222 protein-coding genes, 5 tRNA genes and 1 riboswitch (2 of these 228 cut by a window edge) are annotated in these 230,159 nt (G+C 67.1%); of the genes, 87 read left to right on the forward strand and 140 right to left on the reverse strand.

The genetic code is table 11. The annotated features are described in order from the left end of the window. From KCTC_RS03525 to KCTC_RS03545, 5 genes are all read left to right on the forward strand, one after another. Positions 1–103: the 3' end of a TetR family transcriptional regulator gene (locus KCTC_RS03525; RefSeq protein ID WP_125566809.1), read on the forward strand. Its footprint begins 458 nt before the window's first position; 103 of the gene's 561 nt are visible here — the last part of the coding sequence; its start codon lies off the left edge, out of view; its stop codon occupies positions 101–103. Between the two features lie 43 nt (positions 104–146). Then, positions 147–422 (forward strand): Dabb family protein, encoded by a 276-nt coding sequence (locus KCTC_RS03530; protein WP_125566812.1) that lies wholly within the window; start codon positions 147–149, stop codon positions 420–422. Positions 423–475: 53 nt separating this feature from the next. Continuing rightward, positions 476–549 (forward strand) — tRNA-Met (locus tag KCTC_RS03535). 72 nt (positions 550–621) lie between these two features. Then, positions 622–972, forward strand: coding sequence for a hypothetical protein (locus KCTC_RS03540; RefSeq protein ID WP_125566814.1), 351 nt, complete (start codon positions 622–624; stop codon positions 970–972). 221 nt (positions 973–1,193) lie between these two features. Next, positions 1,194–1,940: a DUF5131 family protein gene (locus tag KCTC_RS03545; RefSeq protein ID WP_125566816.1), complete on the forward strand. Its 747-nt coding sequence runs from the start codon at positions 1,194–1,196 to the stop codon at positions 1,938–1,940. On the opposite strand, the gene tcmP is transcribed toward KCTC_RS03545, so the two are convergent. The 5 genes from tcmP to KCTC_RS03570 form a co-directional block, all read right to left on the reverse strand. Continuing rightward, positions 1,922–3,067, reverse strand: a complete 1,146-nt coding sequence (gene tcmP, locus KCTC_RS03550) for a three-Cys-motif partner protein TcmP (RefSeq protein ID WP_125566818.1) — start codon at positions 3,065–3,067, stop codon at positions 1,922–1,924. The two genes, KCTC_RS03545 and tcmP, sit on opposite strands and share 19 nt — an antisense overlap. A gap of 140 nt (positions 3,068–3,207) precedes the next feature. Then, positions 3,208–4,197 carry a hypothetical protein gene (locus KCTC_RS03555; protein ID WP_125566820.1) on the reverse strand — a complete coding sequence of 330 codons (990 nt, stop codon included), beginning with the start codon at positions 4,195–4,197 and terminating at the stop codon, positions 3,208–3,210. A 252-nt stretch (positions 4,198–4,449) separates the two neighbouring features. Next, positions 4,450–5,700 carry an AAA family ATPase gene (locus KCTC_RS03560; protein ID WP_125566822.1) on the reverse strand — a complete coding sequence of 417 codons (1,251 nt, stop codon included), beginning with the start codon at positions 5,698–5,700 and terminating at the stop codon, positions 4,450–4,452. Between the two features lie 304 nt (positions 5,701–6,004). After that, on the reverse strand, positions 6,005–6,364 hold the full coding sequence (locus KCTC_RS03565) for an MmcQ/YjbR family DNA-binding protein (RefSeq protein ID WP_231998814.1): 360 nt from the start codon (positions 6,362–6,364) through the stop codon (positions 6,005–6,007). A 127-nt stretch (positions 6,365–6,491) separates the two neighbouring features. Then, positions 6,492–6,917, reverse strand: a complete 426-nt coding sequence (locus KCTC_RS03570) for a YybH family protein (RefSeq protein WP_164512462.1) — start codon at positions 6,915–6,917, stop codon at positions 6,492–6,494. 61 nt (positions 6,918–6,978) lie between these two features. Here KCTC_RS03570 and KCTC_RS03575 point away from each other — a divergent pair, with 61 nt between their 5' ends. Beyond that, positions 6,979–7,623 carry a TetR/AcrR family transcriptional regulator gene (locus KCTC_RS03575; RefSeq protein ID WP_125566827.1) on the forward strand — a complete coding sequence of 215 codons (645 nt, stop codon included), beginning with the start codon at positions 6,979–6,981 and terminating at the stop codon, positions 7,621–7,623. Here KCTC_RS03575 and KCTC_RS03580 read toward each other — a convergent pair. Beyond that, the gene (locus KCTC_RS03580) at positions 7,620–8,765 is read right to left on the reverse strand and encodes a DUF2306 domain-containing protein (RefSeq protein ID WP_125566829.1); all 1,146 of its coding nucleotides are present in this window, start codon (positions 8,763–8,765) and stop codon (positions 7,620–7,622) included. The genes KCTC_RS03575 and KCTC_RS03580 overlap by 4 nt on opposite strands. A gap of 67 nt (positions 8,766–8,832) precedes the next feature. Between KCTC_RS03580 and KCTC_RS03585 the strand changes: the two genes are divergently transcribed. Continuing rightward, the gene (locus KCTC_RS03585) at positions 8,833–9,462 is read left to right on the forward strand and encodes a TetR/AcrR family transcriptional regulator (RefSeq protein ID WP_164512463.1); all 630 of its coding nucleotides are present in this window, start codon (positions 8,833–8,835) and stop codon (positions 9,460–9,462) included. Positions 9,463–9,499: 37 nt separating this feature from the next. Here the strand turns inward: KCTC_RS03585 and KCTC_RS03590 are convergent, their stop codons facing one another. After that, the gene (locus KCTC_RS03590; protein ID WP_164512464.1) at positions 9,500–10,462 is read right to left on the reverse strand and encodes an SGNH/GDSL hydrolase family protein; all 963 of its coding nucleotides are present in this window, start codon (positions 10,460–10,462) and stop codon (positions 9,500–9,502) included. A 425-nt stretch (positions 10,463–10,887) separates the two neighbouring features. On the opposite strand from KCTC_RS03590, the gene KCTC_RS15240 reads away from it, so the two are divergent. Then, the gene (locus KCTC_RS15240; RefSeq protein ID WP_408636114.1) at positions 10,888–11,205 is read left to right on the forward strand and encodes an HNH endonuclease; all 318 of its coding nucleotides are present in this window, start codon (positions 10,888–10,890) and stop codon (positions 11,203–11,205) included. A gap of 714 nt (positions 11,206–11,919) precedes the next feature. Here KCTC_RS15240 and KCTC_RS03600 read toward each other — a convergent pair. Beyond that, positions 11,920–13,572: a nuclease-related domain-containing DEAD/DEAH box helicase gene (locus KCTC_RS03600; protein ID WP_231998815.1), complete on the reverse strand. Its 1,653-nt coding sequence runs from the start codon at positions 13,570–13,572 to the stop codon at positions 11,920–11,922. A gap of 87 nt (positions 13,573–13,659) precedes the next feature. Here KCTC_RS03600 and KCTC_RS03605 point away from each other — a divergent pair, with 87 nt between their 5' ends. Both KCTC_RS03605 and KCTC_RS03610 read left to right on the forward strand, forming a co-directional pair. After that, positions 13,660–13,965, forward strand: a complete 306-nt coding sequence (locus tag KCTC_RS03605) for a hypothetical protein (RefSeq protein WP_125566839.1) — start codon at positions 13,660–13,662, stop codon at positions 13,963–13,965. Next, positions 13,962–14,276, forward strand: a complete 315-nt coding sequence (locus tag KCTC_RS03610) for a type II toxin-antitoxin system PemK/MazF family toxin (protein WP_125566841.1) — start codon at positions 13,962–13,964, stop codon at positions 14,274–14,276. Before KCTC_RS03605 ends, KCTC_RS03610 begins: the two co-directional genes overlap by 4 nt. A gap of 70 nt (positions 14,277–14,346) precedes the next feature. Here the strand turns inward: KCTC_RS03610 and KCTC_RS03615 are convergent, their stop codons facing one another. From KCTC_RS03615 to rnhA, 5 genes are read right to left on the reverse strand one after another with little or no spacing between them, the layout of a single operon-like run. Further along, complete coding sequence (locus KCTC_RS03615) at positions 14,347–15,330, reverse strand: pseudouridine synthase (RefSeq protein ID WP_125566843.1); 984 nt, start codon at positions 15,328–15,330, stop codon at positions 14,347–14,349. A gap of 35 nt (positions 15,331–15,365) precedes the next feature. Beyond that, positions 15,366–16,205, reverse strand: a complete 840-nt coding sequence (locus KCTC_RS03620) for an alpha/beta fold hydrolase (RefSeq protein WP_125566845.1) — start codon at positions 16,203–16,205, stop codon at positions 15,366–15,368. Then, positions 16,202–17,698 carry an FAD-dependent oxidoreductase gene (locus KCTC_RS03625; protein WP_125566847.1) on the reverse strand — a complete coding sequence of 499 codons (1,497 nt, stop codon included), beginning with the start codon at positions 17,696–17,698 and terminating at the stop codon, positions 16,202–16,204. Before KCTC_RS03625 ends, KCTC_RS03620 begins: the two co-directional genes overlap by 4 nt. Positions 17,699–17,753: 55 nt before the next feature. Further along, positions 17,754–18,479 (reverse strand): lysophospholipid acyltransferase family protein, encoded by a 726-nt coding sequence (locus tag KCTC_RS03630; RefSeq protein ID WP_164512466.1) that lies wholly within the window; start codon positions 18,477–18,479, stop codon positions 17,754–17,756. 40 nt (positions 18,480–18,519) lie between these two features. After that, positions 18,520–18,978 (reverse strand): ribonuclease HI, encoded by a 459-nt coding sequence (gene rnhA, locus KCTC_RS03635; RefSeq protein ID WP_125566851.1) that lies wholly within the window; start codon positions 18,976–18,978, stop codon positions 18,520–18,522. 63 nt (positions 18,979–19,041) lie between these two features. Between rnhA and KCTC_RS15245 the strand changes: the two genes are divergently transcribed. The 7 genes from KCTC_RS15245 to KCTC_RS03665 all read left to right on the forward strand — a co-directional run bounded on the left by KCTC_RS15245 (position 19,042) and on the right by KCTC_RS03665 (position 24,568). Further along, positions 19,042–19,119, forward strand: coding sequence for a putative leader peptide (locus tag KCTC_RS15245; RefSeq protein ID WP_408636115.1), 78 nt, complete (start codon positions 19,042–19,044; stop codon positions 19,117–19,119). Between the two features lie 127 nt (positions 19,120–19,246). Next, positions 19,247–19,744, forward strand: a complete 498-nt coding sequence (locus tag KCTC_RS03640) for a flavin reductase family protein (RefSeq protein ID WP_125566853.1) — start codon at positions 19,247–19,249, stop codon at positions 19,742–19,744. Between the two features lie 112 nt (positions 19,745–19,856). After that, on the forward strand, positions 19,857–21,206 hold the full coding sequence (locus tag KCTC_RS03645; protein ID WP_125566855.1) for an LLM class flavin-dependent oxidoreductase: 1,350 nt from the start codon (positions 19,857–19,859) through the stop codon (positions 21,204–21,206). 46 nt (positions 21,207–21,252) lie between these two features. Next, the gene (locus KCTC_RS03650) at positions 21,253–22,290 is read left to right on the forward strand and encodes an ABC transporter substrate-binding protein (protein ID WP_125566857.1); all 1,038 of its coding nucleotides are present in this window, start codon (positions 21,253–21,255) and stop codon (positions 22,288–22,290) included. Beyond that, positions 22,287–23,111 (forward strand): ABC transporter ATP-binding protein, encoded by an 825-nt coding sequence (locus tag KCTC_RS03655; protein WP_125566859.1) that lies wholly within the window; start codon positions 22,287–22,289, stop codon positions 23,109–23,111. The genes KCTC_RS03650 and KCTC_RS03655 overlap by 4 nt, the downstream gene beginning before the upstream one ends. Then, entirely contained in the window at positions 23,101–23,943 is an 843-nt protein-coding gene (locus KCTC_RS03660; protein ID WP_125566861.1) for an ABC transporter permease, read from the forward strand. The genes KCTC_RS03655 and KCTC_RS03660 overlap by 11 nt, the downstream gene beginning before the upstream one ends. 49 nt (positions 23,944–23,992) lie before the next feature. Next, a complete protein-coding gene (locus tag KCTC_RS03665; protein ID WP_125566863.1) occupies positions 23,993–24,568 on the forward strand; it encodes a class I SAM-dependent methyltransferase in 576 nt (191 codons plus the stop codon). On the opposite strand, the gene KCTC_RS03670 is transcribed toward KCTC_RS03665, so the two are convergent. From KCTC_RS03670 to KCTC_RS03690, 5 genes are read right to left on the reverse strand one after another with little or no spacing between them, the layout of a single operon-like run. Further along, complete coding sequence (locus KCTC_RS03670) at positions 24,565–24,993, reverse strand: hypothetical protein (protein WP_125566865.1); 429 nt, start codon at positions 24,991–24,993, stop codon at positions 24,565–24,567. The two genes, KCTC_RS03665 and KCTC_RS03670, sit on opposite strands and share 4 nt — an antisense overlap. Positions 24,994–25,038: 45 nt before the next feature. After that, entirely contained in the window at positions 25,039–27,576 is a 2,538-nt protein-coding gene (locus tag KCTC_RS03675) for a UPF0182 family protein (RefSeq protein WP_164512467.1), read from the reverse strand. Positions 27,577–27,580: 4 nt separating this feature from the next. Next, positions 27,581–28,645, reverse strand: a complete 1,065-nt coding sequence (locus tag KCTC_RS03680) for a YlbL family protein (protein WP_125566870.1) — start codon at positions 28,643–28,645, stop codon at positions 27,581–27,583. A 21-nt stretch (positions 28,646–28,666) separates the two neighbouring features. Beyond that, entirely contained in the window at positions 28,667–28,879 is a 213-nt protein-coding gene (locus KCTC_RS03685; RefSeq protein ID WP_125566872.1) for a hypothetical protein, read from the reverse strand. A gap of 4 nt (positions 28,880–28,883) precedes the next feature. Next, positions 28,884–29,300, reverse strand: coding sequence for a molybdenum cofactor biosynthesis protein MoaE (locus KCTC_RS03690; RefSeq protein ID WP_231998816.1), 417 nt, complete (start codon positions 29,298–29,300; stop codon positions 28,884–28,886). 97 nt (positions 29,301–29,397) lie between these two features. Between KCTC_RS03690 and KCTC_RS03695 the strand changes: the two genes are divergently transcribed. Beyond that, a complete protein-coding gene (locus tag KCTC_RS03695; RefSeq protein WP_231998817.1) occupies positions 29,398–30,657 on the forward strand; it encodes a zinc-dependent metalloprotease in 1,260 nt (419 codons plus the stop codon). A 68-nt stretch (positions 30,658–30,725) separates the two neighbouring features. Beyond that, entirely contained in the window at positions 30,726–31,187 is a 462-nt protein-coding gene (locus KCTC_RS03700; protein ID WP_231998818.1) for an NUDIX hydrolase, read from the forward strand. On the opposite strand, the gene KCTC_RS03705 is transcribed toward KCTC_RS03700, so the two are convergent. Both KCTC_RS03705 and KCTC_RS03710 read right to left on the reverse strand, forming a co-directional pair. Then, entirely contained in the window at positions 31,128–31,661 is a 534-nt protein-coding gene (locus KCTC_RS03705) for a M48 metallopeptidase family protein (protein ID WP_125566878.1), read from the reverse strand. The two genes, KCTC_RS03700 and KCTC_RS03705, sit on opposite strands and share 60 nt — an antisense overlap. A gap of 4 nt (positions 31,662–31,665) precedes the next feature. Then, positions 31,666–32,718, reverse strand: coding sequence for a PHP domain-containing protein (locus tag KCTC_RS03710; RefSeq protein ID WP_231998819.1), 1,053 nt, complete (start codon positions 32,716–32,718; stop codon positions 31,666–31,668). Between the two features lie 364 nt (positions 32,719–33,082). Between KCTC_RS03710 and KCTC_RS14635 the strand changes: the two genes are divergently transcribed. Together KCTC_RS14635 and KCTC_RS03715 are read left to right on the forward strand one after the other, a co-directional pair. Beyond that, complete coding sequence (locus KCTC_RS14635) at positions 33,083–33,241, forward strand: DUF5679 domain-containing protein (protein ID WP_164512468.1); 159 nt, start codon at positions 33,083–33,085, stop codon at positions 33,239–33,241. Between the two features lie 122 nt (positions 33,242–33,363). Further along, on the forward strand, positions 33,364–34,101 hold the full coding sequence (locus tag KCTC_RS03715; RefSeq protein ID WP_125566880.1) for a hypothetical protein: 738 nt from the start codon (positions 33,364–33,366) through the stop codon (positions 34,099–34,101). A 198-nt stretch (positions 34,102–34,299) separates the two neighbouring features. Here the strand turns inward: KCTC_RS03715 and KCTC_RS03720 are convergent, their stop codons facing one another. The 10 genes from KCTC_RS03720 to KCTC_RS03765 form a co-directional block, all read right to left on the reverse strand. Then, the gene (locus KCTC_RS03720) at positions 34,300–34,599 is read right to left on the reverse strand and encodes a WhiB family transcriptional regulator (protein ID WP_125566882.1); all 300 of its coding nucleotides are present in this window, start codon (positions 34,597–34,599) and stop codon (positions 34,300–34,302) included. 152 nt (positions 34,600–34,751) lie between these two features. Continuing rightward, the gene (locus KCTC_RS03725) at positions 34,752–34,943 is read right to left on the reverse strand and encodes a hypothetical protein (protein ID WP_125566884.1); all 192 of its coding nucleotides are present in this window, start codon (positions 34,941–34,943) and stop codon (positions 34,752–34,754) included. An 83-nt stretch (positions 34,944–35,026) separates the two neighbouring features. Further along, entirely contained in the window at positions 35,027–37,084 is a 2,058-nt protein-coding gene (locus KCTC_RS03730) for an ATP-dependent helicase (RefSeq protein WP_231998820.1), read from the reverse strand. Between the two features lie 10 nt (positions 37,085–37,094). Continuing rightward, entirely contained in the window at positions 37,095–40,178 is a 3,084-nt protein-coding gene (locus KCTC_RS03735; RefSeq protein WP_231998821.1) for an ATP-dependent helicase, read from the reverse strand. Then, positions 40,175–43,327 (reverse strand): ATP-dependent helicase, encoded by a 3,153-nt coding sequence (locus KCTC_RS03740; RefSeq protein ID WP_125566886.1) that lies wholly within the window; start codon positions 43,325–43,327, stop codon positions 40,175–40,177. Before KCTC_RS03740 ends, KCTC_RS03735 begins: the two co-directional genes overlap by 4 nt. Positions 43,328–43,444: 117 nt before the next feature. Further along, positions 43,445–44,143, reverse strand: coding sequence for a uracil-DNA glycosylase family protein (locus KCTC_RS03745; RefSeq protein ID WP_125566888.1), 699 nt, complete (start codon positions 44,141–44,143; stop codon positions 43,445–43,447). Positions 44,144–44,198: 55 nt separating this feature from the next. After that, positions 44,199–44,780, reverse strand: coding sequence for a hypothetical protein (locus KCTC_RS03750; protein ID WP_125566890.1), 582 nt, complete (start codon positions 44,778–44,780; stop codon positions 44,199–44,201). Positions 44,781–44,977: 197 nt separating this feature from the next. Then, a complete protein-coding gene (gene moeZ / locus KCTC_RS03755) occupies positions 44,978–46,177 on the reverse strand; it encodes an adenylyltransferase/sulfurtransferase MoeZ (protein ID WP_125566892.1) in 1,200 nt (399 codons plus the stop codon). Positions 46,178–46,283: 106 nt separating this feature from the next. Next, a complete protein-coding gene (locus KCTC_RS03760; RefSeq protein WP_164512469.1) occupies positions 46,284–47,141 on the reverse strand; it encodes a class F sortase in 858 nt (285 codons plus the stop codon). A gap of 88 nt (positions 47,142–47,229) precedes the next feature. Beyond that, positions 47,230–48,261, reverse strand: coding sequence for a hypothetical protein (locus tag KCTC_RS03765; RefSeq protein ID WP_125566897.1), 1,032 nt, complete (start codon positions 48,259–48,261; stop codon positions 47,230–47,232). 270 nt (positions 48,262–48,531) lie between these two features. Here KCTC_RS03765 and KCTC_RS03770 point away from each other — a divergent pair, with 270 nt between their 5' ends. Both KCTC_RS03770 and KCTC_RS03775 read left to right on the forward strand, forming a co-directional pair. Next, positions 48,532–49,161: a TetR/AcrR family transcriptional regulator gene (locus tag KCTC_RS03770; protein WP_231998822.1), complete on the forward strand. Its 630-nt coding sequence runs from the start codon at positions 48,532–48,534 to the stop codon at positions 49,159–49,161. Positions 49,162–49,211: 50 nt separating this feature from the next. Continuing rightward, positions 49,212–49,433 carry a DUF3107 domain-containing protein gene (locus KCTC_RS03775; RefSeq protein WP_125566899.1) on the forward strand — a complete coding sequence of 74 codons (222 nt, stop codon included), beginning with the start codon at positions 49,212–49,214 and terminating at the stop codon, positions 49,431–49,433. A 61-nt stretch (positions 49,434–49,494) separates the two neighbouring features. Here the strand turns inward: KCTC_RS03775 and KCTC_RS03780 are convergent, their stop codons facing one another. Next, positions 49,495–50,175, reverse strand: coding sequence for a ferritin-like fold-containing protein (locus KCTC_RS03780; protein WP_197715241.1), 681 nt, complete (start codon positions 50,173–50,175; stop codon positions 49,495–49,497). 161 nt (positions 50,176–50,336) lie between these two features. On the opposite strand from KCTC_RS03780, the gene KCTC_RS03785 reads away from it, so the two are divergent. Next, positions 50,337–51,806: a DEAD/DEAH box helicase gene (locus KCTC_RS03785; RefSeq protein WP_125566903.1), complete on the forward strand. Its 1,470-nt coding sequence runs from the start codon at positions 50,337–50,339 to the stop codon at positions 51,804–51,806. A gap of 109 nt (positions 51,807–51,915) precedes the next feature. Here KCTC_RS03785 and KCTC_RS03790 read toward each other — a convergent pair whose 3' ends face one another. Continuing rightward, positions 51,916–52,680, reverse strand: a complete 765-nt coding sequence (locus KCTC_RS03790; protein ID WP_125566905.1) for a ParA family protein — start codon at positions 52,678–52,680, stop codon at positions 51,916–51,918. Between the two features lie 37 nt (positions 52,681–52,717). Here KCTC_RS03790 and KCTC_RS03795 point away from each other — a divergent pair, with 37 nt between their 5' ends. Beyond that, on the forward strand, positions 52,718–53,482 hold the full coding sequence (locus KCTC_RS03795; protein WP_125566907.1) for an SDR family NAD(P)-dependent oxidoreductase: 765 nt from the start codon (positions 52,718–52,720) through the stop codon (positions 53,480–53,482). A gap of 359 nt (positions 53,483–53,841) precedes the next feature. Here KCTC_RS03795 and KCTC_RS03800 read toward each other — a convergent pair whose 3' ends face one another. The 11 genes from KCTC_RS03800 to KCTC_RS03850 all read right to left on the reverse strand — a co-directional run bounded on the left by KCTC_RS03800 (position 53,842) and on the right by KCTC_RS03850 (position 63,038). Further along, positions 53,842–54,441, reverse strand: a complete 600-nt coding sequence (locus tag KCTC_RS03800) for a MarC family protein (protein ID WP_231998823.1) — start codon at positions 54,439–54,441, stop codon at positions 53,842–53,844. A 13-nt stretch (positions 54,442–54,454) separates the two neighbouring features. Beyond that, on the reverse strand, positions 54,455–55,333 hold the full coding sequence (locus KCTC_RS03805) for a PHP domain-containing protein (protein WP_125566909.1): 879 nt from the start codon (positions 55,331–55,333) through the stop codon (positions 54,455–54,457). Between the two features lie 22 nt (positions 55,334–55,355). Further along, positions 55,356–55,961 carry a DUF6758 family protein gene (locus KCTC_RS03810; RefSeq protein ID WP_231998824.1) on the reverse strand — a complete coding sequence of 202 codons (606 nt, stop codon included), beginning with the start codon at positions 55,959–55,961 and terminating at the stop codon, positions 55,356–55,358. Positions 55,962–56,021: 60 nt separating this feature from the next. Beyond that, positions 56,022–56,576 (reverse strand): histidine phosphatase family protein, encoded by a 555-nt coding sequence (locus tag KCTC_RS03815; RefSeq protein ID WP_125566911.1) that lies wholly within the window; start codon positions 56,574–56,576, stop codon positions 56,022–56,024. Positions 56,577–56,591: 15 nt separating this feature from the next. Next, entirely contained in the window at positions 56,592–57,245 is a 654-nt protein-coding gene (locus KCTC_RS03820) for an HAD family hydrolase (protein ID WP_125566913.1), read from the reverse strand. A gap of 27 nt (positions 57,246–57,272) precedes the next feature. Further along, complete coding sequence (locus KCTC_RS03825) at positions 57,273–58,352, reverse strand: ABC transporter ATP-binding protein (RefSeq protein WP_125566915.1); 1,080 nt, start codon at positions 58,350–58,352, stop codon at positions 57,273–57,275. Further along, the gene (locus KCTC_RS03830; RefSeq protein WP_125566917.1) at positions 58,352–59,251 is read right to left on the reverse strand and encodes an ABC transporter permease; all 900 of its coding nucleotides are present in this window, start codon (positions 59,249–59,251) and stop codon (positions 58,352–58,354) included. The genes KCTC_RS03825 and KCTC_RS03830 overlap by 1 nt, the downstream gene beginning before the upstream one ends. Continuing rightward, a complete protein-coding gene (locus tag KCTC_RS03835; RefSeq protein ID WP_125566919.1) occupies positions 59,236–60,231 on the reverse strand; it encodes an ABC transporter permease in 996 nt (331 codons plus the stop codon). Before KCTC_RS03835 ends, KCTC_RS03830 begins: the two co-directional genes overlap by 16 nt. A gap of 3 nt (positions 60,232–60,234) precedes the next feature. Next, positions 60,235–61,398: an ABC transporter substrate-binding protein gene (locus tag KCTC_RS03840; RefSeq protein WP_197715242.1), complete on the reverse strand. Its 1,164-nt coding sequence runs from the start codon at positions 61,396–61,398 to the stop codon at positions 60,235–60,237. 210 nt (positions 61,399–61,608) lie between these two features. Next, positions 61,609–62,283: a phosphonatase-like hydrolase gene (locus KCTC_RS03845; RefSeq protein ID WP_231998825.1), complete on the reverse strand. Its 675-nt coding sequence runs from the start codon at positions 62,281–62,283 to the stop codon at positions 61,609–61,611. Next, positions 62,280–63,038 (reverse strand): GntR family transcriptional regulator, encoded by a 759-nt coding sequence (locus tag KCTC_RS03850; protein ID WP_125566923.1) that lies wholly within the window; start codon positions 63,036–63,038, stop codon positions 62,280–62,282. The genes KCTC_RS03845 and KCTC_RS03850 overlap by 4 nt, the downstream gene beginning before the upstream one ends. Positions 63,039–63,205: 167 nt before the next feature. Between KCTC_RS03850 and KCTC_RS03855 the strand changes: the two genes are divergently transcribed. After that, positions 63,206–64,324: a TIGR03364 family FAD-dependent oxidoreductase gene (locus tag KCTC_RS03855; protein WP_231998826.1), complete on the forward strand. Its 1,119-nt coding sequence runs from the start codon at positions 63,206–63,208 to the stop codon at positions 64,322–64,324. A 7-nt stretch (positions 64,325–64,331) separates the two neighbouring features. Here KCTC_RS03855 and KCTC_RS03860 read toward each other — a convergent pair whose 3' ends face one another. The 5 genes from KCTC_RS03860 to KCTC_RS03875 form a co-directional block, all read right to left on the reverse strand. Further along, on the reverse strand, positions 64,332–65,366 hold the full coding sequence (locus KCTC_RS03860) for a MaoC family dehydratase (protein ID WP_125566925.1): 1,035 nt from the start codon (positions 65,364–65,366) through the stop codon (positions 64,332–64,334). A gap of 21 nt (positions 65,367–65,387) precedes the next feature. Further along, positions 65,388–65,549 (reverse strand): DUF5302 domain-containing protein, encoded by a 162-nt coding sequence (locus KCTC_RS14640; protein WP_164512470.1) that lies wholly within the window; start codon positions 65,547–65,549, stop codon positions 65,388–65,390. After that, positions 65,549–66,475 carry an FkbM family methyltransferase gene (locus KCTC_RS03865; protein WP_125566927.1) on the reverse strand — a complete coding sequence of 309 codons (927 nt, stop codon included), beginning with the start codon at positions 66,473–66,475 and terminating at the stop codon, positions 65,549–65,551. The genes KCTC_RS14640 and KCTC_RS03865 overlap by 1 nt, the downstream gene beginning before the upstream one ends. A 207-nt stretch (positions 66,476–66,682) precedes the next feature. Continuing rightward, positions 66,683–67,051 carry a YbjQ family protein gene (locus KCTC_RS03870; protein WP_125566929.1) on the reverse strand — a complete coding sequence of 123 codons (369 nt, stop codon included), beginning with the start codon at positions 67,049–67,051 and terminating at the stop codon, positions 66,683–66,685. A 39-nt stretch (positions 67,052–67,090) separates the two neighbouring features. Continuing rightward, entirely contained in the window at positions 67,091–67,723 is a 633-nt protein-coding gene (locus KCTC_RS03875) for a (4Fe-4S)-binding protein (RefSeq protein WP_125566931.1), read from the reverse strand. A gap of 123 nt (positions 67,724–67,846) precedes the next feature. Here KCTC_RS03875 and KCTC_RS03880 point away from each other — a divergent pair, with 123 nt between their 5' ends. Then, positions 67,847–69,085, forward strand: coding sequence for an HNH endonuclease signature motif containing protein (locus KCTC_RS03880; RefSeq protein WP_164512471.1), 1,239 nt, complete (start codon positions 67,847–67,849; stop codon positions 69,083–69,085). An 18-nt stretch (positions 69,086–69,103) separates the two neighbouring features. On the opposite strand, the gene KCTC_RS03885 is transcribed toward KCTC_RS03880, so the two are convergent. The 3 genes from KCTC_RS03885 to KCTC_RS03890 form a co-directional block, all read right to left on the reverse strand. Continuing rightward, positions 69,104–70,150 (reverse strand): hypothetical protein, encoded by a 1,047-nt coding sequence (locus tag KCTC_RS03885; protein ID WP_125566935.1) that lies wholly within the window; start codon positions 70,148–70,150, stop codon positions 69,104–69,106. After that, positions 70,137–70,310, reverse strand: coding sequence for a hypothetical protein (locus KCTC_RS14645; protein ID WP_164512472.1), 174 nt, complete (start codon positions 70,308–70,310; stop codon positions 70,137–70,139). The genes KCTC_RS03885 and KCTC_RS14645 overlap by 14 nt, the downstream gene beginning before the upstream one ends. Positions 70,311–70,548: 238 nt before the next feature. Next, complete coding sequence (locus tag KCTC_RS03890) at positions 70,549–71,748, reverse strand: acyl-CoA dehydrogenase family protein (RefSeq protein ID WP_125566937.1); 1,200 nt, start codon at positions 71,746–71,748, stop codon at positions 70,549–70,551. A gap of 158 nt (positions 71,749–71,906) precedes the next feature. Between KCTC_RS03890 and KCTC_RS03895 the strand changes: the two genes are divergently transcribed. The 5 genes from KCTC_RS03895 (at position 71,907) to KCTC_RS03915 (ending at position 75,852) form a co-directional block, all read left to right on the forward strand. Next, positions 71,907–73,181, forward strand: coding sequence for a magnesium transporter MgtE N-terminal domain-containing protein (locus KCTC_RS03895; protein WP_125566939.1), 1,275 nt, complete (start codon positions 71,907–71,909; stop codon positions 73,179–73,181). Next, a complete protein-coding gene (locus KCTC_RS03900; RefSeq protein ID WP_125566941.1) occupies positions 73,178–73,714 on the forward strand; it encodes a DUF1003 domain-containing protein in 537 nt (178 codons plus the stop codon). The genes KCTC_RS03895 and KCTC_RS03900 overlap by 4 nt, the downstream gene beginning before the upstream one ends. A gap of 10 nt (positions 73,715–73,724) precedes the next feature. Beyond that, on the forward strand, positions 73,725–74,870 hold the full coding sequence (locus KCTC_RS03905) for an Mrp/NBP35 family ATP-binding protein (protein WP_125566943.1): 1,146 nt from the start codon (positions 73,725–73,727) through the stop codon (positions 74,868–74,870). A 38-nt stretch (positions 74,871–74,908) separates the two neighbouring features. Beyond that, complete coding sequence (locus tag KCTC_RS03910) at positions 74,909–75,244, forward strand: sec-independent translocase (protein WP_125566945.1); 336 nt, start codon at positions 74,909–74,911, stop codon at positions 75,242–75,244. A gap of 95 nt (positions 75,245–75,339) precedes the next feature. Beyond that, entirely contained in the window at positions 75,340–75,852 is a 513-nt protein-coding gene (locus KCTC_RS03915) for an Rv3235 family protein (RefSeq protein WP_125566947.1), read from the forward strand. Here KCTC_RS03915 and secA read toward each other — a convergent pair. The 12 genes from secA to KCTC_RS03970 all read right to left on the reverse strand — a co-directional run bounded on the left by secA (position 75,818) and on the right by KCTC_RS03970 (position 88,432). Next, the gene (gene secA, locus KCTC_RS03920) at positions 75,818–78,796 is read right to left on the reverse strand and encodes a preprotein translocase subunit SecA (protein WP_125566949.1); all 2,979 of its coding nucleotides are present in this window, start codon (positions 78,794–78,796) and stop codon (positions 75,818–75,820) included. The genes KCTC_RS03915 and secA overlap by 35 nt on opposite strands. A 56-nt stretch (positions 78,797–78,852) precedes the next feature. After that, entirely contained in the window at positions 78,853–80,061 is a 1,209-nt protein-coding gene (locus KCTC_RS03925) for a winged helix-turn-helix domain-containing protein (RefSeq protein ID WP_231998827.1), read from the reverse strand. 10 nt (positions 80,062–80,071) lie between these two features. Then, positions 80,072–80,689 (reverse strand): LuxR C-terminal-related transcriptional regulator, encoded by a 618-nt coding sequence (locus tag KCTC_RS03930; RefSeq protein ID WP_164512473.1) that lies wholly within the window; start codon positions 80,687–80,689, stop codon positions 80,072–80,074. Between the two features lie 76 nt (positions 80,690–80,765). After that, positions 80,766–81,386, reverse strand: coding sequence for a ribosome hibernation-promoting factor, HPF/YfiA family (hpf, locus tag KCTC_RS03935; protein ID WP_125566953.1), 621 nt, complete (start codon positions 81,384–81,386; stop codon positions 80,766–80,768). A gap of 117 nt (positions 81,387–81,503) precedes the next feature. Next, positions 81,504–82,232, reverse strand: coding sequence for a ComF family protein (locus KCTC_RS03940; RefSeq protein WP_125566955.1), 729 nt, complete (start codon positions 82,230–82,232; stop codon positions 81,504–81,506). Between the two features lie 98 nt (positions 82,233–82,330). Then, positions 82,331–83,770, reverse strand: a complete 1,440-nt coding sequence (gene ahcY, locus KCTC_RS03945; RefSeq protein WP_125566957.1) for an adenosylhomocysteinase — start codon at positions 83,768–83,770, stop codon at positions 82,331–82,333. A 275-nt stretch (positions 83,771–84,045) separates the two neighbouring features. Further along, positions 84,046–85,134, reverse strand: a complete 1,089-nt coding sequence (locus tag KCTC_RS03950) for an ABC transporter permease (RefSeq protein ID WP_125566959.1) — start codon at positions 85,132–85,134, stop codon at positions 84,046–84,048. Between the two features lie 22 nt (positions 85,135–85,156). Further along, on the reverse strand, positions 85,157–85,291 hold the full coding sequence (locus tag KCTC_RS15135; protein WP_269461442.1) for a hypothetical protein: 135 nt from the start codon (positions 85,289–85,291) through the stop codon (positions 85,157–85,159). Positions 85,292–85,345: 54 nt separating this feature from the next. Next, on the reverse strand, positions 85,346–86,365 hold the full coding sequence (locus KCTC_RS03955) for an SIS domain-containing protein (RefSeq protein WP_125566961.1): 1,020 nt from the start codon (positions 86,363–86,365) through the stop codon (positions 85,346–85,348). Between the two features lie 10 nt (positions 86,366–86,375). Beyond that, positions 86,376–86,573 carry a Trm112 family protein gene (locus KCTC_RS03960; protein WP_125566963.1) on the reverse strand — a complete coding sequence of 66 codons (198 nt, stop codon included), beginning with the start codon at positions 86,571–86,573 and terminating at the stop codon, positions 86,376–86,378. Continuing rightward, positions 86,573–87,964 carry a phosphomannomutase/phosphoglucomutase gene (locus KCTC_RS03965; protein ID WP_125566965.1) on the reverse strand — a complete coding sequence of 464 codons (1,392 nt, stop codon included), beginning with the start codon at positions 87,962–87,964 and terminating at the stop codon, positions 86,573–86,575. Before KCTC_RS03965 ends, KCTC_RS03960 begins: the two co-directional genes overlap by 1 nt. A 111-nt stretch (positions 87,965–88,075) precedes the next feature. Further along, on the reverse strand, positions 88,076–88,432 hold the full coding sequence (locus KCTC_RS03970; protein WP_125566967.1) for a DUF3499 domain-containing protein: 357 nt from the start codon (positions 88,430–88,432) through the stop codon (positions 88,076–88,078). A gap of 49 nt (positions 88,433–88,481) precedes the next feature. Between KCTC_RS03970 and KCTC_RS03975 the strand changes: the two genes are divergently transcribed. Then, positions 88,482–88,898, forward strand: a complete 417-nt coding sequence (locus KCTC_RS03975) for a metallopeptidase family protein (protein WP_231998828.1) — start codon at positions 88,482–88,484, stop codon at positions 88,896–88,898. Between the two features lie 3 nt (positions 88,899–88,901). On the opposite strand, the gene KCTC_RS03980 is transcribed toward KCTC_RS03975, so the two are convergent. From KCTC_RS03980 to KCTC_RS03990, 3 genes are read right to left on the reverse strand one after another with little or no spacing between them, the layout of a single operon-like run. Then, on the reverse strand, positions 88,902–90,284 hold the full coding sequence (locus KCTC_RS03980; RefSeq protein WP_125566971.1) for a DUF5719 family protein: 1,383 nt from the start codon (positions 90,282–90,284) through the stop codon (positions 88,902–88,904). Continuing rightward, a complete protein-coding gene (locus KCTC_RS03985) occupies positions 90,277–93,168 on the reverse strand; it encodes a glycosyltransferase family 2 protein (protein WP_125566973.1) in 2,892 nt (963 codons plus the stop codon). The genes KCTC_RS03980 and KCTC_RS03985 overlap by 8 nt, the downstream gene beginning before the upstream one ends. 48 nt (positions 93,169–93,216) lie before the next feature. Continuing rightward, positions 93,217–93,468, reverse strand: a complete 252-nt coding sequence (locus KCTC_RS03990; RefSeq protein ID WP_125566975.1) for a WhiB family transcriptional regulator — start codon at positions 93,466–93,468, stop codon at positions 93,217–93,219. 222 nt (positions 93,469–93,690) lie between these two features. On the opposite strand from KCTC_RS03990, the gene KCTC_RS03995 reads away from it, so the two are divergent. After that, entirely contained in the window at positions 93,691–94,461 is a 771-nt protein-coding gene (locus tag KCTC_RS03995) for a DUF3105 domain-containing protein (RefSeq protein WP_231998829.1), read from the forward strand. Positions 94,462–94,590: 129 nt separating this feature from the next. Here the strand turns inward: KCTC_RS03995 and KCTC_RS04000 are convergent, their stop codons facing one another. Further along, the gene (locus KCTC_RS04000; RefSeq protein WP_231998830.1) at positions 94,591–95,700 is read right to left on the reverse strand and encodes a mannose-1-phosphate guanylyltransferase; all 1,110 of its coding nucleotides are present in this window, start codon (positions 95,698–95,700) and stop codon (positions 94,591–94,593) included. 45 nt (positions 95,701–95,745) lie between these two features. Between KCTC_RS04000 and KCTC_RS04005 the strand changes: the two genes are divergently transcribed. Beyond that, a complete protein-coding gene (locus KCTC_RS04005; RefSeq protein WP_125566979.1) occupies positions 95,746–96,480 on the forward strand; it encodes a TIGR03089 family protein in 735 nt (244 codons plus the stop codon). Here KCTC_RS04005 and KCTC_RS04010 read toward each other — a convergent pair. The 5 genes from KCTC_RS04010 to glf all read right to left on the reverse strand — a co-directional run bounded on the left by KCTC_RS04010 (position 96,462) and on the right by glf (position 104,852). Further along, entirely contained in the window at positions 96,462–99,329 is a 2,868-nt protein-coding gene (locus KCTC_RS04010; protein WP_125566981.1) for an FG-GAP-like repeat-containing protein, read from the reverse strand. The genes KCTC_RS04005 and KCTC_RS04010 overlap by 19 nt on opposite strands. A gap of 451 nt (positions 99,330–99,780) precedes the next feature. Further along, complete coding sequence (locus KCTC_RS04015; RefSeq protein ID WP_125566983.1) at positions 99,781–100,641, reverse strand: ABC transporter ATP-binding protein; 861 nt, start codon at positions 100,639–100,641, stop codon at positions 99,781–99,783. Next, positions 100,641–101,651 (reverse strand): ABC transporter permease, encoded by a 1,011-nt coding sequence (locus KCTC_RS04020; protein WP_231998831.1) that lies wholly within the window; start codon positions 101,649–101,651, stop codon positions 100,641–100,643. Before KCTC_RS04020 ends, KCTC_RS04015 begins: the two co-directional genes overlap by 1 nt. Next, a complete protein-coding gene (locus tag KCTC_RS04025; protein ID WP_125566985.1) occupies positions 101,644–103,650 on the reverse strand; it encodes a glycosyltransferase in 2,007 nt (668 codons plus the stop codon). The genes KCTC_RS04020 and KCTC_RS04025 overlap by 8 nt, the downstream gene beginning before the upstream one ends. Beyond that, positions 103,647–104,852: a UDP-galactopyranose mutase gene (gene glf, locus KCTC_RS04030; RefSeq protein WP_125566987.1), complete on the reverse strand. Its 1,206-nt coding sequence runs from the start codon at positions 104,850–104,852 to the stop codon at positions 103,647–103,649. The genes KCTC_RS04025 and glf overlap by 4 nt, the downstream gene beginning before the upstream one ends. A 99-nt stretch (positions 104,853–104,951) precedes the next feature. On the opposite strand from glf, the gene KCTC_RS04035 reads away from it, so the two are divergent. Continuing rightward, on the forward strand, positions 104,952–105,893 hold the full coding sequence (locus tag KCTC_RS04035; RefSeq protein ID WP_125566989.1) for a glycosyltransferase: 942 nt from the start codon (positions 104,952–104,954) through the stop codon (positions 105,891–105,893). Between the two features lie 36 nt (positions 105,894–105,929). Here the strand turns inward: KCTC_RS04035 and KCTC_RS04040 are convergent, their stop codons facing one another. From KCTC_RS04040 to KCTC_RS04055, 4 genes are all read right to left on the reverse strand, one after another. Continuing rightward, positions 105,930–107,915: a DUF6541 family protein gene (locus KCTC_RS04040; RefSeq protein WP_125566990.1), complete on the reverse strand. Its 1,986-nt coding sequence runs from the start codon at positions 107,913–107,915 to the stop codon at positions 105,930–105,932. 76 nt (positions 107,916–107,991) lie between these two features. Continuing rightward, positions 107,992–109,842 carry a glycosyltransferase family 2 protein gene (locus KCTC_RS15000; RefSeq protein ID WP_231998832.1) on the reverse strand — a complete coding sequence of 617 codons (1,851 nt, stop codon included), beginning with the start codon at positions 109,840–109,842 and terminating at the stop codon, positions 107,992–107,994. 114 nt (positions 109,843–109,956) lie between these two features. Continuing rightward, the gene (locus KCTC_RS04050; RefSeq protein WP_125566992.1) at positions 109,957–111,438 is read right to left on the reverse strand and encodes an LCP family protein; all 1,482 of its coding nucleotides are present in this window, start codon (positions 111,436–111,438) and stop codon (positions 109,957–109,959) included. A 54-nt stretch (positions 111,439–111,492) separates the two neighbouring features. Then, positions 111,493–112,002 (reverse strand): acyl-CoA thioesterase, encoded by a 510-nt coding sequence (locus tag KCTC_RS04055; RefSeq protein WP_231998833.1) that lies wholly within the window; start codon positions 112,000–112,002, stop codon positions 111,493–111,495. 23 nt (positions 112,003–112,025) lie between these two features. Between KCTC_RS04055 and KCTC_RS04060 the strand changes: the two genes are divergently transcribed. Genes KCTC_RS04060 through KCTC_RS04070 form a run of 3 tightly spaced genes read left to right on the forward strand, consistent with a single transcriptional unit; the run spans position 112,026 to position 114,722 of the window. Beyond that, on the forward strand, positions 112,026–113,387 hold the full coding sequence (locus KCTC_RS04060) for an LCP family protein (protein ID WP_125566994.1): 1,362 nt from the start codon (positions 112,026–112,028) through the stop codon (positions 113,385–113,387). Then, entirely contained in the window at positions 113,384–114,259 is an 876-nt protein-coding gene (locus KCTC_RS04065) for a crotonase/enoyl-CoA hydratase family protein (protein ID WP_125566996.1), read from the forward strand. Before KCTC_RS04060 ends, KCTC_RS04065 begins: the two co-directional genes overlap by 4 nt. A 31-nt stretch (positions 114,260–114,290) precedes the next feature. Beyond that, positions 114,291–114,722: a CoA-binding protein gene (locus KCTC_RS04070; protein ID WP_125566998.1), complete on the forward strand. Its 432-nt coding sequence runs from the start codon at positions 114,291–114,293 to the stop codon at positions 114,720–114,722. Here KCTC_RS04070 and purE read toward each other — a convergent pair. The 4 genes from purE to KCTC_RS04090 all read right to left on the reverse strand — a co-directional run bounded on the left by purE (position 114,719) and on the right by KCTC_RS04090 (position 118,144). Next, complete coding sequence (purE, locus tag KCTC_RS04075; RefSeq protein ID WP_125567001.1) at positions 114,719–115,213, reverse strand: 5-(carboxyamino)imidazole ribonucleotide mutase; 495 nt, start codon at positions 115,211–115,213, stop codon at positions 114,719–114,721. The genes KCTC_RS04070 and purE overlap by 4 nt on opposite strands. After that, complete coding sequence (locus KCTC_RS04080; protein WP_179951407.1) at positions 115,210–116,328, reverse strand: 5-(carboxyamino)imidazole ribonucleotide synthase; 1,119 nt, start codon at positions 116,326–116,328, stop codon at positions 115,210–115,212. Before KCTC_RS04080 ends, purE begins: the two co-directional genes overlap by 4 nt. A 75-nt stretch (positions 116,329–116,403) precedes the next feature. Continuing rightward, positions 116,404–117,372 carry an adenylate/guanylate cyclase domain-containing protein gene (locus tag KCTC_RS04085; protein ID WP_231998834.1) on the reverse strand — a complete coding sequence of 323 codons (969 nt, stop codon included), beginning with the start codon at positions 117,370–117,372 and terminating at the stop codon, positions 116,404–116,406. A 7-nt stretch (positions 117,373–117,379) separates the two neighbouring features. Continuing rightward, positions 117,380–118,144, reverse strand: coding sequence for a biotin--[acetyl-CoA-carboxylase] ligase (locus KCTC_RS04090; RefSeq protein ID WP_125567003.1), 765 nt, complete (start codon positions 118,142–118,144; stop codon positions 117,380–117,382). Positions 118,145–118,230: 86 nt separating this feature from the next. On the opposite strand from KCTC_RS04090, the gene KCTC_RS04095 reads away from it, so the two are divergent. The 7 genes from KCTC_RS04095 (at position 118,231) to KCTC_RS04125 (ending at position 124,341) form a co-directional block, all read left to right on the forward strand. Next, on the forward strand, positions 118,231–119,853 hold the full coding sequence (locus KCTC_RS04095; RefSeq protein WP_125570007.1) for an acyl-CoA carboxylase subunit beta: 1,623 nt from the start codon (positions 118,231–118,233) through the stop codon (positions 119,851–119,853). Continuing rightward, a complete protein-coding gene (locus tag KCTC_RS04100) occupies positions 119,853–120,083 on the forward strand; it encodes an acyl-CoA carboxylase epsilon subunit (RefSeq protein ID WP_125567005.1) in 231 nt (76 codons plus the stop codon). The genes KCTC_RS04095 and KCTC_RS04100 overlap by 1 nt, the downstream gene beginning before the upstream one ends. Positions 120,084–120,088: 5 nt before the next feature. Then, the gene (locus KCTC_RS04105) at positions 120,089–121,267 is read left to right on the forward strand and encodes a glycosyltransferase 87 family protein (protein WP_125567007.1); all 1,179 of its coding nucleotides are present in this window, start codon (positions 120,089–120,091) and stop codon (positions 121,265–121,267) included. Between the two features lie 9 nt (positions 121,268–121,276). Then, positions 121,277–122,944, forward strand: coding sequence for a DUF885 domain-containing protein (locus KCTC_RS04110; protein WP_125567009.1), 1,668 nt, complete (start codon positions 121,277–121,279; stop codon positions 122,942–122,944). Between the two features lie 183 nt (positions 122,945–123,127). Then, positions 123,128–123,379, forward strand: coding sequence for a type II toxin-antitoxin system Phd/YefM family antitoxin (locus KCTC_RS04115; RefSeq protein WP_125567011.1), 252 nt, complete (start codon positions 123,128–123,130; stop codon positions 123,377–123,379). Continuing rightward, entirely contained in the window at positions 123,379–123,759 is a 381-nt protein-coding gene (locus tag KCTC_RS04120) for a type II toxin-antitoxin system VapC family toxin (RefSeq protein ID WP_125567013.1), read from the forward strand. The genes KCTC_RS04115 and KCTC_RS04120 overlap by 1 nt, the downstream gene beginning before the upstream one ends. Before the next feature lie 48 nt (positions 123,760–123,807). Next, the gene (locus KCTC_RS04125) at positions 123,808–124,341 is read left to right on the forward strand and encodes a hypothetical protein (RefSeq protein ID WP_125567016.1); all 534 of its coding nucleotides are present in this window, start codon (positions 123,808–123,810) and stop codon (positions 124,339–124,341) included. A gap of 13 nt (positions 124,342–124,354) precedes the next feature. Here the strand turns inward: KCTC_RS04125 and KCTC_RS04130 are convergent, their stop codons facing one another. From KCTC_RS04130 to KCTC_RS04140, 3 genes are read right to left on the reverse strand one after another with little or no spacing between them, the layout of a single operon-like run. Then, complete coding sequence (locus tag KCTC_RS04130; protein ID WP_125567018.1) at positions 124,355–125,410, reverse strand: hypothetical protein; 1,056 nt, start codon at positions 125,408–125,410, stop codon at positions 124,355–124,357. Between the two features lie 28 nt (positions 125,411–125,438). Continuing rightward, positions 125,439–127,226, reverse strand: a complete 1,788-nt coding sequence (gene metG / locus KCTC_RS04135; protein ID WP_125567020.1) for a methionine--tRNA ligase — start codon at positions 127,224–127,226, stop codon at positions 125,439–125,441. A 57-nt stretch (positions 127,227–127,283) separates the two neighbouring features. Then, entirely contained in the window at positions 127,284–130,004 is a 2,721-nt protein-coding gene (locus KCTC_RS04140) for an Ig-like domain repeat protein (RefSeq protein WP_125567022.1), read from the reverse strand. A 107-nt stretch (positions 130,005–130,111) separates the two neighbouring features. On the opposite strand from KCTC_RS04140, the gene pepN reads away from it, so the two are divergent. Beyond that, entirely contained in the window at positions 130,112–132,673 is a 2,562-nt protein-coding gene (gene pepN / locus KCTC_RS04145; protein ID WP_125567024.1) for an aminopeptidase N, read from the forward strand. 67 nt (positions 132,674–132,740) lie between these two features. Here pepN and KCTC_RS04150 read toward each other — a convergent pair whose 3' ends face one another. Next, positions 132,741–133,031, reverse strand: coding sequence for a hypothetical protein (locus tag KCTC_RS04150; protein ID WP_125567026.1), 291 nt, complete (start codon positions 133,029–133,031; stop codon positions 132,741–132,743). A 54-nt stretch (positions 133,032–133,085) separates the two neighbouring features. Between KCTC_RS04150 and KCTC_RS04155 the strand changes: the two genes are divergently transcribed. Next, a complete protein-coding gene (locus KCTC_RS04155) occupies positions 133,086–133,679 on the forward strand; it encodes a mechanosensitive ion channel family protein (RefSeq protein ID WP_125567029.1) in 594 nt (197 codons plus the stop codon). A gap of 84 nt (positions 133,680–133,763) precedes the next feature. On the opposite strand, the gene KCTC_RS04160 is transcribed toward KCTC_RS04155, so the two are convergent. The 3 genes from KCTC_RS04160 to KCTC_RS04170 form a co-directional block, all read right to left on the reverse strand. Further along, on the reverse strand, positions 133,764–134,150 hold the full coding sequence (locus KCTC_RS04160) for a type II toxin-antitoxin system VapC family toxin (RefSeq protein WP_125567031.1): 387 nt from the start codon (positions 134,148–134,150) through the stop codon (positions 133,764–133,766). Beyond that, positions 134,147–134,377: a type II toxin-antitoxin system Phd/YefM family antitoxin gene (locus KCTC_RS04165; RefSeq protein ID WP_125567033.1), complete on the reverse strand. Its 231-nt coding sequence runs from the start codon at positions 134,375–134,377 to the stop codon at positions 134,147–134,149. The genes KCTC_RS04160 and KCTC_RS04165 overlap by 4 nt, the downstream gene beginning before the upstream one ends. A 61-nt stretch (positions 134,378–134,438) precedes the next feature. Then, on the reverse strand, positions 134,439–134,864 hold the full coding sequence (locus KCTC_RS04170) for an OsmC family peroxiredoxin (protein WP_125567036.1): 426 nt from the start codon (positions 134,862–134,864) through the stop codon (positions 134,439–134,441). Between the two features lie 103 nt (positions 134,865–134,967). Here KCTC_RS04170 and KCTC_RS04175 point away from each other — a divergent pair, with 103 nt between their 5' ends. Further along, entirely contained in the window at positions 134,968–135,336 is a 369-nt protein-coding gene (locus KCTC_RS04175; protein ID WP_231998835.1) for a globin, read from the forward strand. Positions 135,337–135,399: 63 nt separating this feature from the next. Here KCTC_RS04175 and KCTC_RS04180 read toward each other — a convergent pair whose 3' ends face one another. The 9 genes from KCTC_RS04180 to KCTC_RS04215 all read right to left on the reverse strand — a co-directional run bounded on the left by KCTC_RS04180 (position 135,400) and on the right by KCTC_RS04215 (position 148,038). Further along, positions 135,400–137,277 (reverse strand): APC family permease, encoded by a 1,878-nt coding sequence (locus KCTC_RS04180; RefSeq protein ID WP_125567040.1) that lies wholly within the window; start codon positions 137,275–137,277, stop codon positions 135,400–135,402. 141 nt (positions 137,278–137,418) lie between these two features. Continuing rightward, positions 137,419–139,233 carry an APC family permease gene (locus KCTC_RS04185; protein WP_231998887.1) on the reverse strand — a complete coding sequence of 605 codons (1,815 nt, stop codon included), beginning with the start codon at positions 139,231–139,233 and terminating at the stop codon, positions 137,419–137,421. A 153-nt stretch (positions 139,234–139,386) separates the two neighbouring features. Next, entirely contained in the window at positions 139,387–140,067 is a 681-nt protein-coding gene (locus tag KCTC_RS04190) for a response regulator transcription factor (RefSeq protein WP_125567045.1), read from the reverse strand. After that, complete coding sequence (locus KCTC_RS04195; RefSeq protein ID WP_125567047.1) at positions 140,064–142,571, reverse strand: sensor histidine kinase; 2,508 nt, start codon at positions 142,569–142,571, stop codon at positions 140,064–140,066. Before KCTC_RS04195 ends, KCTC_RS04190 begins: the two co-directional genes overlap by 4 nt. Before the next feature lie 16 nt (positions 142,572–142,587). Then, positions 142,588–143,205 carry a potassium-transporting ATPase subunit KdpC gene (gene kdpC, locus KCTC_RS04200; RefSeq protein WP_125567049.1) on the reverse strand — a complete coding sequence of 206 codons (618 nt, stop codon included), beginning with the start codon at positions 143,203–143,205 and terminating at the stop codon, positions 142,588–142,590. A gap of 11 nt (positions 143,206–143,216) precedes the next feature. Continuing rightward, positions 143,217–145,250, reverse strand: a complete 2,034-nt coding sequence (kdpB, locus tag KCTC_RS04205; RefSeq protein WP_197715244.1) for a potassium-transporting ATPase subunit KdpB — start codon at positions 145,248–145,250, stop codon at positions 143,217–143,219. 26 nt (positions 145,251–145,276) lie between these two features. Continuing rightward, positions 145,277–146,941, reverse strand: a complete 1,665-nt coding sequence (kdpA, locus tag KCTC_RS04210; RefSeq protein WP_125567053.1) for a potassium-transporting ATPase subunit KdpA — start codon at positions 146,939–146,941, stop codon at positions 145,277–145,279. Further along, a complete protein-coding gene (locus KCTC_RS14650) occupies positions 146,938–147,099 on the reverse strand; it encodes a hypothetical protein (protein ID WP_164512474.1) in 162 nt (53 codons plus the stop codon). Before KCTC_RS14650 ends, kdpA begins: the two co-directional genes overlap by 4 nt. A gap of 93 nt (positions 147,100–147,192) precedes the next feature. Beyond that, positions 147,193–148,038 carry an acyl-CoA thioesterase gene (locus KCTC_RS04215; protein WP_125567055.1) on the reverse strand — a complete coding sequence of 282 codons (846 nt, stop codon included), beginning with the start codon at positions 148,036–148,038 and terminating at the stop codon, positions 147,193–147,195. An 89-nt stretch (positions 148,039–148,127) separates the two neighbouring features. Between KCTC_RS04215 and KCTC_RS04220 the strand changes: the two genes are divergently transcribed. Next, positions 148,128–149,339: an acetyl-CoA C-acetyltransferase gene (locus KCTC_RS04220; RefSeq protein WP_125567057.1), complete on the forward strand. Its 1,212-nt coding sequence runs from the start codon at positions 148,128–148,130 to the stop codon at positions 149,337–149,339. On the opposite strand, the gene KCTC_RS04225 is transcribed toward KCTC_RS04220, so the two are convergent. After that, a complete protein-coding gene (locus KCTC_RS04225; protein WP_125567059.1) occupies positions 149,320–150,846 on the reverse strand; it encodes an adenylate/guanylate cyclase domain-containing protein in 1,527 nt (508 codons plus the stop codon). The genes KCTC_RS04220 and KCTC_RS04225 overlap by 20 nt on opposite strands. A 78-nt stretch (positions 150,847–150,924) precedes the next feature. Then, positions 150,925–151,446 carry a YceI family protein gene (locus KCTC_RS04230; protein WP_125567061.1) on the reverse strand — a complete coding sequence of 174 codons (522 nt, stop codon included), beginning with the start codon at positions 151,444–151,446 and terminating at the stop codon, positions 150,925–150,927. A 122-nt stretch (positions 151,447–151,568) separates the two neighbouring features. Here KCTC_RS04230 and KCTC_RS04235 point away from each other — a divergent pair, with 122 nt between their 5' ends. Next, positions 151,569–152,054, forward strand: a complete 486-nt coding sequence (locus KCTC_RS04235; protein ID WP_125567063.1) for a MarR family winged helix-turn-helix transcriptional regulator — start codon at positions 151,569–151,571, stop codon at positions 152,052–152,054. Positions 152,055–152,168: 114 nt separating this feature from the next. Here KCTC_RS04235 and ettA read toward each other — a convergent pair whose 3' ends face one another. The 10 genes from ettA to KCTC_RS04285 all read right to left on the reverse strand — a co-directional run bounded on the left by ettA (position 152,169) and on the right by KCTC_RS04285 (position 162,422). Then, the gene (gene ettA / locus KCTC_RS04240) at positions 152,169–153,851 is read right to left on the reverse strand and encodes an energy-dependent translational throttle protein EttA (protein WP_125567065.1); all 1,683 of its coding nucleotides are present in this window, start codon (positions 153,849–153,851) and stop codon (positions 152,169–152,171) included. 65 nt (positions 153,852–153,916) lie between these two features. After that, positions 153,917–154,405, reverse strand: a complete 489-nt coding sequence (locus tag KCTC_RS04245; protein ID WP_125567067.1) for a single-stranded DNA-binding protein — start codon at positions 154,403–154,405, stop codon at positions 153,917–153,919. Between the two features lie 138 nt (positions 154,406–154,543). Continuing rightward, positions 154,544–155,452, reverse strand: coding sequence for a glycine betaine ABC transporter substrate-binding protein (locus KCTC_RS04250; RefSeq protein WP_125567069.1), 909 nt, complete (start codon positions 155,450–155,452; stop codon positions 154,544–154,546). A gap of 11 nt (positions 155,453–155,463) precedes the next feature. Continuing rightward, on the reverse strand, positions 155,464–156,117 hold the full coding sequence (locus KCTC_RS04255; RefSeq protein WP_125567071.1) for an ABC transporter permease: 654 nt from the start codon (positions 156,115–156,117) through the stop codon (positions 155,464–155,466). After that, a complete protein-coding gene (locus KCTC_RS04260) occupies positions 156,114–156,755 on the reverse strand; it encodes an ABC transporter permease (protein ID WP_125567073.1) in 642 nt (213 codons plus the stop codon). Before KCTC_RS04260 ends, KCTC_RS04255 begins: the two co-directional genes overlap by 4 nt. Next, the gene (locus KCTC_RS04265; protein WP_125567075.1) at positions 156,752–157,564 is read right to left on the reverse strand and encodes an ABC transporter ATP-binding protein; all 813 of its coding nucleotides are present in this window, start codon (positions 157,562–157,564) and stop codon (positions 156,752–156,754) included. The genes KCTC_RS04260 and KCTC_RS04265 overlap by 4 nt, the downstream gene beginning before the upstream one ends. Before the next feature lie 3 nt (positions 157,565–157,567). Next, positions 157,568–158,461 carry a rhodanese-like domain-containing protein gene (locus KCTC_RS14875; protein WP_197715245.1) on the reverse strand — a complete coding sequence of 298 codons (894 nt, stop codon included), beginning with the start codon at positions 158,459–158,461 and terminating at the stop codon, positions 157,568–157,570. A gap of 30 nt (positions 158,462–158,491) precedes the next feature. Next, positions 158,492–159,274: a cytochrome c oxidase assembly protein gene (locus KCTC_RS04275; RefSeq protein WP_125567078.1), complete on the reverse strand. Its 783-nt coding sequence runs from the start codon at positions 159,272–159,274 to the stop codon at positions 158,492–158,494. Continuing rightward, positions 159,271–160,806 (reverse strand): GTPase, encoded by a 1,536-nt coding sequence (locus tag KCTC_RS04280; protein WP_125567080.1) that lies wholly within the window; start codon positions 160,804–160,806, stop codon positions 159,271–159,273. The genes KCTC_RS04275 and KCTC_RS04280 overlap by 4 nt, the downstream gene beginning before the upstream one ends. A gap of 11 nt (positions 160,807–160,817) precedes the next feature. Continuing rightward, positions 160,818–162,422 carry a dynamin family protein gene (locus KCTC_RS04285; RefSeq protein WP_231998836.1) on the reverse strand — a complete coding sequence of 535 codons (1,605 nt, stop codon included), beginning with the start codon at positions 162,420–162,422 and terminating at the stop codon, positions 160,818–160,820. A 67-nt stretch (positions 162,423–162,489) separates the two neighbouring features. On the opposite strand from KCTC_RS04285, the gene KCTC_RS04290 reads away from it, so the two are divergent. From KCTC_RS04290 to KCTC_RS04320, 7 genes are all read left to right on the forward strand, one after another. After that, on the forward strand, positions 162,490–163,851 hold the full coding sequence (locus tag KCTC_RS04290; protein WP_125567082.1) for an aminopeptidase P family protein: 1,362 nt from the start codon (positions 162,490–162,492) through the stop codon (positions 163,849–163,851). A 27-nt stretch (positions 163,852–163,878) separates the two neighbouring features. Further along, positions 163,879–163,951 (forward strand) — tRNA-Arg (locus KCTC_RS04295). 73 nt (positions 163,952–164,024) lie between these two features. Beyond that, positions 164,025–164,642: an oligoribonuclease gene (gene orn, locus KCTC_RS04300; protein ID WP_125567084.1), complete on the forward strand. Its 618-nt coding sequence runs from the start codon at positions 164,025–164,027 to the stop codon at positions 164,640–164,642. A 73-nt stretch (positions 164,643–164,715) separates the two neighbouring features. Then, positions 164,716–164,791: transfer RNA gene (locus tag KCTC_RS04305), tRNA-His, on the forward strand. A gap of 78 nt (positions 164,792–164,869) precedes the next feature. Continuing rightward, positions 164,870–164,942 (forward strand) — tRNA-Lys (locus tag KCTC_RS04310). 194 nt (positions 164,943–165,136) lie between these two features. After that, entirely contained in the window at positions 165,137–166,489 is a 1,353-nt protein-coding gene (locus KCTC_RS04315; protein ID WP_125567086.1) for a hypothetical protein, read from the forward strand. An 82-nt stretch (positions 166,490–166,571) separates the two neighbouring features. Beyond that, positions 166,572–167,108, forward strand: a complete 537-nt coding sequence (locus tag KCTC_RS04320; RefSeq protein WP_164512475.1) for a class F sortase — start codon at positions 166,572–166,574, stop codon at positions 167,106–167,108. A gap of 25 nt (positions 167,109–167,133) precedes the next feature. Here KCTC_RS04320 and KCTC_RS04325 read toward each other — a convergent pair whose 3' ends face one another. Continuing rightward, positions 167,134–167,385 (reverse strand): DUF3618 domain-containing protein, encoded by a 252-nt coding sequence (locus tag KCTC_RS04325; protein WP_125567089.1) that lies wholly within the window; start codon positions 167,383–167,385, stop codon positions 167,134–167,136. A gap of 36 nt (positions 167,386–167,421) precedes the next feature. Between KCTC_RS04325 and bcp the strand changes: the two genes are divergently transcribed. Next, on the forward strand, positions 167,422–167,886 hold the full coding sequence (gene bcp / locus KCTC_RS04330) for a thioredoxin-dependent thiol peroxidase (RefSeq protein ID WP_125567091.1): 465 nt from the start codon (positions 167,422–167,424) through the stop codon (positions 167,884–167,886). Between the two features lies 1 nt (position 167,887). On the opposite strand, the gene KCTC_RS04335 is transcribed toward bcp, so the two are convergent. Continuing rightward, positions 167,888–167,969 (reverse strand) — tRNA-Leu (locus tag KCTC_RS04335). 138 nt (positions 167,970–168,107) lie between these two features. Between KCTC_RS04335 and KCTC_RS04340 the strand changes: the two genes are divergently transcribed. Then, the gene (locus KCTC_RS04340) at positions 168,108–168,692 is read left to right on the forward strand and encodes a Maf family protein (RefSeq protein WP_125567093.1); all 585 of its coding nucleotides are present in this window, start codon (positions 168,108–168,110) and stop codon (positions 168,690–168,692) included. Here KCTC_RS04340 and KCTC_RS04345 read toward each other — a convergent pair. Then, positions 168,622–169,161 carry a GtrA family protein gene (locus tag KCTC_RS04345; protein WP_125567095.1) on the reverse strand — a complete coding sequence of 180 codons (540 nt, stop codon included), beginning with the start codon at positions 169,159–169,161 and terminating at the stop codon, positions 168,622–168,624. The genes KCTC_RS04340 and KCTC_RS04345 overlap by 71 nt on opposite strands. Positions 169,162–169,238: 77 nt before the next feature. Between KCTC_RS04345 and KCTC_RS04350 the strand changes: the two genes are divergently transcribed. Next, positions 169,239–171,017, forward strand: a complete 1,779-nt coding sequence (locus tag KCTC_RS04350) for an acetyl/propionyl/methylcrotonyl-CoA carboxylase subunit alpha (protein ID WP_231998837.1) — start codon at positions 169,239–169,241, stop codon at positions 171,015–171,017. 59 nt (positions 171,018–171,076) lie between these two features. Here KCTC_RS04350 and KCTC_RS04355 read toward each other — a convergent pair whose 3' ends face one another. Together KCTC_RS04355 and KCTC_RS04360 are read right to left on the reverse strand one after the other, a co-directional pair. Then, entirely contained in the window at positions 171,077–172,267 is a 1,191-nt protein-coding gene (locus KCTC_RS04355) for a SpoIID/LytB domain-containing protein (protein WP_125567097.1), read from the reverse strand. Continuing rightward, positions 172,264–173,640 (reverse strand): NAD(P)H-quinone dehydrogenase, encoded by a 1,377-nt coding sequence (locus tag KCTC_RS04360; RefSeq protein WP_125567099.1) that lies wholly within the window; start codon positions 173,638–173,640, stop codon positions 172,264–172,266. The genes KCTC_RS04355 and KCTC_RS04360 overlap by 4 nt, the downstream gene beginning before the upstream one ends. Positions 173,641–173,714: 74 nt before the next feature. On the opposite strand from KCTC_RS04360, the gene KCTC_RS04365 reads away from it, so the two are divergent. The 9 genes from KCTC_RS04365 (at position 173,715) to KCTC_RS04405 (ending at position 182,511) form a co-directional block, all read left to right on the forward strand. After that, the gene (locus KCTC_RS04365) at positions 173,715–174,335 is read left to right on the forward strand and encodes a hypothetical protein (RefSeq protein ID WP_125567101.1); all 621 of its coding nucleotides are present in this window, start codon (positions 173,715–173,717) and stop codon (positions 174,333–174,335) included. Between the two features lie 142 nt (positions 174,336–174,477). Next, entirely contained in the window at positions 174,478–177,534 is a 3,057-nt protein-coding gene (locus tag KCTC_RS04370; RefSeq protein ID WP_125567103.1) for an EAL domain-containing protein, read from the forward strand. Positions 177,535–177,605: 71 nt separating this feature from the next. Beyond that, on the forward strand, positions 177,606–178,895 hold the full coding sequence (gene egtB, locus KCTC_RS04375; RefSeq protein ID WP_125567105.1) for an ergothioneine biosynthesis protein EgtB: 1,290 nt from the start codon (positions 177,606–177,608) through the stop codon (positions 178,893–178,895). Further along, positions 178,892–179,344, forward strand: coding sequence for a hypothetical protein (locus KCTC_RS04380; RefSeq protein ID WP_125567106.1), 453 nt, complete (start codon positions 178,892–178,894; stop codon positions 179,342–179,344). The genes egtB and KCTC_RS04380 overlap by 4 nt, the downstream gene beginning before the upstream one ends. Continuing rightward, complete coding sequence (egtD, locus tag KCTC_RS04385; RefSeq protein WP_125567109.1) at positions 179,344–180,321, forward strand: L-histidine N(alpha)-methyltransferase; 978 nt, start codon at positions 179,344–179,346, stop codon at positions 180,319–180,321. The genes KCTC_RS04380 and egtD overlap by 1 nt, the downstream gene beginning before the upstream one ends. Next, the gene (locus KCTC_RS04390) at positions 180,321–181,031 is read left to right on the forward strand and encodes a flavodoxin family protein (protein ID WP_125567111.1); all 711 of its coding nucleotides are present in this window, start codon (positions 180,321–180,323) and stop codon (positions 181,029–181,031) included. The genes egtD and KCTC_RS04390 overlap by 1 nt, the downstream gene beginning before the upstream one ends. A 45-nt stretch (positions 181,032–181,076) precedes the next feature. Continuing rightward, entirely contained in the window at positions 181,077–181,433 is a 357-nt protein-coding gene (locus KCTC_RS04395) for an ArsR/SmtB family transcription factor (RefSeq protein WP_125567113.1), read from the forward strand. Further along, positions 181,430–182,110 (forward strand): aquaporin, encoded by a 681-nt coding sequence (locus KCTC_RS04400; RefSeq protein ID WP_125567115.1) that lies wholly within the window; start codon positions 181,430–181,432, stop codon positions 182,108–182,110. Before KCTC_RS04395 ends, KCTC_RS04400 begins: the two co-directional genes overlap by 4 nt. Next, complete coding sequence (locus KCTC_RS04405; RefSeq protein ID WP_125567117.1) at positions 182,107–182,511, forward strand: arsenate reductase ArsC; 405 nt, start codon at positions 182,107–182,109, stop codon at positions 182,509–182,511. The genes KCTC_RS04400 and KCTC_RS04405 overlap by 4 nt, the downstream gene beginning before the upstream one ends. A 9-nt stretch (positions 182,512–182,520) precedes the next feature. Here KCTC_RS04405 and KCTC_RS04410 read toward each other — a convergent pair whose 3' ends face one another. After that, the gene (locus KCTC_RS04410; RefSeq protein WP_231998838.1) at positions 182,521–183,420 is read right to left on the reverse strand and encodes a diacylglycerol/lipid kinase family protein; all 900 of its coding nucleotides are present in this window, start codon (positions 183,418–183,420) and stop codon (positions 182,521–182,523) included. After that, the gene (locus KCTC_RS04415; protein ID WP_164512476.1) at positions 183,417–184,979 is read right to left on the reverse strand and encodes an FAD-binding oxidoreductase; all 1,563 of its coding nucleotides are present in this window, start codon (positions 184,977–184,979) and stop codon (positions 183,417–183,419) included. Before KCTC_RS04415 ends, KCTC_RS04410 begins: the two co-directional genes overlap by 4 nt. A 17-nt stretch (positions 184,980–184,996) precedes the next feature. On the opposite strand from KCTC_RS04415, the gene KCTC_RS04420 reads away from it, so the two are divergent. Both KCTC_RS04420 and KCTC_RS04425 read left to right on the forward strand, forming a co-directional pair. Beyond that, entirely contained in the window at positions 184,997–185,578 is a 582-nt protein-coding gene (locus KCTC_RS04420) for a TetR/AcrR family transcriptional regulator (RefSeq protein WP_125567121.1), read from the forward strand. Further along, entirely contained in the window at positions 185,575–187,095 is a 1,521-nt protein-coding gene (locus KCTC_RS04425; RefSeq protein WP_125567123.1) for a glycerol-3-phosphate dehydrogenase/oxidase, read from the forward strand. The genes KCTC_RS04420 and KCTC_RS04425 overlap by 4 nt, the downstream gene beginning before the upstream one ends. Before the next feature lie 20 nt (positions 187,096–187,115). Here KCTC_RS04425 and KCTC_RS04430 read toward each other — a convergent pair whose 3' ends face one another. The 3 genes from KCTC_RS04430 to lpdA all read right to left on the reverse strand — a co-directional run bounded on the left by KCTC_RS04430 (position 187,116) and on the right by lpdA (position 192,032). Continuing rightward, the gene (locus KCTC_RS04430) at positions 187,116–189,128 is read right to left on the reverse strand and encodes a fatty acid desaturase (RefSeq protein WP_125567125.1); all 2,013 of its coding nucleotides are present in this window, start codon (positions 189,126–189,128) and stop codon (positions 187,116–187,118) included. A 78-nt stretch (positions 189,129–189,206) separates the two neighbouring features. Beyond that, positions 189,207–190,469 (reverse strand): PucR family transcriptional regulator, encoded by a 1,263-nt coding sequence (locus tag KCTC_RS04435; protein ID WP_197715246.1) that lies wholly within the window; start codon positions 190,467–190,469, stop codon positions 189,207–189,209. A 165-nt stretch (positions 190,470–190,634) separates the two neighbouring features. After that, positions 190,635–192,032: a dihydrolipoyl dehydrogenase gene (gene lpdA, locus KCTC_RS04440; protein WP_125567127.1), complete on the reverse strand. Its 1,398-nt coding sequence runs from the start codon at positions 192,030–192,032 to the stop codon at positions 190,635–190,637. A gap of 328 nt (positions 192,033–192,360) precedes the next feature. Here lpdA and KCTC_RS04445 point away from each other — a divergent pair, with 328 nt between their 5' ends. The 3 genes from KCTC_RS04445 to KCTC_RS04455 are packed head-to-tail and all read left to right on the forward strand — an operon-like array spanning position 192,361 to position 194,027. Then, positions 192,361–192,624: a toxin-antitoxin system antitoxin subunit gene (locus KCTC_RS04445; protein ID WP_125567129.1), complete on the forward strand. Its 264-nt coding sequence runs from the start codon at positions 192,361–192,363 to the stop codon at positions 192,622–192,624. Then, positions 192,594–192,989, forward strand: coding sequence for a PIN domain-containing protein (locus KCTC_RS04450; RefSeq protein ID WP_125567131.1), 396 nt, complete (start codon positions 192,594–192,596; stop codon positions 192,987–192,989). Before KCTC_RS04445 ends, KCTC_RS04450 begins: the two co-directional genes overlap by 31 nt. A 42-nt stretch (positions 192,990–193,031) precedes the next feature. Further along, on the forward strand, positions 193,032–194,027 hold the full coding sequence (locus KCTC_RS04455; RefSeq protein WP_125567133.1) for an aldo/keto reductase: 996 nt from the start codon (positions 193,032–193,034) through the stop codon (positions 194,025–194,027). On the opposite strand, the gene KCTC_RS04460 is transcribed toward KCTC_RS04455, so the two are convergent. The 4 genes from KCTC_RS04460 to KCTC_RS04475 are packed head-to-tail and all read right to left on the reverse strand — an operon-like array spanning position 194,017 to position 196,189. Continuing rightward, a complete protein-coding gene (locus KCTC_RS04460; RefSeq protein ID WP_125567135.1) occupies positions 194,017–194,493 on the reverse strand; it encodes an SRPBCC family protein in 477 nt (158 codons plus the stop codon). The genes KCTC_RS04455 and KCTC_RS04460 overlap by 11 nt on opposite strands. Then, complete coding sequence (locus tag KCTC_RS04465; protein WP_125567136.1) at positions 194,465–194,842, reverse strand: cytidine deaminase; 378 nt, start codon at positions 194,840–194,842, stop codon at positions 194,465–194,467. Before KCTC_RS04465 ends, KCTC_RS04460 begins: the two co-directional genes overlap by 29 nt. Next, complete coding sequence (gene meaB, locus KCTC_RS04470) at positions 194,842–195,852, reverse strand: methylmalonyl Co-A mutase-associated GTPase MeaB (RefSeq protein ID WP_231998839.1); 1,011 nt, start codon at positions 195,850–195,852, stop codon at positions 194,842–194,844. The genes KCTC_RS04465 and meaB overlap by 1 nt, the downstream gene beginning before the upstream one ends. 10 nt (positions 195,853–195,862) lie before the next feature. Next, positions 195,863–196,189 (reverse strand): hypothetical protein, encoded by a 327-nt coding sequence (locus tag KCTC_RS04475; protein WP_125567138.1) that lies wholly within the window; start codon positions 196,187–196,189, stop codon positions 195,863–195,865. Positions 196,190–196,223: 34 nt separating this feature from the next. Here KCTC_RS04475 and KCTC_RS15140 point away from each other — a divergent pair, with 34 nt between their 5' ends. Beyond that, entirely contained in the window at positions 196,224–196,358 is a 135-nt protein-coding gene (locus KCTC_RS15140; protein ID WP_269461443.1) for a hypothetical protein, read from the forward strand. Here KCTC_RS15140 and KCTC_RS04480 read toward each other — a convergent pair whose 3' ends face one another. The 4 genes from KCTC_RS04480 to KCTC_RS04495 all read right to left on the reverse strand — a co-directional run bounded on the left by KCTC_RS04480 (position 196,359) and on the right by KCTC_RS04495 (position 202,347). Next, entirely contained in the window at positions 196,359–197,723 is a 1,365-nt protein-coding gene (locus KCTC_RS04480) for a helix-turn-helix domain-containing protein (RefSeq protein WP_164512477.1), read from the reverse strand. Positions 197,724–197,939: 216 nt separating this feature from the next. Continuing rightward, positions 197,940–200,072: a methylmalonyl-CoA mutase gene (scpA, locus tag KCTC_RS04485; protein ID WP_125567142.1), complete on the reverse strand. Its 2,133-nt coding sequence runs from the start codon at positions 200,070–200,072 to the stop codon at positions 197,940–197,942. Beyond that, positions 200,069–201,805, reverse strand: a complete 1,737-nt coding sequence (locus tag KCTC_RS04490; RefSeq protein ID WP_125567144.1) for a methylmalonyl-CoA mutase family protein — start codon at positions 201,803–201,805, stop codon at positions 200,069–200,071. Before KCTC_RS04490 ends, scpA begins: the two co-directional genes overlap by 4 nt. Positions 201,806–201,897: 92 nt before the next feature. Further along, the gene (locus KCTC_RS04495; RefSeq protein ID WP_125567146.1) at positions 201,898–202,347 is read right to left on the reverse strand and encodes an SRPBCC family protein; all 450 of its coding nucleotides are present in this window, start codon (positions 202,345–202,347) and stop codon (positions 201,898–201,900) included. Between the two features lie 76 nt (positions 202,348–202,423). Here KCTC_RS04495 and KCTC_RS04500 point away from each other — a divergent pair, with 76 nt between their 5' ends. From KCTC_RS04500 to KCTC_RS04520, 5 genes are all read left to right on the forward strand, one after another. Next, positions 202,424–202,849, forward strand: coding sequence for a hypothetical protein (locus KCTC_RS04500; protein WP_125567148.1), 426 nt, complete (start codon positions 202,424–202,426; stop codon positions 202,847–202,849). 66 nt (positions 202,850–202,915) lie between these two features. Next, a complete protein-coding gene (locus tag KCTC_RS04505) occupies positions 202,916–203,974 on the forward strand; it encodes a glycosyltransferase (RefSeq protein WP_125567150.1) in 1,059 nt (352 codons plus the stop codon). A gap of 69 nt (positions 203,975–204,043) precedes the next feature. After that, complete coding sequence (locus KCTC_RS04510) at positions 204,044–204,751, forward strand: succinate dehydrogenase cytochrome b subunit (RefSeq protein WP_125567152.1); 708 nt, start codon at positions 204,044–204,046, stop codon at positions 204,749–204,751. Between the two features lie 10 nt (positions 204,752–204,761). Then, positions 204,762–206,825 carry a fumarate reductase/succinate dehydrogenase flavoprotein subunit gene (locus KCTC_RS04515; protein WP_125567154.1) on the forward strand — a complete coding sequence of 688 codons (2,064 nt, stop codon included), beginning with the start codon at positions 204,762–204,764 and terminating at the stop codon, positions 206,823–206,825. Beyond that, positions 206,825–207,568: a succinate dehydrogenase/fumarate reductase iron-sulfur subunit gene (locus KCTC_RS04520; protein WP_125567156.1), complete on the forward strand. Its 744-nt coding sequence runs from the start codon at positions 206,825–206,827 to the stop codon at positions 207,566–207,568. Before KCTC_RS04515 ends, KCTC_RS04520 begins: the two co-directional genes overlap by 1 nt. Before the next feature lie 104 nt (positions 207,569–207,672). Here the strand turns inward: KCTC_RS04520 and KCTC_RS04525 are convergent, their stop codons facing one another. From KCTC_RS04525 to KCTC_RS04545, 5 genes are all read right to left on the reverse strand, one after another. Then, entirely contained in the window at positions 207,673–208,545 is an 873-nt protein-coding gene (locus KCTC_RS04525) for a YihY/virulence factor BrkB family protein (RefSeq protein WP_125567158.1), read from the reverse strand. Between the two features lie 29 nt (positions 208,546–208,574). Continuing rightward, a complete protein-coding gene (locus KCTC_RS04530) occupies positions 208,575–209,081 on the reverse strand; it encodes a 2'-5' RNA ligase family protein (RefSeq protein ID WP_125567160.1) in 507 nt (168 codons plus the stop codon). Beyond that, complete coding sequence (gene trpS, locus KCTC_RS04535) at positions 209,081–210,112, reverse strand: tryptophan--tRNA ligase (RefSeq protein ID WP_125567162.1); 1,032 nt, start codon at positions 210,110–210,112, stop codon at positions 209,081–209,083. Before trpS ends, KCTC_RS04530 begins: the two co-directional genes overlap by 1 nt. A gap of 113 nt (positions 210,113–210,225) precedes the next feature. Beyond that, a complete protein-coding gene (locus tag KCTC_RS04540; RefSeq protein WP_125567164.1) occupies positions 210,226–210,900 on the reverse strand; it encodes a DNA alkylation repair protein in 675 nt (224 codons plus the stop codon). A 4-nt stretch (positions 210,901–210,904) separates the two neighbouring features. Then, positions 210,905–213,100 carry an NADP-dependent isocitrate dehydrogenase gene (locus KCTC_RS04545; RefSeq protein WP_125567166.1) on the reverse strand — a complete coding sequence of 732 codons (2,196 nt, stop codon included), beginning with the start codon at positions 213,098–213,100 and terminating at the stop codon, positions 210,905–210,907. A gap of 111 nt (positions 213,101–213,211) precedes the next feature. On the opposite strand from KCTC_RS04545, the gene KCTC_RS04550 reads away from it, so the two are divergent. Further along, positions 213,212–214,165, forward strand: a complete 954-nt coding sequence (locus KCTC_RS04550; RefSeq protein WP_125567168.1) for an MIP/aquaporin family protein — start codon at positions 213,212–213,214, stop codon at positions 214,163–214,165. Positions 214,166–214,334: 169 nt separating this feature from the next. Here the strand turns inward: KCTC_RS04550 and KCTC_RS04555 are convergent, their stop codons facing one another. From KCTC_RS04555 to KCTC_RS04575, 5 genes are all read right to left on the reverse strand, one after another. Then, positions 214,335–214,613, reverse strand: a complete 279-nt coding sequence (locus KCTC_RS04555) for a DUF3017 domain-containing protein (RefSeq protein WP_125567170.1) — start codon at positions 214,611–214,613, stop codon at positions 214,335–214,337. 3 nt (positions 214,614–214,616) lie between these two features. After that, positions 214,617–215,465 carry a bifunctional methylenetetrahydrofolate dehydrogenase/methenyltetrahydrofolate cyclohydrolase gene (locus KCTC_RS04560; protein WP_125567172.1) on the reverse strand — a complete coding sequence of 283 codons (849 nt, stop codon included), beginning with the start codon at positions 215,463–215,465 and terminating at the stop codon, positions 214,617–214,619. Between the two features lie 45 nt (positions 215,466–215,510). Further along, entirely contained in the window at positions 215,511–217,091 is a 1,581-nt protein-coding gene (purH, locus tag KCTC_RS04565) for a bifunctional phosphoribosylaminoimidazolecarboxamide formyltransferase/IMP cyclohydrolase (protein ID WP_125567174.1), read from the reverse strand. Positions 217,092–217,124: 33 nt separating this feature from the next. Beyond that, a riboswitch (ZMP/ZTP riboswitch) is annotated at positions 217,125–217,199 on the reverse strand. Positions 217,200–217,201: 2 nt separating this feature from the next. Continuing rightward, entirely contained in the window at positions 217,202–217,810 is a 609-nt protein-coding gene (purN, locus tag KCTC_RS04570) for a phosphoribosylglycinamide formyltransferase (RefSeq protein WP_125567176.1), read from the reverse strand. Positions 217,811–217,846: 36 nt separating this feature from the next. Further along, positions 217,847–219,067: a cell division protein PerM gene (locus KCTC_RS04575; protein WP_125567178.1), complete on the reverse strand. Its 1,221-nt coding sequence runs from the start codon at positions 219,065–219,067 to the stop codon at positions 217,847–217,849. A gap of 90 nt (positions 219,068–219,157) precedes the next feature. Between KCTC_RS04575 and KCTC_RS04580 the strand changes: the two genes are divergently transcribed. Beyond that, a complete protein-coding gene (locus tag KCTC_RS04580; protein ID WP_125567180.1) occupies positions 219,158–221,026 on the forward strand; it encodes a SigE family RNA polymerase sigma factor in 1,869 nt (622 codons plus the stop codon). Positions 221,027–221,138: 112 nt separating this feature from the next. On the opposite strand, the gene sucD is transcribed toward KCTC_RS04580, so the two are convergent. Together sucD and sucC are read right to left on the reverse strand one after the other, a co-directional pair. Next, the gene (gene sucD, locus KCTC_RS04585) at positions 221,139–222,035 is read right to left on the reverse strand and encodes a succinate--CoA ligase subunit alpha (protein ID WP_125567182.1); all 897 of its coding nucleotides are present in this window, start codon (positions 222,033–222,035) and stop codon (positions 221,139–221,141) included. Between the two features lie 15 nt (positions 222,036–222,050). Next, on the reverse strand, positions 222,051–223,217 hold the full coding sequence (gene sucC / locus KCTC_RS04590; RefSeq protein WP_125567184.1) for an ADP-forming succinate--CoA ligase subunit beta: 1,167 nt from the start codon (positions 223,215–223,217) through the stop codon (positions 222,051–222,053). Between the two features lie 221 nt (positions 223,218–223,438). Between sucC and KCTC_RS14880 the strand changes: the two genes are divergently transcribed. Further along, the gene (locus tag KCTC_RS14880; protein WP_197715247.1) at positions 223,439–224,665 is read left to right on the forward strand and encodes a M23 family metallopeptidase; all 1,227 of its coding nucleotides are present in this window, start codon (positions 223,439–223,441) and stop codon (positions 224,663–224,665) included. A 6-nt stretch (positions 224,666–224,671) separates the two neighbouring features. Then, on the forward strand, positions 224,672–225,103 hold the full coding sequence (locus tag KCTC_RS04600) for a DUF309 domain-containing protein (protein ID WP_125567186.1): 432 nt from the start codon (positions 224,672–224,674) through the stop codon (positions 225,101–225,103). Positions 225,104–225,112: 9 nt separating this feature from the next. On the opposite strand, the gene pcrA is transcribed toward KCTC_RS04600, so the two are convergent. After that, positions 225,113–227,449, reverse strand: a complete 2,337-nt coding sequence (gene pcrA, locus KCTC_RS04605; RefSeq protein ID WP_125567188.1) for a DNA helicase PcrA — start codon at positions 227,447–227,449, stop codon at positions 225,113–225,115. A gap of 84 nt (positions 227,450–227,533) precedes the next feature. On the opposite strand from pcrA, the gene KCTC_RS04610 reads away from it, so the two are divergent. Then, the gene (locus KCTC_RS04610; RefSeq protein WP_125567190.1) at positions 227,534–228,553 is read left to right on the forward strand and encodes an LLM class flavin-dependent oxidoreductase; all 1,020 of its coding nucleotides are present in this window, start codon (positions 227,534–227,536) and stop codon (positions 228,551–228,553) included. A gap of 387 nt (positions 228,554–228,940) precedes the next feature. Here KCTC_RS04610 and KCTC_RS04620 read toward each other — a convergent pair whose 3' ends face one another. Continuing rightward, positions 228,941–229,918 (reverse strand): polysaccharide deacetylase family protein, encoded by a 978-nt coding sequence (locus KCTC_RS04620; protein ID WP_125567194.1) that lies wholly within the window; start codon positions 229,916–229,918, stop codon positions 228,941–228,943. 136 nt (positions 229,919–230,054) lie between these two features. On the opposite strand from KCTC_RS04620, the gene KCTC_RS04625 reads away from it, so the two are divergent. Continuing rightward, positions 230,055–230,159, forward strand: partial view of an SRPBCC domain-containing protein gene (locus KCTC_RS04625; protein WP_125567196.1) — the 5' portion only. The gene runs 333 nt beyond the window's last position; only the first 105 of its 438 coding nucleotides appear in the window; the start codon lies at positions 230,055–230,057; the stop codon falls past the right edge of the window.

Here is a 230,159-nt window from a genome sequence, read left to right on the forward strand (position 1 = left end):
CGCCTTCATGGGCTTCCAACTCGACCTGCCCCTCGACCTGGACCCGGAGGCGAGGCTGCGTACCGTCACCGACCTCGCCGATACCCTCGCCGCACTCCCCTGACCCTGGCGGCTGCCCGCCTCACCCGGTCGCTACCGTCTCCCCCATGGCCGCGCTGCGTCACGTCATCCTGTTCCGCCTCCACGAAGGCGCCGATGCCGACCGAGCCGTGGCTCTGTTGCGCTCGTTCCAGCCTCCCGGCACCACGAAGTGGATCATCGAACGCTCCGTCGACGAACGCAAGGGCGTCGTGATCGTGGAGGACGCGACCTTCGAATCGGAGGCGGCACTGGACGCCTTCCGGGTGTCGGAGGACCACGCCGAGGCGGTCGCCTTCATGAAGGAGAACGCCGACTGGCTGGTCGGCGACTGGTGGGAGTGAGTACGCGGCGATTTGGGTCCTGTGTGCCACTCCCGTAGTGTTCATTTCACCGACGCGGGGTGGAGCAGCTCGGTAGCTCGCTGGGCTCATAACCCAGAGGTCGCAGGTTCAAATCCTGTCCCCGCTACAAATCAGAAGGCCCGGATCACCAGATCCGGGCCTTCTGCCTTTCACCCTCGACCGCGAAATGAGGCCCACCATGGTTGCGAGCCGCTCTGCACGCGAGAGGAAGGCCGCCGTCGAGGCGGGAGGCCTGGCCAGGGTCAAGATCGATCTCGGCGCGGACGATCAGTTCGTCTACAAGATCGCCTGCAGCGAGTGCACCGCGCGCGCCGACAAGCCCTGGTCGACATACCGCGCCGGGCAAGACAACGGCTACATGGCAGCCATGGACCGCTGGATCTTCCACCTGCAGGAACGGCATGTCGGGAGCGTCGCGCCATGCCTGGCGTACGCGGCGGCTGCGCTGCAGCGGCTTGAGGAGGCTCGGGGGCGGCGGGCGCATGGGGGTCCTGCGCCGGAGACACGCGCGACAGTCCGCCCAGGATGACGCACGACTCCGCCAGCATCACAGTTCAACGCACCGTGGCCCACCAGCAGCGATGAAGGCCCCTGTCTGCAGAAACACCGCAAGGAGCCGGTCGGGTTCCTCCAGCGCTCCCAATATCTGGCCAGCAACTGCCTCAGCCTCTCGGCCAATACCCCAATTTGGCACTAGGGTGGCTTAAGATCGCAGGTGATTCGAACACGTGTTCGATACAGGAGATACCGATGGCTACGCATAGCGCGATCGAATGGACCGAAGTGACCTGGAACCCGGTCACTGGTTGCGATCGCGTCGCTGCCGGATGCGACAACTGCTACGCCTTGGCGCTTGCGAAGCGCCTCAAGGCGATGGGCGCAGAGAAGTACCAAAACGACGGGAATCTAATCACTTCTGGCCCAGGTTTCGACGTCACTACCCACCCGAAGTCGTTGGGCGAGCCCTACCGCTGGTCCGGGTCCCGAGTTGTCTTCGTTAACTCGATGAGCGATTTGTTCCACGCGCGCGTTCCGCTCGACTTCATCCGGGACGTCTTCGGGGTCATCCGCGAAACGCCACAGCACACATATCAGGTGCTGACTAAGCGCGCTCATCGACTCGAACGCATCGCAGACAAGCTTGAGTGGCCCGACAACCTGTGGATGGGCGTCTCGGTCGAGTCCGCAGACGTTGTGGACCGAATCGACCATCTTCGCCGGACACCGGCCAAGACGCGCTTCCTTTCCTGCGAGCCCCTCCTGACCGCGCTTCCGGGACTAGACCTCAACTCGATCGACTGGGTGATTGCTGGCGGCGAGTCTGGGCCGCGAGCTAGGCCCATGGCATCCAAGTGGGTTGGGGATATCCGGGACCAGTGCGAAGACGCGGGAGTGGCCTTCTTCTTCAAGCAATGGGGAGGCCGCACGCCGAAGGCGAACGGTCGCGAATTCGAGGGCCGCACATACGACGAGATGCCTCAGCTCACTACCGCGTAAGTCCTGAGGTACTGCTTCGCCTCCTTGGACTCCTCGACTAGCCGCCCGTCCTTGACCATGTCACGCAACACCTTGTGAGCGACACGCTCCTCGACAACGCCGTACATCTCTCCAAAGATCTCGCCGCACTTCTTGATCGGTACGAACCGCTTGGTTCCGCTCGCGATCATCGCCTCGATGTTCGCTCGGATGACAGGATCTGCATCCATGCGGTCTTGTTTCTGCTGGTCCGCGACTGAAATCAACGGCTGCTCAGTAGCCTCACTTTCGAGGAACTCGAGCCAGGCGTACCGCGCCTTCGCCGCAGCGTTCCCAAATAGCCAGAAGCCGTGCGCGTTTCGGGTAAGGAAGACGAGGTAGTAGACCGGCTGCTGCCCTTCCTTTCGATAGACAGGAGCGACGACCCAGCCCATGCTCGCGGCATCGCCGAGACGGCGCGCGTACTCCTCCACCACCGCGTCAGCCGCGATCGACCAGTTGGCCTTACCGGACTCTTCGTAGGCGTCGATGGCAACCCTGCGCCACCAGCGACCGCCACACATCGTGTCGACCGCATCAGTGTTTGCCCTATCGCCAAGTTTGTAGACAAGGCCGGCAGACCTCCGGATTGCGTCGGCACTGATGTTCAGTAGGGCTTCGGTAGCAGGGCTCGGATGGCGACGAGGACCGCTCAGGATGCGAACCAGTTCATCCATCGACAAGTTCACGCCGCACGGGTCGAGAAACAAAAACAGGCTGGCCTGTCGACCGAAGTCAACGATTTCGTCGAGGTAGTCGGCGCAGTCGCCCTTGCGAGTCTCGACATTGATCCCTCGGGCACGGTACTCGTCGGCCACGGATTCCAAGCGTGCGAAATCGTCCTTGTCCTTCTCCACTAGAAAGACGTCCACCTGGGACCGGCCCTTAAGTTTCTGCGCCTCGATCATCATGCGTTCCGCTGAGCCAGCCGATCCGTCCTCGTACCGCCCGCGCCCACCAAACCCATCGGTGATGACACAGCGCTTGGGGTTCAGGTAGCTGGCTGTCTTCGCAGCGTAGGGGAGCACGTACTGCATGAGGATCGCGTGCTTGTAGACAGACTGACCCTTCTTTGCTCGTGTCAGGCCAGCGTCAGTTCCCGTCGACATTGTGCGACTCCCGAAATGATCCGGCGCCAAGACTCGGTCAGCGCGCTCTCGCCGGCAGAGCTCGTGCCTCGACACGGTAGACCTTCAGAGGGACCGATCGGCGCCGAAACGCGGGCCGCCCACCGCCACGGCGGGAGTTGTCAGTCGCGACTAACAAGGTTGTGGATGCAGTCCGGACACATGCCGAACTCGCTCGTCGTCCACATACCACAGGACGAGCATCGGTCGATATAACCGTGGGAGCAGTGGAAACCGCAGTTGAAGCACACGAAGTCCGGATCGGAATCGGGCGCGCTCAGCCGTTTCACCTCGCCGTCGACAACCGCAGCCCCTTCAACGAACGCTTGCACCTCGCATTCGGGACACTCGGTGACCGGCCACTCGCCGCCGTCCTTAATCACCTCGTAGGACGAGAGATTTAGAACGCCGACCACGTACTCGGCCGCAGCGGCTTCCGGATCGTCGGGGCTCCACCAACAGAACAGACACTTGGTGCCATCCGGGACCGTTAGACACGCCTGCGAACAGCGCGGGCAGACCAAGAGCAGATCAGACGCGTCGAGTTCAGACTTCAGGGTGGCAAGGCGTTCTGCCACAAAGGCCTTGATCTCACCCAAGACGGACGCGATCTCGGACAGAGCGTCTCGTATCAGGTCAGCCTCACCTGCCGGGGCGTCCGGAAGGATCTGCTTCTCAAGGAACCAGACCACGAAGTCCAGTCCGCGAGCAAGTTCGGTCTTGGTAGCCACAGGGTCGATGGCGACCACGGCGAAGTGAGCGACGCGGTTCCGCAGCCGCCGCACCGCGTCGACGTTCTGGGCTTGCTGCTTGGAGATGGTGATCCCGACGTTGGACTCAAGCCGCTTAAGCCCTTGCATCGCGTCAACCGTCGGTACGTCTCCGGCCTTAAAGCCGCTCAACGTCGCCGCATCGACGTTCTTGCACGCCAGCGTCCAATGCTCCCGAATCAATCGGGCTTTGATCAGGACCTCAATCGCTCCGAACAGGTGGATCGCAGCGTATTTGTTGTCCGCCGGAGACTTTGCCATCTCCTCAACGGCGTGCCCAAGGAAGTCGAGCCCGTTCTCCACGACAGCCCAACTGATGTCCGACGTCCCGCTTGCAGTCACCGAACGAGTATCCCCCAGCCCGTGCGCCGTTCGACGACCTCAGGGCAAGCCGCCGGCATGCGCCATGAACCCAGGCCTACGGCCACTTGGACAAGCGCCCCGGCTGAGTTCGCCGGACCTGACCGCGTTCTCTTGGTCAGTGCAGATCTAGGGCCGCGTCATTTCGCGACCATGTCTTCAGCCCACGACCGACATGGGTCGCCTGACGGTTCCCATGGCTGGGCACTTCCCACGCCCTCGCGAAGGGCCAACTCAGCCGTCGTCGAGCGTTACATCCGCTGGCAGGACCTGAGAACCGAGGGCCAGCGTCTCCGGAGCCATACCGACCCGACTGGCCACATATGTAGCCAGTCCGGCATATGCGAATGCGACTCGCTCGAGGTCGATCACCTCGAGCCAACCGTCGTCATTCAACTTCCGAACGGCGGACTCGGTCTCGCCGAGTTCAAGACCAGCGCTTGTCGCGATACCGGGGTAGGTACCGTTCCCAAGATGCGCAACGGCGCCCAGCACCGCCTTCTCGACGTCCGACGCATCCTCCCAACGCGTCGCGAAAATCCGCCGGATCTCACCACTTGCCTCGCTGATGGCAACCTGGACATCACCGGGGAGGATGCCGGGCTTCAGCGCAGTGGAGGCACCGCTCTCCTCCCAAGCCCAGTAGCCGATCAGTTGGATCAGGTAGGGATGACCGTCAGCCGCAGCGATTGCCTCCTCGACTGCCGTGCCCAACCAATCGACATCGGAGTCCAGCCCCGCTTGCAGCGCAAGCCCAGCGGCTGTTGGATCCAGCCGGTGCAGTTCGAGGTACTCGAATCGTTCAGAAAAGCCGTATGCCCGGGCCAGCGTTCTCGACATCGAGGTCAAGCCTGCGCCGATGAATACGAAGGGAACTGGATCGTGCTCATGGCCGAGTTGCTGCAGCGCAGGCAAAAGCCTCCGCAGGCTGCCCTGGCTAGCCTCTTGGAGTTCGTCCACTGTGAGGACCAGGCCCAGGCCACCCGCGCCGCCTAGCTCCTGAACCAGGCGACTCAACGCGACGCCGAAGGGCTCGTCTGTCGCCGCGTCATCTCGACGCCAGGTTGCCCTTGCCGTTGTTCCACCAAGACCGACGGAGAGGCTTAGTTCGTCAAGCGAACCCCGGATCCGGGACACAAGGCCGGGCCCCATGCGCTCAATCTCGCGCCGAATGGCCACGGCGATCGCGACACAGAGATCTGTTTCTGAATCGGCCGTGACGGATGCCACCACCAACCCCTCGTCGCGGCCGACCGCCTCGACTTCCTTCAGCAGAACCGTCTTCCCTAGCCCGCGGGGAGCCGTAAAGAAGAGCGGTGCAATCCCCCCGCGATTCTCCGCGACAGCCTTCATCCGTTCTTGCGCAGTCTTCATCTGTCGGCTTCGCCCGGCGAGGTAGGGCGGAAGGGTCCCGGGGCGCGGGCCAAACGGGTTGGGGCGGTTCGGGGATGCTGGCGGTTGGCCGGCCGCAGCGGAGAGGCTCATCGAACGCTCCGAGATGATCTCGTGAGGAAGGCGGAGAGCACTTCCGAAACGTACTTCACCGGACCGACATCCGTGCGGCGATCCGACCACTGGGAGCGGGGCGGGGAACGTGAACGGGTGCGCGCCGCAGATGAACCGCCTGCCCTGGCTGACCGTGGGACCCACAGGAGCGAACGGGTCAAAGCGGGTGCTTGCGCTTGACCTCGTAACCGCAACCACGACGGGCGAAGGCACGGCATCGAGGGTCCGCGCGTCATTCCGCCGCGTACGGGAACAGCGAGACGCGCTGCATCCGCACCGGTTCCTAGAACGGCAACTCGTCGGCGCGTGCCTCAAGCAATGCGACCGGGGCAGTCAACCGCCACGCCTCGAAGGTGAGCTCGGCCAGCTCATCGCGCTCAACGCCTTCGAGGCGGACGACCACCCAGCCGAAACCTCCTGAGGTGAACTGCACCTCGAAGACCTTCGGACGCTCGGCCACCAGAGAGAGCTGCTCCACGATCGTCTGCTTCAACCCGACCGTTCGGGTCGCCGGCCAGAGGTAGCCGAACGTCCGGCCATCGACGTCGAACCGGAGCCACCTGTCCCGCTCGGAGTGGCTGACACCGGGGAGCTGGGAAACCAGGTCGAGGAAGTCAGGGATCTCGCAGGGCACGACCGTCATCATGCCGCGGACGGGGCACGGCGACCCGATGGGACGCCGCCGTTCCGCGGCGTGACCGATCGTCCGGACCCGGTCTGCTCCCCGGCATCACGCACCAGTTGTCAGCCTCCCTACGCGAGTTGAGGAGTCAGGACGCTGGCGGCGCGGCGACACCGACGTTGACACCGGCGATCGCAATCCAACCTTCGCTGGCGCGTCGCACGGTGAGCAACAATCGCGTGTCGCCCGGCGGCAGACCTCCGATCGGCGCATCCTCGTGCCGACCACGTCGGATCAGAGCATGTACGGCAGCCACGTCGTCGCCAGCATCGATCACGCTCGCCTCGACGAGAGCCACGGTCGAGTGCCGGAGCGGTCCCGCGAACGCCCATGCGTGCCCGTCGACGATGCCCTGGCGACCGACCATGGGCGTCCCGAGGAGGTTGACGAACACCGCGTCCTCAGCGAACACGGCCCGAAGCGCTTCGGGATCCTTGGCTTCGATCGCAGCAACAAATGCGCTCACCACCCCGGCAGCAGTGCTGGCGACGACTTCTTCAGACGCTGACTTCATGGCAGCCATCTCCTTTTGCTTTACTAATGGTCAATGAATAGGAAGATGGTAAAGTGAGTCCGTGGATGACGTCAAGGAGCGCCCGTACGTATCGCCTCTTCGCGAGGCGCAGGCGGCTCGTACACGACTCGCCGTCATCGATGCAGCCCGCCACCTCTTCCTCGAGCAGGGCTACGCCTCGACCACCGTGGACCAGATCGCCAAGCTCGCGGGCGTCAGCAAGCCAACAGTGTTCAGCTCAGTCGGATCCAAGGCCGCCATCTTCAAAGCGGTCCGTGATGTCGCCATGGCCGGTGATGACGGGCCCGCACCGGTCCTCGATCGGCCATCGGTGGACCGCGCCAGGAAGGCAGCTTCGGCCGAGGAAGCAATACACGCCCTCGCATCCCACATCTCGGCCCTGCAGAAGCGGTACGGCCTGATCGATGCGGTCCTGTCTGGAGCAGCAGCCTGTGGTGACCCCGAGCTTCTGGAGCTCTGGGAGACCGCTGAGGCACAGCGCCGTACGGGCGCGGGGTTCCTCATCGAGATCGTCGCGGCCAAGGGCCGGCTCAGCGTTGACCCAGAGGAGGCAGCGGACCGGCTGAGCACCTTCATGGCGCCGGACAACTACCGGCGACTCGTACGCGCGGGCCGCTGGTCCGATGACGACTATCGGGAATGGCTCGCCCATACGTTGACGCACCAACTGCTGCTGTCGAGCTAGCCGTGGCTGAGCGCTGTGCCGACTCCTGACATGGCTTCGTCCGTGGGCTGGCTGGCGCGTCGCCAGCGGCTTGCCGCGATCAGGAGGAGGCCGAGCGAGATCGAGATGGCCGGACCCGTCAGCAGCGCGCCATAGAACCCCGGTACGGCGCCGAAGGCCACGCCGAAGACGCCCCACAGCACAACGGTCAGCGGGATCCCCAGGAGCACACTGGTGCGGTACGTGATCCAGTCATGGCGCGCCGGTTCTGAACTCGCCGTCCCTGCTGCCCGCGCTGAAGTGGTGAGCGCGACCAACGCAGTCACGGCCCAACAGACGGTGACCCGATCCGCCCCGGAGAAGTGGGCTGCGTACAGCCAGCCGAGGAGTACGGCTCCGCCGATCCCGGCGACCCACGACGCGTTCACCATCGCCGGGGCGAGGTGCCTGACGGGGTGCACGGCCGACCGCGGCGGCGCCACGTACCGGGCCGCCAGCACTGCTGCTGTAGGCGCCAGGAACGCCTCGATGCCAGCGCCGGCGAGATTGCTGACCTCCTGGGTGCTGTGCGGCCACACCAGGCCGAAGACGAGATACCCCAGGCGCAGGAAAGGCGCCGTGCACAACAGCGCAAACGCGTAGGTCATCAAGATCCGATGCGTGGCCATCTGCTGACGTCGAATCGCCACCCAGCCCAGCAACGTGCCGAGCAGCGTTCCCAACGCAAGACCGAAGAGTTGGATGTTGAAGGCAGCGCCGTCGAAGGTCCCCGAAGGACGAACGGACACCAGAAAAACCATCGCAGCGAGCATCCCGACAATCACGCAGACCACCTGGACGCGACCCAACCAGCGATGGATGACGATCCGACGTCGGCTGCGAGCGCTGAGTTGGAACACCGCCAGCAGGATGGCCGTGGCTGACACGGTGGTGTGCATGACCATCACCGCCAGGTTCTGCTGGTAACGCGGCGATTGCACGTCATGGATGGACCCGAGGCCCAATGCTTGCCGATCCCCCACCACGCCCGAGTAGACGTGATCCCACAGCGCCGGTCCGTGGAACAGGAATCGGGACATGTATTCGAAGGCCATCGGCGCGTACAGCACCACCCACGCGGCAACAAGTAACCACGCAATCTTCGCGAACCGACTACCAGCCATCGCAACCTCCGGTATAACAGTAGTTATGGATCAGGGTTTCACGCCGGCTCCTCAGGAACAAGACGGGATGCGTGAGCGTCTCGTCACAGCGGCCGTGGCCGTCATCGCCGAGCACGGAGTGGGCGGGTTTTCCGCTCGCCGGGTCACCCGCGCGGCGAACACCTCGACGATGGCGGTCTACACACAGTTCGGATCCATGGAGTCACTGGTCGAGGCAGTGATCGATGTCGCGTTCAGCCGGATGGAAAGGGCTCTGGCGGAGGCCCCGGCCACCGATGACCCGTTGCGGGACGTGAGCGCCCAGACCTTGGCGTACCTCAACTTCGCCACCCACAACAGAGACCTCTACGGGGTCATGTTCGGAACGATCCCCCTCGGCCCGTACCGGCGCACAACACCCAGCCAACTCCGGACCGGTCGCACCCAGACCCTTGACCGGGTCGGCGCCAATCTTGCGAGAGCCGCTGACGAGGGGCGCATCGCTCCTCGTCCCATCACCGACCTGGCGTTCATGTGGTGGAGCACAATCCACGGGTACGCGCTGTTGGAGACCACCGGACACATCCGCGCCACACCAGGACGCAACCGGATCCTCGCCGCGCTTCTCGAAACGATGTTCATCGGACTCGGGGACCGACCTGCGGAGGCGAATGATTCGGTCACGCGTGGCCTCAACTCCGGCCACGGGCGCGCCTGACTGGCACACCGTCGCCCATTCCGCCGCGACGGGCCCCCTACGGAGTCGCGATCGCGGAGTAGACGGCCTGGGTCTGTGCGTTGGCGCCGCCCTGATTCGGGTGGAACGGGAAGGCGAGCAGAAGCGCGTTCTGAGTCGACAACGGGACCAGCCCCTCGATGTCACGTACATCGGGCGCCTTGCAGACGTCGTGTCCGACCGTGGGCGTGAAGGTGTCGACCAGTTGGGCGTGCGTCAAGGTGGCGACCGTCGCCAGCATGGCGTTCATCTCCCGGAACTTGTCCGCCATGTACGCCATGTCGGCGTCCGGCACCGGCACGACCGGCCAGCACCCCTTGCCGTTCAGCGGAACGCCGTCGAGATAGTTCACCAGCAGGATCCGGGCATGCGGGGAACGCTGGTGGACGCCGGCGATGGCCGCGGCGATCTTGGGAGCGGTGGCCTTGACCGCGGCGCTGATCTGGTCGACACCGTCCGCGGTGAACTTCGCCTTGCAGCCCTGGCCGGGCAGGTCGAACGGCAGCAGGCTCAGGCACGCCTCGATGTCGGTGGCGAGTCCGATGTCGTTGCCGCCGATCCCGAGGGTGACCAGGTCGGTCGTAGGGGTGAGCTTGTCGAACTGCGGCGCAGCAGTGCCGCCCAGGGGCAGTCCGGTCTGCGGATGGGTCATGTCGACCGTCGTCGCGCTGCCGCAGGTGGCGTCGCGGAAGACCGCAACGTGCAGCATTTCGGCGATCTGGTGGGGGTAGTTGCTCGCCGACTGCGCGCAGTCGATCGGGACCGAATCCGTCGTCGGCGGGAAGGCCGTCAGCACGTCGGCGCTCCAAGAGTCGCCGAGCGCGACGTACTCCCGATACCGAGGAACCGCGGCGCCAGCGCTGGAGGGAACCAGGGCGACGAGCGTCGTGCCGACTGCGGCGAGAGCGATGGCGGCCGAGTACGAGCGGGAGCCGAGCATGGGATCCTCCGGAGCAGCCGAGGGGTGGGGGTGGTTGCGCACGGCCTGACGCAGCCTTGTCATCCTCGGTCGCGGCACCTCAGCAAGGGAAACAACAAACCTGTTCAGATTCACAGGCAGACGACGTTCAAACTCTCCGACGCGCACCTCGAGCGACGACACCGCGAGGTTTGATGTCCGAAATGTGCGCGCAATTCCGCCGGGACCGGACCCGAAAGTCCGATGCGCTCGCCGTCGGGAGTCGCTACGTTTCCCGCGTGACCGCCCCGACGCCGACTCATCACGTCGGCCCGGACTGGTCGCGGATGACCAGCACGTTCTGGCATGGGCTTGAGCCACAACTCTCCTGGTTCATCCCACTGGCCGCGGTCATCCTCGTCCTTGTTGCGCCTCACCCCCTGCGCGGACCCAACTCGCGAAAGCGGGATCGGTGGCGCACGTACAAGTTCGACGTCCGTCGGCAGGTCATGGCACGGGCCGGCGGTCGATGTGAAGCAGCTGCGTTCATCTGGTTCGGTCGCTGCAATAGACCAGCGGCTGAAGCCGACCACGTGTACCCCTGGTCCAAGGGCGGGCCGACGACATTCATGAACGGGCAGGCTCTCTGCCGCGGACACAACCGACACAAGGCCGCCATGACTCCGCCATGGTGGTACGTGGTGCTCCTCGAGCGGCGGAGACGGTCATACGTACCGGGCGGCACGCCGATCCGCGTCTCCGCCGCCCTGAGTAACCGCGAGAAGCAGCGAAAGGGCGGCGGAGTTCAGGGCAGAATCGAGGGATGACTCGGACCCGCTTCGCATTCCTCGGAGTTCTTTTGGTCCTGGCCACAAGCCTCTCAGCGTGCGGCCGCGAATCGGACGCGGATCACGCGCGGCACGGGTGCCAGACCGCTGCGCTCCATGCATTCAAGCTTGGCAATGATGCGCGGTTCAGCGAGTTGAAGGTCACCTCCGTTGATCATTCGGCCGTTCGGTCACCTTTCGACTGGCTCGTCACGGGCTACGTCAACGACAAGGAATTCACCGGGTACGCACAGCGCATGACGGACGGGCACTGGACGTGCACCGTTGAGAGGATCGCGGGCTAGTGCATCGATGAGTGCACGTTGATTTGCCACTGTGGGACAGTCGGTGGACCGACATCGCTATGGTCTGGACATGTCATCCGGTCGACCGCCGCGAGTAGCGATCTGGGTTCCCTACATCACGATCGGCGTTCCAATTCTGGTTGGAGTGCTCCTGCACCTGGTCTTGCCCGCGGGGCAGCCAAACTTCTGGATCTCGTTGCTCGGACTCATCGCAAGCTATGTCGTCACTGGCCGCGCACTGAAGTGGCTTTTCACCCGACACGGCCTGGACTAGGCGTCCGCTCTGCCGCGATCAGGTGTGCCAGTCCGCCACAGCTTGAGCCTTCGTAGGGGTGCGGGAAGGCTCGCTGTATCCGGCCTTGATGCGTCCGCGTGCCCGTACGTCTGATCCAGCCTCACCCCGACAGAATCACGCGATCCCCAGCCGCTTCGCGACCTCCGGCCCGCCAACCGCGCGCACGACCTCGGGATCACCGACGACGATCAACAGGTCCGTCGCGCGCGACATCCCGACGTACAGGCGCTCTCGTGCCCGATCCCGAGTACCGTCTTCATTGAGCACGAGTACGACGGCCGACCGTTCCAATCCCTTGCAGCCCAGGACGTGCCCGTAGAAGACCTCGTCCCCGTCGAAGTAGTTCTGCCAGTAGCCGAGTTGGCCGACACGGTCCTGCTCCCCGGCCTGTGCCCAGTGGCGAGTACCGGTGGTGATCAGGGCGATGTGGCCGCGGCCCCAACCGTCTTCGATGAGTCGGTCGATCTCAGCGTCGGCAGTGTCGACCGTGTCGTCGACCGAGGCAGCGACGAACTGGACCGATGGCCCAGTGCCGCCTCGTGAGTACATCCGCGACGGTGCCAGCGGACTGAACGCCTCGTGGATCTCCCTGGTGTTGCGCAGGCAGTGGTCCAGCACCAACGGTACGAGCGCGACGGGAGGGCGTCCGAAACGACCGAAGATCCGCTGGTTCTCGTCGGAGAACACGTACACGCCGCCCTCGTCCTCGTCGCGCAACGAGGTGAGCAACGGGGTCCACCACGTGTCGGCGAAGTCCTGCGCCTCGTCGACCACGAGGGCATCGAATCTCTTGCCGTCGGGGAGTTCGCGCGCCAGCTCCGCCATGGTGAGCGGCAACTCCTCCTCCCAGAAGGACGAAGCCGTACGGTCCCCGAAGTCTGCGACGCCGAGCGTGCGGGCAAAGTCCTCGAATGTCCCGACGAACGCGGGCTGGTCCTTGCGCGGCCACGCCGCGACCTGACGCTTGAGATGCTCACCGAGCCCGATCGAGTAGCAGAGCAACGCCGTACGCTGCGCCTTGCGATCGTGCCGCCCGCGGGTCAACTCCTTCGCCTGCTGGAGCGCCAGAACGGTCTTCCCGCTCCCCGCCCCGCCGCGTACTTCGATCCGGTTCAGAAGCCGGGCGACCGACAGGATCATGCCCTGCTGTTCGGTCAGCCGATCGGCGGTGGCCTGCCGCTCGAGCGCCTCGGCATTCACGTCGTACGAGGTCGCGAGCCGGCCACCGAGGATCTCGCCCAGGGTGGCGGCGTCATCCAACGCCGGGACCCGGTGCCCCGTGTCGAGATCGTGCGCGTTGCGGCGTACGTGGGCGATCAGGCTCTTGACGTCCTCACGGTCATGGAGCGCCAATCGCGGAAGGTCGGGCAGGTCGGCATCCGGGAAGACGCTGTACGGGACGACGACGCCGTGCGCCCATCGGATCCGACCCCGACTCCCCCACCTCGGGTCGGACTCGACGTACTGCCGGATGGCGTACTTCGCGTCGCGCGCCTGATCCACCGGGTGAATCCACTTCGACTCACCGGACACGGTCTGGATCCAGCCGTCCTCGTACCAGATCGACCCGCCCTTGACCTCGAGGACGAGTACGCCGAAGTCGGGCATGACAACGACCAGATCGGCCTCGTGGTCCTTGGTCTCGTCAGTCAGCCGAAAGTTGGCGAGCAGTACGTCATCGGGGCCCAGCGAGGTACGCAACTGCTCCCAGACCTGCTGCTCGGAGCCCGTCGTGAACGCGGGCTCGGCAGGGATCAGATGGACCACGGCGATGATCATGCCCGGTTTTGGCCCGCCTCACACATCGAAGTGCTGCACTTGTTTGATGCAGTTCGGTGATGCACACTGTGAGGCATGAGAACTCTTGACCCGGTAGCAGGGCGCAAGTCGCTTCCGATGTCGGCTCGCGACATCGCAGACGTGGAGGCGCTCAGGGCGTCCGAGGAGCAGCGTGCTGCGCTCGGTCATCTGACAGGCCTTGACGTGGCCGGTGAAGTCAGCGAGTCGCTGGTGCTCCGCACCGTCTTCGAGTTGGGCCTTCAGGCCTTCCACGCGAGCTTGGAAGAGGCCGGGTACGCGGCAATCGCGGAGGGGTACGACTCCGCTGCCGAGAAGCGCGCCGCGCGCCGTCGCCGCCCGGAGTGGGCCGACGAGTCATGACGTCGTTGACGCGCGGACAGGTCGTCCGTGCAGACATCGGACTGGACGAACCGAAGTTGTTCGTGGTCGTGTCGAACAACCGACGCAACCGGGCCCTACCGACGATCCTGGGGGTCCGGCTGACCACCTCGCCGAAGCCACCCATGGCCTCGATCGTGGAGTTCGGCCAAGACGAAGTGTTTGTCGGACGCGCATGCTGCGACGACATCACCGCGTTGTGGGAGGACGAGATCCTCTCCGTCGTCGGGGCGATCTCTCCGCGCGGCATGTCGGCCATCAGGGACGGCCTGGGGGCGGCACTCGGGCTCTGAGCGTGTGGTGACCTTCAGGACGCCTCTTCGGCATTGATCGCCGTAGCGGCGTCCTCAGGCTTGGCCTCCCTCAGAGCGGGACAGCCCGCCCGCTGCGGAACTGCCGCGCCCGACCATCGATCGGATCCACAAACTCCAACTCACTCGCCAGCAGTTGCAGCGGCGTACTGAAGTCGTCGACATCGGTCACCGTCACCTGCGGATACAGCGGGTCGCCCACGATCGGGAGCCCAAGCCCGTTGAGGTGCAGCCGGAGTTGGTGGGTGCGGCCGGTGCGCGGACTGAGGCGATACACCGCCCGGTCAGCACCCACTCGGGCCTCAAGCTCGACCAGCGTCTCAGCGTTCACCGGCGCGTCCGGCACCACCTCCGCCTGCCACTGCCCCGCAGGCTTGCGGATGTGGTTGCGGATCACGACGGGGCCAGCAAACCCGGGGTCGTACGCGGCGAGCGCACGATAGGTCTTGCGGGCCACACCCGTCTCGAAAATCCCCTGGTACGCACGGCGCCACCGGCGCGCCTTCGTCAGCAGAAGGACCCCCGAGGTCACCCGGTCCAGGCGGTGCGCCGGGGCGAGGTCGGGCAGACCGAACTCCTCGCGACCGCGCACCACCACGCTCTGGACGACATGACTCCCGCGCGGGATCGTGGAGAGGAACGCAGGCTTGTCCACGACGACGATCCGCTCGTCCTCATGCAGGACGATCAACTCCCCCGGCACCACCGGCTCGTCCCGCAGGTCACGGTGGAACCAGACAAAGTTGTGGGGCCGGTACGCCTCATCGGCGAGCACCGGACTGCCATCACCCCACACGAAGCGCTGGCTCGCCAGGAACCGGTCGACATCGACGCTCGGCCGCTCGCCCTCAGCCAGACCGGGCACCGCAGCAGCGAGCGCATGGCGCGCACTCGGCTCCACGCTGCGCGGCGGCAGCCGGTGACGCAGCCAGGCACCCATCGTCAGTTCGTGCTCAGGCGCCGTCCCAGTGTGCGGAGTGCGCACCCAGGCCGCTTGCAGGCCGTGCCGCGGCGGGAGGGGCGAACGGGGCGGCACTCGCCGATCCTAGGCACCCAGCGGCCACGGCCTGTCTAAGGCCTCGTGCCGACCCGCTCCAGGATCAACTCCGCCACCAGATCCGGGGCCTCATCCGGCAGCCAGTGCCCCATCCCGTCCAACTGCCTGAACTCGTAGGGGGCCTCGACGAAGTCAGCGCAGCGCATTGCGGCGCCTCGCCCGAAGGCGAAGTCGTGCGTGCCCCACGCGAAGGTGGTCGGCACCTGCACCCGGATGCGGGCTGCGAGCGGGTTCTCCAGCGGCATCGCGCCGTACCACGCCAGGCCGGCGGAGAGGCGGGCACGGTCGCTGCCGACTTCCTCCCAGTACCTCTGATGAACATCCGCCGGCATGCGGGTCCAGCGGCGTACGCGTCCCTGCATCCGCGCGCTTCCCAGGACACGCGCCGGCAGGAACGGGATTCCGAAGACGACCATGTACCAAGCCCGGAACATCTGGCCGCGGAACATCGCGCTGAAGAACGCACCGGGGTGGGGCACCGACAGTGCCGTCCAGGACCGGAAGTGGTGCGGCGCCGTACTCACCGCGAACCAGCCGGCCGCCGCGCCCCAGTCGTGCCCGACGAGGTGGACCGGCTGACCGAGCTCCCCCACCAGCACCTCGATGTCGGCAGCCAGGTTGCTGAGTCGGTAGTGCCACCGCCCCCGCGGACGGGCACCCGGAGAGTAGCCACGCTGGTTGGGCGCGACCGTGCGGTAGCCCGCCTCATGCAGCCGCGGCACGACGTGATCCCACAGCGTGTTCAACTGCGGGAAGCCGTGCAGCAGCACGATGACCTCGCCGTCGAGCGGCCCCTCGTCGTTGACGTCGAAGACCAGATCGCCGTGACGGTACGACGTCAGTCGGCCGGTCATCGCATGACCCCATCGGGCTGGGCGAGCGTCCGCAGGGGCAGGTCGAACCGCTCCGCGAGCGTCTCCAGCGACTTCCGGTAGTGCGCGAGGCGGCGCTTGCGGCCGGCCAGGAACTTGAGCTGCCCGACCATCCTCCTCGGCAGCGGATACCACTTGTCGAAGTCGAGACCACAGTCCTCGAAGACGTGCAGCGGCACGTGCTCGAAGGTGACCAGCAGGTTGTACTGCGCGAGCGTCACAGCAGCCATCGTCGCGGCCACCTTCGAGCGCCCGATCATCTCGTTGCCGTCGGCCTGCAGCAGCGGCGCCGTGGACAGCTTGCCGAGGAACAGCAGGTGGGTGAGGAAATAGCCACCGAACGAGGAGAACCCGAACATCGCCGACGTCCCCACGCTGAGCACCCGCCCCGAGGCAGAGATGTACGGCGCCTCCTGGAGCTGCTCGTGCTTCTTGAAGTAGCCGGTGCAGTTGATCACCCAACTGCCCGGCTCGATCGCAACCCGATCGCCCGTACGGGTCAGCATCGTGACGTCCTCGCCCTCATCGACGATGTCGGTCAGATGGCCCATCACGACGCGGCTCAGCCCGGCGCGGACCCGATCACTTTCGCCCTCGGACAGGATCCCGAGCAGGAAGTGTTTCCCGCCGTCGATCGGCTGGGTCGCGTACGTACTCCGGAACCAGTCCACGACCTCGGCCTCGTTGGTCCCATCGAACCGGTCCGCGAGCCCGGTCAGGATCGCATTGGGGCGGGTGCCGCTCCACCAACGAGACAGGCCCTTCGGATACATCAGGTCCCGGTTGGCGAACACCGTCCCGGTGCCCGCGACGATGTTGACCTCTCGACCCGGGAAGTGCGCGATCAGGGTGTGCGCGGTGTCGATCGCGGTCTTGCCGCTGCCGATGATCCAGACCGGGGCGTTGTCGGCGGCGATCTCGCCGGTCCTGACATCGCACTCATCCGGGGAGACTGAGCGGACGCGCGTACTGCTGAGAGCCAGCGGCGGGTTGGTCTCGATGTCGAGGCCCGACGCGTCGATCACCTGATCGGCGACCACCGTCAGGGTGTCCCCCGCGGTGTTGCGACAACTGACCCGGACGATGGAGTCGATCTCCTCGATCGCGACCGCCTCCCGACCCATCACGTCCACGAGCGTCACGCGCTTGCGGACCTCCTCGACGCAATGCTGCAGGTGGCCGATGACCTCGGCCTTGTCCGCGAGATGCTCGGGCGGCTTGTCGATGGTCCACTTCTCGTTGCCGGCAGTGAAGAACGGGTGCGGCTGGTGGAGGCGTACATAGTCGTACGTGTCGATCCACATGCCGCCCACCTCGTCGCGACGGTCGACCAGCGCCACCCTGGCGCCCGGCTTGAGGTACTGGCTCGCGACCCAGAGCGCGTTGACCCCGCACACGCCGGCGCCGATGACGCAGAGATCGACGATCACCGACGTCTCGGCGTCGCGTACGTCCGTCGCGGTGGTGTGTTCCATGGATCAGCCTTTCGCCGGGGTTCCATCGTAGGGAGCCTGCCAGCGGCAGCGGCCGCTACTTCTTCAACTTCTGCCGTACGACCCAACCACCCAGGCCAACAGCAGCCGCCACAGCAGCAACCGTCGTCGGCCGAGTCATCCAGCGCCCGTACTCATCACTGATCTGCGGCCACACCGCGTTGATCGCCGTGGCGGCATCTTCCGGCGTCGCCTCCAGGCCCGCGACCGACACGGGCGTACCGAACGCGATCCGGACCTTCCGCGGCAACGGCCAGCGGCGCTTCTCGGTGCCAGTGATCGTCGCCGGGATCAGCGGTGCGCCGGCTTCGATCGCGAGTCGGGCGGCGCCGCGCTTCGGAGAGCCGAGGCCCTCGTCGCGTACCCGGGTCCCCTCCGGGAACAGTGCCAGCGCATCACCCCGGGCGAGGATCGCTCGCGCCGTCTCCATTGCCTCAGCGTCCGACTCGCCGCGGCGTACCGGGAACGCTCCGAGGGCCAGGAACAGCCGGGCGTACCAGGTGTCCTCGAAGTAGTCCGCCTTGCCCATGAAGTGCACCGGCCGGCGCAACACGATGGCCACGAAGAACGGGTCCCAGAAGCTCTTGTGGTTCGGCACGATCACGATCGGGCCGGTCTTCGGTACGTTCTCGCGGCCAGTGGCGCTGAAGCCACACAGGATCTTCGTGATCAGCGTCGCCAGCAGCTTCACAGCCCAGTAGAACGGGCCACTGACACCGATCTCGCGGGCAATCCGATGGGCTTCTGCATTGGTCATCGCCATGGACCGATCATGGCCGCGATCGAGCCGGTCAGCCAGCGTTTCAGCCGCGCGCCGCCTCGGCCATCGCTGCCTGCATCCCCCGGGTCGCCAGCTCATCGGCCAGTTCGTTGTCCGCAACCCCGGCATGGCCCTTCACCCAGAACCACTCGACCTCATGCCGCTCACACGCCGCCTCGAGTCGTTGCCACAGATCGACGTTCTTGACCGGCTGCTTCGCCGACGTCTTCCAGCCGTTGCGCTTCCACCCCGCGAGCCAGCCGGTGATGCCACCACGTACGTAGGTGGAATCGGTGTAGATGTGCACCACGCACGGACGCGAGAGGGTCTCCAGCGCCATGATCGGCGCGGTGAGTTCCATCCGGTTGTTCGTGGTCTCCGTCGGCTCGCCTCCGAACAGCTCCCGCGCATGCTCGCCGTAGCGCAGCACCGCCCCCCAACCGCCCGGGCCAGGGTTCGGCGTACACCCGCCGTCGGTGTGGATCACGACGACGTCAGACATGGGCGTCAGCGTACGCATCTCCCTGTGTTGACATTGTCTACTGACTTACTATAGAAATACGTCATGGCCATCACCGCACGTCGCCTCGTGACTCGTCGTCACGTCGATCTCGTGCGCGTCGCCTCCAGTTTGTGTCAGTGACCAGTTCCCCTCACTGAAGCCGCGGCACCAGCCGCCGGCACCGAACTTCCCGTCCTCGTCCCCCCGGCGTGTGACGGGCCATGCCTACGCACGCCCTGCGCCGTGCCACACCCTGGAGCACACCCTCATGACCACGTTCGCCACCAATCAGGACCTCTCCGCCTCCGCCCTTCGCGAGGTCTTCGGAGCCTTCCCCTCCGGTGTCGTCGCCCTCATCGCCGACATCGACGGCGCCCCCGTCGGGCTCGCCGCGAGTTCGTTCACCTCGGTGAGCCTCGACCCGCCGCTGGTCTCGATCTCGATCGCGAACGGCTCGAAGACCTGGCCGGACCTGCGCCGCGCGAGCCGCCTCGGTGTCACCGTCCTCGCCGGGCACCACGCCGAGTTCGCCCGTCAGCTCGCAGGCCCCGTGGAGAAGCGCTTCGACGACATCCCGCTGGCCTCGACCGACACCTCCGCGGTGTACGTACGCGACGGGGTCGCGCATTTCGAGACCAGCATCCACAGCGAACTCCCGGCCGGTGACCACACGATCATCCTGCTCCGGGTGCACAGCCGCTCGGCCCTCGCAAGCGCCGAGCCGCTCCTCTTCCACCGCAGCGGATTCCGGCAGTTCTCCGCATGAGTACGCACCTCACCCGCCGCCTGTCGATCGACCTGATGCGTGCCCGGGCCCAGCGATGTCGCTGCCACCTCGCCCGCACCATCACCCACTTCTCAGACCGCAAGGACCTCCCATGACCCGCCAGCTCTCCCTCAACGCCTTCATCCATGACACCGGCCACCACGAAGCCTCGTGGCGCCACCCCGACAGCGGCGTGGACCGCGTCGGCGACATCGCCTGGTACCAGGACATCGCCCGCAAGGCCGAGGCCGCCAAGCTCGACGCCGTCTTCCTCGCCGACGGACCGGTGTGGTGGGGCACCAGCCACCGCCCGAGCAACCAGTTCGAGCCGATCACCCTCCTGACCGCCCTCGCCACCGTCACCGACCGGATCGGCCTGATCGCCACCGCCTCGACCAGCTACTACGAGCCGTACAACCTCGCTCGCCTGTTCGCGAGCCTCGACCGGATCTCCGGCGGTCGGGCCGGCTGGAACATCGTCACCACCCAGGGTGACGAGGCTGCGGCCAACTTCGGTCAGGTCGTCGCCGCGAGCGCCGAGACGCGGTACGCCCGCGCCCAGGAGTTCCTCGATGCGATCACCCGCCTCTGGGACAGCTGGGAGGACGACGCCGTCGTCGCCGACCGTGAGAGCGGCGTGTACGTCGATGTCGACAAGGTGCACCCGATCGACTTCATCGGTCACTTCCTCAAGGTCAAGGGCCCGTTCAACGCGCCGCGTACGCCCCAGGGCCGACCGGTCTATGTCCAGGCGGGTTCCTCGAACGAAGGCCGGAACTTCGCCGGTCGCAACGCCGAGGCCATCTTCACCGCGCACCAGACCCTCGCCGATGCGCAGGCGTTCTACGCCGACATCAAGGCGAAGGCGCGCGCGTTTGGCCGCAACCCCGACCACGTGAAGGTCCTGCCCGGGATCAGCCCGTTCATCGGGGACACGCCAGCCCAGGCCAAGGAGTTGTACGACGAGTTCAACCGCCTGACGGTGCCTGCGTACGGCCTCCAGCAACTGACCGCCATCGCCGGGGTCGACCTCTCCGACCTGGACCTCGACAAGCCGGTCCCCGCTGGCATCTTCGACGGCGCGGGCGACGTGCTCAACAACAACCGCAGCCGCCTGCAGGTGGTCGCCAACATCGTCGAGCGGGACCGTCCGACGCTGCGCGAACTCCTCCACCGACTTGCCGGCGGCCGTGGCCACAACGTTGTCCACGGCACTCCGGTCCAGATCGCCGACACCATCCAGGAGTGGTTCGAGGGCGGCGCGGCCGACGGCTTCAACGTGCTGCCGCCGTTGTTCCCGCAGCACCTCGAGGCCTTCACCTCGAAGGTCGTCCCGATCCTCCAGGAGCGCGGACTGTTCCGCACCGAGTACGCCGGCAGCACGCTGCGCGAGCACTACGGACTCCCCCGCCCTGACAGCCAGTACGCCACGGATCTTCCCGTCGCCGCCGGCCAGAACTGAACCGCCCGAAACACCCACCGAAGACAACCTCAGAAAGAGATTCACCATGACCATCACTCGCCGCCCCCGTACGCTCGCCGCCGCTGCCGCGGTCGCCGCCGTCGCCCTGGGTTCCCTGACGGCGTGCGGATCGGCCTCGGGCGCCAAGGCCGCCGACGGCAGTACCGTCGTCCGCTACCAGAGCTACTCCGGCGCGGTCGACCCGCTCCAGCTGGCCGCCGCGCTCGGCAAGCTCCCCGGCGTCACCCTCAAGAAGGAAGGCGACGTCACCGGCGGCCCGGCCTCGTTGCAAGCACTGGTGAGCAACCAGATCGACATCTCGTCGTCGGCCTTCTACGGCGCGATCGCCCAGGTCGTCGCGACCGGCGCTCCGATCAAGTCGGTGGTGGCCACGTACGGCACCAACGCGCAGACGAGCTCGGCGATCGTGGCGCTCAAGGACTCGTCCCTGACCGCTGACCCGCACAGCCTGATCGGCAAGAAGGTCGCGGTGAACACCCTCGGTGCCAACGCCGAGGCCGTACTCGACACGTGGTTCGCCAAGTCCGGACTGAGCGCCGATCAGATCAAGCAGATCACCTTGGTCGCGCTGCCTCCGCTCAACACCCTGCAAGCGCTCAAGCAGGGCCAGGTGGACGCGGCGTACATCAGCAGCGGGCAGCTCCGCGCTGCTGGCGCCGCGGTGTCGCTCAAGACGCTGACCACCGACGCGAAGGTGATCGGCTACTACAACGGTGGCGGCGTCTCCTTGCGCAACGACTGGATCCAGAACCACGCGGACGTGTCGAGGACGCTCGCCTCCGGCATCGGGTACGCGATCGACTACATCGCGTCGCACAAGCGCGCCGAGGTCCTCGCGGTCTACGACAAGTGGCTGCGCGACAACGGGTACGCCGACGCGGTGGACGCGGTCGACCAGAACTGGTCCGGCAGCACCGGTGTCTCCACCAAGGGCGGCTCGATCGCTGACAAGGACATCAGCATCTGGCTGGCCTGGCTGTCCAGCCGCGGCGACGTCGACCTGTCGAAGGTGAAGCCGAGCGACGTCTACACCAACGCGCTCAACACCGAGGCCGGGAAATGAGCGCCCGGATCCAGCTCGACGACGTCGGGCAGCGGTTCCTGGTGAAGGGAGACGACGACAAGCGGATCCGTGAATTCGTCGCTCTCGAGGGGCTGCATCTGGACGTCCCGGCGGGAGAGATCCTGACCGTGGTCGGCCCCAGCGGCTGCGGCAAGTCCACGATCATCGACCTGGTCGCCGGACTCGCCGCACCCACGACGGGATCGGTGCTCGTGGACGGTCACCCCGTCCGCGGGCCCGGTCTCGACCGGGGCGTGGTGTTCCAGCAGTACACCCTGCTCCCCTGGCGTACGGCTCAGGGCAACGTCGAGCTGGCACTGGAGGCCCGGGGCGGCTTGTCCCGCTCGGAGCGGCGTTCGAAGGCGCGGGCGTACCTGGATCTCGTCGGACTGGGCGACTTCGCCGGACGGTATCCGCATGAGCTCTCCGGCGGCATGAAGCAGCGGGTCGCGATCGCGCGATCGCTGTCGTACGAGCCGTCGGTGTTGCTCATGGATGAACCGTTCGGCGCGCTGGACGCGCAGACGCGGGAATCCCTCCAGGAGGAGTTGATCGGCATCTGGCAACGCACCGGGACCACGATCGTCTTCATCACCCACGACATCGAGGAGGCCGTCTTCCTCGGCCGTCGGGTCGCGGTGATGAGCGCACGCCCCGGTCGGATCAGTGAGGTGATCGAGGTCGATCTCGACCGCAACGGGGCCGCGTACAACGACATCCGGGCGACCCCGGAGTTCGCTGCCTACCGGCACCGGATCTGGAGTCTGCTGCGGACCGAGCAGGTCAGCCGCGTACGTGAGGAGCAGGCCGATGCCGCCTAGTCTCCTGCTCGAACGGACCCAGGCGGGACCCAACCCGCGTCAGGAGCAGGCCGCCCGCGCCAAGGGCGTCCCCCAGGGACGCTCGCGTACGGTCACCCTGCTGCGTGGCGTCGCCGGCGTCACGGTGCTCGCGGCTCTCTGGGAGTTCCTCCCCCGAGCCGGTGTCGTCGATGCGTACTTCATCCCGCCGCTGCACGTCGTGCTGCAGGCGTGGTGGAAGCTCGCGGAGAGCGGCGTGCTCTGGCAGGACATCCAGTCGAGCCTGGGCCGGTCGGGCGCAGGTTTCGCGATCGCGGTGCTCATCGGGATCCCGCTCGGCGCCACCATCGCGTGGAGTCGGCCGGTGCGCGAGTTCTTCCAGCCGGTGCTGGAGATCTTCCGCAACACCGCGGCTCTCGCCCTGCTGCCGGCGTTCACCCTGGTGCTCGGGATCGGCGAGACGTCGAAGGTCGCGATCGTCACGTACGCGTGCTTCTTCCCGATCCTGCTCAACACCATCTCGGGGGTGGCCAGCGTCGATCCGCAGTTGCTGCGTACGGCACGGGTGCTCGGGCTCTCGCCGGTGACGACATTCCGCAAGGTCGTGCTGCCAGCAGCGCTCCCAACGATCTTCACCGGGGTACGCATCGCCGGGTCGGTCGCCATCCTGGTGCTGATCGCAGCGGAGATGGTTGGCGCGAACTCCGGGATCGGGTACCTGATCAACTACGCGGAGTTCAACTTCCTGATCCCCAAGATGTACGCCGCGATCCTGACCGCCTCGGCGCTCGGCCTCGCGGTCAACTACAGCCTGGTCGCGATCGAGCGAAGGTTCTCCCGCTGGCGTACCTGAGTCGCGCGGGGCGCGGACGCCACCTCCGCGCCCCGCGTACGCTCGTCCCATGCCGGTCATGTCGCCGATCGAGGGCACGTTCTGCCGTACGCACCTGTGGAACGTGATCGCCGCCAAACGGATGCTCCCGTGGGCTCTGGGAGATGAACCGCTGGTCGGCCGCGTCCTCGAGATCGGCGGCGGTGCCGGCGCGATGGCCGAGGCGACACTGGCCGACCACGACGTCGACATGACGATCACCGATCTCGATCCCCGCATGGTCGCGGCTGCTCGGGAACGACTCGGCGGGCGGGCGACCGCGGAGGTCGCGGACGTCACCGCACTCCCCTATGCCGCCGGCAGTTACGACACCGTGGCGAGCTATCTGATGCTGCACCACGTGATCGCCTGGCCCGACGCGATCGCCGAGGCCGCACGTGTCCTGGCGCCCGGCGGCACGTTCCGCGGCTACGACCTCACCGACACCGCGGCGGCGCGCTGGTTCCACCGCGTCGACCGGTCACCGTTCCTGATGGTGGCGCCCGGTGATCTGCACGACCAGCTCGAGGCCGTCGGGTTCCAGGACGTACGCATCGAACAAGCGGCTGCGGGGCATCTGATGCGCTTCAGTGCAACACGACGCTAGGCGTCCTTGTCGCCCTTCTTCTCCCTGCCCCACGGCGCGGTCGGCGACGTCCCGGCGACCATGAAGATCGGGGACGACAGCTTCTCGAGCGCGGCGACAGCCGCCGCGTGCCGCTCGGCAAGCTTGGACACCACGGCGGCGATGTCGGCCTGCGCGTCAGCGAGCACAGCCACGGTGTCGGCGAGTTCGCGCTGCCGCACCAGGACGTCCTGCAGCGGCTGGGCGGTCGCTCCCAGGAGGTTCTGCAGTACCCCAGCCAGGCCCGCGACGCTGCCGGCCAGATCAGCGACCTGTCCGACGAGCTCTGTGGGTTGCGTGACGCCGGTGACCGCGGCACCTGCCACAGCCTTGACAGTGTCGGTCGCCACCTTGATGGCAGCCTGCTGCGACTTGATCAGGATCTCAATCGGGTTCTCGACGCCCACGGACTCAATCTGTCAGAAGATCCGCCCCGCGGCACCGATTGACGGCTATTTCGTCGAGGCGAGCAACGCGGCGGCCGCATCGAGCTTCGCCTTCGCCTGCTGCACGAGCGCATCCCGGTCAGCCGGCGACAACGTCCCGTCGAGCGAGTGGGCCAACAACGCGTTTGCGTCCTTGATCAGCGCCGCGGCGGTCCGGGACCCGTTCGCGCCGTCCTTCGCGGCGGCCGCCAGCGCCTCCTCGATGGTGTGCGCCACACCCACCGAGCCGCGGACATCGACCACCACATCGGCCAGCGGCGGCGGCGTGGTCGGGTCGGTGCCCACCGCGTACAGCGACGCAGCCCAGATCGGACCGGCACTCGTCGGGGTCACCAGCAGGGGACCCCAACGAGGCGTCGCCGAGCTGGCGAACGTTGCGATCTCGGCGCGTACGCGCGGATCTGCCCGCATGATCGCGTTGACGCCTGCTGGGCTGGGGGTCGTCGTGGACGGGGTCAGCCACTGGAGTTGGCCGTAGTCGGGCGAGGTCGCATCGGAATTCGCCACCAGGACGCTGGCCAGGTCGTGGCCGTTGGCGGCCGACATCGGCGACAACACCGACCAGACACCGTTGACGAAAGCCCGTTGGGGTTCGACCCGCGCATTTCCGTCGCCGACCGTCGGGATCTGGGTGTCCTGCATGGCGAGGAGCGAGTCCGGAGTCGCGGTGGCGTACGCCTGCGCCTGGAACCGCTGTACGGCGAAGAGGTCCGTGGGGTACCGCAGATGCGGTTGCAGCTCCGGCGGGATCTCGGCGCGGGTGTGCACGAGCCCGGGGAAGATCCCCTCCCACGCGTGCAGGATCGGGTCCGCGTCCCATTCGTACAACCGGACCGAACCGTCCTGCGCATCGACGGTGATCTTCACGGCGTCGCGGGCGTAGTTGACCGTGTCATAGGCCGAGGAGGATCCGGGCGTGCCGTCCCCGGTCATGCCGGACCACGACTCGACGGAACTCCCGGGGTAGTTCCCGGTCGTGGTGTAGCCGTCGATCACCCAGAGCGCACGGCCACCCACGATCGTCAGATAGGGATGGCGATCCAGTTGCAGCCACGGCGCCACCCGGGCGGCACGCTGCAGCGGGTCGAGCCGGGTTGCGTACGTTCCACGCTCGCTGAGCACCCCCAGGTCGCCGTTCGCCAGCGCGTACGCGACCCGGTTGATCCCGGTCAACGGCACCCCCGGCGAGGTCCCAGCGCGAGCGAGGCCGCCGACCATGTCCGGGCCGACGTACAGCGGCGCAGCCACCGAGGCAGCCAGGTCGTGGGTGAGGTCGTTCTGGGCCCAGGTCGTCAGGACGCGAGCCTTCCCGGCACGGTCGCCGGCATCGGCGTACGCGGCCAGGACGCCGCCGGTGCCGCCGCGCTGCGCCATCGAGACCAGGACCGGCCGAGGCTTCCCGTCGACGACGTAGCGATCCAGTTCCGGCGGCGAGATCGTGCCGGCACCGACCGCCTTCATCTCGAGTCGTACCTGCGCAGGATCCAGGATCGGAAGGCTGGCGGTCGCGGCAGCGTCCCCGCTCAGATGACCGGTCGTCAGTCGATCCAGGCCGTACGCCGCGCGCGTCGCGGCGATCGAGGCGGTGAGGTTGTCGCGTTCGTGAGCGATCGGGTCGGCGCGTACGACCGAACTCTGCAGAATCGCGGGCCAGATCAGGGTGAGAGTCGCTGAGCTGATGAACAGCAGGATCACCGCGACCATGGGCGTACGCCACCGCGGGCGGCGCCACTGCCACAGCAGCAGACCGGCGCAGATCAGCGCCGCGTACGTGAGGATCTCCCGCCCCGGGTCAGTGGCGTGCTGGTCGACATATCCGAGGCCGGTTGCGTACGGCCCACCGGCGTGAACGGCGTCGTACCGCGCCAGCCAGTAGTCGCCGGCCTTGCAGACGAGCGTGACGGCCCCGAAAGCGGCCAGTTGGCGTTGGGCCGCTCGAGTCCACGAAACCGCCGGCGAGATCGTGATCCCGCCGTAGAAGTAGTGCGCCGCAAGGCTCGTCGCGAGCGCCAGAAGTCCGAGCGTCAACCCCAGATCGATCAGGTCATGGAGCCACGGCAGGGTGAAGACGTAGAAGCCGACGTCGTGGTGGAACCACGGATCACGCATGCCGAAGGAGCCGCCCTGCCACCACAGGAGCGCGTCACGCCACCGGCTCGTCTCGGCGACGCCGAGCGCCAAGGCCGCGATCACAGTGATGCAGATCCAGATCCACAAGCGCACCGGTTCGGCGTACGCGCGGTAACGCTCGACCCACGACCCGCCAGCCATCTCGGCCGGGCGATGACGCGAGGCGAGCAGGATCGATCCGCCCATGGCGAGCGCCACCAGGACGGCCGTGCAACCGAAGAGTCCAGCCTTGGTCACCGCAAGCGTGCTGTAGACGTCGCCGTAACCGACCGAGTCGTACCAGGCGGCGTTCGCGTACGTCCCGGCCCAGGCCAGCGCGAACACGAGCAGGATGGCGAAGCCGAGGGCGACGACGGGCCACCGGCGCGTCCTTCGCCAGGTCGGCTGCTCCGGCTCGATGTCGTCGCTGCTCATCGGATCAGCAGGACGGAAGTGGCGCGTTGTGGTCCTTGGCCCAGGTCTGCACGACCTTGAGCGCATCAGCGAAGGTGCTCACCTTCGCCAGTCGCATGGACCCGTGGTCGGCGTTCGCCACATCGGGGCAGTTGCCCGCCGGGACCAGGAACAGCTGCGCACCGTCGTTCTTGGCGCCGGGGATCTTCTGCTGGATCCCGCCGATCTCGCCGACGTTCCCGCTCTGGTCGATCGTGCCGGTGCCCGCCACATCCCCGTTGCCGGTCAGCGAACCGGGCGTCAACTCGTCGTAGATGCTCAGGGTCATCATCAGCCCGGCCGAAGGGCCGGTGATGTCCGATGGGATGTTGACCTGGACGTCGTACGGCAGGGAGACGGCCGACATGAGTTCACCGCCGTTGGGTCCTCCGACACCGATCCTCGTACGCCCGCTGATCTTCTCCGGAGTGACCTGGACGGTGATCGCCTTGCCCGCCCGGGTGACATGGAACTCGATCGCCTTGCCTGCAGGAAGGGACACGATGACGGCCTTCAGCGAGGCCGGTGTCGTCACCGGCCGGCCGCCGATCGCCGTGATCACGTCACCGACCTTGAGGGCGGCCGCCGCCGGCGTCTTGGGCGTGATCGAACCGACGATCACGCCGCGGAAGACCCGGGCACCGCTCACAGCGGCGATGGCCACCTGCTCGGCAATGTCCTGAGCGCTGGTCATCTGCTGTGAGCCAGCCTTGTGGTCGGACTGCGAGGTGCCCTCATCGGGGTACGCGTACGACAGCGGGTAGACCGCGTCGTCGCTGTTCGCCCAGGCAGCCAGCATCTCGAACAACTTCGGGTGGTGGCTCCGAACCGTCACGCTGACGGTGACCATGCGCAGTTTGCCGCCGTCGCGGTAGATCTCCGGACCGCCCTTGCCGACCGTCACGATCGGCTTGCCGCTGTTCATCCCCAGCAGGTCGACCGTCTCACCGGGGCTGTAGATCGTGTACGGCAACGGCAACACGAACGCACAGATCAGAAGCGCAACGATCGTCGGAAGGGCGAGCAGACCCGCAATCGTGCGCTGAGACATGCGGAAGACCCTACCTGCGGGTCATTGGGGCCGGCGCCGGGCAACGCCAGTGCTGCGTTGCGTCGGCTTCGAACGCACCGCGTACGTCTGCGGGCCAGCCGATTGCAGCGCCTTTGCCAACTTGGCCACAGCTGCGTCGTTGTCGACCACGCGGTCACGACCGGCTCGGGCCACCCAGAGCATCGCCACCGACGTCGTCAGCGCCGTCGGCGCCAGCCACCAGAGGATGCTCACCGGATCAGGGTAGGCCGACCCACTCCTCGGCACCGTCGGCAAAACGCTGGTGCTTCCAGATCGGCACCTCGGACTTGAGCGTGTCGATCAGGTCCCGGGTCGCGTCGAACGCCGCGCCCCGGTGCGCTGCCGTGGTGGCGACGATGACGGCGATGTCGCCGATCGCGAGGTCTCCGATGCGGTGGACGGCAGCCACATCGACGCCGTGTCGGTCCGCGATCCTCTCGGCGACCTCGGCGAGCTTGCCCAGCGCCGTCGGGTGGGCGCTGTACCCCAGCCCTGTCACCCCGCGGCCGTGGTCGTGATCGCGCACCATCCCGACGAAGATGTTGAGCCCGCCCGCACTGTTGCTCCCCAACGCGGAGACGACTTCGGCCACATCGAGCGGCGTCTCGCGGATGTCGAGGAGGCGGACAGGCACGGAACAACCGTATGCCCTGCGGCTTACGAGATCTGCCGTGGGCGAACGCACGTCCTCGCCGGGAACTCCCCCACCTCTCCGCGCGTAGATTGGAGATGTGAGCAATGGACCGGGTGACAACAATCCGTTCGAAGGCATGTTCGGCCCAGGCGGGTTCGACATCAACGCGCTGCTGGGTCAACTGCAGTCGCTGATGCAGCCGTACGACGGCGTACTCAACTGGGACGCCGCCATCGACATGGCGCGCAAGGCGTCCTCCGCGGACGGGGCCGACCCGAGCGTGACGTCGCGCGACGCTGACCGGATCGCCGACGCCCTGCGGCTGGCCGACCACTGGCTCGATGACACCACGACGTTCGCCTCCGGAGTGCGTACGCCCGCCGCCTGGTCGCGCGCGGACTGGCTGCTCCAGACCCTCACCACGTGGAAGTCGCTGGTCGAACCCGTCGTCGAGTCCTCCACGAAGACCCTGCAGGGCAACATCCCACCCGAGATGGCAGCCATGGTCGGGCCGATGGTCGGGTTCCTCGGCAAGGCTGTCGGCGCGATGTACGCCACCCAGGCCGGTCAGGGGCTCGGCGCCTTGGCGGGTGAGGTCCTCGCCTCCTCCGACATCGGCATCCCGCTCGCGCCCGCCGGACAAGCCGCGCTGCTGCCGACCAACATCGCAGCGTTCGCGTCCGGCCTCGGCGTCGAGATCGAGGACGTCACCCTCTACCTCGCGCTGCGCGAAGCCGCCCACCAGCGTCTGTTCGCGGGCGTCCCGTGGCTGCGCGAGCACGTCCTGGAAGCCGTACGCGCCCACGCCGCCGGTGTGGAGATCAACATGGAGGCGATCCAGGAGCGGATCCAGGAGCAGATGGGCAGTGTCAACCCGGCCGATCCGGCCGCACTGGAGGATCTTCTGTCCAGCGGCCTCTTCGACATCCCGCAGTCACCCGCCCAGAAGGCCGCGCTGGAGAAGCTCGAGATCGTGCTCGCCCTGATCGAGGGCTGGGTGGACGAGGTCGTTGGCCAGGCCACGGCGTCACGGATGCCGGTCGCAACCCAGTTGCAGGAGGCCGTACGCCGCCGCCGCGCAGCGGGCGGTCCGGCAGAGCAGACGTTCGCCACGCTGGTGGGTCTGGAGATGCGTCCGCGTCGCCTGCGTGACGCCTCCACCCTCTGGGGTTCCCTGCGCTCGCGTCAGGGCGTGGAGGCGCGCGATGGCGTCTGGATGTCGCCTGCGCTCCTGCCGACGTCTGCGGATCTGGACGACCCGCTCGGGTTCCGTGAGGGTGCTTCGCAGCCCGATTCGTTGACGGATGAGGCCTTCGACGCCGAACTCCAGAAGCTCCTCGAGAACCCCGACGCGTGACGGCTCCACTTCTGGCTGACGCCCGACGAGTGTTGGAGGGTTTCGCGTCGCCACACTCAGGCCGTTTCGTGGATCAGGCGATCGATGGGGGGCTGTACCGGTCCGGCCGTCCCGACCACCTGACGGTCTCGTGTCTGGTCATCTCCCACGACCTCTCGCAGGTGTTGTTGACCCTGCACGCCAAGGCTGGCCGCTGGTTCCAGTTCGGCGGTCATCTGGAGGAGGGCGACGCGTCCCTGCTCGACGGCGCCCGCCGCGAGGTCGCGGAGGAGTCCGGCCTGGCCACGTTCGAGCTCGACCCTCGGGTCGCGCAACTCGACGTGCACTGGGTGGAATTCTGCGGCGAGGGCGTCCACCACCTCGACGTGCGTTTCGTCGCGCAGGCAGACAGCGCCGACGCGTACGCGGTCAGCGAGGAATCGCATGACGTCCGCTGGTTCCCACTGACGGACCTGCCGGAACTGGAGGACTCAGTCCTCGACCTCATCGACATCGCCCGAGATCGGTTCGCCGCTGCGCGTACCCGCTGAGAAACCGTCGAGGTACGCCTTCGCCACCTCGGTCTTGGGGTAGGCGCCCACCAGCGCATGGAACCGGGCGTTGTGATGCGCCTCGAGCAGGTGCGCCAACTCGTGCACGATCACGTAGTCGATCACCCACGCAGGCATCGTCTGCAGTCGCGCCGACAACCGGATCGCCCGATCAGCCGGGGTGCAACTCCCCCAGCGACTGCGCTGGTTGGTGACCCAGCGAATCGCCGACGGCTGCGCCTCTCCGCCGAGGTAGGTCTTGTTGAGGTACGTCGCGCGGGCCATCAAGTCGTCGTCAGTGCGTTGTGTACGCCGCTCCCGCGTCTCGATCTTCGCGACCATCCGCTCGACCCAGATCGCCTCGTCGCGCTTGCTGGTCGCCGCGGGGATCAGGACGATGATCTTGTCGCCCTCGCGGTACGCCGAGACCGTACGCCGACGCCGGGGGCTGCGACGCACCTCGACTTCCGGCATGTCCTCAACGTACCGGGTTGGCCCACTCCAACAAGCGCTCCAGCGGCCAGGTGTTCACGATCCGTTCCCGGTCGATGCCGGCGGCCTCCGCGCGCTCGCATCCGAGTTGTGGGAAGTCCAACTGCCCCGGGGCGTGCGCGTCGGAGTCGATCGAGAACAGGCAACCTGCGTCGCGGGCCATCTCGAGGAGACGGGTCGGTGGGTCGCGACGCTCGGGGCGGGAGTTGATCTCGACGGCCACGTTGTTGTCCGCGCAGGCCTCGAACACTGCCTTCGCATCAAAGGTCGACTCCGGCCGCCGACCGCGGCCTCCGCCGACGAGCCGACCGGTGCAGTGTCCGAGGACGTTCATGCGCGTACCCGTGACCGCTGCCAGCATCCGGCGGGTCATCGCGGGTGCGTCCATGGCCAGCTTGGAGTGGACGCTGGCGACGCGTACGTCGAGCCGGTCGAGCATCTCGTCGGTCTGGTCGAGGGAACCGTCGTCGAGGATGTCGACCTCGATGCCCTTGAGCAGGGTGAACCCGTCCATGTGGGTGTTGATGGCTTCCACGATGTCGAGTTGTTTGCGCAACCTCTCGACGGAGAGCCCGTTCGCCACCCGCAGACGCGGGCTGTGATCGGTCAGTGCGAGGTACTCGCGCCCCAGCTCATGGGCGGTGATCGCCATCTCCTGAATGGGTGAACCTCCGTCGGACCAGTCCGAGTGACTGTGCAGGTCGCCCCGCAGAGCAGCCAGCACCGCACCCCCACCGGTCGCCAGCGGTCCGCCGTACTGCGCCTCCGCCGCGACGAGTCGATCCGGCATCTGACCCTCGACAGCCTGGGTCACGACTGCTGCCGTACTCGCTCCGACACCTGCGATCTGGGTGAGGGTTCCGTCCGCGACACGCCGATGAATCTCTTCGATCGACAACGGCAGAATCGCCTGTGCCGCCTTCCGGAACGCCTGCACCTTGTACGTGTCCTCGAGGCGGCGTTCCATCAGAAAAGCGATGCGGCGCAGCGCTGCGACGGGATCTGCGGCGTACACACTGAGGCTGTCGGGCTCAATCACGAAACTTTTTTCTTCCACATCGGATCAGGACCGCGTTTTCGCAGGTCAGAGGCCATATCGCGCCGAAAACATACCGCCGGTTCCCCACATTCGACACCATCGTTCCACCGACTGTCCACCACCATGGGCCCGGCCTCCACAGACTGTCCACACCTTTATCCACAGGTGTGAGATACGACCGTTGACCCGGTCCAAGGCAAGGCATACGGTACTTCGACAGTAGGTACCCCCGGCGCCGCCGGACAACATTGGCAAGGGGAAGGCCAGTGTTGATCCAGGCACCGGGGGTGCCTCGTGTGTATGGTCACTGTGGCCCTACGGCAGACCGCCGAAGGGATAGACGAGATTGACGAAGGAGGCCGTCGTGGCTGAGACCTGGAGCGGCGAGTTCTACTGCGTGAAGTGCAAGGCCAAGCGTGAGGCGACCGGCGAGATCCGCGTCAACGAAAAGGGCACCAAGATGGCGAAGGCTGTCTGCCCCGTGTGCAGCACCAACCTGAACCGCATCCTCGGTAAGGCCTGAGTTAGCTCAGACCTCCGACTTCAACCGGCGACAGTGACCTTCGGGTCCTGTCGCCGGTTGCGTTTTCCACAGGCTCCGATTCAGCCATCGACTCCCACCCTCCGGGGTGCTGAGATCGCTGGGTGATCCTGCGCCTCCGCTCGGGCGAGACGACTGTCCGCCGCGATGACCACCATCTCCAGATCGGCATCGATCCACCTCGCGTCGTGATCTGGCCGGACAGTCCCGTCACGCGCCGGGCCGCGTACGAACTCGAGAAGGGGCGCGGCCTCACCGACGCGGACCTGTCGGTCCCTGCTGTCGCCGCCCTTGTCCGGAAACTCGACGCCGCCGGTCTGCTGGCAACGGGAGCGGCTCCCCTGCCGGCCCGTCTCGTCGGCCCCGCAGACCTGGTCGACGAGGTCGGCTCCCTCGCCGTTCTGGACCCGGGGCACGCCGTCGTGACAGTGGTGATGGCCACCGGTCCGATGCGCCGCGACCTCGTCGACGACCTCATCAGGGACGGGTCGGCGCACCTCGTACTCTCCGGCGGCCCCGACGGCTGGACCGTCGGGCCGTACGTGATCCCCGGCGTCACCGCCTGCCTGCGGTGTGCCGACGCCGAGGTGGGCGTCCGGGACCCGCGGCGCGCGCTGGTGGTGGAGCAGTACGCCGGAAGGACGTCGGGAGATGGGGATCCGGTCGGCCGGGCGCTCGCGGTCGCGTACCTGGTCCGCGAACTGCGGATGATCGCGCGGGGCGAACGACCGACCACCTGGTCCTCGGTGGTGAAGATCGGCACCTCGGGTCCTCTGTCACCACACCACATCCGCCGGCATCCGGCGTGCGGCTGCGCCTGGGACATTGCGCTGGTGCCCTGATGCCGACAGCGTCCTGACATGACAACAGCCCGTCCCCGGGGTACGGGAACGGGCTGTCATCCACCCGCGATCACAGGTGAGTCAGAAGCGGTCAGATGGCGCGCGCCAAGGACACACGGGTCCGGAGCGCGACGTGCTCAGCACGTACGCTCCATCGACGCGCGCGGCGCAGTGTGCTTCTCAACGGCACAGGGCTCATCAGGCAGCCTCCGACTTACGCGGGCGGCCACGAGGACGCTTGCGGGCGATGACGGCTCCCTGAAGGAACAGCTCTCCACCCCACACCCCCCACGGTTCGCGACGGCTGAGGGCTCCGTCGAGGCAGGCCGACTGGAACGGGCAGCTCTGGCAGAGAGCCTTGGCGTATTCCAGGTCTGCCGGTGACTCGGCGAACCACAACTCAGGGTTGTAGCTGCGGCACGGGACTTCGCCCTCGGTGTTCGCCACTGCCCCACACAGGGCACTCAGTGCGATCTCGGGCTCGAGAACAGTTGTCATCTCAACCCCTCCTTCCTATTTCCTGATTGATCGCGGTTGGTGGCCTCGTCGATTCGTGATCGATCTGGCCGGCTTTCTTCTGTTCTGTGAGAAACAGAAAGGCCGCGGATCCCGGGTTTCGGGTTCCGCGGCCTGGTGGCTGCCATGTCTGCTCATGCAGATGGTGGCCCCCAGGCTCGATTGCCCTTCGGGTTGGTCACGTAGGACGTGGTGAACGTCTCGACGACGAACGTCGAAGGCTTGGCGTCCAGCTGCACCTGCCACGCACCGCGGTGACCGTCGGCGAGCATGGCTGCATGGCCTGCGCTGTTGGCGCGGGCGATGTTGATGGCCTTGATCGACATAGGGGTCACCTCCTTCTGGTGGGCATGAGCAGGTTATGCCGATAGTCGTGAAGGGCGCAAATGATTAATCGAACTCGGCAAGTTCACGCCTCGGCGTGCGCCGAAATGATGTCGAGAATCTCTTCGCCGTACGCCTCGAGTTTCTGGCGCCCGACGCCCGGAACTGCGAGCAGATCCTGGAGCGATGCCGGCCTCCGCTCGGCGACCGTCTCCAGGGTGGCATCGGTGAAGACGACGAATGCCGGCTTGGACATCTCGTCGGCCGTCGACTTCCGCCACTGGCGCAGCCGCTCGAACAACGCCTCGTCGTACAACGCCGGACAGTCCTCATGCCGACTCCGGGCCTTCTCCGAACTCGTGGACAACGGTCGACCGCATGTCTTACACAACCGGGCCCGCCCCGGCGAGGACGTACGCCCTCGGGAAGGCGCCGGCTGATCGGGCAGCAGGGGCTTGAGGAATCGACTGGGGATGCGAGTCGCTCGCCCGCCCGGCTGTCGCGCAGCGGCCCAGCTGCAGCTCAACTGTTTGCGGGCACGGGTGATGCCGACGTAGAGCAGCCGACGCTCCTCCTCGATCGCCGTCGGGCTGTCCAGGGAGTACGAGAACGGCACTGTGCCGTCCTGGAGGCCGATCAGGTGGACGCGGTCCCACTCCAGGCCCTTGGCGGCGTGGAAGGTCGCCAGGGTGACCCCGTCCGCGGCCGGGGCGTGCTGCTCCTCGGCGCGACGGTCGAGGTCGGCCACGAAGTCGGACAGACCTCCCTCGAACGACGCCGACTGGTCGACGAGCGCCTGGAGTGACTCCCAACGGTCCCGGGCCTGCCCACGACCTTCCGGCGGACGGCTGGTCCAGCCCATGCCGGCCAGCGTCCCGGACACGATCTCCTGCAACGGGTCGCCGTCCGGATTGCCCCCGCGTGCAGTGCCGCGAAGTCGAGTGACCGCCTCGCGTACCTCGGGACGGTCGAAGAACCTGGCCGCACCACGAACGACGTACGGCACGCGTCGATCGGCAAGCGCCTCCTCGATCGCCTCCGACTGGGCGTTGATCCGGAACAGCACCGCCATCTCGGACCACGGGACGCCCCCCGCGTTGGCGGTGTGCAGGGACTCGGCGACAGCGGCCGCTTCGGCGGTCTCATCGGAGTGCCCTGCCAACTCCACCTCGGCACCCGAGCCGTGCACTGCGCGCAGCTGCACGCCCGCACTCGGCGTACCCGCCAGTGTGCTGTTGGCCGCCGCGATGATCTCGGGAGTCGAGCGGTAGTTGCGCACCAATTCGATCGACGTTGTCCCGGGGTGGACCTCAGGGAAGCGGCGCAGGTAGTCCGGCTGGGCGCCGGCGAACGAATAGATCGTCTGCGCGGGATCGCCGACGACACAGATGTCGTGACGTCCGCCCGTCCACAAGCCGAGCAGCGCTGACTGCAGCGGCGAGACGTCCTGGAACTCATCGACCGTGAACCACTTGTACTGCGCGCGAACCTGGGCGGCAGCGCGCTCCTCCTCCGCTAGAAGCCCAGCGGTCAGCAGCAGCACGTCCTCCATGTCCATCCGCCCATGGCCCCGCTTGACCTCTTCGTACGCCGCGAAGACGTGCCCGACGGTGACCGGATCGACGTTGGAGACGGATCGGCCACGTCGAGGCGCAAGCCGTGCGTAGTCGTCGGCATGGACGTTGCTGACCTTCGACCACTCGATCTCGCTCGCAAGGTCGCGCAAGGTCGCCTGATCGGCTTCCAGACGGACCTGCCGCGCCGCCTGGACGATCATCGGGATCTTGGACTCGGTCAGGGTCGGCAACTCGGTCTTGCGGATGATCGGCCAGAAGTAGCGCAACTGACGCAACGCCGCACTGTGGAAGGTACGAGCCTGGACACCGCCCGCGCCCATGGCTCGGAGTCGATGCCTGAGCTCGCCGGCGGCACGGGTGGTGAAGGTGACGGCCAGGACTTCCTGCTGGGCGTACACGCCAGTGGCCACGCCGTACGCGATGCGGTGCGTGACCGCTCGAGTCTTGCCGGTCCCCGCTCCTGCCAGGATCCTTACCGGCCCGCGCAGCGTCTCCGCAGCCGCACGCTGCTCCGGATCCAAGGCTGCGAGCAACGCCTCCGGGCTGGACCCGTTCACCCCGTGCACACCGACCACCCTAGGACTCCACGGCCGGCTCGAACGAAGCGGCGAGCGCCGCCCGGTCGGGCAGGTCGGACGGCTCGACGATGCGACCCGATCGAACGTGAACGAACGCGGCGCGTACGTCCTCGACAGGGCAGCCTGCCAACTCCGCCCAGGCAATCCGGTACACCGCCAACTGGAGCGGATCGGCCGGCTGCTCCCCGGTCTTCCAGTCGACGACGAGGTAACCGTCGCCGTCTCGATAGACGGCGTCGATGCGACCGCGGACTACGTGGCCGCCCAGCGGCAGGGCGAAAGGCTGCTCCACCGCCTCGGGCGCGCGATCGGCGAACGGTCCGGCCTCGAAGGCCTCGATCAACTCGGCAAGGTCCTCCTCCGAGCCGATCCCGACGTCCGCCCGCCCCGGAAGTTCGTCAGGGCCGAACAGGTCGGTCTGACCGAATCGTTGTTCCACCCATGCGTGGAATCGAGTGCCGAATCTCGCTCTCGGGTTCGGTTGCCGCGGCATCGGACGGACAACGCTTGCCAGATACGACTCCGGTGACCGTTGCCACGTGGCCAGGGCCGTGGCGGACATGGAGGTGACCGCCACATCGATCACCTCCGGCGTCTCGCGCTCGGCGAGGAGTCGCTCCAGGTCCCGATCCCAGCTCTCGACGACAGCGTCGCTGTATCCGTCATCCACAGCCTCACGGACGAGTTCGGCAGCGCGACGCCGAAGTGTCGCCTCGGCCGTGTCGTGGCTGATCGGCCACGGCAGGTCGATGAGCTGTCCGTCATACGGATTGGTCTCAATGTCGTTGTCGACCGCTTCCGCCCACTGCGACGGGATCTGGCCCCACATCGCCATCGCTTCGCGGGTCCGTTCCAGATAGGCCGACGGGCCCAGACCCTTGTCACGGTGCGGTGCCCACCGCCATGCCGAGAGCACCACCCGGTGTCGAGCTCTGGTCCAAGCGACGTACGCGAGCCGCAGTTCCTCATCGGCTGCATGTGCACGGCGGGCATCGTTCCACTCGGCGATCTGCTTGCGGTGGAGCCCGCGGAGCGGCGGCAGGTCCCGCTTGTCACCACGCAATGACAGCGGCAGGACCGCCGGCGCGGACAAGTGACTGCTGCGTGCGCGCGTGATCGGGAAGTGGTCCGTGGTGACACCCGGCACGAAGACCACGTCCCACTCCAGACCCTTGGCACGGTGGACGGTCAGCAACTTCACCGAGTCCGCCTCCGACGGCACGGCCACGTCGAGCCCCTGCTCGAACTCGTCCTCTGCCTCCAGCCAGGCCATCAGCGCCGGCAACGTCACTGCTCCGTCGTACGCCTGGAAGTCCGCCACGGCTTGCACGAACAGGTCGACGTTGTCACGTCGAGCACGGGCGCTCTCGCTGACGGCCGAGGCCAGTTCGACGTCGACTCCGGTGACGTCGATGATGCGGCGCACGAGGTCGAGCACGGGCTCGCCCGCTGCCGCCCGCAGGCGCCGCAATTCGCTGGCGAGCTCACCGAAGCGCTCCTGTGCACCATCGGAGTACGCAGCGAGGCCAGGAGCCTCCAAGGCATCCAACAGTGCTGGGGTCTCCAGGGGGTCAGCGTCCTCCGCAGCACGTGCCAACTGGTCCCGAAGGGACGTCGGCTCGGCGTCGCGACGCGGCGACAACTCGGAGGCCCGCTGACTGAGGAGCGCAAGGTCGCGGGCTCCGATCGACCACCGCGCTCCCGTCAGAAGCGTCAGCAGACTGGCGTTGTCGGTCACGTCCTGGACCAGCGAGAGCGTCGCCAGAACCTCGGCGACCTCGGGCAGCCGGAGCAGGCCTTTCAGGCCGACGATCTCCACCGGAGCACCGGCCGAGAGCAGTGCGTCGTAGACAGCTGCGCCATGGCGGTTGGATCGGACCAGCACCCCGATCTCCTTCCACTCCACGCCGGTGGCGTGGGCCGCGACCACCTCACGGCCGAGCCACTCGAGTTCGTCATCCCAGCGCTCGTGCACCCACACGTCGACCTCGCCGGGCGCAGCGCCGTCCTGGGGCCGCAGCGCCTGAACCATCCCCGAAGACTCGAGCGGAGCCGCGAGGTGGTTCGCGGTCTGCAGGATGCGTACGTCCGATCGACGGTTGGTTGCCAGCGCTAAATTCCTCGCTCCCGGGTAGTCCTCGGCGAAGCCGAGGATGTTGGAGACGGAGGCGCCGCGCCAGCCGTAAATGGCCTGGTTCGGGTCGCCGACAGCCATCACCGCATGCCCGCCGAAGAGCGCCCTCAGCATGCGAGCCTGCGCGATTGAGGTGTCCTGATACTCGTCCAGCAGGACCACTCTGAAAGTCGCTCGCTGCAGCTCACCGACCTCCGGAGCCTCCTCCGCGAGTTGCGCGGTCAGCGCGATCTGGTCGGAGAAGTCGATCAGGCCCAGCCGAGCCTTCAGCGCCCGATAGCCGTCGACCAGACCGAGGAGTTCTGCGCGGCGGTCGATCGCCGACAGCGCCTTCAGATAGTCGCCCTTCGCTGTGTCGGCCGCCATTTCCTCCATGAGCATCGCTCGCTCCCGCGCATCGGCAACGCGGGCGTCCGACACGGTGCTGAGGTGCTCACTGAGTTCGGCGTCAAGCGACAAGAGGTCCTTGACCACCGTCTGCGGATGGTCGCTCAACAAGGCGATGTGGGTGGCGTGTTGTGACACCGCCCGGGCCGCCAACTGATACCTCGTCGCGTCGGCAATCAGCCTTGCGTCCGGTTCGTGGCCGATACGCAATCCATGCTCGGACAGGAGGGCCCCCGCGTAGGCGTGATACGTCGAGATCGTCGGTTCATCCGAGTCGGCGGTCAGCAGATCGGCCTTCGTCAAGGCCTTGCGTACGCGCTGCTGCAACTCCCCCGTCGCCTTGGTGGTGAACGTCAGGCCGAGGATCTGACCCGGCTCGACCAGCCCATTCGCTACCAACCACACGACTCGACCGGCCATCACGCTCGTCTTGCCGGATCCAGCTCCGGCGATCACCACAACCGGTTCCAAGGGCGCGGTGACGGCCGCGAACTGCTCATCGCTGAACATCCACGACTCACCCATCAGCTCCGCGAGCTGCGCCGGTGTCTCGATCCTCACGACAACACACTTCCTGCACTGGTGGACGGACAGATCGGAGAGAACTCACAGAACCTGCAGTGATCACCGGGGCGAGCCACAAAGGACTCCTCCCTGATCGCACGCGACGCCGTGTCCAACTGCTCGACGACGGCCAACGGCCGGCCCGGCTCCGGCGGCGCCTGTCGTTGCACCTTGGCCTTTCCGCGTACTTCCTTGCGCAACTGAACGAGCTCCGCTCCGCCCGACCGTGCCCCCGGTGCCTGCTCAGCAACTGCGCCGTGATCAACGGCGAGCTGGTAGACACCGAGTTGCGCATTCTCGGGGAGGCTCTTGTCGCTTGGCGGGTACTTGCCGGTCTTGAGGTCCACGACGACGACGTCGCCGTCCTCGTCCAGCTCCAGACGATCGGCAGCTCCCTTGAGCTGCACCCGCACGCCGTCAGGCAGCTCCACAACCACGTCGAACTTGTGCTCCAACCCGACGATCGTCCGCGCTCCGGGGCGGCGATGCCACGCAAGGAATCGTTCGAGGACGTCAGCAACGTCGGCACGGCCGCGTGCCGCCGACCACGGCGTACGCCACGACATCCGTCCCCAGACCTCGTCAACGTGCACCATCAGGTCCGCAACGGTCGCGTCGCCCAGCTCGCCGTTGGCCACCCGCTCGGCCAGTGCGTGGACGATCGTGCCGAATCCTTGACTGGAGGTGCTCGGACGACTCCCGCCGGCCTCCCGTTCGAGGAACCACTTCGCGGGGCAGGTCATGATCCCTTCCAACGCGCTGGCGCTGAGGCGGATCGGCTCCTGCTCCGGCCGAAGAGGCACGTCGCTGCACGTCAGCTCACGCACACCCCACCAGGTCCGCGGGTCAGCCGCCGGCGCGACCGCGGACAGCCGTCGCAGGCGGACCGCGGCAGCGCGCCGACGCTGATCCGGCTCAGCAGGGTCGGCTGCAACCCGGCGCAACTCGGAGACCAGACCCACCATGGACAACTGGCGCGGGGGTCGCCCGGAGCGACGCACCGGATCACCGTCAGAGAGGTCCGACAGGAATCGGCTCGGTTGCTCGCCGTCCTCATCGGAACTCGCGACCGCCGTCACGATCAGACGCTGACGGGCTCGGGTGGCGGCGACGTAGAAGAGCCGGCGCTCCTCGGCCAACAACGCCGCGCGAGTCACCGGTGGCAGGAGGCCACCGGACGACAGGCGATCGGACTGCAGCAGCGTGCCGCGTTGACGCAGATCGGGCCACGCGCCCTCCTGGACGTGAGCGACCACGACGACGTCCCACTCAAGGCCCTTGGCTCGATGAGCGGTGAGCAGGCGGACGGCCTCACCGCGGACGCCACGATCAGCCAGCGTGTCCGCCGGGATCTGTTGTGCCTCGAGCAGCGCCTGAAATTCAGCCGGCGAAATGTGCTCCTGCTGACCGTGCAATCGCGCCGCGGTGTCGAACAACGCCACGACAGCGTCCAGATCCCGGTCGGCCCATCGGCCGGCCGAACCCCCGGACGCGGCGGCAGCCGCAAGCCGACGGCTCCACCCGCTGCTCTCCCAGAGCAGCCACAGCAACTGCTCGGCGCTGTCCCCCGATGCCAGCGCGACGGCGGCGGCCTGCACCAGGTCCGCGCATCGTCGAGCCCGCTCCGCGGCGATGCCCGGGACGTCGGCCACGGCCGTCGGGTCCAGGAGCAGCCGGCGCTGGAGGTCCACCAGGGCATCGCCCGGCTGCTCGGCACGAAGGCCTCGCAGCAGGACCCGCAGGTCACTGGCGTCCAGTCCTCCGAGCGGCGACGTCAGCATGGTGACCGCTGCCTCGCCGGTCACGAAACGCGGGTCCTCCCGGTCCTGCACGTCACAGTCGACGACGACACGCAAGGCGTCCAGGAGCGTACGCACGGCCGGCTCCCGGACAAGCGGGACCTCGTCGGCGGCCACCTCGACCGGCACGCCAGCCGCGGTCAGTGCCCGCCGCAGCGTCGGGATCTCGCTGCGCCCCGACCGCACCAGCACCGCCATCCGGGACCACGGCACGCCGTCAATCAGGTGCGCGCGGCGAAGCATGTCGGCGATGTGGTCGACCTCGGCCCGAGGAGTGTCGAAGGTCAGCGCCTCGACAACTCCGTGATCGGTGTCGCCGAGGCACCTGGGATCCCGGAAGATCTCGTACGCCTCACGCGGAATGGACCCGCTCACGGGCAGCGCACGCGCGACCCTGCGTGATGCCTCAAGCAGGCGCGGACCAAACCGTCGGGTCGTGCCGAGTGCGATGGTCGAAGCGGGCTCGCCCGTGGCGGTGCGGAACTGGTCGGGGAAGTCGAGGATCCCGCGGACGTCCGCACCTCGGAAGCCGTAGATCGACTGGTCCGGATCACCCACGACGATCAGGTCGTGGCCGTCACCGGCGAGCTGTTGCAGCAACATGACCTGGCTCGGATCGCTGTCCTGATATTCATCCACCAGCACCAGGTCATACGCCTGGCGCAGCTCAGTGCGATGAAGCGCTGCCTCGATGACCGCACGACCCATCAGGTCGGCGTAGTCGATCGCCGCATGATGGTCGAGCACGTCGAGATATTGCTCGAGGAACTCCCCCGCTGCGACGTACGCCGCGATGCCCTCAGCTTCACCGATCTCCTGCAACCGCTGTCCGTCGACCATGCGCTCACGAGCCCGGGCGAGCAGGGCTTGCACCTCGCGGGCGAACCCTCGAGTGCCGACGGCGGCGCGCAAACGCTCGGGCCACGCGACCGACTCCGGGGCCACCTCGAGCAGATCGCGGATGATGACGTCCTGCTCGGCAGCGCTCAGCAGCCGCAGCGGAGCCGCGTACAACTCCGGAGACGCATAGCGTCGCACGAGCCCGTAGGCGAACGAGTGGAACGTGCTCGCCAACGCGCCCGACGTGGTGATCCCCAGCCGAGCGGTCACCTTCTCCCGCAACTGCTCAGCAGCCTTGCGCGAGAACGTCAGCGCGAGGATGCGATCAGGATCCGTGCCGCGCTCAACGCGCGCGACGATCGCCTCGACCATCGTCGTCGTCTTCCCCGTGCCCGGACCAGCGAGCACGAGCAACGGACCACCCGGGTGATCCACCACGGACTGCTGGCTCGCGTCGAGCACCGGCACGGCCGGCGCCGAGGGCTGAAGCAGGCGGTACGTGGTCATCTGAGAGCGTTTTGCCTTCCAGGGAATGGAATCTCGAACCGGCACGGATCGGGACGATCAGAACCTACGGGACAGCACCGACAGATCTGACCCATGACGTACAGGACGGGCATCGACTCACTCCGAGGCTTCGAGCGCCCGCAGTACGAGGCCAGTCGGGTCTGCCTCAGGCGCGGTCCAGTCGGCCCGACTGGGATGTGACAACTGCACGACCGTTGGCCCGGGTCCAGTGTGGATACGCGACCGCCAGCTACGGTTCTCATAGGTCTCACGGAAGGTGTCGTCCGGGTTGTCGGTCGGCGTGGCACCCAGCTTGCGCGCGACGAAGTCCCCCGCCTGATTGCCGAAGCAGACCACCACCCGAACGCCCAACCGCTCGATCATGCGCGCGTGGAATGGCCAGCACTCCTCGGCCCAGTTCCGCGCCTTCTCGTCTTCAAGATGCGCTGCCTGCGCAGACCGGGCGTAGATGATGTTGGAGGTGGGCACTTCGCCGGGAGCAAGGTTGACGCGGTCGAGCAGGTACCTCACTCGTCGCTGCATCGGGTCCTCCCCGACAGGGTAGAGCGTTCCCTTCGTACTCCTCGGCCACTGCCCGTCGACGTAGTTCGAGAAGTCAGGACTGCGATCCCGCAGCAACGCGATGGCATTCGCGTGAACCGTGTCGTCCCCTGGAGCCCCGCCCGGGTTGTAGCCAAGCAGGTACAACGGCCGGGAGCCGGTCCACGAGCGCAGTCCGGATTCGAAGGCTGTCCCCGACTCCTCCCGCAGGCTTTCGGGGATTGAGTCGAGCAATTCGGTGATGAGGCCATCCATGAGGAGGACCCAATCACCGACCACCGACAGAAACGGATCAAGTCGACCGGCAGGTTCAGTCCTCGACCGCGTCCTTCGACTCGTCCCGCATGTGCGGCGTCCCAGTGACGTACTGCCCGATCAGCCCCAGCGCCCGGTGTGGCCGCACGACCTCCGGCACGAACCGGCCCTCCGCGTGGTCCCACCAACGATCGACCCGGCTCATCGTCCTGCGCATCACGTGGCCCATCGGACCGCGATGCGGGAGGTACGGATGCGGCCGCGAGGGAGCGGTCGTCTCGAGGTGTTCCAGACGATCGGTCAGCGCCTGGAAACTGCCCAGATCTGCCGACTCCATCTCGGTCACCATCGCCTCTTCGGCAGCACGCTCGGCGGCCAGCGCCTCGCCCAGTTCGTCCCAGACCACCGTCCAAGAGACGCCGCGCTCGTACGACGAACCGAACTCATGCGCCTTCGCGTGCGCGACCGAGACTCCCAGCCTCCGCGACGCCCGGCGATAGTCGCGTACGGCCTCGCGCGCATGCGCCAGCCGTGCCGCCGGCACGAGCACCTCGTCCACCGCATGCATGTGGGCGCTGGTCCGCGAGAGTAGTCCGTCGATCGCCGGGCTCCCCCGGCGTACCGTCGTCTTGTCCATGGGTACGCTCCGCGCCTGCTCGAGGCGCTCGACCAATCCGTCGTGCGTACGTTTCACCGACTCTGCCAAGCACGTGTTCGCGCTCATTCGCCCATCACCTCGACCCTTGTGGGGTTCTTCCATCGTGCGCCGGCTGCCCGCAGAAAACAACAGGGCCGCCCCACCCGAAGGTGAGAGCGGCCCTGGTGTTGAAGGCGTCAGTAGGACGGCTGCGACGGGTCGATCTGGTTGACCCACGCGACCACGCCACCGCCGACATGGACCGCGTCCGCGTATCCCGCGCCCTTGACGATCGCCAGGCACTCTGCCGAGCGCACGCCCGACTTGCAGTGCAGCACGACCGGCTTGTCCGACGGGATCTGCTCCAGGGCCGACCCGTTGAGGAAGTCGCCCTTGGGGATCAGCACGGCGCCCGGGATGTGGTTGATCTCGGCCTCGGCGGGCTCACGCACGTCGATGAGTACGAAGTCGCGCTCACCGGCTGTGCGCTCGGCCAGCATCTCCTCGAGCTGCTTCACGGAGATCGTCGAGCCGGCAGCCGCCTCGGCTGCCTCGTCCGACACGGCGCCACAGAAGGAGTCGTAGTCGATCAGGTCGGTGACCGTCGGGTTGTCGCCACACAGGACACACTTGGGGTCCTTGCGCATCTTGACCTTGCGGTACTCCATCTCGAGCGCGTCGTAGATCATCAGCTCGCCGACGATCGGTTCGCCCGCGCCGATGAGCATCTTGATCGCCTCGTTGACCTGGATCGAACCGATCGAGGCGCACAGGACACCGAGCACGCCACCCTCGGCGCAGGACGGGACCATGCCCGGCGGCGGCGGCTCCGGGTAGAGGCAGCGGTAGCACGGCGCGTTCTCGACCTGCTTCGGCGCGAACACCGAGGCCTGGCCGTCAAACCGGTAGATCGAGCCCCACACGTACGGGATGCCGAGGAAGTACGCGGCGTCGTTGACCATGTAGCGCGTCGCGAAGTTGTCCGTACCGTCGACGATCAGGTCGTACCCGGAGAAGATCTGCTTCACGTTGTCGTTGTCGAGGCGCTCGTTGTGGACGATCACGTTGACGTACGGGTTGGCCTCGTTGATCGAGTCACGAGCGGACTCGGCCTTCGGGCGACCGATGTCGGACTGGCCGTGGATGATCTGACGCTGCAGGTTCGACTCGTCGACCTCGTCGAACTCCGCGATGCCGAGCGTGCCGACTCCGGCCGCTGCCAAATAGAGCAGCGCAGGCGAGCCGAGGCCACCGGCCCCGATGACGAGGACGCGCGCGTTCTTCAGACGCTTCTGGCCGGCCATGCCGACATCCGGAATGATCAGGTGGCGGCTGTAACGACGCACCTCGTCGATGGTCAGTTCATCTGCCGGCTCGACCAGCGGGGGGATGGACACCTGGACTCCTTCTCAGCACACAACTTCTCAAGCACACACCGCGTCCGACCGTGCTCTGCTGGCAACGCGTACGCCCGGGTGCTTGTTCCCCGCAATCGTCTCGCGATTACGCAGGAACGCCGGTGACGACCGTGTTTTCGAGATAGATGTGCCCGTTCCACCCGGAGCAGGTCACGAGGAGTACGCGGGGCGGCCCGGTCAGCTGGAACAGGCTGGTGGCGTCACGCGACAGCTCCCCGGTCCCGTACTTGTGCAGGCGGACGACGACGTACCGGATCGACCCACGAGTGGTCCTGATCGTGAAGTGGTTGCCGACCTTGAGATACGAGAGGTGGTCGAACGCGCCGCCGCCGAAGTGCACCGTGTGTCCGGTCAGCACGGCCGCGCCCTCCGATGAACCCGGCCGCGGACCTTGCTTCCACCAGCCGATCATCTGCGGGTCGTCGGGCGGCAGCAACTCGCCAGAATCGCCGCTGATCGGCACCACCGTCGAGTCGACCTGCAGCAGCGGAACCTGCAGGGAGACAGGCACGCCGGGCGTACGATCTGGTGCCGGCGGAGTCGAGTCCGCGGGTTCCGTGGTCAGCACCGCGGGGTCCCGGACGACAGCCGGCCCGGCCGGGATGAACAGATGATGCAGCCCCATCCCGACGTCGTGGACGTAGCCACCGAATCCGGGGAGGTACCACGGCACGGCGAGGACCACGCCGACCACCAGCATCAGGACTGCGGCGACCATTCCGGGCTGACGGTCGCGGCGTCGCTTGGGAATGTGCGGTCGCCGCGCTCGACGCCCCGGGATGGGTTCGGTGCGTCGGCGTTCGGTTGAGCGGATGATCGGCTCGGGCGCGACGGACGGTTCCTGGACCGGCTCGTCGGGTGCCTCGAGCACCTCCTCACGGGCATCGCGGGCCCGGGACGCAAGAACAGTGGCAGCGACAGCGACGGTTGCCGTCGCTGCCATTGCCACCGTCCGCTCGCCTCGCGTGGTCCTGGACGTCTGGCTGGAGCCAGGACCACGCGAGACGGAGTTGGACAAGCGGTCCCTCAGATCAACGCTTGGCCGTCCGGCGGATGAGACCCATCGCGCCGAGCATCAACACTGACCCGACACCGGCCAGGCCGAGCCCGAGGGCACGCATCGCCGAACTGCCTGAGGTGGCTGGCGCCACCGACACCAGACCGGAGTGAACGGTCTTCGGGATGACGACCGTGGGGTGCGAGGTCGGGGTCGGAGTGACGACCACCGGCTTCGAGCACGGCGTGGTGAGTGCGGTGAACGTGTGCGACCAGACCGTGGGGTCACCAGCCTTGATCACGTGGAGAGCCGCGTCGATCGGGGTCGCGGTGACGGTTGCCGTACCTCCCGGTCCCACCGATCCGGTGACCGTGTAGAGCACGTTCAGCACACCGAGCTTGTAACTCGTCGCGGCGAGGCCCGTCTTGGTCAGGAAGCCCTGGCCTGCGAGGTTGATCGCTGAGCCACCTTTGGCTGTACACGACGGGTCAGCGAAGGCCGGAGCGATCGTGTCGACCGAGCCCGGCTGGGTGGGCGGCGGGGCACACGTCGGGGTGACGGCGGCCTGCGGAGCAGCACGCAGAAGGGGCGGCGTCGAGGTGGTGCACGTCGGCGTCGGCGTGGGCGTGGGGGTGATGGTCGGCGGCGGCGGCGAGGTGTCCATGCAGCCAGCAGCAGTGATGTTGCCATCCTCCGGGTGGAACACGCCCTTGGAGTCGGTGAACGAGTGGATCCAGTCACGCTTCGGGTCCCCCGCGTTGTGGTGCATGCCCATCCACCAGCCGGCCGACTTCCACGCCTTCCAGTCCTTGGGATCGTCGCGATGCGCCTGGTGCCCCTTGAGCGTTGTCGAGGAAGCGTCCGGGTAGATGGTGACGTACGGATTCGAGTCGGATCCCGTCCGGTGGCACACCAACACTGCGATGTGCCCGCCTGGGCTGGCGTCAGAGCCGCCCTGGGCCACCAGGCTCAACCCGGTGGAAAAAATCAGCAGACCAAGTACGCCGACAGACGCCGCCGCACTGCGACGACTCCCACCCCGTACGGCATTCGAGCGCTTGCTCATTGAGTGCTCCCCTACCTCAGAAAAACGCGAAAACCAGCGTTCGCCGAGTCGAACAAGGTACCGCCGCCCCGAGCGCAGCACTGATGCCATCGTAGATCTCGGCACGACGGCGCTCAGCCAGTCGGAACCAAATGCGCATCCCCTGAATGGGGTAGTCACGAATGGCCATTTATGACCATTTCCCGCTTGCGGATCCTGCCGATCGTCCTGGGCGTCCGCCGTCAGGTGCGGCAACCGGGTGCGGTCTGCCCCGATCAGTAGGATCAACGCATGAGCGCAGACCCCATGCCATCGGCGAAGTACGCCCGCGGCGCACGTCTGCCCCGCTCGGAGCGACGGGCTCAGCTGATGGAGTCAGCCCTCGAGGTCTTCGTCGCCCAGGGCTACCACGCAGCGGCGATGGACGACATCGCTGTCGCCGCCGGCGTCTCGAAGCCGGTGCTCTACCAGCACTTCCCGAGCAAGCTCGACCTCTACGTCGCCCTTCTGGACGTGGGCGTCGAGACGATCATCGAGGGCGTACGCGTCGCACTGACCTCCACCGACGACAACAAGTTGCGCGTGACGGCCACGATGGCCGCCTTCTACGAGTTCGTCGGTAGCGAGGAAGGTGCGTTCCGGCTCGTCTTCGAGTCCGATCTGACTGCGGAGCCCGCCGTACGCGACCGCGTCGACAAGGTCACCCGCGAATGCGCAGCCATGATCGCCACCGTCATTCACGACGACACCGGTCTGCCCGACGAGGCCTCACACCTGCTGGCGGTGTCGCTGGTGGGAATGGGCCAGGTCAGCGCACGGTTCTGGCTCAACGAGGACAGCGCCGTGCCGCAGGCCGACGCCGCTCGGCTGGTCGGCGCCCTCGCATGGCGCGGCATCGGCGGGTACCCCAAGTCGGAGTGAACCTGCTTTCACTCGCCCCGTTTCACACACAAGTAGTAAGAGGAGTCAGCGTGGAGGTCCGCATCGGCGTTCAGTTCGCCGCACGGGAGTTGGTCGTGGAGTCAGCGGAGGACGCTGCGACTGTCGAGGCGCTGATCGCCACGGCAGTGAGCGAGGGTGGCGTCCTGACCCTCGCCGACATCAAGGGCAAGAAGGTCATCGTGCCGGCAGAGAAGATCGCCTACATCGAGATCGGTACGCCCGTACTCGGTACGGTTGGCTTCCGCAGCTGACCATCCCCATCAGATGAAAAGGGCACCCCTCAGGGTGCCCTTTTCTCGTGCTCGACGGGTCTCAGTGCTCGAGGCCGAGGCGGCTCATCCGCTCGACGTGTCGAGCCGTGATCCGCTCGAACATGGCACTCAGGCCCGCGAAGTCGAGTCCGGCGAAGGTCGACTCACCCGACAGGATCCCGGTGAGCGAGTCGCGGGAGGCAGACACCCGCTGGGTCGCGATCAACGCCTCGCCCATCAGGCGACGGCCCCACAGCGCGAGACGACCGGCCAGGATCGGGTCCGCAGCGATGCCCTTGTTGGCGGCCGCCAGTGCGAAGTCGGCCTGACCCTGGTCCTCCAGGGTCGAGACGACCAGAGTGCGGGTCTCCTCGTCGAGGAACCCGGCGATCTCCCGGTAGAAGTCCTCCGTCAGACCTTCCCCGACGTACGCCTTGATGAGGGACTCCCACCAGTCGTCGGGGGCGGTGCGGTCATGGAACTCGTCGATCCCGTCCTTGAACTCACCCATGGCTGCAAACGGGTCGACGCCGAGCGCGACCAGCCGCTGGCGTACAGGCTCGATCTTGGCGAACTGGGCGCTGGCGACGCCCAGAAGCGCCACCTTGTCCTCCAGGGTCGGCGCCATCTTCGCGTCCTCGGTCATCCGCTCGAACGCGCTGATCTCGCCATACCCGATGGCACTGAGCAAGTCGATGATGGCGGCCTTGTAGATCGGGTCGTCGTACGGCGATGCGGTCACGCTCACACCCTAGCGATACGATCGCGAACGTCGGAACGGTTGCGGTAGTCAACGCACAAGCGGACCGCACCACGATGGATGGTGCGACTGGCCCCGACACAGAGACCGCGGTGTCTCCTGCCTCTGACGAGCCTGGCGCCGCATGAGGAAAGCGATTCACCATGACCACGTTCCGTGACCTGGGCGTCCTGCCCGAAATCTGCGACGCACTCGAACGCAAAGGCATCGTCGAGCCGTTCGCCATCCAGGAGATGACCCTGTCGGTCGCCCTTGGCGGCACCGACCTGATCGGCCAGGCGCGTACCGGCACCGGCAAGACCCTCGCGTTCGGCATTCCGGTCGTGCAGCGCACGGTGTCTCCGAAGGATCGCGACTACGCGGAGATCCCGCAGGGCAAGCCGCAGGCTCTCATCATTGCCCCGACCCGCGAGCTCGCACTCCAGGTCTCCGGCGACATCAGCCTCGCCGCGGAGGACCGCGGCATCCGCGTCCTGACCATCTACGGCGGCGTCGGCTTCGACATCCAGACCGAGGCGTTGGCGACCGGTGTCGAGATCGTCGTCGGTACGCCGGGCCGCCTGCTCGACCTGGCCAACCGCAAGATCCTCGACCTCTCCCACGTGCACGCCCTCGTGCTCGACGAGGCTGACGAGATGCTCGACCTCGGCTTCCTCGAGGACATCCAGAAGCTGGTCCGGCTCACCCCGGAGACCCGCCAGACGATGCTCTTCTCGGCCACGATGCCGGGTCCGATCGTGGCGCTGGCGCGTTCGTACATGCGTACGCCGATGAACATCCGCGCCGAGTCCTCGTACGACCAGCAGACGGTGCCGGCGACGACCCAGTACGTCTACCAGGCCCACGACCTCGACAAGCCGGAGATGATCGGCCGCCTGCTCCAGGGGCCGAACGTCGACAAGGTCGTCGTGTTCTCGCGGACCAAGCGTCAGGCGCAGCGCGTCGCCGACGACCTGACCGAGCGCGGCTTCAACGCCTCGCCGTTGCACGGCGACATGGCGCAGGTGGCCCGCGAGAAGGCGATGCAGCGCTTCCGCGACGGCAAGGTCGACATCCTGGTCTGCACCGATGTCGCTGCCCGCGGCATCGACGTCAGCGGCGTCAGCCACGTCATCAACTACACGACTCCGGACGACCACAAGACCTACGTCCACCGCATCGGTCGTACCGGCCGCGCGGGCGCCTCGGGCATCGCGGTCACGCTGGTCGACTGGGCCGATCTGCACAAGTGGAAGCTCATCAACAAGGAACTGGACCTGCCGTTCCACGAGCTCGTCGAGACCTACTCGGGCTCCGACAACTTCCTGCACGACATGGGTATTCCGCGCGGCACCAAGGGCCGGATCAAGCCCGCCGCGCCGCCAGCCCCGAAGGCCGACCGCCCCGCGAACCGCGAGGGTGGCTCAAGCGCGCCGCGTACGAACAACCGCGACCGGAGTCGTACGCGCTCGCGCGGCGGCGAAGTGGTCGCGGGTGAGACCGGGTCGGCTCCCAAGGCTGAGACCACTGGGCCAGCAGCAGAGGGCGACGCCGCCCCGCGTACGGCCAACCGGAACCGCAACCGCCGTCGTCGCCGCCCCTCGGGCAGTGGCGAGGCTGCCGCTGCCGAGTAGTCGGAGTCGCAGGGGCCGCTTCGGCCCCGCTTCCGACGCCCGACACGCTGACCCGTCGGCGAGTCGCTCCGTCATGGTCGTTCAAAAGGCCCGAGCGCTTCGTTCGCGGCTACTTGAGCATCGAGCGCAGGACGAGGTTGTCCGCGGCCTGACGGTACGCCTCGGCACCCTTGCTGGTGCGCGCGTGCGACATGATCGAACGCCCCGCGGCAGGAGCCTCGGCGAACTTGATCGTCTTGGGGATCGGCGGCTGGATGACGTCCAGCTTGTACGTCTCCGAGATCGTGTCGAGCACAACTCGGGAGTGATTCGTCCGGCCGTCGTAGAGGGTCGGCAGCACGCCCCACACCTGAAGCTTGCGGTTGGTGAAGCGGCGGACGTCATGGACCGTGTCGAGCAACTGGCCGACACCACGGTGCGACAACGTCTCGCACTGAAGCGGGATCAGGACCCCGCGCGCGGCGGTCAGGGCCGCAACGGTCAACACGCCGAGGGACGGCGGGCAGTCCAGGAGGATCCAGTCATAACCCTTGACATCCTCCAACGCCGCCTTGAGCACCTGCTCGCGACCGGTCCGGGTGAGGAGTTCGGCCTCGGCGCGAGCGAGTTCGATCGTCGCCGGCAGGAGGTCGACCCCGTCCTCGGTGGTGACGATGACCTCCTCCGCCTCGGCCGCTCCGGTGAGCACCTGATGCACGCTCACCTCGAGGTCCTCGGGATCGACTCCCAGGGAGAAGGTGAGGCAGGCTTGCGGGTCGAGATCGACCAGCAGCACCTTGTGGCCGAGCTCGGCCAGGGCGACCCCCAGCGAGGCTACGGACGTCGTCTTCGCGACGCCGCCCTTCTGGTTCGCGACGGCAAGGGTGGTGGTCATCGCGCCCATCATGCCAGCGAGTGGTTGACTCGTCCTCATGTCTCAGACTGCACTCGTGACCGGCGCAACCGCCGGCATCGGACTCGCCTTCGCCCAGCAGCTCGCCGACCAGCGATACGACCTTGTACTGGTCGCCCGCGATGCTGTCCGCCTGGAGGAAACCGCGGCCGAGCTGCGTACGCGCGGCGTCCAGGTCGAGGTCCTCGTGGCCGACCTCAACAAGCGCAAGGAACTCGCGAAGGTCGAGGCGCGCGTCGCATCCAAGGACACCCCGATCGACCTGCTGGTCAACAACGCCGGCTACGGCCTGAAGTACCGGTTCATCGAGAACAGCACCGACGATGAGGAAGGCATGCTCAACGTCCTTGTGACTGCGGTCATGCGGCTCTCCCACGCCGCGATCGTGGCGATGAACGAGCGCGGCAGCGGCGGCATCATCAACGTCTCCTCGGTCGCCGGCTTCCTCCCCCGGGGGACGTACAGCGCCGCCAAGGCGTACGTGAACTCCTTCACGGAATGGGCGCACCATGAGTACGCACCTGCGGGCATCACCGTGATGGCACTGTGCCCCGGCTTCACCCGGACGGAGTTCCACGGTCGCATGGGCGTGAGCCAGTCTTCCGCCCCGGACTGGTTGTGGCTGGACGTGAACGACCTGGTCGCGACGGCGCTCAAGGACTTCGCGAAGGGCAAGGCGTTCTCCATCCCGTCGCCGCAGTACAAGGCCATCGTCGGGATCTCCAAGGCCGTGCCGAAGCCGATCCTCCAGCGCTTCCAGAAGCTCGGCCGGGCCGCGAAGTAGCCGCCGAAACCCGGCATCCGTCATGCCGAAACCCGACATCTGGCACCCCGAGACCCGGCATCCGTCATGCCGAAACCCGACATCTGGCGGTCTCAGGTCGCGGGGCCACTGCGAAGGAGCCTCGGATGGCAGACACGTCGACGAGGGAGCGAAGCGCCGAGAAGCGCCTGGATCGCCCGCCGCGACGAGCAGTGTCTCCGCCACCTGAGACCGCCACGTCTCGGCATGACCGTTGCCACGTCTCGGCCTGACGGACGCCGGGTCTCGGCCTGACGGACGCCGGGTCTCGGCCTGACGGACGCCGGGTCTCGGCCTGACGGATGCCGGGTCTCGGCCTGACGGATGCCGGGTCTCGGCAGTCAGGCCTTGATGAAGGCTCGGATCGAGTTGGCGAGCATCTGCACGGCGATCGCCGACAGGAGTACGCCCGAGATCTTGGTGACCAGCAGGACGCCGGACTCACGCAACAAACGCAGGATCGGCAGCGAGAAACGCATCGCGAGCCACACCACCAGATGCACCCCGAGGATGCCGACCGCGACGGCGAGACCATCGCCGACACCGCCGACCCGGCGGGTGAACAGCATCGTGGCGACGATCGCTCCGGGGCCGGCCATCAGCGGCGTGCCCAGAGGTACGAGGGCGACGTTGGCGTCGCCGGTGGCGTTGATGCCACCACCGTCTCCGGTGAGCAGTTCCAGCGCGACGATCAACAGCAGCAGTCCGCCGGCGGCCTGCATTGCCGGGAGCGTGATGCCCAGATAGTCCAGGATCGCCTGACCGAAGAGTGCGAACAGCACGATCACGCCGAGCGACACACTGACCGCCTGCCAGGCGGCTGTCCGCGCTGCGGCACGGGTCCGCCCGCTGACCAGCGACAGGAAGATCGGAACGGTGCCGATCGGGTCCATGATCACCAGCAGGGTGACGAAGACCTCGACGGCCAGTGTGGTGTTCACAGCAGGACCGCGTTCACGGTCGTACGACCTCGGGCACGACCCGTCCGCTCCGGGCGGCGGCCGCCGCTGCCCGCTCCAGCAGGGCCTCGAAAGCCTCGGGGGCGGTGGTGTTCACGCCGAGGTCGTGATCGACCTTGCCGGTGCCGTGATAGTCGCTCGAGCCGGTGACGATGAGGCCGTGGGCCTCAGCCATCGCTCGCAACAGCGCACGCGTCGGTCCGTCGTGGTCCTGATGGTCAACCTCGATCCCCGACAGGCCCGCCTCGATCAGTGCCGGCAGGTCGGACTCCGTGATCCGAGCAGTCTCGGAGCGACCCCAGGGGTGCGCGATCACGGTCGCTCCGCCGGCGGCGTCGATGAGCCTGATCGTGTCGTGCAGATCGGCCGCGTAGCGGCCCACATAGCCGGGAGCACCGCTGGCCAGATACCGGTCGAACGCCTCCTTGCGGTCGCGTACGACGCCCTTGCGCACCAGGGCGTCGGCCACGTGCGGTCGGCCCGAGGCCGTCGCGTCGCCGGACTCGGCATGCACGTCCGCCTCGGTGAGATCGATCCCCAAACTCCGGAGCTTGTCGACCATCAGCGGCAAACGGTTGTCGCGACCGCCGAGGATGCGCGCGAGTTCGTCCTGCAGCGGCTCGTACGTCGCATCCGGAAGATACGCGAGCAGGTGTACGCCGCCGCCGCTGAAGCGCGTACTGATCTCCATGCCGCGGACCAGAGTGATGCCGACCTCGCGGGCGGCCGCCTCGGCTTCGTCCCAACCGTCCGCCGTGTCGTGATCGGTGAGCGCAACGACGTCGAGGCCCGTGGCCTTGGCCGCCCGTACGAGTTCAGCCGGCGAATCCGTGCCGTCGCTCACGCGGGAGTGGGTGTGCAGGTCGACGCGCATGTCCAGAAGGCTATCGGCCCGGTCACCACGCGCCAGCGGGACCGCCGAACGGCAACTCGACCAGCGACATCCCCAACGCAGAAACGTCGCGCAGGTGCCACTCGCGTCCCATTAGCAGCAACGCGGACGCGGGCCGCAGGATCAACCACAACCATCGCCCACCGTGCTCACCGACGAGGACGGTACGGTCCAGTTCGGTGCCTCCGGTGTCGAGGGCCCACAACGAGATCGCCTGGCTCGCAATGCGTACGCGGGCGTGCGCCGGTGCGTACGCGAGGTCATCTGCAGGATCCGGAGTCCCTGCGACCCGCGCACCCAGACCCGTCCCCGGTCGCTCGATGACCAGCGTCACGTCGACCTCGCCGCCGTCACTCGGCCCGCGGACCGCGGTGAGGGTTGCTGCGTCCGGCACCACCGCGAAGTCCCCGACATTCCACGCCGTCCCGAGCGGCCATGGCAACAGGGTCGGCATGTCGCCGGCGAGCTCGAGGTGGTCGACGAAGCCGTCATAGGTGGCGGACTCGGTGCGCCACACCGGGGCGAGGACGCCGTGCTCGGGGCAGGACACCTCCCGGCCGACCTGCGCGACCGGGGTGGGGCAGCGCGGGCAACCGGGTGTGAGGGGCACTCCCCCATGGTCCCGCGCCGGGCTCGGACACGTCTAGGTCGGAGAAGACACGGCTTGCCGTCAGGCGTTCCAGCGCTCGATGACCGGTGCGCCGCGGTCGTCGCCCAGCACTGAGACCGTGGCGGTGTCGAGCTGGAAGTTGCGTCCCAAGGCCACCGGCTGGTCGATCCAGCGCGCCGCCAGTGCCCTCGAGATGTGACCGTGCGCGAACACCAGGACATCGCCGTCGACACCGCGTACGCGGGCCATCAGTCGATCGAGTCGAGCTGTGATCTCGGCTGGGGTCTCACCGTCCGGCGTCGGTCCGTCCCAGACGGTCCAGTGCGGGTCGCGCTCGAGGATCTCGTCACGGGTGAGGCCTTCGTACACGCCGTAGTCCCACTCACGCAGGTCCTCATCGACCTCCGCGTCCGGGAAGCCTGCGAGCTGCGCGGTGCGACGTGCCCGCTGCCGCGGCGAGGTGAGGACGAGGGCGAAGTCCTGGCCTTCGAAGAACCCGCCGAGGTCCGCAGCCTCCTCCTCGCCGTCCGGGAGCAGTGGGATCTCGGTACGCGACGTGTGCTGACCGCTCAGACTCCACTCGGTGGCGCCATGGCGAACGACGAAGAGGCTCATGCGATGACCGTAACGTCAGACTGCTCGTGGCCCGAGGACAGCAGCCAGGACATGCATGTCGATGCCGCGTAGCGACGGCGCCACGGTGCGACGGTGGGCCAACGCGATCGGTACGGCTGACGGGACCGCGAGCACCGCACAGCCGGCCGCTTCGGCGGCAGCGACGCCGAGTGGGGTGTCCTCGACGGCGACGCAGTGCCGCGGATCAACACCGAGGAGCGCCGCTGCGGCCAGGTACGGATCGGGCGCCGGCTTGGACGCCGCGGCCTCCCCTTCGGCGATGCTGCAGGTGAAGAACTCGCGGCCAAGAGCGTCCATGACCATGTCGACGACCCGCCGCTCCGACGCCGACACGATCGCAGTCGGTACGCCGGCCCGCGCCAACTCCCTCAACAGACCGCGTACGCCCGGGAGCGGAGTGATCTCGCGAGCAACGCACTCGGTGAAGCCATCGTCCAGATCCCGGGTGAGGTCCTCCAACGTGCCCGTCGCGCCGGTGGCATGAAGGTACCCGGCCGTGTGTGCGATCGGCCGTCCGAGCACATGCTGCAGATCGTCCTCGGCGAGCGGCCGTTCGGCCTGCGTCGCCACCGTGCGGGCGACCTCGAGCCACAGGTGCTCGGTGTCGACCAACGTCCCATCCATGTCGAACAGCACCGCTGCTGGCATGTCCCCCACCCCGGTCTGCCTTTCGTTCTACTGCGCCAGCAGGACGGGTCGATCGGCGAGCATCAGCGTCACCGGCGACCCCATCGGCAGGTCGGCCGCCTGGTGAACGGTCACGTCGGCGCGTATCGGCGGCTCACCGTCCCGGCTCACCAGGAGCCGGGTGGTGGCGCCGCGGAAGTTGCTTCCAACAACGGTCCAGTCACCGCCGGCGCGTACGGTCACGGCCTCCGGCCGCACCAGTACCTTGACCGGGTCGCCGACCGCCCGGGCGGCGCCGTCGATCTGCAACCGTTGGCCCAGGACGCGTACGAACCCGCCGTCCTCGGCGACGCCGGAGATGTGGTTCATGGTACCGACGAACTCGGCCACGAAGACCGTGGCGGGCCTGGCGTACAACTCCGCAGGCGTCGCGCACTGCTCGAGACGCCCGGCGTTCATGACGGCGACGCGATCGGCCATCGACAGCGCCTCCTCCTGGTCGTGGGTGACGATCACCGTCGTCACGCCGACCTCGGTCTGGATCCGGCGGATCTCATCGCGCAACTGCTCACGGACCTTCGCGTCCAGGGCTGACAGCGGCTCGTCGAGCAGGAGTACGCGGGGCTGGATCGCCAAGGCCCTCGCCAGAGCGACGCGCTGTTGCTGGCCGCCCGACAGCTGGTGCGGGTACTTGTCCGTGTGGGCGCCCAGACCGACCAGTTCGAGCAACTCGCCTGCTGTCTGGCGGCGCTTGGTCGCTGGCTGCTTGCGGAGTTGGAGACCGAAGGCGACGTTGTCGCGTGCGGTCATCGTCGGGAACAGCGAGTAGGACTGGAACACCATCCCCATGTCCCGCTTGTTCACCGGGATCCGGGTGACATCTCCCCCGCCGACGAGCACCGACCCCGTCGTGGGGTTGTCGAAGCCGGCGAGGATCCGCAGCGCGGTGGTCTTGCCGCAGCCCGAAGGACCTAGCAGCGCCAACAACTCCCCGGGCTTGATCTCAAGCGTGAACCCGGCGAGTGCCGTGGTCTTGCCGAAGACGCGGGTGACATCGACGAACTCCACCGACGTACTGGCAGTTGCCACCGTGTTGCCGGGCCTGGTCTCGGTCAGATCCTGTGCCATCACGCGCCGTCCTTGAGGTGCTGGGAGGTGAAGAGAGCAAGAGCCCTCGTACGAAGCAACGACTGCCCGGTCCTCTGCCGGCCGAAGGCCGTGATGACGAGCAGGATGACCCACACGATCATCAACGATTCGATCGACAGCGCCGTGGAGAGCTGCCCGTCCGTCTGGCCGTACTGCAGGATCCACGGCGTGAACGTGACGAAGTTCAAGATGCTCGCCACCGTGAACTCGCCGAACGCCAGGGCAAAGGCCAGGAACGCGGAGTTGAGGATGGAGGTACGCAGCGCTGGCACAGCGATCCTCAGCAGCACCGTCAGCCAACCGGCACCCAGACTGCGAGCAGCCTCGACCAAGGCGGTGATGTTGCTGGTCTTGAGACCTGCGTCCAATGCCCGGTAGGTGAACGGAAGCGCCATCACCATGTAGGCGAACACGAGGATCACCGGCACCGAGCCGATGCCGGGGAACGAACTCAACTGCAACCAGTTCATGAAGGACTGGAACGGCGTGCCCGCGAGAGAGTTGGGCCCCCACTGAAGGACCGTCGAGATGCCGACGACGAGGACGACCGGCGGTACGACCAGAGGAAGCAGGCAAGCGAAGTCGACCGCCTTGCGCATCCTCGGCATCCTGAGATGCAACAGCAACGCCGTCGGCACCATCAGCACCAGGGTGAAGACCACGGTGAACACGGACAGGTACACCGAGAGCATGAACGACTGCGTGAAGTTCGGCATGTGGAACATGCGGGTGAAGACGCTGAGGTCGAACCCGTTCTGGTCGTTGTAGATCGCGTACCAGAGCGCCGCGAACATCGGCAGCAGGAAGTAGACCCCCGCAGCACCGAGGATGGCCCAGCGCGCGTACTGCGCGCGTCGGGCGGTCACTTGTCCAGCCATTTCGCCGTCCTCCGCTCCATGAGTTGGTAGACCACGGTCAGCGGAATGACGACGAGCACCATGATGAGGGCGAGCGCTGCGGCGATGTGCTGGGTGTCGGGACCGGCCAGGACGTTGCCGGACAACTCGTTCTTGATCTGCAGCGGAGTGAGGACCAGAGTCCCTGCCGTGAGCGCGGCCGCGGTGGCGTACGCGGAGAACGCGGAGCAGAAGAGCAGCGCAACCGAGCCGATGAACGAGGGGAACAGGACCGGGCCGGCGACGTAGCGCCAGTAGTGCCACGTCTTGGCGCCCAGACTCTCAGCTGCTTCCTGCCACTGCGGTCGCAGACCTTCGATCGCGGGGGCGATCACCAGCACCATCAACGGCACCATGAAGTAGAGATAGACCAGCTCGACGCCGTGCACCGAGTACAGGTCGAAGTTCAGGTTGATCCCGATCCCGTGCAACCAGTGCGTGAGCATGCCACCACTGCTGTCGAGCGTCGCGATGAAGAGAAATGCCAGCGGCACGCCGCCGAAGTTGGCCAGGACGGCGGAAGCGCTCAGGACCAGCTGCTTGAACCAACCGGAGCCCGACACCACGGCCCAGGCGAGGACGACTCCGGCAATGGCCGCGATGATCGCTGTCACCGCAGACAGCTCCAACGAGTTCATCAGACCGTCGTGGAAGGCGCCGTGCAGAGCCTGGTCGACATAGTGGAGCGTGAAGCCCGCCGACTGTCCGGGTACGCCGGGAACTGCAGGCGACGGGGTGCATCCCAGGATGCCGCCGCATGTCGTGGCCGGGATCGCCGGCGTCCCCTTGATCGCGTCCTGGCGGAAGGCGAGCCAGAGCAACGCGCCGGTCGGCAGGATGAAGAAGACGGCGTAGATGGCCCAGAACGGAACCGTACCGAGCCACGGGCCGCCGACACTTCGGAGCAGCTGTCGGGGAGCGACCGATGACGGCCGCTCCCCGACAGCGTGAGTGATCGCCACAGATCAGCCGAGCGCCTTGGCCCAGCCAGCCGAGACCTGGTTGCCGATCGTGGTGTTCTGAGCCTCGTTCGGCAGCACCGGCGTACCCGTGACCACCGGCAGGGCGGCGAGCAGGGTCTTGTCGATCGTGCCCGCGGCGGTCATCGCAGCCTGCTGGACCGGGTGAGCACCACCCTTGAGGAAACCGTTCTGGCCCTCGACGCTGAAGAGGTACTCCTCCCACAGACGAGCGGCGGCCGGGTGCGGCGCATTCGCGTTGATCGCCTGGGCGTAGTAGCCCGCGAGGACCGGCGAGTCCGACGGAACGGCGACCTTCCACTGAACACCCTTGGCCGCGGTGTCCTTGCCGTACGAGGCGTTGAGGTAGTCCCAGAAGAGCAGGATCGGGGTGGCACCCGTCTCGACGGTCGACTCCGTGGCCTTGATCGGCTTGAAGATGCCGTCCTTCTTCAGCTTGCCGAAGTAGTCGATGCCGGGCTGGATGTTGTCGAGCGTGCCGCCCTTGGCGAGCGCGACGGCGGCGACACCCATGAGCGCCGCGTTGGCCTGGCTCGGGTCGTCCTTGAGTGCGACCATGCCCTTGTACATCGGGTTGTCCAGCTGCTTGAACGACGTCGGGCAGACCGAGACCCGCTTGGCATCACAACCGATGGACATCACGCCGCCGTAGTCGTTGAACCAGTTCCCGTTGGGGTCCTTGGCGGCGGCCGGGATGTCGTTCCAGGTGGCGACCTGGTACGGAGCGAAATCGCCCTCCTTGGTCCCGGAGTAGGCGAACGGCATGCCGACGTCCACGACGTCCGGCGCACGGTCCTGGCCCTTGAGGGTCTTGATCGCCGTGATCTCGTCCGCCGAGCTGCCGTCCGGGTTCGAGTCGTTGATCTTGATGCCGTACTTCTTGGTGAAGTTGTCCATCAGCTCGCCGTAGTTCGCCCAGTTGCGCGGCAGCGTGATGACGTTGAGGGAGCCTTCCTTCTTGGCCGCCGCGATGAGGGCATCCATGCCACCGCCTGCGGTGGCCGAGGTGGCGCTCGCCCACGCGCCGCCGTTCGCAGCGCTGGACGAGTTCGAGGACGAGTTGTTGGTCGAGCCACAGGCGGCAAGCGACACGGCGAGGGTGCCACCGAGGGCCGCGACGCCGATGCGGCGAACGTTGATTACGCGCACTTCATCTCCATTGATTGGGTCCGGAGCGTTGGCGCAAGGGGGCATCCGCGGCGTCCGTACAACTTGGCTAAACAGGTGGGAGCCTGTCGGCCGGAAGTGAACCGCTCGTGAATCACCGAGGCTGCGAACCTGAACAGTCTGGGCGGGATTTGCGACTAAATGCCGCCTGAATACCTGTGCTGGCGACTCTGGAGACGCCCCAACACTTGTTCAGACAAGCATTGGAAGTTCAGCGGTCGAGCCCAGGATGTGCGAGTGCGGGTACGCCCCGAGTTGCTCGGCGCTGAATGCGCCGGTGGTCACACCGACCACGAAACCGGCACCGGCGTTCCACCCGGCACCCAGGTCGTTCGGGGTGTCACCGGCCGTCAGCACCCGGCGTACGTCCTGGACGCCCGTGGCTTCCATCGCCCGGAAGATCATGTACGGTGCAGGACGACTCGCGGCGACGAGGTCGCTGGTCACCAGCACGTCGATCTCGCGACCGACCTTCCAACCGACGGCATCCAGGATCAGGTTCGCGACCTCGACGTCGTACCCGGTCTGCAGTGCGACCTTCACGCCCTTCGATCGCAGCTGTGCCAGAGCCTCCGGCACACCGTCGATCGGGGTCGGCGGCGTCGCGACGTACGCAGCGACGAGCCGGTCATGGAAATCGCCGTACACGGCGGCCACACGGTCGGGCGACACATCCGATCCGACCGCGCGCAGGATGCCGACCAACGCCTCGTCCTTGGCAGTGCCCTTCCAGGCCGCCATCACATCCGCCGGCACCGGGTGCCCGATCGCGGCGGCCGCCGTCTCCTCGAGCATCTTGTAGACGATCTCGTTCTCGTTGATCGTCGTACCGGCCATGTCGAGGGCGACCAGGTCGAAGGCGTTCACGAACTCTCCTTGAGGATGCGCAGGTCGGAGACCATGCCGAGGCTGCTGGGTCGGGTGTTGTCGATGGTGAAGGTGACCCGGTCGGGCCGATAGCGATCGTCCGCATACTCGAGAGGTGCACCTTCGGCCGTGGTCGCACGGCGTCGCTCGCGCAGCAGCGGGACGCCCACCTCGATCTCGAGCAACTCCGAGTCGAGCTCATCCGCCGGGAGCGCATCTATCGTGTGGCGAGCTCCGTGCAGATCGACCCCGCACTTGGTGAGCTGGGCATAGATGGAGCCGCGGTCAGGGTCGAAGTCGAACAGCAGTCGACCGACGGGCTCGATGTACGAAGCACGCTCCAGCATCACCGGCTCGTCGTCGAGGTAGCGCACCCGAAGGACTTCGATCACCGGCTCACCGGGCTCGAGGTCCAACGCCGCCGCCGCATCGGGCGACGCCCCGCGCCGCGCGATCTCGATGGTCCGCTGGCCCGGCCGACGTCCCATCGCCTCGACCCAGGCGCTGAACGACAACAAGCTCTCGAACGGTTGACCGAGCGCGGTCCCCCGTACGACCGGAGGCCGTCCCTGCCCACCCGCGATCAGACCCTCTCGACGCAACGACTGCAGGGCAGCGCGTACGGTCCCCCGCGAAGCGCCGTAACGCTGGACGAGCTGCGCCTCCGACGGCAAGGACTCGCCCTCGGCGAGGCCACCGCTCGCGATCTGATCGCGGAGGTCGGCAGCAACCTGGACATGCAGCGGGACGGACACGCGGCGACTCTAGCAACTTGGTCAGACAGGTTGGGGTGGCGCGGATTCGCCGATGTGGTGAACGGCCGATGAACGGCCATCTGCTCCGGTGAATCCTCCCCGAACTTGTCTATGCAAGTTGCTCCGCACTGTTGACTCCCCCGGGCAGGCGTCACCACGATGTGCCCGTGACCACCCCGGGAAATCCTGATCTGATCATCGTCGGAGCCGGCATCGTCGGCCTCGCCCATGCCTATGAGGCACACCGGCGGGGCATGAAGGTCATGGTCCTGGAACGCGACGAACGCGCCGTCGGCGCCTCGGTCCGCAACTTCGGCCATGTGTGCACGACCGGACAGTCCGGACAGGGCCTTGAATACGCACGCGAAGCTCGCGAACGGTGGCTCGGCCTGAGCGATCCGGCGGGTTTCGCGGTGGTGCAACAGGGCACGGTCGTCGTCGCGCGTACAAGCGACGAACTCGCCGTTCTGGAGGAGTTCGCCGACGTGCGAGGCCGGGACGAAGCCACCCCACTCAGCCTCGCGCAGGTCGAACAGCGGATCGGGTGGCTGCCACCCGGCACGGTCGGCGGCGCCCACCTCCCCCTCGACCTCCGCGTCGATCCTCGGGCAGCTGTTCCGGCCCTCGCCGCCTGGCTGCAGAGCCAAGGAGTCGAGATCCGCTTCGGGGTCAACGCCGGGCAGATCGCCGACGGCACCGTGCTCACGTCGGTCGGCACGTTCGAAGCGCCACTCATCATCCATTGTGTGGGCCACGACGTCGACCGGTTGTTCCCCACCATCGCCGAGAAGTATCAGATCCGTCGGTGCCGGCTGCAGATGTTCGAGGTCGCTCCCCCCGTGGCCGAGCCGATCGGCCCGGCGGTCCTCACCGGCACGTCACTCCTGCGATACGGAGGTTTCACGGGGATGCCGAGCGCGGAACAGGTGCGGGCGGCGTTCACCAACGACCAGCCGGAACTGCTCGAGATCGGTCTCAATCTGATGCTCACCCAGCGTCCGGACGGCTCAGTGGTGCTCGGCGACAGTCACCACTACGAGCGTACGAACCCACCGTTCGACGACGAGTCGGTCGCCTCGATCCTGCTGCGCGAGGGCGAGCGGCTGTTCGGCCGCCCGATCACCGTGCGCAAACGTTGGCGCGGCGTGTACGCGAGCAGCAACCTGACCGACTTCCTGGTCGAGCCCGTGGACGCGCGTACGCACGTCGTGTCGGTCACGTCGGGCATCGGCATGACGACCGCCCTCGGCCTCGCTCCGGCCGCGCTGGACCGGATCCTCGGCTGACCTGCGGTCAGACCGGAATCAACGCCCAGACGTCGAGGTCCAGGAGGATCCCATCGGCGTACTTGCCGTCCTCGCCCCGCAGCGTCATCGACTCGTCGCGGCCCTTGCGCGCGACCAGACGCAGTCGGATCGCGCCGACGCCCGGCGCGGAGGTCTCGGCCTTGTCCAGGACCTCGGACCACGCGTACACGGTGTCACCGGCGAACGCAGGAGCCACGTGAGCTCCGGCGTTGATCGCGGAGATCAGCTGCGCGTTGGCCAGACCGTTGAAAGAGAGTGCGCGGGCCATCGAGATGATGTGGCCGCCGTAGATGAGGCGGTTGCCGTCGGGACGCGCCTCGGTGTTGAAGTGCACCTTGGCGGTGTTCTGCCACAGACGGGTCGCGAGCATGTGCTCGGGGTCGGTGAGCGTGACACCGTCGACGTGATCGATCTTCTCGCCGATCTCGTAGTCCCCGAAGCGGTGCGGCTCACCGGCGGCGGTGAAGTCGTACCCGGTGAAGTTGAGCGTGTCCGGAATGATCAGGTCGCCGGCCGCAACGGTCTTCGCGAGCTCCGGGATGACCTCGGTCGGTGCCGGCGAGCCCGCGTCACGCTTGTGCACCATGACCCAGCGGCACCACTCCAGGGCCGTCTCACCGTGCTGGTTGACGGCGGTGGAGCGTACGTACACGACACCCGACTTGCCGTTGGAGTTCTGCTTGAGCCCGATCACCTCGGAGCTCGTCGACAGGGTGTCGCCCGGGACCACGGGCTGGTGGAACCGGCACTCGGCGTAACCGAGGTTGGCGACCGCATTGAGCGAGATGTCCGGGACGGTCTTGCCGAAGGCGATGTGGAAGGCGATGAGGTCTTCGACCGGCGCCGGCTTCAAGCCGACGTTCGCAGCGAACTCAGCCGACGACGGGATCGAGAAGCGCGACGGGTACAGCGCGGTGTAGAGCGCGCGGTCGCCTTCGGTGACCGTACGCGGGGTCGCGTGCCGGATCACCTGGCCGATGGTGAAGTCCTCGAAGAAGTTGCCCGGGTTCGTCTTGCTCACGGGCCACCATCCTAGGGCGCGTCAGCCGGACTTGCGGCGGTGCATCCGACGCTGCTGGCCGACCACCTCGGAGCCGTGAGCCTTCTCCTTGGCCTCGGCACCCTGATTGGTCGCGCCGCCACCGGACTTCTTCTTGTCCAGCGCTTCGCGCATCTTTGCTTTGAGGTCGTCGTTGTCAGCCATCACGCTCCACCGTAGCCCACCTCGGCGTGCCCTGCCGGGTCACACGCGACGCTGCGCAGCACCTCGAGACCCGTGGCGTCGTCCTTGTGGGCGACTGCCACGTCCCAGAAGTAGGCGGACGACATCGCCTCACTGAGCTGTCCGGACCGGGCGATCAGGTTGGCGACCTTGTCGGGTCCGAGCAGGCGACCACCGTTGTCCCAGAGGACCGCGTCCTCGTAGCCCTGGTCCAGCAGACGCTCCCAGACACTCACGAGCGGCAACTCAGGCGTCGCAAGTGACGTCGCCAGCGCCTCGAACTCGAAGAAGATGACCGGTCGCGAGGCCTTGAACGTCTCCGCCATCGCAGGTACGAGCAGCACGTCGTACCCGTCGGTGTCGGTCTTGATCAGACGTACCTGCTGCAGCCGGGGGTTGCGTTCCAGCAGTTCATCGGTGCTGATCGACGGCGGCCCGGAGCCCTCGGCGGCCGGGACCAGGTTGCTCGAGCCGACGTCGGCGTGGTTGATCTCGAAGCCACCTCGATAGCCCGGCGGCACCAGCGCGTACGGCTCCACGGCGACGTCGTCGCGCCCGGCGACGTTCATGTCGAGGTACTTCTGCCAGGCCGGATCGGCTTCGACGCAGACCACGTACGCAGGTACCGCGGAGAGCACGCCGAGCGCGCTGTCACCAACGTTGCCGCCGACGTCGAGGAGCGTGAGAGTCGATTCCAGGTCGTACAGACCTCTCGCCAACTCCACCAGGTTGAGGTTGTAGACCGAGTCGCCCGACGTCAGGTACGGCAGCAGGTGGTGCCGCGGCATCACGATGTCGACGCCGTGGATCCTTCGCGTGACCGGGACGTCCGGCCGCCGCCGATCGACCTCGAAGCGGGCTCTCGCCGCGATGTGCAGCAGGAAGGACAGGGGTCGATTGTTGCGCATGCTTCTCCCTCCGAAGCACGGCTACGCCAGCAGAGCGAAACCGTCTCCGCACCCCCGAGCGGGCGCGCGTCTCATCCACCCCTCCACAGGTGAATGTGATGCTGTCCGCCCCTCCACAGGCAGACGACCAACCCGGCTAGGCGTTGGCTGAGCGCAACCCTAGTCGGAGGCAATCCGGCCGCACCACCGACACGCGATCAGACGGAGCTACACCCCGCCGTACCCGAGGTCGCGTGCCGTCTGCTTGGCCTCCTCGGTCACCGGGATCGCCACGACCGCCGTGCCGTACGCGCAGATCTCGGTCCAGACGTCGCCCATCTCGGAAGTGTCGAAGCGCATCGCGACGACCGCGTTGCCGCCCTTGGCGCGCGCTTCGTCGAGCATGCGACCCATGACCTCGAGACGCGAGTTGGACAGGTTGGTGGTCATCCCCTTGATCTCGCCGCCGACGAGCGACTTGAAGCCGGCGCCGATCTGGGAGAACGCATTGCGGGAGCGGACGGTGAGCCCGAAGACCTCGCCGCACACCTTCTTGATTTCCCAGCCGGGCAGGTCATTCGTGGTCACTACGAGCATGTCGCCACCGTAGCCGCCGGCGAGGCGGGCGTCGACGGCTCAGACCCGGCGGAACTTGAGGGCTCCGGTCGGGCACTGACCGACCTGTTCCTCGATCCGCTCGGCCGGCGCTGCCTCGGGATGGATCCACGGCCTCTCGGTCGGGTTGAAGACCTTGTTGAGCTGCGTCCAGCACCGGGTGGAGTGCTGGCAGAAATCGGGTCGCCACTCGACCACGAAGCCGTCCCCGGCGTACTCCTTGGCCTCGGCCTCGCCCGTGCGCTCGACGAACGTACGCACGGTGACCTGCCCCTCGAGGAGCCGGGAGATCGGGCAGTTCGCGGCCACCTCTCTCAGGGTCACCTGCTGGTCGGCGGTCAGTGGCGACGTGAACACGATGTCGCGATCCAGGGTCGTCACGGTCTCGCCGTCCTTGAGGGCGGTGAAGTAGTTGACGGCGACCCCGATCGACGGGACGTCCCAGCCGACCTTCTCGATGTGCATCCGCAACGTGATCAGGGTGCAGGTGGCCAGGGAGGACAGCAGCAGCGTGAACGGATCCGGCCCGACGTCGTGGCCGCCGTTCTTCGGCGGCTCGTCCGCGATGAACTCGCCGTTGCGCCAGTGCACGGTGGTGGAGTACGCGGCCTCGCCGATCTCGGCGCGTACGGGTTCGTTCATCCGGTAGTGCATGTCATACCTCCGTCGCCATCGTTGCGGGCGGCTGCTGGGAAGGCAACGAAGTGGTTGGGCAAATCTGCACCAGGTTCGAACACGTGTTCGTTTTTGTCGGTATTGAGCGGTAAAATGTTGGCAATGAAGGAGGTCGACGACATGTCCACACCCGATGCCCACCCGGTGCTCGCGTGCGTGCGCTCTGTCCGAGCCGCTCTGGTCGACGTCGCCGATCTCGACCCGACCTTCATGCCCACGCGCGACAAAGCTGCCGCATTGCTCGCGATCGGTGAGGCACTTGCCGCGGCCAATGCGCTCCAGGCGCGACTACTCGCCTCGGCACACGAGCTGGCCCTCGACGCCGGCACCCGGGACGTCGCAGCCTGGTTGGCCTCGACCGCTCACGCGGACCACGGGTCCCTGAGGCGGACGATGGAGTTGGGACGGCGCCTTGAAGCCGCCCCGATCGTGTCGGCTGCGTTCGCGGAGGGCCGGATCGACGCCCAGAAGGCTGACATCATCCTGCGGACGTTGGAGGAGTTGCCGGAGGAGACCCCCAGGAGCCTGCGCGACCAGGCCGAGGCCGAACTGGTACGCCGCGCCCCGGATTTCTCCCCGAAGGCGCTCGCCCGACTGGCCCGCCACCTTGAGGCCGTCGTCGATCCGGACGGCGCCGATGCGGCTGAAGGCAGAGCCCTGCTCCGCGAGGAACGATCCGCCTGGGACAAGACATCGCTGCGGATCACGCCTCGGTTCGACGGCACCGCGCGGATCAACGGGGTGATCCCGGAGGAAGCTGCACACCGTCTCAGGACGTACCTCGAGGCGTACACCCAACCTCGGAAGCTCGAGGGCGAGGTCGTACGCACCGATCAGCGAATGGGGCGCGCCTTCTGCGACCTGGTGGAGCGCATCGACCCCGCTGGACTCCCCCGGCACGGCGGCGATACGACCACGGTGATGATCACCGTCCCGCTGGACGACCTGCGCGCCGAACTGGGCACCGCCGCGATCGGTGGCCTCGATTCCGAAGGTCGTCTCAGCGCAGCCGAAGCGCGCCGCCTGGCTTGCACCGCCGACATCATCCCGGCCGTCCTCGGTTCCCGGTCCCAGATCCTCGACCTCGGGCGTACGCAACGCCTCTTCTCGCCAGCACAACGAAAGGCCCTGCGGACGCGCTTCACGACCTGCCAGGTCGAAGGCTGCGACGTACCCTCGACCTGGTGCGATGCCCATCACGAGGACCCGTGGTCGTCTGGTGGCCGCACCGATCTCCGGAACGCTCTGCTCGTCTGTGGTCACCACCACCGCCGACTGCACGACAGCCGCTACTCATCGACCAGGTCGGTCGATCAGGTCATCGTGCGGCTGCGTAGGTGAAGCCGTCGCCTGGTCCGATCATTGCGGGGCAAGCAGGTACGGCAGTCGCCGTGTCAGAAAGGCTCTGGGGAACTCGTCGCGAAGCCGCCAGAGGCCGGCGTCGATGACGAAATGCGCCATCACGGCACCGAGGTAGCCACCGAACAACCAGCGGTCGAGGCCGCTCGTTCCGGAGTGGAGGTGGGAGGCCTGATTGAGCACAAGGCCCAGCACCACCGCGATGTTCAAGCAGATCAGGACCCCGACCTGTGCGGGCACCGTCTCCGTCGGTGCACCGGCGATCAGGCCCACCAGCAGGAGGTACTGCATCCCGTGGGCGATGGTCAGGCCGGCAACCGCCGCGTAGGGGGATTCGAACAGGAACGCGGGAAGGAAGAACGCGAGGCTCGTCCCGTAGATGATCAGAAACATCGCCGGTCGATCGCTTCGCGGGCGCCTGACAGCGGCCGTCGCTCCCACCAGAACAGCACTGACAAAGGCACCCGCCCCGCACGCAGCCACCGCCTGCAGCGCCGGGTGCAGCCAGGAGTCGAAGACCCCGTGCCGATCGATCTGGAGCAGCGCCGGGTGTGCGACCAGCCAACCGACGCCACCGATTCCGGCCACGGTCAGAGCCGCTCGTTCGATTCCAGTGAGACGAGCCGCGCCCAGAGATCTGGCTGCTAGCGCCGAAATACCCAGGTTCTGCTTCTGGAAGTGGAAGAACTGCCAGGCGAAGTAGCCGGACAGTACCCACGTCATCGCCTCGGTTGAAGCGATCGCGGCGATCATCGCCGTCACGACGACGAGCGCCAACGGGATCCAGTAGTAGCGCCACGGATGTCCGCGCATGTGGGTTCGCACATCGGCGACGGTGTAGAACCACGCCGTCGCTCCCACATGAACCGACGAACCCACGAACAGCAGCCACACCAACGCCGTCGGCGGCGACGAATGGATCGAAGGGGCCAAGGACACCGCGAGGACCAAGGGTCCGACGGTCAGAAGAAGGGTGGCGAGCAGCCAGATCGTCCGGAGCGACCGGGCTGAGCCCGGGGCGACCGCGTACGGGTCAGCCGCCGCCACATCCACCCGCTGCGCTGGCCGACGATCCCAACACCACGGCCCCGGTCGTGATCGCGACGCCACACGTGACGACGACCCAGACCCAGGTGCGTGACCACCACGGGCGCCTGAACGGGGCGTAGGGGACGTCGTACGACGTTGTGTCCGCTTGCTCCAGCATCGCTGCCCCCGTCTTCGGCGGCGCCTCCGTGGCGCTTCTCCGCGACTCTACAACCGGCGCCGTACCCACGAGCGGGATCACGACCTCGACACTCGCCGGCGGCCCAACAGACGATGCCCCGCCACCACACCGGGTGACGGGGCATCGATCAAGCCGAATTACGGCCGCCCCAAAGGGCGGCGGGACTTCGTCGCTCAGCGCGACCGCCCGCGCAAGCGCGGCCGGTCGACCTCGCTCCTCAGCCCTTGGCTGCGTACTCCTTGAGGAGCGCGCGACCGATGATCATCTTCTGGATGTCGGAGGTGCCCTCACCGATGAGCATGAACTTGACCTCGCGCATCAGGCGCTCGATCTCGTACTCCTTGGAGTAGCCGTAGCCACCGTGGATACGGAACGAGTCCTCGACGACCTCGTTGGCGTACTCCGACGCGAGCATCTTGGCCATGCCGGCCTCGACGTCCATGCGCTTTCCGGTGTCCTTGAGGCGGGCGGCACGGACCATCATCGTGTGGATGGTCTCGACCTTGGTGGCCATCTCCGCGAGGCGGAAGAGTACGGCCTGGTGCTCAGCGATCTGCTTGCCGAAGGTCTTGCGCTGCTGGGCGTACGCGACGCCGAGCTCGAAGCCACGGATCGCCAGGCCGCACGCGCGGGCAGCGACGTTGACCCGACCGACCTCGACGCCATCCATCATCTGGAAGAAGCCCTTGCCGGGGACGCCGCCGAGGATCTGGTCGGCACCCAGGCGGTGGTCCTCGAGGACCAGCTCGGTGGTCTCGACGCCCTTGTAACCCATCTTGTCGATCTTGCCCGGGACGGTGACGCCCTGAGCGGTCTGGCCGAAGCCGGCCTCTTTCTCGACGAGGAAGGTGGTCATGTTCTTGTAGACCGAGTCAGCACCCTCGTCGGTCTTGGTGAGCACGGCGACCAGCGTCGAGGAGGCACCGTTCGTCAGCCACATCTTCTGACCGGTGATCGAGTACGAACCGTCCTCGAGCTTGGTGCCCTTGGTGGAGACGGCCGAGACATCCGAGCCGAGACCCGGCTCCGACATCGAGAAGGCGCCACGGACCTCGCCGGTCGCCATCCGCGGAAGGTACTTCTCCTTCTGCTCCTGGGTGCCGTGCTGCATCAGCAGGTACGCGACGATGAAGTGCGTGTTGATGACGCCGGAGACGCTCATCCAGCCGCGAGCGATCTCCTCGACGACCAGGGCGTACGTCAGCAGTGACTCCCCCAGACCGCCGAACTCCTCCGGGATGGTCAGGCCGAAGACGCCGAGCTCCTTGAGTCCGTCGACGATCTCCTGCGGGTAGGTGTCGGAGTGCTCAAGCTCCTGGGCGACCGGGATGATCTTGTCCTCAACGAACTGGTGGACGGTGTTGAGGATCTCCTGCTGGATGTCAGTCAGGCCATCGGTCTGGGCAAGGCGAGCCATCTGGTTCCCTTCGATCTGTGTCAATCTGGGGGCGGCAGCCCCCTGCGGGCACGGCATGAAGCACTGAGAAAAGTCTGTGCTCACGCGGGCCGCTAGCCGTCTGACCTTACCGCATCACTAGACTCAACCGACGGTTCGGACGAGGCAGGAGGTGCGTAATGAGCACCACACCGACGCGTGTCTACGTAGCGCGACTCATCGGCCTTCCCATCTTTGACCCGCAAGGCGATCAGGTCGCGAAGGTGCGCGATGTCGTCGTCTCGATGCGTACCGGCTCAGCTCCTCCGCGCGTCTTCGGCCTGGTGGCTGAGGTCTTCGGTCGACGCCGGATCTTCGTGCCCATGACGCGGGTGACCAGCATCGACAGCGGTCAGGTGTACACCACCGGCCTGCTCAACATGCGTCGCTTCGAGAAGCGCTCGACGGAGAAGCTGGTCATCGGCCAGATGTTCGACGCCCAGGTCTCGATCCGTGGCACCGAGACGACGGGTGCGGTGTACGACGTCGCGATGGAGCAGGCGCGTACCCGCGACTGGGTGCTCAGCCGAGTCGCCATCCAGGAGGGCTCCAAGGGCCTTCGCCGTCGAGGCCAGTCGCACGTGGTGTCCTGGACCGATGTCGTCGGCTTGACCGGAGTCGACTCCCCGACCCAGGGCACCACGCACCTGCTGCACACGATCGCCGAGATGAAGCCCGCGGACGCCGCCTCGCTGCTCGCCGAGTTGCCGGCCGAGCGACGCCAGCAGGTCGCAGCCGCCCTCGACGACGAGACCCTGGCCGAGGTCCTGGAAGAGCTCCCCGAGGACGACCAGGTCGAGATCCTCGCTCAGCTCGACTCCGAGCGAGCGGCCGACGTGCTCGAGGAGATGTCGCCGGACGACGCTGCCGACCTCATCGCCGACCTACCGCCCGAGAAGGCCGCGGCGCTCCTGGAACTGATGGAGCCCGACGAGGCCGAGGACGTGCGACGCCTGATGTCTTACGCCGAGAACACCGCCGGCGCCATGATGACGCCGGAGCCGGTGATCCTCGGACCGGACGCCACCGTCGCCGACGCGCTCGCGCACGTACGCAACCCCGACCTGACCCCCGCCCAGGCCGCTGCCGTGTACGTCTGCCGTCCTCCGCTCGAGGCACCGACCGGCAAGTTCCTGGGCATGGCGCACATCCAGCGTCTGCTCCGGGAGCCACCGTCCTCCCTGGTCGCCGGGGCGATCGACACATCGACGGACCCGCTGCGCCCGAGCGACTCGATCGACGTCGTCTCCGCACACCTGGCGACCTACAACTTGGTTGCAGCCGCCGTCGTGGACGAGGAAGGTCATCTCGTCGGCGCGGTCACCGTCGACGACCTCCTGGACCACCTGCTTCCGGAGAACTGGCGTGACCAGGCGATGGCGGTACGGGATCAGGCTGGACGGGAGGCGCGATGACCAAGGCACGTGCACGCCTCGACGCTCCCCGCGACCTGCGCCGCAAGGTGATGCGGGCTCCGACGATCGCACCCGACTTCTTCGGCAAGTTCTCCGAGGACTTCGCCCGCTACATGGGTACGGCCAGCTTCCTGCTCTGGATGACGCTCTTTGTGCTCGTGTACGTCGTGTGGAACACGCTGCTGCCCAAGAGCGAGCACTTCGACCCGTACTCCTTCACCTTCCTCACGCTGGTGCTCTCCCTGCAGGCCTCGTACGCGGCCCCCCTGATCCTGTTGGCCCAGAACCGCCAGGAGGCCCGTGACCGAGTGATCGCCGAACAGGATCGGCGCGTCAACGCGCAGGCTCAGGCCGACATGGAATTCCTCTCCCGCGAGATCGCCTCCCTCCGGATGGCGTTGCGCGAAGTGGCCACCCGCGACTTCGTACGCTCCGAGCTTCGGGGGTTGCTGGAGGACCTCGAGGAGCGCACTCCGACGGCCTCTGCGGGCGTGGTCGAGACCGTGAGTGAGGACCCCTCTCCTTCGAAGTAGGCTGGGGATCGTGAGCTCCCCCCTTCTTGAGCGTGTCCAGGCTGCCCTGGCGACCGTGAACGACCCCGAGATCAAGCGCCCGATCACCGATCTGGGCATGGTGCAGGACCTTGCGGTCAGCGAATCCGGCGAGGTCAGCGTCACGGTGTTGCTGACGGTCGCCGGTTGCCCGCTCAAGGACACCATCAACCGCGACGTCACGAACGCGGTCAAGGGCGTCGACGGCGTCACCGACTTCAAGCTCGAACTCGGCGTGATGACCGACGAGCAGCGCCTCGAGATGCGCAACGGCCTGACCGGCGGTGCTGCGCAGCGCGAGATCCCGTTCGCGCAGCCGGGTTCACTGACCAAGGTGTACGCCATCGCCTCCGGCAAGGGCGGCGTCGGCAAGTCCTCCCTCACGGTCAACCTCGCCGTGGCCTTCGCCAAGCAGGGACTCAAGGTCGGCATCGTCGACGCGGACATCTACGGTCACTCGATCCCGGCGATGCTCGGCATCGCGGACTCGCGTCCGACCCAGGTCGAGGACCTGATCATGCCGGTGCCCACCGCCTCAGGAGTCTCGGTCATCTCGATCGGCATGCTCAAGCCGCGGCGCGACCAGGTCGTGGCCTGGCGTGGACCGATGCTCGACCGCGCCCTGCGTCAGATGCTCGCGGACGTCTACTGGGGCGACCTCGACGTCCTCCTGCTCGACCTCCCGCCCGGCACCGGTGACATCGCGATCTCGCTGGGCCAGCACCTGCCGAACGCCGAAGTCGTCGTGGTCACGACCCCGCAGGAAGCTGCGGCGGAGGTCGCCGAGCGCGCCGGCACGATGGCCGAGATGATGCATCAGCGCGTGGCCGGCGTCATCGAGAACATGAGCTGGCTGACCCTTCCTGACGGCACCAGGATGGAGGTCTTCGGCACTGGCGGCGGCGAGCGCGTCGCGAAGACCCTGTCCGAACGGTTCGGCGCCACCATCCCGCTCCTGGGCCAGATCCCGCTCGACACCACCTTGCGCGAGGGCGGCGACGTCGGGAAGCCGATCGTCGAGAACGACCCGACCGCTGTTGCGGCGACGGTGATCACCCAGATCGCGGACAAGCTGTCGGGACGTGGTCGTGGACTCGCTGGACTGCAGCTCGGTCTGACGCCGTCCAACAAGCTCTGAACGCCGCACCCGCCGTCCTCACGCTCTAGTCTTCGGTCATGTTCTTCGGCATCGGCTTCCCCGAGCTGATGATCATTGCCTTCGTGGCGATGGTGGTCTTCGGCCCGGAGAAGCTCCCCGAGGTCGCTCGGCAGGCCGGCAGGGTCGTTCGCCAGTTGCGGACGTACGCGAATTCGGCACGCGACGAGTTGCGAGCCGAGCTGGGCCCGGCGTACGCCGATCTCGAGCTGCGCGACCTCGATCCGCGGGTCATCGCTCGCAAACATCTCGCCGAGGCGATGGCCGAATTGGATGCCGCCGAAGAGGCCGCCAAGTTCGCCGAGAGCAGGTTGAGCACCGGCGAAGTGCCTCCGTACGACGTCGACGCCACCTGACGGACACCCGCCTCCCCCAAGCCCGACACATCGGGCTCCGGCCCGAGAAACCTGTGATTTTCTAAGGCAACTCTTGGCAACCATGGGGGTGGGCAATGGGGTTGGACGAAGCATGGCTCGATGACGAGCCGCTCGACATTTCAGTGGTTCCGCGGACGTCTCCGCCGCTGATCAGCATCGCGGTCGAGGCCGGCGGACGTGGGCCACACACCGAGCTGGAGGTCTGGATCGGTCGGGTCGTGCAGGCGATCGTCGAGATCGTCGGCGGGGACCGACCGTTGACTCAAGCCGTGCGGTGGACGTCGCCGCAGGTCTACAAGCAGCTCGGGCGCAGGACGGCACACCTCGGCCGAGTCGGCGCCTACACGCCCGGTGTCGGCCGGGTGCAGCGCGTACGCCCGCGGGTGAGCGGCGTGCGGAGTTCAGCCAGCGCCGACGGGATCGTCGAAGCGGCGATCACCGTACGGACGGGCCCTCGCGCCAGGGCGGTGGCCGCCCGGTTCGAGCAGGCCGAGGATCGCTGGATCTGTACGGTCCTCGACTTCGGCGAGACGCCCGGACAGGCGCGCCCGATCAGCGCGCCCCAGGCGCTCCGTGACACTGCTTGAACTTCTTGCCTGAGCCGCACGGGCACGGCTGGTTGCGGCCGACGCCGGCGTACGGGTCCTCGACCTTGGTCTGCTTGACCTGAGCCTGGCCGTCCTCGGACGGCCCCGAGTACGACAGAGCCTGCTGCTTCGGCTCGGCGGAGAAACCCTTGGCCTGGGCCTTCGCCGACTGAGCCTTCACTGCCGGCGGCTCGGCGAAGGCACCCTCGTGCATCGGACCGTCGTGGCGCGTGCCATCGGCGTGGAAGTGGAACTCGGGAGCCTGAGCGGCCTCGACCTCGGCGGCCGACGGCGGAGCCGCGAAGGCCCCCTCATGCATCGGACCGTCGTGGCGCGTGCCGTCTGCGTGCCAATGATGTTCAGAAGCCTGGTGCTCGACGTCGCCCTCGGGCTGGCCGATCTGGACCTCGACGTTGAAGAGGAACCCGACGGTCTCCTCCTCGATCGAGTCCATCAGCGCGGAGAACATCTCATAACCCTCGCGCTGGTACTCCACCAGCGGGTCACGCTGGCTGTACGCCCGCAGGCCGATGCCCTCGCGGAGATAGTCCATCTCGTACAGGTGCTCGCGCCACTTCCGGTCAAGCACCGACAGCACGATCTGGCGCTCGAGGTCACGAGTGATCTCCGGGCCGTACTCCTCCTCGCGGCGGTCGTACGCAGCCTGTGCGTCGGCCTGCAGCGCGGTGATGATCTCGGAGCGGTCCAGGTTCGCCTGCTCCCCCGCATCAGCGACGAGATCCTCGTACGCGATGCCGACCGGCCAGAGCTGGCGCAGGTCGGACCACAGCTGCGACAGGTCCCACTCCTCGGCGAAGTCCTGCGTGCGTGCGGTGACCACACCGGCGACGACGCGGTCGATGAACGCCCGCACCTGGTCCTCGAGGTCAGCACCTTCCAGAACCTCGCGACGCTCGCCGTAGATCACCTTGCGCTGGCGGTCCATGACGTCGTCGTACTTGAGGATGTTCTTGCGGGACTCGAAGTTCTGTCCCTCGACCTGGCCCTGGGCCGAAGCGATGGCGCCGGTGACGCGCTTGTGCTCGATCGGGACGTCGTCCGGAACCTTGAGCATCACCAAGATGCGGTCCACCCACTCGGACTTGAACAGCCGCATCAGGTCGTCCTGGAGGGACAGGTAGAAGCGGGACTCGCCCGGGTCTCCCTGACGGCCGGAGCGACCACGCAGCTGGTTGTCGATGCGGCGCGACTCATGACGCTCGGTGCCGACGACGTACAGGCCTCCCAGCGCCTTGACCTCATCGTGCTCGGCGGCGACCTGGGCCTTGATGGCCTCGTGTGTCTCCTCCCACGCGGCGTCGTACGCGTCGGCGGTCTCGCCAGTGGGCTCCAGGCCACGCTTGCGCAGGGCCGCGTCGGCGAGGAACTCGGTCGAGCCACCGAGCATGATGTCGGTGCCTCGACCAGCCATGTTGGTGGCGACGGTGACCGCACCCTTGTGGCCGGCGAGAGCGACGATCTGCGCCTCGTCGGCATGGAACTTGGCGTTCAGGACGGTGTGCGGGATGCCCTTCTTCCGCAGCTGCTGCGAGAGGTACTCCGACTTCTCGACCGACACGGTGCCGACCAGGACCGGCTGGCCGGTGGCGTTCCGCTCGGCGATGTCGTCCACGACCGCGTCGTACTTCGCGACCTCGGTCCGGTAGACGAGGTCGGGCTGGTCATCGCGGACCATCGGCTTGTTCGTCGGGATCGGGACGACTCCGAGGCCGTAGATCTTGTCGAACTCGCTCGCCTCGGTCATGGCCGTACCGGTCATGCCGGACAACTTCTCGTAGAGCCGGAAGTAGTTCTGCAGCGTGACGGTGGCGAGCGTCTGGTACTCCTCGCGGACCTGCACGCCCTCTTTGGCCTCGATGGCCTGGTGCAGACCGTCGTTGTAGCGACGACCCGCCAGCAGACGGCCGGTGTGCTCGTCGACGATCAGGACCTCGCCGTCCTGGACGACGTACTCCTTGTCGCGGCGGAACAGCTCCTTGGCCTTGATGGAGTTGTTCATGAACGAGATCAGCGGCGTGTTGACCGCGTCGTAGAGGTTCTCGATGCCGAGCTGGTCCTCGACCTGGGTGATGCCACTCTCGAGGACCGCGACGGTCCGCTTCTTGTGGTCGACCTCGTAGTCGGCGGCGGCGATCTCGTCAGCGTGCTCACGCCGCTGCGGCTCACCCCAGCCGGTGATGTCGACGCCCTTCATCCGGGCCGCGATCTTGGAGAACTCGTCGTACCACTTGACGTCGTCCTCGGTGGGTCCGCTGATGATCAGCGGCGTACGCGCCTCGTCGATGAGGATCGAGTCGACCTCGTCGACGACGGAGAAGAAGTGTCCGCGCTGGACGCACTGGTCGATGGAGCCGGCCATGTTGTCACGCAGGTAGTCGAAGCCGAGTTCGTTGTTGGTGGCGTACGTGATGTCGCAGGCGTACGCCTCGCGGCGCTGCTCGGGCGTGAGGTCGGGCGTGATGACACCGACCGAGAGGCCGAGGAAGTGGTGGATGCGCCCCATCATCTCGGACTGGTACTTGGCGAGGTAGTCGTTGACGGTGACGACGTGGACGCCCTTGCCGGCGATCGCGTTGAGGTACGCCGGGAGCGTGGAGACGAGCGTCTTGCCCTCACCGGTCTTCATCTCGGCGATGTTGCCCAGGTGCAGTGCGGCGCCACCCATGATCTGGACGTCGTAGTGGCGCTGGCCGATGACCCGCTTGGCCGCCTCGCGGACGGTCGCGAACGCCTCCGGCATCAGGGCGTCGAGGCTCTCGCCGTTGGCGTACCGCTCCTTGAACTCCACGGTCATGTGCTGCAGTTCTTCGTCGGTCATCGCGACGAAGTCGGCCTCAATGGCATTGACGGTGGCGGAGATGCCTTCCAGCTGGCGAAGGATCTTGCCTTCGCCGAGGCGAAGGATCTTGTCGAGGACGGCCACAAGGCACCTTTTCACTGATTGCGCAGACAGAACGCGTTGGAGCGAGCGCGCCCACTCTACCCAGCGCTGGTGAGCGCAGCCGCAAGGTCGCCCTTCATGACCACCTCCACGTCGTGGAGCCCGAGCCAGCCGGCGAGTCGCCGCAACTCCCCCGCCAAGCGCACAGCGGTCTCGGCTGGCGCACCCGGTTCGGCGTACGCACCCTGCACCACCAGCGTCCGGCGTGGGCGGTCCGCCTTGAGGTCGACCCTGGCGACGATCGCGTCGTCCAGGAGGAAGGGCAGGACGTAGTAGCCGTGCTGCCGTTTGTGAGCCGGCGTGTAGATCTCGATGCGGTAGAAGAAGTCAAACAACGCCTCCGCGCGGTCCCGCTCCCACACCACTGGGTCGAACGGGCTCAGCAGCGTCGCGGCCCGGATGCGACGGGGCTGTTTCGCGTCGCGATACAGGTACGCGGTCCGTCGCCACCCCTCGACCTGGACCGGCTGCAACTCCCCGCTGTCTACCAGGTCATCGACCGCCGCCTGCGCATCCTTCAGCAGCGGCAACCGGAAGTAGTCACGGAGGTCCTGGACGGTGGCAACACCGTGACTGATCGCGGCCCGCCGGATCAGCTCCCGCTGCGCCTCAGCCGGCGACAGATGCGGCGCATCGAGGTGGACTGCCGGAATGACCCTCTCCGGCAGGTCGTACAGCACCTCGAACTGCCCGTTGCGTCCGGCGATGGCGAGCTCGCCGGTCATGTAGAGGAAGTCCAGCGCGATGCGGGCCTGGGACCAGTTCCAGCCCCAGTGCTCCTTGACGCGCGGTGTCGCGGCGCCCTCGATGCGCGCGGTCAGGTCGCGAGCCGTGGCGGCGCCGCTGTCGTCGATCTCGCGGATCAGATCGGCCCCGAGGTGGTGCGGCACGTCCTTCCACCACTTGTGCTGCTTGCGGCGATAGAACTCCCGCCGGTGCTCCATCACCGGCCACAGGTCCACCGGCATGTACGCCTGGACGTGGGCCCAGTACTCGACCAGGGTCCGCTGCGGACCACTGCTGGCGCGCGCGAGGAGACCGGTGTCGTACGGGCCGAGCCGGCTGTAGAGCGGCATCAGATGTGCCCGCTGCAGCACGTTGACCGAGTCGACCTGGAGGACACCCGTACGCGCAAGCGCACGCTGGAAGGTACGCATGGTGACCCGTGCGTGCGGTGGGTCGGCGAAACCTTGGGCGGCCAACGCGATCCGTCGGGCCTGCGGAAGGGACAGCGAGTCGAGCCTCACGGCATCTGGACTAGCGCTTCGGATCGACGAGACCAGCCTTGATGGCGTACAGGGTCGCCTCGACACGGGACCGGAGCCCGAGCTTGTCGAGGATGTTGCGGACGTGGTTCTTGACCGTGTTCTCGGCAACCTTGAGTTCGCGGGCGATGTCGCGGTTGGTGAGTCCGCGTGCCACCTCGGCCAGGACTTCGAGTTCACGATCCGTGAGACCCGAACGGTCGGCCTGGCGACCCGTGTCCTGGTTGAGGTCGGCCACCAGCGCCGCCGCGAGACGTGGGGCGACGATCGTCTGGCCGTCGGCCACCAGCGCAATGGCACCGAGCAGGTCCGCCGAGGTGCAGTCCTTCAGCAGATAGCCGGTGGCGCCGGAGCGGATCATCGAATACAGGTCCTCCTGGGAGGACTTCGTGGTCAGGACGAGCATGCGCGGCGTCGGCGAGAGGGCTGCGAGTTCGGCGCACACCCGCGCGGAGTGCGTACCGGGGTCGTAGATGACGACATCGGCAGCAGTACTGCCGGCCATGCTGGCCGCCTGCGATTCACGTGCGGTCTCACCGACCAGCTCGAAACGAGGATCATCGGTCACGATGGCGCGTACGCCCCGGCGAAAGACCTCCTGCGGGTCCACGACAAGGACCCTGATTCGAACGTCAGGGGCGGTCGCTGATGAGTTCACCGACCGCCCCTTTCGTCCTGCTGTAGTCCTAGTGTTCCGCCTCCAGTGCGATCACACCGTAGTCGTATCCACGCCGACGGTAAACGACCGACGGGCGTTCAGTCTCCTTGTCCACGAACAAGAAGAAGTCGTGTCCCACCAACTCCATCTCGTATAGCGCCGAATCAAGCGTCATCGGGATGGTGTGGTGGACCTTCTCCCGCACCACCATCGGGCCGTCACCGAGCACCGTGATGGGGCCGACCTGGCGCTCGATCGGGGCGTCCATCTCGGCGTCTGCCGGGGCGGCGGGGGCGGGGATCGACGCCGTCGCGGCAGCGACGGAGATCGGGGTACGTCGTCCACGGTGGACGCGCTTGCGGTCAGCCGCGCGACGCATCTGGCCGGTCATCTTGTCCAGCGCCAGATCCAGTGCGGCCATCTTGTCCTCGGCGCTGGCCTCGGCGCGAATGACCGGTCCTCGTGAGAATGCGGTGAGCTCTACGTGCACTGCGCCGCGATGCTGCCGCGGATTCGGTTCGGCATCGACTTCGACCTGGACACGGATCAGGTGATGATCGTGTTTTTCCAAGCGGGCGAGCTTGTCCTTGACGTGCTCGCGGTACCGGTCCGAGACATCGCAATTGCGAGCCGTAACCACAATCTCCATGAGGTGACCTCCATCGTGAGGGAACTGCATAAGTTCTTCGGCGGTGGCTTCGTGTCCTCGGCCGGGGGCCGCCGTTCCGGCGGGGCCTCGCATCGACCGGGTCTCCATGAATCGACGTTAGACCCCCAGACAAGGCAAACCAAGGGTTTTCCGTTTCTGCGTGGCGGCGATCGCGGCGATCCCCTTCACCGGCATCCCGACAGCCTCCAAGGCACGCTGCGCTTCCCGCGCAGTGGCCCCCGTAGTGATCACGTCATCGCAGATCAGGACATGCGCCGCTGGCAGGCGAGCGGCCAGCGCACGCACACGATGCGCGGGACAGGTGAAGGCTCGATCGAGGTTCGCGGCGCGTTGCACAGCGGTGAGTCCCGCCTGATCGGCAACTCCTCCGCGCAGGGTCAGCAGCGGTGCGTACGAGGCTGGCAGGCCCGCGCGGCGCAACAGACCGGCGGCGCGGCGAGCGGCCGCAGCCGTGGTGTCGAGGCCGCGTTCGCTGACGGTCACCGCCCGGGAGGGGACGGGGACGAGGACGACCGGTCTGGCCCCTTGATGAGCCGCAGCCGCTGCCGCGACATAGGCAGCCAGAACGGACACCAGCTGATGCTGGCGCCGCTCCTTGGTCGCGAGGACCACGTCCCGGATCAAGCCTTCGTACGCGGCCGAGGCGATCGGTCGGACCAACCCTGCCGGAACTGGTGAGGGCCAGTGTTCAGCCGGCACCGGCGCGAGCGCCTCCGAACACTCGCGACACAGCACGCGGCCCGCGCGACCGCAATGGACGCACGCGCTCCCCCACAGCAGGTCCAGGCACGAGTCGAGCAGCACGTACGCATCGCAACGCAGCACGCGTCAGGTCGCAAGAAACGCCACAGCGGGCTGGGGAGAACAGTGTCTCTCCAGCCCGCTGTGGACAACCGCCGGTCAGACCCGGCGTCGGTACGCGATCAGTACCGGTACAAGTCAGACTTGTACGGGCCTTCGACCGGCACGCCGAGGTAGTCGGCCTGAGCCTGGTTGAGCACGGTCAACTCGACACCGATGGCGTCGAGGTGCAGGCGGGCGACCTCTTCGTCGAGGTGCTTCGGAAGCACGTACACACCGATCGGGTACTCGTCGAGCTTGGTGTAGATCTCGATCTGGGCGAGCACCTGGTTGGTGAACGAGTTGGACATCACGAACGACGGGTGGCCGGTCGCGTTGCCGAGGTTCAGCAGACGACCCTCGGACAGCACGATGACCTTCTTGCCGTCCGGGAAGATCCACTGGTGGACCTGCGGCTTGATCTCGTCCTTGACGATGCCCGGGATCTTGGCCAGACCGGCCATGTCGATCTCGTTGTCGAAGTGACCGATGTTGCCGACGATCGCCTGGTGCTTCATCCGCTCGAAGTGCTCGACACGAATGATGTCGAAGTTGCCCGTCGTGGTGATGAAGATATCGGCGAAGTCGACGACCGACTCGAGGCGCTTGACCTCGTAGCCGTCCATGGCCGCCTGCAGGGCGCAGATCGGGTCGATCTCGGTGATGATCACGCGAGCGCCCTGGCCACGCAGGGACTCAGCCGAGCCCTTGCCGACGTCGCCGTAGCCACAGATGACGGCAGTCTTGCCGGCGATCATGACGTCGGTGCCACGGTTGATGCCGTCGATGAGCGAGTGGCGGCAGCCGTACTTGTTGTCGAACTTGGACTTGGTGACCGAGTCGTTGACGTTGATGGCCGGCCAGAGCAGCGAGCCTTCCTTGAACCGGTCGTACAGACGCAGGACACCGGTCGTGGTCTCCTCGGTGACACCCTTGATGCCAGCGCCGACGTTGGTCCAGTACGTCGGGTCGTTGTCGAGCGAGCGCGCGAGGACCCGGAGGACCTCCTTGTACTCCTCGTTGTCGGTCGAGTCCTGACCGGGAACCGCGCCGGCCTTCTCGAACTCGGTGCCCTTGTGGACCAGCAGCGTGATGTCGCCACCGTCGTCGAGGATCATGTTCGGGCCGATGGCGTTGCCGTCAACGTCCTTGAACTGGAAGACCTTCTCGGCCTCGTCCCAGTACTCCGCGAGGGTCTCGCCCTTCCAGGCAAACACCGGGGTGCCGGCCGGCGCGTCGACCGTGCCGTTGCCGACCACGACGGCAGCCGCCGCGTGGTCCTGGGTCGAGAAGATGTTGCAGGTGGCCCAGCGGACGTCGGCACCCAGTGCCGTGAGCGTCTCGATGAGGACACCGGTCTGGATCGTCATGTGCAGCGAGCCGGCGATGCGTGCGCCCTTGAGCGGCTTGTCCTTGCCGTAGCGACGGCGCATCTCCATCAGGCCGGGCATCTCGTGCTCGGCGAGGGTGAGCTCCTTGCGGCCGAACTCGGCCAGGGAAAGGTCTGCGACCTTGTAGTCCATCGTGTTTCTCCTAGAAACAACTGCTGATCAACAGCATGGTCCGTCAAGCGCCGCGCATCTGCACGCTGTCGGGATCTCCCGCGCTGACCGGTTCAGCCTAACCTGAGTCCGCCGATTCACGCCGTCGCGAGCGTCGTCGGACGGGTGGGTCGGCGAGGCGGAGCTCCGAAGGCGGGCCGGCGGCCCGTCAAGGCGCGACAACGAAGCCGAAGCGCCCGGGCGGCGATGCGCCGCAGGCGCGAATCGGTGGACTCAGATTGCACCTGAGATGCGGCTCACGGAACTTCCCGCGCGGAGTGCGCGCCCCCAGCGGGCTCTGCCGACGCAGCCAGCCCACCTCGCAGGTTGCAGATGATGACGATGAGGAGGCCGACGCCGGCAAAAGCCGACAGCACGATGAGCTCGGTGGTGTCGGAAGCACCGGAAAAATAGAGTCGGTCGCGAACGAACGAGGCCCCGGCGCCCGGCGGCAGGAGTTGACCCACCACGCGGCCGGCCCGCGGCAACATCTCGGGGGCGATCGAGGACCCGGAGATGATCAGGCCGAGGGTGAAGTAGAGACCACCCACCAGGGCACCGGCACGCCCCACGAGGGACACTGCAGCTGCCGTGGAGGCGGTGATCGCCAACGAGACAAGGCCGTACGCCAGGAACAGACCACCGTGATCAGCACTCCGGCCGACTCCGAAGGCGGACATTGCGAGCAGCGCCACTCCGGCCGAGAGCGCGGCGTAGATCACCAGCAGGGCCGCGTGTCCGAGCCCGCGTTGCAGTGACCGGCTCGTCCTGCGGCCGAGCTGACCCAGTGCCATCGAGGCGATCGAGGCACCCAGGCTGAGCGCCTGGATCATGAATCCCAAGGAGCTGCCGGCACTGTCGTCGGCCGGGAGCGCGACCAGATCGACGATCTTCGGCGGCTTCGTGAGAGCTGTCACCGTCGTCGCCGGCACCGGCCGACCACCTGCTGTCGCCTTCGCGACGGACGCAGCGAGCCGGCGGTCGTACTCCTGGACGTAGAGGTTCTTCAACAAGTTGGAGACCGCGGGCGATGCGGCGGAGGCGACGTACAAGGTGGCGCCCTTCTGGTCCAGCACGACGCCGCCGTACGCCTTGCGCTCCTGGATCGCCGACGTGAGCCCCTTCGCGGAGGCGTACACGTGGACGTCGAAGGAACCGCCTGCCTCGAGCGAGGGGACGATCGCCGCCCTCTGCGACGCCGGCGCGACGATCCCGACCGGCAGGTGATGCGGGTGCGGGGCATGTGCCATCGCCAAGTAGTAGACGCCGAGGACCAGCTGGATCAGCGCGCCGGCGAGGACGATGGCAAGGCCGAGGCTCGAGATACGGCGACGTGGCGTGCTCATGTGAGCACGGTAGCGACAAACCTCAGTGGGTCATGTTGAGCGAGGGGTCAGGCGTCGGCGGCGGGGCCGTGTCCTTGTGGATGAAGTCGACCGCGCCGAGGATCCCGAACACGATCAGCGTCCCGATGACGATGAGCCAGCCACGTTCGATCTTCACAGTCTTCCTTCCGATTGACCGCTGCCACGGTACGCGTGGAACCTGTGCGTCCGCTCAGCCCTCCACCAATCCGAGACCGAGGTATTCGGCGACGTAGGCACCCTGCAGCACCAGCGCGGCATAGTGCGCCAGCGACGTCCTGCTGGCGGCGGCCTCCGGAAGCGACACGATGTCGACGCGTACGCCGCGGGCATCCGCGATCTCCAGCAGTCGACGACGGTCGTCGAGGACGATCGGCTCGGGGTCCGGTTCGTCCAGCACGACCAGGCTCGGCCGCACCTCGGCGCCCTCGCCGTCGAAGGGATCGGCGAAGACGTCGCGCAACGGCGCGCGTTCCAACAGCGGGATCAACTGATCGGCGCTCCCTGCCAGCGCCGTACGCCCGGTGGCCCGTCGCAACGACTCCGCGATCCGCCTCGCCGCACGCGCGACAGGAACGCTCCCGCCCCACACCAAGGGGGTGGTGTCGGCATGGGCGATCGCGAGTTCCTTCGCCGGGTTGACGGTCAGTTCGCGGCCGGGCGAGCAGGCGATCGCCACGTCATCCAGCGCGACGGCGACATCTTCCGGCTCGGTGACCGGGCCCAGACCGTACGCTCCGAGCACGTTGAGGGCGAGGACCGCGAGGGCCAACTGGTCATGCGTGTCCACCTCGAGCAGCGTGGTGTCGCGACCGACCGCGTGCTGGGCGACCAGCGACCCGGCGCGCGTCGCGACCAGGACGTGAGCACCGCGGCGTACCGCCTCCGCGACCGCGCTCGCTGTCTGAGGGTCCTCGCCACCGGGGGCCAGGACGACGACCAGGTCCAGTGCTCCGACCCAGCCGGGCAGACCGGCATTGGCCCAGGCAACGAACGGGACCGGGCAGGTCGGTTCGAGCACCGCCCGCAGGAGTCGTGAGTCTGGGCCGGCAGCGACCACCGCTCGTGGCGAGCCGTCCAGGCGACCGGTCTCGCGTTCGGCCAGCGCTGCACGACGTACCCGAGCGCCCGACTCGGCCAGCGCACGGAGTCGCACATCGGCGGCAGCCAGAATGACCTCGTCGTCGAGCCGGGATTCGTCGAAGAAGGTCATGCTGCTGGTTCTACTCGGGCTTCCGCGCCTCGTCCACCAACAGCACCGGGATGCCGTCCTTCACCGGGTACGCGAGGCCGCACTCGCCCTCGCAGACGAGCTCGGAGGCGGCCTCGTCGGCGCGCAGCGCTCCGTGGCACTGCGGGCAGACGATGATCGACAGCAGCACCTTGTCCAGACCGAGCGCGCCCCTACCTGCTTCTGACATCACAGACCCCTGCGGATGATCGCCAGGGCCGCATCGCGGGCCCGCTCCATGGTGGCCTGGTCCTTGCCCTCGGCATTGAGACGCAGGAGTGGTTCGGTGTTGGAGGCGCGTACGTTGAGGGTCCAGTCCGCGTGGGTGACCGACAGGCCGTCGAGCTCATCCGTGGTGACGCCGTCGGCGGCACCGTAGGTCGCTCGCAACTCATCGAGAACCGCGCCCTGATCGGCGACCGTGGTGTTGATCTCCCCCGAGTGCGGGTAGCGGTCGTACGGCGCCAGGACCTCGCTGAGCGTGGCGTCCGACTCAGCGAGCGCCGCGAGGGCGTACAACGCTGCGAGCATGCCTGAGTCCGCACGCCAGAACTCGCGGAAGTAGAAGTGGCCGCTGTGCTCGCCGCCGAAGACCGCGTTCGTCTCGGCCATCGTCGCCTTGATGAACGAGTGGCCCACACGCGTACGCACCGGAGTGCCGCCGTTCTCGGCGATGATCTCGGGGACCGCGCGCGAGGTGATGAGGTTGTGGATGATCTTCGCGCCCGGCTCCTTGACCAGTTCGCGCGCGGCGATCAGGGCGGTCAGCGTCGACGGAGTGACCGCACGACCCTTTTCGTCGACCAGGAAGCACCGGTCGGCGTCGCCGTCGAAGGCCAGACCGATGTCGGCTTTCTCGCTCAGGACCCGCGCCTTGAGGTCGGTGAGCGTCTCCTCATCGATCGGGTTGGCCTCGTGGTTCGGGAACGTGCCGTCCAGCTCGAAGTACATCGGGATCAGGTCCACCACGTCGGCGATCCGACCGAAGACCTCGGGTGCGGTGTGGCCAGCCATGCCGTTGCCCGCGTCGGCGACGACCTTGAGCTTGCGACCGGTGATCGGCGAGAGCTTGAGCAGGTGGGCGGCGTACGCACCGAGCACGTCCTGTTCGCTCACGCTGCCGAGCGTCACGCCCGTCGGTGCCGGCGCGTTGGCGATCACCATGTCACGGATGTCAGCCAGACCGCTCTCGAGGCCGACCGGGACCGCGTACGCACGGCACATCTTGATGCCGTTGTACTGCGCCGGGTTGTGGCTCGCGGTGAACATCGCACCCGGCAGACCGAGGTGTCCGCTGGCGAAGTAGGTCTGGTCGGTCGACGCCAGACCGATCATCACGACGTTGACGCCGTACTCGTTGACGCCCTTCGCGAACGCCGCGGCCATGCCGGGCGAGGACGGGCGCATGTCGTGTCCGACGACCACTGCTTCGGACTTGTCGGCGAGTGCGACGACCTGCGCGAACGCGCGGCCCACGGCGTACGCAACGTCCTCGTCGATCTGGTCCGGGACGGTGCCGCGGACGTCGTACGCCTTGAAAGCAGCGTTGATCTTGGAAGCATCAATCACGGGCTCAGCCATGCCCCGAACCCTAGCGGAGCGCCTGCAGCGTTGCTCTTCGGTCGCGGGCCCTCGAGGCCCGCTTCCCTCCGGCGCCTTGCAGTCGCACGCGCTAGGCCTCGGGATGGACGATCAATCTGTCGCGAGAACTCGCAGATGACCTCGGCGCTGCACTTCCCTCTGGCCGACCTCTGCTGGCGGCATCGGCCGCTCAGTCGGGCGAGCCGCCTCGCGTACCGCGTCGGCGAGTGCGAGCAGATCGGCGTCGGACGGACCGGCAGCAACGGCCTCGCGCGCCAGTCGGAGCACCGACCATCCTCGCGGCGCGCTGAGGCGCTCGGTGTGGAACTCACAGAGGTCGTACGCATGCGGCTCGGGCCGGAGCGACAGCGGCCCGACCACGACCTGCTGGTCGGCATACACATAGGTCAACGTGCACGCCGCCGCGCGGCCGCACGCGGAGCGTGAACAGCGGCGCGACGGGACCATGGGTCGACCGTACCTCGCAGGGACGCGCGTCGCGGCTAGGCTCGCGGATGTGAGTATCACGCGGGATCGGCACGGCCGTGGGTTGCGCGGACCGATCGCGTTCGACTCCCCCGTGCCCCCTGCGCGGCCGCGTACGTCCCGGCAGCGGTTCGACGCCATCACACTGCGCATCGTGCGCGATCTCGACCGGCGCTGGTCCCAGCGACTCGGGTTGGTCGAGTACGCAGTCGAGGACGTCCCACCGGTCAACGACGGCTGGACCGACGCGGTCCCGCTGGCCGCGCTCGTCCGGGGCAGCGGAGCACGGCCGACGCGGTTGATCTTCTACCGTCGCCCGATCGAGCACCGGTGCTCCTCAGGTGACGACGTGGAGGAACTGGTCCTGATGGTGGCCTGCGAGCAGGTCGCCGAATTGCTCGGTGTGGATCCTCACGAGGTGCACCCGAACTACCAGTCCGACCTCTAGGAGTCAGCCGACCCCGGGGCGCACGTACGGCACCGAACTGACCCGGATGACGCGCCCGACTGGCACGACGACAGCTCCGTTGCCAGTCACCACGATCGCAGCGCGCAGGCTGATCCTGTTCGTCTGGATCTGAACGAGCGAAGCGCTGGTCGGCAACGTCACAGACACCGCTCCCATGGTCGTGACCGGGACGGCGCTCCTGAAGACGACCTTGCCCGAGGAGTCGCGCGCAATCACGTTGACCGATCCAGCCACCGCCGCGGCACCGATGACGACGGTCTTGTTGCCGTCCGGTACGACGGTCCCGCCCTCGGCGGTCAACAGCGGGTCTGCGCCGGTGATCGCGAGGTCATTGCCGACGATCGAGGCGAGGCTCGCCGTGATCGGCGACGGCGCGTCGACCTCGATACCGATGACATCCTTCGCCCCGGCCAGGATCGCACTGAGGTCGGCGGTGGCGACACCGTTCCCCGGCACCGGAATGCCGGTGAACTTCGCCGGAGCGAACATCGAACTCTTCGTGACCAGCCGGATGGTGGCGGTGACCTGATCCGCGCCCGGGTTGGCGACCGTCAAGGTGTGGCGGGCGGCGTGCGGCACCCCCAACAGTGTGACCGTGTCGATCGGAGCCGTCTGGGGAATGAGCCAGTCGCTGAGCGCCGACTGTCCGGGCGTCTGGGCCTGATCCAGCACCGATACCGTCGCCTGCCCCTGCACGACGGCGGCATGGATGGCGAAGACCCCGTACTGCGGACTGTCCTTGAAGAGGTCGATGCTCACGCTGCTGTGCGGCGCAAGGACGCGATCATCGACAACTGGCTGGGCCGCAGTCCGCGAGGAGTAGCGGGTGATGACCACTTCGGCCCCGGTGTCGGCCGGGTTGTCGATCTCGATGATCGAATCATGGGTCGAGGCGGCACCGAGCCCGGTGAACCAGTAGTCGCTGCTCGGTTCCAGACAACGGGTGCCCGAGAGCGGCCCGGTGCCGAAGGCACCGACCGCGAGGCCCGCAGCGGCCGGGCCGGTGACCACGACCGCACGCGGCTGGCCGCCAGCGGGGATGTCGGTGGTCTGCGACGGATGGACGACACCGGCCTGGGTCGGTGGCGCGGAGCCCTGACGCGTCAGGATCCCGCCAGTACCGGTGCCCAGCGAGCCCACCCTGATGGACGTACCGGAAGCAGTCGACGGGCATCCGCGCAATGCGCCCGAGAAGGACACGTTGCGTGGACCTTGCATGCGACCCGAGCCCGGATGGGCGAGGGTCACGGCCGCGAAGCCGATCGTGGCCAGCACCAGAAGGGCCGAGATGACGACCAGCGGATCGAGCCCACGCGTGCGCAGCCTGCGCACACTCGACCGGGCGACTGTCTCGAATTCAGACACGAGTGGCCCCCCATTCGCGCGGCAGCGACATCACGACGACGCCAAAGAGTGCGAGGCCCTGGACCATCAGCAGGACGACCCGCATCCAGGAGATGGAACCACTCGGACTCAGTGCCATCACAGGGGTCTTCGCGCATGTCGGAGCCACGATGACGCAGTTCGCCCAGGCCCGGAACGCCGGGTTGCCGGTGCTCGTTCGCTGCAGGCCGTACGCGGCATCCAGGACTGTCGTGACCGCTGGATCAGAACCGGGTGGCTGAGCCACGTACCCGATCCCGTCGGCCGCCAGCGCCGGCATGGTCTGTGCGGTCGGTCGGGTGATCAGCTCCCGGACCAGTTGGGTCACGTCGGAGCGTTCCGGTGTCAGAGCCAGGAGGGCCTGCTGTCCCTCGGTCACGCCTCCGGGTCGCACGATGGTGTACGCGATGCCGTTGGTGGTCGATCCACGCAGCACGAGGACTCCGAGCGGCTGGGCCCGACCTACGTCCATCAGCGTGTCGGGCACGCCCGCATTCGGCGCGGTGCCCAAGCCATCGCCCGCCCTCAGCGCCGACCATCCCAGACCCACGATCACGGGAACGACGCCGGCCACCACGAGGACGCCGGTGAGCCACCGTCGAGCATCGAGCCCCTCGGCCACTGCCCCCTGCGCACCGAGGCTGATCGCCACCAGAAGGCTCCCGTGCAGGGTGAGCAGCACCAACGCGAGGCTCGCATGGGTGGTGCCTGACGGGAGCTGGACCGGGATGACCGAGAGGATCGCGCCGGCCAGCGTGCTGCAGGCAGCCAGGGCCCAGCACGCGAGCACCGGGATCCGCGTACGCACCGGCACCAGGGCGATCACGGCGAGGACGACGAACATCAGTCCGAGACCCCAGCCCAGGCCCGCTCCCGGAAGGGTGCCGGCCAGGAGGTGCCAGCCATTGATGCTCGACGCCGGCACCGTACCCGCCTCGAGGAGCAGTCCGCCGGCAGCTCCGTGCCAGACCGCGGACAGCCACCACGGCGCCAGCAGGCCGACCGGGATGAAGGCGGTCAGCAGCGGTGGACCGTAGACGTCGCGGTCGATCCGTACGCCCTTGAGCGGTCCGCGCACCAGAAGGTAGCCCGCCGATGTCGCCACCAGGCCGAGGACGACGACCGCGAACCAGGCCGCCGGCGAGAACGCCACCACCAGCGTCAACATCAAGCCGCAGCGCCATCCGGCGACCCAACGACGTTCGTGGGTCGGCTCGCTGAAGCCGAGCGCCGCGTGGGCGAGCCACGGCAGGATCGCAGCGATCACCACGAATGCGAGTCGCCCCCCGCCCCAGGCACCCGAGACATACGGCAACAACGCGTAGGCGGTGGCTGCCCAGAGGATGAGCCAGCGCGGCGCTCCGCGGTGACTGATCAGTCGACCGACGACTCGCAGCAAACGCCAGGCGCCCCACAGCGAGACCGGGAACGACGCGATCATCAGCAGGGAGATCGCCAGTGAGGCACTCCCGCCGAGCAGGGTCGCGAGAACAGCCAGCGGGATCAGGTACGGCGGCGCAGGCACGTGAGTGCCCAGGCCGACCGGATGCACCGATTGCAGGTACGTCCGCCACCAGTCCGACGCGCCGCTGGGAGCGGCCCACAGGCCACCGCCGGCCACGTGCCCGAAACCAGCCCGCGCCGCGACCAGGCCGAGAAGCACGACGACACTGAGCGCGACCGCCACCGGGTTCCCGAGGAACCGGACCAACCATCCCGATTCGCTCGGCACGTCGGCGTCCTCGGCATCCCGGATGGCACGTTCACGGGCTGCGAACGAGGCGGGGTCGGCCTCGGCCTTGGCGATCTGACGGCGTTCGGCCACATCGGCAGCTGTTGTCGTGACCGCGGCGTACACATCGGTGACGAAGTCGAGACCGTGTCGGTACGGAAGCCACCAGGGCGCCAGCAGACCGGTCCGGCGAGTACGGGTCCGTCGTCGAGACTTCCGAGCAGCGCGCAGATCACCGAGATGGGTGTAGGTGTGGACGAGTGCGGCGAGTTCGTCAAGGGCGGTCCCGACCTGCCGGACGGTGATGAACCCGAGCACGCGCAACATCGTCCCGACGACGAGCCGCACCATCCGCCACGGAAGGGCCAGAGCGTTGCTGTTGGCGAGCAACGTGAAGAGGGCCGCGCGGCGCTCCTGGAAGTGGATGTGCCGGCCGGTCAGTGGCGTCTGCCGCACGCCGTTGTGGGCCGCCGCGACGTGGAAGACCACCGCGTCGGGCACCACATAGGTGTCGTGGCCGGCGGCGGCCGCCCGCCAGCAGAAGTCGATGTCGTTGCCGAAGATCGGCAGGTGATCGTCGAAGCCGCCGACCTGTTCGAGCACTTCACGACGTACGAGCATGCCTGCCGTGTTCACCGCCAGGACCTTGCGCAGTGCGTCGTGCTGGCCGTGGTCGTACTCGGCCCGTTCAAGACCGGTCTCGCGGCGGCCGGTGCCGGAGATGGTGATGCCGACTTCGAGGAGCCTGCGTAGCGACGGCCACTCGCGAATCTTGGGGCCGAGCACACCGGCGCCGGTCTTGTGGGCGGCGGCCATCAGCGCGGCCAGTGCGGACGGCGCCGGCGTGGAATCGTCGTGGAGGATCCAGACCCATTCGACATCCAGTCCGTCGACCGCAGCTCGTACGGCCTCCGGGAACGTGGTCCCACGTCCCAGCACCTGCACGTCGCCGTACGCCGCTGCGAGCAGCTCGGCGCTCTGGTCCTTGGATCCGGTGTCGACGGCGCGTACGCCCACCAACGGATATGTCTGGGCGGCAATCCCGTCGATCACCGTCGGGAGCCAACCGGCTCCGTCGTGGCTGATCAGGACCAGGGCGACCCCGGACGCCGGAGTCTCATCGGGATACGCCACGGATGGTGAGCCTAAACCCGTGCACGGCTCCGTGTCAGAAGCCGGGCGTCAGACCGCCCGCTTCTTGAGCTTGCGACGCTCACGCTCGGAGAGGCCACCCCAGATCCCGAAACGCTCGTCGTTCATGAGCGCCGACTCCAGGCACTCATTGCGTACATCACACGTGAGGCAGACCTTCTTGGCCTCTCGCGTGGACCCGCCCTTCTCGGGGAAGAAGGCCTCGGGATCCGTCTGCGCACACAGCGCACGGTCCTGCCAGTTCTCATCGGCGATCGGCTCCACCAAGAACAATTCTCGCATTGTCATGCCCTTTCGACCCGGCTCATCTGCGTTGCTTCGGGGGAAGAACAACACTGGTGAAATTACATGCCTGTCGTAGCCGTACGTCAAGCCCGGTTTCTGGTATACGTCCCGTGAGTCACTTCAGTCACATCAGTCACACCCCTCCGGCGGATGCCACGGCGTACCACGACGATCCGTACACTCGTCGAAGTCATTGACACTCCAGCCAAGGGACCACACGTGGCACGAAACAACGCGACTCCGGACCGCCGGGCCGTGATCGCCGACCTCCAGCGCAAGAACAAGCGCCAGGACCTGATCCGCAACTGGGGCATCGTCGGCGCCTGCGTGATCATCTCGATCGCCCTGCTCTGGATCCCGGTGGCCCACCTCTGGAAGGCGAAGAACCCGAGCTACCAGAAGTACGACAACACCGCGCTGCAGAACATCGGGGCCAGCCCCCAGGCTGCCAGTTGTGGCGCGATCACCACCCTTGCGTCCAACGGTCACACCCACGTGACGTACCCGAACCCGGTGCAGTACTCGACCGCCCCGCCGGCCTTCGGCAACCACTGGAACGTGGCCGGTGTCGCGCCGGTCGCGATGCAGCGCAAGTTCTACACGACCGCGGACCGTCCCCCGCTCGAGGCGCTCGTGCACAACCTCGAGCACGGCTACACGATCCTCTGGTACGACGCGACCATCTCTGGTGACGCGCTCGACCAGGTCCACGCCATCGCCAACAAGTTCGCCGGGACGGCCGACTTCCGTGACAAGTTCATCGCCGTCCCGTGGACGAGCGCCGACGAGGCGTCGCTGGCCAAGACCGCGAAGCCGAAGACCTTCCCGACCGGGACGCACATCGCACTCACCCACTGGGAGACCGGCGCCGACGGTACCGGCTGGGGTCCCGGCGTGTTCCAGTACTGCGGTGGGGTCAGCGGTCAGGCAGTGAAGAACTTCATGCAGGCGTACCCCTACACGAATAGCCCAGAACCCCCGAACATGTGAGGCGAACGTGTGTGGACGGAGCGTCCGCGGCGTTGCTCTTCGGTCGCGGGCCCACCAAGGCCCGCTTCCCTCCGGCGCCTTGCGGCCGCACACGTCCGCACACGTTCGACCTGTTGGTTGTGGCCTGTCTCAGGTCAGGTGTGATTGGTTCTTGGCCTTCAGCGCCGCCACCACGTTCTTGACCTGCTGGGCGTGAGCCCGGGTCGTGACGAGGACGGCGTCCGGGGTGTCCACGACGACGATGTCGTCCAGCCCGACGATCGCGATCGTACGCCCGCCGTGCGGCACGACCAGGCCGGTGCTGTCGATGGCGTGCACCAGGTCGGAGTCGCCCAGCACGATGGGGCCGGTTGCCGGCGCAGTCAGCGCCGCATCCAGCAGGGTGGCGAGCGAGTCGAAGTCGCCGACGTCGTCCCAACCGAACAGCGCCGGTACGACCGCGACCCGGCCACGCACGGCGGCCGGCTCGGCCACCGCGTGGTCAATGGCGATCTTGGGCAGGTCCTCCCAGGCCGACTCGAGCGTCTCGGGCGCCGCAGCGATCGCGCGCAGGGCCGCCGCGAACGCCGGATCGGACTCCGCGAGCAGATCGAGCAACACGGTCGGCCGGACCACGAACATGCCGGCGTTCCAGCGGTAGCCACCCTCCTGGAGGTAGCCGCGGGCTACGTCCTCGGAAGGCTTCTCCACGAAGCAGTCGACCGTCTCGACTCCCTCATGCCCGCCCAGCGGGCCGGCTCCACGGATGTATCCGAACGCCGAGGACGGGAACGTCGGCTCCACTCCGATCGTGACCAGCAGACCCTCGTGCGCCACTGCCACGGCACGCCGGATGGCTTCGGCGAATCGCGGCCAGGCTGTGATCACGTGATCGGCTGCGAACGAGCCCATCACGGCATCGGGGTCACGGAGCTCGAGGACCGCCGCAGCCAGGCCGATCGCCGCCATCGAGTCACGAGGGCTGGGCTCGGCGAGGACGCCGTCCGCCGCCAGAGCAGGCAGTTGCTCAACGACGGCCGCCTGGTGCGCGGCACCGGTGACCACGATGAAGCGTTCCTCGACGAGCTCGTTCAGCCGGTCGTACGTCTCCTGGAGGAGCGAACGCCCGGAGCCGGTCAGGTCGCGCAGGAACTTCGGTGCGCTGGCCCGCGACAGCGGCCACAGGCGCGTACCCGCGCCGCCGGCGGGGATCACCGCCCAGAAGTTCTCGATCGGTCCTGCCACATCTAGAGACGCCACGGGAGCACAGCCTAGACATGGATCCGGGCACGCGATGATGGGGAGGTGACCACCTACCCCGCGGCGCTCGCGCGCGCGTTGCGTACGAACCCCGGCCGCCCCTTCGTGACGTTCATCGACGAAGGCACCGGTGAGCGGATCGAGCTGTCGCTCACCACGTACGCGAACTGGATCGCCAAGGCGTCCGGGTTGCTCGTCGACGAGTACGGCCTGGAGCGGGGCCAGAAGATCCGCATCGATCTCCCGCCGCACTGGCTCGGGACCATCTTCGTCGGAGCGGCGCTCAACATCGGTCTGGTGCTGACCGAGGGTGGCGCGGACGTCGTCGTCCTCGGCCCTGAGGCCGTTGCCCCCGTGCCGGGCGCGGTCACCCTGGCCTGCTCCCTGCTGCCCCTTGGCGTCCGGTTCCGTGAGGGTGTACCCGCCGGAGTCCACGACGTCGGTGAGGAGATCTGGGGGCAGCCAGACGCCTTCACGCCGTGGGATCCACCCCAACGCGACGACGTCGCTACCAGTTGGGACAACGCCACCCAGGAGACAGCGTTAGCGGCTGCCGCCCGCTTCCCCACGGACGGCAGCCGCCTGCTGTCGGAGGCGAATCCGGCTTCCCCACCGGGATTCGCCTCCATCTGCATCCCGCTCATGACGAACGGGTCACTGGTCCTCGTCACCGGCGCCGACCCGGAGCGACTGGAGGCGATTGCGGCCTCCGAGCTCGTCACGGATCGCTTCCCCGCCCAGGTGTCGAGGTCGGCTCGGGATCACCCGAGCAGGTTGTAAGCGTTCAAGCCGCTCCCCATGTATCGGTACTGGTTGAGGTTCGTACCGGTGCGCTGGACCAGAGCCCCAGATGCGGTCTCACGGGCGAACAGGTCCGGATGGGTTCCACCGCGACCAGGTGCCTCACCCGCGATCCAGTTGTAGGCCGACACGTTCAGGTTGAGGGCCTTCGAGGCGTAGAGACCACCGGGGCCGTCACCCAGCCAGACCGTGAGACTGCTACCCGACCGGAAGATCGAGTCGGGCGCGCCGTCGCCGTCCCACAGACCTGCCGCGATCTGGGTGCCGGCGAGGGCGGCGTGAGAGACGTACGCCCCGGCGAAGCCGAGTGTGGCGCCGCGGCCCACCACGATGAGCAGCGAGTTCCCGCTCTGGACCTGCAGGTCCGGGTGACCGTCGCCGGTGACGTCACCAGGCGCAGCGATGTTGGTCCAACTGCCGGCGCCGGGGGTCATCAACTGAGCCGGGTAGAACTGGCCGTTGCCCTTGCCGCGGTAGAGGTACAGCTGACCGTTGCTGAGCCGGGCCATGAAGTCGCCGATCCCATTGCCGTCCCAGTCACCCACGTTGAGCAGCAGGTTGGCGTTCGGCAGGAAGATGCCGGTCGCGATCGGGTTGTTGAGGTCCGTACGTCCGGAGTTGGCTGCCATCCAGATCGCACCGTCGTGGACGCCGACCAGGTCCGGGTAGCGGTGCCCGGAGAGGACAGCCGCTCCTGCGATGTTGCCGAGTGAGGCCGTGGCGCCGTACGGACCGACCCAGTGCGAGAAGCCGCCCGCGCCGTTGCCCGGCCAGACGTATCCGGTACCCGAGGCGCTGCGCTCGACGATGTCGGCCCTGCCGTCGCCGGTGAAGTCCCCGATGCCGCTCCACGAGCTGCCACCGGGGTACGAGCCCGGCACCGTGACACCCGAGGCGAATGCACCTGCCCCATTGCCGTGGAACCGTGTCATCACACCCGTCGAGCTGATCGCGAGTAGATCCGGCTTGTGGTCCGAGGTCAGAACGCCGGCGCCCAGGAAGAAGGTCGGGTGGCCGACGACCAACGGCAGGACGTGGACTCCGAAGGCACCACCGCCGTTGCCGTTGAGGAGCACCGCGTGTCCGGCGGCGTTGATGCCGACGAGGTCGTTCTTGCCGTCGCCGGTCACGTCGCCGACTGCGGTGACGTGCGTGAGGTTGGCGAACGCCGTCGTGGCGCGGGTTGCCGTGAGAGCGAAGCCGCCAGCACCGTTGCCGGCGTAGACCGAGAAGCTGGTCGGCCCGTAGCTGATGAGGTCGCCCTTGCCGTCGCCAGTCACGTCCGGCGTCGGCACGGCGGAGGTCTGGCCCGCCGGCAGGCCGGCCACCTTCACCTGCGCCGCGAAGTCGCTGATGCCACCGGTCGGCAGCACCACGATCTGCGAGTCGCTGGCGCGGCGGGCGACGATGCTCGGGTACGGCCCGACGAGGCTGGTGTGCAGGTTCCGCTCGGCCCAACCCGCCTGGTCGGCCGCGGCAATCCTGCGGATCGTCGGGATGGCTGCGTACAGATAGGTGCCCGGGCACTCGGTCTGGTTCAGCGAGTTGACCCGGACCGCGTCGCGGTGGCCCTGGATCGGTGAGTTGAAGACAACGCCGGCGATGTTCGCGCGATCGGCCGAGGCCGAGACGCCGCTGAGTGACAGTTTCCAGGCGAAGAGCGCGCCCTCGGCGTTCAGCAGTGCCTGGCTCGGCCGCACCTCGTTGTAGTTGCCGATGGCCGAGACACCGAAGGCGTAGTCGTTGACCCCGTACGCATGCGCTCCGACGACAGCGCGGTCAACGCCGCCGTACCGGCCCTCCCAGATGCGACCGAACTTGTCGATCAGGAAGTTGTAGCCGATGTCGGACCAGCCGCGGGAGTGCGTGTGGAAGTAGTAGATGCCGCGGATGATCGCGGGGACGTCGGCCGCGGTGTAGTCGTTGCTGTTGACCGTGTGGTGAACGAAGCCGCCGTGGATCTCGAAGTAGTGCAGGGACGTCGGGTCGCGCCACGACTCATCGGCGCCCCACTGCGCGCGGCTGTAGATGACAGGCTTGGCAGTCACGGCTGCACTCAGCGCGTACGTGTCCGCCATCGGCGCGATCGCGCCCTCGCTGGCGCTCTTCGGGCTCGACGGCAGCATCGTGTCCGGGGTCTTGCTGTTCGGGCCCAGACGAGCGGTGTCGATCGCCGGGGCCTCGACGGCGGTCTTCGTAGCCATGCCGGTGTCGATGACGGCGAGCTTCAGGTCGGTCGGCAGGGCGCCCTTGGCGACGGTGAGTCGAGCCTGGACGAAGTCGACCTTGCCGACCAGGGCCTCCCCGAAGCCCGGACGGCTGCGGAGCCCGTCAGGTGACTTCGGGTCCGGGGCGTAGCCGTCGTCGTCGTAGTCCAGCGGCGTCCAGCCACTCCACACGCCGTTGGTCTCCGTACGCACATCGGCGGTGACGTCGTCCTTGGCGAGGTTCTCCCCGTGCGCCCAGGTCAGGCCGACGATGCCGTACCCGGTCACCGGCGTGATGTTGCTGACGACCGTACGAATGCTCGCCTGCGAGTCGTCCTTCTTGACCGGCGCGGCGGTGGTTGCGGCGGTGAGTGCAACGTCGTGGCCGGTGACCTTCACCGTGCCGACCGGGACAACGGAGGACTGCGGCGTCTGCGAGGTCGTGGCCGACGGAGCCGGTGCGGGTGCGCCGATGGCGGTGTGCGCGGGCGTCTGAGCGACCACGTCGAGGTTGATCACGGCACTCGCCGGGATCAGGGCAGCACCGACAGCGCCCAGGACCAGCAACTGCTGGCTGAAGGCCATGAAGTACGCCCGCGAACGCGTCGTCTTGGAAACCATTTGAATCACTCCAGGTGTGGGGGAAGGTCACACGAGGGCTCAACTTTCACATCAGTCACATACGAAACGGAAGGAATCGTGAGTAACTACAATGATGTAATTTCCAGTCGACACGCCGACTGGGGCGAATTAGTTCGACGAATTGGTGCTGGTTCGCGTCGCTTGTCGGACGCCAAGGTGGACCGATGTTGAAGGTGAGTCGCGATCTGGCCACGGCACCACCCCGATCGCAACATCGGTCCACCCCTGCGTACGGTCATCCCACATCCACATGCGATCAGCCTCGGCTTGAACGCTGCGTGCGTTCAGGCCGAGGCTGATCGGTTGTGGAAAAGGTGCGTCGCCGCCTCGCTTGTGGAGGCAGGCGGTCTGACGCGTGCGGCAGCAAGGAGTCCTCGCGCAAGGCGGCCACGTGGGCCGTCGAGCACTGAACGACGCGGCTGACGCGCCGTCAGATGTCGGCGCCCATCTCGCTGTCGTCGGTCTCGTACTGCTCCGTCATGATCTTCTCGATCTCGTCGTCGGTGATGCCCGGCGTCATCTGACGCATCTGGAACTTCACGGCGGCGCGGGGCGAGCCGTCGAAGACCAGCCGGCCCTTCTTGAGCACGAGCGCGCGATCACACATCGTCATGACCGAACCCTCGGAGTGCGAGACGTAGAACATCGTCCGCCCCTCGGAGCGGATCTCGTCCATCTTCTTGATGCACTTCTCGCGGAAGGGTCGGTCACCGACCGCGAGCGTCTCGTCGGCCAGGAAGATGTCCGACTTCACGTGCACCGCGACGGCGAAGCCGAGGCGGGCGAGCATGCCCGAGGAGTACGTGGTGACCGGTGCCGCGAGGAATTCGCCGATGTCGGCGAACGCCACGATGTCGTCGTAGACGGCGCGAGTCTCCTTGTCGGACATGCCCATGATCGCGGCGTTGAGGAAGATGTTCTCATCGCCGCTGATCTGCGGGTGGAAACCGGCACCGGCGCCGATCAGTCCGGCGATCCGGCCACGGGTCAGGATCTCGCCCTCGTCGGGGGCCATCACGCCGGAGATCAGCTTGAGCAGCGTCGACTTGCCGGCACCGTTGAAGCCCATCAGGCCGATGGACTCGCCCTTCTGGACGGTGAACGAGACGTTCTGGATGGCCTGGAACTTCTTGGAGATCGGCTGACCCTTGGCCTTGGCCGCGGTGATCTCCTTGATGGACCGGCTGTACCGGATCGTGAACTGCTTGGAGACGTCATCGATCACGATCGAGGTGTTGTCGTCGATCTTGCCGAACGTCGGCCGGCGAGCAGGGACTGGTGCCGTCGTCATCACAAACGCTCCGGGATCTTGGCCTCGAACTTGTTGAACACCAACTGCGCGATCAGCAACAGAGCAAGACAGGCAGCCAAGGTCTCGAAACCGAGGGCGATCATGTGATCGGGGAACTCGTGCAGCAGCGGTACGCACTCCGTGCCGGGCGCCGCCTTGGTGCAGTCGAGCGGAAGGCCGGTGTGGCCGTTGGTCGCAATGATCACGTCGGTGCCCGGAAGGATCCGGTTCGTGGGCACAGTCCCCCACCAGAACGCCTTCTCCAGGAACTCGATCGCCACCACCACGGGGTTGTGGATGTAGATCCAGTAGATCCAGGGGTGGTTCCTGGTCGACTCGACGACCCGGCTGAACGGGTACATCATCGGCACCGCGAAGCGGATCAGGAACGTGAGGATGCCGACCACACTGCCGAAGTCACGGAAGTAGACGTCCGCGACCGAGAACAGCAGCGACACCGCTGTCCCCAGCACCATGATGATCGCGAACGACATCAGCGTGTATGCGATCGACGGCAGGATCGCGCCGTGCCAGCCGACGATGCCGACACCCACGCTCAGGATCAGGATCTCCGGCAGCACGTGGATCAGCGACACGAGCATCGAGGCGACCGGGAACATCTCCTTCGGGATCGGCATCCGGATCACAAGCGCCTTGTTGTGATGGATGGAAGCCGTACCCGCGGCGAAGGTCTCAGTGAAGAAGTGCGTGATGAGCAGCGCCGTCAGGATGTGCAACGGGTAGCTCGGGATGGCCATGTTCTTCTCGAGCAGGCCACCGACGATCAACCAGTACGCGAGGAACTGGGTGAGCGGGTTGATGTAGGACCACGCGAGACCGAGCAGCGAACCCGAGTAGCGCGCCGTGACCTCACGTCCGACGAGCAGCCGGAGCAGGTACGTACGCCGGAAGACGGACAGCAGGCCGAGGTTGGCTGCCGGGTCGACCAGCGGCGGGTTCGTGTCTGCGGAGCGGCCCAGCAGCCGGGAACTGGCAGCGGCCTCAGTCACGCTGATCCCCTTCCGTCCAAGGCTTGAAAGTCTCTTCCCACGCCTCGGGCGAGGTGATCTCGGACAGGGCCTGACGATAGCGCACGGACAAGGCGTTCCAGTCCCGCCGGAACTGCATGTGCAACGCGAGTGATCGACGCAACATGGAGGCGTACGTGGCTCGGTCACGGCGGTAGAGCGCCGCCGAGGTGCCGTCGTTCATCGACACGATCGCCGAGTCGAAACCGGCCAGCCGGTACCACTTCGCGTCGAGCGCGGGGATCTCGGCCTCGGGGAATTCGCGCGACAGATACCGCTCCGGAAGCAGCTGTCGAAGCGGCGCCAGGCCGGCAGCCTTCAACGTCTGCTTGCGGCTCGGCACCTCAGTGACGCTGACGCCCTTCTTGGTCGGCTTGTCCAGGCGTACGGGCGGCAAGGAGTCGACATCGCGGTGCAGCTGCGCGTCGGCGAATTGCATCCGCAGTTCGTTGATCTCCTTGAGACGCGTCGGCAGCATCGCGTGCAGCTGCTCGGGGCCCTTGAGGATGTCCTCCAACGCCTGGATCCGGAGCTCGGCCGTTGAGTACTGCATCGCGACCAGGTGCGCGATCTGGTTGTTCCGGATCTCGTTGAGCAGCCGGCCACCCTTGGGGTAGGTGCTGTGCAACAGGGCCGCGATGACGCGGTTGCGCAGGTGGAAGTACGACTGCCAGTCGAGGGCATCGTTCTTGTCGGACCACGGTACGTGCCACACGGCCGCACCTGGGAACGAAACCGTCGGGTAGCCGTGCGCCTTCGCACGCAGGCCGTACTCGCTGTCGTCCCACTTGATGAAGACCGGCAGCGAGAGCCCGATCTCGCTGATCACCTTGGTCGGGATCAGGCACGAGAACCAGCCGTTGAAGTCGACATCGGCGCGCTTGTGCAGCCAGCGCGCCGAGCGCAGGTTGCGGGTGGCGAAGTCCCACTGGGTGTGGCCGTCGTCGCGGGTCATCCACAGGAAGCGCCACGGCTGCACGATCTCGCCGTAGCTGTGCAGGCGGGTCCGCGCGTACAGGCTGAACATGTGGCCACCGACGAGCGTCGGGACCTTGCAGAGGTCACCGAAGGTGACCTGACGAACGATGCTCTCGGGCTCGCACTCGACATCGTCGTCCATCATCAGGGCGTACGTCGCCGTGCCCTTGCGGATGGACTCGAGCTGGCCGCGGGCGTACCCGCCGGAACCGCCGAGGTTGCCCTGCTCGAGGATGCGCAGCTTGTCGCCGAGCGCGTCCTTCGCGGCCGGGAACTCCGGGTCGTCCTGGACGAGCTTGGTGCCCTGCTCCATCACGAACACGGTGTCGATGAACGGCGCCAGGTGCTCGTCCTCGCCGATCTGCTGCAGTAGTCGGGAGCAGAAATCGGGGCGGTTCATCGTGGTGATCGCGATGTCGACCGTGCCATGCGCGGCGCGGTCCTCCGGCACGTCAGCCGTCCACTCGGCGCTCACCGTCACCGGCTCGTCACCTGCGACGACGTCGTACCAGTACCAGCCACCGTCGACGAACGGGGTGAGCGGGAGGTCGAAGACGAACTCGCGCGGCCCGATGCTGTCGGAGGTGCCGGTGTCGACGCGCTGACTGTTGCCGTTCGCCAGCGACTTGTTGACCACCACCGTGCTGCCGATGCCGTGCAGAGTCACCGTGAGGCGAACCTTCTCCACGATCGTGTAGCGACGCCAGTAGCCCGCGGGGAAGCCGTTGAAGTAGGTGCCGAAGGAGAGTCGCTGGCCCGCGTCGACGCGCAGGCGCGTGCGGTCGAGGATCTGCTCCGCGTTCAGCTGCCGACCCGTGCCGGTGCTCTTGCGGCGGTCCAGGTTGGCCATCGCCTTCGCGGCGCTGTCCCCACCGATGACGTACTTGTCCTCATCGAGGTTGGCGTCCTCGACGTCGATGTAGAGCGGGAAGACCTCGTAGTCGTGGCCGGCCGGCAGGATCTGCCGCTGCAGCAGGCGCGTCGTCACAGCAGTGCCGCTCACTCGTCCACTCCCCCGCTGGCGAAGGCCGCACCGTCCGCGAAGTGCGGGCGGATCTTGTTCTCGTACATCGACAACGCCGAGGCGATCGCCATGTGCATGTCGAGGTACTTGTAGGTGCCGAGGCGACCACCGAAGAGGACCATCGGCTCCGCCTTGGCGAGGTCGCGGTACTTGAGCAACTTCTCGCGGTCCTCGGCGGTGTTGATCGGGTAGTACGGCTCGTCGCCCTCCTCCGCGAAGCGGCTGTACTCACGGACCACGATCGAGCGGCCCTTCTTGTACGTCGCTGCGCGCTCCGGGTGAAGGTGTTTGAACTCGAGCTCGCGCGTGAACGGGACCTCGGGGTCATTGGCGTTGACCACGCCGGTGCCCTGGTAGTCGTCGACGTCCAGCGTCTCCTGCTTGAGATCGACGGTACGCCAGGACAGCCGACCCTCGACGTTGTGGAAGTATTCATCGACCGGGCCCGTGTAGATGATCGGGACCTTGCCCTTGTAGTCCTCAGCCACGTCGAAGAAGTCCACGCCGACGCGTACCTCGATGTTGGGATGGTCAGCCATCCGGGTCAGCCAGGCGGTGTAACCGTCGGTCGGCAGACCCTCGTACGCGTCGTTGAAGTAGCGGTTGTCGAACGTGTACCGCACCGGGAGGCGGGTGATGATCTCCGCACTCAGCTCGGTCGGGTCCGTCTGCCACTGCTTGGCGGTGTAGCCCTTGATGAATGCCTCGTACAACGGGCGGCCGATCAGGGAGATCGCCTTCTCCTCGAGGTTCCGGGCGTCCTCGGTGTTGATCTCGCTGGCCTGGTCGGCGATCAGCGCGCGCGCCTCGTCCGGAGTGTGCGCCTTGCCGAAGAACTGGTTGATCAGCGCCAGGTTCATCGGCAGCGAGTAAACCTGCCCCTGGTACTTGCCGAACACCTTGTGCTGGTAGTTCGTGAACGTCGTGAAACGGTTGACGTACTCCCAGACCTTCTCGTTCGAGGTGTGGAAGAGATGGGTGCCGTACTTGTGCACCTCGATGCCGGTCTCCGCATCGAACTCGCTGTAGGCGTTGCCGCCAAGGTGAGGACGACGCTCAAGGATGAGGACTCGCTTGCCGAGCTCAGCGGCCACCCGCTCCGCGATGGTCAAGCCGAAGAAGCCGGAGCCGACGACCACAAGGTCAGGCAGGTCAGAGACGGATTGTTCAGAGACTGGCACGGGTTGGAGTTTAGGGGTTCGGGTTGACGAGACACCCTTCCACGCGCCGCCGGTCCGGGCCGCGCGCCCACTACGATGAGCCGACCCTGGAGGAGACCCATGACCGAGCAGTCACCGCGTATCGTCGCGATCGTTCCGTGCTACAACGAGGAGATCGCGATCGCCAAGGTCGTCACCGACCTCCGCAACGCAGTCCCTGAGATGACGGTCTACGTCTACGACAACAACTCGTCCGACCGCACCTCTGAGGTCGCCCGCGCCGCCGGCGCCCTGGTGCGTACCGAGAGCCGCAAGGGCAAGGGCAATGTCGTACGCCGGGCCTTCTCCGACATCGACGCGGACATCTACCTGCTCATCGACGGCGACGACACGTACGACGCCTCGGCAGCACCCGGGATGATCGCCACCCTGATGTCGGGCCCGTACGACCACGTGCTCGGCGTACGCACCGAGGAGACCACCACCTCGGCGTACCGACCCGGTCACGCACTCGGCAATCGGGCGTTCAACCGCCTGACCTCGCGGCTCTTCGGCGAGGACGTGTCCGACATGCTTTCGGGCTACCGGGTCTTCTCGCGACGTTTCGTGAAGTCGTTCCCCGCCCTGTCACGAGAGTTCGAGATCGAGACCGAACTCACCGTGCACTCGGTCAACCTGCGGGTGCCGCAGATCGAGGTCCCGGTGGGCTTCCAGGACCGCCCGGCCGGCTCGGAGTCGAAGCTGCGGACGTACCACGACGGCATGCGGATCCTGCGCCTCCTGGCTGAACTGGTCCAGTACGAGCGGCCGATGGCGTTCTTCGGTTTCATCGCCGGTCTGCTGATGGCGATCGCGCTGATCCTCGGGATCCCGGTCGTGGTGGAGTTCGCGAACACTCACTACGTACGCCGCTTCCCGACGGCCTTCCTGGCGGCGTCGATCATGGTGATGGCAATGCTGTCGTTCGCGGTCGGACTCGTCCTCAACGGCGTCCTCCGTGCCCGCGAGGAAGCCGCTCGGCTGGAATACCTCCGCCACCCGGCCCCGCCGTTCAAAGACTGACGGCGCGCCTTCGGCGTTGCTCTTCAGTCGCGGGCGTCAGCAACCGGTGATCTTGTAGAGGCGGTAGAGCGGTTCGTTGATCACCGGCGTGAAGCCGTTGAACCCGACGACGTTGACGCCTCCCCAGCCCGGGCGCTGGCCGTTGATCCGCGTGTCGAAGTTCACCCCGAAGATGTCGCGACCCGTCCGGCCCATGATCATCACGTACTGGATGTGCTCGCGCTGGAGCGCCGCGCACACGTCGGGCGTGAGGCTGCTCAGGTCATTCCGGATGAGGTCCTGGTCGGGTGACGGGGTGCCCATCCAGTTGCCGATGTAACTCTTGTAGAACGTGTTGAGGCCGACGAGCCCATATCCGTACGCACTGCCGTCGAACGGATCGTTGGCGACCATGTCGGGACCCACGATTGCCTTCACCCGGGTCATGAAGTCGACCTTCGGCTGGTTGACCGCCCACGTCAGCCAGCCGCGCGTCTTCGCCGGCTGCATCGGGCTGACCTTCTGCAACGACTGTTCGTTCTGGTGGACCGCCGGGCTGGCGAGCGCCCCCACCATCACCAGGACACCGATGATCGCCGCGCCGGAGGCCAGCAGCCGGGCCGGAGCCCGATCCTTGGCGAATCGCGCGATGACGTCGCCCAGGCACGTGATCGCCAGCACGGCCAGCGGAATTGCGACCAGGACGATGGTGGCCGAGAGCCGGTAACTGTCGTGGTACCAGTACCCGGTCGCCGCCTTGCGGAACAGACTCAGGTGGCTGGCAAAGAAGAAGCTGGCGGTGACGATGTAACAACCGCAGGCAAGGACGTACGCCCCGACCAGCCAGCGAACCTTGAACCAGGCCACGACGAGCCCGGCGAGCACCAGGGCAGCCACCAGATAGGCCGGGGCCAGGTGCATGGTGCTCTGCCTAAGGACGTCCTTGATCGCGAGGCCGAGGCTCCCGACCGGCGACCAGTCGACGCTGACCGTGCGGTGCATGAAGCTCGTGGCCTCGATTCCGACCCACACGACGCCCACCAGGACGACGAATCCGGTCGTGATCGCCACGGCCCGGAGTGCGTTGCCTTCGTTGCGCTGCCGAGCCCAGGTGTGCACGACACCGATCGCGAGCGGCAGCAACAGCAACGCGGCCGTGAAGATGCCGTTCGGTTGGGCGATCGCGGTGCCGACCAGCGCGGTCCCGAGCAGCAGCAGTCGCGCGAGCATCGTGGTGTCGGTCCTGAGCAGCAGCACCCCGGCTGCGATCAGAGCCGGCAGCAGGGCGTACCCGTACTGGTTCGCGTAGAGGATGCCGTACGTCTCGAAGCGCGCCGGGAAGGCGACGAAAGCACCACTGAGGACGAGGGTGACGAAGGTCGTCGAGGCGTTCGCCCTGAGGACCGTCCTGGTCATCGCCACCAGTGAGAGCGGCCAGGCGACAGCCATCACAGCGAGCACCGTGGCGTTGACCGCGGTCGGGACCGCCGCCGTGGTCCCCTGCGCGGTCAGCGCAACCAGACCGTGCCAGGAAGCTGGGTAGAAGTAGGACCCGACGGTCGGGTCGACGATGCCCGCCTTCAGCGTGGACGCGTTGCCGGTGTCGAGGATGTGCCGAATGATCGAGAGGTGCCACGGTGCGTCATACGTCTTGCTGACGGCGTTCGGGATGACCAGGTAGTGGACGTACTGGACGAGCCAGCTGGCTCCGCCGATGAGGAGTCCGCCAGCGAGTGCGAACCACTCCCACCGCCCCCAAGCGGGGCCCTGAGCCGGCAGCAATGGGCGCAACCAGAGTCGCCGCGCTCCGTACGCCACCGCGACGATCACGGCGACTCCGAGGAGGAACGTGAGGGGGTTGAAATGCAGCCCGACGACGCCGTACGCGATGCCGAGGACAGCGACTGCGGCCGCGGATGCGACCGGCGCGAACACGATCCGATTGCCCCAGGACAGACCCACCGGGCTCAGCAGAGCCACACCGGGGGCGATCATCAACGCAGCGGCCGCGAGGAACGCGAGCCAGAAATCGAACCACGTCACGGCTCGCTACCTCTTCCCGTGCCCGGGCTCGGGATCCGGGCGCCGACAGACTACTGCCGCCGGCTGATCACAGCGCTCAGGCGCGAGGGGTACGCATCGCTCGGGCGTCTCGCAACGCCCGGATGACGGTCGTCGCTCGTCCGACGTTGCCCCGCAGAAGACTCACCCCGGCCATCCCACCCGCGAACACATACGGCTTCGCCCGGACTGCGACGTTCTCGCCGTACCGCAGGTGCACCGCGAACAGATTGCGGTACATGTAGTAGCCCTTCCAGCTGTCCAGGTCGTGCTGCTGACTGAAATCGAGTTGGCGGACCATCAGCGCATCGCGGACCGCGAGGATCCTGAAGCCGGCCCGGCGGGCACGGAGCGCGAAGTCGACGTCGTCGTAGAAGATGAAGAACGAGTCGTCCGGCAGCCCGATCGCGCCGATCACGTCCCGGCGCACCATGAAACCCTCGAACGCGACGTTCTCGACCTCCACGGTTGCGGGCATCGCCGCACGCGTACCGTACGTCGTCTCCACCATCCCGCGCTTGGGACGCAGCACCCACGGCGTGGCCAGGTCGAAGCGGGTCGCAGCCTTCTCGACGAGCGCCCCGGAGAGGTCCTCGCGTACCGATGCCAGGAGAGGCTCATCGTGGCTCAGCAGCACACCGAGGCAGTCCGGTGCGGGGATGACGTCGTCGTCCATCAGCCAGATCCGGTCGAAGCCGGCCTCGTACGCGGTCTGCATACCCAGCCGGAAGCCGCCCGCGCCGCCGAGGTTCTCCTCTGACCGGACGACCTGGAGGCCGCTGAGCGCGCTGGCCGCGAGCACGTCCGACGTGTCGTCCGTGGACGCGTTGTCGATCACGATCACGGCCTGCGGCGCCGGATCGAGCTTTGCCAGACCTTCGAGCATCGGCTGCAGCATCGCGGCGCGGTTGTGGGTGACCACGACGATCGCGGTGGTCTCGCGACCGAACGGGTTGCGGGGCGTGGCCGCCGCATCGTTGGTTGAGGCCGCTTCGTTGGTTGAGCGTGTCGAAACCAGGAAGCGCCGGTGACCGGTGAAGTCGCCGCGCAACGCCGCCCACCAGGCTCCGATCGAGAGCCGGATGCGGCCCATATCCGGGCGGGTGACGGCGTAGAACCACAGCGTCTTGAGGACGAAGGCGAGCGCATGCAGCGGGCTGCGGTACGTCGCCAGGTTGAGCAGGTTGTTGCGCGCCATGCAGTAGTGCTTCAGATCGCTCGGCGTGTGGTTGTACGTACTCCGGCCACCCCACATCGGCGTGCCCAACTCCCCCACTGATGGGTGCGCGAAGCGCGCCTCGACGACGGTGCCGATGCGGGCGCCGGCCTTCTCGGCCCGGAGCCGGAACTCGTGGTCATCGCCCCAGATGAAGAACTCGGCCCGCGGTAGTCCGATCCGGGCGACGAGTTCCTTGGTGACCAGCACGCCGTTGAAGGGGATCACGATGTCCTCGAGCACACCCTCTGTGGCCGCGGCCGTCGCACTGGCCACGTCGCGTACGACCTTGGCCGAGCCCGGCAGGCGGATCGGGAAGACCAACTCCCCTGGCGCGTCCTCGTCGACGACGAGCGGTCCCCAGAAGTCGTACCCCTCGACCGCGAGAAGGTCGCTCAGGGTGGTGACCTCGGGCCGGCCGTCGTCATCCATCAGCCAGGCCAGGTCCGCACCGCGTTCCATCGCCAGGCGGAGACCTTCGTGGAACCCGCCGGCTCCGCCGGTGTTCGTCGGGAGCGTACGGCCAACCACGTCGGCCTGAACCTCGAGCCACTCCCCGGTGCCATCGGTCGAGGCGTTGTCGATCACGAGGATCTCGTCGCACTCCGGGACCTCGCGCAGGCGCTGGACCAGGCCCTCCAGGAGCGTCAGCCGGTTGTAGGTCACGACAACGGCGACGATCCGGCGGCTCACGCGGTCACCCTATCGGCCGCCGAACCGTGAGGTTTGCAGGTGCGAACCGTGAGGAACGGAACTCGGATCCGACCTGAATTCACGGTTCGGGCCAGCAAACCTCACGGTTCGGCGTCAGCAGGACGAGCCAAGGTCCGAGGTGTGGTTGGCCACATACCCCTTCGCCATCGTGCCGAAGGACCCTTCGCTGATGCCGGTGTAGCCGGTCGGACGGCTCGGCGCCTTCTGCGACGGCTTGGCCTGGTCGGGGTGCAGGGCCGCGAAGATCGCGTTGTGGATCACCGTCTCGTCTGGCCGGCTGGTGTTGACCAGCGGCGGGACCAGCGAGACGGTCGCGATCTTCTGCGCCTTCGACTTCAGGGCCAGCGACGCGAAGCGGTCGATCTCACTGCTGGGAATGTCGGTCTGCAGCAGGGAGGCACTCGCCGAGGCGATCTGCGAGAAGTGCTCGATCACGGTGGCCGGACTGATCTGCTGCAGCATCGCGTTCATCACGCACTTCTGCCGCGCCATCCGGGAGTAGTCGTCGGAGGTCGCTCGGGAGCGGACGTACCAGAGAAGGTCGTCACCCTTGAGGGTGCGATAGCCGGGCTGGATGTAGCCGAGGATCTGGCCGGTACGGCCGATCGCGATCGGCTGTCGGACGTTGATCTTGACGCCGCCGACGGCGTTCACCAGATCGCTGAAGGCCGGCATGTTGATCATCGCCCAGTAGCTGATCTTCAGACCGGTGACGCCTTCGATGCCCTCGATGGTGGCCTCGACCCCGGGGTTTTTTTCGTGGGCGAACATCGCGCGGTGATCCCCGGCGTACGTGGCGAGGCTGTTGAGCTCGCAGGTCGAGCAGTTGTATCCGTTCGGCCAGGCCTTGGCGAGCTTCGATCCCCGTGGGAACTTGAAGTTCATCATGTTGCGCGGCACGCCGATCAGGACGGTCTGGCCGGTCTGGGCGTCGATGGAGGCGATGGTCATGGAGTCGGTACGCAGACCCCACCGATCGGTGCCGGAGTCGCCGCCCAGGATGAGCACGTTGTAGCGGCCGCCGGTCGAGCCGGCGACTGTGTCGCCGCCGAACATCGCCATGATCATGCCCCGCTGCGCGCCCACCATGTGCGCTCCGTAGAGCAGCACGCTGGCGACCGTGAACGCCATGGCCAGATGGACGACGGCGGTGGCACTGCGATGCTGTCGCAGCAGATCCATCGGCCGGGCAATCCGCCATGCATCGATGAAGAGCGCAGCCCACCCCAGTCCGACCACGGTGAGCACGATCATCAGGACGAGCAAGTCGTCAGGGTTGGTGAACATCCGCAGCCCCGTGTGCGGCGAGGCGAGAGTGATGCCGACGACCGCGACCAGGGACAGCCACAGCACTGCCCACAGGCGGATCGCCCACCGACCGACTCGCGCGTTGCCCGCGACCAGCTGAGCCGATCCCGGCATGACCAGCGTCATCGCCAGGAACGAGACCGCGCGACGGTAGCGCACCTGGGCGGCACGGTCGGCGACCGTACGGCTGGCGGTGGCGACGCTGTCGTCAGCAGGGGTCGAAGAAGCGCCGTCGACGGAGTCGAGGGAGGTCGTACGTCCTGACATGGGCGCTCCTGCGGGGAAGAACAGATGCCCCGCCAGTATCACCAGTCACAGAGGTCACACAGTGGATCGACGCGCGGCGATCTCCGCTTTGCGGGCAAGACGGTGCGTACGCCGGATCTCAGCCTCGGCATAACGTGAGCGTTCGGCGACGGTCTCGGGCTTCACGGCGGGGACCGGACGCGGCCGGCCCTCGCGGTCGACGGCCACCATCAGGAAGTAGGCCGACCCGACGTGCAGCTTCGTGCCGGTGGTGTCGTCATAGCGCTGGGTCTCGATGCGCACGCCGACCTCGAAGGACGTACGCCCGGTCCAGTTGACCTGGCCCTGCGTGGTGAGGATGTCGCCCACCTGCACGGGCTCCAGGAACGCCATCTCGTCGAGGTATGCGGTGACGACGACCCCTCCCGACCAGCGGTAACCCACCGTCCCAGCGGTGGTGTCGGCCAGCTTGAGGATCTCGCCTCCGTGGATGGTTCCGCGCAGGTTGGCTTCGGTGGGACGCATCAGAACTGAGAGCGTGGCACTCCCGAAGGACGGCGGTTGCATGTGTTCGCTCTCAGTCACAGCACGCACGGTAGCCTCGTCGCGTGTCCGATGGCGATGACTTTCAGTGGCTGTACACGCGGCGGGTGAAGGCCCAGCCGCCGCAGCCGCCGACGACCCCGCCCCCGGGCACTCCCGCGCAGGACAACGACGCCGAGCACACCCAGGTGCTGCCCGTGCAGTCGGGCATCGAACACACCGCCGAACGCCCCACGACGTACGTCGCTCCGCGCAACGACAGCCCGCCGCCGGTGATCGCTCCGCTTCCCAAGGGCGCACTCCCCGGCAGTGAGCGCCCGCGGATCCGGCGGCCGATCAAACTGGTGCTGCTCAGCATTCTGGCCATCATTGCCCTGTGGGCGGGCTTGCTGGTGTGGGCCGGACTGTCGGTCCTCAACGCAGCCCCTCGGGTGAACTACGCACCTCCCGGCGGCCGCCCGGCCGACCAGCCCGGCTCGACGTACCTGCTCGTCGGCAGCGACTCCCGCACCGGACTCACGCCGGCGGAGGAGCTGAAGTACTCCACCGGCGGCGACGCCGGTCAACCGCACACCGACACGATCATGCTGGTGCACACGGGCTCCAACGGGACGATCGTGATGTCGATCCCGCGCGACTCGATCGTGAGCGTGCCGGACGCACCGAGCATCCAGGAGTACGGCTCGTCGCGATGCTTCAACCCGAAGTCGGGTCAGTACTGCACCAAGATCAACGCGGCGTTCGGGGACGGTGCTCCGGGGCGTGACCCGAGCAAGGACAAGAAGGCGCACGATCTGGACGCCCAGGCACTGGTGAAGACCATCGAGCAGGCGACCGGCATCCGGATCGACGGCTATCTCGAGATCGGTCTGGGAGGCCTGCCGAAGATGGTCGACTCAGTCGGCGGGATCACGATCTGCCCCGACAAGAAGGCGTTGCTCCCCGGCCTGACTGCCATGACCGACGTCGACTCCGGCGCCGCCACCGCGGACAACGGACACCCGATCAAGATGGTCTGCCAGCATGCCAACGGCCTCAAGGCGCTGGCCTTCGCCCGCGACCGCCACGACTTCAGCGCCGGCGACTTCCAGCGCGCCGCCGACCAGCGCGAGGTGATGGCTGCCGTGATGCACAAGCTGCAGGGCATCAGCTTCATCCTCAACCCGTTCCGGCTGCACAGTGCCGGGACCAAGGTCATGGGCACGATCTCGCTCGGCAACGGCATGTCCGTCTGGCAGCTCTACAACCTCTTCGGTGCCCTCAAGGATCTGTCGGCCAAGAAGGCGAAATCCTGCCTGGTCCCCCTCAGCGACAGCAGCGGGACCTGGTCCCAGGACCGCGCCCCGAAGATGTTCGACCTCATCAGGACCGACCGGATCAACAAGATCGGTCCGTCACTCTGCACCACGACGGGAATGGCACCGTGACCTACGAGACCCTCACCACCGAGATCGACGCGGACGGCATCTGCACGCTGACCCTGTCGCGCCCGGAGGCGCTCAACGCGTTCAACCTGACCATGGCCGGCGAGCTCGCCGACTTCTGGAACGGACCCGCGACTTCGGACGACATCCGCGCCGTCGTACTCACCGGCGCCGGCCGCGCCTTCTGCGCCGGCATGGACCTCACGCGCGAGGGCAACGCGTTCGGACTGGACGAGTCGATCGACCCGACGCCAGAGTCGCTGCGCGAGCATCTCGAGGACCCGGCCTGGGTGGCCGGCGTACGCGACACGGGCGGCAAGGTCACCCTGCCGATGCTCGCGCTCAACAAGCCGATCATTGCGGCGATCAACGGCTCAGCGGTCGGCATCGGCGCGACGATGACCCTCGCCGCCGACATCCGACTCGCCTCGACCGCGGCGCGGATCGGGTTCGTGTTCGGTCGCCTCGGCATCGTGCCGGAGGCCTGCTCCTCGTACTTCCTCCCCCGCATCGTGGGGATCCAGCAGGCACTGGAATGGGTCTACTCGGCCGACATCCTGACCGCAGACGCAGCTCTCGCTGGTCGCCTGGTCCGATCGGTGCACGAGCCGGACGATCTGGTGCCGGCGGCTCTGGAGCTCGCACGGTCGTTCGTCGTCGGCCGCTCGGCTGTGGCACTCGCACTGGCCAAGCAGCTGCTCTACCGCAACCTGTCGGAGGCCGACCCGTTCCAGGCGCATCTGGCCGACTCACTCGCGATGTTCCACTCCTCGGCCGGGGCGGACGGACACGAGGGCGTGGCGGCGTTCAAGGAGAAGCGGGCGGCCGTCTTCACCTCGAAGCCGTCGGACACACCACGGGTCTTCCCGAACTAGGTCCATCCGTCCTCTGAGTAGCGTGGCAGACATGGACGCATGGTCGGATCCCGCAGCCGTCGACTGGTTCCTCGACGACGCCCAGGTGTGGGCGATCGTCGGCCTGTCCGGCGATCCGTGGCGCTCTGCGTACTCGGTCGCCGCTGAGCTCCAGCATCGCGGCAAGACCATCGTGCCGATCCACCCGAAGGCGGCCACGGAAGAGTTGATCGTGCTCGGCGAGAAGGGCTACGCAACCCTGGCCGAGGTTCCGTTCCCCATCGACGTCGTCGACGTGTTCCGCAGATCGGATGCGGCGGGCGAGTTCGCCGACCAGGCGATCGCGGCCGGCGCGGCCGGGGTGTGGTTCCAGATGGGTGTCATCGATGATGAGGCGTTCGGCCGCGTACGCGCCGCGGGCCTCCGGATGGTGATGGACGACTGTCCGTCGCACCAGTGGCATGCGCGCGGAAGGCGCGGTTAGCTCGAGGCTTCGCGTACTGCTGCGCCCTTGGACTGCGCCTGCGTCTTGAGGTCAGCCTGGAAGGCGACCATCCTCGCTTGCAGGTCGGGGTCAGCCGCGCCGAGGATGCGGGCAGCCAGCAGGCCGGCGTTGCGCGCGTTGCCGATGGCGACCGCAGCGACCGGCACACCAGCCGGCATCTGCACGATCGACAACAACGAGTCCATCCCGTCGAGGTACTTGAGCGGGACCGGCACGCCGATGACCGGCAGCGGTGTGACCGCAGCGAGCATTCCGGGCAGGTGCGCCGCTCCCCCGGCTCCGGCGATGATGACCGAGATCCCACGACCGGCTGCCTCCTGGCCGTACGCGATCATCTCCTCCGGCATCCGGTGCGCCGAGACGACATCTGCCTCGTACGAGATGCCGAACTCAGCGAGGGCCTCAGCCGCCGCCTTCATCGTCGGCCAGTCGGAGTCCGACCCCATCACGATCCCGACACGTGCGCTCATGCGTCACCCTCCATGCCTTCAGTTGTCATCGCGGCGGCCGCGCGACGAGCGCGGGTCAAACAGTCCTCAAGATCATCACCGTAGGTGTTGACGTGACCGACCTTGCGGCCCGGGCGAGCCTCCTTGCCGTACCAGTGAGCCTTCACCGAGGGGTCCGCCAGCGCCTTCTCGTACGCCCCGGCGAGGTCGCTGACGCCTCCGAGGACGTTGACCATCACCACGTACGGTGCCCGTAGGTCGGTGGCGCCGAGCGGCAGTCCGAGCACGGCGCGTACGTGGTTCTCGAACTGCGAGGTGACCGCGCCGTCCTGGGTCCAGTGGCCGGTGTTGTGCGGACGCATCGCAAGTTCGTTGACGAGGATCCGGCCATCGGTCGTCTCGAAGAGTTCGACCGCGAGGATGCCGACGACACCCAGTTCGGTGGCGATCCGGCGGGCCAGCGCCTCGGTCTCGGCCTCGACATCGGCCGCGAGATCCGGCGCGGGAGCGATCACCTCGCGGCAGACGCCGTCCACCTGAAGGGTCTCGACGACTGGGTACGACACCACCTCGCCGGTCGCGGACCGCGCCACGAGGGCCGACAACTCGCGCCGGAAGTCGACGAGTTCTTCGGCGAGGATCGTCGCACCGGACGCGAAGGCATCGGCGCAGTCGGCAGCGGAGCGTACGAACCACACGCCCTTGCCGTCGTAGCCACCACGGGTGGTCTTGATGACGCACGGGATACCGAACGCCTCGACGTCCGCCACCGAGGTCACGATGGCGTTGCGCGGGCACGGAGCGCCCAACTGGCCGAGGCGCGTACGCATCAGGCCCTTGTCCTGCGCGTACACCAGCGCGTCCGGGCCCGGACGTACAGCGACACCCATCGCCTCAAGCGCATGCAGGTGTTCGGTCGGAACGTGTTCGTGGTCGAAGGTCACGGCCTCGCAACCAGCCACGATGGCGGTCAGCGCATCGAGGTCGCGGTAGTCGCCGACCGTGTGGGCGGGAATCACCTGCGCCGCGGAGACGCCGGGGGCCTCGGCCAGGAGGCGCAGGTCGATGCCCAGAGCTGCGGCCGGTTCGGCCATCATCCGCGCGAGCTGGCCGCCACCGATGATCGCCAACGTCATGGGGAAACCCTATCCAACGCCGAACCGTGAGGTTTGCACGCCCGAACCGTGGGGTTTGCTCACGGTTCGGCGGCGTCAGAGGCGGGTGACCGCGACCGGCTCGACGATGCCGAAGCCTCGCACCGGCCGGGCAGCCAGGCGCCGGGTCTCGAACTGGTCCGCCGGGAGGAGCGCGGCGGTCGCGTCGTCGACGATGATCCGGTTCCGCCGCGCGACCGCGGTGAGGCGGGAGGCGAGGTTGACGGGCGGGCCGAAGACATCGCCCTGACGCGCCACCACCGAGCCCGACGCCAGCCCGACACGTACGTCGGGCATCCGGGGATCCCGACCGATCACCTGGATGATCCCCTGGGCGGTGTCGTACGCCGCGATCGGATCGTGGTTCACGAACAGGACCGAGTCGCCGATCGACTTGATCACCCGACCCCGGTTGCTCGAGATGACATCAGCGCACCGCGACTCGAACACCTCCACAAGGTCGCCGATCTCGCCCTCAGCCATCCGGTTCGACAGGGCCGTGAACGAGACGATGTCGGCGAACCCCACGGTCAAGTCGATGGTGTGCAGGTCGTGGTCATCGGCAGCGCCGGCCTCGACACGGGCAATCGCGGCATCCAGATGTCGATGCCAGGCGTAGATCAGCAAGGTCTCGAACGGTTGGACGAAGTCATCGGTCATCCCGATCGCAGCAGCGATCAGGTTCCCCTGCTCCTCGTCGGCTCCCAGCGCCTCGACGCGGTGCAGGATCGCGGTGACCTGCCAGTCCGCCAGTCGGGCCATCGTCTGCCCGAGCCCGCGGGCGAGGTTCACCGCGAGGTCGAGATCGACCAGGCCGGTACGTACGAGTTCAGCCGCTGTACGCAAGGCGTGGATGTCCTGCTCCAGAAACATCGCCTGGCCGCCCGACTCCGGGAAGCCCAGCGCACGCCAGAGGCGCTTGGCGTGCTCCACGGGAAGGCCGACCGCCCGAGCAACCTCATCAGAGGTGTAGCGCCCCGAGACCGGTACGCCGGACAGCGCATCCAGAGGATCGATCTCGCTCACAGAGCGATCATGTCAGGCGGGCGTGGACGACGTCGCCCACGTTGACCGCCTTGCCTGCGACCAGTAGTCGACCATCCCCGTCCACGCCATCCGCGATGCCCTCGACCACCGACCCGTCAGGCATGGAGACCGTCACTGCGTGCCCGATCGTGGCGCTCCGGGCGGCGTAGGCGTGGATGAGCTCCGCCTCGGTGAACGTCGTCAGCTCCGCGATCCGGTGCCTCAGACGCAGCAGCACCGACGTCAGCAGCGTGGTCCTCGACATCGTGATGCCCTCAAGTGCGAGCGAGGTCGCAGTCGGCACAGGCAGCTCGTCGGCGGTCAGGCTGACGTTGATGCCGATGCCGATCACGGCTGCGGTGGCCGACCCGCTCATGACGAGCTCGGACAGGATCCCGGACACCTTCCGCCCGTCGATCAGCACGTCATTGGGCCATTTGACCTTCGCCTCCGGGCCGATGGCCTCGGCGACCGCCAGTCCGGCCACGAGCGAGAGCCAGCCCCACCGGGCGGGCGAGACGTGCCGGCGTACGAGCACGGAGAAGGCCAACCCGGACTGCGCAGGCAGTTCCCAGGACCGATCAAGTCGGCCTCGGCCCGCCGTCTGATGCTCGGCGACGATGACCGTCCACTCCGGTGCGCCCGCCCGCGCCCGCTCGGCGCAGACGGCGTTGGTCGAGGCGGTTTCGTCCAGAACCTCCACGGAGAACCCGGGCAGACCGGCCAGGGCGGAGGGATCGAGGGACGGGCGGGAGTCGGCTGCAGAACTCATAGCCACTAGATTGGCCCAGGATTGCCGCGAGAGATACGTCTCCGCGCCCCGTCATGAACATCAAGCCTGAGGAGTCCGGCACACCGATGAGCACCGCAGCCGCCGACAACGCCCTTTCCAGCGCGCCCAAGCACGACTTGCACACGACCGCGGGCAAGCTCGCTGACTTCGCGGACCGCATCGACCAGGCGGTCCATGCCTCGTCCGCGAAGGCGATCGAGAAGCAGCACGCCAAGGGCCGCAAGACCGCCCGAGAGCGCATCGAGATGCTCTTCGACGAGGGTTCCTTCGTCGAGCTCGACGAACTGGCCAAGCACCGCTCGGTCGCGTTCGGCCTGGAGAAGACCCGTCCGTACGGCGACGGTGTCGTCACCGGGTACGGCACGGTCAACGGTCGTCAGGTGTGCGTGTTCTCCCAGGACTTCACCGTCTTCGGCGGCTCGCTGGGCGAGGTGTACGGCGAGAAGATCTGCAAGATCATGGATCTGGCCATCAAGACCGGCTCCCCGATCGTCGGCATCAACGAGGGCGCCGGCGCACGCATCCAGGAGGGCGTCGTCTCGCTCGGCCTGTACGGCGAGATCTTCAAGCGCAACGTGCACGCCTCCGGCGTGATCCCGCAGATCTCGCTGATCATGGGCAACTGCGCCGGTGGCCACGTGTACTCCCCTGCCGTCACCGACTTCACCGTCATGGTCGACCAGACCTCGGCGATGTTCATCACCGGCCCGGACGTCATCAAGACCGTCACCGGTGAGGAGATCTCGATGGAGGACCTGGGCGGCGCCCGGGCCCACAACACCAAGTCGGGTGCCTCGCACTACATGGCCGCCGACGAAGAGGACGCCATCGAGTACGTCAAGGGCCTGCTGGACCACCTCCCGCAGAACAACCTCGACGAACTGCCGATCTACGACGTCGTCGCGGACCTCGCGCCGACCGATGACGACCTGGCGCTGGACACCTTCATCCCGGACAGCCCGAACGTCCCGTACGACATGCACAACGTCATCGAGAAGGTCCTCGACGACGGCGAGTTCCTCGAGGTGCACCCGCTGTTCGCCCCGAACCTCATCGTCGGCTTCGGCCGCGTCGAGGGTCGGCCGGTCGGCGTGGTCGCCAACCAGCCGATGCAGTTCGCCGGTTGCCTGGACATCGACGCCTCGGAGAAGGCAGCCCGCTTCGTACGTACGTGTGATGCCTTCAACGTGCCGGTCGTGACCTTCGTCGACACCCCGGGCTTCCTCCCGGGTTCGACCCAGGAGCACACCGGCATCATCCGCCGCGGCGCGAAGCTCATCTACGCCTACTGCGAGGCCACCGTCCCGCTGGTCACCGTCATCACCCGCAAGGCCTTCGGCGGCGCGTACGACGTGATGGGCTCCAAGCACCTCGGCGCCGACATCAACCTCGCCTGGCCGACCAGCCAGATCGCGGTCATGGGTTCCCAGGGCGCGGCCAACATCATCCACCGCCGCGAACTCAAGAAGGTCGAGGAGGACGGCGGCGACGTCGAAGCCCGCCGTGCCGTCCTCATCGACGAGTACGAGACCACCCTCGCGAACCCCTACATCGCTGCGGAGCGTGGCTACATCGACGCGGTCATCCGCCCGTCGGAAACCCGCGCCGAGGTCATCAAGGCCCTGCGACTGCTCGCCACCAAGCGCGCGACCCTGCCCGCCAAGAAGCACGGAAACATCCCGCTCTGATGAGTGACGAGCAGCCGACCGAGGTGGCACCGGCCAAGCCGATGCTGCAGGTCATCAACGCCGACGCGACTCCGGAGCAGATCGCAGCGATCGTCGCCGTCTTCGCTGCCCTCGGAGGCGGTAGCGCGCCAGCGTCGAAGCGGCCGCGTTCGCTGTGGGCGACGCCGCAGCCGCGGCTGACGTACGCACATGGCCTGGGCGGCTGGCGCGCGAGCGGTCTGCCCCGCTGATCGGCGTGGGCACCGAGGCTGAGGCGGCTTCGCTGAGCCGGGGCCCTCGCACGTATCTGTGGTGGGTGCTGTCGCGCCTCGCCATGCTGGTGCTGCTCGGTCTCAACACCGGTGTCGAGACCGACGTCAACTACTACCGGCTCTCACTGGGGTCGGGCCACGGGATGGCGCACACCCTCGTGGAGTACCCGGTCGCCGCGTACGGACTCATCGACGCGGTCTGGTCGTGGTTGCCGTCCACGAACGCCTTCCTGCTCGGCTGGCTCGTCCTGATGCTGGTCATCGATCTGGCGTTCTTCGTGCTCCTGGCACGGAGTCCCGGCCACCCTCGCGCAGTGCGGTTCTGGATCCTGGCCGGACCGGCGCTCGGCCCGATCATCTATTTCCGGTTCGATCTGGTGCCGGCCGTCCTGGTCGGGCTCGCCTGCCTGTACGCCGCCCGGCGGCCGCAGGTGGCAGGCGCCGCAGTCGCCATCGCCGCGCTGATCAAATACTGGCCTGCCGTGGTCGTACCAGGGCTCGTCCGGCAGGCGCGCGAGCGCAGCCGGCTCCTGATCGCCGCCGTCGGGACGGCGGTCGTCGGCGCCCTGTGTGCCCTGGCCGTAGCCGGGTGGCACCGGCAGTTCACTCCGCTGATCTGGCAGAAGCAACGTGGACTGGAGTACGAGGCCGTCTGGGCGACGCCGGCGATGATCCTGCGCTGGTTCCGACCGCATGACTACACGATCGGGCTCAGCGCCTACGAGTCGGTCGACGTCACCGGACCGGGCGTCTCGACCCTGATCACGTTGACCACCGTCACCGAGATCGTGGTGGCGGTCTTGATCGGGTACGCCTGGTGGCGTCGTCGTCGGGACGCGACGCCTGCCAACGGAATGTGGCTGGTACTGGCGACGACCTCGGGCTTCATCATCAGCGACAAGGTGTTCAGCACCCAGTACCTGCTCTGGCTGCTCCCGGTCGCCGCGGTCGCTCTGCTGTTCGACACGAGCCGAACCTTCCGCCGCTGGGCGGCTCTGTTGCTCGCCACCAGCGTCCTCACCCAGCTCAGGTACCCCTTCCTTCAGGAAGCCAGTGCCGGGATGGTTCTGCCCACTGTCGTGGTCACGGTCAGGAACGGGCTGATGATCGGCCTGTTCGCGCTGGCGTTGCGAGAGGCCCTGCGTACCCCCGTCGGTGACTAGGCTCGAACCATGAGTCGCCAGATCGATGACCGCAGCAACTCCTACGTCGACGAGTTGTGCGCGCTCGACCCGATCACCGCGACCGAGGTCGGCGTCAAGGGGCACGACGACCGTCTCCCCGACCTGTCCCCGGACGGGTTCGCCGCGATCGAGGAACTCAACCGTCGTGCGCTCGCCGACGTACGCGCGCTGTCCCCGGCGGACGAGTTGGAGGCCGTTGCCCAGGAGTCGTTCCTGGAACGCACCGGGTTGGCGGTGGAGCGTGCCGACGCCGGTGTGAGCCGCAGCGAGTTCTCGGTGATCGTCAGCGGCCTGCACGCGGTCCGGTCGGTGTTCGACGTGATGCCGACCCAGACAGCTGAGGACTGGGACATGATCGCGGCTCGGCTGGCTGCGGTCCCCGACACGCTGTTGGGCTACCGCATCACCCTCCTGGACGAAGCTCAGCACGGCCGCGTGGCGGCCCGTCGGCAGTACGCCGAGGTCGCCTCACAGGTGCGCGGCTGGACCGGCCAGACGACCGGCGGGAACTACTTCACCACCCTGGTCGCGGATACTCCGACCGACCACAACGGACGGCTGGTCGAATTGGCTCGGGCGGCCTCAGCCGCGTACGCCGAGTTCGGCACATTCCTCGAACAGGACATGGCACCCCGCGGACGCGACGCCGACGGTGTCGGGCGAGTGGCGTACGAACTCGCTTCCCGATACTTCCTCGGCGCCACGATCGATCTCGAGGAGACGTACGCCTGGGGCTGGCAGGAACTCAGGCGCATCGAGGACGACATGGCGGCCACCGCCCGCCGGATCGTGTCCGGCGGCACCATCGACGACGCTGTCGCGGCGCTCGACGCTGACCCGAGCCGTGACTGTGGCAGTCGCGCCGCCTTCACGGAGTGGATGCAGAAGACGTCAGACGACATCCTGGCGCGGTTCGACGGCGTGCACTTCGACATCGCCGCGCCGCTGCGAACCCTCGACTGCAAGGTCTCACCGGTCAATGACGGTGGCGCCTGGTACATCCCACCGACCGACGACTTCTCACGCCCGGGCACGATGTGGTTCTCATTCACCGACGACACGCCCCGCTTCTCGACCTGGCGCAACACCACCACGGTCTTCCACGAGGGCGTACCCGGTCATCACCTGCAGTGCGCCCAGGCGGTATATCGCGCCGATACATTGAACCGATGGCAACGACTGCTCTGCTGGGTCAGCGGTCACGGCGAGGGCTGGGCGTTGTACGCCGAGCGCCTGATGGATGACCTCGGCTACTTCACCGACCCGGGTGACCGGATGGGCTTCCTCGACGACCAGGCGTTGCGAGCAGCTCGCGTGATCGTGGACATCGGTGTCCACCTCGGCCTCACCATCCCCCGCGACAACCCGTTCGGCTGGCGCGGCGGGGAGACTTGGGACGCCGACAAGGTCTTCGAATTCATGCGAGCGCACACCCGGATGGACGACGGCTGGCTGCGTTTCGAAGTGAACCGCTACCTCGGTTGGCCCGGCCAGGCTCCGTCGTACAAGGTGGGCGAGAAGATCTGGTTGCAGGCCCGGGAGGACGCGCGTACGCGCAAGGGCGCGGCTTTCGACCTGAAGCAGTTCCACACCGATGCCCTCAACCTCGGCTCGCTCGGCCTCGACCCCCTCCAGCAGGCGCTAGCGCGCCTCTGACGCCGAAACCCGACATCCGTCACCTCGAGACCCGACATCCGTCACCTCGAAACCCGACATCCGTCACCTCGAGACCCGACGTCCGTCACGTCGAAACCCGACGTCCGTCACGTCGAAACCCGACATCGGTCGTGCGAATCGAAACCACTGGACTAAGTCTGACTAAGTCCGTACCGTGGGGCCATGCCCAAGACAGTCAACATCCACGAAGCGAAGACACATCTGTCCCGCCTGCTCGAGGAGGTCCAAGCGGGCGAGACGATCGTCATCGCCAAGGCCGGAACCCCGATCGCACAGTTGAAGCCGTACCAGCGACCCGACATCGTGTTCGGCGGTATGAAGGACGTGATCTGGGTGGCAGATGATGCCTTCAGCGCGGAGACCGACGCCGAGATCTGGGCCGGCACGGAGTACGAGTACGAGCCGAACCTGTGATGTTGCTCGACACAAATGCCCTCCTGTGGCTGCTCTGGGCACCCGAACGGCTGGGGCCCGCAGCGCGCGAGGCCATCGCGGCCTCGCCGGCCGTCTACGTCTCGGCGATCAGCCATGTTGAGATCCAGATCAAACAACTCAAGGGCAAGTTGCGGGTGCCCGATGATCTGGCCGCCGGCATTGAACGGCAGGGACTCCGGCCGCTGCCGATGCGCGACGTGCACGCGGCGGCCCTGGCTGAATTCCCAGAGCTGGTGGGCCATGATCCGTTCGACCGCCAACTCCTTGCGCAAGCGAGGGCAGAGAGGCTCACGTTGCTCACCTCGGACGAGCGTCTACTCACTCTCGCTCACGACTGGATCCATGACGCCAGGCGCTGAACCACAGTATGAGTCGCCGATTCATACGACAGCAGCAATAATTCCCCGATGTCCTTCTTCGAGCGCGGACCACGCGGCGACGGTCAGTCCGACCCGTCGACGCGGCAATCCCTGCGCAAGTTGCAGGAGGATCCCGTACGCCTCGCGGCTCTTCTTGCGGGGGCGAACAGCGTCGTTCCGAAGCGTCGTCGGCGAGTCGGCTTCTTCACCACGTCCGGCGTCACGATCGTGCTGCTCCTCTCGGCGATCGAGGCCCCGAGCCTGTTCGCCGCGGTGGGACTGACCCACTCTCATGAGGTCTCCGCTGAGCAATCGCGTCCGGTCACGCGTACTCCCGGCTCGAGCCCGAGCACGTCGATTTCCCGCACCTGGGCACCAACTCGGGGCACGTCCAACCCGATCAGCACCGCGAGCCCGCAGGCGACGAGGACGCCCCCGCGGACCTTGGCGCGAACGGTCCGGTCATCAGGGCCGATGGCTCGCGTGGCGGCGAGTCAGACCGCCGCCGCATCCGCGACCGCGTCGGCTAAAGCCCACGGAAAAGCGGGGAAGCACGGCAAGTCCGGCATCGGCAAGAAGTAGGGCACAGGCGGGTTCAGCTTCGCTCGGGACGGCACCGGTCGTACACAGCGGCAACGCCGACCAGAACGATCAACCCAATCGCCGCGTCGATCCCGAGTCGGACCTCGCCGTAGGTGTGCAGGTGTGCGACGAGAGGCCTGAGGGCCACCACCACGACAAGGGCGATGCCGGTTGCAAGTGCGCCGCCGACCAAGACGGAACCCAACCGCGGCCGTACGACCTCCAAAGCCCGGGCAGCCGCGAAGGCCACCACGACGACCCCACACACCAGGGCGACCCACCGGGCCCCGAAGTTGAGGGCGTATCGAATCGGAAGCGCCGGGATCACAAAGATCATCACGAGCCACTCGTAGGCGTGCCTGATCGCCACGACGACGGACGCCGTCGGATACGGCACCGAGGCGGCACGCCGAGACACGTCGGCCAGCACGAGCAACGCCAGAGCGCTGACTGCGAGTGCGGCGGGCAGCCGCGCAGAGTTGTACAGCAGGGACGAGTCGTAGATCTCCAACACCACGACAGCTACCAGAAGCCCAGCGAGCAGCGCGTACGCCAAGGATCGGACGCCCTCCATGAGGACCAGCGGAGCAGCTCCGCGGGTCAGGCGCCCGAGCAGGACGGGGGTGAGAACAGCCGTCACGATTCGCAGGACAAGGTCCACATCGGTCCAAGAACTCCGGAAATGAATCTCGGCCCAGCAGAACGTCGCCGTCCAAGACAACGACGTAAGCCACAACGCAGCCGGCGACAGCACCCACCGGATCGCGCGCGGCGAGGCGTACGCCGCCACCAGCGCATATCCGAGCATGACGAATGGAAGTTCCAGGAGCGCCTGGAAACGGAACAACGACCACCCGAACACGCCGGGGTCCGGGATGAGTGCCGCCAGCGCATGGACCGGACCCGACCGAGCCAGATCGAACCATCCACCCGGTAGGCCAACAGCGGCTCGCGCCGGGTCGCCGCTCCACTGATGATCGATGTACGCAACGACGAGCACCTGGTTGACGCAGATCAGACCGATCACCGCCGCCCACCATCGGAGCAGACGTCCTATCACCGTGGGCACGGATCAGACTGTGCCAGACGAGGCGCGCCTACTGACCGAGGCGAGCCAGCTCCTCGTCGATGACCGCCACATCGAGCTTGGTGAACACCGGCTCCGGCTTCGCGACCGGTGCACCAACGGTGATCAGGTGCCGCTCCCATGTCGGTACGCCGGCGTACGACCCTGTGATGATCGGATAGCCCGCTCCCCCGTCGAGGTCGTCGGCCTCGACGATCTGCGGCATCGGCGCGATCGTGCCGGCCCCGCCGAAGACGGCGTCGATCGCGTTGGCGGAGTGCGGCAGGAACGGCGAGAGGATCAGGTTGAGGTCGGCCACGCACTGGGCAACGACGTGCAGGACCGTGCCCAGCCGCTCCGGGTCGTCCTTGATCTTCCACGGCTCCTGATCAGCGATGTACTTGTTGGTTTCCCCCACCGCTCGCATCGCGTCGAACACCGCCTGCTTTTGGCGATGGTTCGCGAGGTGGGAGCCGACGGTTTCAAACGCTCGGTCGACGGTGTCGAGGACCGCATGATCGACGTCCGTCAGCGCCCCGAGCGCCGGGATCTCGCCGAAGTTCTTGTGGATCAGGTTCGCGGTGCGGTTGACCAGGTTGCCCCAGCCGGCGACCAGTTCGTCGTTGGTACGGCGTACGAACTCCGCCCAGGTGAAGTCCGAGTCGTTCGACTCCGGTCCGGCCGAGGCGACGAAGTAACGGAAGGCGTCCGCCTGATAGCGGTCGAGCAGGTCGCGTACGTAGATCACGATCTTGCGCGAGGACGAGAACTTCTTCCCCTCCATCGTCAGGTACTCCGAGGACACCACCTCGGTCGGCAGGTTGAGTTGGCCGAGCTTGTGGCTCGCGCCGCCCCTGGAGCCCTTGCCGTTGTACGCCAACAGTTCCGCCGGCCAGATCTGGCTGTGGAAGGTGATGTTGTCCTTGCCCATGAAGTAGTACGACAGCGCCTCGGGGTCGTTCCACCAGTCGCGCCACGTCTCAGGGTTCCCCGAACGGCGAGCCCACTCGATCGAGGCCGAGAGATAGCCGATGACAGCATCGAACCAGACGTACAGCTTCTTGGTCGGGTTCTCCCGCCAGCCGTCCAGCGGCACCGCGATGCCCCAGTCGATGTCGCGCGTCATCGCCCGCGGACGGATCTCCTTGAGGATGTTCTGGGAGAACTTGATGACGTTGGGGCGCCACAGACCCTCGGCCTCGCGCTCGTCGAGCCAGGCGTGCAGGGCGTCGGCGAGCGCCGGTAGATCGAGGAAGAAGTGCTGGGTCTCGATGAACTCCGGCGTCTCTCCGTTGATCTTCGACTTCGGGTTGATCAGGTCGGCCGGGTCGAGCTGGTTGCCACAGTTGTCGCACTGGTCCCCACGGGCCCCGTCGTACCCACAGATGGGGCAGGTGCCCTCGATGTAGCGGTCCGGGAGCGTACGCCCCGTGGACGGCGAGATCGCGCCCTTGGAGGTCTGCTCGACGAAGTAGCCGTTCTCGTAGACGCCCTTGAAGAGCTCCTGGACCACGGCGTGGTGGTTCGGGGTGGAGGTGCGGGTGTAGAGGTCGTACGTGCAGCCCAGCGCGACCAGGTCGTTGATGATCAGCCGGTGGTTCTGGTCGACGAGCTGCTGCGGGGTCAGTCCCGCCTCGTCCGCCGCGATCAGGATCGGGGTGCCGTGCTCATCGGAGCCCGACACCATGAGGACGTCGTGGCCCGCCATCCGCATGTACCGGCTGAACACATCGCTCGGCACACCGAATCCCGCGACGTGACCGATGTGACGAGGACCGTTCGCATACGGCCACGCGACTGCGGCCAGCACCTTGCTCATGGGGCGTAAGCCTAGTGAGTCCGGCCCGCCCAGCATGATCGGCGAAGCGGATGTGAACTAGCTCCGGTGCGCGACGTCCAGGACGATCGTCCGGTGCATCGACGGGGCGGCTGCGCTGCCGGAGTAGATCACGTAGAACGCGTCGCGCCCCGCCGGGACCTGCGTCATCGTCAGCGTCGCCACACCGTTGCGCAGCGTGGCCGTGACCTGGCGGGTCGTGCCACGCAGCACCAGCTGCACCGTGCCTGTTGCCGGCAGGTTCGCCGCCGAGACCTGGACCTTCACCGTGACCGTGTTGGGGCCCGGCGTGCTGATGAGTCCCATGACCGCCGTCGTGGTGATGACCCGCGCGACTTGGTAGACCGCAGTCGCCGGGGTCGTCTGTGCCGCCTTCACGGTCGCACGAACCGAGAGCTTGTGGCCCGCGTCGACGTCCTGCACCTGGTACGCGGAGTTCACTGCGCCTGCGATCGGCTTACCGTCACGCAGCCACTGGTAGTACAACCGGCCGCTCCACGGGGCGTACGCATGCACCTGGAGGGAGAGGACTGCGCCGATCGTCGGCGTACCGGTGACCGTGACGTTCGGGTCGATCGCAGCCGTGGAGGCCGCCGGCTTGGCCAGGACGGGCACCTGAGCCGACGTCATCCCCGCCGAGGTGAGCGAGTCACCGCTGTAGGAGATCGAGATCGTGCGGGTGCCGGGAGCGAGACCGTTCAGCGATGCCGACGCGACACCGTTGACCAGGGTCCGGGTGACCTTCACGGCCCCTGAAGCGAAGGTGACCGTGCCGGTCGCCGGCTTGCCCATCTCCTTGACGGTGATCGTCGCCTTGGCCTGGGTCACCCCACCGAGCGTGGTCACCGCGAAGGTCGGGTCGGCGATGACGGGACCGACGGGAGCGAACACCGACGAGTTCGGCTGCAGGCCCTGGTGGCGAGCCGTCTCGACGACGGTGACCATGTGGCCGCTGTCGGCGTGCGTGAGCCGGTATGTCGAGCCGGTCGCGCCAGCGATCGGGGCACCGTCACGACGCCACTGGTAGGTGATCTGCGAGTCCCACGGGGCGTACAGGACCTGGGGCGCGGTGAGCGTGCCGCCGGCCACCAGCGGGCCGCTGACGGTACCGATCCGGTCGATGACCGTGTGCGTGGTGCTCGACGGGAGGACGCGAACCGCTCCGCCGCCATTGGACACCACGGACTTCGCGTCGCCGAGGTAGCTGACGCCGTAGTTCAGGTCGCCTGCAGGCACGTTCTTCGCCGTGACTCCGGCGAAACCGTTGACGAGCGTGCCGACGTAGTGGCTGCCGGCGATGGTCACGACGACCGTGCCCGTCGGGACCGTGCCGTACGCGTTGACGTGGACCGTGAACTGGACCGTGTTCTCGCCACCGCGGGCGGTGGAGACGACGCTCGACGTGCTCCTGATCGTCGCTGTGTCGTTGTACGTACGGACCGCGTTGAGGTACTTCGCCTTCGTCAACGAGACGGTCACCCCGAGCTTCTGGGCGAGATCCGCCGGGCCGGGGACGTACGTCTGCTTGGTCGCCCCCGGGATCGGAGCGCCGTTGCGCAGCCACTGATAGCCGACGGTGGCGTCAGCCGGGGCGTACGTGCCCGGCGAGGCCGCCATCGGCGCCCGGGTCAGGTGCTGGCCGCTGATGCCGCCAGCGGCGCTCAGGACGATCGGCGGCGAAACCACCGGGATCGTGCCGGCGGAGAAGGTCGTGAGCGGCGTGAACGCCTGACGTGACGCCGTCACCGACGCCGTCAGGACCGACCCGTTCTGGTCCTGGGTCGGCGTGAACGTGCTCGTGGTGGCACCCGGGATTGCCACACCGTTGGCGAACCACTGCACCGCCATCGAGGATGCGTTCGGCGCGACCTGCGGCGTGCTGACTGTCAGCGGCTGGCCGACCTGCACGGTGCCCGAGATCGCCGGGCTGGTGAGGCCGTCGAGGGTTCCGGGCGCGATGGCCGTACGCGGACCGACGGTCGTCGTCGTGGTGAGGTATCCCGGACGCGTCGCCGTGATCGTCAGGGTGAGCTTCTGGCCCAACTGGTTCGCCTGCGGGCGGTAGCGCCATCCGGTCGCCCCCGCGATCGGCTTCCACGCGATGCCCCACTGGTACGACAGCGAGGTCCCCGCGGGCCAGGTGCCCGCGTTGGACTCGATCACGTCGTTGACGGCCGGGGCTCCCGGCACCGACGGCTTCACCGACGGCACCAGCGGTCGGTCGGTCCAGTGGATGAATCCACTCGGCCAGTTCTGCGAGGTGTTGATGTAGCGCCAGTCGAAGTCGCTGCCCCAGTTCGACTCGGAGACCACGATCTCCGTCGGCGAGATCACGCGCTCGACGTACGCGACGTGGCCGAGGCTTCCGGCACCCTGGGCTCCGCCCCGCCACCACGCGACGGCCCCGACGCGCGGCGTCTGGTCGGTGATCGACGGGTTGTCGCGGCCCCAGGCCTCGGCGTTGCCGCTGCCGTTCCACGGGCGCACGTTCGGCATGCCGGCCTGCACCTCGCGGAACGCCACGTAGTTGACGCAGTTCCGGCCGGAGTACATCAGCCAGTACATGTTGCCCCAGTACTTGCTGTACTGGCTGTCGCTGTACCCCTTGTTCGAGCAGTCACTGAAGCCGATGCACCACAACGCCGACGACGCGTTTGCCGACGGCGCAAGCAGGACCAATGAGGCGCTCAGCAGCGCCCCGAGAAGGATCGCAATGAACCCTCGCCGGTACCTGTGTGACGAATGTGACGAATGGTGCACACGAGAAGGGTGGTTTAGAAGTGTCAAGCATTTCTAGCGGCGTGGCGCGATTTCATCATTGTAATTTAGGCCTCTGAGCGTGAAACACCATCTGGTTGGATGGGCTCATGCCAGGAACAAACCTCACTCAAGCGGAGGCAGCCGCCCGATCGGCGCTGCTCCAGATCACCACGTACGACGTCACTCTGGACCTCACCACGGGCCCGGACACCTTCGTATCCACCTCGCGGATCACGTTCACCGCCACGACTCCGGGGTCGAGCACGTTCGCCGATCTCGTCGGCGCGACCAACGTGTCAGCCACCCTCAACGGCCTTCCGCTCGACGCCAGTGCGTACGCGGATTCGCGGCTCGCCCTCGACGGCCTGGCGGACACCAACGAACTCGTCGTGACCGCCGACATGGCGTACTCGCACACCGGCGAGGGCCTCCACCGCTTCGTCGACCCGGTCGACGAGAAGGTCTACCTCTACAGCCAGATGGAAGTGCCAGACGCGCGCCGCGTCTTCGCCTCCTTCGAGCAGCCTGACCTGAAGGCCACCTTCACCTTCCACGTCACCGCTCCCGAGGGCTGGGCCGTCTTCTCCAACTCCCCCACGCCGGTGCCGACGTCGCTGGGAGACGGAAACGCCCGCTGGGACTTCGCGGTCACCAAGCGGATGTCCACCTACATCACCGCGATCGTCGCCGGTGAGTACGTCGGGGTCGAAGACTCCTACGTCGGCAAGAACGGCACCATCCCGCTCGGGCTCTACAGCCGCGCCTCGGCGCGCGAGCACATGGATGTCGACAGCCTCTTCACGCTCACCAAGCAGGGTTTCGAGTTGTTCGAGGACCTCTTCGACTACCCGTACCCGTTCGGCAAGTACGACCAGTTCTTCGTGCCCGAGTTCAACGCCGGCGCGATGGAGAACGCCGGCGCCGTCACGATCCGCGACGAATACATCCCGGCAAGTCGCCAGCCGCGGTCGTTCTACGACTTCCGCACCAACATGATCCTGCACGAGATGGCGCACCAGTGGTTCGGCGATCTGGTGACGATGAAATGGTGGAACGACCTCTGGCTCAATGAGTCGTTCGCCGAATGGGCCGGCTACTACGCCGCCGCGAACGCCACCGAGTTCACCGACGCCTGGACCGGGTTCACGAACGCCCGCAAACTGTCGGGCTACCGCCAGGACCAGCTGATCACCACCCACCCGATCGCACCGGAGATCAAGGACCTGCACGACATCGAGGTCAACTTCGACATGATCACGTACGCCAAGGGCGCGTCCGCGCTCAAGCAGTTGGTCGCCTGGGTCGGCATGGAGCCGTTCACCATCGGCCTGCGGGCGTACTTCCGCGACCACGCCTACGGGAACACCGAGTTCAAGGACCTGCTCGGCGCCCTGGAGAAGGCGTCGGGACGTGACCTGTCGACCTGGGCCGAGGAGTGGCTGCAGACGTCCGGCGTCAACACCGTCCGCCCGGAGTTCACGCTCAACGCGGACGGCACGTACGCATCGCTCACCATCCACCAGAGCGCTGCACCGGAGCACCCGACGCTGCGCCGGCACCGGATGGGCGTCGGCTTGTTCGACCTCGTCGAGGGGTCCCTGGTCCGGCGTACGACCATCGAGGTCGACGTCGAGGGCGGCCTCACCGAGGTCGCCGAGGCCGTCGGCAAGAAGCAGCCCGACCTGCTCCTGCTCAACGACGAGGACCTGGCGTACGTGAAGGTCCGTCTGGACGAGCGCTCGTACGCGACCGCAGTTGCGCACCTCTCGAAGCTGGACGACTCGCTCGCCCGGGCGCTCATCTGGACCGCCGCGTGGGACATGTGCCGCGACGGCGAGCTGCCGACGTCGGACTACATCGATCTGGTGCTGGCCAACATCGGCCAGGAGACCGACTCCTGGGGCCTCAGCCGGATCCCGGTGCTGGCCGAATCGGCCCTGTTCGGCTACGTCTCCCCCGACAAGCTCCCCGAACTCCAGGACCGTTGGGAGGCCGGCGTACGCGAGCTCCTCGTGGCCGCCGAGCCCGGCAGCGACGCCCAGCTCATCTTCGCCAAGACGTACGCCGCCGCCACGGACACCGCACGTGGTTCCATCCACGGCTGCATGCGGGGCGAGCGGACGATCGCGGACGTGAAGGCGTTGCTCGACGGCTCGTGGACCCTCCCGGGCCTCACGGTGGACCAGGACCTGCGCTGGCGGTTCATCACCGGCCTGTGCGCCGCAGGCGCGTTCGGGGAGGCCGAGATCTCGGCCGAACTTGAGCGTGACACCACGCAGTCCGGCAAGGAGAACGCTGCCGGTGCTCGTGCGGCGTCGCCCGACCCGACGGTCAAGGCCGAGGCATGGCGGCTGGCCACGATGGATCCGGCCACCCCGAACGCCACCGGCGAGTCGATCGCGAACGAGTTCTCGCGTGCGGGTCAGCCTGCGCTGGACGGCTACGTGCATGCCTACCTGGACGCTGCCGAGACGATCCTGGACAAGGTGGGTACGCACCGCGCGGCCCGGGCACTGGAGTACATCTTCCCGCGCCAGCTGGCCACGCAGGCGAACCTCGATGTGATCGACAAGTGGCTCGCCTCGACCACCGCCAGCGCGATGGCGGTGCGGTACGTGCGCGAAGGGCGCGACGAACTGGCGCGAGCCATGCGAGCTCAGCAGGCCTGAACACACGACGTCCACACAAATGAAGAAGGGCGGACCCGATCGGGTCCGCCCTTCTTTCATGTCTGGATCAGTGGTGGCCGGGGCTCTCGACGTGGTCCGGCTTCGGGAACGGCTTCGGCAGCAGACCCTCGCCCTTGAGGATGCCCGGCAGCAGCACGACGCCGGCGATGACCAGCGCGAGGCCGAGCGGGATGAGCACGATGACCGCGAGGAAGTGCAGCGGCGACACGTGCGGCGGGTGCGACCAGCCACTCGGAACGTCGGCCAGCGCCGGAGCAGACATCAGGGCAAAGGCCGTCAGCGACGCCACTGAAAGCGTCGCGACCCGGCGTACAGCGGTGCGCGTCGAGGAGGTCACGGGCACAGCGTAGCCGGTCAGCGGCGTGAGATTCCCGTCAGTACCCTCTGATCTATGACTGCCCTGTCGATCGATCACGCCTGGCACCGGATCTGGACGATCATCCAGGAGCGCCCGGGCACCATCGCCGGCCTGGTGATCCTTGCGTTCGTCGTGCGCTGGGTCGTGCTGCGGCTGGTGAACCGGTTCGTCACGTCCACCTCCGAGAGCGCCGCACCACTCCGGTCGGCACGTCTGGCGCAGCGCGCCCGGACCATCGGCGGCCTCGCGCGATCGCTGGCCACCTGGGTGATCGTGGCGATCTTCGGGATCATGCTGCTGGACCAGATGGGGATCAACGTCGCGCCCCTGATCGCCGGCGCTGGCGTGGTCGGCATCGCGGTCGGTTTCGGTGCCCAGACGCTGGTCAAGGACTACTTCAACGGTGTCTTCATGATCCTGGAGGACCAGTACAGCGTCGGTGACCGGGTCGAACTCGAGACTCCGCAGCTGAACACCTCCGGAGTCGTCGAGGCGGTCTCGTTGCGCGTCACGCGCGTACGCGACGACAGCGGCAAGATCGTCTACATCCGCAACGGCGAGATCCTGCGGGTCAGCAACCTCACCCAGGGCGACGTCGCTCCGGACATCGACGATCCCACCGACTGACCGCCGAAACCCGACATCCGTCAGCTCGAGACCCGGCGTTTGTCACGTCGAGACCCGACGTCTGCCTGACTGAGCGAGATGCAGTCACCACAGCGTGGAGACGGCGTAGTCGGCAATCGCTCGGTCCATCGTGATGATGGTGATCCCTCGGCTCGCCGCCTGAGCCACCAGCATCCGATCGAACGGGTCTCGGTGCACCCATGCCAGCCGGCCGGCGGCAAGGCTGTCATCGATGCTGATCGCGAGCGGTGCGGCCCGCAGCCTTCGTACGTGCGCGGCGAAACCGTCGAGCAGTAGATCGGCCTCCGGCCACTTCCCGAGCCGCACCTTGGTGGACAGCTCCCACGCCGACGCAGCCGACACGGCGAGTTCGTTGCCGAGGTCCGTGATCACCTCGCGCGCACGCGCGCTGAGCTTTTCCGGTGCGGTCAGCGCCCAGACCAGCGCATGGGTGTCGAGCAGGTACGTCACGCTTCCCAGACCGCCAGATCGTCGTCGGTCAGGGGTGCGTAGAAGTCGACCGGTTCGGCACCGAGGGCGACGAACCCCAGGGCCCGTTCCGTCGGCGGGAAGAACAGATCCAGGCGTACGACCGGCGTGCCGTTGCGCGCGACGATCACCTCTTCGCCGGCCTCGACCAGACTTATGAGTTCCGAGAGCCGAGCCTTGGCTTCGTAGACGTTCACAGTCACGCTCATGTTGGTCAGACTAACATGGTCTGACCAACATGAGCGTAACTGAATGCTTGCTCCGAGAGGGTCAGGCGAGCGTGGCCGTGAGGGTGATCGGGACGGCCTTCAACGCCTGCGAGACCGGGCAGCCCTCCTTGGCGGCGGAGGCGAGGCGTACGAACTCCTCCTCGCTGAGACCTGCAACCACACCCTCGACCGTGAGCGCGATCCCGGTGATGCCGGTGCCCGGGGTGAACTCGACCGCGGCCGAGGTGGTCAGCGTCGTCGCCGGGGTGTTGTTGTTGGCCAGGCCGTTGGAGAAGGCCATCGAGAAGCAGGAGCTGTGAGCGGCGGCGATGAGTTCCTCGGGCGAGGTGGTGCCATTCGGCTCCGCCGAACGCGCGGGCCAGTTCACCGCGTACGTACCGAGCCCCGACGAGTTGAGCGTGACCTCGCCAGAACCCTCGAACAGGGTGCCGGTCCAGACGGTGGTGGCGGTACGGGTGACGGGCATGATTTCTCCTCGAGAATGCGCGGGGGCGGCTGGTGCCGGAGCGGGAGTTCCATCCTTGCACTCCCCTGCGAACGCGTCAGGAGTCAGCGGGGAGAATGGTCGGGTGACGTTCTATGACGAGATCGGTGGCGAGCCGACCATCCGCCGGATCGTCGACACGTTCTACGAGGGCGTGGCGGCCGACCCGGTCCTCCGACCGATGTATCCGGAGGCCGATCTCGCGCCTGCCGCCGAGCGACTGACGCTGTTCCTCTGCCAGTACTGGGGCGGCCCGTCGACCTACAACGACCTGCGCGGGCACCCGCGGCTGCGGATCCGGCATGCGCCGTTCACAGTCAATGAGGACGCCCGCGACCGTTGGCTGGGCCACTTCGCACAAGGGCTGGTGGCGGTCGATCTGACCGATCAGCAGCGCGCCGAGTTCTGGGCATACGTCACGCACGCAGCGAACTTCCTGCTGAACTCCGATTGACAGATGCCGGGTCTCGGCCTGACAGATGCCGGGTCTCGGCCTGACAGATGCCGGGTCTCGGCGTCAGCCCACGTGGACGTGGGGGCGCTTCTCCCGGTCTGGCTCGGCTCGACGCAGGACCTCGCGGGTCGTGGGAGCCACCTCCCCCACGCCGAGGAAGAAGAACCTGAGCAGGTTGCGTACGGGATTGCCCTCGGTCCACTCGAAGTAGATGTGCGGGATCACGCCGCTCACGTCGCGGATGTGCAGCGTGAGGGCGGCCAGGGCGTTGGCCACCGAGACGCCCTTGACCCGCAGCACCCGGTAGTGACCGTGGACGGTGACGCCGCGGACCTTGAGCTTGCCCTGGAAGTCGGACGGATCCTGGACATAGACCTCGACGAAGATGATGTCCTCGTCCGGGAGGTCATTGTCGGCGATCATCTGCCGCAGTTTGTCGAGGTACTCGTCCTCGTCGAGAGCGTCGGGCTCGTTGGCGATGAGGCGGATCCGGCGGCGCGCGGTGTCGCGTACGAACCGCTCCGCCTTCTCGTCCATCCGGACCTCGACGGTACGCAGCTCGAAGCCACGCATGATCCGCGAGACCAGCGATACCAGCACGATCCCGCCGATGAAGGCGAAGGAGATCTTCACGCCGTCGGGGCGCTCGATCATGTTGTTGGCTGTCGTGTAGATGAAGACCGCGGCGATGAAGCCGTAGATGACGGTGAGCTTCTTCTCGCGCTTCCTGTACGCGGACAGCGTCACCGCGACCGCCGCAGACGTCATCAACACCAGCACGCCGGTGGCGTACGCACCACCCTGCTTGTCGACGTTGGCGTCGAACTGCCACGTGATGAAGAAGGCGACCGCGGTGATGACGACGACGAGCGGACGCGTCGCAGCGGCCCACTCCGGCGACATGCCGTACCGCGGGAGGTAGCGCGGAATGAGGTTGAGCATGCCCGCCATCGCGGACGCACCGGCGAACCAGAGGATGAGGATGGTCGAGACGTCGTAGACCGACCCGAAGCCGTTGCCGAGGTCGCTGTGGGCAAGGTACGCGAGCGCGCGACCGTATGCCGGCCCACCCTCCTGGAACGCGCTCTGCGGGATCAGGATCGCGGCGACAAAGGAACTCGTGATGAGCAGGACGCTCATGATGATGGCGGCGGTGGTGAGCAGCTTCCGGGCTCCGCTGATCCGCCCGGTCGGGACCGCTTCGGTATCGGTGGACAGACCCCTGATCTGCGGCATCACCGCGACCCCGGTCTCGAACCCGGACATGCCCAATGCCAGCTTCGGGAAGAGCAGGATCGCGACCCCGATCATCGCGAAGACGTTGCCGTGGGCCTTGAAGAGCGCATCGTTCCAGTTCGACACCATCTCGGGGTGCATGACGATGCGCCGCAGTCCGTCACCGATGACGACGACGTTCAGGACCAGGTAGACCCCGACCAGGACGACGGCGATGCCGATCGCTTCCTTGAAGCCACGGAAGAACACCGCACCCAGACCGGCCAGCAGCGCCAGGGTCACCAGCTCCGGATGGTCGGCGATCACATGCGGCACCAGCGGGTTCTTCGAGACGTGCGCTGCCGCGTCGGCAGCAGACAGCGTCATCGTGATGACCCAGGACGTCGCCGCGAAGCCGAGCAGGGCCAGGACGAGCAACTTGCCCTTCCACGCGGTGAGCAGACGTTCGAGCATCGCCACCGAACCCTCGCCGTGGGGCGACTCGGCGGCGACCCGGTGATAGACCGGCAACGCTCCGAACAGGGTGAGCAGGACCAGGACGATCGTCGCGATCGGGGACAGCACACCGGCGGCCAGCGCGGCGATGCCGGGCGCGTACCCCAACGTCGAGAAGTAGTCGAGGCCGGTCAGGCACATCACGCGCCACCATGCGTGCTGGTCCTCGTGCTCGTTGGCCTCGACGGATTCAGCGACTTCGGTTGTCACGCCCTAAGAGTGCTGCATCACCGAGCCACGCGCACAACTGATGGGCTGAGATGTGCGATTTGTCGCACTTCTCAGCCTGCCAGTGCCGCCGGTCGGCGGATGCGATGTCGTGGTCCGGGCGGTGGAACTCCTGTTCTGGGGTCAGCCGACGTGAACGTGTGGGCGGCGGGATCGGTCTGGTTCGGCGCGGCGCAGCACCTCACGGGTGGTCGGTGCCACCTCTCCCTGGCCGAGGAAGAAGAACTTGACCAGGTTCTGGACCGGGTTGCCCTCGGTCCATTCGAAGTAGATGTGCGGAATGGCATCCGTCTCGTCACGGATGTGGAGCATCACGGCCGCGAGCGAGTTGGAGATCGACGGGGCATCGAGCCGCAGCACCCGATAGTGACCGTGGACCGTGACACCGTGCACGTGGATCGACCCCTGGAAGTCCGACGGGTCCGTGACGTGCACCTCGACGAAGATGATGTCCTCGTCCGGGAGGTCGTTGTCGGCCACCATCTGCCGCATCTTGTCGATGTACTCGTCCTCGTCCAACGCGTCGGGCTCGTTGGCGATCAGGCGGATCCGGCGGCGCGCGGTGTCGCGTACGAACCGGAGCGCCCGCTGATCCATGTGCACGTCCACGGCCCGCAGCTCGAAGGAGCGGCCGATCCGCGACAGCAGCGAGACCAGGATGATCGCGCCGATGAAGCACGCGCCGATCTTGAGGCCGTCGGGCCGCTCGATGCAGTTGTTGACGGTCGTGTACGCGAAGACGACCGAGACCACCGCGAAGAACACGGTGAGCTTCCGCTGCCGCGCACGGCGGGCGGCGAGCGTGACGGCCACAGCTGCCGAGGACATCAGGACCAGGACGCCCGTGGCGTACGCACCGCCCTGCTTGTCGACGTTGGCCTGGAAGATCCAGGTGATCAGGAACGCGACCGCGGTGATCACGAGCACCAGCGGCCGGGTCGCGCCGGCCCACTTCGGCGACATGCCGTACCGCGGCAGGTAACGCGGGATGAGGTTCAACAGCCCGGCCATCGCCGAGGCTCCGGCGAACCACAGGATCAGGATCGTCGAGAGGTCGTACGCCGTCCCGAAGCCGCTGCCGAGGTTGTGGTGCGCCAGCCAGGCGAGGGCTCGACCGTTCGCGTCACCGTTCGTCACCGTGTCGAGCGGGATGAGCAGTGTGCAGACGACCGACGTCAGGATCAGGAACGCGCTCATGATGATCGCCGCGGCGGTCAGCATCTTCCTGGTGCCCTGGATCCGCCCGGCGGGGACGTTCGGGTCGTCGTCGGGGTGACCGACGACCTGCGGCATCACAGCCACACCGGTCTCGAAGCCCGACATGCCGAGAGCGAGTTTCGGGAACGCCACGAGCGAGAACCCGATCACCAGCCAGATCGAGGATCCGTGGGCGTGCAGCATCGCGTGCCACCACTGGCCTCCGTTGAGCACGGGGTGCCCGCGGAAGATCTCCCAGAAACCGTCGACGACGACGACCGCATTCAGGACGAGATACACCGCCACCAGGACGACCGCGATGCCGATGGCCTCCCGGAAGCCCCTCAGGAACACGGCACCTAGCAGGGCCAGCAGGACGAACGTGATCGCCTCGGGGTTGTGGGCGATCCACGACGGTGCGTGCGGATTTTCAGCGAGGTGGGCGGCGCCGTCCGCCGCTGACAAGGTCATCGTGATGATGAAGTCGGTCGCCGCGAAGCCCAGCAGCATCAGGACGAAGAGCTTCCCCTTCCAGAAGCCGAGCAGCCGTTCGAGCATCGCGATCGAACCCTGCCCGTGCGGCGACTCCTGAGCCACACGGCGGTAGACCGGCAGCGCGCCGAGCAGGGTGAGCAGGACCAACACGACGGTGGCGATCGGCGAGGCGAGTCCGGCGGCGGCAACAGCGATGCCGGGCGCGTATCCGAGGCTGGAGAAGTAGTCGACACCGGTCAGGCACATCACCCGGTACCACTTCTGGGGACGATGTTCCGAATGTTGTTCGGGGGCTTCCACCGCCGGCGCTACAGCTACCACCATTCAAGCCTGAGGCAGCGCGCCTCACGGCACAGCATCGAGACCCGTCAAGAAACCGTTAAGAAAAGCCAGCCGGCGTCACGGCTCGAGGGTGTACCCCAGCCCGCTGGAGGTCACCAGGTGCCGCGGGTGCGCCGGGTCGTCCTCGAGTTTGCGACGCAGTTGAGCGGCGTACACGCGCAGATAGTTCGTCTCCCGGGCGTACGCAGGGCCCCAGACCTCCCGCAGGATCTGCTCGCGCGGCACCAACTTGCCGGCGTTGCGGGCAAGCAACTCCAGGAACGCCCACTCGGTCGGCGTCAGGCGTACGTCCGCTCCAGCCTTCGCCACGCGCTTGCGTGCGAAGTCGATCTCCAGGTCGCCGATCTCCAGGACGACGACGCTCTCGGCCTGCGTGTCCTGCCCGCGGCGTACGGCCGCCCGCAGTCGTGCCATCAGCTCGTTCATCGCGAACGGCTTGGTGACGTAGTCGTCGGCACCGAGATCGAGCGCCTCGATCTTGTCCTCACCATGCTGACGTGCCGAGAGCACCACGACGGGGACCTTCGTCCAGCCACGCAGGCCGGCCAGCACCTCGGTGCCGTCCATGTCGGGCAGGCCGAGATCGAGGACGACCACCTCGGGGTGGAAGCGCGCTGCTGCCTCGAGACCGCTGGCTCCGTCGTGGGCGGTCTCGACCTCCCAGCCTGCAGCGCGCAGGTTGACCGCCAGCGCGCGCGCCAGTGCCGGTTCGTCATCGATGACCAGAACTCGATTCATCGCGCTCCCCCCGTTTCTGCCTGCGGCACCGAGACCACCATCGTCAGACCTCCACCCGGTGTCTCCTCAGCCGACAGGCCCACCGCCATGGCCTCGCTCAGGCCGCGCGCGACCGCCAGGCCAAGACCCAGCCCACCCGGAGAGGTGTCGTCCAGCCGCTGGAAGGGCTCGAACATCTTCTCGCGGAGGTCGGGTGAGATGCCGGGGCCGTGGTCGACCACCAGGACTTCAACCCTCCCCGGGACGACATTGGCCTGCAGGGCCACCCGCCCGCCATGGGAGACCCTCACCGCATTGCTGACGAGGTTGGCGATGACCCGCTCCAGCAGTCCCGGGTCGCACAGGACGAGCGGTACGTCCTCATCGACGTCGAGCGAGACCGTGCCGTGACCAGCGATGGCTCGCGGCAGGATCTCGTCCAGGCTCAGCGGGACCAGGGTCGGTCGCAGCAGGCCCGCCTCGAGCCGGGAGAGATCCAGAAGGTTGTCGATGAGTTGCTCCAGTTGGCGGGTCGACTCCTTCGCAGCTCCGACCAGGACCGCTCGGTCCTCCTCGGAGACAACGGGGACCGCGAGTCCGTCGACGGAGGCACGCATCGTCGCCAACGGCGTACGCAGGTCGTGGGAGACGGCGCGCAGGAGGGCAGTGGTCATCGCTTCGGCGCGCTCCAGGGCTGTGGCCCGATCCGCATGCTCCCGCAGTCTGCGGTACTCCAGCACCAACGACACGTGCACCGCGAAAGCCTCCAGCACGCGTTGATCGCCGGCACGCAGATGGGGTCCGCGCAGCGCCAGGATGTGGTCGCCGTCGACCTCCACCTGGGTGTCGCCCGGATGCGGGCGATCGGGCATGCCGACACCGGCACCGGACACCCGTTCCCACCCGGAGTCCTTGCGCCGCAACAAGACGGCGGCCTGTTGGCCGAACGTCTCCCGTACGCGTTGCACGACCGCGTCGGCGGTGTCCTGACCGGTGAGTACGGACCGCGACAGCGCGGTCATCGTGGCCGCCTCCGTTCGGGCGCGTACCGCGTCCTCCGCTCTCCGCGCCGCCCGGTCGACCACCGTGGCCACGCCGATCGCCACAAGGCTGAAGATCGTCAGCGCCGTGATGTCGCGCGGATCGCTGATCGTGAACCGGCGCAACGGCGGGCTGAACCACCAGTTCAGGCTCAGGAAGCTCACACCCGCAGCCAGGATCGCTGGCCACAGCCCACCGATCAGGGCGACCAGCACGGTGCCGGCAAGCAGCATTTGGCCGGCCACCGGCAGTTGCGTGCTCGGGTCGGCCTCGCCGTGTTGCAGCCACCACGACATCCCGACCGGAAGTGCGATCGCCAGCATCCAGCCGACGAGGGTGCGCCTCCAGTTGAGGGCCGACGCACGCCGCTTCCGCAGCACCGGCGCGACGCCTTCGTGTGGCACCAGGTGGACATCGATGGAGCCCGCGGAGGCAGCCACCCGGTCCCCGGTCGTGCCCGAGAACATGCGGGTCAAGCGGCCGTGCGTGGACACCCCGACGACGACCATCGTCGCGTTGGTCGCCACGGCGAAGTCGACGACTGCTGCCGAGACGTCGTCGCCGACGATGGAATGGAAGGTGCCGCCCAGCGAAGACGTCAGCGCCTGCATGCTCGCGAGCGTTCGCCCACCGCTCCGCGCGAGCCCGTCGTCGGTGACCACGTGCACCGCCAGAAGATCCGAACCCGCAGCACGCTGCGCAAGACGCGCGCCTCGACGCAGCAGGGCTTCGCTCTCGGGCCCTCCCGTCACCGCCACCACGATGCGCTCCTTGGTGGGCCACGGGTGCGAGATCTGGTGCGCGCGCCGGTAGTCCCCCAGTGCGTCGTCGACCCGGTCGGCCAACCACAGCAGGGCGAGTTCGCGCAGTGCGGTGAGATTGCCGACCCGGAAGAACGAGGTCAGCGAGGCATCGATCTTCTCCGGTTTGTAGATGTTGCCGTGAGCCATCCGGCGACGCAGGGCGTCCGGCGGCATGTCGACGAGTTGAATCTGGGCCGCGGTGCGTACGACCTCGTCCGGCACGGTCTCGCGCTGGCGTACGCCCGTGATCCGCTCGACCTCGTCGTTGAGTGACTCCAGGTGCTGGATGTTGACGGTGGTGATGACGTCGATCCCGGCGTCGAGGATCTGCTGGATGTCGGCCGACCGCTTCTCGTGCCTGCTGCCCGGAATGTTGGTGTGTGCCAGTTCGTCGACGCACACCACGGCCGGGCGACGCGCCAGTACGGCATCGACGTCCAGTTCGGTGAACGTGCTGCCGCGATAGGACATCGTCCGCCGCGGCAGCACCTCGAGGCCGTCGACCTTGCCCGCCGTGTTCGGACGATCGTGGGTCTCGACGTACCCGACCACGACGTCGGTCCCACGTGAACAGCGGCGATGCGCCTCGTCGAGCATTGCGTACGTCTTGCCGACACCGGGAGCAGCACCCAGATAGACGGTCAACCGCCCACGCCTGGGTGCTGCTCCCGAATCGGTCATGTGTGGATTGTGCCGGTCAACGATGCGTTGCGGCGTCGCGAACCGCGATGTTGAGCAGCAGGACATTCACGTGCGGCTCGCCCAGCACGCCCCAGGTGCGGCCTGAGGTGTACGTCGCCACCAATTCGGTGACCTGCGGGATCGTCAGGCCGTTGGCCTTCGCGACCCGCGGGATCTGGATCGCGGCGTACGCCGGCGAGATGTCGGGGTCGAGGCCGGAGGCCGAGGACGTCGCGGCGTCCGGCGGCACCTGGCTGATCGAGACGCCCTCGCGCTTGGCGATCGTCGCCTTCGCCTTCGCGATGGCCGCGACGAGGCGCGGGTCGTTGGGGCCGAGGTTCGTACCTGCTGTAGCAGTCATGTCGTAGCCACTGCCCGCTGCTGAGGGGCGCGGGTAGAACAGGCCGGGGTCTGTCGTCGGCTGGCCGATGACTGCGGAGCCGACGGCGTTGTGGGGGTTCGTGGTGTGTGCCCCTGTCGCGGTGACCAGCGAGCCGTTCGCACGCCAAGGCATCGCGACCTGGGCCGCGGCCGTCACGGCTAGCGGGTACGCCACGCCGCACACGACCGTGACGACGATCAGGACCCGCAGACCGGCCAGGGTGAAGCGAAAGAGTGAAACGAGATCCTTCATGTCCGTACTCCTCACAGACCGGGGATGAGATGGATGCCGAGGTCGAGCAGCTTGATGCCCAGGAATGGTGCGATCAGGCCTCCGACGCCGTAGATGAGCAGGTTGCGCTTGAGCAGAGCGTCCGCTGAGGATGGGCGGTAGCGCACGCCCTTCAGCGCCAGCGGGATCAACGCCACGATGATGAGCGCGTTGAACACCACCGCGGACACGATCGCCGACTGGGGCGTCGCCAGATGCATGATGTTGAGCACCTTCAGTTGCGGGAAGGAAGCCACGAACATCGCCGGCAGGATCGCGAAGTACTTCGCGATGTCGTTGGCGATCGAGAAGGTGGTCAGGGCGCCCCGCGTGATCAGCAACTGCTTGCCGATCTCCACGATGTCGATGAGTTTCGTGGGGTCCGAATCAAGGTCGACCATGTTCCCGGCCTCCTTGGCCGCGGTCGTACCCGTGTTCATCGCGACGCCCACGTCGGCCTGAGCCAACGCCGGCGCGTCGTTCGTACCGTCACCACACATCGCGACCATCCGACCGCCCCGTTGCTGCTCGCGAATGAGCGCCAACTTGTCCTCGGGCGTCGCCTCCGCGAGGAAGTCGTCGACCCCGGCCTCGGCGGCGATGGCCTTCGCCGTGACCGCGTTGTCACCTGTGATCATGACCGTCCGGATGCCCATCGCACGCAGCTCGTCGAACCGCTCGCGGATGCCTTCCTTGACCACGTCCTTGAGGTGGATGACACCGAGTACGCGCGCCGCCGACCCAGCCTCCTGGACCGCCACGACCAGCGGCGTACCGCCGGCGGAACTGATCCCCAGGACGATGTCGTCGGTCGCATCGGGGACGGTGCCGCCGTTCTCGGCGACCCACGCGGTGACCGCCGATCCCGCACCCTTGCGGACCTGGAGGCCAGGTGCATCGAGACCACTCATCCGGGTCATGGCCGAGAACTCGACCAGGACCGTACCCGCGGGAGCCGCGACGTCCGCCGAGATCAGTTCGACGATGCTGCGCCCCTCCGGGGTCTCGTCGGCGAGGCTCGAGAGTTTGGCGTACGTCTCGACGTCGGACTGGGTCACGCCAGGCACCGGCACCACCTCGGTGGCTCGCCGGTTTCCGTACGTGATCGTGCCGGTCTTGTCGAGGAGGAGGACGTCGACGTCGCCCGCAGCCTCGACCGCACGACCCGACATCGCGAGCACGTTGCGGCGTACGAGGCGATCCATGCCGGCGATGCCGATCGCGCTCAGCAGAGCCCCGATCGTGGTGGGGATCAGGCAGACCATGAGCGCGGTCAGCACGATCCAGGACTGGTGCGCGTGGCTGTAGTCCGCCTGGTAGTAGAGCGTTCCGCAGACCACCAGGAAGATCGCGGTGAGGCTGGCCAGCAGGACGTTCAGGGCGATCTCGTTGGGTGTCTTCTGGCGCTCGGATCCCTCGACGAGAGCGATCATCCTGTCGACGAACGAGTGGCCGGGTTCGGAGGTGATCCGGACCGCGATCTCGTCGGACAGGACCGTCGTGCCTCCGGTCACGGCGCTCCGGTCACCGCCCGATTCACGGATCACCGGCGCCGACTCCCCGGTCACGGCTGATTCGTCGACCGAGGCGACACCCTCGATGACGTCACCGTCTCCGGGGATCCGCTCCCCCGCCGTGACGAGAACGACATCACCGGCTCGCAGCGCCGCCGAGGAGACGACCTCCACGGTCCCGTCGGAGGCACGCCGACGAGCCGTCGTCTCCTCCTGGAGAGCCCGCAGACTCGCGGCCTGTGCCTTGCCCCGACCCTCGGCGACGGACTCAGCGAGCGTCCCGAAGAGCACGGTGAGCCAGAGCCAGAACGTGACCAGCCATCCCATGACGCTCGCATCGAGGATCGACATGACGGTGGTCGCCACGGCGCCGATCTCGACGACGAGCATGACGGGCGTCTGCCACAGCGCCCGGGGGTCGAGCTTGCGCAGGGCGCCCGGAACGGCCTGGACGAACTGCGCCGCGTTGAGGACCGACTGACTGGAGACCTGGGCGTGTTCGTGCGTGTTCATGCTGTGCGCATTCGTGTCGAGTGTGGTCATGAGAGGGCCTCCGCGATCGGACCGAGGACGAGAGCCGGGACGTAGGTGAGACCGACGACGACCACCGCGACGGACGCGAGCAACGCGATGAACAGTGGCTTGTGTGTCGGCAGGGTGCCGGCACTCGGCGGCAGGATCTTCGTACTCGCGAACCGTCCGGCGAGAGCCAGGACGAAGATCATCGGCAGGAACCTGCCGAACAACATGATCAGGCCGAGCAGGGTGTCCCAGAACGTGGTGCCGGAGGTGAGCCCGGCGAATGCCGAACCGTTGTTGTTGCCAGCACTGGTGACCGCGTACAGGATCTCGGAGAAGCCGTGCGGTCCGGTGTTGAGCATCCCTGCGAGACCGTCCTTGGCCGTGATCGCGATCGCGTCGCCGATCAGGATCAACAGCGGCGTGGCGAGGATGTAGAGCGCGGGAAGGATGATCTCCCGCTGCCCGATCTTCTTGCCCAGATACTCGGGCGTACGCCCCACCATCAGGCCACACAGGAACACCGTGACCACGGCGAGCATCAACATGCCGTAGAGGCCTGAGCCGACTCCGCCGGGCGAGATCTCGCCGAGCATCATGTTGAACAACTGCACTCCGCCTCCGGCCGCGGTGAAGCTGTCGTGCATGGAGTTGACCGCACCGGTCGAGGTGGCCGTGGTCGCTGCGCTGAAGAGGGCGCTGCCGGCCTCACCGAACCGCACCTCCTTGCCCTCCAGTGCACCGCCGGCGAGCATCGGCGCCAGACCCGGGTGAGCCATCTCCACCCACGTGGTCAGTGCGACGCCCATGCTGAACAGGGCAGCCATGGTCGCCACGATCGCGCCGCCCTGGCGCTTGTCCTTGACGATGAGGCCGAACGCCCACGCGATGCTGAACGGCAGGATCAGTTCCCAGTAGATCTGGAGCAGGTTGGTGAACGGGGTCGGGTTCTCGAACGGGTGCGCACTGTTGGCGTTGTAGAAGCCGCCACCATTGGTGCCGATCTGCTTGATCGCCTCCTGGCTGGCCACCGGACCGCCCGTCAGATGCTGCGTGCCACCGGTCAACGTGGTCAGGTCGTGCATGCCGTGGAAGTTCTGGATCGCCCCGAAGAAGATCAGGACGAGCGCACCGACGAACGACATCGGGATCAGCACCCGGAACGTGGTCCGGACCATGTCGGACCAGAAGTTGCCGATCCGACCACCCGAGCGCGATCGGGCCAGGGCCCGCGCGAAGGCGGCAGCGACTGCGAGACCAACGGCGGCCGAGACGAAGTTCTGCACCGCCAGACCGGTCATCTGGAACAGATGCCCTGCTGCCGACTCACCTGAGTACCACTGCCAGTTCGTGTTGGTCACGAACGAGATGGCCGTGTTGAAGGCGCCGGCAGCCGGGAAGCCCGAGAACCCGAGACTCAGCGGAAAGGCGTGCTGCAGGCGCGCGAAGGCGTACAGGAACAGGACACCGATCAGCGAGAAGCCGAGGACCGACATCGCGTACGAACGCCAGTGCTGATCGGCATCGCCGTCAACGCGCATGAGCTTGTACGCCCACCGTTCGACCCGCCAGTGCTTCTCGGAGGTGTAGATGTGGGCGAGATACTTGCCCACGAAGGGGACCGTGATGATCAGCAGGATGGCAAGCGCTGCGATCTGGCCGACGGCAGCAGCGACCGAACTCATGCCTCCACCTCCGGCGCGGTTCCGCGGGTCACGGTGTGGGCTGCGGCGGGTTCTTCAAGGTCGTCGGCAGCAGCGAGGCGACGGTCGATGACTCCGACCAGGGCCGCAAGACCACCGAACGACACCAGCGTCACAAGGACGTAGATGAAATCGGACACGTCTCCTGTCTAGGACCGCCGCTACCGGTCCCGAGTCGTTCTTAACGGTTCCCTAGCACTGTCCGACCCGGCGTTGACGAGGCCTTGACGGCTTCACGCGGTGGGTGGTGTGAGCAGCCTTCGCCACATCGGAGAGAACTCAACCGCCTTGGCCTCCGCCAGGTCGAAGCACACCATGACGAACCGACCCCGAGCCTTGATCTCCCCTGCGTCGCCGAACTCGGCGGTGAGCACCAGCGACTTCGTGCCGACATGGCTCACCCAGGTGCGGACGTCGTACGTGTCCACCCGATGCCCGATGGGCCGGACGTACTGGACATCCGCCTGGGCCACCACCGTTCCGGGCATCCCGGTATCCGGCGACACGGTCGCGGCCAGGCTGCGGAAGAGGTCGATCCGCGCCTCCTGGAAGAACTCGAGGTACTTCACGTTCGAGACGATGCCGCCGAGATCGATGTCGGAGAGCCGCAGCTGGACCGGGTGAACGTTGGTCGGCGGGACACCAGGCACCGCGAAGTCCACCGGCATGTACTCGGTCTGCTCCAGGCGCGCGGTGAGGACTTCCCGCTCCTGCTCGGTGAGCGGCCGGCTGCGGCGCGTACGCCCGTAGTCGAAGGCCACCTGCGTCGCGTAGGCCCTCAGGTGGACGGTGCGTACGCCGTCGTCCTCACGGAACAGCTCGTACGCGAGCGAGAACGACTTCTCCCCCACCGCCGTGACCCAGACCTCGACGAGGATCGGGCGGCCGTCGAACGCAAGCGGGCTCACATAGTTGAGTCGTTGGGAGCCGAGCACGACGAAGTTGAGGCCAGGGCATCCGGTGGACGCGAGGAAATCCCAGCGCGCTTCCTGGAGATAGTCCGCGTAGTACACGTTGTTGACGTGCTGGAAGGCATCCATGTCACCCCAGCGGATCGGACAGGCGTAGACATGGCGCACGCCGATGATCCTCCCATCACGCAGCGATAGTCTGATCGACGGACCCCGGACCGCATCGGTCCTGCGAACCGCCCTACCGAGGAGAACTCATGCCTGAGGCAGTCATCGTTTCTGTCGCGCGTACGCCCATTGGCCGCGCCTTCAAGGGATCGCTCAAGGACCAGCGTCCTGACGACCTCGCCGCCTTCGCCATCAAGGCCGCGCTCGACAAGATCCCCGCCCTGGACCCGACTCTCATCGAGGACATCTACCTCGGCAACGGCCAGCCCGCGGGTGAGGCCGGCTACAACATGGCCAAGGTCGCCAGCACCCTGCTGGGCCTGGACTCGGTCCCCGGCGCGACCGTCAACCGCTACTGCTCCTCGTCTGTCCAGACCACCCGGATGGCGTTCCACGCGATCAAGGCCGGCGAGGGCGACATCTTCGTCTCCGCCGGCGTTGAGGCCGTGTCCCGCTTCGCGTACGGCATGAGCGACGGCAACGCCAACTACAACCCGCTGATGACCGACGCCGTCGCGCGTACGGCCGGGTTGGCCGCCACCAACGACGCCTGGACCGACCCGCGCGAGTCGGGCCTCATGCCGGACGTGTACATCGCGATGGGCCAGACGGCAGAGAACGTCGCCACCCTGCGCGGCCTGTCCCGCCAGGAGCTCGACGAGTTCGCCACCCGCTCGCAGAATCTGGCCGAGAAGGCGATCGCTGACGGCTTCTGGGCCCGTGAGATCACTCCGATCACCCTGGCCGACGGCACCGTCGTCTCTGCCGACGACTGCCCCCGCGCCGGAGCCACGTACGAGGCGATGGCCTCGCTCAAGCCGGCCTTCCGGGAGAACGGTCTGAGCACCGCCGGCAACTCCTGCCCGCTCAACGACGGCGCCGCTGCCGTGGTGATCATGTCCGACACCAAGGCGGCCGAGCTCGGTCTCAAGCCGCTCGCGCGCATCGTCGCCACCGGCGTGTCGGGCCTCTCGCCGGAGATCATGGGCCTCGGTCCGGTCCAGGCGGTCAAGAACGCGCTCAAGTTCGCCAACATGTCGATCGGCGACATCGACCTGGTCGAGATCAACGAGGCGTTCGCTGCGCAGGTCGTGCCGTCGTACCAGGACCTCGGCATCGACATCGACCGCCTCAACGTCAACGGTGGCGCGATCGCGGTCGGTCACCCGTTCGGCATGACCGGTGCGCGTCTGCAGAACACGCTGCTCAACTCGCTGGAGTGGCACGACAAGACCACCGGCCTGATCACCATGTGTGTCGGCGGCGGTCAGGGCATGGCGCTCATCCTGGAGCGTCTCTGACCAACAGCTTGGGGGCGAAGAGCTGTAACGGCTCGGCCTTGCCCTTGAGTTCGATCTCGCCTCGCGAGTCGAGCTCGTAGGCCTTGCTCAACATCAGACGGGTGGCGTCGGTGATCAACACCGCGTCACCCGTCTGGCGTGTGGCGGCCTCCACGCGGGCAGCCACGTTGACCGCGTCCCCGATGACGCTGAAGTTCAACCGTCCAGCACCGCCCAGCGGCCCGGCGACCACCTGGCCCGTGTTGACCCCCACGCCGACAGTCAGGCCGACGGAGCCGAGCGTGTCCGCCAGTGCGATCTCACAGGCTGCCGCCACCGCCTTGTCGGCGTGGTCCAGGAACTCGTCGGGCGTACCGAATACCGCCAGCAGACCGTCGCCGAGGAATTTGTCGACGTGTCCGCCATGGCGCTCCACGATCGGCACGATCGCGGAGAACATCTCGTTGAGTGCGGCGATCACCTGAGGAGCGCTGGCTCCCTCCGCATACGAGGTGAACCCACGGACGTCGCAGAACAGCATCGAGGCCGTCACCTCGACCCCCTCGGGCGGGAACTGACCGGACAGGATCAGTTCGACGACGCTCTTGTCCATGTACGTACCGAACGCGTTGCGGATCTCCTCGCGTTCGGCCAGCCCGCGGCTCATCGCATTGATCTCATGGGCCAGCACGCCGAGTTCGTCGGAGCGCAACACGGGCGTACGCGCCGCGTAGTCGCCCTCCTGCACCCGGTCGACCTGAGCCCGCATCCCGCGCACCGGCTTGGTGATCGAGTCGCCCAGGAGGACTGTCAGCTCCGTGGCGAGGAAGACTCCCACGGCGCCGGAGACCAGCACCGTGATTGCCATCGCACCCGCGCCACGCTGGTGGCCGACGAGGCTCGCCGTCGCCATCGCCGCCGCGATCGTGTAAGCCGGGAGAGCCACCTTGAGGCGACTTGCGATCGAGATCCCGTGGTCACCTATCTCAAAGGTCGGTGGCAGACGGTCCGCGATCTCCTCGATCACCGGCACGGTGAGCAGTTCGCCGATCGTGTAGGTGACGACGGTCGCGTAGTAGGAGGGCACCGCGGTGGCGAGCAGCATCGCCGCAAATCCCGGCCACCCGATGTGCCACAGAAGCGCCGCGACCGCGACCGCCGGGATGACGGCGGAGAGGTTGATGAAGAGCGAGTACGAGCGGAACGTGCTCCAGGTCAGCCCGACGAGCTCGTGCCAGAGGGCCACCGTTTCGGCCTCGGTGGCGTCGGGGTTGGATCGCCACTGCAGGAAGCGCCCGATCGGGCCGCGGCTGCACAGCGCCACGAACGTGATCGGCACGATCGTCAGTGCCACCGCGACCACGACGACATCGAGCAGGTCGGCCCAGCCGGGACGGAAGTAGAGCGCCGCCAAGCAGACGGTGACGATCGCGACCTGCGCCGAGAAGATCCCCTCCGCGAGGGCGTGGATGAGCCAGTATTGATGGGCGAAGCGCCGGAACACCCAGCGCACCAATCGCAGGCGCATGCGCGAAGTCTGGCACCGACCGCTGCCAGGAAGCGACGGTCGGTGCCAGACTCGGGGTCAGGCGTACTGCCTCCGGGCTCAGCCCTGCAGCACAGCCTGGATCTCGAGGGTGATGTTCACCGCGTCGCCGACCAGCAGCTTGCCGCCGTCGAGCGGGATGTTGAAGTCCACGCCGAACTCCTTGCGGGAGATCTCCGTGCTCGCCTCGAACCCGATGCGCTGGCCGCCCCACGGGTCGGTCTCGATACCGAAGTACTCCACGTCGAGGTCGACCGGCTTCGTGACGCCCTTGATGGTGAGCTCGCCGGATGCCTTCTTGCCGTCGAAGGCAGTCGAGCGGAACGTCATCGGTCCACTGTTCTCGACGTCGAAGAAGTCCGCCGACCGGAGGTGACCGTCTCGTTGGGCGTCGCGGGTGTTGATCGAGTTGAGGTCGATGGTCGCCTCGGTGGTGGTCTCGGCCAGGCCGGATCCGGTCGTGAGCGTGCCCTCGAACTTCTCGAACTGTCCACGCACCTTGGACATCAGGTGACGAACGGTGAAACCGACCTCCGAGTGGCTCGGGTCGATGGTCCAGGTACCGGCGATGAGGTCAGACATGATGTGCTCCTTGGTAGTTGTACTTTCAACGTTATTCAGACCATATGGCCATGTTGTACAACTTTCAACCAAGGGCAGATGACTTCTATTCCACTGACTTACCGCGGCCCTACACTCACGCCATGACCCGATGGCTCACCGACGAGCAGCAACAGGACTGGCGCGCGTACATCGTCGGAACGACGCTCCTCATGGACACCCTCGATCGCGAACTGCGTCAGGCTCACGGCATCGCGTTGGCCGAGTACGAGATCCTCGTCCGGCTCTCGGAGTTCCCTGACCGCACCCTCCGGATGGCGCAGATCGCCTCCTCCGTCCGCCACTCGCGCAGCCGGGTGACTCACACGGTCACCCGGATGGAGAAGGCCGGCTGGCTCGAACGACGCAACGCGCCCGGTGACGGTCGTGGCGTGGATGCGGTGATGACCGACGCCGGCTGGGATCTCCTCCAGGCAGCAGCGCACACCCACGTCACCGGGGTACGCGAACACTTCGTCGACCTGGCGACGGACTCGGACTTCGCCGCCCTCGGCAGGGTCATGAAGGCCACAGCCGACAAGCTCATCATGGAGCAGGAGAGCTACGCCGACATGCGGGGCGAATGTTGACCCTCGCCCACGAGTAGTGGCGCGGACGCGCGCGGTCGCAAGGCGCGCGAGCGAAGCGGGCCTTCGAGGGCCCGCGAGTCGAGCAGCAACGCGGTGAACGCGCCGTCCGGGCCGCTAATCGCGGGTGAGACGGCGGTGGGTGACCCGGTGCGGTCGGGCGGCTTCGACGCCGAGCCGCTCGATCTTGTTCTCCTCGTACGAGGCGAAGTTGCCCTCGAACCAGAACCAGTGCCCTTCCTCGTCCTCGGTGCCTTCCCAGGCAAGGATGTGGGTGGCGATGCGGTCGAGGAACCACCGGTCGTGAGAGGTGACGACTGCACAGCCCGGGAAGTCGAGCAGCGCGTCCTCCAGCGCCGACAGCGTCTCGACGTCGAGGTCGTTGGTCGGCTCGTCGAGGAGCAGGACGTTGCCGCCCTGCTTGAGGGTCAGGGCGAGGTTGAGGCGGTTCCGCTCACCACCGGAGAGGACCCCGGCCTTCTTCTGCTGGTCCGGGCCCTTGAAGCCGAACGACGCGACGTATGCGCGGCTGTTCATCTCGAAGTTGGCGACCTTGATGAAGTCCAGACCGTCTGACACGACCTCCCAGACGTTCTTGGTCGGGTCGATGCCGCCTCGGCTCTGGTCGACGTACGACAACTTCACGGTCTGACCGACGACGAGCTCACCCTTGTCGGGCGCCTCTCCCCCGGTGATCATCCGGAAGAGCGTGGTCTTGCCGACGCCGTTCGGACCGACCACACCGACGATGCCGGCGCGCGGAAGCGTGAAGTTGATGTCGTTCCACAGGACACGGTCCTCGAACCCCTTCGTCAGGTGCTTCGCCTCGAGGACGATGTCGCCCAGACGCGGACCCGGGGGGATGTTGATGTCAGCGGTGTCGATCTTGCGAGCGCGGTCGGCCTCAGCAGCCAACTCCTCGTACCTCGCCAGACGTGACTTCGACTTGGTCTGACGTGCCTTGGCGTTCGAGCGGACCCACTCGAGTTCCTTCTCGAGCATCTTGGCGCGCTTGGCGTCCTTCTGTCCCTCGATCTTGAGACGGTCCTTCTTGGTCTCCAGATAGGTCGAGTAGTTGCCTTCGTACGGGTGCGCCTTGCCCCGGTCGAGCTCCAGGATCCACTCGGCGACGTTGTCGAGGAAGTAACGGTCGTGGGTGATCGCCAGGACCGCACCGGGGTACGTCTTCAGGTGACCTTCGAGCCACTGGACGGACTCGGCATCGAGGTGGTTGGTCGGCTCATCGAGCAGCAGCAGGTCGGGCTGCTGGAGCAGGAGCTTGCAGAGGGCGACCCGACGACGTTCACCACCAGAGAGGTTGTCGACGATCGCCTCCGGCGGCGGGCATCGCAGCGCGTCCATGGCCTGGTCGAGCCGCGAGTCCAGATCCCACGCGTTGGCGTGGTCGAGCTCGGTCTGGAGGTCACCCATCTCGGCCAGCAGCGAGTCGAAGTCGGCGTCCGGCTCACCCATCAGCTCGCCGATCTCGTTGAACCGGGTCAGCTTGGCGTACAGCTCGCCCGCAGCCTCCTGGACGTTCTCCAGGACAGTCTTGCCCTCGGTCAGCGGCGGTTCCTGCTGGAGCATCCCGACCGTTGCGCCCGGGTCGAGGATCGCGTCGCCGTTGTTGGCCTTGTCGAGGCCGGCCATGATCTTGAGCAGGGAGGACTTACCCGTGCCGTTGGGGCCGACGACGCCGATCTTGGCGCCGTGGAGGAATGACAACGTGACGTTGTCCAGGACGACCTTGTCGCCGTGCGCCTTGCGGACATTGCGAAGGGTGAATACGTACTCAGCCATGGTGCCCCGAGCCTACCGGCGTGTGCGGGCCCGGCCAGAAATCCGACCGGGCCCCCACGATGCCCTCAGGCAGCGACTTCGACCTGCTCATCGTCGAGACCCAGACCGCCCCAGTCGGCGACGGGCTGACGAAGGTCGCCCGGGACATCGGCCACTGGCTCCGGCGCGAGCGACGTGTACGCCACCGTCGGCGTGGCCGGCTTGCGCATGATGGCGGTCCTCGCGCGGGTCAGATCGTGCCCGATCGCGTCCGCCTCGATCTCGTACGACGACTGGGGCTCACCCTGCGAGTTCGTCCATTCGCGCAGTACGAGCCGGCCGGTGACGATCACGGGATCGCCAGACTTGATGCTCGCGGCGACGTTCTCCCCGAAGCCCCGCCAGGCGCTGACGCTGTACCAGGACGTCGCCGTGTCGACCCACTTCTGCTCCCGGCGGTCGAAACGGCGCGGCGTGCACGCCAACCGGAAGTTGGCCACCAGATGGTCGCCCGCCTTGCGCAGGACCGGCATCGAACCGACGTACCCCTGGACCGTGATCGTTGACTCACTCATCTTCTGCTCCTCATTCGTGGCAGCCGAGCGGCTGCGCTGGCATGAGCCTCCGAGCGAGCACCGACACAGACAGCGACACCCCGCGCAGGCCTGTGGACAAGCCGTACGCGGGGTGCCGCTGTGGATGAGAAGTGGCCGTCAGGCGAACCCGTTGGCCTTCAACCAGGCCTGTGCAACCGAGGCTGCGCTGGGCTTGTCCGCGCCGTAGAACGCCGTGTTGAGTTGCAGCAGCGCTGCCGTCGTCAACTTGGCCGACACGGCGTTGATCACGGCGTCCACCGCCGCCGAGTCATGGTCCTTGCGAATGATCGGCAGCACGTTCTGCGCAGCGATCAGATGCTTGGGGTCGTCCAGCGTAACCAGGTGGTTGGCCGTGATCGACGGCGTCGTGGAGTAGATGTCCGCGACGTTCACCTGGCCGCTGGTCAGCGTCTTCAGCGTGGCTGCGCCGCCGGAGTCGTTGATCGCCGTGAACGCGACGTTCTTCACTCCGTACACCGAACCCAGGCCAGGGATGCCGTACGAGCGGATCTTGAACTCAGGGTTCGCGGCCAACTTCAGGTTCGGCACCTTCGCCAGGTCACCGATGGACGACAGCCCGTACTGTGCCGCCGTCGCCGCCGTCACGTTGTAGGAGTCCTTGTCCTCAGCCGTCGAGGGGTCCAACGCCACGATCGTCGCCGGCAGCACCTTCTTCAGCGCCGTCAGCACATCAGCCGGCGCCGAGGCGGTCGAGGTCTTGTCGTAGTACGCCAGCAGATTGCCGCTGTACTCCGGGAACAGCGAGATGGTGCCATCGCTCAACGCGCCGAGGTACGCCTCACGCTGACCGATGTCGAGATGGGTCGAGGCATTGAAGCCCTTCGCCTTCAGGGCTCCGGCGTAGATCTCGGCAAGGATCTCGCTCTCACCGAAGGACGCCGAGCCCACGACGATCTGGGAGGAGGAACCTCCGCTCGCCTTGGTGGGGTCGCTGCCGCAGGCGGTCAGCCCCAGTGCAAGCACTGCGCCGATGGCGACCGTGGACAGAATGCGATTCTTCTTCATGATTCCCTTCCTCATGGGTGAGCCGTACGACGTTGTACGAGCGCGAACAGGCCGTCCAGCACGAGCGCGAGGACGACGATGACGATGGATCCGGACAACATCTGGGCATAGTCGCGCACAGCGATGCCGTCAATCAGGTACCGCCCGAGCCCGCCGAGTCCGATGTAGGCCGCGATGGTGGCCGTGGCCACGACCTGCAGGACCGCAGAGCGTACGCCGCCGAGGATGAGGTCCAGCGCCAGCGGGATCTCCACCTTGATCAGGATCTGCCACTCGGTCATGCCGATGGCCCGGGCGGCGTCGATGGTCGCACGGTCGACGGATTCCAGGCCCGAGTACGCACCCGCCAGGAGCGGTGGGACCGCGAGCACCACCAGGGCAACGGTGGCCGGGGTCAACCCGACCCCCTGCCACAGCACCATCCAGGTCAACACACCGAGCGTCGGCAGCGCGCGCAGCGCGCCGGTCAGCGCCACGGCGAGTCCGCGAAAACGCCCCGTGTGTCCGATCCAGAGCCCCAGCGGAAGCGCAATGGCCGCCGCGATGCCCACGGTGAGCGCGGTGTACGCGACGTGCTCGACCAGTCGGTGTGGCACCCCGTCGACCCCACTCCAGTGCGATCCGTCGCTGAGCCAGGAGGCGGCCTCGCTGAAGACGTCGCTCATGCGGCACCCCGTACACGCCAAGGCATCGCCAGTCGTGCCAGCCCGAGCCAGAGGAGGTCGAGGGCCAGCGCGAGCCCGACGACCCCGACGACTCCGATCACGATCTCGGTGTTGAAGCCGCGTTGGAATCCGTCGGTGAACAGCGCTCCGAGATTGCTGACACCGATGAGCGCGCCGACCGTGACCAGGCTGACGGTGGACACGCTGGCCACCCGCAGGCCCGCGAGCAGGACGGGACCGGCCAGGGGTAGTTCGACACCGACGACCTGTTGCCACCGGGAGTACCCCGCTGCCCGCGCCGACTCGATGACGACCTCGGGCACGCTGCTGAACGCATCCGTCGCCGTGCGTACGAGCAGCGCCGCTGCGTACGCCGACAGCACGACCACGACGTTGATCGGGTCAAGGAAGCTTGTCCCCAGCAGACCCGGAAGCACGATCAGCAACGGCAACGACGGCAGCGTGTACACCAGACCGCCGAACCCGAGGATCAGCCCGCGCCAGCGACGGTGCCGACTGGCCCACCAGCCGACAGGGACAGCGACGGCCAGCCCGATGACGATCGGCAGGATGCTCAACCAGGCGTGCTGCCACAGCAGCCCGCGGACGTACGGGAAGTTCTCACTGAGCCATCTCACGCGAGCACCCCGGCAGGACGACCGTGGGCGTCGACCACCACCTGGCGCCCACCCACCGTGCGCACGCTCAACGTCCGCTTCGCCGTATCGGCGCCGACGAACCTGGCCACGAAGTCGTTGGCCGGGGCGGCGAGGATCTCCTCCGGAGTTCCGACCTGGGCGATCCTGCCGCCGCGTTCGAGGATGACGACCTGGTCACCGAGCAGGAATGCCTCATCGATGTCGTGGGTGACGAAGACGATCGTCTTGCCCAGATCCTGTTGGAGACGGAGCAGTTCCGTCTGCAACTCCGAGCGCACGATCGGATCCACCGCGCCGAAGGGCTCATCCATCAGCAGCACGTTCGGGTTGGCGACCAGGCCACGGGCAACCCCGACCCGCTGCTGCTGTCCGCCGGAGAGTTGTCGCGGGTAGCGCTTGGCCAGTGCCGGATCGAGACCGACCTGTTCGATCGCCTCCAACGCGCGACGGCGCGCCTCGACACGGTCGACTCCACCCAGACGCAGCGGAGTGGCCACGTTGTCGATCACTGTGCGGTGTGGGAGCAGACCGGCATGTTGCATCACATAGCCGATGCTGCGGCGCAACTCGACCGGCTTGCGCCGCGCGACATCGACGTCGTCGATCAGGACGGAGCCCGAGGTCGGCTCGACCATCCGATTGACCATGCGCAGCAACGTGGTCTTGCCACAGCCGGACGAGCCCACCAGCACCGTCGTCGAATGCGACGGCAGGGTCAGGGAGAAGTCATCGACGGCTGTCGTGCCGTCCGGAAACGTCTTCCGGACGGCTCTGTACTCAATGCCCACTGGTCATGCACTCCTGACGACCTGTTCGACGGGCGTGGGGCCCGCCACCACAGGCAAGCCTGCAGCAGCCCAGCCTCGGATGCCACCCTCGACATCCGCAGCCTGCAGACCCAGCGACACCAACGAGGCGGCCGCCAACGACGAGGTGTAGCCCTCAGTGCAGAAGATGATCCACTTCTGGCCGGGGCGTGCGATCGGCAGCCGGGCGTCCGACTTCGGATGCACGCGCCATTCCAGGTGGTTCCGCTCAATGACGACCGCGCCGGGCACCTCGCCATCGACCTCGCGCTGCCAGGCCGGCCGGATGTCGACCAGCTGCGCCCCCGCAGCCACCGCAGCGGCGGCCTCCAGTGGCGTGTACCGGGTGATGGTCGAGCGCGCAGCCTCGAGCAAATCGTCCACGGACGCGTACGCCGGGGCCGGGGCTTCGGGGTCGTCGGTCCAACTCGTTGCCAGCCGGCGCAGTTCGCCGTCCTCGACGTCGTAGTAGTTCATCTGGCTCAGCGGCGGAGAGTAGACGTGCACACTCACGGCTTGCTGCGGGCGGTCGTTGCGCACGTCATGCACGTACGCGGGCCCGAACCGTGACGTCTCGCCGGCCCGCAGCGTGCGCGACTCGAGCCGGTCGCCGTTCCACACATCCTCGGTGAGGGTGCCCTCCACTACCGTGAAGACTCCGGCCGAACCGCCGTGGTCGTGCAGCTCGGTGTTAAGGCTCGTCGGCCACGCGATCAGCCAGACATCGACCAGCTCATCGCGGTGCAGGCGTACGTGCCAACGCTCGCCGTCGCTGTGCCCGACCTCGAAGCACCCCTGACGAACCTCGTCCGCATAGCGCTCAGCGAGCGCAGCCAACTCGGTGCGTGAGAGTGCCCTGATCGGGACAGCGGTGATCATGAATCACAATATATCAGTAATTCACTAGACTTAATTACCATCTATCCACCACGGCGTGATGGGTGTGTCATCGCCGTCGTCCTCCTCGCGATCATGACGGCTCTCGTTGACCGCCCAGCGGAAGAAGATGATGAAGAAGATCGGCAGCGCTACCACCTCGGCCAGCGCCAGCATCGCCTGACCGGCGACCCGTCCACTGCCCGCCGCGTAGTGCCCGGCACCGAAGGCGCCCGGTGCGCTCATCACGGCGATCCCGGGGATCGCGTCGATCAGGCCGTCGACGAACGCGAGCAGCAGCCGGATCGGGTCCGTGCACCAGTCCGGCACCATGTCGACGCCCAGCATCGGGAGCGCCACGAGCAGCCCGACCAGCAACGTCGCCAGTTCGACCACCGACATCGTGAACGCACTCCGCGCGGCATGCCCCAGCACCGGGGTGAAGAACACGACGAACAGCCACACATTGGCCAGGACGGCGGAGACCAGAGGGAAGGTCAGTACCCGGATCGGCGGGGTCCGCAGCACGCGGTCGATCCCCGCGAACCCTGCTGCCCGCACCAGCCCGACCGGATCACCGAGCCCGTACGCCACCGGCACCAGCGCGATCAGGAGCGTGAGCCGCACCGCGACCGCCCAGAGATGCTCGGGCAGGTCCACCATGGTCACGGCGACGGCGCCTCCGAGTGCGACCAGGAAGAAGGTCAGCCCGCGCCACACCGGCCATCCGCCGCGCAGCGCCGCGCGACGCCATCCGACTGCGTACGCACTGCCAAGGACGACCAGGACGGCCGCGACCAGGGGCGCGAAGGTCACTCGCGAGTCCGGCGCAGAGCTGCGTGGAACGCCGTATGGGCAGCCACCTCGCCCCGCACCGGCGCAACGACCTCAGTCTCGGCGACCTCAGCCACCGAAGCTCGTACGCCGGCTGCCAACTGCTCGGCAGCATTCGCACCGGCTCGACGGGTCGGCATCAGCGACATCAGGGCGAGCAGCACACCACCGACCAACCCGCCGACAGCGGCGATGAGCGGGACGACGACCGACATCGACTGACCCTTCGGCCCCCAGTGGAGATACGCGGCCCATCCGAGCCCACCGAACAGCGCCAGGACCAGCAGCCACTGCAGCAGTTGTACGCCGCGGGCCCAGCCCGGCACCTTGCCACGAGCAAGCCCGCGGGCACCGAGAGCAGAATCGATGGCGTCCCCGACGGCGTCCACCCGGTCGACCGAGACCCGGCGGATCGATTGACGCCACGGCTTGTCGAGATCATGGCCGACGCTGTCAGCAAAGCCGCGAAGTGCCAGGTCGACGGCACTGCGGTCGGCCGGCTGAAGTGCCGGCGAGTACGCCCTGCCAACGCGGCGCCAGGCCAGGAGAGGCCACGCCGTGGCGACGGCCGTACGTCGCGACACCGCGGCCGCGATCGACTCACTCAAACCTGCAGTACCGACGGCGGCCGTGAGCCCGTCCACGAGCGTCGCGACACTCTCGGAGGTCACCGCAGCAGAGGTGGCACCCTTGCCTGCCAGCTTCTGGGTGATCGCGCGCAGGTCGGCCTCTGATCGGGCCCCGGCGGCGGTCTTGCTGGCGACACGCCGGACGATCTCGGCGCGAAGCTCCGGGATGCCCCACCCGAGTCGAGCCGACACGGCGAAGATCGGGACATCGGCCAGTCCGTCGATGACGAGCAGCCGGTGCAGGTCGGCCACCATCGACTCGCGACGCTCCTCGGGAACCTCATCGATGTGATTGAGGACCACGAGCATGGTCGCGGAGTGGGTCTGGAACGGCTCCAGGTAGCGATCGTGGATCGCTGCGTCGGCGTACTTCTGCGGGTCGACGACCCAGACGGTCAGATCGGCGTGACCGACGAGCCGGTCCACCTCGAGGTGGTGAGCCACCTCGGTCGAGTCGTGGTCGGGAAGGTCCAGCAGCACGACACCGTCGAGTTCGTTGGACTCCCGACGCGTGTCGAGCATCGAGTCGCGGGTCGTCTGGTGCCGGTCCGGGATCCCGAGGAAATTGAGGAGCTCGGAGGCACCCTCGGCACCCCAGACGCACGCCGTCGCCCAGGAGGTCGTCGGCCGGCGGACTCCGACAGCCGACAACTCGAGCCCGGTGAGGGCGTTGAAGGTCGAGGACTTGCCCGAGCCCGTGGCACCGGCGATCGCAACGACCGTGTGTCCCGACGACAGTTTGCGACGAGCCAACGAGCGCTCGGTGAGCGCAGCTGCCTCGTCGATGAGGGCATCGGGTACGCGGCCCCGACCAGCATCGGTCGCAGCGGACAGCGCTTCCAGCCGATCGACCAGGCTGTCGCGGAGCGGAGTCTCGAATGTCACGTCGTGTCCGCCTAGTTCGTCTCGTTCTTGGTGGCCCAGCGCACGTCATCGACGCGGCGCGCGGCGGCACGAACCGCCGCAGGTGCCTCAGGGTCCAGTCCGAGCCCACCCAGCACGGTCGCATACCGACGATGCTCGCTCTCGAGCAGGCCGTGTACGCCCTGCCGCAGCCGCTGGCCGGCACCCTCGATCAACGACGCCGCAGCCGTTGGTCCGACCGCGTCTCCCAGCACATCCGTCGAGTCCTGATCCGCACCGCCGAGAGCGCCGACCATCGCCGCCACAGCGGCGGCATCGGATCCGCCTTCGGCGCGTACGTCTGCCTCGACCGCCGCCTGCCACGCTGCCACGGCCTGGGAGGTCGCGGCTCGCAGGCCGCGGGAGGCACGGGACAGGGATTCCGCGCCCGGGAGCGCCAGCAGATCGGCGCCCTCGGGGATGCCGTTCCACCCGGTCGACGTCGCCTCAGCGGCGGCCTCCGCGTGCCGTACGAGCAGCAACTCCAGCGTCAGACCCAGACCCGTCCGGATCTGACCTGCCCGGAGCGCACCGTCCGTGGACGTCAGCGACTCGGTGAAGTTCCCGGAGGTCACGAAGTCGTGCCAGCGAGCACCGGCGTCGCCACGAGCGAGGACACCGGCGTCCAGAGCGGCTTCGACGGAGTTCTCACCCTGGGCGTACGCATCGGCGGCCGCTTGGGCGAGCCGCTCGGCAACAGCGGCCTGGACGGCAGCTGCATCCGCGACCTTGTGCGCGGTGAAACTGATGGCGCGGACCGCGCCGTCGACCGTCTGGGACACGACGAGGTTGCGGGTGATCGCGTCGTCGGCGAGTGCTGCGAGCCAGGTGGCGATCTCAGACACGTGGCCCTTCGGCAGCAATCCCTCGTCCGAAACCTTGCCGTTGCGCACGATGAAGAGCGGTGAGTCCTTGAGACCGCGCGCGGCAAGCATGCGAGCCAGGTGGGTCGAGACGGTCTGGATCGCATCCTCGGGCGTGCGGTCGAGCACGACCGCCACCGCCGCTGACCGCTCGGCCGCCGACTTCAACGAATCCCAGGGAACCTGGTCGGCGTAGCGAGCCGACGACGTCACGAACAACCACAGATCGGCACAGTTGAGCAGCTCCGCGGCGAGCTCACGGTTGCGCTCATCGACGGAGTCGACGTCAGGCGCGTCCAGGACAGCGAGGCCACGCTTCATCTTCTTCGTGGCGACGAGCTGGATGGAGTACTGGTCGTTCGAAGCCTCGGTGGTTCGCCTGAGACCCGGCAGGAGCCGGTCCTGTCCGAACCACTTGGCATCGTCCGGATGGTGCACCAGCACCGGGCAGCGGGTGGTGGGGCGCAACAGGCCGGGAGCCGTCACGCGCTCCCCCACCAAGGAGTTCACCAACGTCGACTTGCCCGCGCCCGTCGAGCCACCCACCACGGTCAGCAGTGGTGCGTCCATCGTCATCACCCGCGGGATGACGTAGTCCTGGAGTTGGTCGATCATGCTGACGCGAGACGCACGAAGCGCCTCGACACCCTCGCTCGCCAGCGGGAGCGAGGTCGCTCGCAGCGCTTGATGCAGGCGCACCAGTTCGGTGACCATTCGCACGTTGTCGCTGCTCATGGCCGCTAATGCTAGTGGTCCGATGAGGTAATGCAGCCACTGCCACAGCCGTGCGTAGCATGGCAATATGAACGTCGCCGACACCGAGAGCTCCCACGTCGAGTCCCACGATCAGACCGTGCCTGAAGCCTGGTCGGCATTCATGCGTACGGGCTGGGGCGACCGCGAGCTCGATCTTCCTCCCGCCCCGGTGGCGGCAGAGGCGGCCAAGCGACGTGCCGACCTGATCCAGCAGTTCCCCGGTGAGCGACTGGTCGTGCCCGCCGGCGGCTACAAGGTGCGGTCCAACGACACCGACTATCGCTTCCGTCCCGACACCGCCCACACCTACTACTCGGGCAACCAGACCTCCGACGGCGTCCTGGTCATCGAGCCCGACGGACACGCAGTTCTGTATGCCCGAGGGCGGAGCGCGCGTGACACCGACGAGTTCTTCCGGGACCGGGTGTACGGCGAACTCTGGGTCGGCCGCCGACCCTCGATCGGCGAACTCTCCGCCAGTCTCGGCCTCGATGTGCGACCGATCGCCGATCTCGATGCCGCGTTGCAGACAGCGGCGCCGACACGAACGCTCGGCGAGGACACCGATCTGGACCGGATCGCATCCGAGCAGCGCTTGATCAAGTCAGCCTGGGAGATCGAGCAGTTGGCAGAGGCCTGCGACATCACCGCACGCGGCTTCAACGATGTGGTCGCCGAGTGGACGACCGCACAGCAGTACGGCGAGCGCTGGATCGAAGGAACGTTCTTCCGACGCGCCCGCACCGAGGGCAACGATCTGGGCTACGACTCGATCGTCGCGAGCGGATCGCACGCGACCACGCTGCACTGGATCGAGAACACCGGCGCCATCCACCCTGGTCAGTTGATCCTGCTCGACATGGGTGTGGAGGGACGCGAGCTCTACACGGCCGACGTCACGCGTACGGTCCCCGCTGACCGCACGTTCACGCCGCTGCAGCGCGACCTCTACAACCTCGTGCTCCAGGCGCAGGACGCCGCCCTCGACCTGGTCAGGCCGGGGGCGAACTTCCTCGACCCGCACAACGCAGCCATGCGGGTGCTCGCGTACGGCCTCGAAGACCTCGGACTGCTGCCGGTCAGCGCCGATGAGTCCCTCGACCCGAACAACAAGACGTACGCGCGCTGGACGCTCCACGGCACCAGCCACATGCTGGGGATGGACGTGCACGACTGCGCCTCCGCAGCCGACTCCGCCTATCGCGAGGGCACGTTGGTGGAAGGCATGGCCCTGACCGTCGAGCCCGGCCTGTATTTCCAGGAGGACGACCTCTTGGTGCCGGAGGAGTTGCGGGGCATCGGCATCCGCATCGAGGACGACATCGTCGTCACGGCGGACGGCTCGCGGAACCTCTCCGCCGAACTCCCACGCTCCGTCGCCGACATCGAGGCGTGGCTCGGTCGCTGACCCGCTCGATGGGATACTGCGTGACTGGCCCCCGTGGCGCAACGGATAGCGCAGCGGCCTTCTAATCCGCGGGTTGCAGGTTCGATTCCTGCCGGGGGCGCCGACCTGGCGGTCGAGTTGTCACTCGATCTTCACCGGAAGAGGCCGATCGCACACCGGTTAGGGTTCTGCCCATGCCTGCCACCAAGGAACGCCTCGTCTGGATCGATTGCGAGATGACGGGTCTCTCCCTGACCAGCGATGCCCTGGTCGAGGTCGCCGCACTCGTCACCGACTTCGACCTCAACGTCCTCGGCGACGGAGTCGACATCCTGATCAAGCCGCCCGCCGAGGCGCTGGCACAGATGGACCCGTACGTCCTCGACATGCACACGAAGTCAGGCCTTCTCGACGTGCTCGACACAGGCGTGACCATCGAGGAGGCTCAGGCGCAGGTGATGGCGTACGTCGTTGAACACTGCGGCACCGACTCCCGGCCGCCGCTCGCAGGGAACTCGGTCGGTACCGATCGCGGCTTCATCGCCCGCGACATGCAGGAACTCGACGCGTTCCTCCACTACCGGATCATCGACGTCTCCTCCATCAAGGAATTGTCCCGCCGTTGGTTCCCCAGGGCGTACTACCAAGCGCCCGCGAAGGCCGGCAACCACCGCGCACTCGCCGACATCCGCGAGTCGATCGAGGAACTCCGCTACTACCGCGAGGCGGTGTTCGTGCCGAGCCCGGGCCCGGACACGGCGACCGCCCGCCAGATCGCGACCAAGCACCGCGGTTCGACAACGACTGCGTAGCTCGACCGGTCCCGATTCGGCGGTCCAGAACGGTTACCTCTATGCTCCTTTCTCGGCTCGGCAACGGGTCATGGTGGGTGTAGCTCAGTTGGTAGAGCACTGGCTTGTGGTGCCGGTGGTCGCGGGTTCGAGTCCCGTCATCCACCCCACATCACCAAGGTGACCGCCGATTTACACCGGGCGAACACCTGTTGGTAATGTGATCAATCGGTCCGGCAACGGACCATGCGCCACTAGCTCAATTGGCAGAGCAGCTGACTCTTAATCAGCGGGTTGTAGGTTCAAGTCCTACGTGGCGTACGAACGGCCTTCGGGACGGCGACAACAGTCGCTTCCCGGGGGCCTTTTTCGTGCCTTCGGACGTGCTCATGGGGCTTGGGACCCGTTGCACCCATTCCCTGATAAAGGATCTCAGGATTCGTGTAGGCTGCGCTCCCAGAGGGAGTCTCTGCGCGCGCTTGTTGCGTGCACCGTAAATAGTGAGGAAATAAGCCGTGCGATCTTTCGCTCTGCGTAACAACCTGATCCGTGGTGGAGCCGCAGCAATCGCGGCGTCCGCCATCGTGCTCGCGGTTGCCGCCCCGGGTTCTGCCGCGACGACGCCGCTCGCGTACGCAGACGCGAACGGGCTGCACTTGAGCCTGCTCGGTTCGCCGACGGTCGACAGCGGCACGTCGACGTCCACCACAGACGGCAAGACGTCGAAGACGTGTGTCACTGGTGCCACTCTTTCGCAGATCGACGGTTGCCCCGGCGGTCCGCTCGTACAGCTTCTCGGCAACCAGTCGCTCATCCCGAGCACTGCGGTCGTCGCACAGAACTCCAAGGCCACCATGGCGAGCCAGGACGGTGTCTCGCAGGCATGCGCCGGCCTCGCCGGCTCCGGTGCCACGGTTGTGTCCGTCGGCAGCGGTGACTGCATCAAGGGCGGCCAGCAGCTGAGCCTCGACCCGGGCTCGATCAACCTGACGAACCTGCAGTTGTCCAGCGCCGGCATCCTGACTGGTCTCACCACGCCTGTCCAGGCACTGCTCCAGCCACTTCTGACGCCGATCCTGAGCACCCTCAGCAGCAGCGTCCTGAGCCCGTTGTCGGGCGCCATTCCGATCCACCTCACCCTTGGCGCGGTGTCGGCGTACTGCTCGGCCACGCCGACCACGGTCTCGGGCAACGGCACCGTCGCGGGTCTCAGTCTGGTGGTCGGCCTGCCGGCACCGATCGGACCCATCACGATCCCGCTGAACGTCGGCACGGGCAAGAACGTTCACGTGCTCACGAACCTGGACCAGGTCGTCACGGCCATCAAGAACGGCGTTGTCAACGCCCTCGACGGGCAGGTCACTGGAATCGCCGGCATCAACACCCTCCTCGGTGGGGTCGGCAGCGCACTCGACCAGATCCTCGGAACCATCAACGACAACGTCGTGAAGGCCATCGAGGGCCAGTTGGCTCCGCTCGAGCAGAACATCCTCGACGGCGTGATCAACGCCCAGAGCCAGACGGCTGCTCCGCACCCGACGATCTCGATCACCGCGCTTGACCTCAAGGTCCTGCCGGTGCTCGGCAACCAGGGGATCGACCTGCGCGTCGGCAAGGTTGACTGTGGCCCGAACTACAAGGCCAACGCTGTCACCCCGCCGGCGAACTGCACGGCGGCGAACAACTGCCCGCCGACCCCGCCGTCGGCATGCACCGGTACGAACTGCCCCACGAAGGTCACCTCTGGCCTGGCCGCCGGCTACCTGCCGACCGGTCCGCTGGGTATGGCATTCCTCGGCCTCACGGTCGCGGCTGCTGCTGGCGCTGGCGTGACTGCCGGCGCTCGGGCCCTTCGCAAGAGTGCCTGACGCACCACTCCGCACTCAGGCCGTCGTCGCGTGGTTACGCGGCGGCGGCCTGAGTGCTGTTGCACGTGCTGTCAGCGTCTTCGTGGCAGTTCTCAGCGTCGGCCTGATCCTGGCGTCCTTCGTCTGGCCCGAGCCTGCTGCCCCGGTCGCGGCGAACCCCGCCAATCTCCCCAGCGGTGCGCCACTCAAACTGGTCATCCCGGAGAAGGGCGTCGACGCCCAGGTCATCCCGATCGCGGTCAAGGACGGAGTGCTCGACCCGCCTCAGGACTTCCGTCAGGTCGGTTGGTGGGAAGGATCATCCATCGCCGGGCCCAGTGGCCTGACGGTGATCACGGGGCACACAGTCCACACCGGAGACGGCGCGATGGATCTGGTCCCCGATCTCGGTGAGAACCACGAGGTCGACATCGTCACCGACAAGCAGGTGCTCCGCTACATGGTCACCCACAAGGAGACCCTGACCCGCGAGCAGGTGCAGAAGCAGTCGGAGGACCTGTTCTCTCCGGGACCGGACAACCTGATGCTGATCACGTGCACCGATTACAACGGCACCGACTACACCGAGAACATCATCGTCTGGGCGCAACTGGTCGGTTCACGACCGTTGAAGAAGTAGGGTCAGGCCGCCGAGCGGCCGCCGATCAGTTGCGGATCTTGCGTACGGCCACGACGAGGCCGATGACACCCACGAAGCCGCCGACGGTGGCGGCCACGGCAGTGGTGTTGAGCTGCCCGGTGGCCGGGTCGACGTAGATCGCCTTCACGTCGGCGATCCGGCGGCTCAGGATCGTCTTCGGGCTCGCCTGGTACAGCAACTGGTCGATCGTGACAGCAAGGCGCTCACGCGCCTCTTCGATCTCGCGCTCGAGTCCGACGGTGATGTCCTTTGCCATGCGCGCCACCCTACCGGCCGCGATAGGTTGAGGACCATGACTCGCCTCAATGTGGGAGACCCGGCTCCGACCTTCAGCCTGACCTCGGACAGCGGGGAGCAGGTGTCGCTTTCGGACTTCGCCGGCAGGTCCGTGATCGTCTACTTCTACCCCGCCGCGATGACCCCGGGCTGCACCAAACAGGCGTGCGACTTCACCGACTCACTCGATGCTCTCCAAGCGCAGGGATACGTCGTGCTCGGCATCTCCCCCGACAAGCCGGAGAAGCTGGCGAAGTTCCGGGAGCGGGATGGCCTCACCATCACCCTGCTGTCGGACCCCGACCGGAGTGTCCTCACCGCGTACGGCGCGTACGGCGAGAAGAGCCTCTACGGAAAGATCGTCACCGGCGTGATCCGGTCGACCTTCGTGGTCGGCCCGGACGGGAAGCTGGCGTCCGCGGCGTACAACGTGAAGGCGACGGGCCACGTCGCGAAACTGCGCAGGGATCTGGGACTGTAGGTGCCGAAGGCGGGAGTCGAACCCGCACGCCCGAAGGCACGCGGACCTAAACCGCGCATGTCTGCCTGTTCCATCACTTCGGCTGAGTGACGCTCAGTCTAGGAGGCGGGATCCCGTCGTCCACCAACTGCGGAGAGATGCCGGAACGGTCGGGGCGGGAATGGGCATCTACCCACAGTTGGCGTCCTACGGGCTGCAGGTGTCCTCGATAGGGTCGAGGCGTGACGACGATTGTCCTGGCCAGCCAGTCCCCCGCACGCCTGCAGACGTTGCGCAACGCCGGGCTCGACCCGCAGGTGATCGTCAGCGGTGTGGACGAGTCGCAACTCGACGGCCTCCCGCCGCGCGAGCTCGCACTCGGACTGGCTCGGCTGAAGGCCGAAGCAGTCGCACCCCAGGTGCCCGACGCAGTGGTGATCGGCTGCGACAGCGTCCTGGAGTTCGAGGGGCAGCCGCTCGGCAAGCCACGGGACGCCGAGGAGGCGATCGCCCGGTGGCAGCGGATGCGCGGTCGCAGCGGCGTGCTCCTGACCGGCCACGCGATCGTACGCGGTGACGAACTGGTCGCCGCGACAGCCGAGACGACCGTGCATTTCGCCGACCTGAGTGACGAGGAGATCGAGGCGTACGTCGCCACCGGAGAACCGCTGCACGTGGCCGGCGCGTTCACGGTGGACTCGCTCGGCGGCCCGTTCGTCACCTCGATCGAGGGTGACTATCACAACGTGGTCGGCATCAGCCTTCCGTTGTTGCGCGAACTCCTGGGCGAGCTGGGGATCCGTTGGACGGATCTGTGGCGAGGTTGAACTCGATCGAGTCCTCGGTGCCGTACACCGCCGTGTAGCGGATCGGGCGCTGGAAGACGAAGCGCTTGAACAGGAAGAAGCGGGCCACCTGAGCGATCAGTTGCCCCACGACGTTGCCGGCCAGATTGTCCGCCAGCGGTGACGTCCACCCGAAGCCGTGCCGGGTCAACCACATGCATCCGACGGGGATGGTGAAGCTCAGGATGTTGATCACCGCGTACGAGACGAATCCCTTGCCGGCGTTCTCGACGGTGTGGTGCTTGAAGGTCCACCGGCGCGACATCTCGTACGAGATGACCATGCCGACACCGTTGGCCAGGTAGTACGACGTCGTCCTGTGCCCGTCGAGCGGCGTCGGGATGATCCCGTACGCCATGACGTTGTAGAGCACCACCGCCGAGGCCGTACTGATGCCTCCGACGGCCATGAACCGAAGAATCTCTCCGGTCAGACGTCTACGGCGGGACATGTGCAGAGCCTAGGACCTGCCTCCCCTAGACTCAGGCCGTTCCCCCGCGTGCCGGACAAGTTGGTAGGAGTCCCACTTTGAGCAAGCCGCTGACCAAGGTTCTGATCGCGAACCGTGGCGAGATCGCTGTTCGTGTCATTCGCGCCTGCAAGGATGCCGGCATCGGCTCCGTTGCTGTGTACGCAGAGCCCGACCGCGACGCGTTGTTCGTACGCCTGGCCGATGAGGCGTACTCCCTCAACGGGTCGACCCCCGCCGACTCGTACCTGGTGATCGAGAAGATCATCGCGGTCGCGAAGGAGTCCGGTGCGGACTCGGTCCACCCCGGTTACGGCTTCCTCGCCGAGAACGCACACTTCGCCCAGGCTGTCATCGACGCCGGGCTGATCTGGATCGGTCCGTCCCCGGCCGCCATCGAGGGTCTCGGCGACAAGGCCAAGGCCAAGCAGATCGCTCTGGCCGCCGGTGCCCCGTTGGCCCCGGGCCTGAAGGACGCGGTCGAGAACGCCGACCAGATCGTCGAATTCGCCAAGGAGCACGGCCTTCCGGTCGCCATCAAGGCAGTCTTCGGTGGTGGCGGTCGCGGCCTCAAGGTCGCCCGCACCCTGGAGGAGATCCCGGAGCTGTTCGAGTCCGCCACCCGTGAGGCGATCAGCGCCTTCGGTCGTGGCGAGTGCCTGGTCGAGAAGTTCCTCGACAAGCCGCGTCACGTCGAGACCCAGTGCCTCGCCGACTCCCACGGCAACGTCGTGGTCGTCTCCACCCGCGACTGCTCGCTGCAGCGTCGTCACCAGAAGCTCGTCGAGGAGGCGCCGGCACCGTTCCTCACCGAGGAGCAGAACAAGCGTCTGTACGAGTCCTCCAAGGCGATCCTGAAGGAGGCCGGTTACGTCGGCGCCGGAACGTGTGAGTTCCTGGTCGCCGTCGACGGCACCATCTCCTTCCTCGAGGTCAACACCCGCCTCCAGGTCGAGCACTGTGTCTCCGAAGAGGTCACCGGCATCGACCTGGTCCGTGAGATGTTCCGCATCGCCGCTGGCGAGGAGCTCGGCTACGGCGACCCGGAGATCCACGGCCACTCGATCGAGTTCCGGATCAACGCCGAGGACGGCGGCAACAACTTCATGCCGGCCCCGGGAACCCTGACCAAGTGGAGCCCGCCGCAGGGCCCCGGCGTCCGCTTCGACGGCGGGTACGAGAACGGCGAGACCATCCCGGGCTCGTTCGACTCCCTCATCGGCAAGCTGATCATCACCGGCAAGGACCGTACGCAGGCCATCGAGCGCTCGCGTCGTGCCCTGTCGGAGTTCATCGTGGACGGCATGCCGACCGCCATCACCTTCGATGAGGTCATCGTCAATGACCCGGCCTGGGTCGGCGCCTCCAACCCGTCCGGCGAAGGTTCCTTCGACGTGTACACGACGTGGATCGAGACCGACTTCAACAACACCATCGTCCCGTTCAAGGGCGAGGCCGGCGAGGCTGACGAGGACGGCGAGCGCCAGACCGTCGTCGTCGAGGTCGGCGGCAAGCGCCTCTCGGTCGTCATCCCGGCTGGTCTCGGCGGGCTGTCGGCCGGCCCGGTCGCCGGTGGTGCCAAGAAGCCGAAGACGGCTCGCAAGAAGGCCGGCGCTGCCGTGTCCGGCGACGCCGTCGCCGCCCCGATGCAGGGCACCATCGTCAAGATCGCCGTCGAGGAAGGCCAGGAGGTCGCCGAGGGCGACGTCATCGTGGTCCTCGAGGCGATGAAGATGGAGCAGCCCCTCAAGGCTCACAAGGCTGGCGTCGTGACCGGTCTGGCTGCCGCAGTCGGCGAGACGGTCTCCAATGGGGCCGTGGTCTGCGAGATCAAGTAGTTCTGACGTGACCGAAGGGCCCGGCATCGCCCGGGCCCTTCGTCGTACCCGCCTGGTTCTCAGGAGATGTGGAAGCCCATGTTCGCGGACCTGAGGCCGTTCATCACCCGGAACTGATAGCCGTAGAACGTGCAGGATCCGCTCGGGCCCTTGACGATCACGCGTGACAACCAGGGGTTGTTCGACGGCGGATAGTGCTCGGCGGTCACCGAGGTGATGCTCGACCCCGCCGAGGGGCACTCGTTCAACAATGTCGTGACGGAGATCGAGGCGGACCAGGTCGCGTACGGATTGCCGCTGTACTGCTCGTACGGGTCGGGCTGTGACGGCAGGTAGGGCTGCGGGTTCGTCGACGCCGCGAGTTCGTACCCTCCGTTGCTCGAGGAGAACTCGGTGAATGCCGGCTTGCCGCCGTACATGAGGATCTGACCGGTCGTCGCCGAGGCTGCCGTGTTGGTGGAGGCCTGCTCCGCGGTGAATCCCCCGTACACCTGGGATCGGGTGTCGTCGAAGAGGTCGTACTCGGGGCTTGCCGGCGTAGCCATCTCGAACGCGGCATAGGTCCTCGCTGCCACCGCCTGAGCCTTGAGCGCCTCGGGCTGCCAACTGGAGGGCATCTCCGAGGGGATGACGCCGAGGATGTACTGGTCGAGCTGCAACGTGTTGACGATCCAACGCGTCGCGGCGCTGGGAGACGGCAGCACCGCCCCGACAGTGCCGCGGTAGGAGCGCCAGCCTCCGGGTACACCGATGCTGATCGGGTTGCCCAGGGCATAGAAGTCGAGCTCTCCGACGACAGCGGTGTACGTCTTCCAGCCGGCCGCCACGTGATACATCAGCACGCTGCGGCCGCCGCTGGCCGGGACGATCTGCCACTGATCCGCTGTCGGCTGGACCTTGCCGAGGTTCCACACGGACGTGTGCCCACGCCACGATGCCGTCAGACTCGACCGCGGTCGCGCCACCACCTTGTTGGTGGTGATCCCGGCGAGCAGAACCCGCACCAGGCCCGTCTTCGTGGACCACGTCGTGTGCGGGTAGTAGAAGCCGAGGATCTGCTTGTAATCGAGCCCCTTGATGGCAGCGCCGCGGGCGCCGTACTGACTCATCCCATGGCCGTGGCCCCAACCGTGGCCGGAGATCACCATGTGTTGGGAGGCCGTGTACGCCTGGGCGCTGGACGGACTGAACAGGGTCGCAACCGCAGCGGCCAGGGCGGCGACCACGGCCCGAGAGCGACGACGAATCATCCTTCGACTGTATGCAACCGCCTCGCGACTTCGGCAATCGAACCACTGACGGAGGGGTAGATCGTGTACGCCGCCGCGACCTGGTCGACCGTGAGGTGGGCGGTCACCGCCAGCGAGATCGGGTGGATCAATTCACTGGCGCGCGGTCCGACCACGACGCCGCCCACGACGATCCCGGACCCCTTCAACGCGATCAGCTTCACGAAGCCGTCCTTGATGCCCTGCATCTTCGCCCGGGGGTTGCCACTGAGATCGAGCTTGACCACGTCTGCGGAGACGACGCCGTTGTCGACATCGGACTGGGTCCACCCCACCGTGGCGATCTCGGGGCTGGTGAAGACGTTGCTGGACACCAGCTTGAGATCCAACGGCTGGACGGCGTCGCCGAGGAGATGCCGCATCGCGATGCGTCCGGCCATCGCGGCGACACTGGCCAGCATGAACCCACCGGTGCAGTCGCCTGCGGCATAGATCCCGGGTGCGCTCGTACGCGAGACCCTGTCGGTGTGGATGAAGCCGCCCTCGTCCATGTGGACCCCGGCCTCGGCCAGACCCAGATCCTCGGTGTTAGGGACCGAGCCCAGCGCGAGGATGCAGTGGCTGCCGGTGACACTGCGGCCGTCGGCCAACCTCACCGTGACGACGTCACCGTCGCGGGTCACCGATTCCATCCGGGACCTGCCCAGGACCGTCATGCCACGCCGGGTCAGGACGTCTTCGAGCACCTGGGCCGCATCCGCGTCCTCGCCGGGGAGTACGCGTTCGCGCGAACTGATCAGGGTCACCGGCACGCCGAGCGCCAAGTACGCGCTGGCGAATTCCGCCCCGGTGACGCCCGAGCCCACGACGATCAGGTCCTCGGGCAGCTCGGTGAGTTCGTACACCTGCTCCCAGGTCAAGATGCGTTCGCCGTCGGGCAGCGCCGACGGGAGCACCCGCGGACGGGCGCCGGTGGCGATCAGGATTGCGTCGGCCTCGACGAGTTGCTCGCCGCCGTCGTTGAGGGCGACGCGTACGCTCGTCCGCCCCTCGACCCGACCGATGCCGCGCACGATCGTGATGTCGCGACGGGTGAGCCGACCCTCGATGTCGTACGACTGCGCGGCAGCCAAGGCCTTGACCCGCTCGTTGACGACCTTGAGGTCGACTTCGAGGGTGCCGTGATGACCGATCCCGAGCTCCCCAGCGCCGGCGACCTCGGTCATCAGGTCGCTGGTCGCGATCAGTGTCTTGCTCGGCACGCAGTCAGTGAGGACCGCACTGCCGCCGAGCCCGTCGCGGTCGATGACGGTGACATCGGCACCCAACTGTTGGGCGACCAGGGCTGCTTCGTAGCCGCCGGGTCCACCACCGATGATCGCAACCGACGTCATGCCGTCATTCTCGCAGGCGGCACGACCGACGACCCCAGCTGGCGAGCGCGATTTATGAGCAATACGGTGACGGAATGCGGATACGGACAGCGATGGCGATGGTGGCACTGGGACTGACCGTGTCCGCGTGCGGATCCCAGGCAGGTTCCGGCGGTCCCATCACGGGTTCCGCGGCAGCGTCGCAGCCATCCACCTCCGCGACCGGGGCCTGGGCCCCGATCACCGACCCGAGCGGTGTGAGCTTCGAATTCCCGACTGGCGTCGCGCCAACGGTGAGCACCTCCAGTGGCTCCACGACCCGCACCTACATCGCGAAAGCTGGCGGGGAGGCGGTTGCCTCGATCGTGATCATCCCCACCCCTGTCGCCCTGGACGTGAAGAACTTCTTCGTCCAGTACCCGATCAAGCTGAAGGCTCAGGGCAACACCTCCATCAAGTCCAACGGAGTCAGGACCTTCTCGATGCAGGGCTTCAAGGGGTTCCAGACGACGGTCACGTACGTCTCCCCGCCCCTGAAGGCGGGCTCGGCACCCTCGTACGTCGTCGAGGAACGTGAGGCGATCCAGATGCCGAAGTACTTCATCGTCATCAGCGCGGTCGCCGGGAACAGTCACGCCCTGACGTCGGCTGACATCGCCCAGGCCAAGGCCGTCAACGCCCAACTCCTCCGCGGCTTCAGGTCAGGGACGAAGTAGCCGACCGGCGGACGGTTAGTCACTTCGAACCATCAAGTCGCGGTCGCGCGGGGCTGCGTGAAAGCCCCTCCAGCCAGACATCATGGGAGTCCTGTCGTCACATGCGGAATGGCGGTGACGAGCGCTGTGACGGGGGTGGCAGATGACGGGAGTCGAGGGCGGGCGCCCCATCCCGGCACCCTTGCGTCAGGCGCCTTGGGCGTACCTGGCCCAACTCGTCGTCCTCGCCGTCGCCTACTACGCCGTCGGACGTCTAGGCCTCGCAGCGGGCGCCCTCAAGGGCAACGTGACTCCCGTCTGGCCGCCGACCGGCCTGTCGATCGCTGCGCTTCTCGTGTTCGGTCGGCGGTTGTGGCCGGGCGTCGCCGCCGGAGCGCTCCTGGTCAACGGGCTGAGCGCCGTCCCGACTTTGACCGCCTGTGGCATGTCGATCGGCAACACGCTGGAAGCCGTTGCGGGGGCGTACCTGGTCAGCCGCTTCGCGCGTCGGCCGACCGACCTCGACCGCGTACGCGATGTGCTCGTCTTCTCGATCCTCGGCGCCGGGCTGGCGACCATGGTGAGCGCGACGATCGGGGTGACCAGCCTGCGGCTGGGCGGCGTGATCCCGCCTGCCGCGATCTGGCCGACGTTGCGGGTGTGGTGGGTCGGCGATGCCCTCGGCGCACTCGTCGTGACACCCGTTGTCCTTGCGCTCGTACCGCGCAGGCGACCAACTATCGACCGTCGCGGGACGGCCGAGCTCGTCCTCCTACTGGGCGCGACGTACGCGGTGGGCGCCTTCGCGTTCAGCGGCAGGTTCGACTTCGCGTACGTGGTGTTCCCGCCGGTGATCTGGGCGGCGTTGCGCTGGCGGCTTCAGGGCGCCTCCACGGCAACCTTGATCGCGAGCGTGATCGCCGTCCTCGGAACGCGGTCAGGGCACGGCGCCTTTGCCCGCGGCGACGCGACGCACAGCCTCTGGACGCTCGACGCCTTCCTCGGCGCGGTGGCGCTGACCGGCCTGATGATCTCGGCCGTGGTCGCCGAACGCGACCGCACCAGTGCGCACAACGCCGAGCTGTCCCATGACCTGCAGCGCAATGTCGAGGAACTCGATGCCGCGCAGGACGAACTCCGCAGTGCCCGGGCGTTGGTCGAGAGCGAGACCCGCTACCGCGCCCTGCTCGACCATCTCCCCGGCACCGGCGTACTGCTCCTGGATCGGGCTCTCCGGGTGGTCGCGGACGGAGGCTCACTCTTCAGCCAGCGAGGCTTCTCCCGCGACATGATGATCGGACGCGAGGTCGCTCACATCGTTGCGCCCGAGGAAGCAGCGTTCCTGGTCCCGCGCTATCAGGCCGTCCTTGACGGACATCCGTCCGGCACCTTCGAGTACTCGCCCCTGAGCGGCGGTCATTACCTCGTGGACGCGGTGCCGCTCGAGTACGGCTCCGGCACGATCGAGCACGTCCTGGTCACCGTCCGCGACGTCACCGCGCTCGAGACGGCGTTGCAGGACCGCGGACGCGCCGAGTCCGGGTACCAGGCCGCCTTCGAGGACGCACCCGTCGGCATGGCGCAGGTGACGCTGAGCGGCCGACTCGAGCGGGTCAACCCGGCGCTCTGCGCGCTGGTCGGGCACACCCGTGCCGAACTCGTGGGACGCAGTCTGGTCAGCCTCGTACACCCGGCGGACACGAACGCCGCCGCTCAGGAGTTGGGGCGCCTCACCGCCGGTACGACCACGACGTATCGGACCGAGCAGCGCTACCTGGACGCCCGCGGCGGTCAGCTCTGGATGGAAGTGTGCGCCGTCGCCGTTCCCGGGACGGACGGTGAGGTCGACCACCTCCTGATGCATTTCCTCGACGTGACCGCTCGCAAGACCTTCGAGGCGGATCTGCGAGGGATGGCCAACCACGACCCCCTCACCGGGCTGCTCAATCGCCGCGGGTTCGAGACCGAACTTGACCGACACGCCGCGCGCATCTCGCACACCGAGGCATCGGGCGCTCTCCTGTTGCTCGACCTCGACCGGTTCAAGCAGATCAACGACTCCCTCGGACATCACGCCGGCGACCAGCTCATCGCCGCGATGGCCAAGGTCCTGCAGCGTGCCGTACGTGAGACCGACGTGGTGGCGCGGCTGGGCGGCGACGAGTTCGCCGTGTTGCTCCCGGGCGACGGTCGCGTCGAAGCCGAACTGGCGGCCGACCGGATCCTCCACGCCGTACGCCAGGAGGTCACCGTGCTGGCCGGAGCACACCCGCGCTGCATCACGGCGAGCATCGGGATCGCCCTGTTCGATCAGCACCACCTGAGTGCCGCGGACGTACTCATCGACGCCGACATCAGCATGTACGACGCCAAGGACGCCGGACGAGACTGTTTCGTCACCTGCTCCCCGCTCGGGCACGAGCGCGGCACCTCCACGGCGAACATCGGCTGGGTCGAGCGCATCGCCACAGCACTGCGCGACGACCACTTCGTGCTGCACGCACAGCCGATCCTGGGCCTGGCCGAGAGTGTCGTGCGTCGGTACGAGCTGCTGATCAGGATGCTCGACGAGGACGGCAGTCTCATCGCTCCGGCCGCCTTCCTGCCGATCGCCGAACGCAGCGGACTGATCGTGCAGATCGACCGTTGGGTCACCGGCCAGGCCATTCAGCTGCTCACCGATCCCGCCCTGCCGTCCGACGTGGTCCTGGAGGTCAACCTCTCCGCGAGGTCGGTCGGCGATCCCGAGATGCTGTCCTACCTGGAGGACCGTCTCGTGAGCACCGGCGCGGACCCCACGCGGCTGGTGTTCGAGATCACCGAGACCGCCGCCCTGGCCAACATGGAAGGGGCACGCTTCTTCGTCGAGCGGTTGGCCGAGATCGGCTGCAGGTTCGCGATCGACGACTTCGGCGCTGGCTTCGGCAGCTTCTACTACCTGAAGCACCTGCCGTTCGACTACATCAAGATCGACGGCGAATTCGTCACGAACTGCACCAACAACGCGACCGATCAACTCGTCATCGCCTCCGTCGTCAACATCGCCCGCAGTCTTGGGAAGGCGACCATCGCCGAGTTCGTGGAGGACTCCGAAGCGTTGGCGTTCCTCCGCGCCGAGGGTGTCGACTTCGCCCAGGGCAACTGGATCGGCAGGCCGGCGCCGATCGAGGAGATCCTGCTACCAGAGCCGTCAAGCGCCGGCTCCGACACCGCAGCCTGACCTGCACTCGCGACCAGATCTCTCCCGCTCAGCGGGCGACAGCATGACCATCGCCGTGGCAGGCTCGTCGTATGAGCGTCGATCTCAGGATGCTGACATCGCGGTACGCCGAGGTGCGGGCGTACACCGAGCAGTTGGCTGCCCCGCTGTCGCCGGAGGACCAGACGGTCCAGTCCATGCCCGACGTGTCACCCACCAAATGGCATCGGGCCCATGTGTCGTGGTTCTTCGAGACCTTCGTCCTCGCCGATCACGAGGCCCGATTCGCGCCGTTCCAGGACCAGTACTGGTTCCTCTTCAACTCCTACTACGAGGCGGTGGGCCCGAGGTACGCCCGGCCGCTGCGGGGCGTGATCAGTCGCCCCGGCGCCCACGACGTGGGTCGCTACCGAGCCAACATCGATGACCGGATGCAGGACCTGATCGGTGGTCTCGACGACGGGACGCTGACCAAGTTGGCACCGACGATCGAGCTCGGCTTCCACCATGAGCAGCAGCACCAGGAACTGCTCCTCATGGACATCAAGCACGTGCTGTCGCTCAACCCGCTCGAGCCCGCGTACGCACCTCGACGCGACAGCGGCGGCAGCGCCGGTGTCCTGGCCTGGAAGGAGTACGAGGGCGGGCTGGTCGAGATCGGCCACGAGTCCATGGCCGACGGAACGTTCTGCTTCGACAACGAGCTGCCTCGACACCAGCAGTGGCTGCAGCCGTACCGGTTGGCCGACCGACTCGTGACCAACGGCGAGTGGCTGGCCTTCATGGCCGACGGCGGCTATCGGAGGCCTGAGTTGTGGCTGTCGGACGGCTGGGCCCGGATCAACGAGGAACACTGGCGCGCGCCGTTCTACTGGATCGAGCGGGACGGAGTCTGGTTCGAGCACACCCTCACCGGCACCTGGCCGGTCGACCCCGAACTCCCGGTGTGCCACATCAGTCACTACGAGGCGGACGCGTACGCCAGTTGGGCGGGCAAGCGGCTGCCGACCGAAGCCGAGTGGGAGCACGCCGCCCGGCTCGAGGAGTCGGACGGTCCCGCAAATCTTGCGGACCAGCAGACCTGGCACCCGCGTTCGGCAGGAGTGTCGAGCGGCGCCTTGCGGCAACTCTTCGGCGACTGCTGGGAGTGGACGTCGTCCGCATATCTCCCCTACCCCGGCTTCCGGCATGCCGATGGTGCGATCGGCGAGTACAACGGCAAGTTCATGTCGAATCAGATGGTGCTGCGCGGCGGCTGCGCCCTGACTCCTCCGGGGCACGCCCGCGCTTCGTACCGCAACTTCTTCCCCGCCGGTGCCCGGTGGCCACTGACCGGTCTGCGCCTGGCCGACGATGCCGTGACTGGTCGGGGACCGCGGTGACGGCGCCCTGGATCGGCCGGGTGATCTGCCCGCACGAGGCGGTGCTCGGTCGGGAGGAGACCGTCACGGACTGGTCCGGCCACGCCTCGTGCGTAGAGCCCGGCCGCGTCGGACGATGGGCCGTCGCGGTGATCGGCGACGCGGCGCGTACGCAGGTCCTCGACACGCTCGCGAGCATCGTCCCCGATGCTCCGGTTGCCGGAGCGATCGCCCGACTGAGCCGCGCCGACCTCCCCCGCTGCTCGGTCCTGCTCAGCGACGGGGAGTACGCGGCCGGACTCGCCTGGGGCGAACCGCTCGGTCTCGCCGACCTCGGCGGCTGGGAGTACGCACTGTCCGCAGCGCCCCTCGATCGCGGCTCCTGGTCACCCCTCTCCCCCGGAACCATCGTCGTACTCGACTCGTGCGGTCCTGTGGTGTTCCCCGTCCCCTTCCTCCAGGAGATCTGATGTCCACGATCGAAGCCGATCAGCTCGACGTCCTCCTCAGTCCCGACGATCTGCGGTCGGTCCTCGAGCGTGACGCGCTGCGCGGTCTGACAGCCAGCCCGAAGTGGCTGCCGCCCAAGTACTTCTACGACGACCGTGGCAGCGAACTCTTCGAGCAGATCACCCGGTTGCCGGAGTACTACCCCACCCGAGCCGAGCACGGAATCCTGCAGAGCCACGCGGGCGAGATCGCCACGGCGGCCGGGTGCGAGACCCTGCTCGAACTCGGCTCCGGATCCAGCACCAAGACGCGTCTCCTCCTGGACGCGTTGCGCGACGCCGGTGACCTCCGAGGGTACGTACCGGTCGACGTGAGCGCCGGAGCCCTGAGCGAGTCCATGCCTGCGTTGAAGCAGGAGTATCCGGGCATGGAGATTCGCGGCGTGATCGCCGATTTCGATGCTCACCTGGGCGCACTTCCACTGCCGGGGCGACGGCTGTGGGCGCTGCTGGGAGGCACGATCGGAAACTACCCGCCGGCTGAGCGCGCCCAGTTCCTGTCGGCGATCGCCAGCGCGATGCAGCCGGGCGAGGCCTTCCTGGTCGGCCTGGACCTGGTCAAGGAACCCGGTCGCCTCATGCGGGCGTACGACGATGCGGCCGGTGTGACGGCGGCTTTCAACCTGAACGTGCTCTCGGTCCTGAACCGCGAACTCGACGGCGACCTCGACCCCTCCGACTTCGAGCACGTGGCGATCTGGGACGACGTCAACGAATGGATCGAGATGAGGCTGCGCGCCCGGGGCCCGGTCCACGCCCGACTCGGCGTGCTGGACCTCGAGGTCGTGTTCGACGGCGGCGAGGAACTGCGTACGGAAATCTCCGCCAAGTTCCGGCGGGAACCGATCGAGGCCGAACTCCGAGTCGCCGGCATGGAACCAACCCACTGGTGGACCGACGGCGACTTCGCCCTGGCCCTCGCACGCAAGGAGAACTGATGACCTGGGACTTCAGCGGCCTGTCCGCGATGTACATCAACTGCACCTTGAAGAAGAGCCCCGAGCCCAGCCACACCGAGGGCCTGATCGACGCGAGTGCCGCGATCATGCGCAAGCACGGCGTCGAGGTCGAGGTCATCCGCGCGATCGATCACCCGATCGCGACTGGCGTGTATCCCGACATGCGGGAACACGGCTGGGAGGTCGACGCCTGGACCGAGATCGGGCCGAAGGTGCTGGCTGCCGACATCCTGGTGCTGGGCGGTCCGATCTGGCTGGGCGACAACTCCAGCGTCATGAAACAGGTGATCGAGCGGCTGTACTCGTACTCGGGGATGCTCAACGAGAAGGGGCAGTACCTCTACTACGGGCGGGTTGGCGGGTGCCTGATCACCGGCAATGAGGACGGCATCAAGCACTGCTCGATGAACATCCTCTACAGCCTGCAGCACGTGGGCTACACGATCCCGCCGAACGCCGACGCCGGCTGGATCGGCGAGGCTGGCCCCGGACCGTCGTATCTGGACCCCGGAAGCGGCGGTCCGGAGAACGACTTCACGAACCGCAACGCCACCTTCATGACCTGGAATCTGATGCACCTGGCGAAGATGCTCAAGGACGCCGGCGGCGTGCCCGGGTACGGCAACCAGCGCTCGGCCTGGAACTCCGGCACCCGATTCGACTGGGACAACCCCGAGTACCGCAGTTAGGACGTCGTTCGCCGTCAGGACATCGACGTATGTCAATATTGATGCATGTCGAAGTCCGTCCTCGAGTTGACCCCGGTCGAAGCGCTGGAGTGCTGCTCCCCCGTCGTACGCGAACCGCTGTCCCAGGACCAGGCGGAGCGGATCGCACCTCTGCTCAAGGCCATCGCCGAGCCCGTACGCCTGCGCCTCCTGTCGCTGGTCGCATCCCACGCCGACGCTGAGGCCTGTGTGTGCGATCTCAACGATGCGTTCGACCTCTCCCAGCCCACCATCAGCCACCACTTGAAGGTGCTGCACGATTCGGGGCTGCTGAATCGGTCCAAGCGCGGCGTCTGGGTGTACTACTCGCTCAACCGCACGGCTCTGGCCGACCTCGGGCACCTCTTCGGAGACACCCTGTGAACCTCGATCTGGCCCGCAAGGCGGCCGCCGAACTGATCGGCACCGCGTTCCTCGTCGCGGCGGTCGTCGGCTCCGGCATCGCGGCCACGCGACTCTCCCCCAACGCCGTCGGCCTCGAACTCCTGGAGAACAGCCTCATCACCGGGGCAGCGCTGGTCGCACTGATCCTGACGTTGCAGCCGGTGTCGGCGGCGTTCAACCCGGTCGTCACCCTGGTCGAAGCGGTGCTCGGCCTGGTGCGCTGGGCGGACGCGGCCGTGCTGGCCGTGGCGCAGATCGTCGGCGGGGTGCTCGGAGCGATCGTCGCGAACCTGATGTTCCATCTGGACGCGATCTCGATGTCGACCCACACCCGATCGGCAGGCAACCTCTGGCTGGGCGAGGTGGTGGCGACCTTCGGACTCATCCTGGTTGTCTTCGGAGCGATCCGCACAGGGCGTACGCAGACCATCGCCTTTGCCGTCGGGGCTTACATCACCGCCGCGTACTGGTTCACGTCCTCGACCAGCTTCGCGAACCCCGCGGTGACCATCGCCCGGATGTTCTCCGACACCTTCTCGGGCATTGAACCGTCATCGGTCCTGATGTTCATCGCGATGCAGGTCGTCGGCGCCGGCCTCGGCTGCGTCGTCGTCCGATTCCTCTACCCGCACCTGACCGAGACCGAGGCCTCATGAGCACCAAGCCCACCGTCCTGTTCGTCTGCGTCCACAACGCCGGTCGCTCCCAGATGGCTGCCGGCTACCTCCAGCACCTGGCCGGCGACCGGGTAGAGGTGCTGTCGGCCGGGTCGAAGCCAGGCAACGAGATCAACGCGGTCGCCGTCGCTGCGATGGCCGAAGAGGGCATCGACATCGCCGGCAACCAGCCCAAGGTCCTCACCGACGAGGCTGTCGAGGCCTCCGATGTGGTGATCACGATGGGCTGCGGCGACGAGTGCCGTTGGTACCCCGGCAAGCGCTACGAGGACTGGCAACTCGAAGACCCGGCCGGCCAGGGCATCGACGCCGTCCGACCGATCCGGGACGAGATCCGTACGCGCATCGAAGCCCTGATCAGCGAGATTGCACCTGCCTGACGCGCGGACTCAGGTGAGGATGGTCAGCGCGCCGGGCAGCACCTCGACCACCGCCGGAGCCTCTGCCGTGGTCGGGAGCCAACCGACGGCCTCGCCGTCAGCTCCCATCGCCACCGAGGGCGTACCGCTGATCTCGATCCTCGAGCCGCGCAGCACAGTCACCTGGTCGAGCGCGATGTGCCGGCCGTCGTACACCTTGGGGAACGCGCGCATCATCTCCCGGCGCGAGGCGGCCTCGATGACCACCACGTCGAGGACTCCGTCCGTGACGGACGCACCGGGGGCGATGTGCATGCCCTTGCCGTAGTAGCCGGAGTTGGCGACCACCACGTTCGAGCCGACGAAGGAGTGCGACGCGCCGTCGACCACGACGGTGAACGAGCACGGGACGTACGTGGCCAGGGAGTGCAGCGCCGCGTACGGGTACTGAAGCCGGGACGGCATCCATCGCACCCGGTCGACGATCTCGCTGGCGAGCGCATCCACACCGGAGTACAGCGAGCCGGCGACGAGGCGCCGGTCGGAGCCGGGCAGGGTCACCGAGATCAGGTCCACGGACGTCTCGGTGCCCTCGAGGAGGGTCTGGGCAATGACGTCGGGATCGTGGGACAGCTGGAGCATTCGCGCGAAGTCGTTGCCACGTCCCGCCGGCAGCATCCCGAGGATCCCGCCCTCCTCCGAGACCTGACCGGCAACCGAGGAGAGCATGCCGTCCCCACCGACTGCGACGATGACGTCGCCCCTGGCCACTCCGGCCTTCACCAGCTCCGACGTCGCCTCCGGGCCGGGCGAGTCAATCACTTCGACCTCGGCACCGGCGTCACGAAGGAGTCGTGCAACCGGAATGGCGGCTGCCGGAGCGACTCCGCCGCCCGACACCGGGTTGACGAGGAACGAGAAGGACCTCACGGGATCAGGACCCCGGGGTTGAGGATGCCTGTCGGGTCGACCGCGGCCTTGATCCCGCGCAGGATCGCCACTCCAACCGGTCCGATCTCGCGCTCGAGCCAGGCCTTGTGATCGGTGCCGACCGCGTGGTGATGGGTGATCGTCGCGCCCGACTCGATCATCGCGTCGCTCGCCGCGGCCTTCGCCGCCAGCCAGCGCTCCAGCGGGTTGTCACCCTGCTTGGCAGCGACGGTGAAGTAGAGCGAACAGCCGGTCTCGTAGACGTGCGAGACGTGGCAGAGCACGAGAGCGCCCTCGCCGAGGCTGGTCCCGAGCGCGGTCTTGACACTGCTGTAGAGCCGGTCCGTGTTGGACCAGAAGGTGGCCGTCTCGAGGGTCTCGACCAGGACACCCGAGTCGAGCATCGAGTCGCGCAGGTACGGGGCGTGGAACCGGCCCTCGAGCCAGGTCTTGCCTCGCTCCTCACCCAGCGACGTCCCGCCCAGGGCGGTCAGCGCACGGGTGACGACCGCGCGCTTGTTGTCGATCGAGGCACCCTCGTACCCGACGATCATCAGGCAGCCCGACGGCGCCTCTGCCCCGACGGCGGTCTGGCTGGCCAGGTTGAGGGCAGTCTCGGTCTCATCGGACAGCCGGATGATCGTGGGCAGGATCTGGTTCTGCGCGAGATGACGCATGGCGTCCTGGCCACTACTGAAGGAGTCGAAGCGCCACGCCTCGTACGCCGTCCCCGTGGCGATCGCACGGACCCGGACGGTCACCTCGGTGATGACGCCGAAGGTGCCCTCGGATCCCATGGCCACCTGACGCAGGTCGGGGCCGGCGGCGTTGAGGGGCGACGAACCGGAGATCAGGTCCCCGATCGGGGTCGCCATCCGCAGACCGACGACCATCTGGTCGAAGCGGCCGAAACCGGCGCTGTTCTGACCACTGCTGCGGGTGGCCGCGAAGCCACCGATCGAGGCGAACTCGAAGGACTGCGGGAAGTGCCCCAGCGTCATCCCGTGCTGAGCCAGGGCGGCCTCGGCCTCGGGGCCGCGCATGCCCGGCTGCAGGGTCGCGGTCATGGAGATCGGGTCCACGCTCAGGAGTTGGTTGAGGCGGATCAGGTCGAGGCTGATCAGCCCGGCGTATCCGTCGCGCCGGGCGACGAGTCCACCGGTGACGGACGTGCCGCCGCCGAAAGGCACCACGGCGACGTGCTGCTCGACAGCCCAGGCCAGCACCTTGACGACGTCATCGTGCGAGCCGGGTCGGACCACGGCATCCGGAGCGTCGGAGAGGTCACCGGTCCGCGCCTTCAACAGATCGGGCGTCGACTTGCCCCGTGTACGGAGGCGGCGGGTCTCGTCGTCGGTCAGGACGTTCTCGGCGCCGAGGAGGCCGCGAAGACCCGCAAGGGCGCCCTCGTCGAGTCCGGAGTCCGGCAGCGTGACCATGTCGAGCGCGGGCGTACTGAACGCGCCGAACGCGAACTCGACCAGCCCCTGGGTCGACTCCGGAAGCGGTGCTGCGTGTGACGGGCTACCCCAACGCTGTGGATGCATTTCCTGGCTCATGCGTTACAGTGTGACACATGACGTCCGATCGTAACAGTGATCGATTCCTGGACGCCGCTCGCGAGGTGATCCTGAGCGTCGGCTGGAAGCGGGCGACCCTGACCGACGTGGCTCGGCGGGCCGGCGTGTCGCGGATGACCGTGTATCGGGCGTACCCGGACATGCAGTCGATCCTCGCCGACCTGATGACGCGTGAATGGACTGCACAGATCGCCGGAGTCGTCGCGACGCGGGAGATCGACGAGGACGATGTGCCCGGCGTGTTCGCACGCAAGTTCACCGCGGCGGTCTCCGCGCTGCGCAGCGACGAACTGTTCCGCCGGATCATCGAGGTCGACCCCGAACAGCTGTTGCCCTATCTGATCGACCGGCGCGGCCGCTCGCAAGATGTCGTGATCGATCTTCTCGCCGGCCGGATCGAGACGGCTCAGCGACTCCAGCAGGTCCGGGCCGGGAATCCTCTGCTCATCGCCCGCTCCCTGATGCTCGCGGCCCATGGCTTCGCGATCTCCGCCAGCACGATGCACGGCGACCGGCTCACCCAGGTCGACTTCGACACCGAACTCACCACCCTCGTCCGGAGGTACCTCGCACCATGACGACCACCATTCATCGCGTACGGCCGGGCCTGGCCGACGCGCCCGCCACCGTCGACTTGCTGGTCATCGGCCTTGGCGTGACGGGGGCCGGCGTGGCACTCGATGCCGCCACCCGCGGCCTCACGGTACTGGCCGTTGATGCGCACGACATTGCGTTCGGTACGTCGCGCTGGTCGAGCAAGTTGGTGCACGGAGGCCTGCGGTACCTCGCCCACGGACAGGTCGGCGTCGCTCACGAGAGTGCCGTCGAACGGGGCATCCTCATGGAGACGACGGCACCCCACCTCTCCCACCCGATGCCCATGCTGCTGCCGCTGATGTCGAGCGTCTCGTTCACCCAGGCGGCACTCGCGTACGTCGGCTTCAAGGCCGGGAACCTGCTTCGGATCACCGCTCGCACCAGCGTGAAGACGCTTCCCCGCCCGCGACGAATCTCCCGGGACGAGGCGCTGCGGTTCGCTCCGTTCATGCGCACCGAAGGCCTCCGCGGCGGCCTGTTGAGCTGGGACGGCCAACTCGAGGACGACGCCCGTTTCGTGACCTGCCTCGCCCGTACGGCGGCCGCGCACGGCGCGGAGGTGCGTACGCGAGCGCGCGTCGTCAGCGCGACCGGCACCAGTGCCGTCCTGCGTGACAAACTCACCGGGGCCGAGCATCATGTGACCGCTCGCGCGGTGATCAACGCCACCGGCGTCTGGGCCGGTTCGCTCGTCGAGGACGTCAAGCTGAAGCCCTCTCGCGGCACCCATCTGGTCCTGCGCAGTTCCACGCTGCCCGGGCTGTCCGCCGCTCTGACCATGCCAGTGCCGGGGACGACCAGCCGCTTCGTCTTCGCCCTCCCCCAGCCCGACGGCACCATCTATGTCGGGCTCACCGACGAGGAGACCGACGGCGAGATCCCGGACGTACCCCAGGGAAGCCCCGATGAGATCAGCTTCCTGCTCGACGTCATCAGTGCCGCACTGGACGAGCCGATCCGACCCGCCGACATCATCGGGACGTACGCCGGGCTGCGACCGCTGCTGGACGCCGATGGCTCAACGGCGGACCTGTCGCGCAAGCACGCGGTCCTCACCTCGCCGACCGGGGTGATCACCATCGTCGGCGGGAAGCTCACCACCTACCGGCAGATGGCCGAGGACGCCGTCGATGCCGCCGAACTGACGACCGCACCGTGCCGGACCCGGACGCTCGGCCTGCTGGGTGCCGCACGCCGGGACGAATTGGCACGGCTCGACGCACCGGAGCGACTCGTACGCCGGTTCGGCACGGACGCCGGCCTCGTCCTGTCGAACGCGGTCGAAGTCAGCGGTCTGGACGAAGCCGAACTGCTTGACGCCGGCCCGCAGGGCGTCACGCTGGCAGAACTCATCTTCGCGGTCACCCATGAAGGCGCCGCCGACGTGGACGATCTCCTCGACCGTCGGACCAGGGTCGGCCTCGTCCCGTCCGACCGCGAGGCGGCCGTCCCGATGGCGGAGCGGGCACTGGAGATCTGCGCCGCCGCCCGCCTCTGACGCGTCGCCCGAAGCCAGCGTCAGGCGTCGTAGTCCACAGACAACGTCGGTGTGGTCGGGTGCGATTGGCACGTGAGGACGTACCCGGCGTCCACAGCGGCCGATGGCAGGGCGAAGTTCTGTTCCATCGTCGCCGACCCCATCAACACCTTCGCCTTGCAGGTGCCGCAGGCTCCGCCGAGGCAGGCGTACGGCGCATCGAGGCCGGCCTTCAGGGCGGCTTCGAGGACCGTGTCCCCCGCCGCGAGATCGACCTCGCGCTGGCGACCCCGCAGGCCGATGTTCACGGTCGCTGCGGTGAAATCGTCGGTGACCCTGCGCTGCTGGAAGCCGTGGAAGAGCTCCACGTGAACCCGGCCTGATTCCGCGCCGTGCTCGAGGAGCAGGTCACGCAGGTCGGTCACCATCTCAACCGGGCCGCACAGGAACCATTCGTCGACAGAGTCGATCGCCAGATCGACCTCGAGCCACGTCGCGAGTTTGGCACTGTCGACGCGCCCGCGCAGATCTGCGGGGTGTCGCGGATCGCGGGAGCGAACGTGGATGATCCGGAGCCGATCGGCGTACCGCGCCTCCAGGTCCTCGAGTTCCTCACGGAACATCGTGCTGTCGGCGTCCCGGTTGCCATAGATCAAGGTGAAGCGACTCTCCGTCTCCACCGCGAGGGTGGTCTGGACGATCGACAACGCGGGAGTGATGCCGCTGCCGGCCACCATCGCGACGTACGTCCTCCTCGCCAAGGCGTCGAGTGGCGTGCCAAATGAACCCGTCGGGGTCATCAGTTCGAGCGTGTCGCCGGCACGCAGGTGCTCCATCGCATGGGTGGAGAAGGCTCCGCCCGGAATGTGCTTGACGGCGATCGCCAGCGTGTCCGAGACAGCCGATGAACAGACGGAGTAGTTGCGCCGGACACCCTCGCCGCCGAGGTCCGTACGGACGGTGATGTGCTGACCGGGCTCGAAGGAGAACTGGTCGCGCAACTCATCGGGCACGTCGAACTGGATCAGCACGCTGTCGTCAGTCAACCGGTCGACGCTGGCGATCGGGACAGTGTGGAACACGGCCGCGCGGACGGAGGAGCGCTTCGGCATCCGGATGGGCAGGAGACGGGCCAGTTTGCCGTTCAGCATCTTCCACTCGCGGTACTCACTCGGATCCAGCTGCTGGCCGAACACGGTGCCGATCGCGGCGTCCCGCTCAAGGTAGGCGTCCTCGTTGCGCTTCCACGCCGCGACGTAGCGGTGGAAGGGAATCGAGGGGTGCAGGTGGTGGACGAGGTGGTAGTTCTGCGAAAGCAACAGGGGCGTGAGGATCCATTCAGAGCCCACGCGGTTGCGCGTCGCGCGGTAGCGGTTCTCCTGCTGGGTGTCCTCGAGGTCGTGGTGCGGCAACCAGTCGAACCACCACGCCAGGACGAACATCGCGACGCGCTCGGGGATCAGGTAGACCACAGCCAGCATCCAGAGGTGTCCGGTGAAGGCTGAGGTGACGATCAGTGCGATGCTCACCACAAGCAGGAACGCGGTCTCCAACACCTCTCCGCGGGGTCGGCGCTTGACGTTGCGCACCAGGAACGTCAGGTACGGCACGTCCATGAGTGGAAAACGAACCGGAAGCTGCCACCAAGGAGCGCCGCTCACGAAATGGTCGGGATCGCTCCCGTCGTCGTCGTTGGTGTTGCGATGGTGCTCGATGTGGATGAACGCGAACGACCTGAACGAGATCAGCGGCGAGACGAAGAGCATCGCGACTCGTCCGAAGGCCACGTTCACCCAGCGGTGGGTGCTGATCGAATAGTGAGCGGCGTCGTGCACCACGGTGAACAGCACGAAGATCGCGGTCGCGCTGAGCGCGATGGTCGCCGCCCCTGGCAGCCGATGGGCCAGCGCCGCCCAACTGGAGAACGCAAAGGCCGCGAGCGCTCCGGAGAAGATCCCGACGATGGGCCACGAGATCGTCGGGACCTCTTCGCCGGGGTCAGGAAGCGCATGACGAGTGGCTACTGGCGCGGGCTGCCTTGTCGTTGCTGACATGACATTCAAGATATGAATGGCGAACCAATCCCACCAGTGGTGCCGCGCCCACGTCGATGTGCGCGCAGCACATGCTGGTCAGGTTCGGTCGGGTTCCGAGGTGAGCACCACGGAGCCGAGCACCTGGACCAGCCGAAGCGCCGCGTGCAACTCCGCGACACGGTCCGTGGCGGGCCGCCCACGACGTTCCTCAGCACGGCGTACGCGCTGCAGGACGGTGTTGCGGTGGACGCCAAGCTCCTCAGCCGCTGCTGCCAGCCCTCCTTGTGCGTCGAGCACCGCCAACAGCGCGCGTCGTTCCTCGTCCTCGCGGCGCCCCTGGACCGCCAGGGCCCCGAGTTCGGACACGACGAACGAGCGGGCAAGGTCCACGTCGCGGCTCATCGCGTCCACCAGGGCGACGTCGGCGTACGACGTGACTTGAACTGCCTGCCCCGAGATCTCCATCACCCGCCGGCCACGTTGGGCCTGAGCGTGGGAGTCACGGAAGCCGTCCGGGCCCTGCGCCGGAGTGCCGATGGAGATGTGGACCGTCTTGGGGATCTGTTCGGTCAATGTCGCGAGGTCAGCTGATGCCACTACGGGAGCACGGGTCGTGGAGACCCAGCCCCATAGCGCACGGGCGCCGTCTGCGACGAGCAAGGGATGGGGCGAACCGAGGTGGGCACTGACGGCAGTCCCAACCCGCGTGAGGTCGGTGTCGTCGCGATCGGTCCAGCAGACGAACGCCGTCTGCCATCCGGTGAGCCGATGGGACAGGGTGCGCTCGGCGCGCGCCAGGTCGATCTTGTCGCCCCGGATCAGCCCACGGACCGCATCGGTCCGCGCCGCACGGACTCGGTTCTGAATGCGGTCAAGCTCGGCCACGTACTCGGCGGCGACCTCGCTGGAGATGCGGTCGGTGTAGGCAAAGGCGAACCGTTGCATGGTGGCCACGACCGCGAGGGCGAGGGCCGGATCGGACACCACGTCGGCGATTGCGGCCACGATTCGCTCGCTGAAGTAGGCGTGACCGATTCGGTAGAAGCGCAGCATCACATCGACGCTGTAGCCGCGGCCCGCCATGGCGCGGGCATGCTCAAGAGCGGTGACTGGCGCTGTCGCGGCGCTCACATCGATACCGTGCCGCACCATTGAGAGTGCTGCCTCGAGGTTCGACGAGCACGATCCGAGCGTCAGGCCGCGGAGGTCGTCATCGGCACTGGCCTCCGGAATGCGTTCGAGGATGTAGTCGAGCATCGCATCGGCGTACGAAGACACGTCCCCCAGAAGCTCAGCGGCAGTCCGGCGCATCTCCATCACCAAGGACTCGGGCAACTCTGCCGACTCACCTACATCCATCTCGAGAGACTATCGAGGGCGCAGAGCAACTCGACACTCACGATCATCCGATGACTCGTCAGCCGCTTGTGACGTTCTGACGTGCGCGGCTGGCAGGAGCCGGAGGGAAGCGGCCTCGAGGGCCCGCGACCGAAGAACAACGCAGCGAACGCGCCGCCGAGGGCGTCAGAGGTTGATCATGTGGCCGACGATGCCCTCCACGGCTTCCTTCACGGACTCACCCAGGGTCGGGTGCGCGAAGACGTTGCGGGAGACCTCGTCGGCGGTGAGGTCCCACTTCTGCGCCAGCGTGAGCACCGGCAGGAGTTCGGTCACGTCGGGGCCGATCATCGCGGCGCCGATGATCTCGTTGTACTTCGCGTCCGCGATGATCTTGACGAAGCCGACCGGCTCGCCGAGGCCCATGGCCTTGCCGTTCGCGGAGAACGGGAATGTCGCGGTCTTCACGTCGTAGCCCTTGTCCTTGGCCTGCTGCTCGCTGTAGCCGAAGGAAGCGATCTGCGGGTGACAGTAGGTGGCGCGCGGGATGAAGTCGATCTCGACCGGCATCGTCTCGACGCCGGCGATGGTCTCGGAGACGACGACACCCTGGGCCTCGGCGACGTGCGCGAGCATCATCAGACCAGTGACGTCGCCAATGGCGTAGACGTTCGGGACGTTGGTGCGGCCGAAGTCGTCAACCTTGATCGCGCCGCGGTCAGTGGTCGCGACGCCGGTCGCCTCGAGGCCGTACCCGGCCAGTCGCGGCGCGAAGCCGAAGGCAGCGAGCATCTTGTCGGCCTTGAGGACGGTCTCCTCACCACCGGCGGACGGGGCGACGGTGACCTCAACGCCCGAACCGGCGTCGACGGCACCCTTGACAGCGGTGGAGAGAAGGACGTTGACGCCCAACTTCTTGTAGTGACGCAACAGTTCCTTGGAGACGTCGGCATCCTCGGTCGGGACCATCCGGTCCGCGTACTCGACGATGGTGACGTCGACCCCGAAGTTCTGCATGACGTACGCGAACTCGACGCCGATCGCTCCGGAGCCGCCGATGATCATCGACTTCGGCAGGTTCGAGTCGAGGATCTGCTCCTCGTAGGTGACGATGTTCTGGCCGTTCGGCACCACACCCGGGACCGAGCGGACGGTCGCGCCGGTGGCGATGATCAGGTTGTCGAAGGTGTGCTCAGTGTTGGCACCATCCTTCGCGACCGAGATCGAGGTCGGCGAGGTCAGCGTGCCCCAGCCGTCGATCTCGGTGATCTTGTTCTTCTTCATCAGGAAGTGGACGCCCTTGACGATGCCCGCCGAGACCGCGCGCGAGCGCTCCCACGTCGGGCCGTACGACATCGTTGCGTCACCCTCGATGCCGTACTTGGCCTTGTCATGCTTGAGCGTGTGCGCCAGCTCGGCGTTCTTCAGCAGGGCCTTGGACGGAATGCAACCGACGTTGAGGCAGACACCACCCCAGTACTTGTCCTCGACCACGGCAACGGACTTGCCGAGCTGGGCTGCGCGGATGGCGGCGACGTAGCCACCAGGGCCAGCACCGAGTACGAGAACGTCGAAATGGGTCACGGGAGCCAGCGTAGTGCGCCCGCAGTCGGGTTACGCAGAGCGGTTCAGCACTGAAACGATCGGGATCGGATATCTGTCCTCATCGGTGGCCACGTGGATCGCCTGGATGCACACGGACTGGGCTCGAGCAGCTGAGTTGAGCGCGCGCGCCTGAGCCGGATCTGCCGCGGTCGCCGGGATGCAAACGGATCTCCAGAGGGGACCTCGGAACTGCCACTTCTCGTCCACACCGACGATCTGGCCCTCGCATTCCACAGCGCAGACGTCCGGCTCATGCGAGTCGCGCTGAGCCACGCGAGAGTGGCCTCCTCGCACGTATGATTGGAGTATGACGATCAGGATCACCGTCAGCCTTCCGGACGAGATCGTCCACAAGGCCCAGCAAGCGGTCGCCGCCGGACAGGCCGCGTCAGTCTCGGCGTACGTCGCCGACGCGATCTCCGAGAAGCAACACGGGGTGCCTCTCGGAGAGCTTCTGGCCGCGTGGGATGCCGAACTCGGCAGGCCCAGTGACGAGGTCTACGCCTGGGCCGAAGCCGAACTCGACCGAACGGATGCCGAATGGGCAGCCCAACGCACAGCGAAGGCCTGACGCTGGACGCGGGCGCCCTGATTGGCATCGATCGTGGCTCTGAGTCCGTGCGAGTGATCGTGGAGCGCTGCTTCGCCCGCGGCGGTGAGGTGCATGTGCTCCCTGAAGTCATCGCCCAGGCATGGCGGGGCGGAGCTCGCTCGGCGCGACTCGGTCAGTTCCTCGCCGCACCCGGCGTCGTCACTCCGCTCTACGGCCAGCCGAGTGCCCGACGCGTCGGCGGACTGTCGGGCGCCTGCGGGCACACCGATGTGATCGACGTCCACGTTGCACTCCATGCCCGCGAGCGCGGCCATCGGGTGGTGACCAGTGATCCGGATGACATCCGGGCGGTGGATCCAACGCTGCCGATCATCACGATCTGACGTGGCCCTTGACCTGACGGCCACAGGCATCAGGCTGTTGCCATGACCATTCCTCAGCGCACCCTCGGCACGGCGTCCCCGCTCACCGTCTCGGCGATCGGCCTGGGCTGCATGGGCATGTCCGAGTTCTACGGGACACCCGACGAAGCAGGCGGCATCGCCACGATCCACCGGGCTCTCGACCTCGGCGTCACGTTCCTGGACACCGCCGACATGTACGGCCCGTTCACCAACGAGATGCTGGTCGGGAGGGCGATTGCGGGTCGCCGCGACGAGGTCCAGGTGGCCACCAAGTTCGGCAACGAACGTCGGCCCGACGGGAGCCGCGTCGGCATCAACGGTCGCCCGGAGTACGTACGCTCCGCTTGTGACGCGTCCCTGCAACGCCTCGGCGTCGACCACATCGATCTCTACTACCAGCACCGTGTCGACCAGAGCGTCCCGATCGAGGAGACCGTCGGCGCGATGAAGGAGCTGGTCGACGCCGGCAAGGTACGCCACCTGGGCCTGTCGGAGGCCTCCGCGCAGACGATCCGTCGTGCCCACGCGGTGCACCCGATCACCGCCCTGCAGACGGAGTACTCACTGTTCACCCGCGACCTCGAGAGCGAGATCCTGCCGACGCTTCGCGAGCTCGGCATCGGGCTCGTGCCGTACTCGCCCCTGGGCCGCGGCATCCTCACCGGCGCGATGACGGCGGATGGTCTGGCAGGGCCGGGAGAGGTACGCGGCAGCGCGTACTTCCCGAGATACAGCGGCGAGAACCTCGACACCAACCTGGCACTGGCCGGCCGGCTGCGGGGATTGGCCGAGCACCGGGGGTGTACGTCGGGCCAGCTCGCGCTCGCCTGGGTGCTGGCTCAGGGTGACGACGTGGCACCGATCCCGGGGACCAAGCGGGTGAAGTACCTCGAGGAGAACGTCGGAGCGATCGAGGTGACCCTGGACGCCTCGGAGGCTGCCGCGATCGCCGCGGCTGTGCCGGCCGACGAGGTCGCGGGCCTTCGGTACGGCGATCTCAGCAACGTCAACGTCTGAGGTCCGCGAGCCGCCGAGCGAGGCCGATCCGCGCACCCGCCATCATCCGGCGATGGTTCCAGGTCAGCATCGGCCTGCCTGCGGAGACGATCCAGTTCGGCACTGTCATCAGGTCGACCTCCTGCGCGAAGTCGAGACGCGTACGCGGCTCGTCGGCCGAGCCCGTCGACACCAAGGTCCACTGGGCCCAACCCTCGAGGTCACCGGCGATGTCGACCTTCACCGTCGGCAGCTCACGGCAGACCGCATGCAGGTGCATCTCGAGCGTGTACGGCAACCGCGCCCGGCACAGCACGATCGCGTCGTCGTCGCTCACCTTCGCCACCGCGCGGACCTCGGACCACCATTCCGGATAGCGCTCCAGATCGACGAGCACGTCGCGTACGAGCTCAGGTGAGCCGTCGACCTCCCACGAGTCGACGAACCGGAACGACCGGTCAGCCAAGGTCGGCGGCGTCGAAGGCATCGGGAAGGATCTCGCTCATCGGCTTCAGTCCGGTCGGCGTCATCACCTGAAGCGCCGCGCCGCCGTGCTCCCAGAGCAGTTGTCGGCAGCGTCCGCAGGGCATCAGCACCTCGCCGGCCCCGTTGACACAGATGACGTGGGTCAGCCGGCCGCCACCGGAGGCGTGCAGGGCCGAGACGAGACCGCACTCAGCACACAGGGTGAGGCCGTACGACGCGTTCTCGACGTTGCACCCGGTCACGATCCGGCCGTCGTCCACCAGCCCGGCAGCTCCGACGGCAAAGTTCGAATAGGGCGCGTACGCGAGCGCAGCGACATCCAGCGCCGCGGACCGCAATCGCTCCCACATCAGACGTCGGTGCCGTCGTACGCCGCGAGGATCTGGTCGGCCGCAGCCGGCGCCTGCAGGTCGCCGGCCAGCACCTGAGCCTTGACCGCGTCGCGGATCGCACGGACGCCCGCGGAGTGCTGCAGACGTTCCTCCAGTTCCTCACGCACCAGCGCCCAGGTGAAGTCCAGCTGCTGCTCGGCACGTTTGCGGGCGAGTCCGTCGGCGCCGAGCCGATCGCGGTGCTGCTCGATCTCGTGCCACACCACGTCGAGGCCCTTGTGGTGCAGACCGGAGTAGGTGACGACCGGCGGCGCCCCAGCCGTGCCCCGGACCAGACGCAGGGCGCCCGCGAGTTCGCGGGCGGCCGCACGCGCGGCGATCTCCTGGTCTCCGTCATCGGCCTTGTTCACCGCAACCACATCGGCGATCTCGAGGATGCCTTTCTTGATGCCCTGAAGCTGATCGCCGGTGCGGGCGATCGTGAGGAACAGGAAGGTGTCGACCATGCTCGCCACGGTGACCTCGGACTGGCCGACACCCACGGTCTCGACCAGGACGACGTCATAGCCAGCCGCCTCCACGATGGTCATCGCCTGGGCAGTGGCACGTGCGACGCCACCGAGGGTCCCCCCTGAGGGCGACGGACGGATGTAGGCATTCGGATCGACGCTGAGCTGCGCCATCCGGGTCTTGTCACCCAGCACCGAGCCACCGGTACGCACCGAGGACGGGTCGACCGCCAGCACTGCGACTCGATGGCCGGCGGCGGTCAGATTCGTGCCCAGCGCCTCGATCGTCGTCGACTTGCCAACCCCGGGAACTCCCGAGATGCCGACCCGGATCGCTCCCCCGGCGTGCGGCGTCAAGGCAGCCAACAACTCGCGTGCCTGAGCCCGGTGAGCCGGCTTCTTGGACTCGACCAGGGTGATCGCGCGGGAGACGGTCGCCCGCTGGCCGGCGAGCACTCCGTCGACGAGCGCGGCCACCACGTCTTTCACCGGCTCGGTGTCGAGAGGCCTCGCGTTCACGCCAGACAGGCTACCGACCAGCGCGGCGGTCGCCCGTCAGGTCGTCCGCGGCACGGCGGGTGCCGGGGATGAAGAATCCTTCAGGAGCCGTGGGCGACTGAGCGCCTCGGGCGAGCGCTACAGCGCAGTTGGGGCATCCGTGGGGGAATTCGTGGCTCGCGTAATCGTGCTCTGGCCACAGGATCAGCATCGACAGCGGGACACCGCAGGCGGCTTCGTGCGAGCCCTCTGCGCAGGCGTGGATCGCTCCGGCGGGCGCGTACGTGCGCTTGACCCGCCAGACCGGTACCCGGATCGCCACCTCGGTGGACTTCCCCGATGAAGCCACGTAGAACATGGACCAAGTCTAAGGCCTCTGGCACGATGAATTCATGGCTCGTGTATCCCGGATTGTTGCTGCAGCGGTCGCTGTTGTGGTCGTGGTGCTCCCGGTGGCTGGTTCGGCCGGCGCCGTGACCAGCGACTCGGCGCGCATCATGCCCATGGGCGAGGGCGGCTGCTGCTGATCAGAAGGTCCGTGTCGCGCGACGTACGAACGTCGCGCGACGGGCTGGCAGCGCGCCCGCAGCGACCGCGCCTGCACGGAATGCGTCCACGGCAGCCTGATGGTGGCCGGCCTCAGCGAGAAGGTCCCCCAACTCGTACCAGAGGCGGCTCACCCGATGATCGGCTCCCAGTTCGCTGAGCAACCTCACGGCTTCGCGGTACGCCGACGCGGCATCCTCGGTTCGGCCCTCTGCCGCAGCGATCTGTCCGGCAAGGGACGCGGCGTATGCACGCACGACGACGTCGGCCTCTGGCAGGCCCGACTCCGCCCGCTCCAGCGCCGCGCTGGCATCCGCGGTGTCTCCGGCCATCAGGTGGGCACGTGCTCGCGTGACGAGCAGCGCAGATCGGCCAGAGACCGATCCCGCGGACCAGTCCATCTCCTGCTCGGCGCGATCGAGCATCTCGAGCGCTGCCACCGGGTCCGGTGGATCCATCGACAGATGAAGATCTGCAGCCTCGGAGCGCACGGCAGCCAGGGCACGCATGTCGTCGGCCTCCTCGAAGATCGCCAGCGCCTTGCGTGAGAAGTCCGCCGCCGCCGCGTACTTGCCGCGTCGTCCCTGAATGATGCTGGCGTTCCAGTACGCCGAGCCGCGAGCCACCGGGGATGAGCCGTGCCGATCCGCGGTCTCCAGGGCTCGCAGACACATCCGGAGGGCTCGATCGTTGTCCCCGAGAGTGGCGTACGCCCAGGCCACGGTGACACTCAACTGAATCGCCTCGGTGGATCCTTCGAGGCCCAGGTCCCGGGCGGCCGCCGAGGCCCGCTCGCCGAACTCGATCGAGGCTGCAGCGTCACCGGCCTGGCGATAGCAGCGGCACAACGCGATCGACGCCCGCAGCCAGGCAGGGTCGACGGACGCCTCAGCCGTGAGGTCCTCCAACACCAGGATCGCCTCGTTGTAGTCACCGACGCCTTCGAGCGCGCGGGCACGTACGAAGGCGGCGGCGGGCGCGAGCGCAGGCGCCTCACCAAGCCCTGCGATCACCTCCGTGATCGACGTCAACGCGGCGGCGGCGTCTCCGGAGACGAGCTGAAGTTCTGCATGGTCCAGCGCCACGCGCAGGCGTTGCTCGTCCTCATTGACCGGATCGACGAGAAGATCCTCGAGCGAGATCCCGATGCGTTGTGCCATGCGCGTCAGCAGGGCGAATTCCGGGCGGCGGTGGCCGGCCTCGATCCGGGACAGGTACGCCGCGGAGACCTCGCTGGCGACCACAGCTTCCTGGGTCAACCCAGCGCCGAGACGTGCCAGGCGGAGCCGCTTCCCGAGGACGACCGGATCAACGGACCGGCTCAACTCGACCAATCGCGAATCCATGCAGCCCCTGCCCTCCGAGTCACGTGCGCCGCCGAACCAGCCCGCCCGCAAGGCCCCGAGATGGCCCGACGGACAGGTCCAGCGACGTACGTTGCACAGTGGATACCCGAATCCACCTTGCCTCATCAGCATAACAAGACATGTCAAGCGACCAGGCAAGCGCTCCGGAATGCGAATGGGCGGCCACCGTCGTGGTGACCGCCCATTCGCCGGATGTCAGTGACCCAAGCCTGCGGAGATCTGAGCCAGCAGTTCCAGCGCCGACTCCGAGATCACAGTGCCCGGCAGGAAGACCGCCGCGGCGCCCATCTCCTTCAGCGTCGGGACGTCGTCCGGCGGGATGACTCCGCCGATCACGACGACGATGTCCTCGCGGCCCTGGTCCTTGAGTGCCTGCTTGAGCGCCGGCAGCAAGGTGAGGTGGCCCGCGGCCAGCGACGAGACGCCGACGATGTGCACGTCCGCGTCCACGGCCTGCTGGGCGACCTCTTCGGGGGTCGAGAACAGCGGGCCGACGTCGACGTTGAAACCGAGGTCGGCGAAGGCGGACACGACCACCTTCTGACCGCGGTCGTGGCCGTCCTGGCCCATCTTCGCGACGAGGATGCGCGGGCGACGGCCCTCGTCCTCCTCGAACTTCGCCGTGGCCGCGAGCACCTTCGCCGCGACCTCGTCGTTGCCGACCTCGTTCTTGTACACGCCGGAGATCGTACGGATCACGGCCTGGTGACGGCCGTACGTCTTCTCCATGGCGTCCGAGATCTCTCCGACGGTCGCCTTTGCCCGAGCAGCGTTGACCGCGAGCTCCAGCAGGTTGCCGGTGCCCTTTTCAGTCGCGCCGGTGATGGCGGCGAGGGCTTCCGCGACGGCCTTCGGGTCGCGCTCGGCACGCAGACGCTCAAGCTTCGCGATCTGGGCCGCGTACACCTCGGCGTTGTTGACCTTGAGCACGTCGAGCTTGTCCTCGGACGGCAGCCGGAAGGTGTTGACGCCGATGACCTTCTGCGCGCCCGAGTCGATACGGGCCTGCGTACGCGCCGCTGCCTCCTCGATGCGCATCTTCGGGATGCCCTGCTCGATCGCCTTGGCCATGCCACCGGCGGCCTCGGCCTCCTGGATGTGCGCCCAGGCACGGGCGGCGAGGTCGCGGGTCAGCTTCTCGACGTAGTACGAACCGGCCCAGGGGTCGATCGAGTACGTCGTCCCGCTCTCCTGCTGCAGCAGCAACTGGGTGTTGCGAGCGATGCGGGCCGAGAAGTCGGTCGGCAGCGCGATCGCCTCATCGAGGGCGTTGGTATGCAGAGACTGCGTGTGACCCTGGGTCGAAGCCATCGCCTCGATCGCGGTACGGCCGACGTTGTTGAACACGTCCTGGGCCGTGAGCGACCAGCCCGAGGTCTGGCTGTGCGTACGCAGTGACAGCGACTTGGCCGACTTCGGGTCGAAGTCGCGTACGAGGCGGCTCCACAGCGCACGGGCAGCGCGCATCTTCGCGATCTCCATGAAGAAGTTCATGCCGATCGCCCAGAAGAAGGACAGGCGCGGCGCGAAGGCGTCGACGTCCAGACCGGCTGCCAGACCGGTGCGGATGTATTCGACACCGTCCGCCAGCGTGTACGCGAGCTCGAGGTCAGCCGTCGCTCCGGCCTCCTGCATGTGGTAGCCGGAGATCGAGATCGAGTTGAACCGGGGCATGTGTGCGGCGGTGTAGCTGAAGATGTCGCCGATGATCCGCATCGACGGCGCCGGCGGGTAGATGTAGGTGTTGCGGACCATGAACTCCTTGAGGATGTCGTTCTGGATCGTCCCCGCGAGCTGCTCCGGCTTCACCCCCTGCTCCTCGGCAGCAGCGATGTAGAGGGCCATGACCGGCAGCACGGCACCGTTCATCGTCATCGAGACCGACATCTGGTCGAGCGGGATGCCCTCGAACAACGTGCGAGTGTCGTAGATCGAGTCGATCGCCACACCGGCCATGCCGACGTCGCCGCGTACGCGCGGATGGTCGGAGTCATAGCCACGGTGGGTGGCGAGGTCGAATGCGACCGACAGACCCTTCTGACCCGCGGCCAGGTTGCGACGGTAGAAGGCGTTGGACTCCTCGGCGGTGGAGAACCCTGCGTACTGGCGGATGGTCCACGGCTGCGAGGTGTACATCGTCGGGTACGGGCCGCGCAGGAACGGGCTCAGCCCCGGGTAGGTGTCGAGACCGTCGGCTCCGGCGAGGTCAGCCGGGGTGTAGAGGCCCTTGACCTCGATGCCCTCGGGAGACTCCCAGGCGTCACCGCCCGTCGGAGCGCTGCCGGTGGAGCTGAACTCGAAGTCAGCAAAATTCTTCGGGATGCTCATGCCAACTTCTCCCTCGTCGTGGTCAGGAACGCAAGGGCGTCGACGCCCATCGCGGCCGAGTCGTCGGCGTAGTCAGTGGGCTTGCCCGCGATGACGATCCACTGCGCACCCCTGCCACGCATCGCATCAGCCGCCTCCTGTCCCCATTCCGCATACGCGGCGTCGGACCCGGCGAGCACGACGACCGGCTGGCCGTCATAAGCAGCGACCAACTCGGTGGCGTTCTTGGTGGCTCCCGCGACGTCCACTCCGATGCCACCGGCAGCGAGCAGGTTGCTCGCGAAGGTTGCCCGGGCCGTGTGCTGGGCGACGGTGCCGAGGGTGGCCAGGAACGCGTTGTTCGCGGCCGGCTGATCGCGCAGGGCCTCGAAGGAGGCTCCGTAACGGCGAACCCGGTCGTTCAGCGGGTCGGCCTCACGCGCCGGAAGCTCCTCGCCGAGGTTCGGGAACTCCGAGACGCCGGTGATCGGACGCTTGCGCTTCGCGATCTCGGTCTCGCGCCGGGCGACGACAGCGTCGATCCGGGCCTTGAATGGCGCGAAGTCCTCGCCGTTCTCCCACTCCGCCTCGATCTGGACGAATTCCGCCCAGCCCTTGGCTGCCGTGTCGGCAGTGAGCTGTTCGACGGCGTACGAACCGCCGGCCGGGTCGGTCACGACCGCGACATGGGACTCATCGATGAGGAGGTGGTTGACGTTGCGCGCAATCCGTCGCCCGAACCCGTCCGGGCGCCCGTTGGCGGAGTCGAACGGCAACACGGTCACCGCATCCGCACCGCCGACACCGGCGGCGAACGCAGCAATGGTGCCGCGCAGCATGTTCACGTACGGGTCGTACTTGCTGAACATCGGCCGGGACGTGACGGCGTGCTGACGCTGCTCGACCTCGCCGGTCGAGCCCGCCGGGACCCCCGAGATCTCGAGGACCCGCGCCCAGAGCTGGCGGGCCGCGCGCAGCTTCGCGATCGTCGGGAACTGCTCGTCGGTCGCTGCGTAGCGGAACTCGATGAGCTTCGCCGCGTCCGCGACGGACAGGCCGTGGTCGGTCAGCCAGCGCAGGTACGCGACGCCGACAGCGATCGACCAGCCGAGCTCCTGAGCGTCACTGGCGCCGAGGTCGTGGGCTGCCGTGGCGTCCACGACGATCGCGCGAATGCTGTTCTTCCGGGCGAGTTCGGCGAGCTGCTTGAGCTCGTCGATGGCCTCGTCCACCGCCACCGGCAGATCACGCAGCAGCGCGCCGAGCGGGTCCGCACCGAGGTTGGTGTCCTCGTGGAAGTCGACAGCGAGCTTCAGGAACGCCTTGGCCGTCTCCACGGTTGCCGTCGGGGCATCGAGGACGACGGGGGCCAGATCGAGCAGTACGCCCTTGAGCGTCGCATCCAGGTCGGTGCTCTCGTCCGCGTGTAGCCACAGCGAGGTGACACCGCCGTCGAGGTCGACCAGCGCGTTCTCGTTGGCAGCCTTGGCGTTCGGGTCGGCCACGATCGCGCGGATGTCCCAGGCGCCTGCGCGGCTCGGGCGCAGCGCCGTCACCGGCTCACCCGGGAGGCCGAGCGGAGTGATCTCGATGTCGTCGAGGGTTTTGCGGGTCAGCTTGGCCCACACGGCAGCATCGGCGTCGGACTCTGCGAGTCGACCGGCCTTGCGGAGGACAGCGGCCGTAGCCGCCTCCCACTCCGCCTGCGTGTGTGCATCCTCTGGCTGGGCCAGGGTCACGGGCGCGTCAGTCACAACTGTCCACGATACCGGCGGCCGAGGCCGCCAACACTACCGACAACGAACATGAGATGACCCTCACATACGCCACGCGGTCCCGCCGCCGCTCAGGTCTCGAGCGCCGCCTTCAGGTGAGTGTTGCGTTGCCGGAGCAGTTTTGCCATGTACGCGGTGAGCCCCACCTGCTCCACGAGGATGCCGATCGGGCCGGCAGGTGCTGCGAACTCCACGACGTCGATCATCCAGGTGCCGTCGTCTACTGACTCGAACCAGTGTTCATGGCGCCATCGCTTGAACGGTCCGCGGAGCTGCTCATCGACGAAGAACGACGGCCGCTCGTACGCACTGATGAGCGACGTCATCCGTACCGGGATCCCGAAGTGGCGCGCCGCCCAAGCGACCTGGTCGCCCAACTCCATGACCCCGCTGGTGACGCCGGCGACAGCCCGCTCCCCCGAGGGGTCCATTGACTCGACGTGGAAATCCACCGACAGGCTCAGGTCGAAACAGGCCTCGATCGGCGCGTGGATCACGGTCTCGAGGCGGATCACCGGCACCAGCCCAGCCTCGCACAGACAGGTAGGTCGCGAACTCACTCACATGTGAGTGAGGCGGTCACGTACCCTCCCGCTCATGAAGGCGACCGAACCAGGCGGCGGGACGTACACACTGCGGCGACGCTGGTGGCCGTGGCGATGGAAGCAGCGCAACATCGGAGACGGGACCTTCTTCGACACATTCCCCGACTTCGGCGGGGTCGATGACATAGCGGGCGCGCTGCTCGTCCTGGTCCTCGGGCTGGTCGCCGCGATCCTGCTGCCGGTGATCCTCGTCCTTCTGATCACCGGCATCGAGTGGATCCTCCTGCTCATGCTGATGCCGATCGCGGTCGCGGGGCGGGTCGTCCTCGGCAAGCACTGGACCATCGAGGTCCGTCATCAGGACCAGTTGTGGGAGATCGACGGCGGCACCTGGCGCGAGTCTCAGGCGACGCTCCAGCAGATCGCCACGCAGATCGAATCCGGCAACTCTCCGGATCTCGGCGCGGCCGTTGCCTGAGCGAAGTTCACCTCCCGTCCACCCCCACTCCCCCCGCCGGTCGAGCGACCGCCTCACGCTGGCCCCATGCGGGTCATGCTGGTTACTGATTCCTTGTTCGCCGGCGAGCCGGGCCGTGGCGCCACCACGACGACGAAGGCGATCGCCGACCGCCTGATCGACCTCGGCCACGAGGTGCGGTTCCTGGCCCCGGCACCGGGGCTCACGCGTTACAAGCAGAGCGAGGTCGTACGCCTCAACCCCCTGACCAAGCCGGGACGGCAGGTCAACGAGGCGATCACGTACTGGAACCCCGACGCCGTCCTCGTCGTCACCCCGGGCCGCTTGGGCCGCAAGGCGCTGAAGCACGCGCAGGTGATGGGCATCCCCACTGTGGCGATCGAGCAGCACGCCGTGAGCGACTCCGAACTCGACTACTGGCGCAGCAAGGTCGCCCAGCGCAGTGACCTCCTCGTCGTGACCAGCAACTGGATGGCCGATCGTCTGGCGCTGGCCGGGATCGACGCCCGGGTATGGATGCCCGGCATCGACACCGACGCCTTCTCGCCCGCGCTGCGCGACGAGCACCTGCACCACAAGTGGTCGAAGGGCGAGAGTCTCGTCGTCGTCGGATTCGCAGGACGCCTGGCCAACCGGCATCACGTCCGTCGGCTCGTCGAACTCAACGACCTGCCCGGCATCCGGCCGATCATCATCGGCGACGGACCCCAACAGCAGTGGTTGCGGCAGCGTCTTCCCAGGGCCAAGTTCACCGGCGCCCTGCACACCGGGGACATGGCGGTCGCGCTCGCCAGCCTCGACCTGTTCGTTCACCCTGGCGAGCAGGAGACCTGCTGCCACGCGTTGCGCGAGGCCTCGGCCAGTGGCGTTCCGATCGTCGCACCGGGCGCCGGCGGCGCGCTCGACGTCGTACGCCACCTCGAGACCGGTCTGCTCTACGAGCCCGGTCGCGCCGGCGCCCTGGCCGACGCAGTGGCGGCAGCTGTGGCAGATCCGCAGCGCGCGCTGCTGGGCGGGCACGGCCGCGAGGTCGTACGTGCTCGCTCGTGGCCCACCGCAGTCGATGAGTTGCTGGCGATGTTCCCCGTGAAGGACCTTGCAACACGGCGTACGAACGTTGCGTGAGGGTTAATTTCTGCTCCCGAGCCGCCCAGGCTGCCCTAACGACTTCCGTTGCGAGTAACGTGCAGCCACGTGGCAACCACGACACTCGTATCTGGTGCGCGCGCAGCCCGCACCACGATCGCGCTGAAGCTGGCCATGGCCGCCAGCGGGATCCTGTTCATTCTCTTCGTGCTGGCGCACATGTACGGCAACCTGAAGGCCTTTGCCGGGCATGACGCCTACAACGAATACGCAGCCGGGCTGCGCACGTTGGGGCAGCCGGAGCTTCCGTACTCGGGCGCACTGTGGATCCTGCGCGTCGGCCTGATCGCCGCGCTGATCGTCCATGTCGCCGCCGCGGTCGTGCTCACGCGACGCGCGCACAAGGCCCGCCCGGTCAAGTACGTGGTGAAGAAGAACCGCGGCTCGTCCCTGTCCAGCCGCACCATGCGCTGGGGCGGTCTGACGCTGCTCCTCTTCATCATCTGGCACCTGATCGAGTTCACGATCGTCAAGGTTCCGCTGCAGAGCGGTGTCGACAAGAACGACCCGTACAACCTGCTGGTGAACACCTTCAAGGCTGAGGGCGGCTGGATGACCTACATCTACCTGCTCGCCCTGCTGGCGCTCGCGTTCCACCTGCACCACGGCACCTTCAGCGCGCTGCAGACGCTCGGCCTGACCAACTCCGAGCGCTCGCGTGCCAACGCCCGCGTCGCGGGCTGGGCGGTGGCGGTCGTCGTCGCCGGCGGCTTCGCGCTGGTTCCGCTGTTCACCCTCTTCCACGTCATCAAGTAAGGGCAGACGCATGGCATCGAGCACCAAGGACCTGTCCGGCCTGTACGCCACCAACGAGGCGTCGGTCCAGAAGTCGGACGACGCAGCGGGTTACTACACCCTCGGCGAGAACGTCGTGGACCCCAGCGCGCCGACCGGCGTCATCGCGGACCGCTGGACCAACACCAAGTTCACGAACGCGTTGGTCAACCCGGCCAACCGCCGGAAGCTGAATGTGATCATCGTCGGCACCGGCCTCGCGGGTGGCGCTGCCGCCGCGACGCTCGGCGAGGCCGGCTACAACGTCAAGGTCTTCTGCTACCAGGACTCCCCGCGCCGCGCTCACTCGATCGCGGCGCAGGGCGGCATCAACGCAGCGAAGAACTACAAGGAGGACGGCGACTCGGTCTACCGCCTCTTCTACGACACCGTGAAGGGCGGCGACTACCGCGCCCGCGAGTCGAACGTCTACCGCCTCGCGCAGGAGTCGGTGAACATCATCGACCAGTGCGTGGCGCAGGGTGTCCCGTTCGCGCGTGAGTACGGCGGTCTGCTGGACAACCGTTCCTTCGGTGGCGTTCAGGTCTCGCGTACGTTCTACGCCCGCGGTCAGACGGGCCAGCAGTTGCTGCTCGGCGCGTACCAGGCCCTGGAGCGTCAGGTCGCCGCCGGCACCGTGGAGCAGTTCACCCGCCACGAGATGCTCGAGGTCGTCATCGTCGACGGCAAGGCCCGCGGCATCATCACCCGCGACATGGTCACCGGTGCGATCGACACCCACACCGCCGACGTCGTCGTGCTCGCCTCGGGCGGCTACAGCAACGTGTACTACCTGTCGACCAACGCGATGGGTTCCAACGTCACGGCCGCCTGGCGCGCGCACCGCAAGGGCGCGTACATGGCGAACCCCTGCTACACGCAGATCCATCCGACCTGTATCCCGGTGACCGGTGCGCACCAGTCGAAGCTGACACTGATGTCGGAGTCGCTGCGCAACGACGGTCGCGTCTGGGTGCCGAAGAAGGCCGAGGACTGCGACAAGCACCCCAGCGACATCGCCGAGGACGACCGCGACTACTTCCTGGAGCGGATCTACCCGTCCTTCGGCAACCTGGTCCCCCGCGACATCGCCTCGCGTGCGGCCAAGTACATGTGCGACGAGGGTCGCGGCGTCGGACCTCAGATCGAGGAGCCCGACGGTCAGGGCGGCAAGCGGATGATGCGTCGTGGTGTCTACCTCGACCTGACGGCCGCGATCGCCCGTCTCGGCAAGGACAAGATCGAGGAGAAGTACGACAACCTTCTCGACATGTACGCCCGGATCACCGGCGAGGACCCGTATCAGGTCCCGATGCGGATCTACCCGGCCGTGCACTACGTCATGGGCGGCCTTTGGGTCGGCTACGACCTGCAGACCAACATCGAGGGCCTGTACTGCACCGGCGAGGCGAACTTCTCCGACCACGGCGCGAACCGCCTCGGCGCCTCGGCGCTGATGCAGGGCCTCTCGGACGGCTACTTCGTCCTGCCGAACACGATCCGCGACTACCTGGCCAAGGGTCCGTTCGAGGAGATCTCCGAGGACCACCCGGCCGTCCTCCAGGCGCGCCAGGAAGTCGAGGAGCGCGTCGCGAAGTTCCTGTCGATCCAGGGCACCCAGACCGCGGAGTCCTTCCACAAGCAGCTCGGCCACATCATGTGGGAGTACTGCGGCATGGAGCGCACCGAAGAGGGCCTCAAGACCGCCATCGCAAAGATCCGCGAACTCAAGAGGTCCTTCTGGTCCGACCTCAAGGTGCTGGGCAAGGGCGAGGAGCTCAACCAGGACCTCGAGAAGGCCGGCCGCGTGATCGACTTCATCGAGCTCGGCGAGCTCATGTGCATCGATGCGCTCAACCGCCGCGAGTCCTGCGGTGGTCACTTCCGTGCGGAGTCCCAGACACCTGAGGGCGAGGCGCTGCGTCACGACGACGAGTTCGCGTACGTCGCTGCGTGGGGTTGGGGCGGCGACGAGGGCGGCGCCCAGACGCCGGTCCTGCACAAGGAAGACCTGATCTACACCGCCATCGAGATGAAGCAGAGGTCGTACAAGTAATGAAGCTCACGCTCAAGATCTGGCGGCAGAACCAGGGCGCTGCGACGGGTGCCATCAAGGAGTACCCCATCGATGGCGTGTCCTCCGACATGTCGTTCCTGGAGATGCTCGACCTCCTCAACGAGAACCTCGTCCACGCGGGCGAGGAGCCGGTCGCCTTCGACAGCGACTGCCGCGAGGGCATCTGCGGCATGTGTTCGCTGATGATCAACGGGCAGGCACACGGCCCGGAGGTCACGACGACCTGCCAGCTGCACATGCGCTCGTTCAAGGACGGCGACACGATCACCATCGAGCCGTGGCGCTCCTCGGTGTTCCCGATCGTCAAGGACCTCGTCGTCGACCGTTCGGCGTTCGACCGGATCATCCAGAACGGTGGCTACATCAGCGTCAACACCGGCTCGGCCCCGGAGGCCAACGCGGCTCCGGTCCCGCGTCCCAAGGCGCAGCGCTCGTTCAACACCGCCACCTGCATCGGCTGCGGCGCATGCGTCGCGGCCTGCCCGAACGGCTCGGCCTCATTGTTCCTCGGCGCCAAGATCACCCACCTGGGCGAGCTGCCGCAGGGACAGCCGGAGCGGTACGAGCGGGTCACCTCCATGGTCGCCCAGCACGACCACGAGGGCTTCGGTGGCTGCACGAACATCGGCGAGTGCGCCTCGGCCTGCCCGAAGGAGATCCCGCTCGACGTGATCGCGCAGCTCAACAAGGATCTGCGGACCGCGATCAAGCAGGGTCACTGACCTGGTTGAGGGGTCGTTATTTCACCGTTGAAGGGTCAGGCCTGGTCAGGGCCTGGCCCTTCAACGTTCGTGCAGTGACCCTTCAACGGTGAAATAGCGACCCCTCAACCTTCCTCGGGGACGTACGCCCATGCCGCGGCGTACAGGGTCACGCGCGAGAAATAGTTGATCCAGACCAGCAGGATCAACGAGATCCCGAAGACCTGGAACGCCGGCTGTCCCTTGGCGACTCCCAACAGGAAGACGCTGAGGTTCTTGAGCGCCTCGAAGCCGATCGCCCCGAGCAGAGCGCCCTGCCACAGATACCGATGACTCGTACGCGGTCGCGCCAGCAGCCGGAACATGGCGAAGAACAAGACCATGTTGGCTGCGACGCCGAGGACGAGGGCCAGCAGCCACAGGAGCCAGTCGGCCGCCGTCGTCAGGCCGACCCAGCCGAGAATGCGGCTGGAGAGGCCGCCCACTGCGCCGGTGACACCGACCGAGACGATCAGGACGATCCCGAGCACCCCCATCGTCACGAGGTCGATGAGCTTGCCGATGAGCAGATTCGGCATCTGCCCCCGCGGGATCTCGAACACCGCCTCGAGCGCGCTGCGCAGCGAAGAGATCCAGCCCAGGCCGGCGTACAGCACGCCGAGGAGGCCGAGGACCCCCACGGTTCCGGCCGAGTGCTGGAAGGTCGAGAGCTGGATCTGTCCCGGACCATTGCCGACCAGACCCGGCAGCACGCTGTCGAGAGCGCTCGTCAGGTCCCCCTGCGCACCGGGGTAGACCTTGGACACCCAGCCGACGACGAAGAACGCCAACGCAAGGATCGGGAACACCGACAGGAACCCGAAGTACGTCACCGCGCCCGCGAGCTGGGATCCATTCGTACCGGAGTACTGCTCCTGCGTACGGACTATCCGGTCCACCGACGGATGGCGTGCACGGACGCTTGCGAACCATGCCTTCGCCCGATCAACGGCCTTCACGCGTCAAGAGTCTGCCGCATCGGTCGAGCTCAGCCTGCGAGGCCGAACGCGTCCGTCGGTGCCCAGCCGTCGGCCGACAGAACCGAGAGTCGGATCTCGGCCACGGTGAACACGGCATCGAAGTCGCCCAACTGTGCGACCGCCTCGTCCAGAGTCTCCTCCGGCACATCGTGCGCCACGGTGACGTGTGGGTGGTAGGGATAGTTCAGGTCGAGTCCGAGCGGCCCGCGTACGACCTGCCCGGCGAGCGCCTCAAGTGCGTCCACTCCTCCGGCGACTGCCACGAAGACGACGGGCGAGACCGGCCGGAAGGTCTCCGTCCCGGCGAGGTGCACCTCGAATGGTGCCGTCGTCGAGGCAATGGCGCCGAGATGGCGTACGACCTCAGGGAGGTAGGACTCCTCGATGTCGGTCGGCGGCAACAACGTGATGTGCGCCGGAATGCTGGCGCCCTCGGGGTCCCAGGCGCTCCGGTAGTCGTGCAGCTGCGTGCGCCACGGCTCCGGAACGGCGATGGTGACCCCGATCGTCGGCATCAGCGGACCTGCTGTCCTGTCGGCCGCACCAGTCCGAGGCGTTCGTACGCGTCGGCCAACGTCGCCGATGCGACCGTACGCGCCGTGGCAGCTCCCTCGGCCAGGATCCGATCGAGCTCGGCCTTGTCGTCCAGCAGCGCCAGCGTCTTCTCCCGGAACGGGGTCACGAAGTCCACGACGACGTCGGCCAGCTCGCCCTTGAAGTCGCCGTACCCACGGCCCACGTACTTGGCGACGATGTCGTCGATGGAGGTGCCGGTGAGCGCCGAGTAGATGCCGAGCAGATTCGAGATGCCCGGCTTGTGCTCGACGTCGAACCGGACATCGGTCTCGGAGTCGGTGACGGCCGAGCGGATCTTCTTCGCCGTCACCTTCGGGTCGTCGAGCAGGTTGATGATGCCGTTCGGCGAGGACGCCGACTTCGACATCTTGACGGTCGGTTCCTGGAGGTCGTAGATCTTGGCCGTCTCCTTGAGGATGTACGGCTCCGGCACCCGGAACGTCTTCTTGAAGCGATGGTTGAACCGCTGGGCCAGGTCGCGGGACAACTCGAGGTGCTGACGCTGGTCCTCACCCACCGGCACGTACGCCGGGCGGTACAGCAGGATGTCGGCGGCCATCAGCATCGGGTACGCGAACAGACCGACCGACGAGGCACCCTCACCGCCCTTGGCCGATTTGTCCTTGAACTGGGTCATCCGACGGGCCTCACCGAACCCCGTGATGCACTGCATGACCCAGCCGAGCTCAGCGTGCTCGGGCAGATGGGACTGGACGAAGATCGCCGAACGCGCTGGGTCGACTCCAGCAGCGAGCAACTGCGCAGCTGCAACATAGGTGCGCTCGCGCAGCAGTTTCGGGTCGTGCTCGACCGTCAGGGAATGCAGGTCCGCGATGAAATAGAACGACTCGTGCTCGTCCTGCAGCGCCACCCACTGCTTCACCGCGCCGAGGAAGTTGCCGAGGTGGTACGAGTCCGCGGTCGGCTGGATGCCGGACAGGACCCGGGGACGTGCGGTCGGCGCGGTCATGCGGCCGATTGTTTCAGACCCGCGTCCGGCGGCGCGAACCCGTTACGGCTGGCGGTCACCCAGCCAGATGTGACCAGGAGGCTCCCGGTCCGGCTCATGCTCAGGCGGAGGCCTCAGCCCAGGCGTTTGAGCGCCTCGCGACGACTCAGCGGACTCATCTCGGTGGCGTCGACGTACGCCCGCACCCAGTCGGGATCCGTCTTGGCGTACTCGCGCAACGCCCAGCCGATCGCCTTCCTCAGGAAGAACTCGCGGCTGCCGAGATGCGGCCCGATCACATCCGTGAGCAGGTGGACATCGGTGCGCTCGCGGCGACCGAGTTGCGACAGGATCGCCAGCCGGTTGATCCAGAACGACTCATCGGACGCCCAGCGTCTGACCAACGCCGCCGTCTCGACCGGATGCGCGTCGTGGAGGTCAGCGATTCGCCGCGCGGTCTCATCGACGTGGTCCCACCACGCGCCCGTACGCGCGATGTGCTCGTGCAACGGTGCCAGCGACCAGTCCCCAGCCAGTACAGGGCGGCCGAGGATCTCGGTGGCGGCATACCGCTCCTCGCGGAATTCGGCGCCGTCCCACAGTGCGCGGGCCGTGGCGACCAGCGCCTCCGCCGACGCTCCGCGTACGACTGCACGGGTCAGTCGACGCACCTCCGGGTTGCGCACCCCGAGGAACGGCATCGCCGACTTCATGTACGCCTGCTGCCCAGGAGCCAGAGACGGATCAGCCGCCGCCCGGAGCGAACTCCGGACGGCGGCTGTGAGCGCTTGGGATGGCGCCGTGTTCACTGGCTCAGAACGAGTCGATCGCGTTGTTGAGGGTGGCGCTCGGGCGCATCACCTCAGCGGTCTTGACCGGGTCGGGAAGGTAGTACCCACCGATGTCGGCCGGCTTGCCCTGCACCGCGTTGAGCTCGCTCACAATCGTGGCCTCATCGGCCGTCAGCGCGTCGGCCAGCGGCTTGAACGCGGCCGCCAGAGCGGCGTCACCGGTCTGCTTCGCCAACTCTTGGGCCCAGTAGAGCGCCAGGTAGAAGTGCGATCCACGGTTGTCGATGGTGCCCAGGGCACGGCCCGGGGAGCGGTCCTGCTCGAGGAACGTGCCCGTGGCGGTGTCGAGCGTGTCGGCGAGGATCTTCGCCGCCGGGTCGCCCGCCTGGTCGGCGTACAACTCGAACGACGGTGCCAGCGCGAAGAACTCACCCAGGCTGTCCCAGCGCAGGTAGTTCTCCTGGACGAGTTGCTCGACGTGCTTCGGGGCCGAACCACCGGCGCCGGTCTCGAACAGGCCACCACCGGCGATCAGCGGGACGATCGACAGCATCTTCGCCGACGTGCCGACCTCGAGGATCGGGAACAGGTCGGTGTTGTAGTCGCGCAGCACGTTGCCGGTGACCGAGATGGTGTCCTCGCCCTTGCGGATGCGCTCCAGTGAGTACGCGGTGGCCAACTCCGGCGACAGGATCTCGATCGTCAGACCGGTGGTGTCGTGCTGCGGCAGGTACGCGCGGACCTTCTTGATGATCTCCGCGTCGTGCCCGCGCGACTCGTCGAGCCAGAAGATCGCCGGGGTCTGGGACGCACGGGCCCGGTTGACCGCAAGCTTGACCCAGTCCTGGACCGGGATGTCCTTCGTCTGGCAGGCACGCCAGATGTCGCCGGCCTCGACGTCGTGCTCGATCAGCACATCGCCGTTGGAGGCGAGGACGCGTACGGTGCCGGCGGTGTCGATCTGGAAGGTCTTGTCGTGTGAGCCGTACTCCTCGGCGGCCTGCGCCATCAGACCGACGTTCGGGACCGAGCCGATGGTGGCCGGGTTGAGCGGGCCGTTCTTCTTCACATCCTCGATCACGGTCTGGTAGACCCCGGCGTACGAGCTGTCCGGGATGACCGCGAGGGTGTCGTCCTCGCCGCCGTCGACACCCCAGAGCTTGCCGCCGTTGCGGACCAGCGCCGGCATCGAGGCATCGACGATGACGTCCGAGGGCACGTGCAGGTTGGTGATGCCCTTGTCGCTGTTGACGTAGGACAGGCGGGGGCCGTTCGCCAGGCCGGCCTCGAAGGCGGCCTTGATCTCGGCGCCGTTCGGGAGCGCATCAAGACCGGCGAGGATCGAGCCCAGACCGTCGTTGGCCGAGAGACCCGCGGCCGCGAGGTCGGCACCATACTGAGCAAAGACGTCCTTGAAGTACGCACGCACGACGTGCCCGAAGATGATCGGGTCGGAGACCTTCATCATCGTGGCCTTGAGGTGCACCGAGTAGAGGACGTCCTCCGCCTTGGCCTTCGCCAGAGTGTTGGTCAGGAACGCATCGAGCGCGGCAGAGTCGAGGCGGGTGGCGTCGATGATCTCGCCGGCGAGGACCGGAAGGGCCTCCTTGAGGACCAAGGTCGCGCCCGAGGCCGTCTCGAGGACGATCTTCAGGGTGTCTGCCGCAGCGACGGTGACCGACTTCTCGTTCGACTTGAAGTCGTGCTCACCCATGGTCGCGACGTTGGTCTTCGATCCCTCGCCGAACGCCTTGTTGCGGTGCGGGTGAGCTTTCGCGTACGCCTTCACCGAACCCGGCGCGCGGCGGTCGGAGTTGCCCTCGCGGAGCACGGGGTTCACCGCGGAGCCCTTGACCTTGTCGAACTTGGCGCGGGCCGCCTTGTCCTCGTCCGTGGTCGGGTTCTCCGGGTAGTCGGGGATCGCGTAGCCCTTGTCCTGCAGCTCCTTGATCGCGGCCTTGAGCTGCGGGATGGAGGCAGAGATGTTGGGAAGCTTGATGATGTTGGCCTCGGAGGTCTTGGCCAGATCACCGAGCTCGGAGAGAGCGTCGTCAGCCAGCCCGAACTGCGCGAGGATGCGTGAGGCGACCGAGATGTCGCGGGTCTCCACCGTGACACCGGCCTTCGCCGCGTACGCCTGCACGATCGGCAGGAACGAATACGTCGCCAGCAGCGGGGCTTCGTCGGTGTAGGTGTAGATGATCCGGCTGTTGGCCATGACATTTCCTTCGCATCGTTCGTCGGTAGACGGGTCGAAGTTACCGGATGTACGCCATCTTGTGGCCGGCGGATCCGGCTGATGGCCTTGCTCAGTGGGTAGGGTCGGAATATGAGCGACGTCATCTCGGACCAGCCCACTCTCAAGCACAAGTTGATCGCCGAAGCCGCGGGCACCGGGTTGCTCGTCCTCGGAGGCTGCGCATCAGTCGTCTTCCCACGGGCTGAGGGGCACAACCCCGAGATGGTGGTGATCGCGTTCGCGTTCGGGCTCTCGCTCCTGATGGCCATCGTGACCTTCGGCCGGATCTCCGGAGGCCACTTCAATCCGGCCGTGTCCAGCGCCCTCGCGGCGGCTGGGCGGATGTCGTGGCGCGAGGCCGGCTCGTACTCTCTGGCGCAGGTCGGCGGCGCGATCGTCGGTGCCCTGACTCTCTGGATCACCGCACAGGGCTTCCCCGATTACACCCACTCCCTCGGACTCGGGCAGAACGCGTTCGGCAGCGGCGGCGTGCACTGGTGGTCGGCCTTCATCATCGAGTACGTCTTCACCGCCGTCTTCGTGGTCGTGATTCTCTCGGTGACCGACCGCAGGTACGCCCTCGACTTCGCTCCGAAGGCGATTGCGATCGCGTTCGCCCTCGTCGCCATCCATCTCGCCACCGTCGCCACGACCGGCACCTCGGTGAACCCGGCTCGCTCGATCGGCCCGGCACTCTTCTCCGGTGGTCACGCGATCGGTCAACTGTGGCTCTTCATCCTCGCCCCGCTGGGCGGCGCCATCGCCGGTGCCGGAGCGTACGTCGCGCTCTTCGGCCGCGACACCGACCCGGTCGAGGGCTCGGGCATCCCGACCCTCGACGAGTTGCGCGCACTGCGTCCGACGCCATCCAAGGACGCACCGGCCTGGCAGACGCCGAAGGAGCCGGCGAGCGACGGCGAGCCCCCGGTGTACGAGCAGGACGGCTGGCGTTGGGACTACGCGGCTCAGCAGTGGGTCCCGGCTGGCGACGGTGCCGAGGCGAACCCGACCGAGCCGACGTCGGAGATTCCGCGCGAGTCCTGACGGCGAAGTCGACGTCAGCCAGCGCCGCGATCGAGTGATCAGAACCTCAGCCTCGTCATTCCGATGCGAGCACCGACCGGTTACCGCTTTCGTTTGACGTGCCCAGCGCGTATTCCGACAGCACCAGGGCATCGCAAGCGCCCGGCCGGCGAGTCGGGAACGTGGCTTCTCAGCCGGCGTTGGGCACAGTGGACGCCAACCAGATCAGTACGCCGCCAACACCGATCAGCAGGCTCACGTCCAGGAACTTCGACCTGACCTGCAACATTCCGGCCTCGTCCTCCGGTAGCACGCCGCGCGCGAGTGCCGATCCGAGGAGGCTGGCGGCGAGCAGGTCGACGCCTGCTCTCCAATGGCCGGTCGCCACCACGATCAGACCTGCTGCCGCGACGGCCAGAACCGTCAGGTAACAGGCCCCACCGATCGTGGACGGGCGACGAAGGGCCACGTCTCAGTACGCCTGTTCGGCCGCGAGGACGACGTTCGAGATGAGCATCGCGCGCGTCATCGGGCCAACGCCACCGGGGTTCGGCGAGACCCAACCGGCGACCTCCCAGACATCGTCGGCGAGGTCGCCGGCCACCTTGCCGTCGACGCGGCTGACACCGACGTCGAGCAGCGCAGCACCGGGCTTGACCATGTCCGCCGTGATGATCCCGGGGACGCCGGCGGCCGCGACGATGATGTCCGCCAGGCGGGTGTGCGCAGCAAGGTCCCGCGTACCGGTGTGACACAGCGTGACGGTGGCGTTCTCCGACCGACGGGTCAGCAGCAGGCCCAGGGGGCGACCGACGGTGACGCCGCGGCCTACGACCACGACCTCCTTGCCCGCGATCTCGACACCGTGGCGCCGCAGCAGTTCGACGATGCCGAACGGCGTACACGGAAGCGGAGCCTCCTTGCCCAGGACGAGCCAGCCGAGGTTGGTCGGGTGAAGACCGTCCGCGTCCTTGGCCGGGTCGATCAGACCGAGCACCATGTTCTCGTCCAAGCCCTTGGGCAGCGGCAACTGCACGATGTAGCCGGTGCACGCCGGGTCCTCATTGAGCTGGCGTACGGCCGACTCGACGTCCTCCTGGGAAGCCGTGTCAGGCAGGTCGATCCGGATCGACTCGATGCCGACCTCGGCGCAGTCCTTGTGCTTGCCGGCCACGTACCACTTCGAACCGGGGTCCTCGCCGACCAGGATCGTGCCGAGGCCCGGCGTGATGCCCTTCGCCTTGAGCGCAGCGACCCGCTCGCGCAGTTCGCCCTTGATCGCGGCCGCGGTGGCGGTGCCGTCCAACTTCTGTGCAGTCACGTTCGAATCCTAGAGAGTTGTCGGGGTCGTCGAGCCAGGCAGCACTCAGTGGAAGAAGTGCCTCGTGCCAGTGAAATACATCGTCACGCCGGCAGCCTTGCAGGCCTCGATCGTGAGCTCGTCACGTACGGAGCCACCCGGCTGCACGATCGCCTTCACCTTGGCGTCGATGAGGATCTGCGGCCCGTCCTCGAACGGGAAGAACGCGTCCGAGGCGGCGACGGATCCGGCGGCACGCTCATCGCCCTCAGCCAGCGAGTTGGCTCGCTCGACGGCGAGCTTGCAGGAGTCGACGCGGTTGACCTGGCCCATGCCGATGCCGACCGAACCGCCGTCCTTGGCGAGCAGGATCGCGTTCGACTTCGCCGCGCGGCAGGCCTTCCAGGCGAACGCAAGGTCCGCGAGAGTTGCAGCGTCGGCAGCCTCGCCGGTCGCCAGCGTCCAGCTCGCGGGGTCGTCACCCTCGGCGTCCACGTGGTCAACGGTCTGCATCAGCAGACCGCCGCTGATCGGCCGGGTCTCGACCGGCGAGCCACCGTCGACGTTCGCGATCAGGATCCGGATGTTCTTCTTCTGAGACAGGATCTCGACCGCGCCGTCTTCGTAGGCCGGGGCAACGATGACCTCGGTGAAGACGTCGGCGACCTGCTTGGCCATCTCGACACTCACCGGACGGTTCGAGGCGATGACGCCACCGAAGGCGCTGACCGGGTCGCAGGCGTGCGCCTTGCGGTGCGCCTCCGCGATGTCAGCGCCGACGGCCAGACCACACGGGTTGGCGTGCTTGATGATCGCGACAGCCGGCTCGGCGAAGTCGTTCACGGCCCGGCGGGCGGCGTCGGTGTCGACGTAGTTGTTGTACGACATCTCCTTGCCGTGCAACTGCTCGGCCTGCGCCAGCCCGGCCGGACCGAAACCGTTGAGGTAGAGCGCCGCCTTCTGGTGCGGGTTCTCGCCGTACCGCAGGACGGCCGCCTTGTCGTACGTGCCGCCGATCCAGGCCGGGAAGCCGGTCCCGTCCGAGGAATCGATCAGGACCGAACCCATCCAGGAAGCGACGGCCACGTCGTAGGTCGCGGTGTGGACGAACGCCTTGGCGGCCAGCGCCTTGCGCTCCTCGTAGCTGAAGCCACCGGCCTTGGCGGCCTCGAGCGTACGGGCGTAGTCGGCGCCATCGGTGACGATGGCGACGCTGGGGTGGTTCTTCGCCGCGGCGCGGACCATCGACGGACCGCCGATGTCGATCTTCTCGATGCAGTCGTCGACGCTCGCGCCGGAAGCGACGGTGGCAGCGAACGGGTAGAGGTTGACCACGACGAGGTCAAACGGCTCGACACCGAGTTCCTCGATCTGCGCGACGTGCTCGGGCAGGCGGCGGTCAGCCAGGATCCCGGCGTGTACGCGGGGATGCAGGGTCTTCACGCGCCCGTCGAGGCACTCGGGGAAGCCGGTCAGGTCCTCGACCTTCGTGACCGGCAGACCGAGCTGGTCGATGAGGGCGGCCGAACCGCCGGTCGAGACGAGCTCGACGCCTGCGTCGTGCAGACCGCGTACGAGGTCCTCGAGACCGGTCTTGTCGAAAACGGAGATCAGCGCGCGGCGGATCTGGATCTGGTCAGCGTTCATGATCGGAACTCCTCATACGTGATGAATCAACGTTGAGTGCACCCAGGCGGACGATGCCAACTCAGACTCCCCGGTGGTCGCCCACCCGCGCCAGTCGTATGGCGCAGATCCTATCGGACGAAGCGAACCCGTCGACCGTCGACCTGGAAGCCGTCACGAGCCATCCGGCCGACGCTGTCGACCAGCATCTGTCGCTCCCCGACCTTGATCCGCTCGTGCAGGGTCTCGACGGTGTCATCGTCCTCCACGGCCACTGCGGTCTGGGCCACGATCACCCCGGTGTCCACACCCGCATCGACCACGAAGAGCGTGCACCCGGTGATCTTGACGCCGTACGCAAGCGCGTCGGCCGGCCCGGTCATCCCGGGGAAGCTCGGCGACAGTGCCGGATGGGTGTTGACCGTACGTCCGCCGAACGCTGCCAGGAACGATTCCCCGACCAGCTTCATGAAGCCGGCGAGGACGACCAGGTCCGGTTCGTACGCGCTGACGGCGGCGGTCAGCGCCTCGTCCCACTCCTCGCGGGACTCGAAGCCGTTGAGCGGCACCACGAACGTCGGGATCTGTTCACGGGTTGCGCGGTCGAGCCCGAGAATGTGATCCCGGTCGGCTCCCACGGCGACGATCTCGGCACCGTACGCAGCGTCGCGCGACGCATCGATGAGGGCCTGCAGATTGGTTCCGCTGCCGGAGACGAGGACGACGAGGCGAGCGGTCACGGAGCGCAGTCTAGTGACCGCCGGGTCTGGAGCCGGTCACGAGGACCGGCGGCCTTCCCACCAGGAGGCTGCTGCAGCCGCGACGATCGAGGGCAGCACGATCCAGTAGAGGGCATGGACGAACATCGCGCCGACCGAGGTGCCGAAGCGGACCATCAGGCCCGAGCCGACGGCGCCGCCAGCCCACCATCCCAGGACTCCGACGGCGATCGCTGCGAGCAGGGAGTACGCCGATGCCCGAATCGCGGCGGCCACGACCGAAGGGGCCGGAGTCCGACGTTCCAGTCGGACAGCCACGACGACCGCGACTGCGACCGGCAGCGCGAGGACCGCGTACATCCAACTGCTGTTGGTCGTGGGTGTGGCGGCCAGCCACGGGATCCAGGGCCACGCCCCGGGACCGCCGTGCAGCGCGTGCGGAGCCACGGTGCTGCCGGCTCCCAGGCTGAACGGCGCACCGAGCAGATAACTGCCGGCGAACACGACCGCGTTGGGGAGAACGAGCAGCATGCTGCCGATGTAGCTGACCGCGGACCCGCCGTGGAGGTGCGTTTCGGAGACCATGTTGACGGCCTTGGTGCCATGGACCAGCAGCGCCACGAGGAAGGCCGCCGCAGAGACGATGAACCACCCGATCAGCAGCCCGCGTACGCCGGCCAGGAGACCGCGCAGATCCTCGGGGACGTCGGCGACCCAGACCTGCAAGCGGCCCGAGTCCACGGCGATGGCCGGCAGCCCGACCAGCAGCGCCAGCGGGAAGGTTGCACTCAGCGTTGCGGACGCGGTCACTGATCCGTTGCGGCTCGCCAGGGCGTCGACGACGAGTGCGACGACGACATAGCCCAGCACGAACAACAGCCCGGCTGTCGGCACGACGAGGTCCCGGGAGCCATCGGCGATGCCGTCCGCATCGGGGCCGTGGTCGGCGACCATTCCACCCACGCGCAGGCCCACCTGCCACGTGACCCACAGGATGAGCGCCGTGATCGCCAACGGCATCGGCTGCAGGTCGTACCCGGGAAGCGTGAGACCGGTCCCCTGTCCGACCAGCCAGCCGACGGCACCCACGCGCAGGCCGCTCGTCGCCGAACCGTGCGACCCGGCATCGGTGAGGTACCACCCGATCACACCGACGACCATGCAGACACCGAGTGACATCAGGGCAGCGACAGCACCACCGAGGGTCGCCACGAGGGCCAACGGGCGCTGCGGGGCAGTCACCGCCGAGCGAGATGGACCAGCGACGAAGAACGACATCGCCGTCCATCCTCGCGCCCGACACGGAGTCAGGGTCGATGCCACGCCGTCAGAGGTTGTCACCGGTCAGCCTCTACAGTTGGAGCGCCCATGACTGCCACACCCACAGCGCCTCACGCCGCCGCCAACGACGGCTTCGACGCCTTCTACCGCCGCACGCGTACGCGCCTCTTGGTGCAGACGTGGGCACTCACCGGCGACCGGCCGGCGGCGGTGAAGGCCGTACGCGACGCGTACGTCGCCTGCGCTCATCACTGGCCCAAGGTGTCCCTGCTGGACGACGCCCATGCCGACACCGGCGGCAGCGAACGCGAGGACTGGCTGCGCCCCATCGCGTGGGGACGAGCGCAGAGCCGACACACCGTGCCGCACTTCCATCGCGCCGCGCAGATCAACGAGGAGGCAGCCGCGACGCTCGCAGCGGTCGCCTCCCTGTCCAGCCTCCACCGGCGCGTACTCCTGCTCTCGCACCTGTCGACCGCGAACCTCACGCAACTGGCCCGCGAAGTCGGTCTCTCGACCCGTCGGGCCGAGCGTGAGCTCCACGAGGCCATCGCACGGTTCGCGACGCACCGCGGGGTGGCCCCCAGCGAGGTCCAGGCTGCTTTCGAGCCCTTGTTCGCCGACGCGGTCAGGCAGCCGTGGCCGGATTCCAATTCGCTGCTGCGCATCGGCGCCTCCCGCCGCATCGTGCATCTCTCGGTCGGCGCAGCGGCGATCGTCGCGCTCTGTGTGGGAGTCGGCGTCGGGGTCTCGTGGGACGGACGTACGACGGCAGCTCTCGGCCAGAAGCACTGGAACAGTGTGAATCCCCAGTCCACCATCCAGGTGAGCTCGAGTTCGCTGCTTCCGATCACCGACCTCGCCAGGCTCGGCGACGTGACCGGCGCCGTCGGCGACGGCGACCAGCCCAAACTGCCGCCGGCAGCCGCGAAGTCCACGGCCGCCCACGTCCTGGCGTGCCTGGGGGGCGCCGGTTCGACCTCGGACACCCATGTGGCCGCATGGCGTACGGTCGGCACCTCCGCTGCGAGCGGCTGGGTCACCGAGGCGGTCCGATCCAGCAGCGACCCCGGCCAGGCGAGCGCGGACTACAAGGCGCTGCTGACGTGGTACGACGGCTGTCCCAGCGTGCGGCTCCAGTTGCAGAAGACGTACGTCGTCAAGGGTGTGGGCGACCAGGCATCGATCGCCCAACTCCGTAACTTCGACGGCTCCGGGCGAACGGTCCTGGTGGGCGTCGCGCAGACCGGCTCGCTGACCGCGATCGTCGGCACCTCGCAACATGCCTCGGCGACTCCCGCGGCCGTCGCCGCCGGCCTGGCAACCCTCACCGAGCGGCTCTGCCACGCGCCCGGGGCCGGCGTGAAGAACTGCGTCGCGAATCCGGTGGTCACACCTGGCCCGCTGCCGAAATTGTCGAATCACCCGGGGCTGCTCGGCACCGTCGACCTGCCCGCGATCGCCGGGATCAACCAGCCGTGGGAATCAACGCCCATCACCGTGGCCACGCGGAACCTCGCTGCAACACCATGCGACCGCACCAGCTTCGGCGCCGTCCACGGCAGCGTGAGCCGGGTCTTCCTGCTCCCGGGGGCGAAGCAACTGGCAGCAAACTTCGGACTCTCCGAGACGGTTGGTCGGTTCCCGTCGGCTGGTGCCGCGTCGGCGTTCCAGGACGCGATCAAGGCGAAGATGGATTCCTGCCAGAAGAACGATCTCGGCAGCCACGTCGCTCTCATCCCGATCCCGGGGCTACCCGCCGGCGCCGCCGCCTTCGCCTGGCAGGTCCAGATCCAGACCAGCGCAAACAATTCGGTGACGTACGACATGGCGGCAATCTCCGCCGGCCGATCGGTGGCTCAGTTGAGTTTCGTGCCCGACGGGTCGTACACGATCAGCGACCAGGACTTCGCCGCGCTGGTCGTACGCGCCGCCGCGCGACTCGCCTTCAACTGACGTCGAAGGGTCGCTCTTTCACACTCGAAGGGCCACAGATGACTCGAAGGGCCACCTCCCCTTGGCGGGGAGATGGCCCTTCGAGTGTGAAAAAGCAACCCTTCGACGAATGTCAGAGGGACTTCATGATCTCCCGCATGAGCTCGGCGGCCTCGGACGGCGTCTTGCCGACCTTGACGCCGACGGCCTCGAGGGCCTCCTTCTTCGCGGCAGCCGTGCCGGCCGAGCCGGACACGATGGCGCCGGCGTGGCCCATGGTCTTGCCCTCCGGAGCGGTGAAGCCAGCCACGTAGCCGACGACCGGCTTCGTGATGTGAGCCTTGATGTAGTCAGCGGCGCGCTCCTCAGCGTCACCACCGATCTCACCGATCATGATGATGGCCGTGGTCTCCGGGTCATCCTCGAACGCCTGCAGCGCATCGATGTGGGTGGTGCCCACGATCGGGTCGCCGCCGATACCGATGGCGGTCGAGATGCCGAAGTCCCGCAGCTCGAACATCATCTGGTAGGTCAAGGTGCCCGACTTCGACACGAGGCCGATCGGGCCCTTGCCCGCAATGGTGTGCGGCGTGATGCCGGCCAGCGACTCACCCGGCGTGATGATGCCGGGGCAGTTCGGACCGATCATGCGGGTCTTCTTGCCCTGGAGGTACGACCACACCTCGGCCGAGTCCTGGACCGGAACGCCCTCGGTGATGACCACGATCAGCGGCATCTCGGCGTCAATCGCCTCGATCGCAGCGTCCTTGGTGAACGCCGGCGGCACGAAGAGCACCGACACGTTGGCGCCGGTCTTCTCCATGGCCTCGGCCACGTTGCCGAAGACCGGCAACTCGACGTCGGCGCCGTTGGCGTCCTTGTGGGTGACCGTGGTGCCGGCCTTGCGGGCGTTGACACCACCGACGATCGTCGCGCCCGAGTCGAGCATGAGAGCGGTGTGCTTGGCACCCATGCCGCCCGTGATGCCCTGGACGATGATCTTGGAATCAGAGTTCAGATAAATCGACATTGAACAGTGCCCTTCTCAGACGTTCGCCAGCTCGGCGGCCTTGTCGGCAGCACCATCCATGGTGCCGACGAGCGTGACCAGCGGGTGGTTGAAGGCGTTGAGGATCTCGCGGCCCTTGTCGACGTTGTTGCCGTCGAGACGGACGACGATCGGCTTGGTCGCCTTGTCGCCCAGGAGCTCGAGAGCACCCTTGATGCCGTTCGCGACCTCGTCACAGGCGGTGATGCCACCGAAGACGTTCACGAACACGGACTTGACCTGCTCGTCGTTGAGGATGACGTCCAGACCGTTCGCCATGACGGTGGCGTTCGCGCCGCCGCCGATGTCGAGGAAGTTGGCCGGCTTCACGCCGCCGTGGTTCTCCCCGGCGTACGCGACGACGTCGAGCGTCGACATGACCAGACCTGCGCCATTGCCGATGATGCCGACCTGGCCGTCGAGCTTGACGTAGTTCAGGCCGTAGTCCTTGGCCTTCGCCTCGAGGGGGTCCTCCTCCTCACGGATGACGAACTCCTCGTGGTCCGGGTGACGGACCTCGGAGGCGTTGTCGTCGAGGGACACCTTGCCGTCGAGCGCCTCCAGCTTGTCGCCCTCGAGGCGCGCCAGCGGGTTGACCTCGACCAGGGTGGCGTCCTCCTCGACGAAGACCTTGTACAGGTTCTCGATCATGGTGACGGCCTGCTCGAAGACGGCCTCCGGGAAGCCGGCCTCCGTGGCGATCTCGCGAGCCTTGGCGGCGTCGACGCCCTTGCCCGGGTCGATCGCGATCTTCTTGACGGCGTCCGGGTTGGTCTTCGCGACCTCCTCGATCTCGACACCACCCTCGACCGACGCGATGCAGAGGTACTGACGGTTCGAGCGGTCCAGCAGGAACGAGAAGTAGTACTCCTCCTGCGGCGGCGTCGCCGGGGTCACCAGGACGCGGTTGACCGGCAGGTCCTTGATCGTCAGGTTGAGGATGTTGGTCGCGTGCTCGAACGCCTCGTCGGGGGTCTTGGCGAGCTTGACGCCGCCAGCCTTACCGCGGCCGCCGGCCTTGACCTGAGCCTTGATGACGGTCACTCCACCAATCGCCTCGGCGGCAGCCTTGGCTGCCTCCGCGGTCTCGACAACCGTGCCGAGGGTGGTCGTCACACCGTGCTTGGCGAAGAGTTCCTTCGCCTGGTACTCCATGAGATCCACTGATCCACCATGTTTCTGTGTACGTGGGACGCGCGCGCGTCATTGCGCATCACGTTTCCATCAGATGTCCGCCAAGCACCATAGACCCGATCGGGCATGACGACGACCACGGGTCTCCCCCGCTGGAACAAACCCGGGGAATTCGGCCCTCGCGGACGCTCAGAACCCGGTAACGTAACCCCTCGTTCACTTTGGACGCCGCTGACTACTCGGGTATCGTCATGGCTCGCCCTCTGAACCCGAGCGGAGGAACACCTTTGCCACAGCGGTCTCTTGACCTCCGTGCTGCGCGCCGCGCAGTTGATGTGGCGACCCCGGGTTCGGTTCCGTACCGCGGGAAACGTGTCGGCGACTACGCGCCCGAGGAGCTCCTGACGGAGTACATCGGCCGCCGTGTTGCTCGCCCCGCCCACCCCGAGAACCTCCACAGCGCCTCCACGCCGACGACCGGCGAGCTCGAGGCGCTGGTCAGTCTTCCGATGGAGGACACCGCCCCACGTCCGCGTGTCCCCGCTGACTTCGGCTGGACGCCGCAGATCGTCGCCCAGCCTCGTCCTGCCCGGGCCTTGTTCGTACCGACCGCGCGCGAGGGGATGTACGACAGCAGCGTCCACCTCCCAGCCGTGACCCTGGCTGCCGCGTACGCCGCCGACCTGTCGAGCGACACGACCACCACGCTTCAGGCCGTCGGTAGTTCGGGCCGTCGCCGTGCGGCGACTTCCAAGCGGCGCCACCGCGCCCGGTCGCTCCCGCTCGTCGCCGGCGTACTGACGATCGCCGGCGCCGGCATCGGCGCGTACGCGACCTCCGCGTACGATTCGCGTGTCCAGATCCAGGCCGAGATCCAGCAGCAGTGGCTCGCCACCGCGACCGACGCCAGCGATGTCGGCGCGGTCGGCGTGCGCACCATGCCCGTCAGCCGCGCCCTGAGCCGCAGCACCGCCGCCCTCAACAACGCCGCCGCAGCCCACGAGAGGGCCCTCGCCGAGACGAACCTGCAGGCGGCCGGCTGGGACAAGCAGCTCAGTTCCAACCTCTGGATCACCCCGATCACACCGGGTGGCTACACCCTGACCGGTCGTTTCGGTCAGTACAGCGGCCTCTGGTCGACGTTCCACACCGGCCTCGACTTCGCCTGCGCGAACGGCACCCCGATCCACGCGATCATGAACGGCACGATCACGTCCGTCGGCTGGGGCGGCGCGTACGGCAACCTCACCGAGGAGACGCTGGCGGACGGCACCGTCGTCTACTACGCCCACCAGAGCGCGTTCGGCGTCTCAATCGGGCAGAAGGTCACCCGTGACGAGGTCATCGGCTACGTCGGCGCGACCGGCAACGTCACCGGCCCGCACGTGCACCTGGAGATCCGCCCCGGCGGCGGGGATCCAGTCGACCCGGACGAGGCACTGCGTTTGCATGGTGTGAACCCGGACGCCTTGCAGTAATCGCCTGTGACCGGACGCGATCGCGATGAGGCGGGTCGGCCGCGACAGGCTCGACCCAGGGATGCCCTCGGGCGACCACTCCCCTACGGCACCACCGGTGTTGAACCAGTATCGGAAAAGCCACTTCCTCCACTCGAGACGATCGCTGAGGCGAGGCGCCTGCTCGACGAGGGCCGACCGTTCTCCGCCCACGAGGTCCTCGAAGCCCGCTGGAAGGACTGCCCCGAGGTCGAGCGCCCGCTGTGGCAAGGTCTCGCGCAGATCTGTGTCGGGCTGACCCACCGGGCTCGCGGCAATGAGATCGGCGCCGGCCGCCTGCTCGATCGAGGCCTGCGACAGATCGAGCATTACAGCGGCGAAACCTACGGCCTCGACCTGACGGCGGTCCGCAACTGCATCCGCCTCGTGCGCATCAACGGGGGCTCTGACCCCATCTGATGCGCACGACTACAACTTGTCGACGCGGGCGTAGCGCAACAACAGCCGCTTCACGCCCTGACTACCGAAGTCGATGCTCGCGATGGCCTTCTCCGCCACGCCCTCGACCACGACCACCGTGCCGAGTCCGAACGCGTCGTGACTGATCCGGTCGCCGGGCTCCAACGACGGGATCTCCACCGGCGTACGCGCCTTGGCGGCGGCATCGGCGCGTGCCGCCGCGGCGCTGAAGTTCCGTCGTCCCGCGGCGGTCGGCGGACCGAAACGGTTGCCCGCACCCCAGTCGTTCCCGCCGGTCTCCGGACGGTTCCAGCGCGTCTGTTGGGCAGCGTTGCGCTTCCAGTCCACGAGGTCGACCGGGAGTTCGTCGAGGAAGCGCGAAGCCGGGTTGTACGACGGGGCGCCCCAGGCGGACCGTACGACCGCCCGCGAAAGGAACAGCCGCTCGCGTGCTCGGGTGATCCCGACGTACGCCAGGCGGCGCTCCTCCTCGAGTTCGGTGGTGTCACCGAGCGCCCGCGAATGCGGGAAGACGCCGTCCTCGAGGCCCGTGAGGAAGACGATCGGGAACTCCAGGCCCTTGGCCGTGTGGAGCGTCATCAGGGTGACAACGCCCTCCTCGTCGTCGGGGATCTGGTCGGCGTCCGCGACGAGCGCGACACGTTCGAGGAAGTCGTTGAGACCGGGCGTGACCAGACCTGCGTCGACGTCGGCCGGGTCCGCAGACGGGCCGGCCTGCGGGTCATCGCTGAACTCGCGAGCGACCGCGACCAGTTCGGCGAGATTCTCGATCCGGGTCTCGTCCTGAGGGTCGTCGGAGGCCTCAAGCCACTCGAGGTAGCCGCTCCGGGCGAGGGCCGTCTCGAGGATGACGTCCGCACGCTCGCCCGCCTCGACCAGCTGTTGCAACTCTTCGACCATGGTGACGAAGGCCTTGATGTTGCTCTCGCTGCGGGTGGCGAGACCCGGCGCCTGATCCGCCCGCTGCAGCGCCTGCCAGAAGGTGAGGTCATCACGATTGGCGAGGTCGTTGATGAGCTCGACCGCCCGGTCACCGATGCCTCGTTTGGGCGTGTTGAGAATGCGACGCAGGGAGACCTGGTCGTCAGGGTTCGCCAGCATGCGCAGGTACGCCAGGGCGTCCCGAATCTCGCGACGTTCGTAGAACCGCACGCCACCGACGACCTTGTACGGCTGGCCGGTGCGGATGAAGACCTCTTCGAAGACGCGCGACTGGGCGTTCGTCCGGTAGAACACCGCCACGTCGCTGGCACTCTGACCGTCGTCGACCAGTTTGTCGATCTCACCGCTGACGAAGCGGGCCTCGTCGCGCTCGTCGTCGGCGACCCAGCCGACGATCCGCTCGCCCTCGCCCGCCTCGGACCAGAGTTTCTTGTCGCGACGGCCCGCGTTGTTCTTGATGACCGAGTTGGCCGCGTTGAGGATCGTCTGCGTGGAGCGGTAGTTCTGCTCGAGCACGATCGAGGTCGCGTTGGGGAAGTCCTGCTCGAAGTCGAGGATGTTGCGGATGTTGGCGCCGCGGAACGCGTAGATCGACTGGTCCGCGTCACCCACGACCATGAGTTCGGCGGGCTCGACCTGATCGTTGCCTTCTGGGTCACCGGCACACAGCTGGGCGATCAGGGCGTACTGGGCGTGGTTGGTGTCCTGGTACTCATCGACCAGGACGTGGCGGAAGCGGCGACGATAGGTCTCGCGTACGTCGGGGAAGAGCTGGAACACCCGGACCGTCAACATGATCAGGTCGTCGAAGTCGAGGGCGTTCGCCTGCTTGAGCCGCTTCTGGTACTCCGCGTACGCCGACGCGTACCCCTCCTCCAGGCTGTTGTGAGCGTCCTTGGCCACGTCGTCCGGGTCGAGGAGCTCGTTCTTCTGGTCACTGACCCAGTTGAGGACAGCGTTCGGCGGGAAACGCTTGGCGTCCAGATCCAGGTCGTTGAGCACGAGCTGCATCAGCCGCTTCTGGTCCTGGGAGTCATAGATCGAGAAGCTCGACTTGAAGCCCAGTCGCTCGATCTCCTTGCGCAGGATGCGTACGCACGCGGAGTGGAAGGTCGAGACCCACATGATCGCGGCGCGGCGGCCGACCAGATCCTCGACGCGCTCCTTCATCTCGGCCGCTGCCTTGTTGGTGAAGGTGATCGCCAGGATGCTGCCCGGGTGGGCCTTGCGTTCCGAGATCAGCCAGGCGATGCGTCGGGTGAGCACGCGGGTCTTGCCCGAGCCGGCGCCAGCGACGACGAGGAGCGGTGTCCCGGCGTGGACCACCGCGGCGGCCTGGGGCTCGTTGAGCCCTTCGAGGAGGGCGTCGGCGGTGTCAGTCATGCTGGTCCCAGACTATGACGCCGAACCGACGATTTCCGTCTCGAGGCGACGGAATGAAACTCGATGATTGAAGGTTCAACCAGCATGAGCAAGAGCATCGGATTCCTCTCCTTCGGACACTGGACGCCGTCACCGCACTCGCAGACGAGGTCGGCCTCGGACGTACTGCACCAGTCGATCGACCTGGCGGTCGCAGCCGAGGAACTCGGCGCCGACGGCGCGTACTTCCGGGTGCACCACTTCGCCCGCCAACTCGCATCGCCCTTCCCGTTGCTCGCCGCGATCGGCGCGCGTACGTCGAAGATCGAGATCGGCACCGGCGTCATCGACATGCGGTACGAGAACCCGCTCTACTTCCTCGAAGACGCAGGCGCGGCTGACCTGATCTCCGACGGCCGACTGCAGCTCGGCATCTCCCGCGGGTCACCCGAGCAGGTCATCGAGGGCTACAAGTACTTCGGCTACCACCCCGCCGACGGCGAGACGGATGCTGACATGGGTCGGCGCCATGCGGAAACCATGTGGGAACTGCTCAAGGGCGAGGGATTCGCGCAGCCGAACCCACGTCCGATGTTCGCCAACCCTCCCGGCCTCCTGCGGGTCGAGCCACACTCGGCCGGGCTGCGTGACCGGATCTGGTGGGGTGCGGCCTCCGACGCCACCGCCGAATGGGCCGGTCAGATCGGGATGAACCTGATGTCGTCCACGCTCAAGCAGGACGAGTCCGGCGAGCCCTTCCACGTGCAGCAGCGCAAGCAGATCGAGAAGTTCCGTGCAGCCTGGGACGCAGCGGGGCACACGCGTACGCCGCGCGTGTCCGTCAGCCGCTCGATCTTCCCGCTGGTGTCAGCTGAGGACCATGCGTACTTCGGGCAACAGCAGAGCAGCGACCAGGTCGGCGAGATCGACAACTTCCGTGCCGTCTTCGGGCGGTCGTACGCCGCCGAGCCGGACCAGCTGATCGAGCAACTGCGCGAGGACGAGGGGATCGCGGCGGCCGACACGCTGTTGCTGACGGTGCCGAACCAACTGGGCATGGACTACAACGCCCACGTCCTGGAGTCGATCCTGACGCAGGTGGCACCGGCTCTCGGCTGGCGCTGATCCACGAATCAGAATCGAGGCAGCGACAACGGAGCTTCGAGCCGCCCAGATCTGCCGACAGCAGGAGTGTGCGTCTCCCTGCCCCTCAACGAGCTGCAGCCGATCACGCAGACCGGGCGTTGATGTGTCCTACCGACGCACCTGACACGTCACCACGACACATCAACTCCACCGGCAGGTTCAATCCGCGCAGCAGATGACCGCCAGGTCGCGCCGCCGGTCGGCTGGCGCGGACCAGCCGGGCACGGCCGGCGTACGCGCTGGGGCCGAACGGTCGCGAAGGGTCGGTCACGGACCAAGGGATGCCGCTGGGCCGAGCTCGGCGCTCATGCGTCAACACCGAAGGTTGCGTCCATCAGGTGGCCGCAACCTTCGACGTTGATGACCTCAGTGCTGTGTGCCGGGCTTGGGTGGATGCGTACGCGTCGGCGAACCGGTCGGGTGCGGCAGCGGAGTCGGGCCCTTGGTGGCCGACGGGCGGCCGGACGGCGTCGGCGTCGCAGTCGGTGACGGCGTGTGCACGGGTGTCGAGGTGGGCATCGGCGGGATCGGCGGCACCTGGGTGAGGTCGAAGATGTCGGCCAGGTGCACGGGCTGAAGGTTCCGCTGCTTGATGATGTCGACGATCTGGTCCATCACGGACATCACCCCGGGATGGTTCGCGTGGCCGATCACCAGCCGCTGCGGCAGCAGCCACTGCTCGGCGTTGGCCACGATCCGGGCAGGTGGTTGGGGCGTCGAGTCGGCGAACGAGCCCCACCACATCGTCACGGCCGGATAGCCGAGAGCGGCCAGCGTACGGTCCACGCGATGGTTGTGGCGGCCGTAGGGCGGTCGAAGGAACGGCCGCCCGTTGGAGCCGTAGGTGTTCGTGAGGAACTGCTCGTTGTGCTGCACCTCCGTCGCGATCTCACGCTCGCTCAGACGAGTCAGGTCGCGATGGGACCACGTGTGGTTGCAGACGATCGCCTGGCCCTGGTCGACCAGGGGGCGCAGGTCGGGGGCGTGATCGGTCCAGCTGGACATGTAACCGTTGGCGAAGAAGGTCAGTCGCAGCCCCGTGCGTCGAGCCAACGCGATGTAGGCCGCCAACACCTCGGCGTCGGTGCCGTCATCGACGGTGAGGGCGACGTAGTTCCCACGCCCCGGAAGCATGGTGATGCTGCCCTCCGGAACCGGCACCCGGACCAGCCCCACCGGCGGCCCGAACATGCCTGCCGGAGCACGGAGCACGGCGTCGGTCGGACTGCCCGATGGCGTCGGGCCCGGAGGCGGTGCGGCGGTCCGGGTCTCAGTCGTGCCGCAACCGGACAACGCCGCGGCCACCCCCACGGCAAGAACCGCGAGGAAATCTCGTCGATCCACCTGACACCCCTGTCCTACACCCCTCCGATGCCGACGTTAAGGCCGATGGGGCGGCCCGCCGGGCGCCACGCGGGGTCGCGTACCTGAGAAAAGTCGAACAGTTTCGTGAAGGTAGAACTCGTTCTAGGGTTGCTGCATGGCTCTCACCATCGACCATGTCGTCGACATCGACGCCCCCGCAGCGACGGTCTGGCGCGTCCTCACCACCTTCGAGGAGTACGACCGCTGGAACCCGTTGGCG

The organism is Nocardioides baekrokdamisoli, from assembly GCF_003945325.1.
In the GTDB taxonomy this organism is placed as follows: Bacteria; Actinomycetota; Actinomycetes; order Propionibacteriales; family Nocardioidaceae; genus Nocardioides; species Nocardioides baekrokdamisoli.

Bases quoted from the DNA above. Each gene is read 5' to 3' on its own strand.
- KCTC_RS03720 (WP_125566882.1), bottom strand. From the start codon at position 34,599: ATGACAACTGTTCTCGAGCCCGAGATCGCACTGAGTGCCCTGTGTGGG.
- KCTC_RS04575 (WP_125567178.1), bottom strand. From the start codon at position 219,067: ATGTCGTTCTTCGTCGCTGGTCCATCTCGCTCGGCGGTGACTGCCCCG.
- KCTC_RS03585 (WP_164512463.1), top strand. From the start codon at position 8,833: ATGCGTGAGCGTCTCGTCACAGCGGCCGTGGCCGTCATCGCCGAGCAC.
- KCTC_RS03610 (WP_125566841.1), top strand. From the start codon at position 13,962: ATGACGTCGTTGACGCGCGGACAGGTCGTCCGTGCAGACATCGGACTG.
- KCTC_RS04110 (WP_125567009.1), top strand. From the start codon at position 121,277: ATGAGTCGCCAGATCGATGACCGCAGCAACTCCTACGTCGACGAGTTG.
- KCTC_RS14880 (WP_197715247.1), top strand. From the start codon at position 223,439: ATGGCTCGCCCTCTGAACCCGAGCGGAGGAACACCTTTGCCACAGCGG.
- KCTC_RS04090 (WP_125567003.1), bottom strand. From the start codon at position 118,144: ATGAGTTCTGCAGCCGACTCCCGCCCGTCCCTCGATCCCTCCGCCCTG.
- KCTC_RS03815 (WP_125566911.1), bottom strand. From the start codon at position 56,576: ATGAGCCTCTTCGTCGTTCGCCATGGCGCCACCGAGTGGAGTCTGAGC.
- KCTC_RS04100 (WP_125567005.1), top strand. From the start codon at position 119,853: ATGAGTGACGAGCAGCCGACCGAGGTGGCACCGGCCAAGCCGATGCTG.
- KCTC_RS04365 (WP_125567101.1), top strand. From the start codon at position 173,715: ATGCGGATACGGACAGCGATGGCGATGGTGGCACTGGGACTGACCGTG.
- KCTC_RS04435 (WP_197715246.1), bottom strand. From the start codon at position 190,469: ATGGATGTAGGTGAGTCGGCAGAGTTGCCCGAGTCCTTGGTGATGGAG.
- KCTC_RS03675 (WP_164512467.1), bottom strand. From the start codon at position 27,576: ATGAGCAGCGACGACATCGAGCCGGAGCAGCCGACCTGGCGAAGGACG.
- ahcY (WP_125566957.1), bottom strand. From the start codon at position 83,770: ATGGACTACAAGGTCGCAGACCTTTCCCTGGCCGAGTTCGGCCGCAAG.
- kdpB (WP_197715244.1), bottom strand. From the start codon at position 145,250: ATGAACACGCACGAACACGCCCAGGTCTCCAGTCAGTCGGTCCTCAAC.
- KCTC_RS03565 (WP_231998814.1), bottom strand. From the start codon at position 6,364: ATGACGGTCGTGCCCTGCGAGATCCCTGACTTCCTCGACCTGGTTTCC.
- KCTC_RS04465 (WP_125567136.1), bottom strand. From the start codon at position 194,842: ATGTGGGAGCGATTGCGGTCCGCGGCGCTGGATGTCGCTGCGCTCGCG.
- ettA (WP_125567065.1), bottom strand. From the start codon at position 153,851: ATGGCTGAGTACGTATTCACCCTTCGCAATGTCCGCAAGGCGCACGGC.
- KCTC_RS03645 (WP_125566855.1), top strand. From the start codon at position 19,857: ATGACCCGCCAGCTCTCCCTCAACGCCTTCATCCATGACACCGGCCAC.
- KCTC_RS04185 (WP_231998887.1), bottom strand. From the start codon at position 139,233: ATGTGCCTGACCGGTGTCGACTACTTCTCCAGCCTCGGATACGCGCCC.
- KCTC_RS04095 (WP_125570007.1), top strand. From the start codon at position 118,231: ATGAGCACCGCAGCCGCCGACAACGCCCTTTCCAGCGCGCCCAAGCAC.
- KCTC_RS04325 (WP_125567089.1), bottom strand. From the start codon at position 167,385: ATGGCAAAGGACATCACCGTCGGACTCGAGCGCGAGATCGAAGAGGCG.
- KCTC_RS03640 (WP_125566853.1), top strand. From the start codon at position 19,247: ATGACCACGTTCGCCACCAATCAGGACCTCTCCGCCTCCGCCCTTCGC.
- KCTC_RS04255 (WP_125567071.1), bottom strand. From the start codon at position 156,117: ATGAGCGACGTCTTCAGCGAGGCCGCCTCCTGGCTCAGCGACGGATCG.
- KCTC_RS03795 (WP_125566907.1), top strand. From the start codon at position 52,718: ATGTCTCAGACTGCACTCGTGACCGGCGCAACCGCCGGCATCGGACTC.
- KCTC_RS04610 (WP_125567190.1), top strand. From the start codon at position 227,534: ATGAGCAAGAGCATCGGATTCCTCTCCTTCGGACACTGGACGCCGTCA.
- KCTC_RS03805 (WP_125566909.1), bottom strand. From the start codon at position 55,333: ATGCGCGTCGACCTGCACACCCACTCCCGCGTGAGCGACGGCACGGAT.
- hpf (WP_125566953.1), bottom strand. From the start codon at position 81,386: ATGGAGATTGTGGTTACGGCTCGCAATTGCGATGTCTCGGACCGGTAC.
- KCTC_RS03990 (WP_125566975.1), bottom strand. From the start codon at position 93,468: ATGCGAGAATTGTTCTTGGTGGAGCCGATCGCCGATGAGAACTGGCAG.
- KCTC_RS04245 (WP_125567067.1), bottom strand. From the start codon at position 154,405: ATGAGTGAGTCAACGATCACGGTCCAGGGGTACGTCGGTTCGATGCCG.
- KCTC_RS04225 (WP_125567059.1), bottom strand. From the start codon at position 150,846: ATGCGCCTGCGATTGGTGCGCTGGGTGTTCCGGCGCTTCGCCCATCAA.
- KCTC_RS03900 (WP_125566941.1), top strand. From the start codon at position 73,178: ATGACCAAGGCACGTGCACGCCTCGACGCTCCCCGCGACCTGCGCCGC.
- KCTC_RS04195 (WP_125567047.1), bottom strand. From the start codon at position 142,571: ATGACCGATTCGGGAGCAGCACCCAGGCGTGGGCGGTTGACCGTCTAT.
- scpA (WP_125567142.1), bottom strand. From the start codon at position 200,072: ATGAGCATCCCGAAGAATTTTGCTGACTTCGAGTTCAGCTCCACCGGC.
- KCTC_RS04455 (WP_125567133.1), top strand. From the start codon at position 193,032: ATGACCATTCCTCAGCGCACCCTCGGCACGGCGTCCCCGCTCACCGTC.
- KCTC_RS03625 (WP_125566847.1), bottom strand. From the start codon at position 17,698: ATGGAACACACCACCGCGACGGACGTACGCGACGCCGAGACGTCGGTG.
- tcmP (WP_125566818.1), bottom strand. From the start codon at position 3,067: ATGTCGACGGGAACTGACGCTGGCCTGACACGAGCAAAGAAGGGTCAG.
- KCTC_RS03540 (WP_125566814.1), top strand. From the start codon at position 622: ATGGTTGCGAGCCGCTCTGCACGCGAGAGGAAGGCCGCCGTCGAGGCG.
- KCTC_RS03880 (WP_164512471.1), top strand. From the start codon at position 67,847: ATGAAGGAGGTCGACGACATGTCCACACCCGATGCCCACCCGGTGCTC.
- KCTC_RS03760 (WP_164512469.1), bottom strand. From the start codon at position 47,141: ATGGCAGCGACGGCAACCGTCGCTGTCGCTGCCACTGTTCTTGCGTCC.
- KCTC_RS03750 (WP_125566890.1), bottom strand. From the start codon at position 44,780: ATGGACAAGACGACGGTACGCCGGGGGAGCCCGGCGATCGACGGACTA.
- KCTC_RS04125 (WP_125567016.1), top strand. From the start codon at position 123,808: ATGTCCTTCTTCGAGCGCGGACCACGCGGCGACGGTCAGTCCGACCCG.
- KCTC_RS04250 (WP_125567069.1), bottom strand. From the start codon at position 155,452: ATGAAGAAGAATCGCATTCTGTCCACGGTCGCCATCGGCGCAGTGCTT.
- KCTC_RS04155 (WP_125567029.1), top strand. From the start codon at position 133,086: ATGACTGCCCTGTCGATCGATCACGCCTGGCACCGGATCTGGACGATC.
- KCTC_RS03580 (WP_125566829.1), bottom strand. From the start codon at position 8,765: ATGGCTGGTAGTCGGTTCGCGAAGATTGCGTGGTTACTTGTTGCCGCG.
- rnhA (WP_125566851.1), bottom strand. From the start codon at position 18,978: ATGTCTGACGTCGTCGTGATCCACACCGACGGCGGGTGTACGCCGAAC.
- KCTC_RS03770 (WP_231998822.1), top strand. From the start codon at position 48,532: ATGAGCGCAGACCCCATGCCATCGGCGAAGTACGCCCGCGGCGCACGT.
- KCTC_RS03960 (WP_125566963.1), bottom strand. From the start codon at position 86,573: ATGTCAGAAGCAGGTAGGGGCGCGCTCGGTCTGGACAAGGTGCTGCTG.
- KCTC_RS04360 (WP_125567099.1), bottom strand. From the start codon at position 173,640: ATGACGTCGGTTGCGATCATCGGTGGTGGACCCGGCGGCTACGAAGCA.
- KCTC_RS04430 (WP_125567125.1), bottom strand. From the start codon at position 189,128: ATGTCAGCAACGACAAGGCAGCCCGCGCCAGTAGCCACTCGTCATGCG.
- KCTC_RS03655 (WP_125566859.1), top strand. From the start codon at position 22,287: ATGAGCGCCCGGATCCAGCTCGACGACGTCGGGCAGCGGTTCCTGGTG.
- KCTC_RS04520 (WP_125567156.1), top strand. From the start codon at position 206,825: ATGAAGCTCACGCTCAAGATCTGGCGGCAGAACCAGGGCGCTGCGACG.
- purE (WP_125567001.1), bottom strand. From the start codon at position 115,213: ATGAGCGCACGTGTCGGGATCGTGATGGGGTCGGACTCCGACTGGCCG.
- KCTC_RS03660 (WP_125566861.1), top strand. From the start codon at position 23,101: ATGCCGCCTAGTCTCCTGCTCGAACGGACCCAGGCGGGACCCAACCCG.
- KCTC_RS04445 (WP_125567129.1), top strand. From the start codon at position 192,361: ATGACGATCAGGATCACCGTCAGCCTTCCGGACGAGATCGTCCACAAG.
- KCTC_RS04460 (WP_125567135.1), bottom strand. From the start codon at position 194,493: ATGCCTTCGACGCCGCCGACCTTGGCTGACCGGTCGTTCCGGTTCGTC.
- KCTC_RS04405 (WP_125567117.1), top strand. From the start codon at position 182,107: ATGAGCACCAAGCCCACCGTCCTGTTCGTCTGCGTCCACAACGCCGGT.
- KCTC_RS04035 (WP_125566989.1), top strand. From the start codon at position 104,952: ATGACCGAGCAGTCACCGCGTATCGTCGCGATCGTTCCGTGCTACAAC.
- KCTC_RS04080 (WP_179951407.1), bottom strand. From the start codon at position 116,328: ATGACGTTGGCGATCATCGGTGGCGGCCAGCTCGCGCGGATGATGGCC.
- KCTC_RS04355 (WP_125567097.1), bottom strand. From the start codon at position 172,267: ATGATTCGTCGTCGCTCTCGGGCCGTGGTCGCCGCCCTGGCCGCTGCG.
- KCTC_RS15240 (WP_408636114.1), top strand. From the start codon at position 10,888: ATGGCACGGGCCGGCGGTCGATGTGAAGCAGCTGCGTTCATCTGGTTC.
- KCTC_RS03970 (WP_125566967.1), bottom strand. From the start codon at position 88,432: ATGGTCCCGTCGCGCCGCTGTTCACGCTCCGCGTGCGGCCGCGCGGCG.
- KCTC_RS04530 (WP_125567160.1), bottom strand. From the start codon at position 209,081: ATGCCGACGATCGGGGTCACCATCGCCGTTCCGGAGCCGTGGCGCACG.
- KCTC_RS04390 (WP_125567111.1), top strand. From the start codon at position 180,321: ATGACCTGGGACTTCAGCGGCCTGTCCGCGATGTACATCAACTGCACC.
- KCTC_RS04165 (WP_125567033.1), bottom strand. From the start codon at position 134,377: ATGAGCGTGACTGTGAACGTCTACGAAGCCAAGGCTCGGCTCTCGGAA.
- KCTC_RS14645 (WP_164512472.1), bottom strand. From the start codon at position 70,310: ATGCTGGAGCAAGCGGACACAACGTCGTACGACGTCCCCTACGCCCCG.
- KCTC_RS03545 (WP_125566816.1), top strand. From the start codon at position 1,194: ATGGCTACGCATAGCGCGATCGAATGGACCGAAGTGACCTGGAACCCG.
- KCTC_RS04345 (WP_125567095.1), bottom strand. From the start codon at position 169,161: ATGTCCCGCCGTAGACGTCTGACCGGAGAGATTCTTCGGTTCATGGCC.
- purH (WP_125567174.1), bottom strand. From the start codon at position 217,091: ATGAACGCTGACCAGATCCAGATCCGCCGCGCGCTGATCTCCGTTTTC.
- KCTC_RS14640 (WP_164512470.1), bottom strand. From the start codon at position 65,549: ATGGCTGACAACGACGACCTCAAAGCAAAGATGCGCGAAGCGCTGGAC.
- KCTC_RS03790 (WP_125566905.1), bottom strand. From the start codon at position 52,680: ATGACCACCACCCTTGCCGTCGCGAACCAGAAGGGCGGCGTCGCGAAG.
- KCTC_RS04010 (WP_125566981.1), bottom strand. From the start codon at position 99,329: ATGGTTTCCAAGACGACGCGTTCGCGGGCGTACTTCATGGCCTTCAGC.
- KCTC_RS03870 (WP_125566929.1), bottom strand. From the start codon at position 67,051: ATGCTCGTAGTGACCACGAATGACCTGCCCGGCTGGGAAATCAAGAAG.
- egtD (WP_125567109.1), top strand. From the start codon at position 179,344: ATGTCCACGATCGAAGCCGATCAGCTCGACGTCCTCCTCAGTCCCGAC.
- KCTC_RS03865 (WP_125566927.1), bottom strand. From the start codon at position 66,475: ATGCGCAACAATCGACCCCTGTCCTTCCTGCTGCACATCGCGGCGAGA.
- KCTC_RS04500 (WP_125567148.1), top strand. From the start codon at position 202,424: ATGAAGGCGACCGAACCAGGCGGCGGGACGTACACACTGCGGCGACGC.
- KCTC_RS03680 (WP_125566870.1), bottom strand. From the start codon at position 28,645: ATGTCTCAGCGCACGATTGCGGGTCTGCTCGCCCTTCCGACGATCGTT.
- KCTC_RS04120 (WP_125567013.1), top strand. From the start codon at position 123,379: ATGTTGCTCGACACAAATGCCCTCCTGTGGCTGCTCTGGGCACCCGAA.
- kdpA (WP_125567053.1), bottom strand. From the start codon at position 146,941: ATGAGTTCGGTCGCTGCTGCCGTCGGCCAGATCGCAGCGCTTGCCATC.
- KCTC_RS03725 (WP_125566884.1), bottom strand. From the start codon at position 34,943: ATGTCGATCAAGGCCATCAACATCGCCCGCGCCAACAGCGCAGGCCAT.
- KCTC_RS04475 (WP_125567138.1), bottom strand. From the start codon at position 196,189: ATGTTCTACGTGGCTTCATCGGGGAAGTCCACCGAGGTGGCGATCCGG.
- KCTC_RS03560 (WP_125566822.1), bottom strand. From the start codon at position 5,700: ATGAGCCTCTCCGCTGCGGCCGGCCAACCGCCAGCATCCCCGAACCGC.
- KCTC_RS04580 (WP_125567180.1), top strand. From the start codon at position 219,158: ATGACTGCCACACCCACAGCGCCTCACGCCGCCGCCAACGACGGCTTC.
- KCTC_RS03705 (WP_125566878.1), bottom strand. From the start codon at position 31,661: ATGCCGGAAGTCGAGGTGCGTCGCAGCCCCCGGCGTCGGCGTACGGTC.
- KCTC_RS03665 (WP_125566863.1), top strand. From the start codon at position 23,993: ATGCCGGTCATGTCGCCGATCGAGGGCACGTTCTGCCGTACGCACCTG.
- KCTC_RS04515 (WP_125567154.1), top strand. From the start codon at position 204,762: ATGGCATCGAGCACCAAGGACCTGTCCGGCCTGTACGCCACCAACGAG.
- KCTC_RS04420 (WP_125567121.1), top strand. From the start codon at position 184,997: ATGACGTCCGATCGTAACAGTGATCGATTCCTGGACGCCGCTCGCGAG.
- pcrA (WP_125567188.1), bottom strand. From the start codon at position 227,449: ATGACTGACACCGCCGACGCCCTCCTCGAAGGGCTCAACGAGCCCCAG.
- KCTC_RS03740 (WP_125566886.1), bottom strand. From the start codon at position 43,327: ATGACCACGTACCGCCTGCTTCAGCCCTCGGCGCCGGCCGTGCCGGTG.
- egtB (WP_125567105.1), top strand. From the start codon at position 177,606: ATGAGCGTCGATCTCAGGATGCTGACATCGCGGTACGCCGAGGTGCGG.
- trpS (WP_125567162.1), bottom strand. From the start codon at position 210,112: ATGACCGCGCCGACCGCACGTCCCCGGGTCCTGTCCGGCATCCAGCCG.
- KCTC_RS03915 (WP_125566947.1), top strand. From the start codon at position 75,340: ATGGGGTTGGACGAAGCATGGCTCGATGACGAGCCGCTCGACATTTCA.
- KCTC_RS03620 (WP_125566845.1), bottom strand. From the start codon at position 16,205: ATGACCGGCCGACTGACGTCGTACCGTCACGGCGATCTGGTCTTCGAC.
- KCTC_RS04115 (WP_125567011.1), top strand. From the start codon at position 123,128: ATGCCCAAGACAGTCAACATCCACGAAGCGAAGACACATCTGTCCCGC.
- KCTC_RS03890 (WP_125566937.1), bottom strand. From the start codon at position 71,748: ATGGCTCGCCTTGCCCAGACCGATGGCCTGACTGACATCCAGCAGGAG.
- KCTC_RS03820 (WP_125566913.1), bottom strand. From the start codon at position 57,245: ATGCCAGCAGCGGTGCTGTTCGACATGGATGGGACGTTGGTCGACACC.
- KCTC_RS03570 (WP_164512462.1), bottom strand. From the start codon at position 6,917: ATGAAGTCAGCGTCTGAAGAAGTCGTCGCCAGCACTGCTGCCGGGGTG.
- KCTC_RS03825 (WP_125566915.1), bottom strand. From the start codon at position 58,352: ATGGCACAGGATCTGACCGAGACCAGGCCCGGCAACACGGTGGCAACT.
- KCTC_RS04480 (WP_164512477.1), bottom strand. From the start codon at position 197,723: ATGGATTCGCGATTGGTCGAGTTGAGCCGGTCCGTTGATCCGGTCGTC.
- KCTC_RS04505 (WP_125567150.1), top strand. From the start codon at position 202,916: ATGCGGGTCATGCTGGTTACTGATTCCTTGTTCGCCGGCGAGCCGGGC.
- KCTC_RS03830 (WP_125566917.1), bottom strand. From the start codon at position 59,251: ATGGCTGGACAAGTGACCGCCCGACGCGCGCAGTACGCGCGCTGGGCC.
- kdpC (WP_125567049.1), bottom strand. From the start codon at position 143,205: ATGAAGGATCTCGTTTCACTCTTTCGCTTCACCCTGGCCGGTCTGCGG.
- KCTC_RS03955 (WP_125566961.1), bottom strand. From the start codon at position 86,365: ATGACCTTCTTCGACGAATCCCGGCTCGACGACGAGGTCATTCTGGCT.
- KCTC_RS04450 (WP_125567131.1), top strand. From the start codon at position 192,594: ATGGGCAGCCCAACGCACAGCGAAGGCCTGACGCTGGACGCGGGCGCC.
- KCTC_RS03605 (WP_125566839.1), top strand. From the start codon at position 13,660: ATGAGAACTCTTGACCCGGTAGCAGGGCGCAAGTCGCTTCCGATGTCG.
- KCTC_RS14875 (WP_197715245.1), bottom strand. From the start codon at position 158,461: ATGATCACCGCTGTCCCGATCAGGGCACTCTCACGCACCGAGTTGGCT.
- KCTC_RS03630 (WP_164512466.1), bottom strand. From the start codon at position 18,479: ATGGCGATGACCAATGCAGAAGCCCATCGGATTGCCCGCGAGATCGGT.
- KCTC_RS03530 (WP_125566812.1), top strand. From the start codon at position 147: ATGGCCGCGCTGCGTCACGTCATCCTGTTCCGCCTCCACGAAGGCGCC.
- KCTC_RS04415 (WP_164512476.1), bottom strand. From the start codon at position 184,979: ATGAGCCAGGAAATGCATCCACAGCGTTGGGGTAGCCCGTCACACGCA.
- KCTC_RS03910 (WP_125566945.1), top strand. From the start codon at position 74,909: ATGTTCTTCGGCATCGGCTTCCCCGAGCTGATGATCATTGCCTTCGTG.
- KCTC_RS03650 (WP_125566857.1), top strand. From the start codon at position 21,253: ATGACCATCACTCGCCGCCCCCGTACGCTCGCCGCCGCTGCCGCGGTC.
- KCTC_RS03875 (WP_125566931.1), bottom strand. From the start codon at position 67,723: ATGCACTACCGGATGAACGAACCCGTACGCGCCGAGATCGGCGAGGCC.
- KCTC_RS04235 (WP_125567063.1), top strand. From the start codon at position 151,569: ATGACCCGATGGCTCACCGACGAGCAGCAACAGGACTGGCGCGCGTAC.
- pepN (WP_125567024.1), top strand. From the start codon at position 130,112: ATGCCAGGAACAAACCTCACTCAAGCGGAGGCAGCCGCCCGATCGGCG.
- KCTC_RS15140 (WP_269461443.1), top strand. From the start codon at position 196,224: ATGGCTCGTGTATCCCGGATTGTTGCTGCAGCGGTCGCTGTTGTGGTC.
- KCTC_RS04220 (WP_125567057.1), top strand. From the start codon at position 148,128: ATGCCTGAGGCAGTCATCGTTTCTGTCGCGCGTACGCCCATTGGCCGC.
- KCTC_RS04070 (WP_125566998.1), top strand. From the start codon at position 114,291: ATGGACGCATGGTCGGATCCCGCAGCCGTCGACTGGTTCCTCGACGAC.
- bcp (WP_125567091.1), top strand. From the start codon at position 167,422: ATGACTCGCCTCAATGTGGGAGACCCGGCTCCGACCTTCAGCCTGACC.
- KCTC_RS04290 (WP_125567082.1), top strand. From the start codon at position 162,490: ATGAACGTCGCCGACACCGAGAGCTCCCACGTCGAGTCCCACGATCAG.
- KCTC_RS03785 (WP_125566903.1), top strand. From the start codon at position 50,337: ATGACCACGTTCCGTGACCTGGGCGTCCTGCCCGAAATCTGCGACGCA.
- KCTC_RS03965 (WP_125566965.1), bottom strand. From the start codon at position 87,964: ATGGCTGAGCCCGTGATTGATGCTTCCAAGATCAACGCTGCTTTCAAG.
- KCTC_RS04050 (WP_125566992.1), bottom strand. From the start codon at position 111,438: ATGTCAGGACGTACGACCTCCCTCGACTCCGTCGACGGCGCTTCTTCG.
- KCTC_RS04395 (WP_125567113.1), top strand. From the start codon at position 181,077: ATGTCGAAGTCCGTCCTCGAGTTGACCCCGGTCGAAGCGCTGGAGTGC.
- orn (WP_125567084.1), top strand. From the start codon at position 164,025: ATGCCTGCCACCAAGGAACGCCTCGTCTGGATCGATTGCGAGATGACG.
- KCTC_RS03950 (WP_125566959.1), bottom strand. From the start codon at position 85,134: ATGAGCACGCCACGTCGCCGTATCTCGAGCCTCGGCCTTGCCATCGTC.
- KCTC_RS04285 (WP_231998836.1), bottom strand. From the start codon at position 162,422: ATGAGCAGCGACAACGTGCGAATGGTCACCGAACTGGTGCGCCTGCAT.
- KCTC_RS03745 (WP_125566888.1), bottom strand. From the start codon at position 44,143: ATGGATGGCCTCATCACCGAATTGCTCGACTCAATCCCCGAAAGCCTG.
- sucD (WP_125567182.1), bottom strand. From the start codon at position 222,035: ATGTCGATTTATCTGAACTCTGATTCCAAGATCATCGTCCAGGGCATC.
- KCTC_RS03895 (WP_125566939.1), top strand. From the start codon at position 71,907: ATGAGCACCACACCGACGCGTGTCTACGTAGCGCGACTCATCGGCCTT.
- metG (WP_125567020.1), bottom strand. From the start codon at position 127,226: ATGAGCAAGGTGCTGGCCGCAGTCGCGTGGCCGTATGCGAACGGTCCT.
- KCTC_RS04015 (WP_125566983.1), bottom strand. From the start codon at position 100,641: ATGACGACGGCACCAGTCCCTGCTCGCCGGCCGACGTTCGGCAAGATC.
- KCTC_RS03765 (WP_125566897.1), bottom strand. From the start codon at position 48,261: ATGAGCAAGCGCTCGAATGCCGTACGGGGTGGGAGTCGTCGCAGTGCG.
- KCTC_RS04370 (WP_125567103.1), top strand. From the start codon at position 174,478: ATGACGGGAGTCGAGGGCGGGCGCCCCATCCCGGCACCCTTGCGTCAG.
- KCTC_RS15245 (WP_408636115.1), top strand. From the start codon at position 19,042: ATGGCCATCACCGCACGTCGCCTCGTGACTCGTCGTCACGTCGATCTC.
- KCTC_RS04550 (WP_125567168.1), top strand. From the start codon at position 213,212: ATGAGCGACGTCATCTCGGACCAGCCCACTCTCAAGCACAAGTTGATC.
- KCTC_RS04230 (WP_125567061.1), bottom strand. From the start codon at position 151,446: ATGTCTGACCTCATCGCCGGTACCTGGACCATCGACCCGAGCCACTCG.
- KCTC_RS04425 (WP_125567123.1), top strand. From the start codon at position 185,575: ATGACGACCACCATTCATCGCGTACGGCCGGGCCTGGCCGACGCGCCC.
- KCTC_RS04170 (WP_125567036.1), bottom strand. From the start codon at position 134,864: ATGCCCGTCACCCGTACCGCCACCACCGTCTGGACCGGCACCCTGTTC.
- KCTC_RS04545 (WP_125567166.1), bottom strand. From the start codon at position 213,100: ATGGCCAACAGCCGGATCATCTACACCTACACCGACGAAGCCCCGCTG.
- KCTC_RS04190 (WP_125567045.1), bottom strand. From the start codon at position 140,067: ATGAATCGAGTTCTGGTCATCGATGACGAACCGGCACTGGCGCGCGCG.